Origin of the sequence: Streptomyces sp. NBC_00286 (genome assembly GCF_036173125.1) — a bacterium.
Classification (GTDB): Bacteria; Actinomycetota; Actinomycetes; order Streptomycetales; family Streptomycetaceae; genus Streptomyces.
In genome coordinates this window covers 9,653,708-9,853,519 of sequence record NZ_CP108054.1, presented here as the reverse complement: position 1 = coordinate 9,853,519, position 199,812 = coordinate 9,653,708, and the positions used below count along the sequence as shown (strand labels likewise).

180 protein-coding genes and 14 pseudogenes (1 of these 194 running past the window's edge) are annotated in these 199,812 nt (G+C 69.5%); 107 read left to right on the top strand and 87 right to left on the bottom strand.

Annotation, left to right across the window (positions count from 1 at the left end):
* Positions 1 to 562 precede the first annotated feature (562 nt).
* The 5 genes and pseudogenes from OHT21_RS44535 to lexA form a co-directional block, all read left to right on the top strand.
* Positions 563 to 2,971: a DEAD/DEAH box helicase gene (locus OHT21_RS44535; RefSeq protein WP_328765985.1), complete on the top strand. Its 2,409-nt coding sequence runs from the start codon at positions 563 to 565 to the stop codon at positions 2,969 to 2,971.
* 74 nt (positions 2,972 to 3,045) lie between these two features.
* A complete protein-coding gene (gene tap / locus OHT21_RS44530; protein ID WP_328765986.1) occupies positions 3,046 to 5,145 on the top strand; it encodes a telomere-associated protein Tap in 2,100 nt (699 codons plus the stop codon).
* 5 nt (positions 5,146 to 5,150) lie between these two features.
* Complete coding sequence (tpg, locus tag OHT21_RS44525) at positions 5,151 to 5,708, top strand: telomere-protecting terminal protein Tpg (protein ID WP_328765987.1); 558 nt, start codon at positions 5,151 to 5,153, stop codon at positions 5,706 to 5,708.
* A gap of 142 nt (positions 5,709 to 5,850) precedes the next feature.
* A complete protein-coding gene (locus tag OHT21_RS44520; protein WP_328765988.1) occupies positions 5,851 to 6,234 on the top strand; it encodes a hypothetical protein in 384 nt (127 codons plus the stop codon).
* A gap of 55 nt (positions 6,235 to 6,289) precedes the next feature.
* Positions 6,290 to 6,688: pseudogene (gene lexA / locus OHT21_RS44515) on the top strand (transcriptional repressor LexA); the annotation flags it as partial.
* A 12-nt stretch (positions 6,689 to 6,700) separates the two neighbouring features.
* Here the strand turns inward: lexA and OHT21_RS44510 are convergent.
* Positions 6,701 to 7,579, bottom strand: a complete 879-nt coding sequence (locus tag OHT21_RS44510; protein WP_328765989.1) for a nucleoside triphosphate pyrophosphohydrolase family protein — start codon at positions 7,577 to 7,579, stop codon at positions 6,701 to 6,703.
* A gap of 98 nt (positions 7,580 to 7,677) precedes the next feature.
* Between OHT21_RS44510 and OHT21_RS44505 the strand changes: the two genes are divergently transcribed.
* The 4 genes from OHT21_RS44505 to OHT21_RS44490 are packed head-to-tail and all read left to right on the top strand — an operon-like array spanning position 7,678 to position 10,082.
* On the top strand, positions 7,678 to 7,962 hold the full coding sequence (locus tag OHT21_RS44505; RefSeq protein WP_244173642.1) for an acyl carrier protein: 285 nt from the start codon (positions 7,678 to 7,680) through the stop codon (positions 7,960 to 7,962).
* Positions 7,959 to 8,366: a helix-turn-helix domain-containing protein gene (locus OHT21_RS44500; RefSeq protein WP_328765990.1), complete on the top strand. Its 408-nt coding sequence runs from the start codon at positions 7,959 to 7,961 to the stop codon at positions 8,364 to 8,366. The genes OHT21_RS44505 and OHT21_RS44500 overlap by 4 nt, the downstream gene beginning before the upstream one ends.
* Entirely contained in the window at positions 8,363 to 9,241 is an 879-nt protein-coding gene (locus OHT21_RS44495) for an ImmA/IrrE family metallo-endopeptidase (RefSeq protein WP_328765991.1), read from the top strand. Before OHT21_RS44500 ends, OHT21_RS44495 begins: the two co-directional genes overlap by 4 nt.
* A gap of 52 nt (positions 9,242 to 9,293) precedes the next feature.
* Positions 9,294 to 10,082, top strand: a complete 789-nt coding sequence (locus OHT21_RS44490; RefSeq protein WP_328765992.1) for a thymidylate synthase — start codon at positions 9,294 to 9,296, stop codon at positions 10,080 to 10,082.
* Positions 10,083 to 10,090: 8 nt separating this feature from the next.
* On the opposite strand, the gene OHT21_RS44485 is transcribed toward OHT21_RS44490, so the two are convergent.
* Positions 10,091 to 11,116, bottom strand: coding sequence for a nucleotide kinase domain-containing protein (locus tag OHT21_RS44485; RefSeq protein WP_328765994.1), 1,026 nt, complete (start codon positions 11,114 to 11,116; stop codon positions 10,091 to 10,093).
* 51 nt (positions 11,117 to 11,167) lie between these two features.
* Between OHT21_RS44485 and OHT21_RS44480 the strand changes: the two genes are divergently transcribed.
* A complete protein-coding gene (locus OHT21_RS44480) occupies positions 11,168 to 11,452 on the top strand; it encodes a hypothetical protein (RefSeq protein WP_266082906.1) in 285 nt (94 codons plus the stop codon).
* Between the two features lie 47 nt (positions 11,453 to 11,499).
* A complete protein-coding gene (locus OHT21_RS44475; protein ID WP_328765995.1) occupies positions 11,500 to 11,733 on the top strand; it encodes a hypothetical protein in 234 nt (77 codons plus the stop codon).
* A 572-nt stretch (positions 11,734 to 12,305) separates the two neighbouring features.
* Here OHT21_RS44475 and OHT21_RS44470 read toward each other — a convergent pair.
* Genes OHT21_RS44470 through OHT21_RS44460 form a run of 3 tightly spaced genes read right to left on the bottom strand, consistent with a single transcriptional unit; the run spans position 12,306 to position 13,716 of the window.
* On the bottom strand, positions 12,306 to 12,944 hold the full coding sequence (locus OHT21_RS44470; protein ID WP_328773917.1) for a hypothetical protein: 639 nt from the start codon (positions 12,942 to 12,944) through the stop codon (positions 12,306 to 12,308).
* The gene (locus OHT21_RS44465; RefSeq protein WP_279543638.1) at positions 12,941 to 13,465 is read right to left on the bottom strand and encodes an RNA polymerase sigma factor; all 525 of its coding nucleotides are present in this window, start codon (positions 13,463 to 13,465) and stop codon (positions 12,941 to 12,943) included. Before OHT21_RS44465 ends, OHT21_RS44470 begins: the two co-directional genes overlap by 4 nt.
* Positions 13,462 to 13,716 carry a hypothetical protein gene (locus OHT21_RS44460; protein WP_306504403.1) on the bottom strand — a complete coding sequence of 85 codons (255 nt, stop codon included), beginning with the start codon at positions 13,714 to 13,716 and terminating at the stop codon, positions 13,462 to 13,464. The genes OHT21_RS44465 and OHT21_RS44460 overlap by 4 nt, the downstream gene beginning before the upstream one ends.
* Before the next feature lie 428 nt (positions 13,717 to 14,144).
* On the opposite strand from OHT21_RS44460, the gene OHT21_RS44455 reads away from it, so the two are divergent.
* The 12 genes from OHT21_RS44455 to OHT21_RS44400 all read left to right on the top strand — a co-directional run bounded on the left by OHT21_RS44455 (position 14,145) and on the right by OHT21_RS44400 (position 28,086).
* Positions 14,145 to 15,542 (top strand): DNA-binding protein, encoded by a 1,398-nt coding sequence (locus OHT21_RS44455; protein WP_328766000.1) that lies wholly within the window; start codon positions 14,145 to 14,147, stop codon positions 15,540 to 15,542.
* Between the two features lie 195 nt (positions 15,543 to 15,737).
* On the top strand, positions 15,738 to 16,619 hold the full coding sequence (locus OHT21_RS44450; RefSeq protein ID WP_328773918.1) for a TnsA-like heteromeric transposase endonuclease subunit: 882 nt from the start codon (positions 15,738 to 15,740) through the stop codon (positions 16,617 to 16,619).
* Positions 16,616 to 18,769 carry a Mu transposase C-terminal domain-containing protein gene (locus OHT21_RS44445; RefSeq protein ID WP_328766001.1) on the top strand — a complete coding sequence of 718 codons (2,154 nt, stop codon included), beginning with the start codon at positions 16,616 to 16,618 and terminating at the stop codon, positions 18,767 to 18,769. Before OHT21_RS44450 ends, OHT21_RS44445 begins: the two co-directional genes overlap by 4 nt.
* Positions 18,770 to 18,873: 104 nt before the next feature.
* The gene (locus OHT21_RS44440; protein WP_328773919.1) at positions 18,874 to 19,854 is read left to right on the top strand and encodes an ATP-binding protein; all 981 of its coding nucleotides are present in this window, start codon (positions 18,874 to 18,876) and stop codon (positions 19,852 to 19,854) included.
* Between the two features lie 7 nt (positions 19,855 to 19,861).
* A complete protein-coding gene (locus OHT21_RS44435; protein ID WP_328766002.1) occupies positions 19,862 to 20,581 on the top strand; it encodes a hypothetical protein in 720 nt (239 codons plus the stop codon).
* A gap of 115 nt (positions 20,582 to 20,696) precedes the next feature.
* Entirely contained in the window at positions 20,697 to 21,413 is a 717-nt protein-coding gene (locus OHT21_RS44430) for a TniB family NTP-binding protein (protein WP_443050707.1), read from the top strand.
* Between the two features lie 26 nt (positions 21,414 to 21,439).
* Positions 21,440 to 22,324, top strand: coding sequence for a TniQ family protein (locus OHT21_RS44425; RefSeq protein WP_328773916.1), 885 nt, complete (start codon positions 21,440 to 21,442; stop codon positions 22,322 to 22,324).
* A 257-nt stretch (positions 22,325 to 22,581) separates the two neighbouring features.
* The gene (locus OHT21_RS44420; RefSeq protein ID WP_328770698.1) at positions 22,582 to 22,872 is read left to right on the top strand and encodes a transposase; all 291 of its coding nucleotides are present in this window, start codon (positions 22,582 to 22,584) and stop codon (positions 22,870 to 22,872) included.
* Entirely contained in the window at positions 22,860 to 23,801 is a 942-nt protein-coding gene (locus tag OHT21_RS44415) for an IS3 family transposase (RefSeq protein WP_328773915.1), read from the top strand. Before OHT21_RS44420 ends, OHT21_RS44415 begins: the two co-directional genes overlap by 13 nt.
* A 333-nt stretch (positions 23,802 to 24,134) precedes the next feature.
* Positions 24,135 to 24,821: a FadR/GntR family transcriptional regulator gene (locus tag OHT21_RS44410; protein ID WP_328773914.1), complete on the top strand. Its 687-nt coding sequence runs from the start codon at positions 24,135 to 24,137 to the stop codon at positions 24,819 to 24,821.
* Positions 24,818 to 26,257: a hypothetical protein gene (locus OHT21_RS44405; protein ID WP_328773913.1), complete on the top strand. Its 1,440-nt coding sequence runs from the start codon at positions 24,818 to 24,820 to the stop codon at positions 26,255 to 26,257. Before OHT21_RS44410 ends, OHT21_RS44405 begins: the two co-directional genes overlap by 4 nt.
* Positions 26,254 to 28,086, top strand: coding sequence for a GMC family oxidoreductase (locus OHT21_RS44400; protein WP_328773912.1), 1,833 nt, complete (start codon positions 26,254 to 26,256; stop codon positions 28,084 to 28,086). The genes OHT21_RS44405 and OHT21_RS44400 overlap by 4 nt, the downstream gene beginning before the upstream one ends.
* A 35-nt stretch (positions 28,087 to 28,121) precedes the next feature.
* On the opposite strand, the pseudogene OHT21_RS44395 reads toward OHT21_RS44400, so the two are convergent.
* From OHT21_RS44395 to OHT21_RS44360, 8 genes and pseudogenes are all read right to left on the bottom strand, one after another.
* A pseudogene (locus OHT21_RS44395) lies at positions 28,122 to 28,217 on the bottom strand (RidA family protein); the annotation flags it as partial.
* Between the two features lie 168 nt (positions 28,218 to 28,385).
* Positions 28,386 to 29,475 (bottom strand): annotated as a pseudogene (locus OHT21_RS44390) (integrase core domain-containing protein).
* A 477-nt stretch (positions 29,476 to 29,952) separates the two neighbouring features.
* Complete coding sequence (serA, locus tag OHT21_RS44385) at positions 29,953 to 31,545, bottom strand: phosphoglycerate dehydrogenase (RefSeq protein ID WP_328773911.1); 1,593 nt, start codon at positions 31,543 to 31,545, stop codon at positions 29,953 to 29,955.
* A 349-nt stretch (positions 31,546 to 31,894) separates the two neighbouring features.
* Positions 31,895 to 33,193, bottom strand: a complete 1,299-nt coding sequence (locus tag OHT21_RS44380) for an MDR family MFS transporter (protein ID WP_328773910.1) — start codon at positions 33,191 to 33,193, stop codon at positions 31,895 to 31,897.
* Entirely contained in the window at positions 33,193 to 34,344 is a 1,152-nt protein-coding gene (locus OHT21_RS44375; protein ID WP_328773909.1) for a PLP-dependent cysteine synthase family protein, read from the bottom strand. The genes OHT21_RS44380 and OHT21_RS44375 overlap by 1 nt, the downstream gene beginning before the upstream one ends.
* Before the next feature lie 770 nt (positions 34,345 to 35,114).
* A complete protein-coding gene (locus OHT21_RS44370) occupies positions 35,115 to 35,555 on the bottom strand; it encodes a hypothetical protein (RefSeq protein ID WP_328773908.1) in 441 nt (146 codons plus the stop codon).
* Between the two features lie 264 nt (positions 35,556 to 35,819).
* Positions 35,820 to 36,446: a DUF305 domain-containing protein gene (locus OHT21_RS44365; protein ID WP_328773907.1), complete on the bottom strand. Its 627-nt coding sequence runs from the start codon at positions 36,444 to 36,446 to the stop codon at positions 35,820 to 35,822.
* A gap of 85 nt (positions 36,447 to 36,531) precedes the next feature.
* Positions 36,532 to 36,945 carry a DUF6153 family protein gene (locus OHT21_RS44360; protein WP_328773906.1) on the bottom strand — a complete coding sequence of 138 codons (414 nt, stop codon included), beginning with the start codon at positions 36,943 to 36,945 and terminating at the stop codon, positions 36,532 to 36,534.
* A 156-nt stretch (positions 36,946 to 37,101) separates the two neighbouring features.
* On the opposite strand from OHT21_RS44360, the gene OHT21_RS44355 reads away from it, so the two are divergent.
* The 5 genes from OHT21_RS44355 (at position 37,102) to OHT21_RS44335 (ending at position 40,802) form a co-directional block, all read left to right on the top strand.
* A complete protein-coding gene (locus OHT21_RS44355) occupies positions 37,102 to 37,455 on the top strand; it encodes a heavy-metal-associated domain-containing protein (protein ID WP_328774455.1) in 354 nt (117 codons plus the stop codon).
* A complete protein-coding gene (locus OHT21_RS44350; RefSeq protein WP_328773905.1) occupies positions 37,367 to 37,741 on the top strand; it encodes a BlaI/MecI/CopY family transcriptional regulator in 375 nt (124 codons plus the stop codon). The genes OHT21_RS44355 and OHT21_RS44350 overlap by 89 nt, the downstream gene beginning before the upstream one ends.
* Positions 37,738 to 38,649: a M56 family metallopeptidase gene (locus OHT21_RS44345; protein ID WP_328773904.1), complete on the top strand. Its 912-nt coding sequence runs from the start codon at positions 37,738 to 37,740 to the stop codon at positions 38,647 to 38,649. The genes OHT21_RS44350 and OHT21_RS44345 overlap by 4 nt, the downstream gene beginning before the upstream one ends.
* Positions 38,650 to 38,874: 225 nt before the next feature.
* Positions 38,875 to 39,900: a C40 family peptidase gene (locus tag OHT21_RS44340; protein WP_328773903.1), complete on the top strand. Its 1,026-nt coding sequence runs from the start codon at positions 38,875 to 38,877 to the stop codon at positions 39,898 to 39,900.
* A gap of 32 nt (positions 39,901 to 39,932) precedes the next feature.
* Positions 39,933 to 40,802, top strand: coding sequence for a F510_1955 family glycosylhydrolase (locus OHT21_RS44335; RefSeq protein WP_328773902.1), 870 nt, complete (start codon positions 39,933 to 39,935; stop codon positions 40,800 to 40,802).
* A 159-nt stretch (positions 40,803 to 40,961) separates the two neighbouring features.
* Here the strand turns inward: OHT21_RS44335 and OHT21_RS44330 are convergent, their stop codons facing one another.
* The 3 genes from OHT21_RS44330 to OHT21_RS44320 form a co-directional block, all read right to left on the bottom strand.
* A complete protein-coding gene (locus tag OHT21_RS44330) occupies positions 40,962 to 41,759 on the bottom strand; it encodes an alpha/beta fold hydrolase (RefSeq protein ID WP_328773901.1) in 798 nt (265 codons plus the stop codon).
* A gap of 153 nt (positions 41,760 to 41,912) precedes the next feature.
* Positions 41,913 to 42,473 carry a hypothetical protein gene (locus OHT21_RS44325; RefSeq protein ID WP_328773900.1) on the bottom strand — a complete coding sequence of 187 codons (561 nt, stop codon included), beginning with the start codon at positions 42,471 to 42,473 and terminating at the stop codon, positions 41,913 to 41,915.
* A gap of 11 nt (positions 42,474 to 42,484) precedes the next feature.
* On the bottom strand, positions 42,485 to 42,652 hold the full coding sequence (locus OHT21_RS44320; RefSeq protein WP_328773899.1) for a hypothetical protein: 168 nt from the start codon (positions 42,650 to 42,652) through the stop codon (positions 42,485 to 42,487).
* Positions 42,653 to 42,766: 114 nt separating this feature from the next.
* Here OHT21_RS44320 and OHT21_RS44315 point away from each other — a divergent pair, with 114 nt between their 5' ends.
* Positions 42,767 to 43,417: a TetR/AcrR family transcriptional regulator gene (locus OHT21_RS44315; RefSeq protein WP_328773898.1), complete on the top strand. Its 651-nt coding sequence runs from the start codon at positions 42,767 to 42,769 to the stop codon at positions 43,415 to 43,417.
* Between the two features lie 523 nt (positions 43,418 to 43,940).
* On the opposite strand, the gene OHT21_RS44310 is transcribed toward OHT21_RS44315, so the two are convergent.
* Positions 43,941 to 45,110 carry a lipid II:glycine glycyltransferase FemX gene (locus OHT21_RS44310; RefSeq protein ID WP_328773897.1) on the bottom strand — a complete coding sequence of 390 codons (1,170 nt, stop codon included), beginning with the start codon at positions 45,108 to 45,110 and terminating at the stop codon, positions 43,941 to 43,943.
* 227 nt (positions 45,111 to 45,337) lie between these two features.
* On the opposite strand from OHT21_RS44310, the gene murJ reads away from it, so the two are divergent.
* From murJ to OHT21_RS44285, 5 genes and pseudogenes are all read left to right on the top strand, one after another.
* Positions 45,338 to 46,945 carry a murein biosynthesis integral membrane protein MurJ gene (gene murJ / locus OHT21_RS44305; protein ID WP_443050706.1) on the top strand — a complete coding sequence of 536 codons (1,608 nt, stop codon included), beginning with the start codon at positions 45,338 to 45,340 and terminating at the stop codon, positions 46,943 to 46,945.
* Complete coding sequence (locus OHT21_RS44300) at positions 46,942 to 47,517, top strand: SigE family RNA polymerase sigma factor (protein WP_328773895.1); 576 nt, start codon at positions 46,942 to 46,944, stop codon at positions 47,515 to 47,517. The genes murJ and OHT21_RS44300 overlap by 4 nt, the downstream gene beginning before the upstream one ends.
* Positions 47,510 to 48,364 carry a hypothetical protein gene (locus OHT21_RS44295; protein WP_328773894.1) on the top strand — a complete coding sequence of 285 codons (855 nt, stop codon included), beginning with the start codon at positions 47,510 to 47,512 and terminating at the stop codon, positions 48,362 to 48,364. The genes OHT21_RS44300 and OHT21_RS44295 overlap by 8 nt, the downstream gene beginning before the upstream one ends.
* Positions 48,365 to 48,676: 312 nt before the next feature.
* On the top strand, positions 48,677 to 48,928 hold the full coding sequence (locus tag OHT21_RS44290; protein ID WP_328773893.1) for a hypothetical protein: 252 nt from the start codon (positions 48,677 to 48,679) through the stop codon (positions 48,926 to 48,928).
* A gap of 57 nt (positions 48,929 to 48,985) precedes the next feature.
* Positions 48,986 to 49,549: pseudogene (locus tag OHT21_RS44285) on the top strand (SulP family inorganic anion transporter); the annotation flags it as partial.
* Between the two features lie 428 nt (positions 49,550 to 49,977).
* Here the strand turns inward: OHT21_RS44285 and OHT21_RS44280 are convergent.
* The 6 genes and pseudogenes from OHT21_RS44280 to OHT21_RS44260 form a co-directional block, all read right to left on the bottom strand.
* Complete coding sequence (locus OHT21_RS44280) at positions 49,978 to 51,609, bottom strand: multicopper oxidase family protein (RefSeq protein WP_328773892.1); 1,632 nt, start codon at positions 51,607 to 51,609, stop codon at positions 49,978 to 49,980.
* 76 nt (positions 51,610 to 51,685) lie between these two features.
* Positions 51,686 to 52,147: a hypothetical protein gene (locus OHT21_RS44275; protein WP_328773891.1), complete on the bottom strand. Its 462-nt coding sequence runs from the start codon at positions 52,145 to 52,147 to the stop codon at positions 51,686 to 51,688.
* 170 nt (positions 52,148 to 52,317) lie between these two features.
* Complete coding sequence (locus tag OHT21_RS44270; RefSeq protein ID WP_328766197.1) at positions 52,318 to 53,514, bottom strand: RNA-guided endonuclease InsQ/TnpB family protein; 1,197 nt, start codon at positions 53,512 to 53,514, stop codon at positions 52,318 to 52,320.
* A 13-nt stretch (positions 53,515 to 53,527) separates the two neighbouring features.
* Positions 53,528 to 53,896, bottom strand: coding sequence for a cytochrome c biogenesis protein CcsA (gene ccsA / locus OHT21_RS44895; RefSeq protein ID WP_443050605.1), 369 nt, complete (start codon positions 53,894 to 53,896; stop codon positions 53,528 to 53,530).
* 41 nt (positions 53,897 to 53,937) lie between these two features.
* Positions 53,938 to 54,150 (bottom strand): annotated as a pseudogene (gene ccsA / locus OHT21_RS44890) (cytochrome c biogenesis protein CcsA); the annotation flags it as partial.
* 807 nt (positions 54,151 to 54,957) lie between these two features.
* A pseudogene (locus tag OHT21_RS44260) lies at positions 54,958 to 55,327 on the bottom strand (SanA/YdcF family protein); the annotation flags it as partial.
* A gap of 140 nt (positions 55,328 to 55,467) precedes the next feature.
* Between OHT21_RS44260 and OHT21_RS44255 the strand changes: the two are divergent.
* The 5 genes from OHT21_RS44255 to OHT21_RS44235 all read left to right on the top strand — a co-directional run bounded on the left by OHT21_RS44255 (position 55,468) and on the right by OHT21_RS44235 (position 58,925).
* Complete coding sequence (locus OHT21_RS44255; protein WP_328773890.1) at positions 55,468 to 55,851, top strand: MarR family winged helix-turn-helix transcriptional regulator; 384 nt, start codon at positions 55,468 to 55,470, stop codon at positions 55,849 to 55,851.
* On the top strand, positions 55,844 to 56,371 hold the full coding sequence (locus tag OHT21_RS44250; protein WP_328773889.1) for an aspartate carbamoyltransferase: 528 nt from the start codon (positions 55,844 to 55,846) through the stop codon (positions 56,369 to 56,371). The genes OHT21_RS44255 and OHT21_RS44250 overlap by 8 nt, the downstream gene beginning before the upstream one ends.
* A 55-nt stretch (positions 56,372 to 56,426) precedes the next feature.
* Positions 56,427 to 56,888: a GNAT family N-acetyltransferase gene (locus tag OHT21_RS44245; protein ID WP_328773888.1), complete on the top strand. Its 462-nt coding sequence runs from the start codon at positions 56,427 to 56,429 to the stop codon at positions 56,886 to 56,888.
* Between the two features lie 492 nt (positions 56,889 to 57,380).
* On the top strand, positions 57,381 to 58,253 hold the full coding sequence (locus tag OHT21_RS44240) for a DUF5134 domain-containing protein (RefSeq protein WP_328773887.1): 873 nt from the start codon (positions 57,381 to 57,383) through the stop codon (positions 58,251 to 58,253).
* Between the two features lie 330 nt (positions 58,254 to 58,583).
* On the top strand, positions 58,584 to 58,925 hold the full coding sequence (locus OHT21_RS44235; protein ID WP_328773886.1) for a cupredoxin domain-containing protein: 342 nt from the start codon (positions 58,584 to 58,586) through the stop codon (positions 58,923 to 58,925).
* A 95-nt stretch (positions 58,926 to 59,020) separates the two neighbouring features.
* On the opposite strand, the gene OHT21_RS44230 is transcribed toward OHT21_RS44235, so the two are convergent.
* On the bottom strand, positions 59,021 to 59,299 hold the full coding sequence (locus OHT21_RS44230) for a hypothetical protein (protein WP_328773885.1): 279 nt from the start codon (positions 59,297 to 59,299) through the stop codon (positions 59,021 to 59,023).
* 218 nt (positions 59,300 to 59,517) lie between these two features.
* Between OHT21_RS44230 and OHT21_RS44225 the strand changes: the two genes are divergently transcribed.
* The 4 genes from OHT21_RS44225 to OHT21_RS44210 all read left to right on the top strand — a co-directional run bounded on the left by OHT21_RS44225 (position 59,518) and on the right by OHT21_RS44210 (position 64,683).
* Positions 59,518 to 59,811: a heavy-metal-associated domain-containing protein gene (locus tag OHT21_RS44225; RefSeq protein WP_328773884.1), complete on the top strand. Its 294-nt coding sequence runs from the start codon at positions 59,518 to 59,520 to the stop codon at positions 59,809 to 59,811.
* 112 nt (positions 59,812 to 59,923) lie between these two features.
* Positions 59,924 to 62,242, top strand: coding sequence for a heavy metal translocating P-type ATPase (locus OHT21_RS44220; RefSeq protein ID WP_328773883.1), 2,319 nt, complete (start codon positions 59,924 to 59,926; stop codon positions 62,240 to 62,242).
* 571 nt (positions 62,243 to 62,813) lie between these two features.
* A complete protein-coding gene (locus OHT21_RS44215) occupies positions 62,814 to 64,430 on the top strand; it encodes a PA domain-containing protein (RefSeq protein ID WP_328773882.1) in 1,617 nt (538 codons plus the stop codon).
* On the top strand, positions 64,363 to 64,683 hold the full coding sequence (locus OHT21_RS44210) for a hypothetical protein (protein ID WP_328773881.1): 321 nt from the start codon (positions 64,363 to 64,365) through the stop codon (positions 64,681 to 64,683). Before OHT21_RS44215 ends, OHT21_RS44210 begins: the two co-directional genes overlap by 68 nt.
* A 131-nt stretch (positions 64,684 to 64,814) precedes the next feature.
* On the opposite strand, the gene OHT21_RS44205 is transcribed toward OHT21_RS44210, so the two are convergent.
* Positions 64,815 to 64,973: a hypothetical protein gene (locus tag OHT21_RS44205; protein WP_328773880.1), complete on the bottom strand. Its 159-nt coding sequence runs from the start codon at positions 64,971 to 64,973 to the stop codon at positions 64,815 to 64,817.
* 127 nt (positions 64,974 to 65,100) lie between these two features.
* On the opposite strand from OHT21_RS44205, the gene OHT21_RS44200 reads away from it, so the two are divergent.
* Entirely contained in the window at positions 65,101 to 66,546 is a 1,446-nt protein-coding gene (locus tag OHT21_RS44200) for an MFS transporter (protein WP_328773879.1), read from the top strand.
* 87 nt (positions 66,547 to 66,633) lie between these two features.
* Here OHT21_RS44200 and OHT21_RS44195 read toward each other — a convergent pair.
* Positions 66,634 to 66,819 (bottom strand): annotated as a pseudogene (locus tag OHT21_RS44195) (DegT/DnrJ/EryC1/StrS family aminotransferase); the annotation flags it as partial.
* Between the two features lie 242 nt (positions 66,820 to 67,061).
* On the opposite strand from OHT21_RS44195, the gene OHT21_RS44190 reads away from it, so the two are divergent.
* From OHT21_RS44190 to OHT21_RS44140, 11 genes and pseudogenes are all read left to right on the top strand, one after another.
* The gene (locus OHT21_RS44190) at positions 67,062 to 67,268 is read left to right on the top strand and encodes a hypothetical protein (protein ID WP_328773878.1); all 207 of its coding nucleotides are present in this window, start codon (positions 67,062 to 67,064) and stop codon (positions 67,266 to 67,268) included.
* A gap of 11 nt (positions 67,269 to 67,279) precedes the next feature.
* Entirely contained in the window at positions 67,280 to 67,486 is a 207-nt protein-coding gene (locus OHT21_RS44185; protein ID WP_328773877.1) for a hypothetical protein, read from the top strand.
* A gap of 180 nt (positions 67,487 to 67,666) precedes the next feature.
* Positions 67,667 to 68,122 (top strand): hypothetical protein, encoded by a 456-nt coding sequence (locus OHT21_RS44180; protein ID WP_328773876.1) that lies wholly within the window; start codon positions 67,667 to 67,669, stop codon positions 68,120 to 68,122.
* A gap of 156 nt (positions 68,123 to 68,278) precedes the next feature.
* Positions 68,279 to 68,629: pseudogene (locus tag OHT21_RS44175) on the top strand (apolipoprotein N-acyltransferase); the annotation flags it as partial.
* A gap of 35 nt (positions 68,630 to 68,664) precedes the next feature.
* Positions 68,665 to 69,891, top strand: coding sequence for an apolipoprotein N-acyltransferase (locus tag OHT21_RS44170; RefSeq protein ID WP_328774454.1), 1,227 nt, complete (start codon positions 68,665 to 68,667; stop codon positions 69,889 to 69,891).
* A gap of 359 nt (positions 69,892 to 70,250) precedes the next feature.
* Positions 70,251 to 70,772, top strand: a complete 522-nt coding sequence (locus OHT21_RS44165) for a DUF4396 domain-containing protein (RefSeq protein WP_328773875.1) — start codon at positions 70,251 to 70,253, stop codon at positions 70,770 to 70,772.
* A gap of 155 nt (positions 70,773 to 70,927) precedes the next feature.
* Positions 70,928 to 71,335 carry a four-helix bundle copper-binding protein gene (locus tag OHT21_RS44160; protein WP_328773874.1) on the top strand — a complete coding sequence of 136 codons (408 nt, stop codon included), beginning with the start codon at positions 70,928 to 70,930 and terminating at the stop codon, positions 71,333 to 71,335.
* Positions 71,336 to 71,652: 317 nt separating this feature from the next.
* Positions 71,653 to 72,291, top strand: a complete 639-nt coding sequence (locus tag OHT21_RS44155) for a VOC family protein (protein WP_328773873.1) — start codon at positions 71,653 to 71,655, stop codon at positions 72,289 to 72,291.
* Between the two features lie 52 nt (positions 72,292 to 72,343).
* Positions 72,344 to 73,348 carry a proton-conducting transporter transmembrane domain-containing protein gene (locus OHT21_RS44150; RefSeq protein ID WP_443050603.1) on the top strand — a complete coding sequence of 335 codons (1,005 nt, stop codon included), beginning with the start codon at positions 72,344 to 72,346 and terminating at the stop codon, positions 73,346 to 73,348.
* Positions 73,349 to 73,354: 6 nt separating this feature from the next.
* A pseudogene (locus OHT21_RS44145) lies at positions 73,355 to 73,837 on the top strand (NADH-quinone oxidoreductase subunit M); the annotation flags it as partial.
* Positions 73,836 to 74,231, top strand: a pseudogene (locus OHT21_RS44140) (proton-conducting transporter transmembrane domain-containing protein); the annotation flags it as partial. The pseudogenes OHT21_RS44145 and OHT21_RS44140, both read left to right, overlap by 2 nt.
* Before the next feature lie 123 nt (positions 74,232 to 74,354).
* Here OHT21_RS44140 and OHT21_RS44135 read toward each other — a convergent pair.
* Together OHT21_RS44135 and OHT21_RS44130 are read right to left on the bottom strand one after the other, a co-directional pair.
* Positions 74,355 to 75,794, bottom strand: a complete 1,440-nt coding sequence (locus tag OHT21_RS44135; RefSeq protein ID WP_328773872.1) for an MFS transporter — start codon at positions 75,792 to 75,794, stop codon at positions 74,355 to 74,357.
* Complete coding sequence (locus OHT21_RS44130) at positions 75,791 to 77,383, bottom strand: MFS transporter (RefSeq protein ID WP_328773871.1); 1,593 nt, start codon at positions 77,381 to 77,383, stop codon at positions 75,791 to 75,793. Before OHT21_RS44130 ends, OHT21_RS44135 begins: the two co-directional genes overlap by 4 nt.
* Positions 77,384 to 77,518: 135 nt before the next feature.
* Here OHT21_RS44130 and OHT21_RS44125 point away from each other — a divergent pair, with 135 nt between their 5' ends.
* Positions 77,519 to 78,166 (top strand): TetR/AcrR family transcriptional regulator, encoded by a 648-nt coding sequence (locus OHT21_RS44125; RefSeq protein ID WP_328773870.1) that lies wholly within the window; start codon positions 77,519 to 77,521, stop codon positions 78,164 to 78,166.
* A gap of 293 nt (positions 78,167 to 78,459) precedes the next feature.
* On the opposite strand, the gene OHT21_RS44120 is transcribed toward OHT21_RS44125, so the two are convergent.
* Positions 78,460 to 78,741 carry a metal-sensitive transcriptional regulator gene (locus tag OHT21_RS44120; RefSeq protein WP_328773869.1) on the bottom strand — a complete coding sequence of 94 codons (282 nt, stop codon included), beginning with the start codon at positions 78,739 to 78,741 and terminating at the stop codon, positions 78,460 to 78,462.
* A 400-nt stretch (positions 78,742 to 79,141) separates the two neighbouring features.
* Between OHT21_RS44120 and OHT21_RS44115 the strand changes: the two genes are divergently transcribed.
* From OHT21_RS44115 to OHT21_RS44090, 7 genes and pseudogenes are all read left to right on the top strand, one after another.
* The gene (locus OHT21_RS44115) at positions 79,142 to 80,407 is read left to right on the top strand and encodes a L,D-transpeptidase (RefSeq protein ID WP_328773868.1); all 1,266 of its coding nucleotides are present in this window, start codon (positions 79,142 to 79,144) and stop codon (positions 80,405 to 80,407) included.
* Positions 80,408 to 80,550: 143 nt separating this feature from the next.
* Positions 80,551 to 81,387, top strand: a complete 837-nt coding sequence (locus OHT21_RS44885; RefSeq protein ID WP_443050602.1) for a COG4315 family predicted lipoprotein — start codon at positions 80,551 to 80,553, stop codon at positions 81,385 to 81,387.
* A 480-nt stretch (positions 81,388 to 81,867) separates the two neighbouring features.
* Positions 81,868 to 82,224, top strand: coding sequence for a hypothetical protein (locus OHT21_RS44110; RefSeq protein ID WP_328773867.1), 357 nt, complete (start codon positions 81,868 to 81,870; stop codon positions 82,222 to 82,224).
* Entirely contained in the window at positions 82,215 to 82,586 is a 372-nt protein-coding gene (locus tag OHT21_RS44105; RefSeq protein WP_328773866.1) for a DUF4386 family protein, read from the top strand. The genes OHT21_RS44110 and OHT21_RS44105 overlap by 10 nt, the downstream gene beginning before the upstream one ends.
* A 193-nt stretch (positions 82,587 to 82,779) precedes the next feature.
* Positions 82,780 to 82,972, top strand: a pseudogene (locus OHT21_RS44880) (hypothetical protein); the annotation flags it as partial.
* 391 nt (positions 82,973 to 83,363) lie between these two features.
* Positions 83,364 to 84,029, top strand: a complete 666-nt coding sequence (locus OHT21_RS44095) for a GntR family transcriptional regulator (RefSeq protein WP_328773864.1) — start codon at positions 83,364 to 83,366, stop codon at positions 84,027 to 84,029.
* 469 nt (positions 84,030 to 84,498) lie between these two features.
* On the top strand, positions 84,499 to 85,599 hold the full coding sequence (locus tag OHT21_RS44090) for an isoaspartyl peptidase/L-asparaginase family protein (RefSeq protein ID WP_328773863.1): 1,101 nt from the start codon (positions 84,499 to 84,501) through the stop codon (positions 85,597 to 85,599).
* Positions 85,600 to 86,233: 634 nt separating this feature from the next.
* Here OHT21_RS44090 and tal read toward each other — a convergent pair.
* Both tal and OHT21_RS44080 read right to left on the bottom strand, forming a co-directional pair.
* Positions 86,234 to 87,442, bottom strand: a complete 1,209-nt coding sequence (gene tal, locus OHT21_RS44085) for a transaldolase (protein ID WP_443050601.1) — start codon at positions 87,440 to 87,442, stop codon at positions 86,234 to 86,236.
* A gap of 164 nt (positions 87,443 to 87,606) precedes the next feature.
* The gene (locus OHT21_RS44080) at positions 87,607 to 88,053 is read right to left on the bottom strand and encodes a hypothetical protein (RefSeq protein WP_328773862.1); all 447 of its coding nucleotides are present in this window, start codon (positions 88,051 to 88,053) and stop codon (positions 87,607 to 87,609) included.
* Positions 88,054 to 88,136: 83 nt separating this feature from the next.
* On the opposite strand from OHT21_RS44080, the gene OHT21_RS44075 reads away from it, so the two are divergent.
* A complete protein-coding gene (locus OHT21_RS44075) occupies positions 88,137 to 88,841 on the top strand; it encodes a helix-turn-helix transcriptional regulator (RefSeq protein WP_328773861.1) in 705 nt (234 codons plus the stop codon).
* Positions 88,842 to 88,989: 148 nt separating this feature from the next.
* Here OHT21_RS44075 and OHT21_RS44070 read toward each other — a convergent pair whose 3' ends face one another.
* Both OHT21_RS44070 and OHT21_RS44065 read right to left on the bottom strand, forming a co-directional pair.
* A complete protein-coding gene (locus OHT21_RS44070) occupies positions 88,990 to 89,832 on the bottom strand; it encodes a DUF6093 family protein (RefSeq protein WP_328773860.1) in 843 nt (280 codons plus the stop codon).
* Positions 89,833 to 90,214: 382 nt separating this feature from the next.
* Positions 90,215 to 90,973, bottom strand: coding sequence for a PRC and DUF2382 domain-containing protein (locus tag OHT21_RS44065; protein WP_328773859.1), 759 nt, complete (start codon positions 90,971 to 90,973; stop codon positions 90,215 to 90,217).
* 123 nt (positions 90,974 to 91,096) lie between these two features.
* Here OHT21_RS44065 and OHT21_RS44060 point away from each other — a divergent pair, with 123 nt between their 5' ends.
* The 3 genes from OHT21_RS44060 to OHT21_RS44050 all read left to right on the top strand — a co-directional run bounded on the left by OHT21_RS44060 (position 91,097) and on the right by OHT21_RS44050 (position 93,311).
* Positions 91,097 to 92,188 (top strand): YihY/virulence factor BrkB family protein, encoded by a 1,092-nt coding sequence (locus tag OHT21_RS44060; RefSeq protein ID WP_328773858.1) that lies wholly within the window; start codon positions 91,097 to 91,099, stop codon positions 92,186 to 92,188.
* A gap of 61 nt (positions 92,189 to 92,249) precedes the next feature.
* Positions 92,250 to 92,798 carry a phosphatase PAP2 family protein gene (locus tag OHT21_RS44055; RefSeq protein ID WP_328773857.1) on the top strand — a complete coding sequence of 183 codons (549 nt, stop codon included), beginning with the start codon at positions 92,250 to 92,252 and terminating at the stop codon, positions 92,796 to 92,798.
* Between the two features lie 105 nt (positions 92,799 to 92,903).
* Positions 92,904 to 93,311 (top strand): phage holin family protein, encoded by a 408-nt coding sequence (locus OHT21_RS44050; protein ID WP_328773856.1) that lies wholly within the window; start codon positions 92,904 to 92,906, stop codon positions 93,309 to 93,311.
* A 60-nt stretch (positions 93,312 to 93,371) separates the two neighbouring features.
* On the opposite strand, the pseudogene OHT21_RS44045 reads toward OHT21_RS44050, so the two are convergent.
* From OHT21_RS44045 to OHT21_RS44035, 3 genes and pseudogenes are all read right to left on the bottom strand, one after another.
* A pseudogene (locus OHT21_RS44045) lies at positions 93,372 to 93,644 on the bottom strand (transposase); the annotation flags it as partial.
* 157 nt (positions 93,645 to 93,801) lie between these two features.
* The gene (locus OHT21_RS44040; RefSeq protein ID WP_328773855.1) at positions 93,802 to 94,005 is read right to left on the bottom strand and encodes a hypothetical protein; all 204 of its coding nucleotides are present in this window, start codon (positions 94,003 to 94,005) and stop codon (positions 93,802 to 93,804) included.
* A gap of 85 nt (positions 94,006 to 94,090) precedes the next feature.
* Positions 94,091 to 95,221, bottom strand: a complete 1,131-nt coding sequence (locus tag OHT21_RS44035) for a S8 family peptidase (RefSeq protein ID WP_328773854.1) — start codon at positions 95,219 to 95,221, stop codon at positions 94,091 to 94,093.
* 558 nt (positions 95,222 to 95,779) lie between these two features.
* Between OHT21_RS44035 and OHT21_RS44030 the strand changes: the two genes are divergently transcribed.
* The 5 genes from OHT21_RS44030 to OHT21_RS44010 all read left to right on the top strand — a co-directional run bounded on the left by OHT21_RS44030 (position 95,780) and on the right by OHT21_RS44010 (position 102,530).
* Entirely contained in the window at positions 95,780 to 96,643 is an 864-nt protein-coding gene (locus OHT21_RS44030; protein WP_328773853.1) for an SCO2400 family protein, read from the top strand.
* 147 nt (positions 96,644 to 96,790) lie between these two features.
* Complete coding sequence (locus tag OHT21_RS44025) at positions 96,791 to 99,592, top strand: SpoIIE family protein phosphatase (RefSeq protein ID WP_443050600.1); 2,802 nt, start codon at positions 96,791 to 96,793, stop codon at positions 99,590 to 99,592.
* Positions 99,593 to 99,727: 135 nt separating this feature from the next.
* Entirely contained in the window at positions 99,728 to 101,131 is a 1,404-nt protein-coding gene (gene sthA, locus OHT21_RS44020) for a Si-specific NAD(P)(+) transhydrogenase (RefSeq protein ID WP_328773852.1), read from the top strand.
* 148 nt (positions 101,132 to 101,279) lie between these two features.
* Entirely contained in the window at positions 101,280 to 101,543 is a 264-nt protein-coding gene (locus tag OHT21_RS44015) for a hypothetical protein (protein ID WP_328773851.1), read from the top strand.
* Between the two features lie 15 nt (positions 101,544 to 101,558).
* Complete coding sequence (locus tag OHT21_RS44010; protein WP_328773850.1) at positions 101,559 to 102,530, top strand: pectate lyase family protein; 972 nt, start codon at positions 101,559 to 101,561, stop codon at positions 102,528 to 102,530.
* 18 nt (positions 102,531 to 102,548) lie between these two features.
* On the opposite strand, the gene OHT21_RS44005 is transcribed toward OHT21_RS44010, so the two are convergent.
* Positions 102,549 to 103,364: an SAM-dependent methyltransferase gene (locus OHT21_RS44005; RefSeq protein WP_328773849.1), complete on the bottom strand. Its 816-nt coding sequence runs from the start codon at positions 103,362 to 103,364 to the stop codon at positions 102,549 to 102,551.
* Between the two features lie 183 nt (positions 103,365 to 103,547).
* The gene (locus tag OHT21_RS44000; RefSeq protein ID WP_328773848.1) at positions 103,548 to 104,597 is read right to left on the bottom strand and encodes a hypothetical protein; all 1,050 of its coding nucleotides are present in this window, start codon (positions 104,595 to 104,597) and stop codon (positions 103,548 to 103,550) included.
* A 489-nt stretch (positions 104,598 to 105,086) separates the two neighbouring features.
* Here OHT21_RS44000 and OHT21_RS43995 point away from each other — a divergent pair.
* A pseudogene (locus OHT21_RS43995) lies at positions 105,087 to 107,138 on the top strand (serine/threonine-protein kinase); the annotation flags it as partial.
* A 191-nt stretch (positions 107,139 to 107,329) separates the two neighbouring features.
* Here OHT21_RS43995 and OHT21_RS43990 read toward each other — a convergent pair.
* Positions 107,330 to 107,692 (bottom strand): hypothetical protein, encoded by a 363-nt coding sequence (locus OHT21_RS43990; RefSeq protein WP_328773847.1) that lies wholly within the window; start codon positions 107,690 to 107,692, stop codon positions 107,330 to 107,332.
* A 329-nt stretch (positions 107,693 to 108,021) separates the two neighbouring features.
* Between OHT21_RS43990 and OHT21_RS43985 the strand changes: the two genes are divergently transcribed.
* Together OHT21_RS43985 and OHT21_RS43980 are read left to right on the top strand one after the other, a co-directional pair.
* The gene (locus OHT21_RS43985) at positions 108,022 to 108,324 is read left to right on the top strand and encodes a hypothetical protein (protein WP_328773846.1); all 303 of its coding nucleotides are present in this window, start codon (positions 108,022 to 108,024) and stop codon (positions 108,322 to 108,324) included.
* Between the two features lie 78 nt (positions 108,325 to 108,402).
* Positions 108,403 to 108,714: an ArsR/SmtB family transcription factor gene (locus tag OHT21_RS43980; RefSeq protein WP_165342060.1), complete on the top strand. Its 312-nt coding sequence runs from the start codon at positions 108,403 to 108,405 to the stop codon at positions 108,712 to 108,714.
* A 110-nt stretch (positions 108,715 to 108,824) separates the two neighbouring features.
* Here the strand turns inward: OHT21_RS43980 and OHT21_RS43975 are convergent, their stop codons facing one another.
* A complete protein-coding gene (locus OHT21_RS43975) occupies positions 108,825 to 110,804 on the bottom strand; it encodes a heavy metal translocating P-type ATPase (protein WP_328773845.1) in 1,980 nt (659 codons plus the stop codon).
* A 227-nt stretch (positions 110,805 to 111,031) separates the two neighbouring features.
* Here OHT21_RS43975 and OHT21_RS43970 point away from each other — a divergent pair, with 227 nt between their 5' ends.
* From OHT21_RS43970 to OHT21_RS43945, 6 genes are all read left to right on the top strand, one after another.
* Positions 111,032 to 112,693, top strand: coding sequence for an RICIN domain-containing protein (locus OHT21_RS43970; protein ID WP_328773844.1), 1,662 nt, complete (start codon positions 111,032 to 111,034; stop codon positions 112,691 to 112,693).
* Positions 112,694 to 112,853: 160 nt separating this feature from the next.
* Positions 112,854 to 113,483, top strand: a complete 630-nt coding sequence (locus OHT21_RS43965; RefSeq protein ID WP_328774452.1) for a nucleotidyltransferase family protein — start codon at positions 112,854 to 112,856, stop codon at positions 113,481 to 113,483.
* Positions 113,480 to 113,758 (top strand): hypothetical protein, encoded by a 279-nt coding sequence (locus OHT21_RS43960; RefSeq protein ID WP_165342057.1) that lies wholly within the window; start codon positions 113,480 to 113,482, stop codon positions 113,756 to 113,758. The genes OHT21_RS43965 and OHT21_RS43960 overlap by 4 nt, the downstream gene beginning before the upstream one ends.
* Positions 113,755 to 114,522 (top strand): metallophosphoesterase family protein, encoded by a 768-nt coding sequence (locus OHT21_RS43955; protein ID WP_328773843.1) that lies wholly within the window; start codon positions 113,755 to 113,757, stop codon positions 114,520 to 114,522. The genes OHT21_RS43960 and OHT21_RS43955 overlap by 4 nt, the downstream gene beginning before the upstream one ends.
* A 109-nt stretch (positions 114,523 to 114,631) precedes the next feature.
* Complete coding sequence (locus tag OHT21_RS43950; RefSeq protein WP_328773842.1) at positions 114,632 to 115,195, top strand: hemerythrin domain-containing protein; 564 nt, start codon at positions 114,632 to 114,634, stop codon at positions 115,193 to 115,195.
* Positions 115,196 to 115,300: 105 nt separating this feature from the next.
* A complete protein-coding gene (locus OHT21_RS43945; protein ID WP_328773841.1) occupies positions 115,301 to 115,495 on the top strand; it encodes a DUF2795 domain-containing protein in 195 nt (64 codons plus the stop codon).
* 63 nt (positions 115,496 to 115,558) lie between these two features.
* Here the strand turns inward: OHT21_RS43945 and OHT21_RS43940 are convergent, their stop codons facing one another.
* On the bottom strand, positions 115,559 to 116,305 hold the full coding sequence (locus tag OHT21_RS43940; protein ID WP_328773840.1) for an SDR family oxidoreductase: 747 nt from the start codon (positions 116,303 to 116,305) through the stop codon (positions 115,559 to 115,561).
* A 510-nt stretch (positions 116,306 to 116,815) separates the two neighbouring features.
* Between OHT21_RS43940 and OHT21_RS43935 the strand changes: the two genes are divergently transcribed.
* Entirely contained in the window at positions 116,816 to 118,084 is a 1,269-nt protein-coding gene (locus tag OHT21_RS43935) for an MFS transporter (protein WP_443050705.1), read from the top strand.
* A gap of 560 nt (positions 118,085 to 118,644) precedes the next feature.
* Here the strand turns inward: OHT21_RS43935 and OHT21_RS43930 are convergent.
* From OHT21_RS43930 to OHT21_RS43880, 11 genes are all read right to left on the bottom strand, one after another.
* Positions 118,645 to 119,679 (bottom strand): glycosyltransferase family 9 protein, encoded by a 1,035-nt coding sequence (locus tag OHT21_RS43930; RefSeq protein ID WP_328773838.1) that lies wholly within the window; start codon positions 119,677 to 119,679, stop codon positions 118,645 to 118,647.
* Positions 119,676 to 121,079 (bottom strand): D-glycero-beta-D-manno-heptose 1-phosphate adenylyltransferase, encoded by a 1,404-nt coding sequence (gene rfaE2, locus OHT21_RS43925; RefSeq protein ID WP_328773837.1) that lies wholly within the window; start codon positions 121,077 to 121,079, stop codon positions 119,676 to 119,678. Before rfaE2 ends, OHT21_RS43930 begins: the two co-directional genes overlap by 4 nt.
* A complete protein-coding gene (locus tag OHT21_RS43920) occupies positions 121,076 to 121,705 on the bottom strand; it encodes a D-sedoheptulose-7-phosphate isomerase (RefSeq protein WP_328773836.1) in 630 nt (209 codons plus the stop codon). Before OHT21_RS43920 ends, rfaE2 begins: the two co-directional genes overlap by 4 nt.
* Positions 121,706 to 121,803: 98 nt before the next feature.
* Complete coding sequence (locus OHT21_RS43915; RefSeq protein ID WP_443050598.1) at positions 121,804 to 123,072, bottom strand: glycosyltransferase; 1,269 nt, start codon at positions 123,070 to 123,072, stop codon at positions 121,804 to 121,806.
* Positions 123,069 to 124,034: a glycosyltransferase gene (locus tag OHT21_RS43910; RefSeq protein WP_328773835.1), complete on the bottom strand. Its 966-nt coding sequence runs from the start codon at positions 124,032 to 124,034 to the stop codon at positions 123,069 to 123,071. The genes OHT21_RS43915 and OHT21_RS43910 overlap by 4 nt, the downstream gene beginning before the upstream one ends.
* Entirely contained in the window at positions 124,031 to 125,122 is a 1,092-nt protein-coding gene (locus OHT21_RS43905; protein ID WP_328773834.1) for a glycosyltransferase family 9 protein, read from the bottom strand. The genes OHT21_RS43910 and OHT21_RS43905 overlap by 4 nt, the downstream gene beginning before the upstream one ends.
* The gene (locus OHT21_RS43900) at positions 125,119 to 125,808 is read right to left on the bottom strand and encodes a D-glycero-alpha-D-manno-heptose-1,7-bisphosphate 7-phosphatase (protein WP_328773833.1); all 690 of its coding nucleotides are present in this window, start codon (positions 125,806 to 125,808) and stop codon (positions 125,119 to 125,121) included. The genes OHT21_RS43905 and OHT21_RS43900 overlap by 4 nt, the downstream gene beginning before the upstream one ends.
* Positions 125,805 to 126,890 (bottom strand): glycosyltransferase family 2 protein, encoded by a 1,086-nt coding sequence (locus OHT21_RS43895; protein WP_328773832.1) that lies wholly within the window; start codon positions 126,888 to 126,890, stop codon positions 125,805 to 125,807. Before OHT21_RS43895 ends, OHT21_RS43900 begins: the two co-directional genes overlap by 4 nt.
* Positions 126,887 to 128,554: a carbamoyltransferase family protein gene (locus OHT21_RS43890; RefSeq protein ID WP_328773831.1), complete on the bottom strand. Its 1,668-nt coding sequence runs from the start codon at positions 128,552 to 128,554 to the stop codon at positions 126,887 to 126,889. Before OHT21_RS43890 ends, OHT21_RS43895 begins: the two co-directional genes overlap by 4 nt.
* Before the next feature lie 90 nt (positions 128,555 to 128,644).
* The gene (locus OHT21_RS43885) at positions 128,645 to 129,619 is read right to left on the bottom strand and encodes a UDP-glucuronic acid decarboxylase family protein (protein WP_328773830.1); all 975 of its coding nucleotides are present in this window, start codon (positions 129,617 to 129,619) and stop codon (positions 128,645 to 128,647) included.
* Positions 129,620 to 130,110: 491 nt separating this feature from the next.
* A complete protein-coding gene (locus tag OHT21_RS43880) occupies positions 130,111 to 130,638 on the bottom strand; it encodes a hypothetical protein (RefSeq protein ID WP_328773829.1) in 528 nt (175 codons plus the stop codon).
* A gap of 347 nt (positions 130,639 to 130,985) precedes the next feature.
* On the opposite strand from OHT21_RS43880, the gene OHT21_RS43875 reads away from it, so the two are divergent.
* Positions 130,986 to 133,064, top strand: a complete 2,079-nt coding sequence (locus OHT21_RS43875) for a SpoIIE family protein phosphatase (RefSeq protein WP_328773828.1) — start codon at positions 130,986 to 130,988, stop codon at positions 133,062 to 133,064.
* 310 nt (positions 133,065 to 133,374) lie between these two features.
* On the opposite strand, the pseudogene OHT21_RS43870 reads toward OHT21_RS43875, so the two are convergent.
* The 4 genes and pseudogenes from OHT21_RS43870 to OHT21_RS43855 all read right to left on the bottom strand — a co-directional run.
* A pseudogene (locus OHT21_RS43870) lies at positions 133,375 to 133,619 on the bottom strand (zinc ribbon domain-containing protein); the annotation flags it as partial.
* Positions 133,620 to 133,875: 256 nt separating this feature from the next.
* The gene (locus tag OHT21_RS43865; RefSeq protein WP_443050596.1) at positions 133,876 to 134,103 is read right to left on the bottom strand and encodes a muconolactone Delta-isomerase; all 228 of its coding nucleotides are present in this window, start codon (positions 134,101 to 134,103) and stop codon (positions 133,876 to 133,878) included.
* A gap of 76 nt (positions 134,104 to 134,179) precedes the next feature.
* Complete coding sequence (catA, locus tag OHT21_RS43860) at positions 134,180 to 135,058, bottom strand: catechol 1,2-dioxygenase (protein WP_328773827.1); 879 nt, start codon at positions 135,056 to 135,058, stop codon at positions 134,180 to 134,182.
* A 47-nt stretch (positions 135,059 to 135,105) separates the two neighbouring features.
* The gene (locus tag OHT21_RS43855; protein WP_328773826.1) at positions 135,106 to 135,306 is read right to left on the bottom strand and encodes a hypothetical protein; all 201 of its coding nucleotides are present in this window, start codon (positions 135,304 to 135,306) and stop codon (positions 135,106 to 135,108) included.
* 197 nt (positions 135,307 to 135,503) lie between these two features.
* Here OHT21_RS43855 and OHT21_RS43850 point away from each other — a divergent pair, with 197 nt between their 5' ends.
* Complete coding sequence (locus OHT21_RS43850; protein ID WP_328773825.1) at positions 135,504 to 137,972, top strand: SpoIIE family protein phosphatase; 2,469 nt, start codon at positions 135,504 to 135,506, stop codon at positions 137,970 to 137,972.
* A 9-nt stretch (positions 137,973 to 137,981) separates the two neighbouring features.
* Here the strand turns inward: OHT21_RS43850 and OHT21_RS43845 are convergent, their stop codons facing one another.
* From OHT21_RS43845 to OHT21_RS43835, 3 genes are all read right to left on the bottom strand, one after another.
* Positions 137,982 to 138,545 carry a DUF2637 domain-containing protein gene (locus tag OHT21_RS43845; RefSeq protein ID WP_328773824.1) on the bottom strand — a complete coding sequence of 188 codons (564 nt, stop codon included), beginning with the start codon at positions 138,543 to 138,545 and terminating at the stop codon, positions 137,982 to 137,984.
* Positions 138,546 to 138,769: 224 nt separating this feature from the next.
* Positions 138,770 to 140,038: an LCP family protein gene (locus OHT21_RS43840; RefSeq protein WP_328773823.1), complete on the bottom strand. Its 1,269-nt coding sequence runs from the start codon at positions 140,036 to 140,038 to the stop codon at positions 138,770 to 138,772.
* Positions 140,039 to 140,067: 29 nt separating this feature from the next.
* Positions 140,068 to 142,146 (bottom strand): glycosyltransferase, encoded by a 2,079-nt coding sequence (locus OHT21_RS43835; protein WP_443050593.1) that lies wholly within the window; start codon positions 142,144 to 142,146, stop codon positions 140,068 to 140,070.
* Positions 142,147 to 142,432: 286 nt separating this feature from the next.
* On the opposite strand from OHT21_RS43835, the gene OHT21_RS43830 reads away from it, so the two are divergent.
* Positions 142,433 to 143,443 (top strand): permease, encoded by a 1,011-nt coding sequence (locus OHT21_RS43830; RefSeq protein ID WP_328773822.1) that lies wholly within the window; start codon positions 142,433 to 142,435, stop codon positions 143,441 to 143,443.
* A complete protein-coding gene (locus OHT21_RS43825) occupies positions 143,440 to 144,189 on the top strand; it encodes a TIGR03943 family putative permease subunit (protein WP_328773821.1) in 750 nt (249 codons plus the stop codon). Before OHT21_RS43830 ends, OHT21_RS43825 begins: the two co-directional genes overlap by 4 nt.
* Before the next feature lie 8 nt (positions 144,190 to 144,197).
* Here the strand turns inward: OHT21_RS43825 and OHT21_RS43820 are convergent, their stop codons facing one another.
* Both OHT21_RS43820 and OHT21_RS43815 read right to left on the bottom strand, forming a co-directional pair.
* Entirely contained in the window at positions 144,198 to 144,881 is a 684-nt protein-coding gene (locus OHT21_RS43820; RefSeq protein WP_328773820.1) for an MBL fold metallo-hydrolase, read from the bottom strand.
* Positions 144,878 to 146,023 (bottom strand): CapA family protein, encoded by a 1,146-nt coding sequence (locus OHT21_RS43815; RefSeq protein WP_328773819.1) that lies wholly within the window; start codon positions 146,021 to 146,023, stop codon positions 144,878 to 144,880. Before OHT21_RS43815 ends, OHT21_RS43820 begins: the two co-directional genes overlap by 4 nt.
* Before the next feature lie 88 nt (positions 146,024 to 146,111).
* Here OHT21_RS43815 and OHT21_RS43810 point away from each other — a divergent pair, with 88 nt between their 5' ends.
* Entirely contained in the window at positions 146,112 to 147,008 is an 897-nt protein-coding gene (locus OHT21_RS43810; protein ID WP_328773818.1) for an aminoglycoside phosphotransferase family protein, read from the top strand.
* 31 nt (positions 147,009 to 147,039) lie between these two features.
* On the opposite strand, the gene OHT21_RS43805 is transcribed toward OHT21_RS43810, so the two are convergent.
* Positions 147,040 to 148,047, bottom strand: a complete 1,008-nt coding sequence (locus OHT21_RS43805; protein WP_328773817.1) for a pectate lyase — start codon at positions 148,045 to 148,047, stop codon at positions 147,040 to 147,042.
* 133 nt (positions 148,048 to 148,180) lie between these two features.
* Complete coding sequence (locus tag OHT21_RS43800; RefSeq protein ID WP_328773816.1) at positions 148,181 to 148,834, bottom strand: TetR/AcrR family transcriptional regulator; 654 nt, start codon at positions 148,832 to 148,834, stop codon at positions 148,181 to 148,183.
* A gap of 147 nt (positions 148,835 to 148,981) precedes the next feature.
* Between OHT21_RS43800 and OHT21_RS43795 the strand changes: the two genes are divergently transcribed.
* A complete protein-coding gene (locus OHT21_RS43795; RefSeq protein WP_328773815.1) occupies positions 148,982 to 149,539 on the top strand; it encodes an NAD(P)H-dependent oxidoreductase in 558 nt (185 codons plus the stop codon).
* Positions 149,540 to 150,020: 481 nt separating this feature from the next.
* Here the strand turns inward: OHT21_RS43795 and OHT21_RS43790 are convergent, their stop codons facing one another.
* On the bottom strand, positions 150,021 to 151,775 hold the full coding sequence (locus OHT21_RS43790; RefSeq protein ID WP_443050704.1) for a phospholipid carrier-dependent glycosyltransferase: 1,755 nt from the start codon (positions 151,773 to 151,775) through the stop codon (positions 150,021 to 150,023).
* A 238-nt stretch (positions 151,776 to 152,013) separates the two neighbouring features.
* Between OHT21_RS43790 and OHT21_RS43785 the strand changes: the two genes are divergently transcribed.
* Together OHT21_RS43785 and OHT21_RS43780 are read left to right on the top strand one after the other, a co-directional pair.
* Positions 152,014 to 153,912, top strand: a complete 1,899-nt coding sequence (locus tag OHT21_RS43785) for an AMP-dependent synthetase/ligase (RefSeq protein WP_328773813.1) — start codon at positions 152,014 to 152,016, stop codon at positions 153,910 to 153,912.
* Positions 153,913 to 154,034: 122 nt separating this feature from the next.
* Positions 154,035 to 154,475 carry a PPOX class F420-dependent oxidoreductase gene (locus OHT21_RS43780; protein ID WP_328773812.1) on the top strand — a complete coding sequence of 147 codons (441 nt, stop codon included), beginning with the start codon at positions 154,035 to 154,037 and terminating at the stop codon, positions 154,473 to 154,475.
* Between the two features lie 34 nt (positions 154,476 to 154,509).
* Here the strand turns inward: OHT21_RS43780 and OHT21_RS43775 are convergent, their stop codons facing one another.
* Positions 154,510 to 155,076: a pep a2 gene (locus OHT21_RS43775; RefSeq protein WP_328773811.1), complete on the bottom strand. Its 567-nt coding sequence runs from the start codon at positions 155,074 to 155,076 to the stop codon at positions 154,510 to 154,512.
* A 317-nt stretch (positions 155,077 to 155,393) separates the two neighbouring features.
* Between OHT21_RS43775 and OHT21_RS43770 the strand changes: the two genes are divergently transcribed.
* The 4 genes from OHT21_RS43770 to glgB are packed head-to-tail and all read left to right on the top strand — an operon-like array spanning position 155,394 to position 161,142.
* Positions 155,394 to 155,687 (top strand): DUF5133 domain-containing protein, encoded by a 294-nt coding sequence (locus OHT21_RS43770; protein WP_328774449.1) that lies wholly within the window; start codon positions 155,394 to 155,396, stop codon positions 155,685 to 155,687.
* A gap of 43 nt (positions 155,688 to 155,730) precedes the next feature.
* Positions 155,731 to 157,452 (top strand): maltose alpha-D-glucosyltransferase, encoded by a 1,722-nt coding sequence (gene treS / locus OHT21_RS43765; RefSeq protein WP_328773810.1) that lies wholly within the window; start codon positions 155,731 to 155,733, stop codon positions 157,450 to 157,452.
* A gap of 41 nt (positions 157,453 to 157,493) precedes the next feature.
* A complete protein-coding gene (locus tag OHT21_RS43760; protein ID WP_328773809.1) occupies positions 157,494 to 158,894 on the top strand; it encodes a maltokinase N-terminal cap-like domain-containing protein in 1,401 nt (466 codons plus the stop codon).
* Complete coding sequence (glgB, locus tag OHT21_RS43755) at positions 158,857 to 161,142, top strand: 1,4-alpha-glucan branching enzyme (protein WP_443050590.1); 2,286 nt, start codon at positions 158,857 to 158,859, stop codon at positions 161,140 to 161,142. The genes OHT21_RS43760 and glgB overlap by 38 nt, the downstream gene beginning before the upstream one ends.
* A gap of 173 nt (positions 161,143 to 161,315) precedes the next feature.
* Here the strand turns inward: glgB and OHT21_RS43750 are convergent, their stop codons facing one another.
* Positions 161,316 to 161,567 (bottom strand): hypothetical protein, encoded by a 252-nt coding sequence (locus OHT21_RS43750; RefSeq protein WP_328773808.1) that lies wholly within the window; start codon positions 161,565 to 161,567, stop codon positions 161,316 to 161,318.
* Positions 161,568 to 161,803: 236 nt separating this feature from the next.
* On the opposite strand from OHT21_RS43750, the gene OHT21_RS43745 reads away from it, so the two are divergent.
* Both OHT21_RS43745 and OHT21_RS43740 read left to right on the top strand, forming a co-directional pair.
* On the top strand, positions 161,804 to 162,310 hold the full coding sequence (locus tag OHT21_RS43745) for a riboflavin kinase (RefSeq protein WP_328773807.1): 507 nt from the start codon (positions 161,804 to 161,806) through the stop codon (positions 162,308 to 162,310).
* Positions 162,311 to 162,487: 177 nt separating this feature from the next.
* The gene (locus OHT21_RS43740) at positions 162,488 to 163,261 is read left to right on the top strand and encodes a GntR family transcriptional regulator (RefSeq protein WP_328773806.1); all 774 of its coding nucleotides are present in this window, start codon (positions 162,488 to 162,490) and stop codon (positions 163,259 to 163,261) included.
* Between the two features lie 112 nt (positions 163,262 to 163,373).
* Here the strand turns inward: OHT21_RS43740 and OHT21_RS43735 are convergent, their stop codons facing one another.
* The 13 genes from OHT21_RS43735 to OHT21_RS43675 all read right to left on the bottom strand — a co-directional run bounded on the left by OHT21_RS43735 (position 163,374) and on the right by OHT21_RS43675 (position 182,749).
* Complete coding sequence (locus OHT21_RS43735; protein WP_328773805.1) at positions 163,374 to 167,183, bottom strand: ABC transporter ATP-binding protein; 3,810 nt, start codon at positions 167,181 to 167,183, stop codon at positions 163,374 to 163,376.
* A 74-nt stretch (positions 167,184 to 167,257) separates the two neighbouring features.
* A complete protein-coding gene (locus OHT21_RS43730) occupies positions 167,258 to 168,253 on the bottom strand; it encodes an ABC transporter permease (RefSeq protein WP_328773804.1) in 996 nt (331 codons plus the stop codon).
* 29 nt (positions 168,254 to 168,282) lie between these two features.
* Positions 168,283 to 169,161 carry an ABC transporter permease gene (locus OHT21_RS43725; protein WP_328773803.1) on the bottom strand — a complete coding sequence of 293 codons (879 nt, stop codon included), beginning with the start codon at positions 169,159 to 169,161 and terminating at the stop codon, positions 168,283 to 168,285.
* A 125-nt stretch (positions 169,162 to 169,286) separates the two neighbouring features.
* Positions 169,287 to 170,489 carry an MFS transporter gene (locus tag OHT21_RS43720; RefSeq protein ID WP_328773802.1) on the bottom strand — a complete coding sequence of 401 codons (1,203 nt, stop codon included), beginning with the start codon at positions 170,487 to 170,489 and terminating at the stop codon, positions 169,287 to 169,289.
* Between the two features lie 12 nt (positions 170,490 to 170,501).
* The gene (locus tag OHT21_RS43715) at positions 170,502 to 171,818 is read right to left on the bottom strand and encodes an NtaA/DmoA family FMN-dependent monooxygenase (RefSeq protein ID WP_328773801.1); all 1,317 of its coding nucleotides are present in this window, start codon (positions 171,816 to 171,818) and stop codon (positions 170,502 to 170,504) included.
* Positions 171,819 to 171,879: 61 nt separating this feature from the next.
* Complete coding sequence (locus OHT21_RS43710; RefSeq protein WP_328773800.1) at positions 171,880 to 173,196, bottom strand: NtaA/DmoA family FMN-dependent monooxygenase; 1,317 nt, start codon at positions 173,194 to 173,196, stop codon at positions 171,880 to 171,882.
* Between the two features lie 13 nt (positions 173,197 to 173,209).
* Positions 173,210 to 174,520: an NtaA/DmoA family FMN-dependent monooxygenase gene (locus tag OHT21_RS43705; protein WP_328773799.1), complete on the bottom strand. Its 1,311-nt coding sequence runs from the start codon at positions 174,518 to 174,520 to the stop codon at positions 173,210 to 173,212.
* Positions 174,521 to 174,725: 205 nt separating this feature from the next.
* Complete coding sequence (locus OHT21_RS43700) at positions 174,726 to 176,708, bottom strand: ABC transporter ATP-binding protein (RefSeq protein ID WP_328773798.1); 1,983 nt, start codon at positions 176,706 to 176,708, stop codon at positions 174,726 to 174,728.
* A gap of 3 nt (positions 176,709 to 176,711) precedes the next feature.
* Positions 176,712 to 176,855, bottom strand: a complete 144-nt coding sequence (locus tag OHT21_RS43695; protein WP_328773797.1) for a hypothetical protein — start codon at positions 176,853 to 176,855, stop codon at positions 176,712 to 176,714.
* Between the two features lie 70 nt (positions 176,856 to 176,925).
* On the bottom strand, positions 176,926 to 178,551 hold the full coding sequence (locus OHT21_RS43690; protein ID WP_328773796.1) for an ABC transporter substrate-binding protein: 1,626 nt from the start codon (positions 178,549 to 178,551) through the stop codon (positions 176,926 to 176,928).
* Positions 178,552 to 178,858: 307 nt separating this feature from the next.
* On the bottom strand, positions 178,859 to 180,151 hold the full coding sequence (locus tag OHT21_RS43685; RefSeq protein WP_328773795.1) for an MFS transporter: 1,293 nt from the start codon (positions 180,149 to 180,151) through the stop codon (positions 178,859 to 178,861).
* Positions 180,148 to 181,350: an MFS transporter gene (locus tag OHT21_RS43680; RefSeq protein ID WP_328773794.1), complete on the bottom strand. Its 1,203-nt coding sequence runs from the start codon at positions 181,348 to 181,350 to the stop codon at positions 180,148 to 180,150. Before OHT21_RS43680 ends, OHT21_RS43685 begins: the two co-directional genes overlap by 4 nt.
* A gap of 73 nt (positions 181,351 to 181,423) precedes the next feature.
* Complete coding sequence (locus OHT21_RS43675) at positions 181,424 to 182,749, bottom strand: NtaA/DmoA family FMN-dependent monooxygenase (RefSeq protein ID WP_328773793.1); 1,326 nt, start codon at positions 182,747 to 182,749, stop codon at positions 181,424 to 181,426.
* 247 nt (positions 182,750 to 182,996) lie between these two features.
* Between OHT21_RS43675 and OHT21_RS43670 the strand changes: the two genes are divergently transcribed.
* Positions 182,997 to 183,485 (top strand): NADPH-dependent FMN reductase, encoded by a 489-nt coding sequence (locus tag OHT21_RS43670; RefSeq protein ID WP_328773792.1) that lies wholly within the window; start codon positions 182,997 to 182,999, stop codon positions 183,483 to 183,485.
* Complete coding sequence (locus OHT21_RS43665; protein ID WP_328773791.1) at positions 183,482 to 183,982, top strand: flavin reductase family protein; 501 nt, start codon at positions 183,482 to 183,484, stop codon at positions 183,980 to 183,982. The genes OHT21_RS43670 and OHT21_RS43665 overlap by 4 nt, the downstream gene beginning before the upstream one ends.
* Before the next feature lie 164 nt (positions 183,983 to 184,146).
* Here the strand turns inward: OHT21_RS43665 and OHT21_RS43660 are convergent, their stop codons facing one another.
* Entirely contained in the window at positions 184,147 to 184,752 is a 606-nt protein-coding gene (locus tag OHT21_RS43660) for a TetR/AcrR family transcriptional regulator (protein WP_328773790.1), read from the bottom strand.
* A gap of 123 nt (positions 184,753 to 184,875) precedes the next feature.
* Here OHT21_RS43660 and OHT21_RS43655 point away from each other — a divergent pair, with 123 nt between their 5' ends.
* Positions 184,876 to 185,910, top strand: coding sequence for a DMT family transporter (locus OHT21_RS43655; RefSeq protein WP_328773789.1), 1,035 nt, complete (start codon positions 184,876 to 184,878; stop codon positions 185,908 to 185,910).
* On the opposite strand, the gene OHT21_RS43650 is transcribed toward OHT21_RS43655, so the two are convergent.
* Entirely contained in the window at positions 185,810 to 186,427 is a 618-nt protein-coding gene (locus OHT21_RS43650; RefSeq protein WP_328773788.1) for a LysE/ArgO family amino acid transporter, read from the bottom strand. The two genes, OHT21_RS43655 and OHT21_RS43650, sit on opposite strands and share 101 nt — an antisense overlap.
* A 66-nt stretch (positions 186,428 to 186,493) precedes the next feature.
* On the opposite strand from OHT21_RS43650, the gene OHT21_RS43645 reads away from it, so the two are divergent.
* A complete protein-coding gene (locus OHT21_RS43645; RefSeq protein ID WP_328773787.1) occupies positions 186,494 to 187,408 on the top strand; it encodes a LysR family transcriptional regulator ArgP in 915 nt (304 codons plus the stop codon).
* A 205-nt stretch (positions 187,409 to 187,613) separates the two neighbouring features.
* Here OHT21_RS43645 and OHT21_RS43640 read toward each other — a convergent pair whose 3' ends face one another.
* Complete coding sequence (locus tag OHT21_RS43640; protein WP_328773786.1) at positions 187,614 to 188,153, bottom strand: hypothetical protein; 540 nt, start codon at positions 188,151 to 188,153, stop codon at positions 187,614 to 187,616.
* A 522-nt stretch (positions 188,154 to 188,675) separates the two neighbouring features.
* Here OHT21_RS43640 and OHT21_RS43635 point away from each other — a divergent pair.
* From OHT21_RS43635 to OHT21_RS43625, 3 genes are all read left to right on the top strand, one after another.
* Positions 188,676 to 189,098, top strand: coding sequence for a DUF485 domain-containing protein (locus OHT21_RS43635; RefSeq protein ID WP_328773785.1), 423 nt, complete (start codon positions 188,676 to 188,678; stop codon positions 189,096 to 189,098).
* Between the two features lie 20 nt (positions 189,099 to 189,118).
* Positions 189,119 to 190,756 (top strand): solute symporter family protein, encoded by a 1,638-nt coding sequence (locus OHT21_RS43630; RefSeq protein ID WP_328774447.1) that lies wholly within the window; start codon positions 189,119 to 189,121, stop codon positions 190,754 to 190,756.
* 173 nt (positions 190,757 to 190,929) lie between these two features.
* On the top strand, positions 190,930 to 192,186 hold the full coding sequence (locus OHT21_RS43625) for a DUF4032 domain-containing protein (RefSeq protein ID WP_328773784.1): 1,257 nt from the start codon (positions 190,930 to 190,932) through the stop codon (positions 192,184 to 192,186).
* A gap of 9 nt (positions 192,187 to 192,195) precedes the next feature.
* On the opposite strand, the gene OHT21_RS43620 is transcribed toward OHT21_RS43625, so the two are convergent.
* A complete protein-coding gene (locus tag OHT21_RS43620; protein ID WP_328773783.1) occupies positions 192,196 to 193,044 on the bottom strand; it encodes a universal stress protein in 849 nt (282 codons plus the stop codon).
* A 96-nt stretch (positions 193,045 to 193,140) separates the two neighbouring features.
* On the bottom strand, positions 193,141 to 194,346 hold the full coding sequence (locus OHT21_RS43615) for a cytochrome P450 family protein (protein WP_328773782.1): 1,206 nt from the start codon (positions 194,344 to 194,346) through the stop codon (positions 193,141 to 193,143).
* A 280-nt stretch (positions 194,347 to 194,626) separates the two neighbouring features.
* On the opposite strand from OHT21_RS43615, the gene OHT21_RS43610 reads away from it, so the two are divergent.
* The 3 genes from OHT21_RS43610 to OHT21_RS43600 all read left to right on the top strand — a co-directional run bounded on the left by OHT21_RS43610 (position 194,627) and on the right by OHT21_RS43600 (position 196,373).
* Positions 194,627 to 195,247 carry an RNA polymerase sigma factor gene (locus tag OHT21_RS43610; RefSeq protein WP_328773781.1) on the top strand — a complete coding sequence of 207 codons (621 nt, stop codon included), beginning with the start codon at positions 194,627 to 194,629 and terminating at the stop codon, positions 195,245 to 195,247.
* Positions 195,244 to 195,840 carry a hypothetical protein gene (locus tag OHT21_RS43605; protein WP_328773780.1) on the top strand — a complete coding sequence of 199 codons (597 nt, stop codon included), beginning with the start codon at positions 195,244 to 195,246 and terminating at the stop codon, positions 195,838 to 195,840. Before OHT21_RS43610 ends, OHT21_RS43605 begins: the two co-directional genes overlap by 4 nt.
* A gap of 137 nt (positions 195,841 to 195,977) precedes the next feature.
* A complete protein-coding gene (locus OHT21_RS43600; protein WP_328773779.1) occupies positions 195,978 to 196,373 on the top strand; it encodes a hypothetical protein in 396 nt (131 codons plus the stop codon).
* Between the two features lie 97 nt (positions 196,374 to 196,470).
* On the opposite strand, the gene OHT21_RS43595 is transcribed toward OHT21_RS43600, so the two are convergent.
* The 3 genes from OHT21_RS43595 to OHT21_RS43585 are packed head-to-tail and all read right to left on the bottom strand — an operon-like array spanning position 196,471 to position 199,603.
* Positions 196,471 to 197,259 (bottom strand): DeoR/GlpR family DNA-binding transcription regulator, encoded by a 789-nt coding sequence (locus OHT21_RS43595; protein ID WP_328773778.1) that lies wholly within the window; start codon positions 197,257 to 197,259, stop codon positions 196,471 to 196,473.
* A 56-nt stretch (positions 197,260 to 197,315) separates the two neighbouring features.
* On the bottom strand, positions 197,316 to 198,368 hold the full coding sequence (gene pdxA / locus OHT21_RS43590; protein ID WP_328773777.1) for a 4-hydroxythreonine-4-phosphate dehydrogenase PdxA: 1,053 nt from the start codon (positions 198,366 to 198,368) through the stop codon (positions 197,316 to 197,318).
* Positions 198,365 to 199,603 carry a four-carbon acid sugar kinase family protein gene (locus OHT21_RS43585; protein WP_328773776.1) on the bottom strand — a complete coding sequence of 413 codons (1,239 nt, stop codon included), beginning with the start codon at positions 199,601 to 199,603 and terminating at the stop codon, positions 198,365 to 198,367. Before OHT21_RS43585 ends, pdxA begins: the two co-directional genes overlap by 4 nt.
* Positions 199,604 to 199,792: 189 nt before the next feature.
* Between OHT21_RS43585 and OHT21_RS43580 the strand changes: the two genes are divergently transcribed.
* A protein-coding gene (locus OHT21_RS43580) for a hypothetical protein (RefSeq protein WP_328773775.1) crosses the window boundary here: on the top strand, positions 199,793 to 199,812 show its 5' end (the start). The gene runs 574 nt beyond the window's last position; the window shows 20 of its 594 coding nt (coding positions 1-20); the start codon lies at positions 199,793 to 199,795; its stop codon lies off the right edge, out of view.

The window sequence follows — 199,812 nt, the reverse complement described above, 5'->3', positions numbered from 1 at the left end:
GCGCTGGCGCGCTGCATAGAGAGTGGCTCCGCTGACGCTCCGCCAGATTCCCGCGCAAGCGCGGGAATCGAATTCCGCAAGCGGAATTCTGAATGCGTGTCAATTCGCGTAAACGCGAATTGAGGGACTCCCGCAAGCGGGATTCCTGGGGCTGGCAGCAAGGGCGGGTGCATCACGTGCGGGTCTGTGTAGGGCTTGGGATTCCCAGCTACTATCCCTGTAACGGATGTGACGGACCGTCGGACTGACGGACTGACGGGGTGGTGCCGGCCTCGTTGTAGTGACGGGTTCCGCTGCGCTCCACCCTGAACCCCTCCCCCATCGTCTGACTGTCCCAACGTGTTCACCAACGTCCTGTCAGCATACAGGGCAATCGGCCATTCGTGGATGGGATTGAGTCAGGTGTCATCCTCGGGCGCAGAAGTTGGTGTGCGGGTGATGCATCACGAGTCCTGGCTGTGTAGAGTCTGGGATAAGATGCTACACCCTACCGCCGCGCACCTTGCGCCTTGGATTCCATTTCTATTACGCGCTGCATTCCGCGAAAAGGAGAGCACGGGGCATGGCCGTGAAGCTGCGTGATCACCAGATCGAGGCCGTTGCTGCCATTGTGCGGGGTCTTGATGTTCCGCCGGGTGGTATTCCCTGGAATGGTCTTCGTGGGCAGGTGCACGCCGCGTGTGGGACGGGGAAGACGATTATGGCGGCGGCGTCGGCGAGGCGGCTTGTGCCCAGGGGGCGTGTGCTCGTGCTGGTGCCGACGTTGGATCTGCTGGCGCAGACGGTGAGGGCGTGGCACGAGGCCGGCCACAAGGGGCCGGCGGTTGCGGTGTGTTCGCTTCAGGACGATCCGGAGCTGTGGTCGTTGAAGGTGCGCTCCACGACGAACCCGATCCAGTTGGCGCTGTGGCACGGGCAGGGGCCGGTGACCATCTACGCGACGTACGCCAGCCTGGGCGTCCTGGCGGAGGCGTTCGAGGGTGTCTACGGTCAGAAGCTTGATCCAGTAGACCTCGCGGTGGTTGATGAGGCCCACAGGACAAGTGGCTCGATGGGGAAGGCGTGGGCGGACATCCACGACCAGACCGTCATTCCGGCGTATCGGCGGCTGTACCTGACGGCCACACCGCGGATCTGGGAAGAGCGGCTCAACCGGGAGGTTGCTGAGGGGGTGCGGGATCCGCTGCCGCGGAAGATGGCGGCGTCCATGGATGACGAGAAGGTCTTCGGGCCCGTCCTGTACAAGCTCTCGCTCGCGTCGGCCGTGTCGCGCGGGCTACTGGCGCGGTATCAGATCATCGTCCTGGAGCTCCAGGACCCCGTCGTCACGCCCGAGCGGCTGATGGGCGAGGAACGGCACACGGAAGAGGTCCGCGGGCAGCGCCTCGGAGCCCTCCAGGCCGCGCTCCTGCACACGATGGCGCAGCACGGGCTCCAGACCTGCATCACCTTCCACCACCGGACGATAGAGGCACAGGCGTACGCGGAGGGCCTGGAGCGGGTGGCCGCGAAGCTGCACGCCGACCAGCCGGAGATGTACCCGGCTCGGGTCTGGGCGGACTGGCTGTGTGGCGAGCACGTCCCCGAACGTCGGCAAGAAGTCCTGGGCTCGTTCGGGTCCACGGCGCAGCGGGCCGTGCTCTCCAACTGCCGGGTCCTGGGCGAGGGCGTCGACATTCGCGCGGTGGACTCCGTTGCCCTGTTGGACCCCAAGGGGGCGCCGCACGACATCGTCCAGGCCATCGGCCGGGCACTCCGCCAGAAGCCCGGAGAAGGCAAGCTCGCCTCTTTGATCGTGCCGGTGTTTCTCCAGCCCGGAGAGCAGCCCGAGGACATGTTCACCTCAGGCTCCTACCGGCCCCTGGTGAAAGTCCTGGAAGGGCTGCGGGCTCATGATGAAGAGGCCGTCGAGTTGCTGGCGATTCCGCAGGAGCCTCAGAAGGACGTCGCCCAACCGTCCGTGAACATCGGTGTCGCGCCCGCGGAAGGCGAGGATGAATCCCGCCTGCTGCTCCGTTTCGCCGCCCCACGCGACCCGGTGATGGTCGCGGACTGGGTCAGCTTCAACGTGATCGACACCGAACGCCAGGACTGGGCCCGCGCCTGGGCGAAGCTGAAGACATACGTCGAACGGGTCGGGAACGCCCGAGTCCCCTACGGACACCGCGAGGGCGCGACACCACTTGGACAATGGATCGCGGAGCAACGACGCGCCTATACAGCCGGGCAGATGAGCGGCCAACGCGCACGGCGACTCGAACAACTCGGCATGGTCTGGTCCCTGGCAGATGAACGCTTCCAGGAGAACCTGGAAGCCGCTAAGGCCTACTACGACCAGCACTGGACACTCTGCGCTCCCAGGTCCGCAGCGATGCTGGACAGGCCGTTGGGGATGTGGCTCGCGAATTTGCGACGGCCCGGTGCGCTGGACGGACACCCCGAATGGAAGACCGCGCTGGAGGCCGTGGACGAGGACTGGAACCCGGTGTGGCCGGCGGAGTGGCAGCGGCACTACGCCGCGCTGCGCGAGCTGGTGGCCGACGAAGACGGACAGGCCGGTGAGACCGAGGTGCTGCCCGGGTTCACGGTCCACGGCATGGACATCGGGAAGTGGCTGGCCCGGCAGCGCAAGCCGGAGGTCTGGCAGGCCCTTCAGGACGGGCAGCGCGAGCGCCTGGAGCAGCTCGGCATCACGCCGATCGCCCCCAAGCCAGAGACGCCCGCGAAGCCGCCCGCTACGCCCATGAGCGCCTTCGAGCGCGGCGTTGCGGCCCTGGCGCAGTACAAGGCTCGTACGGGCTCGGTGACCGTCCCCAGAACCCATGTAGAGGCGGTCGAGGTCGACGGCCAGGAGCATTCCGTCAAGCTCGGAGTCTGGATCATGAATCTGAAGGGACGCCGCGCGAAGCTCACCGTTGAGAAACTCGCCGCGCTCGCCGCGCTGGGATTGGAATGGGCACGGGAGGGTTAAGAGGTGGGCTAGATTAAGGAGTGGGCTAAGTTTTTGGTTAAGCAGTATCTGGTCCTGACGTGAAGGTGCAGGTAATGGCATCTGAGGAAGAGCTGTTCGCGTCTGTCGACGCTCTGTTGAACGAGGAGCCGCACCTCCCGCCTCCGGCGGAGCGGGCCCGGCTGCGTGAAGCTGCCGGCATCACCCAGGCCCGCCTCGCCACCGCGTTGAAGACGACGACCCAGTCGGTGAAGAACTGGGAGAACGGCCGCTCGGAGCCGAAGTCACCGCGGCTGGATGCCTACCAGCGGCTGCTGAACGGGTGGGCGGCGAAGTATCCGGCCCCCGGTGCCGTCTCGGCAGCCGCGCCGGTGCCAGCGGCGTCTAGTGAAACGGCCGCGTCCGAGGTGAAGACGGCAGACGCCCCGCAGGCTCCCACCGTTCCAGCCACCGGGCCGGCCCGTCCCGCCACCCCGTCGGCCGCGGCATCGCGCCGTCCGGCCTCGAAGAAAGCGGCTCAGCCCGCAGCTGATCCGCGGTTCCCGCATGGTCCGCTCGCGGTGCTGGACGGTGACGGGTCCGCGTACGGCGTCGACGGGATCGTGCTCGACTGCCCGGCGACAAGCGTGGTGGAGCTGGTGGAGTGGACGCTGCGCGAGTCCGGGCTCGGTGCGCCGCGTCTGCACCGCAACGGCAAGGACAGCGACCCGCTGATCGTGCTCACCGCCGCGGCCGCCGTGAAGCTCGGACTGCCCGAGCGCCTGGAGGGCCACGAGCAGCGCCGCTCCCTGCGCTTGCCCGAGGATCACCCGGTGGTCAAGCAGGTGGTGAAGGCGAAGTGGCGGCTCACGCAGCGCGGGTTCGGGCCGTGGGCAAGGATCTACCGCAAGGTCCAGGGGCGTGAGCGGCAGTGCGTGCAGCTGGCGGTCCTGTCGTGGGACGCGCTCGATGAGCGGTCCTGGCCCGGCGTGAGCGAGATGGAGCCGGCCGACGTCGCCCGCGTCCTGGGCATCTATGCCCAGCGGGTCATCACCCCGCGCGGCTCGACGGCCGTGTCCGGGCTGGAGCTGATGACGGCGCTGCGCCCGCCCACCCGCGCGGTGCAGGACCCGCAGACGGGGAACTGGGTGCCCGGCCACAACCCCGGCTCGCTGGGCACAGAGCCGATGGACCCGGCCCCGCCGGAGGCCACCGCCGAACACCCCGTCGTCGTCAACAGCGGCTGGAGCGGCGGGTTCCTGAACGAGGAGGCGTACCAGTGGGTGCGGCCGGTGGACCTGCTCACCGATGACGAGTGTGTGCTGCCCTTCGCCGTCGGCCTGGATCTGAACACGGCGTTCCTCGCGGCCGCGGCCCGCCTGGTCGTCGGGCTGTCGGAGCCAGACCACTTCCGCGCCCCGGCCTTCAACCCGAAGATCCCCGGGAGCTGGCTGGTGGATCTGTCCCACGTCGAGGTGGACCCGCGCCTGCCCTCGCCGTTCACACCGGACGGCACCCGGCCGACGGGACCGGCCTGGTACCAGACGCACACCGTCGCCTACGCCCAGGAACTCGGCTACAACGTCCAGCCCCTCGAGGGGTACCTGCGCCGCGAGACCGGCGCCTACCTCGACCCGTGGCACGACCGGCTCAAGACCGCCTACGTCGACACCCTCGCCGACCTCGGCGTCACCCGAGACCTGAGCGACGCGAAGTTCCTGGCGGCGATGGAACGGCACAAGGACGCCGCCCCGGCGATGGCCGCCGTCCTCGCGGCCATCAAGGCGACCGTCAAGGGCGGCATCGGCAAGCTCCGCGAGCGCCCCCAGGGCAAGAAGTACAAGGAGGGCGAGCGGTGGCCGGCCCTCCAGCGCCCCACCTGGCGCCCCGACATCCGCGCCGCCGTCATCAGCAAGGCCCGCATCAACATGCACCGCAAACTGCGCAACATGGCCACCATGACGGGCCTGTATCCGCTCGCCGTGCTCTCCGACTGCGTCGTCTACCCCTCCCCGGGCGACAGCCCGCTCGACTTCCTCCCCTACGCCGCCAGCGGCAAGCCCCAGCCCGGCGGGTTCCGCCTCGGGCCGACGCCGGGCCTGGCGAAGCTCGAGGGCGTCCAGTCGATGCTGTGGGCGGTCGACCTCATGGAACAGGGCCACAACCCCGCCCGCCACATCAAGGGCGGCGACGCCGTCCTGGACGAAGGCGAGTAGGCGCTGTGGGAGAGATCGAGGACGCCATCGAGCGGGCCAACCGGGAGAGCTTCACCCGCCAGCCGCCCAAGACCCTCAAAGGGCAGATCGGCTACCTGATCCGGCAGTTGGGCAGCGCGAAGGCCGTCGCACGCGAGATCGGGGTCACCGCCGACTCCGTCAACCGCTACCGGCGCGGCGCCCGCAAGCACGCCCGCCCCGACGTAGCCGCGAAGATCGACGACGCGGTACGGGCCCGCTGGCAGCCCCAGGTCCGCAAACGCCGACAGAAACAGGCCGCCACCACCGGCGGGATCACCGTAGAGACGAGGGCCCGGTTCGGGTACACCGCACCGGTCGGCACGACCGACGACGGACGCTTCCGCCGCCTGACCGTGCACCTGCCCCCGGCGTACGCACAGCGCCTCTTCGACGCCCGCAACACCGGCGCCGGCGACCAGCAGATGCGCCAGATCATCGCCGAAGGACTCAAGGAGATCTACTTCCAGGACGGCGGCAGCCGCGCTCTGGGACTCTCCGACGTCACCCTCAACGACATCGACTACCTCGACCTCGACTACTGATCTTTCATCTTCGCGTCCGAGGCTGCCTCGGTGCGGCTTCCGCAGTGGATGGCATCGGGTCGATCGAACTGAGACCGGCCTGCGCCTGCCGAAGGCGTCTGTGCCCTTACCCGCCTCCGAACCTGACCGGCAGACTGCGCTCATGCAGCTGCCCGCCGAAGCCGTTACCGCCACCGTGCTGATCGAGGTCGTACGGATCTCCGCCCTCCCCACCAGGCGGGACGTCCCGTACCCCGGCACCGCGGTTGCTCACTGGGCCGGGAGCGAGGCCGACGCCGCCCTGGCCTTGATCGAGAGCCTGCCCGGCAGTGAACAGCACCGCTGCGGCTTCTCGCCGGGCTGGAGCGTCCGGGCATACGATGACTCTCTCGATCTGGCGTTGTTCGAGGCGGCGTTCTGCTTCACCTGCCACGAGGTCCGCATGCAGGGAACGGCGGTGCCGCCCGCTCTGGCCACGCAGTTCTTCGACCCGGGCGCCCTGTCGGCCCGGACCCTGCTGTCTCTCTTCCGCAAGGAAGCTCCGTAGCCGACCGACTGGATGAGCGTCACGACAGAGGCCCAGGGCGCCTCCGTGCAGCCCGCCGGCCGCGTCATACGTCCCGCTCGTCAGCCGGATCGCCGCCGGTGGCCCGATCCTCGCCAAGGAATCGGTCGAGGACGTGTTCCCCCTCCCCCGCCAACTCGTCGGCGACGGTGAGCTGTTTGTGCTGAAGGTCGTCGGTGACTCGATGATCGAGGCCGCGATCTGCGACGGAGACTGGGTCACCGTCCGCCGCCAGCCCGTCGCGGAGAACGGCGACATCGTCGCCGCCACGCTCGACGGCGAGGCCACCGTCAAGCGCTTCAAGCGTGAGGACGGCCATGTCTGGCTCCTCCCGCACAACTCGGCGTACGAGCCGATCCCCGGCGACGACGCGACGGGGTGGCGGTACTACGGCGCGTCTAACAGCCGCGGCGGGCCAGTGGTGCGGGCGGGCTGAGCCGGGCCTGGGTTATAGCGGATCGACGGTGAGAAGGCGCTGGTCGAGGTCCAGGTGGATGATGCCGCCGTTCTGCTCGCGCAGCTGGCGCCATGCGGTGTAGCCGGTGAGGATGGCGTGCTCCCAGTCGGCGGCGCGGCAGATGCTGACTTCGAGGTGGGCGGTCATGTGGCCGATGGTGGTGAGTAGTTCGTTGTCGATGTGCTTGATGTCGTCGAAGTAGCGGTGGCGGGCGGCGTAGGAGAAGACGAGGGCGGAAATGCCTTCTTCGATGGCAATGGCGCGGCCGCCGTCTTCGGCTTCGTCGGTGTGGGGGCTGCTTTTTCGTTTGCGGCCGAGGAGGAAGCGGGTGACGGGGGACCAGCCGAGGACGGCGGCGTGGGCGAGGTGGAAGGCGTCGTGGAAGCGGTAGTCGTCTTCGATGTGGGAGGCGCTGGTGAGGGGATCGCCAGCGGGGGTGCCGTCTTCGCGGGTGAGGACGATGACGGTACTGCCGTCGTCTCGGGTGGTGGGGGTGAAGGTGAGGGTGGTCTGGCGCGGGAGGCGTTCGTGGTCGGGGAAGTGGTCGTCGAAGCGTGTGTGTTCGGTGTCGGGGGTGGTGCGCCAGCGGTCTTTGGTCTTTTCCAGGCTGGCGGTGGCGATGTCGTCGAGGTCGAGGTCGAAGCGGTGGGCGAGGGCGGCTATGTACCACAGAACGTCGCCGAGTTCTTCGCGTAACTGATGCTTGCCCTGCTCATGGGCGGGCCCGTCGCGCAGGTGTTTCTTGTAGGCGGTGGTGAGGGAGCCGACTTCGCCGGCGAGGCCGAGTAGGGGGATGAGGACGGGGTCGGTGTCCTCGGTGGGGGGTTGGAGGGTTTTGACGGCGGCCTGCTGGTAGCGCTGGAAGTCCACGCCTCACTCCTTGTCTGATCTTGGGACATGTCTGTCGGATTACTCGACGTTGTCGTATCGTAGGACACCGACGTTGGAAATGCAGACGATTGGGAGGAATGCTGAGCACCGTCACACCGGGCATCGACGACATCGTCTCGGTCGTCATCGAGTTCCTGGCCGAACTGCAGGAGAAGCCCGCACCCGAGGTGAGGGCCGAACTCGAGGACGGCGGAGCGGAGTTGCCGGTCGACTCGCTCCTGATCGTGGAGATCCTCACGCGCATTGAGGAGCGCTACTCCATCGCCATTCCTGCCGACCGCCAGTCGGCCGAGGCCACCCGGTCCGTGCAGGCGTTCGCCCGCGCGGTACGGGAAGCCATCATCGAAAGGCAGCAATCGTGACCCCTCCACCCTCCGACGCCCGAGCCCGCGATCCCGAACTCACCCGGCTCGGCGAACGGCTGAAGAAGACCCGCGACTACCTCAACATGTCGCAACAGTTCGTCTCCGACAACACCGGCATCCCCCGTTCGGCGATCAGCGACATCGAGCGCGGCGAGCGGCGTGTGGACAGCCTGGAGCTGAAGAAGCTCGCCCGCCTGTACCGGCAGCCGGTCGCCTACTTCCTTGCCGAGGAAGAGGATGCGGACGCCGGCGAGTACGCCCTGGCTGGACTGCCGCGCGCACTGGCCCAGTTGACCGACGGCGACCAGAAGACGGTGATGGAGTTCGCCGAGTACCTCTCGCTGCGGCGGGCGGCCGAGAAGGAGCAGGAAGACTCCGCAGAACAGGACAGCCAGCAGTGAACTGGGCGGTGGCGCACCGCATCGCCGGGATCGCGGCTGCCCAGGCCCACCGTGATCTGGGCATCGACCGCACCCGTTACGTACCCGTCCACCAGGCATTGAAGAGAGCCGAAGTAGTCGGCATGGCGCAGCCGATGCCACGCCTGTTCGGCGTCTACCTCTCCCCCGCCGACAACGGGCCGGCCGTGCTGCTCAACGCCAATCTGAACATCGTCACGCAGCGGCACACCGCGGCCCACGAGCTCGGGCACCACCAGTTGCGGCACCGTACGGCGGCCGACGACGACCTCAGCCCGGCGCTGCGGTGGGGCAACGGCAGCTGGCCGGACGAGGAGAAGACCGCGGAGGCGTTCGCCGCATGGTTCCTCATGCCGCGCCCGGCGGTGCTGGCCGGTCTCGACCGAATCTGCCGGGGACAGCCGACCAGCCCGGAGCATGTGTACCGGCTGGCAAGGGAGCTGGGCACCTCCTACGCGGGCACCGTGCGGCATCTGCAGAACCTTCGTCTGCTGGATGCCGACCGTGCTCGCCAGTGGGCGAAGATCTCCCTGGCCGCACTGCGCAGTTCCCTGGCGGGCGGGGCGGCCCTGTCTGCGGAAGCCCAGGTCCATGTCGTCACCACGTCATCCCATCGGCAGCAAATACACGTCGACGTCGGTGACGTGCTGACCGTCCGCAGCGCCGGAGCTGCGTTCGTCTCGCTGCCAAAGGGCCTGGCCCTCTGCACGGATGTAAAGCAGGCGGCCGTGGTGACCGACGAGCTGGGCGATCCGGTCGTGCTGGAGGTGTCGGCGGCCGACTGGGACGAGCCGGTCCGGCTGACGGTGGTGCGGGACGCGCCCCGCGCCGGTGTGCACGACGTCTGGCCGGACTGACCACTGCCGCACCGGACTCCTTTTTACCCCGTCGACCGTGCCAGGAGGATTCATGATCAGCTTCGATGTCACCGGCCGTGACGTCACCCGCGCCTGGATCGCCGCCTGCAATGCCCTGGACCGCAAGGACAACCCGTCGCGCACCGGCCTGCACACCGTCGTACGCATCACCGACCCCACCACTGACGACACCGGCTTCCGCACGGAACTGGACCGGCTGCGCACCGCCAAACGGCACGAGCCGATCGACACCGTCGCCGGCACCCTCTTCCCGGCCGGCCTCGCGGCCCGAGCCGCCGATCACGCCGACCTCGTGTCCCGCTACCGCGCCATGTACCCGCGGCTGAAGAAGTTCCCGGGCAACGCGCACGGCACCTACTTCGGCCGCCTAGTCGCCTACCCCGGCGCGAAAAAAACCGACATCGACCAGGTCGGCAACATCATCAGCCGGCTGCGCAAGCAGGCCTCGGGCAAAGGGCCGATGACCGCCGCCTATGAAACGGACCTCGCCCACCCCGACGACGGCGACGTACCGGCCGAGCTGCTCGTGCACGCCGCCGACCGCGACAACCTCTACCGCGGCTTCCCCTGCCTGAGCCACGTCTCCTTCCAGCTGGACCGTGACGGCCGAGTGCACGCCGCCGCGCTGTACCGCAGCCACTACATGTTCGAACGGGCCTACGGCAACTACCTAGGCCTGGGCAGGCTGCTCGCCTACATCGCCGACCAGGCCGACCTGACCGTCGGAACCCTGACCGTCGTGGCCGGGCACGCCCACCTGGACGGGCCGATCACCGCCATACGCCCGCTGCTGAGCGACACCCCGCCCCTGGCCGCATAACACCCACCTCAGCAAGGCGCGTTGATCCCCCACTTGGGCGGGAACCAGGCCGGCACCGGTGCCGTCGAGGAGCGGTAGGTCTGCTTGATACGGCTGCGGCCGCTGATCCCTGAGATCTCCGGGTGGGCGACGCGCGCGTACTTGTCGACCTCGCAGAACAAGTTCTGGCAGTCGATCAACTGCAGCGGACGCCCACGCAACCCTGCAAAGTCCAGGCCCAGGCGGGCGAAGTGCTCGTCCTGGGTGTCGGCCATGTACCGGATGACATCGGCCTCGATGCCGTCGGCGGCCACACCGAAGCACTTGCGGATCCCGTCCCTCGCGCCGGGCCCGGCCACGACGAAGTCCATCTCCGAAAACGGCATCTGTGCCGCGTAGTTGAGGTCGATCACGAACTGGTACGCCAGGAACGGACCGATGGCCGGATAGCCCAGCAGGACTTCGTAGGCATCCCGCAGCGTTGACGCCGCCAGGACCTTCTCCGGGGCGCCGGACGTCATCATCATCTCCAGCAGCCGCAGATGATTGCGGTGCTTGCGCTGCTCCCCCAGCTGCGGCGGCGGCACGATGTAGGCGGCCGAGTACAGCCGCTCCCCCGCCGCGAATGCCCGCGACAGCACCCGGTCAAAGACCCGGTGGTCGTACCCGTCCCACCGCACCTCGCCCAGCTCACCGGTCAGCAGCCGCCACGTGGACTCCTTGTTGAAGACCTTGAACAGCAGGGTGCGGAAGAAGACCTCCTCCCACTCCGGCTCGCCGTCGTAGATGACGTCACCGATCAGGACCTGGCTGACCCGGTCCGCGGCCCGGTAGCAGTTGGTGAACCGGTACCGCGACAGGATCGGATCACTCGTCCACGGCCCCCGCCCACCGGACAGCCGCGCCTCGTACACCGCCTGACGTGCCGCAGCAAAACGCCAGTACGTGTCGAAAACGGGAGTCGGGTGCAGTATCCGCCCCGCAATGCGGATCCCGGCCGCAGCAGCAGCCCCCGAGCCCTCCGGCCTCCGGCGTCCTTGCAGCAGCGTCACCATGCACTCAATATATATTTGATACAGGCTAGTTGGCACGGACAAGGGGGAACCGTGGACCTGCTGTGGCAGCAGCCCCGCCGCAACACACTCGTCACCTGGCCCAACGACGTCGACCAGCGCCTGGACATACTCGTGCGGGCCGCAGTCGCCGCCGGCGAACAGGCTTCCCGCTCCCAGATCCTGGCCGCACTCGTCGCCACCGCCGAAGCGAGCCCCGACGCCGTAGCCGATCTCCTCCACGCCTACCGGCGGCTGCCCACCGATGCCCTGGCCGCGGACAACGAACGCCCCGACCTCCCCACCATCCGCACCCCCGGCCCCACGCGCACACAGTGACTCAGCGGGGGCTTTCCGCAGCTGAAGTTGGGCGGTGACCTCTAGCCTTGTTCAGTCGACCCTCGGAACCCAGCCCACCGGAACACGCCGCCGCCTACCGGCGCCTCGCCCAGCGGCCCACACCGTTCACCAAAATCGAGCCCTTCGCCCGTCAAGCCGATATCGCCCGCGGCATTGTCGTCGGACGCCTCCAGTACGACCGCGCCCTGGACTGGACACACGGCAACAAGCTCAAACGCACCATCGAGATCACCCCCACCGGCGACCTCAAAGCCGACTAGCGACCCCCACCATCTGCACCACCCCCTGGCGGGCTCCGTAAGTCGACTCACAGAGCCCGGCAGAAACTGTTGGCTAGCCGCCCCTCACGCGAGTCACTCGCGTCTGTGGGGCGGAGGTCAGTGTGCTCATGCTCGGTGCGGGTTGTTGTGCGTCTGTGCGGGTGTCGCACTCAGGTACTCAAGTACGGCGTCTTCAGGTATCCGCCAGGATCTGCGAAGGGAGATAGCGAGACCGAGGGCCGCCCGAAGCTCTTGCAAGGTGGAGTCGTCGAGTTCATCGCGACGCAGGAGCCACAGTCGAAGGGCAACCCGACGTCGATGCCGCTCCACGAAAGCGCGTCCTCGCCCCATGTCCTCCGGGCCCCCCGGCACCAAGCATTGGCCTGCGATCAACCAAGGGGCAGGCGCGCAAAACTCTTTGCGGACGGCTGGGCTCAACGCAGTGGCGGCCCACCCCCGCGTTCGCGGGGAGGGCCGCCACCTCAACGAGTCGTCTGGCCTTAGCGTGAAGGCCTCATGGAAGCTGATCTACAAATGCGCTCCTGTGTGTGGACGCGTGACGCGCTGTCGTGTCAGCACCGCGGTCCGCCGGTCGTGTGGTCCAAGTGGGTCAGGAAGTCCTCGATCTCGCGGACCAGGTTCTGTGATCCCTCAGGCATTCGGACGCCAGCTTCTCCCAAGGCGGAATCAAGCCTGTCCGCAATGAGAAGAGGTGAGCATGCGAATGCACTCACGAATGAACGGAATGCTTCATCAGCTTGTTCTCTCTCTCGCCCGCAGCATGCCGATAGCTTTTCTTCGTTCTCGGCATCGAGGACATGGAGATAGTCCAATGCATCCTGATCACCCTTGAGAGCTGCTTTTTTCCACCAGCTTCGCGCTTCATCATCCCTGTCCAGGAACTCTAGGATCTCTGCTACGCGACGTGTTTCCTGTGGTGTTGCGGAGTCATCGATTTCCTTTTTCAGGAGAGAGTGCAGTTCACGGCGCACACCGAGTCGATGATTTCCGCTTCCGGGGGTTTCCGGGCAGGGGGCGGGGGCCGGGGGCCAGCCCGAAGGCTGGCCCCCCTCCGCCTGAACAGGGTTCTCGCCGATCCGAGAACCCTTAGAAACTGCCTGCTCAGAGCCTTCGAGCAGCAGCCACAGGGCGAGGAGCCGGATGGCTCCCCGCTCCTCGGGGTGGTGCGTCCAAGCGGACAGGTGCGTCATACGGTTACCTCCTCGCTGTGATCGTTGATGGACTTCTTCAGGTTGTTGGCGGCGGCTTTGATGTAGCGCTTCACCGACTCCTCCTTAATCTGGAGGCGCTGTGCAACCACGTCAGGGCTGAGGTCCTGCAGAATGCACAGGGTGATGACCTCGCGCTGCCGTTCAGGGAGGCTTTCGATGAGTTCGTCGATGCCTTCCTTAATCATTTCGTAGGCGGCTTCGGGGACTCCGATGCCTGATTCCTTTTCGGGCAGTTCATGGACGGGAACCATGACCATCCGCTTGTTTCGGCGGAACTGGTCGATGACCGCCCGCTTCACCGCGGTGCGGCCGTAGGCGGTCAGGGAACCCTGCCCGGCGGTGAGGAAATCCCACCGCCGGTACATGTTCAGGTAGACGTCCTGCACAGCGTCCTGGGCGCTGTGCAAGTCGCCTGCCTGGACCTGGGCCAGTCGGGAGAACGCCTCGATGGTCTCGAGGACGAAGGACTCGAAGTCCGCTCCCGGGACGGCCTCGCTCACGCAGCCTCCCGCGTGGCGATCGCCCGGTGGCCTGCCGGCTCGGCTGCGTCCTTGCGGAACAGCCACGCCGGCCGTCCCTGCTCGAAGCGGGCCGCGGCGCCGCCGTCGGGCAGGGACTGCGCCATCGCAACCATGGTGGCGCGCTGCTCGCGCTCCGCCCGGGTCTCGATGTGCGCCTTCACAAGCATCTCCACGACACCCTTGGCGCGGCGCATCGCGAAGAACAGCAGGACCAGCACGGGAAGTGACACCCCGCCCGCTCCCACCCAGTACGACCAAGTCATCGACCAGGCCTTCCAGTAGTGACGAACTCGTTGACGAGGGCACAGGGCCCTCATCTCTTACACGCCACAGGAGGGCCAGATCCGGATGCCGGACGGCAAGAATTTTTCCCAACTCCCCCTGCCGACCCGCCCCTCACACTGTTTCCCCAGGTCACAGGGTTGACTGGGCTGGAAGATTGATGCAGATGGGAAGGATCCGCGTCGACTCCAGGCCCCCCGGGGGGCGCGCGGGCTGGGCGGGCGTCTGGCGCTCCGAGACGAGCCGGCACCGGGGCGGCCGCTGAGGGGCGCTTTGATCGCGACGGCTCCGGTCGGCAGGGGTGAGGTGGTCTCGATCTGCTGAGCATCCATTGCGAAAACCCCCGCCGGGACGGCGAACACGAGACCGTGCTGGAGTGACCCATTACCCCGGCCTCCTGCGGATCGCTCCCCTGCAGGGAGAGACGACCTCGTCGCTGATCTGCCGCATCGCGAGCCGCTACGGGCTGGAAGCGAAGGTGTTGCGGTCCTGCTGGCACTGGCGCAACTACCAGCCTGGGCACGACGGCGGGGGCGCTCGGGCCGACGCCGAGGTGCTGCTGAACGCGGCCGGACGGCAGGTACTGACAGCCGTGTGCGGTGTCGAGGAGGACGTGTTGGCGCGGGCGTTGCCGTCCTGGGGACAGGAGGGTGCCAAGCTGCCCGACAGGGAGGACGGAGTGCCGGCGGCGGCGTGGCGGATCGGCGGCGCGGTCGCGGGGCCGGTGGCGTTCGGCTGCCGCCTGTGCGCGGCCCGGCGTACGGGGACGGTCGTGCGGGCGGTGCGATACGCGCCCCGGTGGGAGCGGGTGTGTGTCCGGCACGGGAGGTGGCTCCTGGACGCGGACGCCGACCAGCCCCTTGAGCATCTGGACGTGCGGCACCTGCCGGAAGTGACCGCTGCGCAGCGGCGGTGGGCCGGGGTGGCGCGGCGGGCGGTGCGGGCAGGAGCAGAGCCGGGGCGGGTTTTCGCGCTGGCGCACGCGGTGGTGGCCCGCTGGTGGGAGCAGGCCTTCAGCTGGGAGCGGGAGACGATCTGGCCGCGGCGCCTGCACCAGGTCGCGGGCGGCAACGCCGGGACGGACTTGGAGCGGTGGCGGATCGTGGGGCGGGACGCGGTCGTCTTCCCCGAGGTGGTGGCCGTCGCCGACGCGCTGCTGGACCCGGCCATGGCACAGCTGGCATGGCTCGACAGCGGCGCCGGGCGGCCACGGGCGCTGCCCGCCGACGGGATGTTCTGCCGCCGGCTCGGCGAGCGGGTGGACCGGGACTGGCTGGGGCCGCTGGCCGCGACCGACTACGGCGGCCCGCTGACCTCCTGGATGGGCAGCGTCATCCGCATCCGCCGCGGCGCCGGCGGACCGCCCGGATACGACAACGACCCCTGGTGGCTGCGCCAGGAAAACCAGCCCTCCACCATGGCCGGACAGCTGCGCGTGCTGGGCAAGGAGAAGAAGGCGCCCGGCTCGGGGACGATGTGGCGCTCGGCCGTGCCCGCCGAGCAGCGCGCCCAGATCACCAGCCTCGTCGACGGCGCTCAGGAGCAGCTCATCCAGCTGCGCGGGGCGCAGACCGGTTCGAGTGCGGACGTGGCCCAGCATCTGCTGCGCATCCTCAGCTACAGTGCCGCCCTGCTCGAGAAGGCCCTGCAGCACACTGTCGTGGCGGCCGTGAACGCCGGGGTGCCGCCGCAGGATGTGGCCCAGTGGGCGAAGCTGCCCTCCGGCCCGTTGGCGGACGCGCTCAAGGCCTACCAGGACGCGGGCGACGGATAGGCGCCGGTTCGCCGGGGGTTGGGCGGCCCGGGACAGGTCTTTTGAGGCGCTGGCGTGGTGGCCCGGTATTACCGCATCGCGCGGCGCCACGTGATCGAAACGCGGAAACAGCCCCCGGCCGGCAGCCGGGCCGGTTTGGCTGGGCGGGTGAGCGGCAAGGGTGCGGCGGCCGGGCCTGGCAGCAGGCCGGGACAGGTGGATGTGAACATCGGGGCCGGGTTCGAGGCGGTCTTCCTCGACCCCGTCGGGCAGGCGGTGCAGCAGCGGTGGGCGGACGCCGCCCTCGCGGTCGCGTTCGAAGACCTCGATCCGGTGTCAGCGTTCCCGGTAGTGCCGGGACGGCGGTGGGGGCCGGGGCTGTGGTGGTCGGCCACCACCGGGCGGCACGTGGCCGCCGGATCGAACGCCATGCGTACGCAGCTGATGGCCCTGGACCGCGACCCGCAGGTCACCGGCATGGCCGGACGGCCAGTACGGCTGCTGTGGCGCAACCACCGCGGTCAGGTGCGTTCCTGGGTGCCGCAGTTGTTCGCCCGCTACGTCGACGGCACCGCCCTGCTGGCCGACTGCCCCGGCCGCCCCGACACCGGCGGTGAACGCGCCCTGAAGGCCGCGCAGGCGGTGGCTGCGGCGTGCGCGGACATCGGCTGGAGCTACCGGCGCCTGGCGCCGCTGGATGAGGTGGTGGCGGCGAACCTGAAGTGGCTGGCCGGCTACCGCCACCCCCGCAACCAGGGCAGGCCCAGCCTGATGACGGATGTCCTTGAGGCATTCGCGCGGCCGCGGCCGCTGATCGAGGGCGCCGAAGCGGCCGGCGACCCGATCGAGGTCCTCCCGGCCGTCTTCCACGCCCTGTGGCACCACACACTCACGACAACATTGGAGACGCCGCTGCACGAACGGGTCATCGTCAGTCCGGGCTCCCTCCGTCGGGGCAGTGGCGCAGTGCCCGCCAAAAACCTGCACGATGGCGCCGGCGCTGGGCGTGGCGAGGAGAGCCAGGGCTGCGTCCCCGCGGCCGAGTACCCGGCGTCAGGCGCGGGGCGCGGCGGGGCTGGGCGCGGGGAGGCGGTGTGAACAGCGGCCGGCAGAGCGGCCGGCCTGTGGTGGCGGTCGGGGCACACGTCCGCTTCCGCGGATCGCGGTGGCAGGTCGTCGCCCTGGCCGGGCAGCGCGTCCACCTGGCCGGCGAGGACGGCAGTGACGAGGCGGTGCTCGCCGGGCATCTCTTCGCCGATCCAGGCTTCGCCCTGCTGGGAACGGAGGCGCAGCAGCCTCAGGCGGCGCCGCGGTGGGGGCTGTTCGAGACCGCCCCGGCCGCGGCGCGGGAGAAGGCGCTGGCCTGGCAGCGCCACATCCGGGAAGTCGAGTGCGGGTTGCCCGGCGGGCTGGGCAGCGGCGGGCCGGTGCGGGAGGAGTACGACCCCGGGCAGCACACGCTGGCCGAACGGGAACAGGCCAAAGCAGCAGAGCTGACCGCGCTCGGCTTCGGCCGGGTGTCCCGTACGACGGTGCAGCGCATGCGCCTGGCCTACCGCAAACAGGGCCTGTGGGGGCTCATCGACCACCGCACCACCCGCGGCCCGAGCCCCACCGGGCGGGCCGACGAGCGGGTCGTCGCCGCGGTCAAGGAGGCGCTGCGCCGCCAGCGCGGCCGTTCCAAAGGCACCATCAAAGGGCTGATGCCGCTGGTCGCGCACATCCTTGAGGACCGGCACGGCGGCGCGGTGGCGATGCCGGCGCAGGCCACGTTCTACCGGCTCGTCCATCAGCTCGCCGGCCCCGCCGACCATCCCGCACAGCCGGTGCGCACCCCGCCCCTCACCGAGGACGGACGGGGGCACACGCCCACCGTCGCCCTGCGGCCCGGAGAGCAGGTGCAGATCGATACCACCCGGCTCGATGTCCTGGCCCTGTTCGACGACGGCACCCTGGGCCGGCCTGAGATGACCATTGCGGTAGACGTCGCAACGCGAGCGATCCTGGCGGCCGTGCTCTGTCCGGGCGGCACTCAGGCCGTGGACGCGGCACTGCTGCTGGCGGAGATGGCCGTCCCTCACCCGGCGAAGCCCCCCTGGCCCGACGCCCTGCGCTTCACCCACACCCAACTGCTCCCCCTGGCCCGGTTGCTGACGCTGGACGAGCGACTTCAGGGCGCGGCCGCCCGCCCGGTCGTGATCCCCGAGACGATCGTCGTGGACCGGGGCAAAGTGTTCCTTTCCAGGGCGTTCACCGCCGCCTGCGAGACCCTCGGCGTCAGCGTGCAGCCCGCCCCGCCCTATGCGCCCACCGCCAAGGGCATCGTCGAGCGGACCTTCGGCTCGATCAACACCCTGTTCTGCCAGCACCTGCCCGGCTACACCGGCTCCGACGTCACCCGCCGCGGGCGCGACGCCGAACGCGAGGCGTGCTTCACCCTCGCGCAGTTGCAGGACCTCCTCGACGAATGGCTCGTGCACTACCACCACCGCCCGCACCAAGGGCTGCGCCATCCCGTGCTGCCCAAGGCCGCACTGACACCGAACCAGATGTGGGCCGCCCTCATCTCGGTCGCCGGGTACGTCCCCGTCCCCCTCACCAGGGACGACTACCTCGAACTGCTGCCGGTGCGCTGGCAGGCCATCACCGAACGCGGCATCCGCCTGCACCACCGCACCTACGACTGCGACCTCCTGGCCCCCTACCGCGGGCAGCCCTCCCCCATCACCGCCCGCGGCGGTAAATGGGAAGTCCACACCAATCCCCACGACGCCCGCCAGATCTGGCTGCGCCTGCCCGACGGCACGTTCGCCGAGATCCCCTGGATCCACCGCGCCCACGTCCACCGCCCGTTCAACGAACAGACCTGGCAGCACATCCGCACCACCGTCACCCGCCACACCGACCCCGACAGCCTTGAGGCCGATCTCGCCGACGCCCTCGACCAGCTCATGCGCCGCACCCACGCCGGTAACGCCACCGCAGGCGAACAACGCCTCCTGGCCCGCACCCAGCCTGCCCGAACACCCCTGCCCCCACCGCGCTCCGGAAGCAGCCACCCGAGCGAAACAGAGTCCGGTGCCGGCCCGGCCGGGCCCGGGACGGACACCGACAGCCTCGACGACCTCGACGAGGAACAGGACCTGGACCTGGACGCGGAAGAAGACGACGCCGACGACGGCTCGCCCGCCGTCCCCTACACCGGACTCGGTCTCTACGACGCCCGTGCGGAGGCCCTGAAATGGTGAACACCCGCCCGCCCGCCACAGCCGCCGATCCCGGCAGCAACACCACACCCGACGCCGGCCGAGCGGGGCAGTCCACAGCGGACACAATGACCGCGTCTTGGCCGGTGACCACCTGGCAGGGCTGGCACCACTTCGCCACCACGGCGCCACCCGCCCCGCCACAGCCCGGCGAAGAGCCCCGCAGCCCGGAGGAACGCCTCGACTACCACTCCGCGTTCGTCACCGTCCGCACCCCCGCCATCGACACCCTCGCCACCAGCGTGCGCACCCTGATGATCCTCGGCCGCCACCAGACCACCACCGCACGGCCCTCACTGATCGTCACCGGCCCCGCAGCAGCAGGCAAAACCACCGCCCTGCTCCACGTCGGACGCACCTGCCACCTCGCCCACACCCACCGCACCCCCACCCCGCCCGGCCACCACCCTCACGTACCGGTCGCCTACGTCCTCGTCCCGCCCGGCGCCACCGCGAAGACCCTCACCGCCGAATTCGCCCGCTACCTCGGCATCCCCACCACCACCCGCATGACCCAGGCCCAGATCACCGAAGCCGTCTGCCACACCTACAACACCGCCGGCATTCAACTCGTCCTCATCGACGAGATCCACCGCCTCAACCCCCGCACCACCACCGGCGCCCAAGCCGCCGACCTGTTGAAGGACCTCACCGAACGCATCGGCGCCACCTTCGTCTACGCCGGAATCGACGTCACCGCCACACCCCTGTTCAGCGGCGTGCGCGGCGCCCAACTCGCCGGCCGCGCCACCCTCATCACCTGCGGCCCCCTCCCCGCCCGCCACGGCAACCGGCACCCCTTCACCGACGTCATCACCGACCTCGAAAACGCCCTCGACCTCCAACACCACCGCCCAGGCACCCTCCCCCGCCACCACGCCTACCTCCACCAGCGCACCGCCGGCCGCATCGGCAGCCTCACCCGCCTCATCCGCCAAGCCGCCATCACCGCCATCTGCGACGGCACCGAACGCATCACCAAGAAAACACTGGAAGCCATCCAGCTCGACCACCTCGCCGAAGAAGCAACGCGTCCCCGGACCCGCCGACCGTCCACACCGGCATGATGCGGACGTGAAGAAGACTGGGGAAACGCCGACTGACGATGAATTCGCTGCCGTCCCGGGCCAGGTGTGGGACGTCCTGATCCCCGCCCGTGCCGGCTACCTGGCAGGAGTCTCACCGCACTACGACGAGGTGTTCCACGACGTCGCACAACGGACCGAAGACGCCGGCAGCCTCGGGAAGACGGACATCGCGGCCCTGGTCGTCTGGAAACGGCTCTCCGCACAGACGCCGTGGGTATCGGCGCTCATGTCCCTGCCCGACGCACACGTACGCGAGGTCACCAAGCGGGCCGTCACCGCAGTCCGCGACACCGCGGTACCGCGCAGTGAGGCCGCCCGCACAGGACGCAGCATCATGTGGGAACTGCCCGGCTTCCGTACCGGCGACGCCCTCGCCTCAGCCGCCCTGACAGCAGCGGCACCCACACGGATGGCCGTCTACGACCGCCGCGTCCAACACGCCCTGGACACCCTGGATCTCACCCTCACCCGCGCACCGGGACGCTACGGCCGCTACATGCAACTCCTCGACGACCTCCTCAAGCACGGCGCAGCACCCGCCGACGGCTGGACCGCACGCGACATCGACACCGCCCTGTACTGGACCGGCAAAACCCCCAACCCACCAACCACCGAACCAGGAGCTACCAGCCCCCGACCCCGCCCGAACAGTCCCTCCAACACACCGACACCAGGCCAGGCCTACGACCAGGCACAACACGCCTGAACAGCCAAAACACACCCCAGACCATTAGACGCAGAAGCTACCCGCAACACCCCGGAAATTCCCACTACAACCCACACAACCCCAGGTCAGCCCCACCCAACCCCCGCCAAAGCCCATTCTCAACGAACACCCAACCCCGCAGCTCACACCCCACCCAGCACACCAACTACCCACCCCCGGATCGACAGATCCTCGGCCGCCACCAGCCAAGACGCTGGCCGGGGAGTTCGCCCGCTACCTCGGCATCCCCGTCACCACGCGCATGACCACCGCGCAGATCACCACAGCCGTCTGCCACACCTACACCGCGGCCGGGGTCAAGCTCGTGCTGACCGACGAGATCCACCGGCTCAACCCGCGCACCTCCAGCGGCGCCGAGGCAGCCGACTGGCTCAAGGACCTCACCGAACGCGTGCCCGCCACCTTCGTCTACGCCGGCATCGACGTCACCGCCAGCGCCGTATTCTCCGGGGTGCGCGGGGCGCAACTGGCCGGACGCGCCTCCCTGATCGACTGCGGGGCACTGCCCGCCCGCGCCGGCGGCCGCGAGCCGTTCCGCGAGCTGATCGCCGCCCTGGAACAGGCCCTCGACCTCACCGCACACCGGCCGGGCAGCCTGCCCAGGCTGGCGCCCTACCTGCACGAGCGGACCGCCGGACGGATCGGCAGCCTGGCCCGCCTGATCCGCCAGGCCGCCATCGAAGCCATCCTCGACAGCAGCGAACGCATCACCAAAACACTGCTGGAGACCATCGCGCTGGACCACCTCGCCGAGGAGCACTACCGGCCCCGCACCCCAACGAGCCGCCGCACCCGGCCCAGCAGCCGGTGACCGCCCACACCGCCAGCAGCTCTGCCGTGCGAGCCGGCACCATGTGGCCGTCCGCGCCCGGCGCACTGCGCGTGAGGCCGCTGCCCCGCGAGGCCACCGCCTCCTACCTCACCCGCCTCGCAGCCGCCTACCACCTGAGTGCCGCCCACCTCCTCGACGGCCTGCACATCACCGCCACCGGCACCCCAACGGGCCCGCCCGCCACCGACATCCACCTCAGCACCGAAGCCGCCCGCCGCCTGTCCGCCTTCACCCGCATCCCGCCCGCACACCTCGCCCGCGCACTGCCCCGCCAGCCCCCGCCCGCCGCCATCGGCACGGCCCACGCCGCCACCGCCCGCTGGCAGCCCGCCCAGCCCGCGGTGCAGCCGCTGCCGGCATGCACCGCCTGCACCATCCGCCGCAGCCCGCACAAAGCCGTCCCCGCATGGATCCACCCGGCACCCAGCCCGCCCCGGATCATGATCTGCACCCGCCACCAGCAGGCCGCCAGCGACCCCCGGCACCCCGCACCCCTCGACATCCGCCCCGTCCCCGAACTCACCCGAACCCGCCCAGGCGCCCGCCGCCGTGCGACGACAGCCTCCCTGAGCTGGGCCTCGACGATCACGACGCGGTGGTACGACCACCACCAGCACCTGCACGAGCGCTGGCACACCCGCCTGCAGCGGCTCACCGACGCCAACCCCCACATCCCCTCAGGCCCGGCCTCCCCAGCTCTCACCTGCCGGAACCTGATCACCTACCCCGAGACCCTCACCCTCGCCGCGGCCCTTGACCGCCTGCCCCGGCAACCCCTGACACGCGCGCAGCAGAGCGCCTTCCTCCACCACCTGGCCAGCCGCCTCCAATTGCCCCGCCTCGCACCCGCCGACCACGACCTGCTCTGGCAACGCCTGACCACCCGCTGAAACAGCCCCACACCCTCTCATTGTCCCGGCCCCAGCACACCGCCTGACAACTCCCGTACCTACAGGCGCGCCAATTACCCTGCGCAAAAATCGGCACCACACTCAGCTCACTGCGCAGCACAAACAGCCAGCTCAGCCCACATACCACCGGTCGTCGGCGCCTCGGCCCCGCGTAAGCCTGGACCACGGAAGGGAAATGCCACTCTGACCTTCCCCTCGTAGCGTAGAGACCGTGACTGCAGGGGAAGTTGGGAGTCATGGCGGGCAAGAGACGGAAGTTTGACGCGGAGTTCCGTGCGGGGGCTGTGCGGATCGTGACCGAGACCGGCAAGCCGATCACGCAGGTGGCGAAGGACCTCGGGATCAACGAGACCACGCTGGCCAGTTGGGTGTCCCGGGCCCGCAGGGCGGGAGGGGCCGAGACGGCTGGTGAGAGCGAGGAGCTCGCGCGGCTGCGGCGGGAGAACGCGCAGCTGAAGAAGGACAACAAGGAGCTGGCCATGGAGCGTGATGTGCTCAAACGCTGCATGGTCTTGTGGGTGAAGTAGCTGCGGCGGACCCGGCCGCAGTGGTCGGGGCGATCAGCGACTGCAAGACCGAGGAGAACATTCCGCATCGCATCGCCTGCCGGGCACTCGGGGTGTCGGAGGCGTGGTTCTACAAGTGGCGCCGCCGCCCGGCCGAGCCGACGAAGCGTGAGGTCAGAAGGACTGCCCTGGCCGAGCGGATCCGCTGCTTCTTCGACCGCTCCGGCCAGACGTACGGCTCCCCGAGGATCACGTTGGATCTGTGGGAGGAGGGCTGGCAGGTGTCGCAGAACACCGTCGCCGAGATCATGGCCGAGCTCGGCCTGCAGGGCCGCAAGCCGCCTCGTCGACGCCGCTCGCTGACCCGCCCCGGCAAGCGGAAAGCCGCCCCTGACCTGGTACGACGCAAGTTCGACGCCATCGCGCCCGACGTGCTGTGGTGGGGCGACATGACGGAGATCGACACCGGTGAGGGCACGCTCTACCTCGCATCCGTCCACGACGCCTTCTCCCGCCGCGCTCTGGGCTACGCGATGGGCGAGCGGCACGATACCGCGCTGGTCAGCGCCGCCCTGCAGATGGCGATCGCGACAAGAGACGGCCAGGTCGACGGCGTCATCTTCCACACGGACCGCGGCAGCGAATACACGTCCGAGGCGTTCCAGCAGCTGTGCGGCCGCTGGGGCGTGGTGCAGTCCATGGGGCGCGTCGGGTCCGCCCTGGACAACGCCGCCGCGGAGTCGTTCCACTCCGTCCTCAAAGTCGAGTACGTCCACCGGCACACGTTCCGTACGCGGGCCGAGGCCCGGCTGAAGACCGCGACGTGGATCGCGGACTTCTACAACACCAAGCGCCGCCACAGCGCGGCCGGCGGGAAACCGCCCGCTGAGTTCGAACGGATCATCCAGGAAGCGCGAGCCCGGACCGATCAGGAAGGCCAGGCCGCATAACCAACGTCTCTACGAAAACTGGGGATTGACAGTCAGCGAGGGACGGCCAACTGCCAGGAGTCGCCGGATTTCTGCCACGGTGAGCGGTGCAAGAGCGCCGCCGCCCATTAGGTGTGGGCGAGCATGGCCAGGGTGATGGGCTACCACACCGGCCACCACGAGCGATGCCCAGGTCGCGCCCGGCATCCACTCCCGGCGCAAGCGCCGTGGTCTGCTGCCCGCCGAGCACCTCGTCGACGAGAAGTCACGCAGACTCGCAGCGACACAGTCATTGACCCAGCCACCCACTTATTAGTTTGATGGATCACCCACTGAGCCACTGGGAGGGATGACGTGGAGGCACTGCCCCGCGAGACCATCGTTGACGTCCTGGAGAGCCGTCTGCGTGAGGACATCCTCACTGGGCGGCACCCCTCCGGGAGTTATCTGCCGCCCGAACGCACGCTCGCCGACGGCTACGGCGTCACCCGCAACACCCTCAAGCACGCCTTCGGCCGACTGATGCAGGCAGGGCTGCTGGAGACCCGGCACGGTGTCGGCACCCGCGTGCGGGACTATCTCCACCTGGGAGGCGCCGACCTGCTGCCCATGCTCGTACGCCACAGCCCCGACTGGATCGCGGAGATCTTCGAAGTTCGGCGCAGCATCGGCGCATTGATCGCAGAGCGCGCCGCGATCCGGGCGACCGACCGGCAGTGTGCCGAGCTGCGCACCCTGCTGGAGGCTGTGCGGGAGGCTCGGGGCGGCAGCGACGTGCAGCTCGCCGACATCGAGGTGCACCGGGCCCTGGCCCGGGCCACCGGCAACCGGGTCTACGTCCTGCTGACCAACACTCTGTTCAACGCTTATCTGCCGGTGCGCGCCGCGCTCGCGGGGCCGTTCACCGACCCGGAAGTGGCCTACGGGCGCCTGGAGCCCGTCGTCGAAGCGGTATCGGCCGGCGAGGCGGACGGCGCCCGGCGTGCGGCGGAGAAATATCTTGCGGCGACCGAGCGAACCATGCTGGAGGGCCTCGCATGAGCGCGCACATCCCGCCGGGCATCGGCACCAATGCCGTCGGCCCGGGACGCGGCACGGACTTCAGCGAGACGATGCTCGGCACGCTCCGGCTCGACGACGAGGACCGAACCCGCCGGATACGCCTGGATCTGAGGGTGTCGGCGGACCGTGTCCTACGGCTGTTCGGCACAACCGGGGCCCGCGCCACCGGGCGGATACGAATCGCCGGCTGGGCCGACGACCCTGCTGCCGAGGGCGAGTTGGAGATCTCGCCCCTCGCGCGAGGCCGTATCCGCTACCACATCGCATTCACCGCCGAAGGCCGTCGGCTGACGCTCGAGGGCTGGAAGTCTGTGACGCCCCGCAGACCGGTGGCCTCGATGACAGTACTGCCGTACACGCTGTACGAGGACGGCTCACGGATCGGAACCGGAACCCTCCGCTTCCCCGTACTCACGCAGCTCCTTCCATTCCTCGCGAGCTTCCGATTCCCCCGGCGGGAGGATGCCGGCGCGCTCCTCGCACCCCGCTGGAAAGGGGAGCCGGGTCGTACCGAGGTCTGGTACACGACCGTCACCGACGCCGCGACCGGCAGCGGGGTGTGGCTCCACCACGAGCTCACCGCGCCCGCCGACGGATCCGAACCGTACGCGCATGGCTGGGCAGCGGTGTTCCTCGCCGACGGGCCCGTGCGACATGCCCGCTTCGGACCTGCCAAGTGGGGTACCCACAAGGACGGATTCAGCGCGGACGGAGTCACGGTGCGGCCCGGCCGTCTGACCGGCTCGGCGGAGAACGGCGCCCTGCACTGGGACGTCACCGAACGCCCCACAGCCGAGCCGCTGTTCACCTTTCCCCGCTGGTCCTGGCGCCGGTCCTTGCTGCCCGCCGCACAGATACTCCCCGCCGCACGGGCCTTGTACGACGGGACCTTCACCCACGACGACACGACTCTGACCCTCACCGCGGCCCCCGGCGCATCCGCCCGGATCTACGGTCACGGCAACGCGCGCCGCTGGGCGTGGCTGCACGCGGACCTCGGCGGCGAAGACGTCCTGGAGATCGTCACCGCCGTCTCCATGAGGCCGGGTCTGCGCAGACTGCCGCCCTTGGTCTTCCTTCGCCTGCGCCGAAACGGCCGCACCTGGCCACGCCGCCCCGAACGCCCGGCGGTCGGCTGGGCCGGGCCGGGACGTTTCCGCGCCGCCATCGACCTGCCCACCTGGACGGTCACCGGCCGCAGCGGACTGCGCCGGATCCGCGTCGAGGTCACCCAGCCCGCCGACCGAACCCTGACACTGGACTACACCGACCCGGACGGCTCCGCCGCGATCTGCCGCAACAGCGAACGCTCCGACGCGCATGTGCTGCTGGAGCGCTGGTGGTTCGGCGGCTGGCGCACCGAGGCCGAGTGGACGCTCGACGGCACGGCTCATGCGGAGGTGGGCACGCGATGAGCCTGACCGGCCTGGTGGCCGCCCTCATCGCCGACGACGACACGGCCGACTGGCCCGCACGCGTCCCCGCGCGACTGGACGTGCTCCTCGCGTCCATGCCGCTTCCTGCCCGGGTCAGCGTACGCACAGCGGCCCGCGCACTGGACGCCTGCGCCAGGGCACGGACGGGACGGAGCCTGGCCGCGCTCTCCGGCCCCGAGCGGGAGTCCGTGCTCGCCGCACTGGGCGCACGGCAAGAACTCCTGCCCTTGCTGGACGTACTCAAAGTGCCCGTCCTCCTCGCCGCCGGAACCGAGCGGATGCTCCAGCACGCTCCGCCGGCCCGTCGCCTCGCGCGCCAGGACCCACCGCTCGACTGCACGCCCGCGCCTGCCTGGCCGGCGCGCTCCACCGCCGACGCCGTCGTCATCGGTTCGGGCGCAGGCGGCGCCATGGCCGCGCGGTCCCTGGCCCGGGCCGGACTGGATGTCGTCGTCCTCGAAGAAGGGAACCACCACAGCACCGAGTCGTTCAGCGGGCGCACCCCGCTCGACCGATTCGCGGAGCTCTACCGGGACGGCGGAGCGACCTTCGCCTTGGGCAGACCGCCGCTGCTGCTGCCGACGGGCCGGGCCGTCGGCGGCACCACCATCGTCAACTCCGGTACCTGCTACCGCACTCCTGCTCATGTCCTCTCCCGCTGGGGCAAGGACTTCGGGTGGGCGCTCGCCGACGCCTTCGGCGCCCATCTGGACGAGGTCGAACGCACTCTGCGCGTGGCCACCCAACCCCTCGACGTCCTCGGCAACAATGGCCGGATCGCGCTCGACGCTGCCCGCGCGCTCGGCTGGACCGCCGCACCCCTGCGCCGCAACGCGCCTGGCTGCAAGGGTTCTTGCCAGTGCGTCGTGGGCTGCCCCACCGGTGCCAAACAGAGCGTGCAGTTGTCCGTGCTGCCCGACGCCTGCGCCGCGGGGGCCCGCATCGTCACCGAGGCACGGGTAGAGACGATCCTCGTCGATCCGGACCGCCCCGGAGGACCACGAGCGGCAGGTGTGCGCGTGCGCCGGGACGGCGGCCGCTTCGAGATCCTCGCCCCCCTGATCGTCGTGGCCGCGGGCGCACTCCAGTCGCCTGCGCTGCTGCGTCGTTCAGGCCTAGGCCGCCATCCACGACTCGGCCGCAACCTCAGCATCCACCCGGCCACCAGCGTCGCAGGGCGCTTCACCGAGCCAGTCACGGCCTGGGAGGGCGTCCTGCAGAGCGTCGGCGTGGAGGAACTCCACGGCCAAGGCATCCTCATCGAGGCCACCGCCACCCCGCCCGGCATGGGCTCCTTCGTACTGCCCGGACTGGGCGGCGAGTTGCGCCGCGAACTGGAGGGCGCCGACCGTCTCGCCACCCTCGGCGCGATGATCGCCGACCGTCCCTCCGGCCGCGTACTCGGCCGCGACCGAACCCTGATCCGCTACGACCTTCATCGCCGCGATGCCGAACGCCTCATGCGAGCCGTGCGTGCCATGGGACACCTCCTCTTCGCCGCCGGCGCCGAGGAGGTGCTCACCGGCATCCCTGCCACACCCCGGGTGCACAGCCTCGCGGAACTCGACACCGCCCTCGCCGGCACGAGTGCACGGCAGCTGCACCTCTCGGCCTACCATCCCACCGGCACGGTCGCGGCGGGCGCGGACCCGCACCGTTTCCCCGCAGACGCCGCGGGGCGGCTCCGCGGGGTGCACGGAGTCCTGATCGCGGACGGTTCCGTGCTCCCCGGTTGTCCCGAGGTGAACCCGCAACTGAGCATCATGGCTGCCGGCTTGGCGGTCACGCAGGCGTTTGTGGAGCGATGACATACACGAGGCAGCACAGCGCGAGGAACCCCTGTTCAGCCGATGATCGCGGTCGCTTCGACCTCGACCAGACGGTCGGGCACGTCCAGCGCTGCAACGCCCGGCGAAGTGGTCGGCGGTACCGGAGGCACTTTCGTGTTCCGCTCAAGATCCGGACACGGCTCGGAGGACGTTTCCGGCCCCGTGGCGCTGTAGTAGCCGCCGGTCGCGCCGTCCAATGTAGGGTCGCTGGCCAGTCGAATGCTGGTACCTGCGCCCTTCTCCGGGCTGTGCCGATGCCGATAAATCATCCGCCCAGCTCAGGCGGCGCGTTGGTACTCGTGAAGGGGTCCCGCCGAGTCGATCTCGTCGATGGGCTTCCAGGGGGCCGATCTGCCCTGGTTCGGTGATCGGTGCAGGTAGGGGGCGGAGCGGGGCTGCTTGCCCCAGGGCGCGGTGGGGCCGGTGTCCGTTGTAGAAGGACTCGAACTCGCGGAGCGCGTGCAGGAGGTGGCTCTGGTTCCAGATCAAGGTGCGGTCCAGGAGCTCGCGTCGGCAGGTCTGGATCCAGCGCTCTATGAGGGAGTTCATCCTGGGCACTCGGATTCCGGTGGTGATGACGTTGAGTCCGGCGTCGGCCAGGACGGCGTCGAAGGCCTGCGTGAACTTCGAGTCGCGATCGCGTATCAAGAACCTGGCCTTGCTGCCTGCGTCCTCGAGGTCTATGACGAGGTTCCGCCCGAGCCGCACTACCCACTCGGCGGTGGGGTGTGCGGTGGTGCCGAGGATGCGGATGCGCCGGGTGGCGTGCTCGAGAACGACAAAGACGTACAGGCGGGCACCGGTCAGGGTGCGGACCTCGAAGAGTTCGCAGGCGAGCAGTGCGTCGGCCTGGCCGCGCAGGAAGTCGGCCCAGGTGGTGCTCTGTCTCTCGTACGCGGGCGGGATGCCGTGCTCCTTCAGGATCTCCCAGACGGTGGAGGCGGCGACCTGAATGCCCAGGACCGCGAGCTCGCCGTGGATCCGGCGGTACCCCCAGGAGGCATTCTCGCGGGCAAGGCGCAGTACCAGGGTGCGGATCGAGCGGATCGTGGGCGGGCGCCCGCGGCGCTTCGGCACGCAGGTCGCGGCATGGCGCCGCTTGAGCAGATCGCGGTGCCAGCGCAAGATCGTGTCCGGCTGTAGCAGCAGAAGCTGTCGCAGCTTGTCTCTCGGGAGGCGGTGGAGCAGGCCGGCGAGGATTACACGGTCGGTGTTGGTGAACGCGGGCTTGCCGACCTGGCGTTGCAGGACCAGCAGTTGGTGCCGTAGGGCAAGGATCTCGATATCCTTATCGCGGCCGCTCATGGGCAGCAGACGCAGGAGCGTCAAGGTGTGGGTCGCGGCGAAGTAGGCCAGGCGCAGGAGCACGACGGATCATGATGCCGCCGTCCGCGGTCCACGTGAAGACACCGGGACGAGCGGCGGGTGCGCCCCGAGACAGTGATCAAGGCCGTGACCTGGCCGGATGAATTATCGGCACCCGCAATCTCCCTTCTTTGGGTGGATTCGTCGTGAGTCGTCGTACGTCGCCCCGGCACAGCAGAAAAAGGGACACGGCCGTCGGTCGCTTCCCGCTCGCGGAGTCGATGACCGCAAGAGGGCCGTCAAGCACCCTCACCTGCCGTCCCAAGGGATCCGGTCCTCCGGTCGGGTGCAGGCGCGGGCACCGCGGCGGTCGTTCCGCCGGGTGTCGTGGCAGGAATCAGCATCGCCCCGCAGGGGGCCTGCGCCGGGCGGCAAGCGGTCGCGGCAGCCCGTAGGCCGGCCGTCCGCCTTCGCGTATTCCCGCTGGACGGCACTCGGGCGCGGTGCACCGCGCCCGAGTGCGTACGGTTGTGCTGTCGGTCAGTTCTCCAGGCTGACCGAACGGGCCGAGGTGGCGCCGATCTCCTGGGCTATCTCGCTGAGAACGTCGGTCGGGACGTTGCTGTCGACGTCCAAGACCACCAGAGCCTCACCGCCGAGGGCCGCCCTGGAGACCTGCATGCCGGCGATGTTCAGGCCCGCCTCGCCAAGAACGCGGCCGAAGGTGCCGATGACACCGGGGCGGTCGGCGTAACGCAGGAAGACCAAGTGGTTGGCCATCGCCAGGTCGATGTCGTACTTACCCACCGACACGATCTTCTGGATGTGCTTGGGGCCGACAAGGGTGCCGGAGACCGAGACCTCCTCGCCATCTGCGAGTGTGCCGCGGACGGTCAGCATGTTGCGGTGGTCCGGGGACTTGGAGCTGGTGGTCAGGCGGACCTCGACGCCGCGCTCCTGCGCGAAGAGCGGGGCGTTCACGTAGGACACGGTCTCCTCGACGACGTCCTGGAAGACGCCCTTGAGCGCGGAGAGTTCGAGGACCTTGACGTCGCGCTGGATGATCTCGCCGTACACCTCGACGTCGAACCGGACAGCGACCTCGCCCGCCAGGGCGGTGAAGATCCGGCCGAGCTTCTCGGCGAGCGGCAGCCAGGATCGTACGTCTTCCGCGATGACGCCGCTCTGCACGTTGACCGCGTCGGGGACCAGCTCGCCCGCGAGCGCGAGCCGGACGGAACTGGCGACGGCGATGCCCGCCTTCTCCTGGGCCTCGTCCGTGGAGGCGCCGAGGTGCGGGGTGCACACCACCTCGTCGAACTGAAAGAGCGGGGAGTCCGTGCAGGGTTCCTGCGCGTACACGTCCAGGCCCGCGCCCGCGACCCTGCCCTCCTTCAGCGCGTTGAACAGCGCCTGCTCGTCGACGATCCCGCCGCGCGCGGCGTTGACGATCCGGACGTGCGGCTGGACCTTGTGCAGCGCTTCCTCGCCGATCAGGCCCAGCGTCTCCGGGGTCTTCGGCAGGTGCACGGTGATGAAGTCCGAGACGGCGAGCAGCTCGTCCAGTGAGAGCAGCTTGACGCCCATCTGCGCGGCCAACACGGGGCGTACGTACGGGTCGTAGGCGACGATTTTCATGCCGAAGGCGGACATGCGCTGGGCGACCAGGACACCGATGCGGCCGAGGCCGACGACGCCGAGGGTCTTCTCGCTCAGCTCCACGCCGGTGTATTTGCTGCGCTTCCACCCGCCGTTCTTCAGGGCGGTGTCGGCCTGCGGGATGTTGCGGGCGGTGGCGATCAGCAGGCCGCAGGCGAGCTCGGCGGCCGTGACGATGTTGGACGTGGGGGCGTTGACGACCATCACGCCGGCCTGGGTGGCGGTGGAGACGTCGACGTTGTCGAGGCCGACACCGGCGCGGGCGACGACTTTCAGCTTCTTGGCCGCGGCGATGGCCTCGGCGTCGACCTTGGTCGCGCTGCGCACGAGGAGCGCGTCGACGTCGGCGATCGCCGGGATGAGCTCGGCTCGGTCGGCGCCGTTGCAGTGCCGGATCTCAAAGTCCGGGCCGAGCGCGTCAACGGTGGCGGGCGACAGTTCTTCAGCGATCAGTACGGCGGGTTTCGGGCTCACGGGGGTCTTCAGTCCTTACCTATTGCTTGGGGGACGGCCGTCTCAGCGGCCGAAAGTGGTGGCGGCTTGCGATGTGGTTCTGCGGGTGCTGGAGGAGTGCGGTCGGCATTGAGGCGTCACCTGCCGCGCCGGCGCAGGGGGCGATGGCGGCGTGATGCGCGAGTACGTTCTGACGGCAGGTGACGTGCCAGGTGGTCAGGTGGCCGTGGCACGGATGGGCGAGCGCCTGACGGTGCTTGTGTCCGTGGGCGCAAGACGCCGGCGCACAGGCCCAACCATCGACGTGGGCGTGGCCGGCCGGAGGGGACGGAAGCGAAATCGTCCGCCCCCTCCACCAGGTGACGTCGTGTTATGCGTTCGCGGTCTCTGGCTTCACCTCGCGTACCGGTGGCGCCAGGCGGCCCGTGCGGTGCAGCCCGTAGAGGGCGGCCGCGCAGGCGAGGCCGACTGCGAACAGCGCCACCCACGGCAGCGCGGACATCCCGGCGGCCCGGGCGGCGTCGAGCGCGGCACCCGTCAGCAGGTTTCCGAGGGTGATGCCGATGCCGCAGATGGTGTTGTACAGGCCGTAGTGGGTGGCGACGAGGCGGTTGCCGGAGAGGCGGACGATGGTGTCCATCTCGAAGGGGTACGCGATCATGGTGCCGATCGCGAGGAGCAGCGCGGACAGTGCAGGAGGCACGGCCGCGAGCAGCCACAGCCCCACCCCGCCGTCCGGTACCGGGACCGCGGTGGCCACCAGCAGCGGTACAAACCCCAGCCCCATGGTCAGCAGCCCCCATGTCAGTGCGCGGCCCGGTTCCATGCGGGCCTTGCACCAGGCGGTCACCTTGGTCTGGAAGAGGATGGTGCTCAAGCCCGAGACGGCGAACAGCACCGCCACCGCCGCCGTGCCGAAAGTCCCGTCGCCGCCCAGGCGCCGTACCTCCAGCGGCAGGGCAAGGTAGACCTGGAACTGCATGACGTAGAAGCCGATCATGGCAACCGAGAACAGCAGGAACGGCCGGTTGGACACGATGCCCCGCCACTGGGACAGCACGCCCTCCTGGTCCTGTCCGCGCCCCGCGTCGTCGCCCCGGCGGGCGGGCAGGGCCCGGATCTGGACGATGCTCAGCAGAGCGAAGATCCCGGCCGCGACAAGGCACGTGACACGGAAGCTCACGCCCGTCAGCAGCATGCCCACCAGCGGGCCGAGCAGGATCCCGGCCTGGTAGAACACGTTGAACAGGGCGAACGCCTCGACTCGCCGCTCACCCGCGTCCGCCGCGACATAGGCTCGTACGGCGGGATTGAACAGCGCCCCGGCCAGCCCCGTCGCCGCCGACGCGGCCAGCAGGGCGGGTACGGACTCCACCAATCCGAGGGTCGCGAAGCCGAGGATGCGCAGCACCAACCCGGCGATGATCATCGGCTTGTAGCCGAGCCGGTCGGCCAGCGTTCCGCCGAGCAGGAACATGCCCTGCTGGCTGAAGTTGCGGACGCCGAGGATCAGCCCGACCAGCCAGCCCGCAAGGCCCACGGGACCTGCCAGATACGCGGCCAGGTAGGGCATCAGCATGTAGAAGCCGAGGTTGATGGTGAACTGATTCACCATCAACAGCTGGACGCTGCGCTCGTAGGTACGAACCTGCGCGATGGTGCTCTTCATCAGGCCGTCTCCTCGGAGTCGGCCTCGGCGGCGCCGGCAAGTTCCAGTACGTCGGCGTTCCGCCCTTCGCTGTTCAGGGTGAGCGGGTCGACCACGGTGGTGCACCGGGTCCAGCGGGTGACCTCCTTCTCGTCCAATCGGCCGATCACCTCCGGTTCGGGCGCGGGCGGGGAGTCGAGCAGGCCGTGGGCGGAGCAGTAGTCGTCGTCGTAGACCGTGCCGAGATAGCGCTGCGGGCCGTCGGGGAAGATCGCCGCGATCCGGGTGTCCGCGGGCAGGGTGCGGGCCAGCCAGCCGGCGACCATCGCCACCGCGCCGACGCTCCAGCCGCCGGTGGCGTAGTGGGAGGTGGCCAGCTGGCGGCAGGTCCACACCGCCTCCGCCGGGGCCACCCAGTGCACCTCGCTGAAGTTGTCGTAGGCGACGTTGCGCGGGTAGATGCTGGAGCCGAGGCCCCGCATCAGCCGGGGCCGGGCGGGCTGCCCGAAGATGGTCGACCCGATGGTGTCGACGCCGACCAGCTTCAGGTCGGGATACAGCTGTTGGAGGACCCGGGAGACTCCGGCGGAGTGTCCGCCGGTGCCCACGCTGCACACCAGTACGTCGATGTGGCCGAGTTCCGTGGCCAGTTCGAGGGCGAGCGGGGTGTACGCGGTGGTGTTGTCGGGGTTGTTGTACTGGTCCGGGCACCACGAGCCGGGGTGCTGCTCCATCAGCTTGGCGACCCGGTCGCGGCGGGCCTGCTGCCAGCCCCCGGTGGGGTGCGGTTCGGAGACGAGATTGACCTGGGCTCCGTAGGCGGTCAGCAGCCGGGTCATGGACATCTCCAGCCCCGGGTCGGTGACCAGTGTGACGGGGTGGCCGTAGACCATTCCGGCCAGGGCGAGACCCAGACCGAGGGTGCCGCTGGTCGACTCGATGATCCTGGCGCCCGGCTGAAGTTCGCCGCGGGCGCGGGCGCGCTCGACCATGTGCAGGCCCGGACGGTCCTTGATGCCGCCGGGGTTGAAGCCCTCCAGCTTCGCCCAGAAGCCGCGGCCCGGCTCGGTGAAGGGCTGGGAGACGTGCAGGAGCGGGGTGTCGCCGACAAGTCCCCGTAGGGCGGAGCCGGAGCCGGCGGGAGTGAGGTCACTCTTGGTCATGGAGTGCATTTATTTCGCTCTTTCGTATCGATATGGAACGCGTGCGGATGCTCATCTCGCGCGACGGACAAGGCACGCCGCGCGGCGAGGCGACCAGGGCCGACCCGCGGGGCGGCTCCTATATGCGCCACCGACAGATGGCGGTAAGAGCGGACCGGCCGCCGCTGGGCAGCAGTCTTCGCACGGCGCCAGAGGGCTGGCGCACGGGAGTTGCTGTGGCGTCCGTCAGCGACAGCGCGGCGACGGCAGGCGGCGAAACCCGAGGGGACGACTGTGGGGAGATGGCCTGCCCGAGGCGGGGACCGTGGCAACGGTCGGGAGACTCGGACGGGTCGAGATTCTCGCCGTCGGAGCCCTCTGCGGGCAGAGGGGCTTCACTCGACGCCGCGGCTGAACGAGCGGGCGACTCCGGCGCATGGTGTTGATCGCCGAGGCACACCAGCAGCATGCACAGCAGGGCGTACAGCGTGCCCCGAACGAGTCGGCTCTTCCGGAGGAGCGGACGTACGCATGAGTCATCGGCACGGGAAAGGGCAGGGGTGGGCGGCACAGGTCCTCCGCGCGGCGGTCACTGCCCGTACGGGAGCTCTCCAGGTCGGGGCAGGGATCGGTGGGGGGGGGTGGGGGAAGTGGGCCGTCGACCGTCCCCGCACCACGCTGTGGGGCGCTGTGCGCAGGAGGTCAGACGCCATGGGCCGGTCGCCGGGAGAGGGCGCGACGCGGCCTTGGGCCGAGTCGAGAAATCCCGGGAAGGGTCGACCGGTTCGGAAGGCGCTGACCTAGATACGAAGAACCGCGGAGTCTGCCGCTTGCGTTCTCGGGACCGCGAAGTCCCGTGCCGCGGCGGCGTGGCGGGCGGGCGCGAAGCCGGGTGTTTCCTCGCCGTTCTCCGAGCTCAGCGGAGACAGGCAGGGCTCCGTTACAGCTGGACCCTGCGAAGGCTGCCCCATCGCACAGTCCGCATCGGCGTGCTGCTGTCTGTGGCCGTCGTGATGGCCCTCCGGCTGCTCGCCCGTCGGCTGCGCCGACGTGGCACTCGCAACGTTTTCGTGTTCGGCAGTGTGCTCGAAATGAACGCCCGACGCCGAAACACCCTTGTCGGAGGCGAGGTGACTCACCGTCGTGTCAGGGCTGACGGTATGCGTATACAGCAGGCCGAAGAGGAACAGGCCAAGCCCCAGCACACGCCACAGAGCCGCTGATGAGCGGCTCATCGGCATACGAGAAGGAGACCAGGCCGTAATCACGATGTGATCCTAACCTGATCGCCAGGCCCCGGCACGCCGTCTCAGGAGAACATCGCGTGAACCCAGCCACATGACGTCACGCCAGAGCACTTGTTGGGACCAATCGCGCCCAACGACTGGGGACTTCATCGTTCGCAAACGCCTTGTTCGGCCCTGTGTGACGGCCGTGGAGAACGGACAACGGTGCGGCCGGGCGGGCGATGTGCACCGCCGGACCGCACCGTTTCTGCCGCCGCGTCAGCTCTTGCCGAGCATCTTGTTCATCTGCTCGATCTCGGCGGTCTGGGCCGTGATCACGTCGTCCGCGAGCTTCACGGCGGGACCGTACTTGCCGTCGGCCTTCTGAGTCTCGGCCATCTCGACGGCTCCCTCGTGATGCTTGATCATCATCTCGAGGAACATCTTGTCGAACTCGGCGCCGGAGGCCTTCTCCAGCCTGTCCATATCCTCGCTGCTCATCATGCCGGGCATGTCGGACGACATGTCGCCCATGTCGTGGCCCTCCATGCCGGACATGTCCGCGGGGACCTCCTCGCCCCACGAGGTGAGCCAGCCGGACATGGTCTTGATCTCCGGGTCCTGCGCGCCCTTGATCTTCGTGGCGAGGTCCTCGACCTCCTGCGAAGAGGCGCGGTCGGCGGCCAGGTCGGCCATTTCGACGGCCTGGCGGTGGTGCTGGATCATGTCCGTCGCGAAGGAGACGTCTGCGTCGTTGTGGTTACCGGCCTTGGCCGAGGCGGACGCGGACGGGCTGGAGTCGGAGCCCATGGACCCCATGTCGTGCCCTCCGCCGCCACAGGCGGCGAGGACGAGGGCTGCCACTCCCGCGGTGGCAGCGAGAGCGGTAATGCGGTGTGCGGTCATGAAGTGAACTCCTGCGTTCGGATCGTGAAGGGCATACCGAGACGCGGCGCCGCCCGTGTGGGCGTACGGCGACGCGCGGGGTGCTCTATATCCGCAGGAGCTGAAGTTCGGAGAGTGAGGGCGGAGCGCGTCCGCCGTCGGGCTCGCTGCCGACCGCGGAAGCAGGTACGTCCGCCGTGCCGGCGCAGGCTGCCACAGCGGGCAGGAGTGCCGGTGCCACTACGGGACCCCCGGCGACGGAGGCCGAAGCGCAGGTCGGATCGGCATGGTCGGTGTGGCCCGAACAGCCGCCCTCGCCGTGATCACACTCGCCCGGCATCGACGCCATGACGTCCGTGTGCGCGACCGACACCATCCGGTCGTACCCTGAGGCAGCGGTGACCTCCGGGACCGGCCCGAGTCCGTGCATACCGAGCAGGCCCAGAAGCAGGGCGCATACGAGCAGCCCGCAGGACTGCACCGTCGAGTGCGGTCGAGGGAGCTGTCCGAAGCGGGTCACGGACTCATCGTAGGCATAGATCATCAGCCTCATGTATCCCGGAGGCCGCGGGAATAGACACGGAGACGCGATACCCACCGGCGGTATCGCAGCCTCGCCGGGAGGGACCATTGGCCATTGGCCCACGTGGCGACGGCCGAGTATCACGTGTCCGACATGTCATGCAGCCACTGCGAGAGCGCCGTGAAAGAAGGGGTCTCGGCACTCGACAGCGTCGTCGAAGTACAGGTCGACATCCCCACGGGCCGCGTCACCGTGACGTCCGCCACCCCGCTTGACGACACCCGGATGGCGAGGCCGCCGGCGAGGCGAGTTACGAACTCCCAGGGCGAGCTGACGATTTCGCCCTCGCGCCGAAAGCCCGACCGAGCGGCCGTCTACTATGGCCTTGCGTACTCAGTGGCGAAAGGAAGTCAGGGCGATGCGACGGCTAGGGGATCTCGAGGCAGAGATCATGGATCGTCTCTGGACGTGGAACCGTCCGGCGACGGTGCGGGAGGTCGTCGATGACATCAACAAGACGCGTCCCGTCGCGTACACCACGGTGATGACCGTCACCAACATCCTGTACAACAAGGGCTGGTTGCTGCGGGGCAAGCAGGGTCGCGCCTGGTTGTACACACCCGTACGCAGCCGCGAGGCGTACGCCGCCGCGCTCATGGAGGACGGTTTGGGAGAGAGCAAGGACCGCCCGGCCGCGCTGGTCGAATTCGTCTCGAATATGTCTGAGGACGAGATGGCCGCCCTGCGCAAGGCCCTGCGGACAGCGGGACGACAGGACAAGGCCAAACCGTGAACGCGGCCCCTGCCCTGGTCGGCTACACGGCAGCGGTGGGGTTCGTCGCTCCGCGCCTCATGCTGCGCGGCAGCTGGCAGCACCGGGCCCCCGCCCTGGCGGCGGCGGTGTGGCACGCCCTGGCGGTCTCCTTCTCGCTCGGGGCCGCGCTGGCCGCGTACAGCCTGGCCATGCCGGCCGAGCACCTGCACGCGGGTCTGGTGGGCCTGCTGCATACCTGCGGAGTGGACGTGGGCACGGCTCAGCCCGATCCGAACACCGCGGACCGGCTTGCCGTCGGCGTCCCCGCCGCGATCGGGATCGCCCTGGTGGCAAGCTTCGTCTTCCATGTCGTACGAGCCCGTCGGGTGCGGACCGAGCATCGGGATGCCGTCGACCTGGTGGGCCGCCGCTCGGCCCGGCTCCGCGCCACCGTCCTGCCGTACGACGTGCCCGCCGCCTACTGCCTGCCCGGCCGGGACCCCCGGATCGTGATCAGCGACGCGGCCGTACGCGAACTGACACCCGAGCAGCTCGCCGCCGTTCTCGAGCACGAGCAGGCCCACATCGTGGGACGTCACCACTTGTTCCTGGCCGCGATGGAAGCCTTCCACTCGGTGTTCCGGTGGCTGCCGCTGGCCCGCCAGGCCCGGGAGCAGACGGCGCTCCTGCTGGAGATGATCGCGGACGACCGCGCACTGCGCAGCCACTCCCACGAGGTGCTGGCCACGGCGATGTACGAGATGGCGGCGGCCCGCACCCCGAAGGGCGCCTTGGCAGCGGGCGGCCAGAATGTACTGATCCGCCTGAAGCGAGTCCTCGGGCCCCGCAAGGCTCCGCACCCCGCCCTGTGGGGTTCTGCGGCCGCCGCGGTCGTGACGGTGCCGCTGCTGCCGCTGCTGGTCGCCTGTCCGCCAGGTCTCGGCTGACGCCGGGCAGACATGCTCCGCGTGAGGCCGCTGTGACTCGGATTCACTTGCGATACGTAATACGAAGCTACTAAGTTCTAAACTCGCTCGATGAATCGGCGCTGGGCTCGGGCCAAGGCTCGCGCCCAGTGTCGGATCCATGGGGCAGTGCCGAAGCCGGCTGGTGTCGCACGACGACCAGAGCCCGTCGCCCGGTTCACAGACGCGCAGAGGAGTCACTCCACGATGGGAACGCACCGTCGGCCGAAGCCGCCCAGCCGCGCCCGGATCGCCACGCTCGGCATGGCCGCCGGCGCCGTCAGCCTCCTGCCGACGCAGAGCCAGGCGGCCCCCAACCCCACTGTGGACGAGGTCCGCAAGGAGGTGGAGCGGCTCTACGAGGAGGCCGAGGCCCCCACCGAGGAGTACAACGCCGTCCGCGAGAAGCAGAAGAAGCTGCAGCGCGAGGCCGACCAGGCGCAGGACCGGCTGGCCCGCAAGCAGCAGGAGATCAACGAACTGCGCGAGGAGATAGGCCCGTTGGCGGCCGCGCAGTACCGCAGCGGCGGCGTCGACCCGAGCGTGCAGCTCTTCCTGTCCGGCGACCCGGACAACTACCTCGACCAGGCCCAGATGCTCGACCGCACGAGCAGCCGACAGGCCGAAGCTTTGCGGACGATGCAGAGCAAGCAGCGCGAAATCGCGCAGGAGCGCTTGGCCGCCCAGAAGCGTCTGAAGGATCTGGAGGAGACGCGCACCAAGGCCGCGAAGACGAAGGACGAGGTCCAGGACAAGCTGGCGAAGGCGCGCAAGCTCCTCAACAGCCTGACTGCCGCCCAGCGCGCCAAGATGGAGGCCGATCAGGAGCGTGAGGACGCCGCCGCGGGCGCCAGCGACTCCCCGGCGACGTACAACGGCCCGGCCAGCGGCCGCGGCAAGGCCGCACTCGACTTCGCGTACGCGCAGCTCGGCAAGCCTTACGAGTGGGGCGCGACCGGCCCCAACTCCTACGACTGCTCGGGCCTGACCGGCGCCGCCTGGCGCGCGGCGGGCGTCTCACTGCCGCGTACCGTCCAACAGCAGTACGACGCCGGCCGCAAGGTCGCCAAGTCGGACCTGCAGCCCGGCGACATCATCTACTGGTACAACAGCACCCAGCACAACGGCATGTACGTCGGTAACGGCAAGGCCATCCACGCGCCCCGCACCGGCAAGAACGTGGAAATCGTCCCGTTGGACTCGATGCCGTTCTTCGCCGCCAGCAGGCCCTGAGCGTCAACTTCCGCACTGCCCGAGGAACTTCAGTGACCGCACGCCCGGCTGTCCGCCCCCTGCTCGCCATGGCAGGCGCTTCGATCTCCGCCTTGGTCCTCGCCGCTTGCGGAGGCGGTTCCTCTGACGCGGACATGACGGCAGACGCATCCGACTCGTCGGAGGCTCTGTCTCATGTGCACGGCCTGGGTGTCGATCCCGCTGACGGACGTGCGTACGTCGCCACCCACAGCGGCCTGTACACCATGGCCGAGGGGGAGAAGCCGAAGCTCGTCGGCGACCGCAAGGACGACTTTATGGGCTTCACCATCACCGGTGAGAACACCTTCATCGCCAGCGGACATGGCGCCCCCGGTAGCGACCGTCCGGGCAATGTCGGCCTGATCGAGAGCAAGGACGCGGGCCGTACCTGGACGTCCCGGTCCTTGTCGGGAGAGGCCGACTTCCACTCCCTGGAGTCGGCCAAGGGCACGGTCTATGGATACGAGGGCGGCCGGATCCGGACGAGCAGGGACCTGAAGAGCTGGGAGGACGGCGCGACGCTGGAGGCCCTCGACCTCGCGGTGAGTCCCAACGGCGGCAGGCTGCTGGCCACCACCGCGGAGGGCGTCGTCACCAGTACCGACGGCGGGCGCACCTTTGCCGAGAGGGCCGAGCCAGTGCAGGCGTTCCTGTCCTGGCCCACGGAGAAGTCCCTGTTCGGCATCGACCCGTCCGGGAAGCTGAGCAGCAGCGCGGACGGTGGCAAAACGTGGAAGCAGCTTACGGCCGTGCCCGGCGGACAGCCCCAGGCCCTGACCGCTGTCAACGCCGACCACATCCTCGCCGCGACACAGACGGGCGTGCACGAGTCCCGCGACGGCGGCAAGACCTTCACCGAACTCGCGCCGCTCACGTCGTGACACCGCTGACGGGCTGGGGATCAACGACCCTTGTCCGAAGGACAGCCGCGGGACAGCCGGATACTCAGGACGAAGACACAGCCCCAGCACCTGCCTGAGCAGCGCCAACTCCGCGGTACCGCTCAGCAGCCCTTCACACTGCAGGGCGCGACTGCCTGCTCAGGCCGGCATGTGGGAATCGAGGAAGGCTTTGAAGGCGGGAGCGAGTGCCCGCCCGAGTTCCTCGGCTGTTTCCACCGTGCCGAACGGGGCCGCGGGCGCGAGTTCGCCGTGGGGCAGGACCTGGACGGCGGCCGCGGCGAGTTCGCCGGGATGTCGTGCGTCGGCGCCCGGCACGATCAAGGTCGGGACGGTGATGGCCCTCAGGTCGTCGACACTGCGGAACGCCCGATCACGACCAATGCCGCACGCGGCCACGATGCTCGCGGGATCGGCGCGGGGAATGGCCTCGCGTACGAGGTTCCCAATGACGGGGGCCAGGGACGGCAGTAGATCACTCCACGCGGTGCCGAGCCCGCTGGACCGCACGCGGGCGGCGAACCGTTCCAGCAGCTCGGCCTCGGCCTGCTTGGCATCGTCGTCCTCGATGTCCTCCAGGCTGATCACCAGTGCCGCCCATATCCGCTCGGGGTGGGCCGTGGCGGCGCGCAATGCGATGGTGCCGCCCAGACCGGTACCACCGACTGCAGCCCGCGACAGTCCGAGATGGTCCATCAGCGCACGGACATCGTCGGCGTACTGGGACCACGTGTGGCGGGCTGGATCGACGCAGACCGACCGGCCGTACCCGCGCACGTCCGGCAGTACGACCCGGTAGCGGTCGGCCAGGAGACCCGCCAGGGGCAGAAGGCTGCGATGATCCGGGCCGCCGCCGTGCAGCAGGAACACCGCTGGACCCGCTCCGACGCTCACCGCATAGAGGGGGCATCCATCGCTGCCCTGGTAGGTGATGTCCATCGTGTCGTCTCCCCGCAGGCCAGGACGCAGTCGTCCGAACAGACCACCGACCATACCCGGCGGGGGTACTTCATCGGGGGCGGGGCCGAGAACAGCCCATACCGGTTGCGCCTGCCGCGGCTGAACGACCGGCATACAAGGCTCGTCCCCGCATCAGCCGACCGCGAGCCCGGCCGCCTGATCTCCCGGCTCGGCGGTTCGCTGTCGCGTCCGGGACTCCTGCTGTCTGCGCCAGCCATAACGGGTCAGCCCCTTCGGCTTGTACACCGAGAGCACCACCGCGATGAGCAGTACCAGCAGAGCTGCTCCGGCGTCGGCCAGCAGCTGGACCCTCATCCCGAAGTGATCGCTGGCGGACACGCTCGCCTCGGCCGCGGCATCGGCGACTTGGCCGACAACCTGCATGTGCACGAGCAGCAGGACGGTCGCCACGACGTTGATCAGTAGCTTGAACAGGACCCAGTAGTGACGGAACAAGCCCCACGCGGTCCCCAGGGCCTGGAGCAGTCCGGTCAGCAGCGAGGCAAGACTCAACGGGACCAGGACGAGCCAGCCCGTCAACTCCATCGCGACGTAGGCGCCCCGCACCGTCTGGGCGTCCCGGCTGGTCAGACCGACAACGGCGAGGGCGAGGAAGACGGCGACGGCGCCGAGCCAGCCGACCGAGGAGGTGACGTGCGCGGTGAGCGCGAGCTTGCGGAGACGGGGGTTCATGGCCGTCACGGTCAGTGGCCGCCCATGCCGCCGCCGATGGCATGCATGAGCACGAACGCCACGAGCAGGGCTGCGCCGGCGGCGATGGCGAGCGACTTCGCCCAGCGTGGCATACCGGGATGCGCCGCAGGACCGGGCTCCTGACCAACGGCGTCCGGGCGGGAGGGCGAGTCAGCCATGTGCGTGTCCTTCGTGGTGCTCGGATGACGTGCGATGTGTAGGCAGTTTACGAGACACCGTGTCCACGACATCAACCAGACTGTATCGACATCGCCGCCACGTACACTGATCCGGTGCCGAAGCTGTGGAACGAGACGATCGAGGCGCACCGCCGCGCCGTGCGCGAAGCGATCCTGAACACAACCGCGGAGCTGGCAGCCGAGCAGGGCCTGCGGTCGGTGACGATGTCGCAGATCGCCGAGAAGGCCGGCATCGGCCGGGCCACGCTGTACAAGTACTTCCCAGACGTCGAGGCGATCCTGCTCGCCTGGCACGACCGCCAGATCACCGAACACCTGGGACAGCTCACAGAGGTCCGCGATCAGACTGATGGAGCCGACGAACAACTCGAGGCGGTCCTGAGGGCGTTCGCTCACATCTCACGCCAGTCCCGCGGGCACCACGGCACCGAACTCTCGGCATTCCTTCACCGAGACGAGCGCGTCGTCCAAGCGCAGCAGCAGCTCCGCGGCATGATCCGGGACCTGCTGGCCGAGGGCGCGCGGACCGGCGTCTTCCGTGACGACGTCGCGCCCGACGAGCTGGCGATCTACTGCCTCCACGCCCTGACGGCCGCTGCCGCCCTGCCCTCCGAAGAGGCGGCCGACCGGCTCGTCACAGTGACCCTGTCCGGGCTGCGCGACGGGCACCCCACGCCGGACGACCGGAAGCCGACGAGCCGACACGAGCACCACGGCCGCCAGGCAGGGCAACCAGGCCACTGACTCGCCCCTCTTCCCGCGACTCCACATCAGCCTGGGCAGCAGCCTCAGCGGCCCTCAAGCCCCGCATCGCAGAAGAGGACTGACCGACTCAGCACGGGACGGGGAATGTGCACTGGCACCGACGACGACTGAGGTGCACGCTCTGCCCCTACGATCCTGAATTCTTCCGTCTACATGGTCGTCCAGGCCCACATGCACGCCGTCGCTGCACCGCAGCACCTTCGAACGCCGCTCCCAGGCGCTCGCTTTCATCAGCTCCCTGGGCTGAATCTGCCCGCAGCACGCGCAAGGCCATGGCCGGAGGGGCCGGCACACGATTCCGCCACCACAGCACCGCACATGGGGCCGAGTGCGCCCTGCGTCGCAACTCCGGCGGCACCGTTACGTTCGTGCACCCGCCGTAGGGCGGGTTGCACGTAGTCCCGGGCGGACTTCGGATTCAGAGTGGAACCCATTACTAAATTACTTAGCACTTCACGGCTACTGTTTCCCCATGACCGATCCGCACGCCCCGGGGCTGCTCTCAGCGCCGTGCCAGATACCTCTGCATGGCACGGTGCAGGGTCTTGTTGACGGCGCCTTCAAGCGCCAGCTCCCACTCACCGAGCGTTTCGACGACCTGGCCTCCCGTTCCGAGCTTCCAACGCATCAGGCCGAACGGCCGCTCCTGCGGATCCAGTACGTCGGGCACGCCCCGCATGTCGTACACCTCGGCACCGAGCGCGTGCGCGTCCCGGAGCATCCGCCACTGCAGGGCGTTGCTCGGCCGCACCTCACGGCGGTGGTCTGCGGACGCCCCCGTCTGGTACCAGGCCCGGCGCCCCGCCACGATCAGTGTGTGCGCGGCGAGCACCGCCCCGTCGTGCCACGCCAGGTACAACCGCATGCGGCCAGGCTCCTCCCCGTTGAGCTCCCGGTACTGGCGCTGGAAGTAGTCCAGCGAGCGTCCGAGCCGGAAACCGTCGCGCCGCTCGGTGAGCTGCAGCAGCCGGTAGAACTCCGGCAGATAGTCGGCCGTACCGACGCAGGGCTCGACGTCGGCCTTCGCCGCCTTCTTTATGTTGCGCCGCCACTCCTGGTTCAGCCCCGCCCACAGGTCGTCGAGGCCGCGGCCGGCGAGCGGCACCTCGAAGAGGTAGCGGGGCTGTGCGTCGCCGGAGTCTCCCTCCTCTCCGCAGCGCCGCCATCCGGCCGCCCGCAGCCGGTCCGCGACGGCCGCGCCGACCGGGTCGACGAGGTCCGGCAGTACGTCCCCGACGCGGCGACCGGGACCGACCGCCTCCTTGAGCGTCGCGGCATTCCAGCGGCGGTACGGCAGCGGCGGCCCCATCCGCACCGCGAAGGCACCGGCCGACCGGAGATGGTCCAGCAGCGGCTGAAGCAGATGCGGCAGCCGCGGGTCCGCCCAGTCCACCACCGGCCCTTCCGGCAGGTAGGCGAAGTACCGGCGGGTTCCGGGCAGTTGCCGGTACAGCACCTGGGCCGCGCCGCACTGGCGTCCCGAGCTGTCGAACCAGCCGAGCCGTTCCGCCTTCCAGCCTGCCTTCACCGCGGCCCAGGACGGGTACTGCAGGAAGCTCGCCTGTCCGGGGAGAGAGTCCAGATACCCCAGGTGCTGCTCGGCGGTCGTGGTCAGCACCTCGTGGCTGCGGGTGTGTGTGGCTTCGGACATCTGCGCCTCTGTCACGGCCATGTGGCAGGTCTCCTCGATCCGTTCCGTACTCCTCCGCCGGGAGGGCGGCGGGACAGACCCGCCTGTCTCTTGCACGCCCGGCGGGCCGGGTCTGTGGCGGGCAATTTCACTGAGCTGCTCGAGCGGCGGGGAGGACACACGGCGTGACGGCTCAGGAACAGGCGGAGGCCGCCACCGGGTCGGTTCCGAAGTCCCGTTCGACGCCCCGGCTGCGCGGCGGGGCCGTGATGATGCTGGGTTCCCTGGCGTCGCGGGCCACCGGGTTCGTCCGCGGCGCGGTCGTGGTCGCCGCACTGGGCACGGCCCTGCTCGGCGACGCGTACAACGTCGCCAACACCGTGCCCAACATCGTCTACATCCTGCTGATCGGCGGAGCGCTCAACTCGGTGTTCGTGCCGGAGCTGGTGCGGGCGGCGAAGGAGCACACGGACGGTGGGGCCGCGTACACGGACCGGCTGCTCACGCTCTGCCTGGCCGCCCTGACCGCGATCACGACGCTCGCTGTCCTCGCCGCGCCCTGGGTCGTCTCCGCGTACACCGACTACACGGGCGCCCAGCGCGACCTCACCGTCGCGCTCGCCCGTTACTGCCTTCCGCAGATCCTCTTCTACGGCGTGTTCACCGTGCTCGGCCAGGTCCTCAACGCCCGCGGCCGGTTCGGGGCGATGATGTGGACCCCGGTCCTCAACAACGTCATCGTGATCGCGGTGTTCGGGCTGTACCTGGTGATCGCCCGCACCGCGAGCACGGCGAGCGAGGTCACGGACGGCCAGCTGCTCCTGCTCGGCCTGGGCAGTACGGCGGGTATCGCCGTCCAGGCGCTGGCACTGCTGCCGTCTCTGCGGGCGTCCGGGTTCCGGTGGCGGCCGCGGTTCGACTGGCGCGGATCGGGGCTCGGGCGGCCGGTGCGGGCCGCCGTGTGGACCCTGCTGTTGGTCCTGGTGAACCAGGTCGCGTACTGGGTGGTGACCCGGCTGTCCACGTCCGCCGGGGTGCGGGCCGTCGCCGAGGGCGTCACGGAGGGCGTCGGTTACACCGCGTACAGCAGCGCCTATCAGCTGTGGGTGGTGCCGCAGGGCATCATCACCGTCTCCCTGGTCACCGCGCTGCTGCCGCGGATGAGCCGGGCCGCCACCGACGGGGACCTGCCGCAGGTGAGCGCCGGCCTGTCCCGGACCCTGCGCACGACAGCGGTGGCGATCGTGCCCGCCGTGTTCCTCTTCCTGGTGCTCGCGCCCCAACTCGCCGGGCTCGCCTACCAGTACGGGCAGGTGAGCGACGCCGACACCCGGGCGATCGGCTGGGTACTGGCGGCGTTCGCACCCGGGCTGGCGGCCTTCTCCGCGCAGTACGTGCTCTCGCGCGGCTTCTACGCGCTCGGCGACACCCGTACGCCGTTCCTGCTGACCCTGGTCATCGCCGGCGTCAACGCGGGATTGTCCGCGGCCTCGTACGTCCTGCTGCCCGCGCGCTGGGCGGTCACCGGCATCGCGGCCGCGTATGCGATCGCCTGCACGGCGGGCCTGGGCTGCACCGCGCTGGTGCTGCGCCGCAGGCTGGGCCGTCCCCTGGAGCGGGTCCTCGGCACGCATCTGCGACTCGGCGTCGCGTGCCTGCCGGGGACCAGCCTGGCGTACGCGGTGAGCGGCTGGTCCACAGACCGGCTGGGCGGCGGCCTAGCAGGGGACGCCTCCGGCCTGGTGCTCGGCGCCGCCGTCATCGGCCTGTCGGTCGTGGTGTTGGCGCGTCCGCTGCGCATCCCCGAGGTCGGCGAGCTCGTTGCTCCGCTGACCCGCCGTTTTGGAGCGAGTGGCCGTCATAGGAGGGGGCGATGACGGACAGCCAGGGGCAACCACCGGACGCACGCAGGGACTTCGAGCGCTTCTACGCCGAGAGCGTCAAGCGGCTCATCACCGTGGTGTACACCGTGACGGGCGACCTCGGCGAGGCGGAGGACGCGGTCCAGGAGGCGTACGCCAGGGCCTGGCCGCGGTGGGAGCAGCTGGTCGCACAAGGAGATCCGACGCCGTGGGTGCGCACGGTCGCCCTGCGCCTGGCCGTCAGCTCCTGGCGCAGGACCCGCAACAGGATCCGCGCCCACTTCCGGCACGGTCCGCCGCCCGACCTGCCCGGCCTCGCACCCGACCACGTCGCCCTGGTCGCCGCACTGCGTCGTCTCAACCCCGAACAGCGGCGCGCAGTGGTGCTGCACCATCTCCTCGATCTCCCGGTGGAGGAGGTCGCCCGCCAGACCGGGTCGACGAGCACGGCGGTACGCTCACGGCTCATGCGCGCACGCCGCGTCCTCAGCGCCCATCTCACCGACTCGCCGGACACGCCGACGGCACGAGCAGGCCGTACAGCGACCGCCGCACAGCCCCGGCAGGAGGTCCTCCCTCATGAATGACGGGACCCGCCGTCCCTCGCAGGACGAACTCGGCACCCTGCTCCACGGCTTCGCCGACGACGCCGAGCCTCTGATCACCGTGAGTGGGGGCGTCACCGACGTGCACGAGCGGGTGCGCCGCCACCGGACCCGCCGCCGGCTGGCGGTCACCACGGCGGGCTGCGCCGCCATGCTCTCCTTCGGCCTGTGGGGCCTGACGTCTCTGCTCGGCAGCGCGCCGGCCGACCGTCCCGAGCGGACCAACCCCGGTCTGGTCTCGGCCGCCTCGATCCTGCCCTCACCGGACAGCGATGGTGGTCTCCCGCGTACGGATTTGCTGTCCCCGTCCGCGCTGCCTTGGAACGCCGGGTATCACTGGCGCACCATAAGCACAGGTAACGGTGCCACCACTCCCCTGCCCACCGGCGGGACGGGTGACTGCGCTCTGCAGTGGTTCGACGGGACCGGCACCGAGGACCAGATCGTTCGTACATACAGAGGAACCAGCAGAGCGACGGCACAGCACCGCATCGCGGCGTACGCAGACAACTCCGCCGCCCAGCATGCCGTAAAACAGCTGGCCGAAGCCCTGCACAGGTGCGGCTGGCACGAGACCCGAAGTCCCGATACGCAGGACCACGGCTCGACGGCACCCGCGCTCTACGAATATGTCCTGACGAACGGGGCGAAAGACCCGCTGCGCGTGACGCTGGTCCAGTCCGACCACCGGGTCGCCGTGCTCGTGCTCGCCACCCAGCAGGCCGGTGATCATGCACACGCCGATCACCGGACAGAGCACTGCATGGAACAGACTGTGAACTCCGCGCAGCCGCATGCTCCTTCACCGTCGTCGACGGGACATTGCTGATGCCGTGATCAGCACCCGCCTGAGCGGTGCGCAGTGGGAACTGCGGCGGACGCTGCGTCGCTCAACGCCCCCGAGGACAAGGTCTGCTGTGATCTGCGCGTCTGCGTCACCGGGTACGCCTGCGGCGGCGGTGGGCGACGAAGCCGCCCATCCCGATGACCTTCACGAGTCAACCGACGCCGAGACCGGCCAAACGGAAGACGGACACGGTCACTGAGAAGCGACCGGAGAGATGCATCTACTAAGATCCTTAGATAAACTCGGGTAACGTAGGCGTCACACACCCCCAAAAGCAGGGGACTGGAGGGGGACATGACCGGATACAGCGACGCCTACACCCCGAGCTTCACCAGCACCTTTCACGTCGCTTCGGACATCAAGGAGGAAGGCGGGTTCCTGTCAGGGATCTCCGCCATCAGCACCCTTGTGATAGCACTGGTCGCGGTTCTTGCGGTGATCGTGACAGCAGAGCTGGCATGGAGGGAGCGGCGCCAGCGCAGGCGGGAAGAACCGGTGGGGTCTACCCCTGAAACCGATCCCCATGAGGGTGACATCTCACCGTAACGACTCGGACGTCGACTACGGTTAATGTACTAATAAACTTAGCGGAGCACTGTGTAGGTCTCCGCTGCGCAGTGCGTGGGCGTCGCCGTCGCCTCTGCGTACCAGCCGAACTCGGCCCCGTCGCCGACATCGTGGGTGGCCTCGTCACCGGGCTGCTGCCCGGCAGCAATCTGCAGGTCTCGGGCCCGGCTGCCGGTCTGACCGTGCTGGTCTTCGAAGCCGTACGCGAGTACGAGCTGCCCGTTCTCGGCGTCATCGTGCTCGCCACCTGCGTACTCCAACTCCTCATGGACACCCTGAAGTTCGGGCACTACTTCCGGGCCATCTCGGTCACCGTCGTCGAGGGCGTGCTGGCCGGGATCGGGCTGGTGCTGATCGCGGGCCAGCTGTTCGCTCGGCCTCGGGGCGGGCACCATCGCCGTGCTCATGCTGTGTAAGAAGCTGCCGGAGGCGATCCAGGTGGTGCCGGCACCACTCGCCGCCGCGGGACTCGCCACGGCCGCTTCGGTGTTCCTCGGCCTGCCGGTGGCCAAGGTGGAGGTCCAAGGACTGCTCGGCGCGATACAGCCGCCGACCCCGAGTGCCTTCGGGGACCAACGCTCTGGAGAACTGGGCGGCACGGCACAGCTCGGAGGGCACCGAAGCCGTGAAGGTCACGTCGGCCGTCTGACGGGCCGAGGCCGCCGCGGGACCGGAATCGCTTCCGGTCCCGCGGCGGCTTCCGCACCCAGAGCCCCCAGGGCCGCGCCGCCAGCCAGGCGTACTGCGCTCGAATAGTAGGAACGGTCCGCGCAGGATCAACCTCGTGTGGCCCCTGCTGGAGGTGGCTGCAACCTCGGCCGGGATACTGAACAAGCCATTGAGCACGCCGGGTTCAGCATCCAGAAGGCGCGGCACTTCGACTTCCTGGTCAACGGCCATACGCCGCCCAACTCCCCGTGTGTCATCCGCGTCGCGCGCAAGCCGGAGAGCCGAGAAACCATCCGCACGCCGCATCCGGACGCACCCACCGCCAGCCGATGGGCCGCCCGGACGGCGCGAGGCGAACGTCAGGCCGGATAGGCCACGTTCGCCATCATCCCGGCCTCGCCGTGGTACGCGTTGTGGCAGTGCAGCATCCACTGCCCCGGGTTGTCAGCGTCGAAGAAGACGGACAGCTTCTTCTTGGGCAGCACGATCGCGGTGTCCTTGCGGGGACCAGAGGTGCCGATCTGGTACGTGTGGCCGTGCAAGTGCATCGGGTGCCACATGTCGGTGTCGTTGACGAAGTCGAGCCGTACGCGCTGGCCCTCTTCGATCATGATCGGGTTCGCCTCGGGGTTGTCCATGTCGAAGGGCTTGCCGTTGATGGCCCAGTCGTACTTGGCCATGCCGCCGGTCAGCTTGAGCTGGTGCGTCACGTCGGCCCTGGCGGACTTCAGGCGCACGTCGTCGGCGGCGCGCAGCTGGGAGGCCGTCATGATCATGCCGTCGAGTTCCTTCGGGCGGACGGTCGGCTTCGGGGCGCTCCCCGAGCCCGTGCGCACCAGCGCGAAGCCGTTCGCGTCCTTGCCCTCGGCCACGGCGACGAGCGGGAAGACGCCGTCCCCCAGGGTGACCAGGACGTCGTAGCGCTCGCCCATTCCGACGAGCAGGGCGTCCACCTCCTGGTGCTGGATCGGGAAGCCGTCTGTGTGGGTGATGGTCAGCTTGTGGCCGCCGAGGGCGATGCGGTAGGCGGTGTCGCCGCCCGCGTTGATGATCCTCAGCCGTACCTTCTTGCCGGGCTTGCCGGTGTAGACGTCGGGGTCGGTCGCCACCCGGCCGTTGATCAGGTGGTGCGGGTACTTGACGTCCCCGGCGTCGCCGCCGAGCAGGTCGCTTTCCGCGCCCATGAGCATGAACTTCATCGACATGCCGCCGGACGAGGAGGCGGAAGCCGAGGGAGACTCAGAGTCCCCCATGTCCATCCCGCTCATGTCCCCCATGTCATGGCCTTCCATACCACTGGAGCTGGGGCTGCTGCTCTCCCCCATGTCGTGCCCCTCCATGCCGCCCATCCCCTGCCTGACCTCGGCGAAGACCTTGTCGGGGGTGCCGGTGACGCCGTCAACCCAGTCGTCGAGGAGGACGACCCACTCGTCGTCGTACGCGAGGGTCTCCTTGGGGTCCTCGACGATCAACGGGGCGTACAGGCCGCGGTCGAGCTGGACGCCAACGTGCGGGTGGAAGAAGTAGGTGCCGGGGGCGTCGGCGACGAACTTGTAGGCGAAGGTGGAGCCGGCCCGGACGGCGGTCTGGGTGGTGGGCGGCACGCCGTCCATGTCGTTGCGCAGCGCGATGCCGTGCCAGTGGATGGACGTGGTGGTCTTGTTCGGGAGCTGGTTCGACAGCTCGGCGACCAGGGTGTCGCCAACGGAGAGCCGGACCTCCTTGCCCGGGGTACGGCCGTCGAAGGCCCAGGTCTTGGGCGTGACGCCGCCGCCCAAGTCGATCATGGCCGGTGCGGCCGTCAGGGTGACCTTCTGCTGGCGCCCGGTGCTCTTGCGCTTCTTCTCGGTGGCGGCGACCGCCGAGGCGTTGGGGTTGATCAGGGCGGTGCCGCTACCTGAGCTATTCGCATTGGTGCACGCGGCGAGCGCTCCGGCGCCTGCGGCTCCCAGCCCGGCGAGCAAGATGGAGCGGCGGTTGATGCTGTTCATGGTGGTGTGTCCTCTGTATCGAAACTGCCGATGTGGTCGCGAAGGGGACGGCACATCGCGCGCCGTCCGGCGCGGCCTACATGCGCAGTTGCGAGAGGACGGACAGATCGGGCGGGGCACGGCCGACCGCACTGGCGGGGACACGACCTTCCGCGGCACGCCCCAGATCCGCGGGCGGGTGGAACGTGCTCTGGCCCGGCGCGGCCAGTTGTACGGAACCGACGCTCGTCGTGGCGCAGTGCTGCATGCCGGGCATGGCACACGCGCCGGAATCAACGCCGCGCGCGGACGATTCCGAGGCGGAAGGCACCGCCTCGCCCGCCATCGCATGGGCCGGGTCCGCCATGGCATGCGCGGCGTGGGCGGGAGCCGGTATGCGAGCAGAGGCCGACGTGGGCGACGCGGTCGTCGTGGACATCACGGATGTCATGGGCGTCTCGTGGTGGACAAGCACGGCCAGCGCGACGCACAGGGTGAGGAACACCCCGTACGCCCAGCGGACGGCCATGCCGCCGCTGTGAGCTGTCCGTATCGCCATGAGTTCCACCTGTGCCGTGCTGGCTGGTCGCCGGAGTCGCATCCTACCCCCAGGGGGTACTGGAACACCTTACGGCCTCACCGCCCGATGAGCTCTTTATCGGGTCGGCAGCCTTCCATGGGAGTGCAGACCGATGTTGACTTCCTCCCCCTCGTGAACGAGGGGGATTCCTACGGCTCGCGCCGTGGGGTTTTCTGCTTCACCGCCGACTGCCCGCCCGGAGTTCTCCGTTGAGGTCTTACACCGGCTCCACAGACAGACACCGCCAGCCCGGCGGCCAGAAGGTTCTCAGCGGCGTTCACGTCCCGGTCATGGGCCGTGCCGCAACTGCCGCACGTCCAGGAACGGACATGCAGCGGCATCGCCTCAGAAAGGCTGCCGCAGGCGGAGCACAGCTTGGAGGAAGGAAAGAAGCGGTCCACCGCGATTACTTCCCGCCCGTACCAGTCGGCCTTGTACTCCAGCATGCTCCGGAACTGGGACCACGCGGCATCACTGATGGCGCGGGCCAGGCTCCGGTTTTTGACCATGTTGCGTACGGTCAGGTCCTCGATCACAAGCGTTTGGTTCTCACGCACGAGTCGAGTGGTCAGCTTGTGCAGCACATCCCGCCTGCGGTCGGCGATCCGGGCATGGATCTTGGCGACCTTCTGGCGGGCCTTTTGCCGGTTGGCACCCTCGCCCTTGGCCTTGCGGGACAGCTCCCGCTGGGCCTTCGCCAGTCGCTCGCGGTCGCGGCGCTCATGCCGCGGGTTGGCGATCTTCTCCCCCGTGGAGAGGGTCAGCAGGTGGTTAAGCCCGACGTCGATACCCACTGCCGCGTCGACCGCCGCGAGCGGCTTGACCCGCGGGTCCTCGCACAGCAGGGAGACGAACCAGCGTCCGGCGCTGTCCCGGCTCACCGTCACCGTGCTCGGCGTCGCCCCCTCGGGCAGGGGACGCGACCAGACGATGTCCAGCGGGTCGGCCATCTTGGCCAGTGTCAGCTGGCCGTCGCGGAACCGGAAGGCGGAGGAGGTGTACTCCGCGCTCGCCCGGGAGGTCTTCTTCGCCTTGAAGCGCGGGTACTTGGCGCGTTTGGCGAAGAAGTTCGCGAAGGCGGCCTGCAGGTGCCGCAAGGCCTGCTGCAGCGGCACGGAGGAGACCTCGTTGAGGTAGGCGAGTTCCTCTGTCTTCTTCCACGCGGTCAGCAGGGCCGAGGTCTGGTTGTAGTTGACCCGTTCCTGCCGCGCCCAGGCCTCGGTACGGGCCGCGAGGGCCATGTTGTAGACCTTGCGCACGCATCCGAAGGTGCGCGACAGCTCGGCTGCCTGCGCATCGGTCGGATAGAAACGGTACTTGAAGGCCCGCTTCACGCCAGTGGCCATGACTCACCAACTATCACATCAACTTGTGACCCCTGCTTGGTAGTTGGCGATGGACGCCGAACCGCCCAGGAGGCGAATCGGCTTTCCCTGCCCTGCTCCGCAGGAGTCCGCTTCCTCCCCCGCCTGAAGGCGGGGGTATCCACGGAGGAATCCGGATGATGAGGATGTTGACGCCGTAGTAGTTGAAGACGAAGGTGGCGAACGCCACGAGCCCGAGCACCGCCGCGCGCCGACCCTTCCACCCGGCAATGACACGGGCGTTGAGGTACGCGGCGTACGCGACCCAAGTGATGAAGGCCCAGGTCTCCTTGGGGTCCCAGCCCCAGTAGCGGCCCCACGCGGCCTCCGCCCACACCGGGCCGCGATGACCGCGAAGGTCCACAGCGGGAACACCAGGCCCGTCAGCCGGTACGCCAACTTGTCCAGCGTCCGCGCGGACGGCAGCCGCCGCCGGAGCCCCGCCGTCCGCCCCGCGACTCGGCCCGCCGCAACCGCGTGCTCCCAGCGGTCGCGGAACAGGTATAGGACGGTGACCACGGCCGCGGTGTGGAACACGCCACCGGAGATGATCGCGGCGGAGACGTGGATCCACAGCCAGTACGAGTGCAGAGCCGGCACGAGCTGCGCGGAGTCCACGTACAGCACCGACACCGCGAGGCCGAGGGTCAGCAGGACCGAGAAGAGGACCGGAACTCCCGGCCAGCGCACGGGCTTCCGGGCTGCCAGTAAACCTACCTACGCGGCCGACGCCATCAGGGCGAAGGCGGTGGAGAACTCGCACATGTTTGCCCCACGGCGGGCAGCTCACCGCGAGACCGCGGGCGAGGACCGAGCCGGAGTGGAGCAGGAGCGCCAGCACGGTCAGCGAGACTGCGATCCGTCCCACCAGGTCGGCCCTGGGGCTGTCACCGGCCGCGCCAGGGCGGTCGCCCGCCGGGGCTCGGTTTTCTTCGTGAGACGTGGCCGCGGGCGGTGCCAGCACTTGCGTGCTGCTTCCTGTTGCACCGTCCACGGCCACGCTCCTCGTCCGGCCGCGTGCGAGTGCGGCCGGGGTCCGCTGTGCCGTCGAGGCGACAGTGGAAGCACGAACTACCTTAGTACTGCCCAAGAGCGCCCCGCGTCGTCCACGGCTGGGGAAGGAGGAGAACCACAGCCGTTCTTGGTCAGCTGGACGGGGAGCAGGAAGAACCCGGAGAAGCCCATGCCGGTCGCGGGCGTCGTGCGCATTGATCACACCTACCGAGAGCCGGTTGCCGTCCTGCGGGCAGGAGCGCGGCAGGTCCGGTGGCGTCGACCGTGCCCTGAAGAGCGGGCCGCGGTCACGGCGCACTCTTCGAACGGGGCTTCCATGCTCTGTCCGGGACAGAGGACGAAAACGGTTGCCCGTGTGGCTTCCTGGAAAAGCGCACGCCGCGATTCAACGGTTCGTCAGCCGACGCCTGATCACCGGGCTCCGTCCGGCGCCCGCGCCACTGCCGGCTCCCTCGGCCCGAGAAACTCGGGTCCGGCTCGAAGGCCGCGCCCACGACCGCCTTGCTCGCTGCGAACAGTCCGCGGGTGGCGCCGTGGTACCAAACTGCGTCGTGGCAGTCGGCCGCCCTGACGCCGTGCGAGTCGACGCCTCCTCCTGGCGCAGCGCGACCGCCTGGCGAATGCGGAACCCTTGGCTGACGAGGATCGCGCGGTCGACGCCGGAGATCTTCTTGGCCCGCACGCAGGAGTCCCAGGTGTCGAAGCCGGCGTAGTCGCTGACCATGCGAGCGTCGGGCACCCCGCGACGGGTGAGGTAGTGGCGCATGGCGTGCGCCTCGTCAATCGCGCCGCCTGCCTTCTGGCCGGCACATCACGGAGAGATAGTTGTATCGCCGAACCACCTGGTTGTACTGTCGAACTATGTCGGAAGAAGGTGGAGCGGCAAATCCAGCCCTGCTTCAAGACGCGCTGCGGAGCTTCGTGCGTGCTTTCGGGCTGCATCAGCCCGAAAGCACTCCGTGTGGTCAGGCGATCCCGGTCTCCGAGGCTCACGCCCTCGGGGAGCTCGCGCAGGAGGGTGAACTGCGGCAGGTGGAACTGGCCCGCCGACTGCGACTGCAGAAGAGCACCGTCAGCCGGCTCGTCGGGCAGCTGACCGCCCGCGGCTGGGTGGAACGCGCCCCAGCCCCCGACGACGGCCGCGGCGTCGTCCTGCGCCTCACGGCTTCGGGACAGAAGGCCGCGCACAACCTCGCCGACGCGCGGCGGGAGAAGTTCTCCCGGTTGCTCGATGCGATTCCACGCGACGAACGAGCGGGCGTACTGCACGCCCTCGAAGTCCTGACGGAGGCACTGGATGAATAACAGCAAGCGCCGACTGTTAACGGCAAGCATCGCCGCAGGGGCTGTCGGCGCGGCGCTGGCCGCCGTCCTTCTGATCGGCGACCCACAGCAGGACAGCGGCGAGGGACGGACCGACCGGCGCCAGGTGGTCGCCGAGCGCGGTCGAACCGTGATGCCTTTCGACCTCGAACAAACCACCCACCACTTCACCCCCACCGAGACGGGCGGGATCCAGGATGTCGTCGCCGACGAGTCCGACGACGCCGAGCAGATCGACCTCATACGCGCCCACCTACAGCAGGAGGCCAAGGCGTTCAGCCAGGGCGATTTCGGCGACCCCGCCCAGATCCACGGCGACAGCATGCCGGGCCTGACGGAACTGGAAGACGGCTATGAGCACATAGAGGTCCGCTATCGCGAACGGCCCGACGGCGCCACCCTCACCTACACCACCGAAGAGCCCGCACTGGTCGATGCGCTGCACGACTGGTTCGAAGCACAGCTCAGCGACCACGGCGACCACGCCGAATCCGGCCACTGACCAGCGAGCCGAGCACTGGAGCAGGCCCATCACCGCGCCCATCGCACGATCGGAGGTGGATAGTTTGAACAATCCTTACGAGTTGAGCGTGGGCGTGCCCTCCGTCGAGGTCTTCCGCCGCCTGCGCACCGATGCCGGCCTCTCGGACAAGGCCCCTGAAGCGGTTGCGCTCGCCCTGCCCAATACGTGGCACGGGGTGGTCCTTCATCACGAGGGGGAGCCCATCGGTATGGGGCGCGTCATCGGTGACGGCGGTACCGCGTTCCAGATCGTCGACGTGTGCGTACACCCCGCACATCAGGGGCGCGCCCTCGGCAAGCGCATCATGGCCGCGCTCACCGAGGAACTGGAGCGCCGGGCGCCCGCCACCGCCTACGTCTCGCTGATCGCGGACGGCCCCGCGCGCTTCCTCTACGAGAAGTTCGGCTTCGCCGACACCGCCACGCACGACTCGATCGGCATGTACCGCGTGATAGGCGGAAGCCATGGGCCCAGCGGATCACGGGCGGAGCCATAAGCGGATTGGTGCAACCGTGACCGCGGTTCCCACCGGGCAGTCGTCCTTCGTCCGCCCCGCCCGCCGCAGTCCCGGCGGACGGATGCGGCTACGGCCCGGATACACCAGCTGATCATGAACATCTCGTTGCAGGCCACCTCTACCGCCCTACGGGGCACGCCCTCGATCGGGGAGCCGTCGCTGCCCTGCACCGGCCCGCCGAGCGGACCCGCCTGCTGAGTGCGCAGGAGTGGCAGGCCACTGGTACTTCGACGGTCGACCAGGTCAACGACTTCGGTTGAGCCGTCCGGCCGCAGGCGGTTCCGGCACTCCTGTAAGCCGTCGACCAGACCGCGGTACGCAATCCCACCGGCCACCTGAACACCCTCCGGCTCCGAAACGTACTAAGGGCACTAGCAGTTAATGCCCAGGTAGCGCCCCTCGCGGTGCTCCGTACGACGAGGCGGCGTCGGCAGCGCAGGCCCGCCAGCTCGGACGAACGGGAAGGTGAAGATGGGAATCCTCGCGCTCAGTTGGGCCATCGCGTTGGTCTCCGCCCTGGTGGCTGCCGTCAGCGCGGTCCGGATGGTGACCACCAGGGGTGAGGCCCGGTTCGCGGCGGGCGGCGACCTGCTGATGGGGCTGTGCATGGCGGCCATGGCCCTGCCGGCGACGGTCGGCTGGTACGCGGGCTACGGCATGTGGTGGTCAGTGGCGTTCGGCCTCCTAGGGCTCGGGGCTGTGGCGATGGCGGTCAAGCACACGCGCTCGTCCGGGTGGAAGCACGGCCGTCACTGGGTGCACCTGATCGTCGGCAGCTTCGGCATGGTGATCATGACGCTGGCCATGACGAGCACGTCCTCCGGTCCGGTACTCGCGCTGGGCGGCGGACACTCAATGGCCCACATGCCGGGTATGGAGAACACAGCGAGCGCGACGAGCACGCACGAGATGGAGGGCATGGACCACACGCACGGCATGGGGTCCACGCACGGAATGGATATGCCGGGCATGACGAATGCCGCGGCCGACGCCGGTTCCTCCGCCGGGTCCGGTTCTGTATGGCGCTTCGTGGTCGCGGCTCTCGCCGTCTACTTCCTGCTGTCGATCGGCGCGTCCGTGTGGGCGAGGATCCGGGGCGCGCGGCGAGGTGGTCGGGGTGCCGGCTCTCGGGGAGGCTGGGGCCGCTGGCTGCTCGCCATGCCGGACACCGTGCTCGTCTACCTGGCGTCGCTGACGCTCTCGGTGTGGGACAGGACCAGGACGGGCCAGCGGGCAGGCCACGGGCGGCGCCGCAAACTCGGAGCCGCGCACGACGCGGCGCTGGCAGCGCATATCGGCATGGGCGGGACCATGTCCGCGATGCTGCTGATGATGGCCGCGTGAAGGCCAGTCGAGTCGCCGCCGACCAGTAGGACGACACCGCGCCAGGGGCCAAGCGCGTGCACCGTGGTGGCCTAGGCATCAGGTCGCGCGAAGTGGGCTCGGCACGGACTCGTATCGCTCAGCAGAGACCCGTATCGCTCAGCACACACAGGCCCGCAGCACGCGAAGCCGTTTCGTCTCCGGTGCCCGGGACGGAGACAATGGACATACGCGATCCACGCGCCCGAGCGGTCTCGGACTCCATGTTCCCCAGCGCAGGCCGCTCACGGGCGCCCGCCCGAAGGGTCCGGTCCGATGTCGCCTTCACACCTTCGCGGACGTACCGTCCCGTTGGCGCTCGGAGCAACAGTCGCCCTGCTGCTCGCGACCGCCTGTGCCGACGGGGACAACGAACCCGCCACCTCTCCCAGCCCCACCGAGACGGGCAGCATCACGATGGAAGACTTCGCGTTCAGCCCGGCGAATCCGGAAGTGCGGCCCGGCGAGAAGATCACCGTGGCCAACAAGGACTCCGCCCCCCACACCGTCACGGCCACCGAAGGCGACGCCTTCGACACCGGGAACATCTCCGGCGGAGATTCCGGGACGTTCACCGCCCCCTCCCAGGCAGGTCGATACGCCTTCGTCTGTACCCTCCACCCGAACATGACAGGCACTCTGGTCGTCCGCTGAGCCGTCCAGAACCTCGACCGGTGCCCGTGCCACACACGGATGCCGACCGAGGTCACAGTCGCGGTGACGGGAGGCGGGCACGGCTGGCGCGCCGGTCATGCCCACCGCCGCCCAGGGGCGGGCGGCTCGCACAGGACCTCGAGTGCCTCTCCGGTGAGGACGGCGGCGACCAGCAGGTCCGCGTGCTGCGTGGAGTGGGAGAAGACCTCGGCCGCGGCGGGTCCCGTGCCGCCCGCCCCCTCGCTGGCCGCCTCGAGCTCCACCGCCCGGTCCAGTACCGGCTCGGCGAGCAGCCACGAGAATCCTCCGCTGACCAGGCCGACAGCTCCGCCCGCGAGCGCACCGCGCCCGAGCAGGGACAGAAGTGACGTCATGAGCGCTCCCTCAGTGGCAGGAGCCGACGAGGAGACCGTCGCAGGCCACGACGCCTACTAAGCAGGTAGGCGAGCAAAGAACCAGCCGGACGGACCATGTGCGCAGCCCCACACGTGGAGGAATACCCCTAGGGGGTATAGTGTTGGTGTCACGGACGGGGCGGGGACAACACCCCTCCCGGAAGCAGCCCACGCACCCACACCCGGAGGAAGTAGCCATGACCACCCAGACGAACTCCAGCTCCGGCTCTTGCTGCGGCTCCTGCGGTTCCGGCGCCACGGTCGACGTCGAGGGCATCGGCGTCACCACCACCTACAAGGTGAACGGCATGACCTGCGGCCACTGCGAGAGCTCCGTCTCCCAGGAGATCTCCGCTCTGGACGGCGTCACCGCAGTCAAGGCCGTCGCCAAGACCGGCGAGGTCACCGTCACCTCCGCCGCACCGCTCGAGGAGGCGGCCGTCCGCGCCGCCGTGGACGAGGCCGGTTACGAGCTCGTCGGCCGCGCCTGACAGCCCCCTCCTGGGCCTACGGCCCCGGACAGCGAATTGCTCCCCACGCCGGGACGTATCGCTCCGCTGATACGGACGCCGTACGTCCCGGCCTCCCCCTGGAGATACGCCCATGACCAGCACGGCTCCCGAGAAGGCCGTCCCCGACACGGCACCCGCGCCCTCCTCCGCGGTCGAGCTCTCGATCGGCGGCATGACTTGCGCGTCGTGCGCGGCCCGTATCGAGAAGAAGCTCAACCGCATGGACGGCGTCACGGCGACCGTCAACTTCGCCACCGAGAAGGCGAAGGTCTCCTACGCGGACGGCATCGACGTCGCCGATCTCATCGCCACCGTCGAGAAGACCGGCTACACCGCCGAGGAACCGCCCCCGCCCGCCTCCGCCACCGCCGACACGAGCGAGGGCGAGGCCACTCCGGCGGCGGACGGCGAACTGTTGTCCTTGCGACAGCGTCTGTACGTGTCGCTGGTGCTCACCGTGCCCGTGGTCCTGATGGCGATGGTGCCGGCCCTGCAGTTCGACAACTGGCAGTGGCTATCGCTGACGCTGGCCGCCCCGGTCGTCGTCTGGGGCGCCTTCCCCTTCCACAAGGCCGCTTGGACGAACGTCCGCCATGGTGCCGCGACCATGGACACCCTGGTGTCGATCGGCACGCTCGCCGCGCTCGGCTGGTCGGTGTGGGCGCTGTTCTGGGGTCACGCCGGGATGCCGGGCATGCGGCACGGCTTCGAGTTCACCGTCTCCCGCGGGGACGGCTCCTCCTCCATCTATCTGGAGGCCGCGGCCGGGGTGACCACGTTCATCCTTGCCGGGCGCTATCTGGAGGCGAAGTCCAAGCGCAAGGCCGGTGCTGCGCTTCGGGCACTGCTGGAACTGGGCGCCAAGGACGTTACGGTGCTGCGGGGCGGCAAGGAAGTACGCATCCCTGTCGTGCAGTTGGCCGTCGGTGACCGTTTCGTCGTGCGTCCCGGCGAGAAGATCGCCACCGACGGGACTGTCGTCGAGGGCGCGTCGGCGGTGGACGCTTCCATGCTCACGGGCGAGTCGGTGCCGGTGGACGTGACCGTCGGCGACGCCGTGACGGGCGCGACCGTGAACGCCGGCGGCAGGCTCGTCGTCGAGGCGACCCGCATCGGCGCGGACACGCAGCTGGCGCGGATGGCGAAGCTCGTCGAGGACGCGCAGAACGGCAAGGCCGAGGTCCAGCGTCTCGCAGACCGGATCTCCGGCGTCTTCGTCCCCGCGGTCCTGCTGATCGCCGTGGCCACCCTCGGCGCCTGGCTCGGCGTTACGGGAGACGCGACCGCCGCCTTTACCGCCGCAGTGGCCGTTCTGATCATCGCCTGCCCCTGCGCCCTAGGCCTAGCCACCCCGACCGCGCTGATGGTCGGCACCGGGCGCGGCGCCCAGCTCGGCATCCTCATCAAGGGCCCCGAGGTCCTGGAGTCCACCCGCCGCGTCGACACCGTCGTCCTCGACAAGACCGGCACCGTGACGACGGGCCGGATGCAGCTTCATGACGTGATCCCCGCACCGGGCGTGGACAAGGACGAACTGCTGCGACTGGCGGGTGCCTTGGAGCACGCCTCCGAGCACCCGATCGCCCAGGCCATCGCTGCCGGTACTACTGAGCAGGTCGGAAGCCTGCCCGTGCCGGAGAACTTCGAGAACGTCGCCGGCCTCGGCGTCCAGGGCGTCGTCGACGGCCACGCGGTGCTCGTCGGCCGCGAGAAGCTGCTCAAGATGGGGGTCCCCCCGCTCGAGCGAAGCCGAGAGTGGGGGAGGGCCATCGAGCTGCCCCGGGAGCTGGCCGAAGCCAAGGCCGCCGCAGAGGCAGAGGGGCGTACGGCGGTCGCCGTCGCGTGGGACGGCGAGGCGCGCGGTGTCCTCACCGTTGCCGACGCGGTCAAGGAGACCAGCGCCGAGGCGGTGGCCGAACTGCGCGCGCTCGGCCTGAAGCCCGTCCTGCTGACCGGTGACAACCAACTCGTCGCCGAGTCGGTTGCCCGTTCCGTTGGCATCGACGAGGTGATCGCCGAGGTCCTGCCCGAGGACAAGGTCGACGTCGTCAAGCGGTTGCAGGCTGAGGGCCGTTCGGTCGCGATGGTCGGCGACGGCGTCAACGACGCGGCCGCCCTCGCCACCGCAGACCTCGGCCTGGCTATGGGCACCGGCACGGACGCGGCGATCGAGGCGGGCGACTTGACGCTCGTACGCGGTGACCTGCGGGTGGCGGCGGACGCGATCCGTCTCTCCCGCAAGACGCTGGCCACCATCAAGGGCAACCTCTTCTGGGCCTTCGGCTACAACGTCGCAGCACTGCCGCTCGCCGCCCTCGGCATGCTCAACCCGATGATCGCGGGCGCCGCGATGGCCTTCTCGTCGGTGTTCGTGGTGACCAACAGCCTGCGGCTGCGGTCCTTCAAGTGAGCGCAAGGGCATGCACCTTCTGCTGATGCGCCCGGCCCGATGAGGCCGGCCGCCTCGGTGTCGGGCCCGTCCCTTGGGCTCGTCGGCTCAGTCCCGAGCCTGTCGGAAGCCCTCCCCCACCGCCGATGACTGCGTGCACAGAGCGAAGTGTGCGGCTTTACCACCGGAGCACCGAGGGCCACCATCATGCACGACCCCTCTATGCCGCCGACTTGCCGCCGCGCTTCCGCCTCAAGCCTCCGCGACCTTGTCCTGTGCCTCGCCAGCTGGTCCATACGCCCCAACAGTGTTCGCAGGCGGCTTCGGACCGGAGGCGAACGTGAACTGTGTCTCGGCGGTCGTCATGCCGGTCCGCAGGAGGCGTTGCCGACCTGCGGGAAACCTGCCGCGCATCGCACAACCGACGACTCCGACGCCTGCCGCGCTCAGCCCAAGTCCCGGAAAATACGATCAGGTTAAATACCTCTACGGTGGATCCTCGTACTAAGTACCTTCGCGATGCCGGTCAGTTGGTGACCGGCATCACCTCGTTTTGGGCCGGTCACCCCGGCCGCACGAGTGGAGGTCAAGCATGCGCAAGGCCCACAGACAGACCGGCGTGGGCGTGTTCGCGGCGATGCTCTTCGCCACGACCGCTCTCGCCGGTTCCGCACAAGCACATGACGGCGTCTCGGCAACCGACGGCGCCATCGACAACGCGGCGGCCAGCCACGGCCACGACCAACACGGCGGCAGCGACGGACATCTGCCTGCCACTCAGAAAAACGCCCAGCTGGTCAGCAAGCTCAAGCTGAGCAACGTGGTCGAAGGCAAGATCGCCGACGTCGGTGTCCACAAGGTATACGCCTACCTCGCCTCCTGGGGCGGCGTCGGCTGCGACAACACCGGCGTGTACGTCGTCGACATCCGAAAGCCCAGCAAGCCCAAGGAAGTCGGCTTCATCCCCGCTCCGGCGGGCAGCGCTCCCGGCGAGGGCATCCAGACGGTGCACCTCTCCACGCCGTCCTTCAACGGTGACGTGCTCGTCAGCAACAACGAGATCTGCGGCGAGACCGGCTCCGGCGGCATGAACATCTACGACGTCAGCAACCCCACCAAGCCGAAGGCACTCGCCGAGGGCGTCGGCGACTTCACCCTGGGCGGCGAGAAGACGGAGACCGCCCGCCAGATCCACAGCGTGTTCGCGTGGGATGCGGGCCGCAAGGCGTACGCCGTGATCGTCGACAACGAAGAGGGCACGGACGTCGACATCATGGACATCACGGATCCGACGAAGCCGCAACTCATCGCCGAGTACGACCTGGACGAGACGTTCCCGCAGATCCTCCAGGCCGCTCCGGACAACCTGACCGAGGTCTTCCTGCACGACATGGTCGTCAAGAACATCCGCGGCCGCCAGGTCCTGCTGGCCTCCTACTGGGACGCGGGCTACGTCGCCCTGGACGCGACCGACCCGAAGAACCTCAAGTACATCGGCGACACCGACTTCACCGACCCCGATCCCGAGGGCACGGCGAACGGGCGTGACGTGGCGCCGGAAGGCCACGGCCACCAGGCGGAGTTCACTCTCGGCAACCGGTATGTGATCGGCGCCGACGAGGACTTCGGCCCGTACGCGCTCTCGGCCCGCAACCTCGACGACAACGCCGCCGTCACAGCCGGCCAGGGCATCCCGCTGGAGGCGGGCAAGACCATCACCGGCGACACGGTGCACGTCGGCCTGGGCTGCAACGACAGCCCCGCCGTCCCCGCGGGCGACCCGGCCAACGTGGACATCGCCGTAGTGGAGCGCGGCGTCTGCACGTTCACCGAGAAGGCCGCCGACATCGAGGCGGCGGGCGGCTACGACGCCGTACTCGTCTTCAACCGCACCGGCTCGGACGCCTGCGACGCACAGAGCGGCATGACCGTCGAGGGCACCCTGCCGACCTTCGGTGTCGCACCCCCGCGGCCAGGGCTTCGCCGCCTTCGACCAGCCCTACAGCAACGAGGACTGCCTCGCCGGCACCGGTCCCGCCACCCTGCCGGTGGACATCGGCACCAAGGGCGACCGGCTCACCTTCTCCTCGCACTTCGACGGCTGGGGCTACGCGCACCTCTACCGCAACAAGGACGGGAAGATGACCGGGCTGGACACGTACGCCATTCCGGAGAGCCAGGACCCCGCGTACGCCTCCGGCGCCGGTGACCTGTCGGTCCACGAGGTGGCGACCTCCGGCGTCCGGCCCGACCTGGCGTACTTCGCCTACTGCGCGGGCGGATTCCGGGTCACGAAGATCAAGAACGACAAACTCGTGGAGGTCGGCCGCTTCATCGACGAGGGCGGCAACAACTTCTGGGGGTGCAGACCTTCAACTCCTTCAGCAAGGAGTACGTCGCGGCCTCCGACCGCGACTTCGGGCTGTACATCTTCGAGTACAAGAGTCACTGAGTTGATCTGAGCCCGGCGGGGTCCCACACGGCATCAGAGCCACCATCGGGGCCCCGCCGACGCCTGCTTGCACCTCAAAGAGCATGGCCCGACCCAGCGACCCCGGCCAGTCCGACAGCGCGAGAGCTTCCGGCCGCCACGTCAGCCGGTGGTCCTGGCCCAGTCACCGGACACGACGAGCCGCAGCCTCAGACACAGCCCCAACACCCGTTTCATCAGGACCACTTCGGCCGATCCGACCCCGCACAGCGACCGGCAGGGGCGGCTCGAGGCAGCCAGCGGCAGCTCTCCGATACGCATACACCAGAGCATACCCCTAGGGGGTAAAAAGAGAACCGCGCGACCCCTCTTGCATACCCCCCACCCGTATGCTAGCTTGCCTTCCCTTCATACCCCCTAGGGGTATATTGAAGGGGAGGAAAACCTCATGTCAACCGTCAACCCCCGGCGCTGGTGGGCACTCCTCGTGCTCGCCACCGCCCAGTTCATGGTGATCATGGACACCTCGATCATCGGCGTGGCCCTGCCCGAGATGCAGCGCGACCTCGGCTTCTCCCAGGGCGATCTGCAGTGGGTCTTCAACGCGTACGTCATCGCCTTCGGTGGACTGCTGCTGCTCGGCGGCAGACTGTCGGATCTCCTGGGCGCCCGGCGGATCTTCGTGACCGGCTGGACCGTACTGATCGCGGGCTCGGTCGTCGCCGCAGCCGCCACCACCGCGTGGGTCGAGGTCCTGGGCCGTGCCGTCCAGGGCGTGGGCGGCGCGCTCATCGCACCTGCCTCCATGACCCTACTGATGATGCTCTTCAGCCACGATCCGAGGGAACTCGGCAAGGCCCTCGCGCTGTACGGCGCCGCGGCCCCGGCCGGCGGCACGGCGGGCGTCTTCCTCGGCGGCGTCTTCACCGAATGGGCCAGCTGGCCCTGGGTGTTCATCATCTACATCCCGATCGGCATCGCCACCCTCCTGGCCACCGGCCTGCTGCCGGCGGTCGCGGGCCGACGCGGCTCGGTCGACGTCCTCGGCGCCGTCACCGTCACGGCCGGTCTCGCGCTCGCGGTGTTCGCGGTAGTGCGTGCTCCCGAGATCGGCTGGGGTGCCGCCCAGACCGTGCTCGAACTCCTCACCGCCACCGTGCTGCTGGCCCTCTTCCTGGCAATCCAGCGCTCGGTCAGGGCACCACTGATGCCGCTGGGCGTGTGGCGGACGCCGGGCCTCGCCCCGTCGAACCTGGCGATGACCCTGCTCGGCGCCGCCTGGATCCCGATGTGGTACTTCCTCAACCTCTACCTCCAGCAGGTGCTCGGCTACGGGGCCTTCGCCAGCGGCGCCGCGCTGCTGCCGATGACCGGTCTGCTGATGGTCTTCATGACGATGATCACCGCACGACTGCTCGGCCGCTTCGGCCCCAAACCGTTGATCGCGGGCGGGCTGCTCGTCCTGGCCGCGGGCCTGCTGTGGCTGGCCGCCGTGGAGCCGACCGGCACCTTCGTGGTGGACGTCCTGCCGGCCTCGCTGATGGCCGCGCTCGGCATGTCGCTGGCGTACATCCCGGCGATGATGGCCGCCATGTCGGGCGTACCCCAGGAGCAGGCGGGCCTGGCCTCCGGCATCGTCAACACCACCTACCAGGTGGGCTCCGCCCTCGGCCTGGCCGCGCTCACCGCACTCGCCACCTCCCAGGGCGCGGATCGGCTCGGCGACTTGCCCGCACTCACCGACGGATTCAGCGCCGCGTTCCTCGCGGCGGCGGGCATCGCGGCCGCCGGCGGTCTCCTGACCGCACTGCTGATGCGCGGCGGCGGGTCCGCGAGCGCCGAGGGAGCGCAAGAGCCCACCGCCCGGCCGCAGGACGACTCCGTGAACGCCTAGGAGACCGTTGGAACTGCGTGATCTCGTCGTGGAAACAGGCGACACGCCAGCCACCGCACGGCTCCTCGGAAGGGCAGCGCTCTTCGAGGGACCGAGCGGTGGCTGCATGCTCTCTTGCCGCCCAGCTGCCAGCACGACGAACACCATGACGTCGTCGTTGACCGGCGACATCAGCACGCTTCCACCAGGAGCGCACCAGCGGCGTAGTGCCAGGTACACGGCCAGTCCGCACGACGGGACATACAGGCACTCACGGCCGAGCCGCTCACGCATCAAATCCTCGAGGGCGCCGCCGACCGACGGCGCGCATCGCCTCCGGCCCGCACGTGAACACCCAGCCATCAACCTCGCCGCAGCCGACCGGCCCACCCTCATCCCGAGACACCTTCAGCAACAAATCCGTCACGCCGTGCGATCGAGCACACCCGGACTGGCGTCAACGTTCCCATTTATCTAAATTACTTAGTAGCTAGAGCGGGTTCGACGAGCGCCCCACAGCCCACCGGGAGGCCCTCATGCCTCAGTTTCTGTATCCACTGCTCCTCCTGGCCTGCCCGATCGGCATGGGCCTGATGATGTGGTTCATGACGCGCGGGGGGTTGCACGTATCACGGCGGGGCACCTCGATCGACTCACCCGCGGCGCACTGCGAGCTGAACGAGCTGCGCAAGGAAGTCGCCGAGCTGCGCGCCGCACAGAAGGACACACGCCGAACCTTGTGAACTGGGCTCCCATGGCCGCGATAGCGATACTGATCGGCGGCCTGCTCCTCGCCGCGATCTACTACGACATAGCCCGGCTGGTCAGCACGCACCAGAGCCGTTGCCCTCCGCTGGCCCGAGTCAGGGGCAGGCGCGCGGCGCTCGAGGATGAGGAGCGGTGGTGCGTCGGCCTGCTGCTGCACGGGCGGATCGACAACACTCCTACCAGCGACGCATGAGCGGCCTTGCCCATGGCCGACCCTTCGTCGGACCCCGGCCTCGCCACTGATCAAACCTCTCATTTCTACTAACCCAATTAGTGACATAGCATGGCTGCCAGCCGCCGACCGGAGGCCGTTGTCAGGCTCCCCGGTTTGACGTGTCGCCCGGTCGGCGGCCCGATCCCGAGGAGCAGCCCCATGCGCACCTGGCCCGCCCGCAGATGGGCCGTGGCAGCAGCGGTCACGGTGATCGCCGCACTCGTCATCGGCGTCCCGACGGGCGTGGTGCCGACCCCCTTCTACACGCGGATGACCCCCGTGCTCTGGTGGAACTACCCGGTGTGGCTGGTCAGCTCCGTACTGGAGGGCCTCCTCGTGGCCACGTACGTCCGCATCGGCTCAGCCGAAGCCCCCGAGGCCGCGCTGCCCGAGCGTCCTCGCACCGCTCGCGCCCTCGGCGCGGGGCTGCTGTCCGTCTTCGCGGTCGGCTGCCCGATCTGCAACAAGCTAGTCGTGCTGGCCATCGGCGTCAGCGGCGCCCTGTCGTACTTCGCTCCGCTGCAACCGGTACTCGCCGCCGCCTCGGTGGCGCTGCTGGTCCACGTGCTCGTACGACGACTGCGCACCGCGAACGTCTGCGCAGTGCCTTCGTGAGGGCCGGACCTCCGCGCGTGACCCGCCGCCCCACTGCGGCCACCATCCGGTCCTGGGCAGCCGCGTCCGCCGGGGGACTGCTCCTCTACGCCTCGTTCCCGCCGGTCGGATGGTGGTTCCTGGCCCCGCTCGGCCCGGCCCTGACTGATCCTGGCCGTGCGCGGACGGCGCGCCAGATCCGCCTTCACCGCGGGCGGGATCTTCGGTATCACCTTCCTCGCCCCGCTGATCGTCTGGCTGGCGAACCTCGGCCTGGTCCCGTGGCTCACCCTCACGGCGGTCCAGGCCCTGGTCTTCGCGCTCGCCGCGATGCCGCTGCCCCGCTTGATCGCGCTGCCGGGCTGGCCGCTGTACACCGCCGCGTGGTGGGTGGTCCTGGAGGCAGTACGCGGCCGGGCTCCACTGGGCGGCTTCCCCTGGGGTCGGCTGGCCTTCGGGCAGGCGGATGCCCCGTATGCCGGCTGGGCCGCTGTGGGCGGCGGCCCAGCCCTCTCCTTCGCCGTCGCGTTCCTGGGATCGCTGCTGGTGTACGGCCTGACGGCATGGCGCGGCGGCCGTCGGCAGGTCAGCGCGGCCATATGCCTCGGCGTGGTCGCCCTGATCACGACACCGCTCGCCCTCCCCGCCCGGAGGACATCCGGACCGAGCGCCGTGGTCGCCGTCGTCCAGGGCAACGTCAAACGCGAGCGCACGCTGGAGGAGCAGGCTCGATTGCGCAACGTCGCACAGAACCACGCCCGCGAGACGAAGGCCCTGGCCGCCGCCGTGCGCCGCGGCGAGGTCCCGCGTCCGGACGTCGTCCTGTGGCCGGAGAACTCCCTCGACGGCGATCCGGGACGCAATCCGGAGCTTGGCTCCCTCGTCGCCGACGCGGTCCGGGAACTGGACAGCCCCTCCCCATCGGCGCCCTACTGGAAGCCCCCGGCGGCCGGGCGTACAACGCCGGCCAGCTGTGGCTGCCCGGCCAGGGCCCGGCCTCCTGGTACGCCAAGCGCCAGCTCATACCCTTCGGCGAGTACATACCGGCGCGTTCGCTGCTCGGCGGCCTCGGCGCGCTCCAGCTCATCCCGCGCGACCTCCTGCCCGGTACTTCCACGGCCCCGCTGGAGGCGGGGCAGGTGCTGCTTGGTGACGTGATCTGCTACGAGATCGCGTACGACGACCGGGTCCGGGACACCGTACGGGCGGGCGCCAATCTCCTCGTCGTCCAGACGAACAACGCGACGTACGAGCGCGGTATCCAGGCCGGGCAGTCCGAACAGCAGCTTGCGATGGCCCGCATCCGCGCGATCGAGTACGGACGGGCGGTCACCCTCGCCTCGACGAGCGGGGTGAGCGCCATCGTCGGGCCGGACGGACAGGTCATGGACCGGCTGGGGACCTGGCGTGCCGGCCATCTGGTGGAGCGGGTACCGCTCGCTTCGGGGCTCACCCTCTCCGAGTGGCTCGGCGTGTGGCCTGAGGTGGCGCTGGGGGCGCCCGTTCTCGTCGCCCTGGCGCTCTCGCTGCGTCGCTCGCGGCGTGCCACAGCGCAGCTCAGGCGCCCGCTTCCCTGCCCGAGCATGACCAACAATTTACTAATCTACTTAGATGAACCTCCTTATCGTGCAGGTACGGAACTCGCCGTACGGCCCAGCCCATCGACCGGAGTCCTGTACCTGGGCCCGGCACCCGTGAGGGCGCTGCATCATCCTGGGCGTCTTCGTCGCCGTCCAGCTCGACTCGCACCGCCGGGGCCACATGAGCAGCGGAGGGAATCGGGCTCTTGACGGGCGTCTGCGGCAGGCCTCCGCCACTCTCCGCACCGCCCTCTTGTCGGTCCTCGATCGGCCGCCCGTCACTCTGCACAGACATACTAAAGACCTTAGTTCTGACGGGGACTGCGGTCGATGTTCTCCACGCGCATCCGCCACCCGACGGAGGAGTGCCTATGCAGCATCACCTGGATCACCCGATGGGCGACCGCGAGGAGCGCAGCACCGCGATTCTCAAGCGCCTCCGGATCCACCTGCCATCCCAGCGACGGAACGCCCCCGGCGCCACCCCTTGGCATATACCCCATGGGGGTATATGCTCCTGACCGCGGCTCAACGACGGGCCCCTATGGACGGGAATGGGGATGAAGGTCATGGACCACAGCGCGCACCACACCAGCACCACGCACGAGGGCCACCACGGCCACTCCGACCATGCGGTACCCGATGGGGGACACGGCGGAGCGTCCTGGGCCATGGCGGCGAAGGCGACGCTGCACTGCCTCACGGGGTGCGCCATCGGCGAGATCCTCGGCATGGTCATCGGCACCGCCCTGATGTGGGGCAACGTGCAGACCATGGTCCTGGCGATCTCGCTGGCGTTCCTGTTCGGCTACTCGTTCACGCTCTTCGCCGTGCGCCGGGCTGGCCTGGATCTCAAGACCGCGATCAAGGTGGCACTCGCCGCCGACACCGTCTCCATCGCCGTGATGGAGATCGTCGACAACGGCATCATCGCCCTCACCCCGGGCGCGATGGACGCCCACCTTTCCGACGGGCTGTTCTGGTCCGCCCTTCTCGGTGGGTTCGGGGTCGCGTTCCTGATCACCACGCCGGTGAACAAGTGGATGATCGGCCGTGGCAAGGGCCACGCCGTCGTCCACGCCTACCACTGACCACCGACCCGACCAGCGTGCCCGGGCATCCCTGAGAGCAAGGGGTGTCCGGGCGCGTTTGCGTCGCCGCACCATGGTCAACCCGTCAGAGGCCGGGGGTGGACTGCACGCGGCCGCCCGGCCCGCCGGCCTCCGGCAGTGAAAGGAGGCACCCCGTGACGACCACAGTCAAGGACATGCTCGCCACCTACCCTGCCGACCTCGGCGAGGTCGACCGCGAGAAGCTCACCAAGTGCATCGAGGAATGCATCGCCTGCGCGCAGGCATGTACGGCCTGCGCGGACGCCTGCCTGTCCGAAGGCACGGTCGGCGAACTCACCAAGTGCATTCGCACCGACATGGACTGCGCCGACATCTGCACCGCCACGGCATCCGTGCTGTCCCGCCACACCGGCTACGACGCCAACGTCACTCGCGCCATCCTCCAGGCGTGCGCGACCGCCTGCAAAGCCTGCGGCAACGAATGCTCTTCGCACGCCGACATGGAGCACTGCCGTGTCTGCGCCGAAGCGTGCCGATCCTGCGAACACGCGTGCAATCAACTCATCCAGACCCTCGGCTGACCGGCACCACGCCGAGACCGGTTTACCGGCACGGCCTACAGCCCTCGGCCGCAGGGAAGAAGGGGGCCGTCACAACAACCAGAACACCAACCCGGCGACAACTCCGCCCCGCCAGCCGACGCCATGCTCACTGACGACCTGCCCGAGGACCAGCAGGTATACGCCAACTCGTTCCATAAGCCAGGGCACACCCAGTCAAACTCCCGCAATTACAGCCCGCTCTGGGCCACTGCCCGACACTATTGAAAACGAACTTCACTACGAATAATTTGGTGTTCCTCGCAGTGCAGGCGGGATGCGGCGGAAGGTGAGTTCCGATGGAGATCGATCACGTCGTCCTGGCCGCCCGGACCAAGACTGACGCCGAGCAAGTGCTCAGCGAGGCCGGGTTGGGTATCGCCCGCGGTCGGACCATTCCGGGTCTTGGACTGTCCAACCTCGTGGTACCGCTGCAGCATGGCCAGGTGCTGGAGATCCACTACCCGAACGGTGAGGCTCCCGCGCCCGGCGCTCCGCCGCTGCTGGAATTCGACACGGAGGCACTCGCCGCACACCCCTCGCAGCCCCTGGTCCCGATGGCATGGCTCGTAGCGTTCGAGGACGAGGAGCGGCTGCGCGAGCTCGCCGCCACGAACGGGATGTCCGTGATCGAGGCACCCGCGGAGGGCCTGGGCTTTCCGCCGTACACGCTGGCCGGCTTCGGCGCCAACTTCGATCGGCGCTTCTTGCCCTGTCTCATCCACTGGCCGGAAGGCCCTGCTGCCCTCAGCGCCGCGCACCGCCGCCAACCGGTCGGCATCACCAGCATCGATGTGGCCGGCCCAGCCGACGTCATCGAAGGCTGGTGCGGGGGAAAGCCCAACGGCCTGCGCACCGCGCCCGGCACCACGGGTCCCCTGCGCGTCGAAATCGGCTTCGCGGACGGGGCGCCCCTCACGTTGGGCCTCGCTGAGTAGTCCGGTCGCGTGGACGGGCGCCGCCACCGCGCTCTGCCTCGGGCTAGTCGCGGTGGCGCAAACCGACCTCAAGCAACTGCTCGCCGCCTCGACCTGTGCGCAGATCGGCTTCATGGTGCTGGCTGCGGGAACCGACGCGACCTGCGGCGGCACGCTGCAACTCATCGCTCACGCGGCGGCGAAGAGCCTGCTCTTCCTGGCCGCAGGGGCCTGGCTGACCGCGCTGGGCACCCAGCGACTCCCGGAACTGCTCGGCGCCGCGCGCCACCACCGGACAGTCGGTGTGGCCTTCACCGTCGGCGCGCTCTCCCTGGCCGGGATTCCGCCACCGTCGCTGTGGGCCGCCAAGGACGTCCGGCTCGCGGGAGCTCTGGAGACCAGCCCTTGGTTGTACGGTGTCGCACTCGCGGCCGCTCTGCTGTCGACGGTCTACAGCGCCAAGGCCGCCTGGTACCCGTGGCAGCCGGCGGTCCCGCGACCGGAAACGCGCCGTATCCCAGGCGGCGAGGTGGCGCCCTTGGCCCTGCTGGCCCTGGCCTGCCTCGCGCTGACACCGGTGGCCTTCCCACCGCTGCATGACAATGTCGGGCGCGTACTCGCGTACGCCGGTCAACCTGACCCGCACGTCTGGGAGTTCGTGCTGTCCGGGGTTCTCGCTCTGATGGCGGCCGCGGTCACCTGGACCTGGGGCACGCGCCCGCTGCCCTTGCCCGCACGGGCGAAGTCGGGCTTCGCGGACTGGCTGCTCTTCGAGCGTGCCGCTCATGTCCTCCTCGTCGCACCCGTGATGCGGCTCGCACGCGCCGCCGCGGCCTTCGACGATCGTGTCGTGGATCGCGCCGTCGACGGTTCGGCCGCGGCTGCCATGCGATTCGCCCGCTGGACGGACGGCGTCCTGGAGCGTGCCGTCGACGGCACGGTGGCCACGGTCGCTGCCGGTACGCGTGCGCTCGGCCAGTGGGCCCGCCGCCCGCAAACGGGCCAGCTGCACCAGTACCTCGCCCAGGCCGTCGCCGCCTTCACCGTCCTCGCCGTCGTGCTCGTCCTCGTGAGGTGACCCCGCTTGCTGACCGCCCTCGTCTTCGCGCCCACGGCCGTCGCCCTGCTGCTGTTCGCGCTCCCGCGCCGCACGACGCCGACGGTGTTCCGCACTGTCTGGGTGGCGGCGTCGGCTGTCGAGCTCGCCCTCGTCATCGCGATGTGGACCGGGTACGAGGCCGACGGCGGCATGCAGTACGAGGAGCGGGCCCGCTGGATCCCCAGCGCGGGGGTCGGCTACCACGTCGGCGTGGACGGGCTGTCGCTGCCGCTGCTCGCCCTCACCTGCCTGCTGTTCCTGGCCTGCGCGCTGTACTCGCTGCGGGAGAACCGCCGCATCCGGGAGTTCGCCGCGCTGTTCCTCTTCCTGGAGACCACCTGCCCGGGGCTCTTCGCGGCCCTCGACCTGATCCTGTTCTTCGTCTTCTTCGACCTGTCCATCGTGGCGATGTACTTCGTCATCGCCGGCTGGGGTCATCGGCGGGCCGCCCGCGCCGCGCTGAAGTTCAGTGGTCTGCGCCCTCCCCCGTGCCCATTCGCTGGACGACTACCGAGGGCTCGCCAAGGAGCGCCCGCTGCTGGCCGCGAGCCTCGTCATCTGCCTGCTGGGCCTCGTCGGCACCCCGCCCACCGCGGTCTTCCTCGGCAAGCTGGAGGTGTTCACCGCCGCCGTCGACGGTGGCTACGCGTGGCTCGCCGTCCTGGCCGCGGTCAACACGGTCGCCTCGCTCTTCTACTACCTGCGCTTGATCGTCCCGGCCGTCTCCCGGGGCGAGGGAACAGCACTCCACAACGGCGACCGCACCGCACGCACCGTCGCGTACACGGCCACCGCCGCCTCACTTGGTCTCGGCCTGGCGGGTGGGCCGGTACTGGCGGTGCTGAGCGGCGCTCTCAACTGAGGGGGGCGCGGCGGGCGATGCCACGGAGCACCGCCCTCCCCTCCGTCCTGCCACGCCCATACACCAGAGACCGGACGCGGCACCTCTTGATGGTGATTGTGGCCGTGACGGGTCCCGTCGTCGTCAGTGCACGTGAGGGCCGCCGGTCATCTGCGGCTTGCCGCGCGGTACGAGCCCCAGGGACATGGCCGCGCTCACGGCAGCCGCCACCGCGCACACGGTGAACGCGTCCGCGAAACCGCCGACCGAGCCGCGCTCGAAGCCTGACGCAGCGACGGTGGACACGACGGCGACGCCGATCGAGCCGCCCACCTCGTGGAAGGTGTTGACGACGCCGGAGGCGAGTCCCGCCTCCCTGTGCTCGACCATGGCGAGCGCGGTGGTGGTGGCGGTGACGAAGACCGCGCCGATGCCGATGGAGGCGACCACCAAGCCCGGCAGCAGGCCGGCGTACACGCTGCCGGTATCCGACAGCTGCGTCAGCGGAATGGTTCCGGCGGCCGCGATCACCATGCCCCCGACGGCTGTCGGGCGGCTGCCGATCCTGCCGACTAGCCGGGAGCCGAGGTGGGCACCGACTCCGGTGGCGACGGCGACCGGGAGGAAGACCAGTCCGGTCTTGAGCGGACTGAAGCCGCGCACGTGCTGGAGGTAGACCGAGCCGAGGAAGAAGAAGGCGATCAGTAGCGCGGTGGCGATCAGCATCAGGAAGGCGCCCGCGAGCACCGGCCGCCGGGTGAACATCCGCAGGTCCATCAGCGGGGCGCGGCTTACCCGTTCGACCGCCGCGAAGATGGCGTACACCACCACCGCACCGGCCAGCGGCAGCAGCGTGGCGGGGTCCGTCCAGCCCGAGTCCCCCGCCTCGACGAGCCCGTAGATCAGCGCACCGGTGCCCACCGTGACCAGCAGCGCGCCAGGGAGGTCGAGCCGGGCGGGTTGCGGAGCCCGGGCCGCTACGAGGGCGGGAACGGCGGCGAGTACGAGGAGGCCGACCGGCACGTTGACGTAGAAGACCCACTCCCAGCCCGGCCCGTCCGTCAGCGCCCCGCCGACCAGTACGCCGGCCGCCGCGCCGGTGCCTCCGATGGCCGCCCACACGCCGAGGGCCTTGTTGCGCTCCGCGCCGTGGAAGGTGGTGGTGACGATGGACAGCGCAGACGGGGAGAGCAGTGCGGCGCCGACGCCCTGGGCGATCCGGCCTCCGAGCAGGGTCTCGGCGTTCTCGGCCAGTCCGGTGACCAGTGAGGCGGCGGTGAAGAGGGCGAGCCCGGCGAGCAGGGTGCGGCGGGCGCCAAGGGCGTCTGCGAGCCGGCCGCCGAGCAGCATGAGCCCGCCGAAGCACAGCGTGTACGCGGTGACCACCCAGGTCAGAGTCTCCCGGCCGAGGCCGAGATCGGCGGCCATGTCGGGCAGCGCGACGTTCACCACGGTGACGTCGAGAATCAGCATGAACTGGGCCAGACAGATCAGCGCCAGGGCGATCCAGCGGCGCGGGTCGGGGGGCGGATGGTCGTGTTGGTCTTCCTGCGCGTGCGGGGCGCCGGGGGCCGGGTGGGTCATGACGACTCCTTGGAGTTCGTACGGCGATCAGTGGCAGAGTCCGTAGGGCGGGAGGGAGCGAAGGCGAGCGCGACGGCGATGCCCACCGCGGTGACGCCGACCGCCGCAGCCATCGCAGGGCCCATGCCGTCGGTGAACGCCCGGCGGGCCGCGTCCGCGAAGGCGGCCCCGGCCTCACCGGGCAACTTCTCGGCGACCGCGAGCGCGGTCCCGACCGATTCCTTTGTGGAGGCCAGGAGTTCGGGCGGCAAAGCGGCGCTGTGCGCGTCCTCGGCGAGGCCGGAGCGGTAGCGATCGGACAGCAGACTGCCCGCGACCGCCACGCCCGCCGCCGCGCCGAGTTGGATGGACGCGCTGTTGGTGGCCGAGCCGACGCCTAGATCAGCCTCCGGCAGCGATCCGACGATGGCGTCGCTGGTGGAGGTGATGACGAACCCGGCACCCGCGCCCAGGAGCAGCATCGCCAGCAGTGCCCGCCCGTAGCCGTCCCCGGTGCCGGTGGTGGCGAGCACGGCCGATGAGCCCAGCAGCAGCGCGAGCCCGGCCGTCGACACCGCCCGCATGCCGATCCGCGGCGCCAGTACGCCGGCCAGCGGCCCCGCGATCAGCAGTGCCAGTGCCACAGGACCGAGCCGCAGACCCGTCTGCGCGGCGCTGTATCCGAGTACGAACTGGAAGTACTGCACGACCACAAACAGGGTGCCGATGAGGGCGAACGCCCCCAGCAGGATGAGTACATCGCCAACCGCGAGGGCCCGGTGCCGGAAGATCCGCAGCGGCAGCATCGGTGACGCGCCGCGCCGCTGCCAGGCGATGAACGCACCGGCCAGCACCGCTCCCGCCGCGAAGGCGGCCAGCACAGCGGGGCTGGTCCAACCCCGGTCCGGGCCATCGATCACCGCCCACAGCACGGCGGCGACGGCCGCCACCGACAGCAGGGCCCCCGCCGGATCCAGCCTCCGGGCATCCGCCGCCTTCGAGTTCGGCACCAGGAAGGCAGCGGCTATCAGGCCGGCGATCCCGATGGGCAGGTTGATCAGGAACACCGAGCCCCACCAGAAGACGCCCAGCAGCCAGCCGCCCACCATTGGCCCGATCACCGTGCCGACTCCGACCGCCGCCGACCAGATGCCTATCGCCTTGGTCCGCTGGGCACCGCGCGGGAAGACGTTCCCGATGATCGCGAGCGTGGCGGGCATGATCAGCGCCTCGCCGACGCCCATCACACCGCGCGCCACGACGAGCGTCGTCACCGACCCGGCGTACGCGGCGACCACGGAGGCCGCGGTGAACAGTGCAAGGCCGGTCATGAACACCCACTTGCGGCCCAGCCGGTCCGCGAGGCTGCCGCAGAACAGTACGAGGCTGCCGGCCATCAGCAGATAGCTGTCGACGATCCACTGCAACTGGCTGGTGGAGGCGCCCAGTTCAGTCACCAGCGTGGGCAGAGCGACATTCAGCACTGTGGTGTCGAGACCGACTACCAGCAGGCTCACACCGAGCACGGCGAGGGTCAGCCATCGCCTGCCGCCGGGCGGCGCGGCTCCGGACCGCGGTAGTGCGGGCACCGGACGAGTGGTCGAAGACACGAGATTCCTCCCGTACAGGACATGACGGGGCTGCTCCTCCGCACGGCCTTGTCCGCACGAACCCCTGAACTGAACTGTACGTCCCAGTTCATATGAACTCAACAGTTCAGTTCAGTTGCTTGCTAGGATTCGGTCATGAGTAGCGAGACCGTGAAACCACCCCCGAGCGGCCCCCGCGCCCAAGCCAAACGGCAAGCCATCGTCCGGGCCGCCCGTGAACTGTTCCTGCGAGAGGGATTCGGCGTCGGCATGGACGCCATCGCCGCCGAGGCGGGCGTCTCCAAGGTGACCGTCTACAACCACTTCGGCAGCAAGGAAGCACTGTTCACCGCGGTCATCACGAGCGCGCTCGACGAACCCCTCGCCGGCGCCTCACCAGCCGCACTCGAGGGGTTGGCCGAGGCCGAGGACCTCCGCGCCGCACTCATCGACGCTGCTCGCGTCTGGGTCCACGCCGTACGTGCCAACCGCGAGGTCGCCGCCCTGCGCAACCTCGTCGCCGCCGAACTGCACCGCTTCCCCGAGCTCGCCGAGGCCTGGAAGGCCCGTGGCCCCGAAGCCCATCACCCGGCCGTTGCGGGCGCGCTGCACACCCTGGCCGACCAAGGACGGCTGGTCATCCCCGACACGGAGACCGCGATCATCCAGCTCTACGCACTCTTGGTCTTCCCCCACATGGTCTTCGGCTCCTACGGAACCCATATCGACGACGACCTCACCGACCGCCTCATCACCAGCGGCGTCGATATGTTCCTGGACCACTACGGACCGCATCAGACATAGCGAGGACCACAGGCCCGCACTCCGCTCAGGCAGAGTGCGGGAGTTTGGGCGACCCGCACCAAGCCACAGGCACGCCGCCCCAAGGCCGGCGTGTCGACTGGCGGCAGACGGACACCGCGCAGTCGCGATGGCCACAAAGGCCGTCACCCTCCGCATGGCCCGCAACGCATCGGGCACCAGGAATCCACCCGTCGTCGTAAGTGACCCGCCGCCTCGCCGCCCTACCGTCCGCGACGCCACGAGCCCTCGTACGGGTTGGCCAATGGCAGCGCTACCCGCGAGCCGACCGCCCGTCAGGAACGAACCAGCCGGGCGATGGCATCGGACGCCTCCTTGAGCTTCAGAGCCTTGTCCTCGCCGCCCTTTTCCACAGCGTCACTCACGCACGTCGCCATGTGTTCGTCGAGCATCTGAAGGGCGAAGGACTGCAGGGCGCGGGTGGTGGCCGAGACCTGGGTAAGGACGTCGATGCAGTACGTGTCCTGCTCGACGAGGCGCTGAAGACCGCGCACCTGGCCCTCGATGCGGCGCAGCCGCACGAGCACGTCGTCCTTGTGCTTCTTGTGACCGGCCATGCGTCTCATTCCCTCGCCTCTGGTGATGGTGGGAGTACCTCCACCATCTCGAATATACCCCCCGGCCGTATGAGACGGCCGTGGTCGACGAGGAGAGAACGAGGCAGAGAGCGAGAGCGTGATCCGGTACGTACGCACCCGGGCCCATGCGGACGAACTTCGAGCGCGAAGACCGTCGGCCGGCCGAGCGGCGCGGGGGACGACCGCTCGGCCGCCGACGATGAAACACCAAGCTACTAATGCATTTCGTGGTAGTGCACCACCTTCTTGACCTCGACGGCCGCAGCCATACGACCGAGTCGGGCCCAGGAGGAGTCACCTGAATCACGAGCCCCGACGGCGGGAACCGAGAACCCTCGACGCTCGTCTACTAAAATACTTCGCTACATCTGGATGGAGGATGACTGTGCAAGACAGCCGACGGGGGCACATGGAGCCCGCAGAGCGACGGCCTCGGCGCAGGCGGCTGGGATTCGCGGCACTCGCCCTGGCCGGGGTCGTGACTCTGGCCGCCTGCAGTCAGGCCGCCAATGGCGCCTCGAAGGAATCGCCGGCCTCGGATTCGAAGCCCGGGTCAGAGGTGGACGCGGATTCCGGCAAGAACGGGCCGGCCGCCGTCACGGTCTCTCCTGCCACCGACGGCAAGGACGTGATACCCGGTGAGCCTCTCACGGTGAAGCCGAGCGACGGGAAGCTGGCGTCGGTCGCGGTCACGGCCGGCGACGGAAAGACACTCGACGGCTCACTGTCCTCCGACGGCACCTCCTGGACCTCGTCCCACGCCACCGGATACGGCACCACCTACACGCTCAAGGCCCAACTCGCCGCGTCTGATGGCAAGAAGACGACCCGCACCAGCAGCTTCACAACGCTCAGCAAGGACGAGATCTTCGTCGGCACCTACAACGTCAACAAGGGCGCCACCGTCGGCGTCGCCCTTCCGGTGTCGATCGTCTTCAACAAGGCGATCCACGACAAGGCGGCAGTGGAGCGCAAGCTCAGTGTCACCTCTTCCCCGGCCGTCGAGGGCGCGTGGAGCTGGATGAAGGATCGGGACGGCAAGGACCGCGTCGACTACCGGCCCAAGGAGTATTGGAAGCCCGGCACCAAGGTGAAGCTGCGGATGGACCTGGCCGGAGTGAAGAACGGCGACCTGGTCGGCACGCAGAAGCGCGAGATCGACTTCACCATCGGCAAGTCGGTCGTCAGCACGGTGGACGTGGTCAAGAAGACGATGACCGTGGCCGAGAACGGCAAGGTCGTCAAAACCCTTCCGGTCTCCACGGGCAAGGAGACCTTCGAGACGTGGAACGGCACCATGGTGGTGCTGAGCAAGGTCCCGACGATCCGGATGAACTCCGCCACGGTCGGCATCTTCGGCCCCGAGGCGTATGACCTCGGCGCCGTCAAGTGGGACGTCCAGCTCACCCCCTCGGGCACCTACGCCCACGCCGCCCCGTGGAACGAGGGCAAGTTCGGCAAGGTCAACGCCAGCCACGGCTGCATCGGCCTGAGCACCGCCAACGCCAAGTGGTTCTACGACCGGGTGAACTACGGCGATCCCGTGACCGTCGTCAAGTCCACGGACACCGTGGCCGTGAACAACGGCTACGGCGCCTGGAACGTCGACTGGGAGTCCTGGAAGAAGGGCAGCGCACTGGCCTGACAACCCACGCATCCGACGAGAGCCTTGCCCGACGGCCGCGTGCCGCGGGCAAGGCTTTGCGATGGGAGGCGTCCCTGGCTGAACGGTCCACTGAGATCCGGCGTGCTAAGTGAGTGTGTACCGGCGACTGTGCGAAGACCTGGATGCCGATCATGGCACAGGACTCCGTCAAGGCGATGGGCGTGGAGCAGAGCCTCGTCGGCTCGGTGGACCGCTCGGACGGAATGAAGCAGCTCACCCTCGCCGGTCGGCCGCTGTACCGCTACATGGGCAATGCCAAGGCCGGTGAGATGAAGGGCCAGACCAAGGACAGCAAGTGGTACGCGGTCACGCCGCCGGCGAGAAGACCGCGATGTCCTCGGACGGCTCCGGTTCGTCCGACGGCACCTCGGGCGGGTCCGGTTCGTCTCACGATATGGAGGGGATGCCCGGCATATCCTGACGCTCAGCAGTGCCGCACCTGGCGGCATCTGGCTCCTCATCGACGGCAAAGTGGTCGCCTCGCAGCAGGGCCGCAGCAGAGCCGCAGCAGGGCCGCAGCAGGGCCGCAGCAGGGATGCCAGGTGCTGGCCTCGGAGCTGCCCGGCGACCCGCCCACAGCCATTCACCATCCGCATCGACCGGTCGAAAGGAGCTGGAAATGCGTTCGCCTGCGTAATGGAAGCGGAGGGCACCCGCACCCCCATGCCCTACGCGCGCTTGCTGCTCGGCAGGCACCATCCCCGACTGGTGGCACTTCGGAACATCCCATGCGGTGGCTACGCAGACTCGTCCGCCGACGTATGCGGCACCTGCGCCTGCAACGCCGTTTGGGAAGAGCCTGCGGTGACAGCTTGCGTGAAACGGCGCTTACGGCGCAGGCTCCCGGACCCGGTGTGGCCGCTGTGGGATCTGTGCCCAACCCTGGAGCACTCACCGGCTCTCCGTGCCGCCGCGGAGTGCATGGCGCTGAACGATCCGAGAGACGTCCCACGCGGTGATGATGCCCACCAGCCGATGATCGCCAGCCACAGACCGCTCAAGGCGCCGCGCAGGATGGAGATCCACCCGACGGCGATCAGCAGGACGCCAAGGACCTGCCCACTGCGTGCGGCCGCTCGTTCGGCCCGGTCCCCGGTACGCCACCACATCAACTCCTGCACCAGCCGCCCTCCGCCGAGCGGGGCGGCCAGCAAACCAGGACGGCTGAGGGCACCGCCGAGCCGGACACCGCGCGGCGACACCGGCGTACCCCCTCACACCGCTCCCTGGCTGTGGCAGCGGCGCTGCTCGGCATCCGGTCCTCGCCGGGCCGGTTCGTCCCATGGGGGTGCGGCCCGCGCGCTGGTGCAATCGGCCGCGATCGGACCTCGTTCGGGTGAGGTGGTGCAGTGTTTCTTGAGAGAGCGGCTTCAGCTGGTGATCTTCAAGAACGTCGGTCGGTGACGTGGAGAGGACTGGGTCTGCTCATGAGTCGGGATATGCACGCTGGCGAAGGGGCGGATACAGCCGACTCGCAACGCCGCACGCTGACGATCGCCGGCGCGCTCATGGTCGGGGGCTTCCTTCTCAACGTCATCCTGACCGCCGCACTTCATCCGTCAGGAGAGGAAGACGACCACCCGGCGATCTTCACCGAGTATGCGGACAGCAGCAGCTGGATCGCCGTTCATCTCGGCCAGTTCATCGGCGTCCTGGTAACGCTGAGCGGCCTGCTCGTGCTGTACCGCGTCCTGCGCTCTGCCGACCAGTCCTGGTCGCTCGACTCGCGGCCGCGGCAGCGGTGGCGACCGCCGCAATCTGGGCTGTTCTGCAGGGGCTGGACGGAGTGGGACTGAAGCAGGCCGTCGACTCCTGGGTCAGCGCCTCGGGCGCGGAGAAGCAGATCCGCTTTGCCAACGCCGAGACCGTGCGCTGGCTGGAATGGGGATTCCAGAGCTATTTCCGCATCCTGCTCGGGCTGACCCTCGCGCTGTTCGGGACAGCGATTCTCACGAGTCGCCGGGTCCCCGGCTGGCTGGGCTGGACGGCCATAGTTGCCGGCGTGTGCTCGGTGATCTACGGAGTCGACGTGGGCTACAGCGGCCTGGCCAGCAGGCTCCAGGACGTCCTGGGTATCGCCATCTTCGTCCTCGTCCTGGTCTTCGCCATCGGAGTGCTCGTCACCGGAGTGCGCGGGCGCGGCCGACGCCACAGTTGAGCCCGAGCACCACCGCCTGTTGTGACGTTCAGGGAAGCAGCCGTCGGAGGAGCGCGTCTGGGGCCCAACGTTCCCCGCGGACCGGGGTCCACCCCCGCTGACCAGCAGGCCGTAGGTGTCCGGTCCGAGGATGGTGAACGCGATGTCTGCGGATGACGCCGCCTCGTGGTCGTCTTGCAGGTGCCCGCCGGTCTTGACCCTCGTACGGGGCGACCTGCGGGTGTCAGCCGACGCGATCCGCGTCTCCCGCAGGACGCTGGCCACGAGCAAGGGCAACCTCTTCCGGGCCTTCGCTACAACGTCGCCACCCTGCCGCTGGCCGCGGCCCACATGGTCAACCGGTGATCGCGGGCGCGGCGATGGCGTTCTCGTCCGTGTACGTCGTGACGAAGCCTGCGCCTGCGGCACCGAGGAACTGGCCGTGCCGGGACGTATCGGCTAAGCACAGCGCCGTGAGCGGTTCGAGTCCGGCGCGCAGCATTGCCGAGTGCCTGAAAGGGATGAGCGCCTGCGCTGCCAGACCTCCGCCACCACCGCGTGCATAGCCCGCTCCTCCCTCTTCGGCTGTACGGCCGAGCCGACTCGAAGTGTTAACAGTTATCACTTTGACGAGGCCCGAGTCGATACCGCACAGGGGTGTTGACAGACTGCGATCCGCCTTATCAACTGTCATCTGTCATCTGTCAACACTTTGTCGCTGCAGTCGGCGGCGTGGGACGCGCACTTGTGGCGCGGTGATTACGCCATCGGTCGGCTCTGAACGGACGGGAGGTGCGCATGCCTGACACCCTTGAGCGCGGCCTCGCCGTCCAGCTTGTGGAGACGCTTCGCGAGCGGCTCCTGAGCGGCCAGATCGCGTCTGGTACCCGGGTCAACGAGGCTGTGATCGCCCGTGAGTTCGGCATCAGCAGGGGACCCCTGCGCGAGGCGATCCGGCAGCTCGTCAGTGAGGGCCTCCTGGTGCACCGTCCCAACAAGGGCGCTGTCGCGTTCGAGGCACAGCCGGATGAGGTCGAGGCGCTCTTCGAGTTGCGCTCAGCACTCGAGACCGCCGCTGCGCGCCTGGCCGCCGCACGGCGCGACCGCAGGGACATCGCCGCGCTGCGCCGCGCCTGCGAACGGTCGAGGAAACACCTCGCCGCGGGCCGCGAGCTCGCGCACCGCATGGACCTCGACTTCCATCGCGCGGTGCTCGACGCTGCCCGCAGCCCCCGCATCACCGAGCAGGTGTGGCGGGTGCATCAGCAGATCATCGTGGTGCGCAGCAGGCACGACGTGGCCGCGTCGCACACCGACGCCTCACTGACCGACCACGACCAGCTCGCGGAGGCCATCGCCGAGGGCCAGGCCGAGCGTGCCGCCGAACTGATGGAGCTCCACCTCGACCGTGTACGGCAGCAGATGATCACGAGCATGACGGGCAACGACGCCCCCCGCGACTGACGATCCCCGTCCGGCGCCGCTGCTCTCCCCCTACCGCTCCCGGCCCCCTTCTCGTTTCCACGCCGCCGCTTCCTCCCCCATGCCCTCATCCCCGTCTGCCGGCACATCCGGCTTTGAGGAACACCGTCCCCATGCCCGAAACGCCCGTCTCAGACGTCGCCACGCCGCTGCCCGCGCCGCACACCGACACTCTTCCAGGCAGCTCTGCTCATCGTGCACACAACAGACTCCCAAGGCCCTCGTCCGACTCACTGCGCTGACGGAACGCCGGCTCCAGGACAACGTCCAGGCAGTCGGTTGGAGGGCTCGCACGTCCCGCAACGGCCAGGCCCGGCGGCAGATCCGCGTCATCGGAACCTGCACGACAGCCGCAGACCCCCATGAAGTGCTCATGAAAACGACCCGATCTGACGGAACACGCTGGAAGGGAAACACACACATGCGACCTGCGAAACTGATTCTTCCTGTTGTGGCAACGGCCGCAGTGGTGGCCACGGCGATCGCCGTGCCTCAGGCCGAAGGGTCGACCTCCACTGCCGACAGCAGCCTGCCCGCTGCCCAGCACGCGGAGCAGAAGGCCGGCGGAAAGCCCGCCCCGGATGCCAGGGACGTCGTGCTCGCGGTACACGGCGGCGCCGGGACGGCGCTGGACCCCGCCACGACCTCGCCGGAGCTCGAGAAGGCATACCGCGACGGGCTCAGCGAGGCCCTGCGGGCGGGGCAGAAGGTACTCAACCGGGGCGGCAACAGCACCGATGCGGTGCAGGCGGCAGTGGAGCGGCTGGAGGACAATCCGCTGTTCAACGCGGGCAAGGGCGCGGTGTTCAACGCCGACGCCGAACACGAGCTCGACGCCTCCATCATGCGCGGCTCCGACCTGAAGGCAGGCGCGGTCGCCGGGGTGCGCAACGTACGCAACCCCATCCAGGCGGCCCGCCTCGTGATGGACAAGTCGAACCACGTCATGCTGGCCGGGGAAGGAGCGGACGACTTCGCCGCGCAGCACGGGCTGAAGACGGTGACCCAGGACTACTACTTCACCCAGGCCCGGTGGGACGCCCTGATGAAGGCGAAGGCCGCCGAGGCGGGCGACACGAACGCCGCCAAGTCCAAGGCACTGCCGGCCGACGAGCAGTCCAAGGGCACGGTCGGCGCGGTGGCGATCGACCGTAAGAAGGACCTGGCGGCTGCGACGTCGACCGGCGGCCTGACCAACAAGCTGCCCGGCCGAGTGGGCGACTCACCGATCATCGGGGCCGGTACGTACGCGAAGAACGGGGTCGTGGCGGCCAGCGCGACCGGCGCGGGCGAGGTGTTCATCCGGGGCGCGGCGACGTCGACGATCTCCAACCTGATCGAGTTCGGGAAGATGAACGTGCCCCAGGCGGCGCACCAGGTCATCGTCAAGCGGCTGCCGCAGCTCGGCGGGACCGGCGGAGTCATCGCGCTCGGACCCGACGGCACCTTCGACGCCCCGCACAGCAGCCCCGGCATGCTCCACGGCTACCTCACGAAGGACGGCACCCTCGTGACCAGGATCTTCCCGGACGAGTCCCCCGCCAACTCCTGACCCGGGCGCTCATGTTCTGCGCGGACGTTCTTTCCGCGCCGGACCGCCTCGACCGCACATGGCCGCTACGGCGCGCTTCGCCTGAACCAGGCACTCGTTTTGGCCATGTGCGGCTGCCGCATCCGCTTCCTGACACCGCGAGCCGGCGCCATGGGACTCACAGGAGCGGCGGCGCATGGAACTCCCCGAGCCCCGTGTTCAGATCGCCGTCCATCCACTAGCGACGCGGCCCGGTGAGGATGCCGGGGACGCCGGCCAGTTCGCTGTCGAGGAACGCGGCCAGTGCGAAGCGGTCGGTGACCGCCCCATGCCCAGGGCGAGTTCATCCACCCCGATACCGTGCCCGCCCAGACCGCACTGGGTCGCGGCGCTGTTGGGGCCACTGGCGGAACCGCTGCGAAGCTGAGCGACCGCGTCCCTCCTGGCCGGGGTGCGGCATGCTCGCGGACATGGCGGAGCAGTTGAAGGGCCGCAGCCAGCGCGCGGGATGATGCGGTCGGACCCTGTGCCAGGGCATCGGCCACCGGCTCCGATGGTGACGGAGGCGGTGGCCGTTCGGATGACCCTCGGCCGGAGCGCCTGGATGCGTCCGGCCGAGGGTGACGGTCGGTGACGGTTCCGGCTGGCAGACCTGCTATGACGTGCAGGCCGTGCCGTCGGTTACGGCATCACGGGGCGGTTGGGTCCGCGCCCGGCTTGTTGACGACTCACATTGCGTCGCATCGCCTGCCCGGTGCCGTGTGGGCACCCCAAGTGCTGTGCCGGGCTTGACCTTGCGTACGTCATCGCTGCCGATGCCGACCTGGACCGGCAGCGGCGGGCCACGTCGTCGTGCCGGCCCCCGCCGCCGCGGCCGTCCAGGCCAAAGAGGCCGAGCGGCCGAAGAACGGGTACGGCGTCTGGACGGTCTAAGCACACGACCATGCCCTGCACGCAGAGACCCCGCGCATCGGGCTCTGGCTGGACACGGCATGGTGTTGACCACCTGGGGAGCCACCAGTTCGTCGACGTAGCGGGTGTCGTCGTAGGCGGGCCCCGTGGATGCCCACAGCGGGCGTTGCGGGCGCATCCCGGCCGCCGCCAGGGCCCGCCACCGGTCCGATGCGCACGCCTGCTCAAAGTGCTGGTAGGCCAGGCGCGCGTTCGCGATCGCGGCCCGGCCGCGCAGGTCCCGCGCCTGCGGCGTGCCGATCTTGTCCAGCCGGCTGTCGACCTCGGTGTCCACCCGGCTGACGAAGAAGGAGGCCACCGACGCGATGGACGTCAGGTCGTGGCCCGCCGCATGCGCCCTGCCCATGCCCTCCAGGAAGGCGCGGAGCACCTGGTCATAGCGGCCCAGCGAGAAGATCAGGGTCACGTTGATACTGATGCCCTCGGCAAGCGCCGCGCTGATCGCCTCCAGGACCTTCTGCGTGGCGGGGATCTTCACGAACATGTTCGGGCGGTCCACCAGCCACCACAGGGCCCGTGCCTCGGCAACCGTCGCCGCAGTGTCGTGGGCGACGCGCGGATCCAACTCGAGCGACACTCGCCCGTCGATACCGTCACTGGCCTCGTACACCGGGCGCAGTGCGTCGCAGGCCCAGCGCACGTCGAACGCGGTCAGCAGTCTGACGGCCTCTTCGACCCGAACCCCGCGCCGGGCGAGGCCTTCTACATGCTCGTCGTAGCGGGCACCGGAGCGGATCGCCTTGGCGAAGATCGTCGGGTTGCTGGTGATGCCGACCACCCGCTGCTCCCCCACCAGGCCGGTCAGCTGGCCACCCGCAAGCCGTTCCCGGCTCAGGTCGTCCAGCCAGACCGCTACGCCTTCAGCGGCCAGCCGGTCCAATTTCTCACTCATGATCTTCCTTCCTCACTTCACGCTAGGAGGCCGGCGACGGCGCAGTGACTCGATGCCGGGCGGGTCTGGAACCCGCGTTCCGGATTGCCGAGACCGCCCCGGCCACGCGTGCGGGTGAGCCGATGGGACCCACCCGCCCGTCATCTTCCGTGACCGGCCTGCCGTCACTGAGACTGCCGCTTGCCGTGGTAGCGCTGTGCCAGCCGGGCGAGGGCGACCGCGCCGAGCAGAAGGCCGAAGTCGCGCAGTGCGATGTCGTAGTGCCCGGGGATGGTCAGCAGGTTGACGATGATCCCGGCGAGCCATCCGGCCACCAGCCAGCCCCCGAAGCGCGGGGCGAGCGCCACGGCGAGGCCCGCGACGATCTCGATCACTCCGACTGCGTACATGGCCGCCTGGGCGCTGCCCGGAACGACATCGTTGATCCACGGCGCGAGGTAGATGGGCCAGTCCACGAGCAGGTTGGCGAACTTGTCCAGCCCGAACAGGATCGGCGCCACGGCGAACCCGGTGCGCAGGATGACGAACGCCTGGTAGCCGGGATCGTTGAGCACGGCCCGCCGGGAGGAGGTTGATGTGGTGGTCGTGGTGCTTGTGGTTGCGGACGACATGACGCCCTCCTTCTATCGACAACTCTCACTAACGATAGAAGCGCGGAAACCTTCTTTAGTCAATCGCTATTGGTTTTACACTTGTGTTCGTGGACCACTCGAAGGAAGCACCCCGCCCCGGCGTCTCCGCCGTCGCCGCGCTCGACGAGCCGACCCGCAGGAGGCTCTACGACCACGTCGTGCGCCAGCCGGGACCGGTCAGCCGCGACGAGGCCGCCGAGGCCCTCGGCCTTGCCCGGCAGACCGCGGCCTTCCACCTGGACCGGCTGGCTGACGAATCACTGCTCGACGTCGTCTACGAACGGCGCAGCGGACGCACCGGCCCAGGAGCGGGCCGGCCCGCCAAGCTCTACAAGCGCTCCAGTAAGCAGGTCACCGTCAGCCTGCCCGAGCGGCACTACGAACTGGCCGGACGGCTCCTCGCCCAGGCGCTGGAGGAATCCGAAGCCACCGGTGAGCCGGTCCGCGCGGTCCTGCACCGAAAGGCCCACGAACTGGGCACACGGCTCACCGGACCGGGCCAGGCAGACGTGTTCGCCGTGCTGGAGGAGAGCGGCTTCGAACCCCGCTGCGACGGTGACGCCATCGTCCTGGGCAACTGCCCCTTCCACACGCTCGCCCGCGAACACACCCAGACGGTATGCGGCATGAACCTCCACCTACTGCGGGGCGTGCTGGACGGACTTGCTGAAAACGGCCTCCAAGCGTGCCTGGCACCCAGCCCCGGTCACTGCTGCGTCCGCCTGGAGCCGGCTTCCTCACCGCCCACGAGCGTGCGCCCATCCTGAGGCGCAACGCCACCCGTCCCGGCAGTTCCACATCCCCGAGGAGTACGTCATGGACGCCACCGCACCGATCACGGCTTCGTAACCGGAAGAGGCTGGTATGACGACCCGCTTCGCCAGCATCCCGGCCCCCAAACGGCGATGCCGTCCCTCACCCCGCTGCGCGTCGTCCACGACACCAGCGGCATAGATCTGCCCGGCGCCGAACGTGGGCCTCGAGGAAACCGGGCTGTGTCTGCCGGAAGGCGGGCTCGACGTGCGGGTATGGCGGCTGCTGGTAGTGCCTCCCCAAACGGTCGACCCCGACGAAGCCGTACTCCAGCCGCCGCTGCTGAGGCGCATCGGTGAACACCACGGCGCTCACCTGGCTCCCGGCGACCGCCATCTTCAGGTCCCATGAGGCCCGGTACCGGCCGGTGACCACGTTCGGGCCGGGTCGCCCGGAGGCGTTCTTCTGGATGCGGACCCGCAGCAGCATTGCGTGATGTCGGGTGATCGCCCGCGTACGCGCCCGGACGGCTGTCCCCATTCCGGTCAGCGCCGTCGCCAGCTGGATCGGGTCCCGGAAAGCGCCCGCGTCAGGGTGGGCTCCAAACGCACTACGCGCACCACCCGAGTACGCACCGACCGCTACCCCCGCCACCCGGAACCGGCGGCCGACCAGCTGTGCGTCCCGCCCGGAACGGGAAACGCTCAGCACGTCATCGACCCTCACAGACGGGGCAGACAAGGGCAGCAATGCCTGGTACGCGGTCGAGACAGGAGACGAGGCGACCACCCCATCCAGAGGCGGTGCGAACGAGAGTTGCCCCGGAAGCACGATGGCCGCAGGGCCCTTCCACAGGGGACCCGCCGCATGGCCACCCGTCCTCAACTCGCCCGTTTTCTCATCGAGTTCATCGCCCGATGCACCGTCCGTGTCCCGCCACAACCGGACCTCATCGTCGAGCAGTCTCTCGACGATCCGGCGCACACCCGACAGATCAAGCGCCAAGGGCCCACTCCGCCAACTGCCCCAGCACAGCCGCGGTTCCGCCACCCGGCACATTCTCCAGGTCCATCCGAGCGAGAGCCGCGCGCTCTACCTCCAGCGGGTCCAGTGCCTGCAGAAAGGCGGCGGCGGCCGGGCCTGGATCCGGAGGCACACCGATCTCAACCCGGGCGAGAAGATCCAGTGCGGTCGGCCACGTCCCGGTCGGGCGCAGGTGCAACGTCTTGGTCGCGAACTCTCGTGATTCCTGGACGGCAGGGAAATCCTCCGCCGAGCCGAAAGGCCGAGCGATTGGCCCTGAGTGGCCAGGCCATCGGAGTCGGCTACTGAGTGCGGACCGCGCGGCCGATGATTGATTGGCGCGGGACAGGTGGAGCCAGCCCATTTACTGCTGGCGCTTGTCGTCCTCGTCGGAAACGTCGGCTTCGATCTTCTCCTTGCGGACCTTGCCAGTGACGGTCTCCTCCTCGGTGCGCTCCTCGGTGGTGAGGCGTACCCGCTCGACCGGCTCCGCCTCGGTCTCCACTACAGGGCGTTCCGCGTGCAGGGTCACCTCGTGCTCGGCTTCGCTGATGTCCGGGCCAGCCGTGGCGTCGTCGACGTTGGCTTCGGTGACCGGTTCGCGTTCGATGCGGACTTCCTCGTGGCGTACGGGGACGGTCTTTTGGACTTCCTCGGTGACGACGTACTTGCGCAGGCGGGCCCGCCCGACCTCCTGGCGCTCGGTGCCGACGTGCATCTGCTCCTCGGAGCGTGTCATCGCGTCATCCGTGGTACCTGCCTCGCGGCCGGTGCCGGTGCGGGCGGCCTGCTGCCAGGCGGCGTCCCAGTCGATGCCGTAGTACTCGTACAGGCGGTGTTCTTCCTCCTCGGACAGGTGCCCGCCGGCATCAACGTCGACGTTGGGGGCGTCCTTGACCTTGTCCTTGCGGTACGGCACTTCCAGGTGGTCCTCGACCAGGCTGGCGTCGCTGAGCGGCACGAACGATTCGCTGGTGCCGAACAGGCCCGTCTTGACGCTGACCCATTCCGGCCGCCGGGTGGCGTCATCGAGGAACACGTGCTTGGCGTCGCCGATCTTGTTGCCGTCGGTGTCGTAGACCGGGTGGTCCAATACAGTCGGGATCTGCTCCTGGGTGATCATCGTGATCTCCCTTCTGCTGTCCTCCATCCCCGGCTAACCACCGCAAAACAGAATGAAACGCACCCAGAACACATTCTTCACGAATGGGGTGTAAGCAGTGCGTTCCGAGGATACGCGTGCGGCATGGTACGGACACTGAGACGGCATGGAAGGCACGACGGACACGGCCGGCATGGCGCGCACGGTACGGCCGACCAGCAGGCCGGGACCGTACGGGCGCCGGAAGCCGGGCCGGACGCCGGGCCGGATGAGCAGGTGGAGCGGCAGGCGCCGGACACGCCGACGGATCTGCCCAAGCGCTCCTGGTGGGCGGTGCTGAAAGGGACCCTCAAGGAGTTCAAGAAGGACGAGCTGACCGACCGGGCCGCGGCGCTGACGTACTACGGGATCCTGGCGCTGTTCCCGGCGCTGCTGGCGTTGATCTCGGTGATCGGAGTCGCCGGGGAGTCGGCGACGCGGCAGGTGCTGGACAACATCGAGAGTCTCGCGCCGGGGGCCGCGCAGGACGTCCTGCGCAACGCGGTGCAGCAGTTGCAGGGCAACGCCGGGATCGGCTCCGTCATGGCGATCGTGGGTCTGGTGCTCGCGGTGTGGTCGGCCTCCGGCTATGTCGCCGCGTTCATCAGGAGCGCGAACGCGGTGTACGACGTTCCCGAGGGCCGTCCCGTGTGGAAGGTCCTGCCGGTGCGGGTCGGGGTGACCGTAGCGCTGATGATCATGGCTGTGGTCAGTGCGGTGATCGTCGTGTTCACCGGCGCGCTGGCCCGGCAGGTCGGCACCACGCTGGGCGTTGGTGACACGGCACTGACGGTGTGGTCGTACGCCAAGTGGCCGGTGCTGGTGGTCCTGGTGACGGTCATGATCGCGATCCTGTACTGGGCGACGCCGAACGCGAGGGTCCGCGGCTTCCGCTGGATCACGCCCGGCAGTTTCCTGGCGCTGGTGATCTGGATGATCGCTTCGGCGGGGTTCGCGTTGTACGTGGCCAACTTCGGCTCGTACAACAAGACTTACGGCACGCTCGCCGGCGTGATCATTTTCCTGGTGTGGCTGTGGATCACCAACCTGGCGATTCTGCTCGGCTTGGAGTTCGACGCGGAGCTGGCCCGCCAGCGCGCCGTCGCGGGCGGCCACCCGGCCGAGAAGGAGCCGTACGTGCAGCCGCGCGACACCCGGAAGTGGGACGAGGAGGACCGACGCCGTCTCGAATCCTGAGGTCGTGGATCACCACCGCGAGCCCGGGTTGAGAGGGCCCTGGACGGAAAGTCGGCTGGTCATGGGAACGATGGCGGATCTGCGTGCCGGCGATCGCCGGCTCGCCAGGTGGTCGATCGGGTGGCGGCCGCCGTGGGTGCGGCGGATCGTGCCCGCGGTGGAGGAGGCGGCCGAGCACACCAAGCTGTGGTGGGCGGCGGCAGGGCTGATGGCCGCCGTCGGCGGGTGGCGCGGCCGTACGGCAGCCGCCGCCGGGGTGGCGGCCATGGCCACGGCCCAGGTGCTGTCCAACGCGGTCGTCAAGCAGTTGTCCCGGCGGCGTCGCCCGCCGCGGGAATGGGTCCCGCCGGAGGATCTCCGGGACCGTCCGGAGAGCTTCTCCTTTCCCTCCGGGCACACGGCTGCCGCCTTCGCTTTCTCCGGAGCCGTCGCGCCGGTGTGGCCGGCCGCCGGTGCCGCTTGTGGGATGTCGGCGGTGATGGTGGCCGCGGAGCGCGTGCACAGCGGTGCGCACTACCCCTCCGACGTGGCTGCCGGCGGCGTGATCGGGCTGGCCGCAGCAGCCCTGGTACGCGCCGCACCACCTCCACCGTGGCGACGCGTGCTCTGACGTGTGGTGATGTGCCGTCGCGGGGGTACACGGGGCACCGACCGGACGGTGGAAGAGGAGACCGCCGATTGTGCGGACAGACCGACGAAGGGCAGGTGAGCACCCATGACAGCAGAGGGCTCCCCTCGCACCGACAGCGGATCGCGGGAAGCGGTCGGCGACCTGGTACAGCGTGCTTCGCAGCTGGTCCGCGATGAGATGCGCCTGGCGCAGGCGGAGATGACCGAGAAGGGCAAGCGGTTCGGCAAGGGCGGCGGCCTGTTCGGCGGCGCCGGCCTGGTGGGTATCTTCGCCCTGCAGGCACTGCTGGCCACCGCGATCGCCGCGCTGTCGCTCGTACTTGACGTGTGGGCGGCGGCGCTGATCGTCGCCGGCGTCCTGGCCGTCATCACCGCGCTGATGGCCACTCTCGGCAGGCAGCAGGTCGGCAAGGCATCCCCGCCCAGACCCGAGCAGGCCATGGACAGCGTCAAGGCCGACGTGGCCGAGATCAAGGAGAAGGCACAGCGATGACCAAGGACAAACCGCACACGGGCGATGACGCAGCACCCTCCTCGGAGGAACCGGAAACGGGGGCAGCGGCAGCCCAGCCAGCAGCGAGCGCAGCCGGCCGGTGTCGATCCGGCCTTGATTGAGACCGTTGTACATCGCGCCGTGCCCACGGCGGTGCTCGGGCAGCAGTGTCAGCTCCACCACCGAGTGCACCGCACCCGGCGTACACAACGCCGCGTCCACCAGCTCGAACAACTCATCGCCCCGGACGGTCAGACACTCGTACAACTCGGCCCGGAAGCGTGACGCTTCCGCGAACGCTTCTCCTGGAACAGCTTCAGGCAGCAGACTCACCCTCACGGCCTTCGTTCTGATTAGTGCACCTTGGTCGGAGCACATGATCAGGCGAAGGCCGCCTCAGCGTCCGGAGAATACCCAGGTGAGCGACCCAGTTCGAGATGCCGTTCGACGCCGAAGGCTACAGATCAAGCTGAGCAGCCATGCGGAGTCTTCACGGGGACTGGCGCTGCGAGCGCAGCGACGCCCGGAAAGTGACACCAAGGACTCCGCCTGCACCACCGCCGAGCACCAGGCCCATCGCCATGCTGTCGAAAACAGCCAGTCCGAGCACGAGCCCAACTGGAATGCCGATCAGCATGCCTACAACAAGCCCTGTGCTGATGGACGGTACGCGGGCTTCCTCGTTGTTCGTCACACGATCATGGTGCCGGACGAGCCCTCTGAAGACGAGCTTCAATACGGCCAACCTTCAAGGTCGGCCGGACCTTAAAGAACAAGCTTCAGAGGGTGTTCTTGTACAGCAGTCGGTTGGGGGTGCCGGCGCGGTTGTTCTTGATCACACCGCTGATGGCGTTGCTGTTGATCCACTTGTTGACGGTAGAGGACGCCGCGTCACCCTTGGCGCCCTTGTAGAGCGCACCCACACCCGCGACGTGCGGGCTGGCCATCGAGGTGCCGCTGAGGGTGTTGGTGGTGCCCAGGAGCCAGGCGGAGGTGATGGAGACGCCGGGCGCGTAAGTCTCCACGCAGGAACCGTAGTTCGTGAAGGAGGCGGCGGTGTCTGTCTTGTCCGACGCCGCGACGGTCATCACACCGGAGGCGCTGGCCGGCGAGGTCTTGCAGGCATCCTCTTCTTCGTTGCCGGCCGCGACGGCGAGGAAGACACCGGAGTTGTTGAGGCTCGTGGCCACGCTGTTGACGGTGGCTGAGAAGCCGCCGCCGAGCGACATGTTGGCGACGGCGGGCTTCACGGCGTGGGTACGGACCCAGTCCATGCCCTCGATCACATCGGCGTTCGTCCCTATGCCGGAGCAGTTGAGGACGCGCACGCCACGGAGCTTGGCCCCCTTGGCCACGCCGTAGGTGGTGCCGCCGATGGTTCCGGCGACATGTGTGCCGTGGCCGTTGCAGTCCAGCCCGTGGCCTTCGAGAGTGGCGTCGTAGGCGATCGTGGCGCGGTTGCCGAAGTCGGGGTGGCTGGGGTCGATGCCGGTGTCGATGATGTACGCCGTCACGTTGGGGGCGGTGGTGTTGTAGCCGTACGTCGTGGACAGCGGCAGGTTGCGCTGGTCGATACGGTCCAGGCCCCAGGTGGCGTTGCTCTGGGTGGCGGCGGCGCGGATGGTGCGGTCGGCGCGGACCTGCTGGTCCTCCTCGATACGCAGGACGGCGGGGTTGCGGCGCAGGGCGTTGAGCTGACCGGCGTTGAGCTCGGCCGCGAAGCCGTCGATGACGGCGTCGAAGGTGTGCCTCGTACGCACGCCCGCGATGCGGGCCAGGCTGCCGGCGTTCGTACCGGGTTTGAGGGTGACGATGTACTGGCCGGGTATGGCCTTGCCGGTGGCTCGGGTCACCTCGACCAGGTGGTCGTTCGCCGTGACGGCTTCCGCTGTTGCGGGAAGTGCGGCCACGGTGAGGGGGGATCGACATCAGAGCGGTGCCTATGCGTATTTTCACGGGGTGCCTGTCCGCCTTGTCGACGCCCGCTCAGGGATCGCCACAGCGAGCGTTCCGAGTGGGGGACGAAGGGAACGTATGTGCACCACATGCCAGTGGCAAGAGTTAACCCATGTGTTTCCTGTGTCGGTCTTGAGGGCGCCGATGAAGGTGGTCCGGACGGTGCGGCGAATAGGGCGGCGAGGCCAAGTGGAGTGCTTGCGGTCGCGGACGGGCGGTGGGTGGGCGTCGGTCACTTCGAGGCATTCACCGCTGCTGCCGCCGCGGCCGCCCGGCACCTGGGTTCGCCGACTCAGGGCAACAATCGCGACAGCTCCACCCCCGACCGCTCAGCGCCTACGGCCACACACCGCGCACAAGTCCCTCCGGAGAACCTCTGCAGGAGTGCCACATGGGCTGCACACAGCCTGCCGACAGTCCCGTTAGCGTTGCTGGCTGCTCGATCTCACGTGCGACCGTTCCCGGGCCGCAGCTCGGCGGGTCGGCGGCACGTCAACTCAGGAAGACCGCACATGGATTACTGCTCCTCGTGTCACCGGCATCTCAACGGTGCCCTCGTGTGCCCCGGGTGCGGCGCGTACGCCCCGGACATCGCTCCCCCGGCGGTCGAGGGGCACGCCCTGTCGACGACGACGGAAACGGCGGTGACCGGGGCGTCGCCGTGGTTCACGGCCTCCCGTACGCGGCACGGTAGCGATCTCCGTGACGAGGCAGCGGGCGGCGACGGCACGGATGAGGTCCCACACACCGGCTCTTCCGGGGGCCTGGAGGCCGCGCCGCAGGGGCGGGCAGCGCGGCGTCGCCAGCTGGCACGATGGAAGAAGAACAAGCGCCGGGCCGTGGTCGCGACCGCCGTCGCACTCGTTGGAGGCGGCCTGACCCTCGCCGCGCTGGACCGGCCCCCCACCGACCGGGCCCAGGCAGCAACCGCGCCGGATGATACGCACAAGGACGACACGTACAAGGGCGTCCCGGAGGAAGCGCCGGCACTGCCCACGCTTCCGGCACCGGCCCAGCCCGATACCAGCCGGTCTTCGCGCACGACTCCCCCCGTACAACCGCCCGCGGCCGACCTACCGCGTGAGAAGTCCCCCGCCCCCGCGCGCCGCACGACGCGGACGATCACCCGGCCCGATGCCGCAGGCCCTGCTCAACCGACTCCGGAGGCGCCGGCGACGTCGGCCCCGCAGCCGGGGACCGACTCACCGGCCTCTCCCGAGACGGATCAGGGCGGCACCGGGAGGACAGCAGAGCAGCCGCCCCCGGCCACCGACGACACGGACTCGGGAGCGTCTTCCGGTGCCACCCATCCCAGCCGCTCCCCGACCGCGACGTCCCCGGCGGAGATTTGCCTGCTCGTGGTGTGCATTGGCTGAACACGCGGCACCCCGCTCCCCTGCGTCCTCACAGCGCTCGTACCCGAGCCTCAAGCCGGCGTGGCCTCGGCCGCGCGGCCGAGGCCACGGCTGTCGCAGTGCGTGACACCCTCGCCTCCTGGCATCGGGGAGTGTAGACATGGGCACATGCTCCGCCACTTGGGTCGATCCCGGGCTCAGCCGACCTCCTCTGCCATAGGTCTGCGCGCACGGCTTGGGCGTGTTGGTGCTCGCCGGGCGCACGAGCAGCGGGCGCGGCACGCATCGCACGGACCCGCCGAAGAACGAGGACCGCACCCAGACGGGCCCCCGCGAAAACCGGCCGACAGGTTCCGGTCGGCGTTGAGCGGGCGCAGCGTCGCCGGCCAGGTCTTCGTACTGCAAGTGGTGATCGTGCTGATGCTGATCGTGGCCGCGGTGCTGGCGCTGGTGCTGCAAGTGCGGCACGACAGCACAGAGGAGGCCCGCAACCGTTCGCTCGCCGTCGCCGAGACGTTCGCCAATGCTCCGGGGTTGCGCGAGGCCATGCGTGGTTCCGACCCCACGGCGGTGCTCCAGCCGCGTGCCGAAGCCGCACGCGTGCGGTCGGAAGTCGACTTCATCGTCGTGATGGACACCGACGGGACCCGCTATACGCACCCCAAACCGGACAGGATCGGAAGGAAGTTCGTCGGGACCATGGAACCCGCGCTGGCCGGCCGTTCGATCACCGAGGAGATCGAGGGGACCATCGGGCCGCTGGTGCAGGCCGTGGTTCCGGTGAAGGCGCCCGACGGATCGGTCGTGGGTCTGGTGTCGGCGGGTATCACGACCGCCAATGTGGGTGGCGTCGCGGATCGGCAGCTGCCGATCCTCCTTTCGGCGGCGGCCGCGGCACTCGGCCTGTCCACGGCGGGGACAGCGCTGGTGAGCAGGCGGCTGCTGCGCCAGACCCGGGGTCTGGGCCCGTACGAGATGACCCGTATGTACGAGCACCATGACGCCGTACTGCATGCCGTCCGGGAGGGAGTGATCATCGTCAGCGGTGCGGGGCGGCTGCTGCTCGCCAATGACGAGGCCCAGCAGCTGCTCGGCCTGCCTGCCGACGCCGAGGGCCGACACGTTCTCGAACTCGGTCTCGACGCCGACACCGCCGGCCTCCTGGCCTCGGGACGGGTGGCCACGGACGAGGTGCACCCGGTCGGAGACCGGCTGCTGGCCATCAACCAGCGGCCCACCGACCGCCAGGGAGGCCCGCCCGGCAGCGTCGCAACCCTCCGCGACACCACCGACCTGCGCGCCCTGTCGGGACGAGCCGAGATGGCCCGAGAACGCCTCAAGCTGCTGTACGACGCCGGAGTCGGCATCGGCACCGGGCTGGATGTCGCTCGCACCGCCGGAGAGCTGGCGGAGGTGGCCGTCCCACGCTTCGCGGACTTCGTCACCGTGGATCTGGCCGACGCCGTGCTGAACGGGGAGGAGCCGAACAAGGTCACCGATCTGCACCGCACGGCGTTCAGCGGAATCCGTCAGGACGCCCCTCTCTACCCGGTGGGTGAGCGCATCAGATTCGTCGCTTCCTCACCGCAGGCCCGTAGCCTCAGCACCGGTCAGGCTGTCGTCGAGCCGAACCTCAAGGACGCCCCCGGGTGGCTGGCCCAGGATCTGGAACGCGCCGAGCAGGTCGTCGCGTACGGAATCCACTCGCTGATCACCGTCCCCCTGCGGGCGGGAGGTCTGGTACTGGGCGTAGCCAACTTCTGGCGCTCCCAGAAACCAGAACCCTTCGACACCGAGGAAGTAGCCCTCGCCGAGGAACTCGTCGCCAGGGCCGCCGTCTCCATCGACAACGCACGCCGCTACACCCGCGAGCACACCATGGCCGAGACGCTCCAGCGCAGCCTGCTGCCGCGCAACCTGCCCGAGCAGAACGCCCTGGACGTCGCCTACCGCTACCTGCCCGCCCAGGCAGGGGTGGGCGGGGACTGGTTCGATGTGCTGCCGCTGCCCGGCGCCCGGGTCGCCCTGGTCGTGGGCGATGTCGTCGGCCACGGCCTGCACGCCGCGGCCACGATGGGGCGGCTGCGTACCGCGGTGCACAATTTCTCCGCCCTGGATCTGCCGCCCCATGAACTCCTCGGGCTTCTCGACGAGTTGGTGGCCCGTATCGATCAGGACGAGGGGGCCGACAGCGGTGCCGCGGTCACCGGCGCGACCTGTCTGTACGCGATCTACGACCCGGTGTCCCGGCAGTGCAGCGTGGCCCGTGCCGGCCACCCGCAGCCGGCGCTGATCCAGCCCGACGGCAGCGTCGAGTTCCCCGAGGTCCCGGCAGGTCTGCCGCTCGGGCTCGGGGGGCTGCCGTTCGAGACGGCCGACCTCCAACTGGCCGAGGACAGCCGCCTCGTCCTCTACACGGACGGGCTCATCGAGGACCGGGAACGCGACATCGACGCCGGGCTCGAACTTCTGCGCACCGCCCTGACCGGCGCCCACAGGACGCCCGAGGACACCTGTCGGACCGTACTCGACGCCATGCTCCCCGCCCCGCAGAACGACGACATCGCCCTCCTCGTCGCACGCACCAGCGCAATGCCCGCAGACCGCATCGCCGACTGGCAGGTGCCCACCGACCCGGCCGCCGTCGCCGACGTACGCGAAACAGTCACCCGACAGCTGACCCAGTGGGGCCTGGACGAGTTGGCGTTCGTCACCGAGCTGATACTCAGCGAACTCGTCACCAACGCCATCCGCTACAGCAACGGCCCCATCCGTGTCCGTATGCTCCGCGACCGGAGCCTGATCTGCGAGGTCTTCGACAGCAGCAGCACCTCCCCCCATCTGCGGTACGCGGCCACCACCGACGAGGGCGGGCGCGGCCTGTTCCTCGTCGCGCAGCTCGCCGAACGCTGGGGCACCCGCTACACCCCCACCGGCAAGATCATCTGGGCCGAGCAGCCTCTGCCCTGAGAGACGGGCGGAGAGCGACCGGAGGCGGTCGTTCGCTCGTGATCAGGATCAAGTCGTATGCGGAACCGCGCAGTTGGTCGCCGACATGGCTGCTCACCCTTTCGGGTGCGACCTTCGAGCTGACAGACTCCGCACGTGCCCGACTTCGACATGCTCGTCATCGGATCCGGCCCGGGCGGCCAGAAAGCCGCCATCGCCGCCGCCAAACTCGGCCGCCGGGTCGCCGTCATCGACCGCCCCGACATGGTCGGCGGGGTCTCCATCCACACCGGGACCATCCCGTCCAAGACACTGCGCGAGGCGGTCCTGTATCTGACCGGCCTCACGCAACGTGATCTGTACGGCCAGAGCTACCGTCTAAAGGAGGACATCACCGTCGCGGACCTGACGGCACGTACCCAGCACGTGGTGGGCCGCGAGGTCGACGTCATCCGCAGCCAGCTCTCCCGCAACCACGTCTCCCTGTTCGCCGGCACCGGCCGCTTCGTCGACGACCACACCGTCGCACTGCGCGAAGTCACCGGCAACGAGCGGCTGTTGAACGCCGAACACATCGTCATCGCCACCGGCACCCGCCCCGCCCGGCCCGCCAGCGTCGAGTTCGACGAGCGGACGATCATCGATTCGGACAACGTACTGAATCTGGAACGGGTGCCGCGCTCCATGGTCATCGTCGGCGCCGGCGTGATCGGCATGGAGTACGCCTCCATGTTCGCCGCTCTCGGCAGCAAGGTCACCGTGGTCGAACAGCGGCCGGGGATGCTCGACTTCTGTGACGTCGAGGTGATCGAGTCGCTGAAGTACCACCTTCGGGACCTGGCCGTCACCTTCCGGTTCGGGGAGACCGTCGCCGCGGTCGAACGTCACCCGAGGGGCACTCTCACGCTTCTGGAGAGCGGCAAGAAGATACCTGCGGACGCGGTGATGTACTCCGCGGGCCGCCAGGGCCTCACCGACGACCTCGATCTCGACAAGGCCGGTCTGTCCGCCGACCGGCGCGGCCGGATCAAGGTCGACGAGCACTTCCGCACCGAGGTGCCACACATCTACGCCGTCGGCGATGTCATCGGGTTCCCGGCGCTGGCCGCGACCTCGATGGAGCAGGGGCGTACGGCGGCGTATCACGCCTGTGGCGAGCCGGTGAACCAGATGGACGGCCTTCAGCCGATCGGCATCTACACCATCCCGGAGATCAGCTTCATCGGGCGGACCGAGGACCAGCTCACCGAGGATTCCGTGCCGTACGAGGTCGGCATCTCCCGCTATCGCGAGCTGGCCCGGGGGCAGATCATCGGCGACTCGCACGGCATGCTGAAACTGCTGGTCTCGCCGGACGACCGCAGACTCCTCGGCGTGCACTGCTTCGGTACGGGGGCCACCGAACTGATCCACATCGGGCAGTCCGTGATGGGCTGCGGCGGCACGGTCGACTACCTGGTCAACGCGGTGTTCAACTACCCCACCCTCGCGGAGTCCTACAAAGTCGCGGCCCTGGACGCGACGAACAAGATCCGGCAGATCGACCGGCTCAGGGATTGATGACGAGCGATTGATGAGGAGGACTTCGCGTCGATGACGGCAGCTGATTCGAGCCATTTACGTTCCTGGGGTGCCGTCCGCTCAGCCGTACCCGCAAGCCGCGTATGCGGGAGTCTTGTCGTAGCCCTTCTGCTGGCCTGCGGCCCTGTTGCCCGCGGGCCCCGCGATCGCCTCCGGCCCTCGTGACGCCGGCCCGGTCGGCTGGGCTTCCGTCAACGGCGGAACCACCGGCGGCGCGGGTGCCGGGCCGGAATCGGTGTGGACCGTCTCGACGCGTGCGGAGCTGAAGGAGGCGCTGGCCAACCGCGGCGAGGCGACCGCGCCCAAGGTCATCCGGGTCGAGGGAGACATCAGCGGCCATGAGGCCGGTGACGGCACGCTGCTCGGTGAGCAGGACTACGCGCCCGGCTAGGACCTGGCGAAGTACATGTCGTGCTTCGGCGCGGACGGCGCCGAGTGGTCCGACACGCGCTACGCCTACTGCAAGCAGCAGCGGGCCCTGCGGCAGACCGGTTCGAACACGGAGAAGCAGCAGATTCAGCTGACCGTGCCGAGCAACACCACGCTCGTCGGCACGGGCGGCGACGCCCGCCTGCTCGGGGTCTTCCTGAGCGTCAACACCGGCACCAACATCATCGTCCGGGACCTCCAACTCGAGGCGCCCGTCGACTACTTCACGACCTGGTCGCCGGACGACGGGGAGCGCGGCAGCTGGAACGCCCGCTTCGACGCCATGTCGGTGGTCACCGGCAGGAACGTCTGGATCGACCACTGCACGTTCACCGACGGCCGCTACCCGGACCGCACGGCGCCGGTCGGCTTCCATGGCGAGCGGGTGCAGCGGCACGACGGGCTGCTGGACATCGAGGACGGTTCGGACTTCATCACGGTGTCCGACAGCCGGTTCACCGACCACGACAAGGCGGTGCTCATCGGGTCCGGTGACGGGCGCGGCGACCGTGACCGCGGGCATCTGAAGGTCACCTTCGTCCGCAACCTCTTCACCGACATCGGGCAGCGCGCTCCGCGCGTCCGCTTCGGTCAGGTGCATGTGGTCAACAACGTCAACGGGGGCCGGGCAGCGGACACCACGTACGCGCTCGGTATCGGGGTGGAGTTCGCGATGGTCTCCGAGAGGAACGTATTTCGGTACGAGGGCCCTGGTGCCCGTCCCGGCGTGGTGGTCGCGATCTACGGGGGCACGCGCTTCAGCGACACGGGCTCCTGGCTGAACGGCCGCCCCGCCGGACTCGACGCCGCGGCAGCGGCCGAGGCGCCCGACGAGTTCTCGACGGACACCGGCTGGGCGCCGGCCGATGTCTATCCGTACCGTCCGCTGCGGTCACCGGCCGAGGTGTGGTGGCACGTCCTGAACCACTCCGGCCCTCGCCACCGGTGAACGCAACCACCGCACTGCTCACGGCTTACGGGCGACCCCACCCAAGGCGATCACCTCGCCGCCCGCGCCGGTCGTCGCGGGATCGGGGCGCCAGTCGGTGATGGGTACGACGCCGGGCTCCAGCAGTTCCAGGCCGGCGAAGAAGCCGGCGAGCTGCTGCGGGCTGCGCAGGTAGTACGGGGCCGCGCCGCTCTCGTTGTAGAGGCGGGTTGCTTCGGCGTTGGCCTGGTTGGTGTCCACGCTGTCGTTGAACGCGAAGTAGCTGCCGGACGGCAGTGCCTCCATGAGCGTACGGACGATGGAGCGTGCTTCGTCGTAGTCCGCGATGTGCCCGCTGACCTGCATGAGTGTGAGTGCCACGGGCTTCGTGAGGTCGAGGGTGCGGGCTGCTTCCCGCAGGACCGCGCCCGGGTCGTGCAGGTCCGCGTCGATGTAGTCGGTCACGCCCTCACGGGTGCTGGTCAGCAGGGCCTGGGCGTGGGCGAGTACGAGCGGGTCGTTGTCCACGTAGACGATGCGGGCGTCGGGGGCCACCCGCTGGGCGATCTGGTGGGTGTTGTCCGCCGTGGGCAGGCCCGTGCCGATGTCGAGGAACTGGCGGATGCCGGCCTCTCCGGCCAGGTGGCGCACGGCGCGGCCGAGGAAGGCCCGGGAGTCGCGGGCGAGGTCGGTGATGCCGGGGAAGATCTCGCGGAAGGCGTCGCCCGCTTGCTCGTCGACGGGGTAGTTGTCCTTGCCGCCGAGCCAGTAGTTCCAGATCCGGGCCGAGTGCGGCACCGCCGAGTCGATCTTCGCTGATGCCGTGGTGTCGGGGGCGGATGAGTCCTGCGTCACCGGACAGCCTCCTTCTGGGGAACAGCCATCGTTGGCCTTAGGCATACAACGTAGGGTCAACTGACCTCGTTCCACGGGGAGTTTGTGGGGTTGAGGTGCCTGTGGGCGCCGGTCGGGAACGTACACGCGTTGCCGCCTCCTGCCCGGAGGCGGGAGGCGGCCTGTTGTCGGCGTCCGTCGCGGCTACAGGGGGATGCGTGACTGGGCGGCGGAGATGACCGGCTCGCGTCGGCGGTGGTGCTGCTCGTATTCGGCCACCTTGCGGGCCACGCTCAGGGAGACGTTCTGCAGTTCGGCCATGATGTCGCTGGGTGCCATGGCGTCGTAGCCGGGCCACGGTTCGCTGCCGCGGAGCTGCTCGATGGCGTCGAGGACCGCGTCGCGGTTCGCGTGGGCGCGCTCGTAGCCTTCGATGACCGTCAGTTCGGACTGTGACAGCGGGCGCAGCCGCTTGTTGATCTCGTCGAGGCCGAGCCTGCCGTATCCGGCGATCGGCAGGTCCTCCTCGCGGGTCACCGCGCCCTGGACCTCCTCGGCCATGCGGGTCACGCCCGGCATCTCGCGGACCACGCCCTCGGCCGCGGACTTGGTCTGCCGGCCGCTGGTCTGGACGATGTCCCGCAGCCGGTCGGCGGTCGTTCGCACCAGGCGTACGGCCTCCTCCAGCACGGTGCCTTCGTGGTCCGGGCCGAAGCCGTTGCCCGCGGCTACCACGGCCCGCGCGTGCGCGGCGACACTGTCCTCCAGCGTCTCCAGCAGTTCCTGGTCCTGGCGGCGCAGCGAACCGAGCAGGTCGGCGGCGGCCTGGTCCTGGATCTCCTCGGCGATGCTCTCCCCCGCGCGGGACGCGGCCAGTGCCCGGGCCGCGGCCGTGAACTCGTGCTCGGCGTTCTTCAGCAGCCGCAGCTCATTGGCCTGCCGGCCGCCCAGCAGCCCGGTCACGAGCGACGTCCCGATCGCCAGCGGGAGCATGGCCGCACGCATGGCGCTGCGGGAGACGAGGCCCGCCATGTCGATCGTGGTGCCGATCAGGCCACGTGGACGTGTCTCGCGTACGTGATGCTCGATCCGCTGAAGGCTGTCCAGGACCTCGGCGACCTGGCGCTCCAGCATCTGGCGGTACGGACCCGGAGGCGTGACCGTCACATCCGCCCGGAACCGGTCGGCGACTGCGGCATGGGTCTGCCGGGCATCTTCGAGCGCCGGTACCAGCGCCTGCGTCATCACTGCCATGTGCTTCTCCCTGAGTGGGGGGATCGGGCGGCTGTCCGCCGCGTACGGGAACCGGCTGCTCAGCGGCCCGTTCCACGGCCGGGCAGCCCTCACCATCCTGCGAGACCCCCACCGCGAACGCCCGGCGAGCGGGCGCCCGGCGGGGCGGTACCGCGCGGCCCGGTGGCCCGCCTGGTGCGGACTTCGCACGCCGTGCCACACCTGCCGGATTACTCCGTACGGGTGACGGCGGGCGCCATCCCCGCGACTGCGGCACCAGTCGTTTGCGGCGCCTGTGCGGCGGCTCCCGGTTCCCGGGCGGCGAAATACAGCCAGAGCATCTGACGCCCCTTCACGGGACACAGCCACTCGGGCACCATCGACCTCATCACCTCTACACATAAGGGTGCCTGATGGAGGCTCCGGGGAGACCCTGCGTAACCCCCCGGGTACGCAGTAGGTTCGGGATCAGAACGCGCGCGGCCACGTGGCCGCGCGCGTTCTGGACGAAATGAGGGGAGAACCGTGCGTCGTGGAGACGAGTTCGCCGGCCGTTATGTCCTCAAAGAGGTCATCGGCGCCGGGCGGAGCGGTGATGTGTGGCTGGCCCACGACAAGATGGTCGGGCAGGACGTCGCGCTGAAACCGGAGCGGATCGAGGGCGACCGCGAAACCGCGGTACGGCGGCTGCTGGGCGAGCCGCGCGCCATGGCCAAGTTCCGCGATCATCCCCACGTCGTGACGCTGTTCGATGTCGTGAAAGTGCCGCAGGACGGCGATGGTGAGGGCGGCGGGCGCGGCGAGGACACGTACTGGTTCATCATGGAGTACGTGCCTGGCGGCGGCCTGGACCGGGAGCCGCCGATGTCGCCCCAGCGGGCGGCCCGCATCGGTGCCGAGCTCGCCGACGCGCTCACCGCCCTGCACGAGGCGGGCATCGTGCACTGCGACATCAAGCCCGCGAACGTCGGCCTCACCGGGCGCGGTACCGCGAAGCTGCTGGACTTCGGCGCCGCGCACCGGTCCGGCGGCACCGAGACCGTCACGGCCAACGGCCCGTCCAGCTTCACTCCGGCCTACGCCGCCCCCGAGCTGGCCCGCGGGAACATTCCCCTGCCGGAGTCGGACGTGTTCTGCCTGGGCGCCACGCTGTACGCGCTGGTCACCGGGTCGCCGCCGCGCGGACACGTGTCCGACGGGGACGAAGAGCACAGACAGGAAGCAAGCGGCGAGGGGGAGGACACCGAGCGGCTGACGCACTGGAAGGCCGAGCGGGGCGTCGTCGAGATGGACGCCGAGGCTGTGGGACCGCTGTATCCCGTACTCACCTCCATGCTTCAGCGCGATCCACGGCACCGCCCCGCAGCGGCCGAGGTGAAGCGGCTCCTGGCGCCCATCGCCGGGCTGGAGCAGGATGTCGACGAGCAGACCCTGAATGACGGTGGCAAGCTGGCCGGGCATGGCCAGCGGCCTGGCAGTGACGAGCTGGCCGGGCATGGGCGGCGGCGTGGCGGTGACGAGACTGAGGCCGGGCATGCGCGGCGGCGCTGGCCGCTCGTCGCGGCCCTCGGCGCCAGTGCCGCCCTGGCTCTGGCCCTGACCTTCGTCTTCCTGCCCGATGACGACGGCGAGACGCATGACACCGACCAGGCCGGCCAGGGTCGGCTCACCGGCGAGGCCTCCAACGGCTCGGGCAAGAGCTCGGCGCAGTCGCTGATCGGCGACCCCCGCACCGCCGACCTGTGCACGCTGGCCGATCCCACTGCCCTCGGGCGGTTCGGCGAGGCTCAAGTAGACGTGGATTACGGGAACTTCGACCGCTGTGACGTGCTCGTCCACACCGACGAGGAGAACCGTATCGACGTGTCGCTGGACCTCCAGCCGGGCTCACGCCCCGAGTCGTCGCAACCCGCCACGACGGTCGGGAAGATCGGCATCCTGGAGGAAGATCCGCAGGACGACGAGTGCGGGCTGATACTGGTGCCTGAGGGCGACTCCGACGGCCTTCTCGTCGAGGTTCGCGTCAACATGGGTGACGGCACCGTGACCGGTGGCAGGGCGGCGCTGTGCGGGGTCGCCGACTCGGCCGCCCAGAGCGCGGCCGCCGTGCTCAACCGGGGCCCGGTCCCCCGCCGCCCCCAGGCCTACCCGAAAGACTCGCTGGCCTGGTCGAACGCCTGTGATCTGCTCGACGCCAAGGCACTGTCCGTCGTCCCCGGCGTCAAAGCGGGCGCGCCGTCGGACATCGATGTCGCCAAGTGGCGCTGCGAGTGGTCCAGCGACGAAGACGACCTGGAGACGGAGGTGAGCTTCTTCCGTGACCAGCCCAAGACCGAGGCGGACGGCGATCCCATCCGGATCGGCGGATACGACGCCATCGTCGAGGCCGAGGACGACTCCTGCACGGTCTTCGTCGAGTACCGCCCGTACAGCGGCAAGAACGCCGAACCGGCCGCCGAGATGCTCCGCCTGCAGGTCGACGGCCGACGCCCCATCGGCGAACTCCGCTCGATGGCCACGTCCCTCGCCAGGTCGGCTGCCGCGAAGCTGCCTCCGCGCTGACGGCAGCCAGCCCCCGCCGACGGGACCCGCGCGGCCGGTACACGGAACGGCGTACCGGCCGCAGGCGCGTGTGGTCACGCCCGGCGGCACTCATCAACTATCAATGCACGGGCGTTTGTTCAGTCCGGTTTTCGGATCCCCGCTCGCAGAGTTTCGCATTCTTCACATCTGCGAGTGGATGATGAATTTCTTCAGAGATTGCGTACGCGCGCGGCTACGCCATGTCCGATCAACAGGTAGATCACAGCAGGCAGGCCGTAATTGAGGAGGACGCGAAGTCCTTCTGTGTCCATCGTGAAAATATCCTGTGACCACCACGCCAGCCAGTCGGCGGTGTCTTCCACGAACTCGACGAAGACGTTCGCCTGGTTGGCGTCCAGCAGGTAGAGCAGGATCCACAGGCCCAGGAACAGGGCGGCCACGTCCGCGACGGTGTGGATGGCGAGTGCTGCTCGCCGCGCCGCGGAGCCGTCTCTTCTTCTTTCCTGACGGTGGTTGCGGACCTGATTCTGGTCGTATTGCTGGTTTTCGGGTACGGGTTCGAAGTTGGTCATGGGGATTCCCATCTGACGGGTGCACAATTCTTGGCCGCGGATGCGCGTGGGGCGTTTTCCGTGCCTTATGGAATCTGCGCCGCGGTTGGATTACGCGTTACACGTCGGCGCGATACGCCCCATATCGGGGGTTACGACTATTCGCCGGCAGCCGGCATCGAGAGCTCGGATGCGAGACTCACAGAAGCGTCCGCCACCGCGGCACCGTGACCTCCGTCACGGAGCCACCGCAGCCGATGCATGCAGAAATCGCTATATGTTAATGTCGCCATGCGTTGCCACACGCCAGAGCCATCGGGCAACGCCCACGCACAAGGCAAGGAGCCCTCATGACCAGCGCCACCGACCACCTCACCCACGAGAACCACACGCACGCCCACGGCGCGGACTGCGGTCATGTCGCCATCCCGCACGGCGACCACACCGACTACGCCCACGACGGCCACATCCACCGAGCGCACGGCGACCACATCGACGAGTGCAACGGCGCGGGCCACACCGTCCACGACGGCCACGACCACCAGCACGGCGAGGGCTGCGGCCATGTCGCCGTACCGCACGACGACCACACCGACTACGTGCACGACGGCCACCGTCACGCCGCCCACGAGGGACACTGGGACGACCACTGACGGCCGACGCCGAGTGACACGGGCACGAGCAGGCCGGGCGCGCGACCGGAAACCATTGTCACATGCTAATGTCTGCATATGGCAATGACTTCCCCTCCCCCGGCGAGCGAGCCAACGGACACCCTCCAGGCCGCCAGTGAGCTGCTGCGAGCCCTGGCCTCGCCCGTGCGCCTCGGCATCGTGCGCGAGCTGTCCACCGGCGGGAAGTACGTCCACGAACTGGTCGCCACCCTGGGCGTGAGCCAGCCTCTGGTCTCCCAGCACCTGAGGGTGCTGCGCACCTCGCGGATCGTCACCGCCCGGCGCCAGGCCCGCGAGACCCAGTACAGCCTGACCGACGACCACGTGGCGCACATCGTGCTGGACGCCATCCGGCACGCACAGGAGTAGCGCCGGCCTTCACGGCCCGTACGACTCCGATGGCCGCCCGGCTTCCCGCCGGGCGGCCATCGTCATGTCCGGGTCCGCACGCCACGGATGGTGCGCCTCATCGGGAGCAGTCAACTGCTTCCCGCGCCGGATGCCCGCTGCCAGGCCGATTCCCGCAGCAGGCGCAGTCCGTTCAGGCCGACGATGACGGTCGAGCCCTCGTGGCCCGCGACGCCGAGGGGCAGCGGCAGGGTGCCGGCCAGGTCCCAGATGACGAGTCCGGCGATGAACACCCCGGCGATGACGAGGTTCTGGACGACCAGTTCCCTGGCGCGGCGGGAGAGGGCGACGGTAGTGGGGACCGCGGCGAGTTCATCGCGGACGATCACGGCGTCGGCGGTCTCCAGGGCGAGGTCGGAGCCCGCCCGGCCCATGGCGATACCGGTGTGTGCGGCGGCCAGGGCGGGCGCGTCGTTGACGCCGTCCCCGACGACCATCACCTTGCGGCCCGCTCCTTCCATCTCCTTGACCGCGCTCAGCTTGTCCTGCGGCAGCAGTCCGGCGCGTACGTCGTCGATGCCGGCCTCGGCGGCCAGGTGGGCGGCGGCCCGGGCGTTGTCGCCGGTGAGCAGGGTCGGAGCGGTGCCGGTCAGCTTGGTGAGGGAGACGACGGTGGCGGCGGCGTCCGGGCGCAGCCGGTCCGCGATGCCGAGGACTCCAGCGGGGAGGCCGTCGATCATGACCAGGACCGCGGTACGGCCGGACTCCTCGAGTTCCTGGGCCAGCGCGGTGACCGGGTCCCCGGCGTCGTCCAGCAGGCGGGCCGGGGCGCCCACCGCGACCGTGCGTCCGTCGACGACGGCTTGCACCCCGATGCCGGGTGCGGACGTGAAGTCCTCCGTGGCGGGCAGGTCGAAGCCGCGTTCGCGGGCCGCGTCCACGACGGCTCGGGCCAGCGGGTGCTCGCTGGGGTGCTCGGCTGCCGCCGCGAGCTGCAGCAACTCGTCCTCGTCCAGGCCGGATTGGGGCAGCGTCCGTACGTCGGTGACCCGCGGCGTGCCTTCGGTCAGCGTGCCCGTCTTGTCGAGGGCGACCGTGTCCACCTGACCGAGCCGCTCCATCACCACGGCCGACTTGACCAGTACGCCGTGTCGTCCGGCGTTGGCGATCGCGGAGAGCAGCGGGGGCATGGTGGCCAGTACGACCGCGCACGGCGAGGCGACGATCATGAAGGTCATGGCCCGCAGGAGTGCGTCGTCGAGTGCCGCGCCGAAGGCGAGCGGCACGAGGAACACGGCGAGGGTCGCGGCCACCATGCCCAGCGAGTAACGCTGTTCGACCTTCTCGATGAACAGCTGCGTGGGCGCCTTGGTCTCGGAGGCCTCCTCCACCATCCGTACGATCCGGGCGATCACCGAGTCGGAGGCGTCGCGCTCGACGCGGACCCGCAAGGCTCCGGTGCCGTTGAGGGTGCCCGCGAAGACCTCGTCGCCGGGCTCCTTCGGCGCGGGGAGCGGTTCGCCGGTGATGGTCGCCTGGTCGACTTCGCTCGCTCCGTCCAGTACGCGGCCGTCGGCGCCGACGCGCTCTCCGGGTCGTACGAGGATGGTGTCGCCGACCGCCAACTCCTCGACGGAGACGGTCTGTTCGCCGCCGTCCGGAGTCAGCCGGGTGGCCGTGGAGGGGGCCAGGTCGAGCAGGCCGCGGACGGAGTCGGCGGTGCGGGCGGTGGCGAGTGCCTCCAGCGCGCCGGATGTCGCGAAGATGACGATCAGCAGGGCGCCGTCCATCACCTGACCGATCGAGGCCGCGCCGAGGGCGGCGACGATCATCAGGAGGTCGACGTCGAGGGTCTTCTCCTTGAGGGCTTTGAGTCCCTCCCAGCCCGGTTCCCAGCCGCCGGTGACGTAGGCCAGTGCGTAGAGCGGGCCCCAGGTCCAGGCGGGGGCGCCGGTCAGCTGGAGGGGCAGTGCGAGCAGGAAGAGGGCGGTGGCCGCGGTGGCCCAGCGGGCCTCGGGGAGCGCCAGGATGCGGGTGCGGCGCCGGGGCGCGGTTGCGGTGCGCGCGGGTCCGGCCCGGTCGACCGACGGCTGGGTGAGCGTGGACGTCATCACTGTCCTTCGTGAGGGACGCATGGGGGCGTACGGGCAGACGGGCAGTCGGCGGCTCCCGGGGCCGCGCCCTCACCATACAGGATCACATGAAGAGCCATTCATGTCTTCATGTCCGCCCGCTCCACCCCCTGGCGTCACTAAGGTCACTCCAGACCCACAGACACACCGAGAGCGAGATCCTGACAGGCAGTGACAGCGCGTAGTGCGAGGGAGGAGGCGCGGGCATGGATCGGGGCGACGAGTCCGACGAGTACGACACCGAGGCCGACGGCGGCGCGCAGATCCCCCAGCACCCGATGCCGCCGGAGCAGGAGGAACTCTCTTCGGTGTCCGACGAGCGGCTGACCGATCTGCTGCGCGCCGACGCCCGGACCGCGCGCCCCGCCTGGCGCGAGCTGCGCAGCCGCCACCGGCCCGCGGTTCTCTCGTACGCCCGACTGTGCACCGTCGACGAGTCGGCGGCCCATCGGATCACGGCGACGGCCTTCACCCTCGCGGCCCGGGAGACGGCGCGCGGTATCGAGCCGCCCACCCCGTGGCGGCATCAACTCCTGCTGCTGGCCTGCCGGGTGGCCGCCGAGTGGTCCGCCGACGAACGTGGCGCCCGCCTCGACCCTGGTCTGCTCGTCGCACTGCGTGAGGCGGATGCGGGCGCCGAAGGGCCCGTCCCGCCGATGCTCGCCGCGTTTCTGACGTTGCCCGCGCGGGTGCAGGGGCTGGTCTGGTACGGCGTCGTGGACGGGGAGTCCGAGGCCGACACCGCCCGTTTTCTGGGCGTTGCGCCCGAGGACGTGGCGTACGGCATGCAAGGCGCGTTCCATGACCTGTGCCAGTCCGTGCTCACCACGCGCCTCGCCGGTTCCGACGATCCGGACTGCCAGGATTTTCATCGCCTGATCGAGGAGGCGGTACGCCCCGAGCGCCCTCGCCGCAGCGCGGATCTGGACGCCCATATGGGCGGCTGCCCGCACTGTGCCACCGGGTACGAGGAGCTGGCGGCCCTGCGCGACACTCCGCGTGCGGCTCTGGCCGAGGGGCTGCTGCCCTGGGGCGGCGCGGCCTACGCCATGAGCGGCGGGGCGGTCGACGAGGCGCGGCAGGAAGTGCGTACGGCGGCGGGGCAGGGCGAGCGTTCGGCGGCCCGGTGGAGTTGGTCGGCTTGGTGGCCGTCCCGCCGCGTCGCGATCGTATCGGCCGCGCTCGGTGTCGCGCTCGCACCGCTGCTGGTCTATGCGCTGACGCAGGGCGACTCGGGATCGCAGGAGTCGGCCGGCGCCGTGGACACGCCGACGCGGCCGCCCTCGGCGACGGTGACCTCGACGTTCTCCCCGCCGCCGACCCTGTCCGCCACGGCCCAGTCGCCGTCCCCCGAGCCGACGAAGCCGACGCGCTCGGCGTCACCGAGCCCGAAACCGACGCCCACTCCCACGCCGACCACGACGCCGACCCGTTCGAAGCCCCCGGCGCCCGGGCCGCCGGACGGCACCTTCGCCCAGGTGGTGAACGTCGACTCGGGCCAGTGCCTGGACGTCGAGGGGGGCGACTTCGACCTCGGTACGGACGTCATCGCGGCCGACTGCTCCGCGTCGCGCTCCCAGCGCTGGCGGGTCGACGCCGACACGGGCGCCATCCAGTCGTTCGCCGACCCGGACTTCTGCCTGGACAGCAGGGGCTCCGTCGACGACGGGCTCGGCATCTGGACCTGCGAATCCCTCGACAGCGACAACGGCGAAAACCTTCGGTTCGCCGTGGACGGCACGGGTGTCATCCGCCCGGTCATCGCCCCCGACCACGCCGTGACCCCGGCCGGCGGCGAGGACCTGGACATCGAACCGGAAGACGGAGACGACGACCAGCGCTGGAGGGCGGGGGCCGGGATCGCCTGACGCCGGCTGTCCTCCCGTACCTTCTGAACCTGATTGATCCGTCGCGCGCTGGAGACCCGTACAGCCATCAGCGCAGGGTTCGTCTCAGACGGGAGCAGCAGTGGCGCAGAACGCGGATGACGCCGCTCTCGACGGGCGGCGGCCGGCTCCTGAGCTGCATCTGGCGCGCGGTGCGGCCGAGGGGAGCCGTCCGCCCGATGCGCGCGTTGCCGAGCAGCTTCCGCCCGACCGCCACCAGGCGATCCTGGAGGCGACCAAGCAGGTAGCCGCCCTGCTGAAGAGGCAGGGGCACGACTTCGCTCTCGCCGGGAGTGTCGCCGTCTACGCGCACGGCGGGGAAGGCAGCCTCCAGCACGATGCCGACTTCTGCATCAGGCCCGAGGACGCCGAAGCGGTCGCGGCCACGCTGGAGGACGCGGGCCTGACGGTGTACGCGCCTCCCGAGGACTGGCTGCTGAAGGCCAAGTGCCTCGGGCAGGACGTGGACCTGATCTTCGGGCTGGCCCATGGGCCGGTCAGCAGCGAGTTGCTCGGCAGGGCGCAGGAACTGTCGGTGGACTCCGTACAGATGCCCGTCCTGGCACCCACCGATCTGCTGCGGAGTCTGCTCGCCGCCTTCTCCGAGCACCACTGCGATTTCGGCGCCGTCCTGCCGATCGCCCGGCTGCTGCGCGAGAAGGTCGACTGGGCGCTGATCCGCCGCGAGTTCGGGGACGTACCCATGCCGGCCGCATTTCTGTACTTGCTGGAGCGCCTGGACGTCATCGCACCGCAGGGAGGAGATCAATGAACGCCCATGCCGGAAACGCCGAGCGGGCCGAGAACAACGTCGAATACCGCATCGCCCATCTGCAGGAGCGGCTCGCCGCCGGGGAGTTGGGCGAGCTCGGTATGCGCGTCGAGCCACGGGGATCGGCCGTGGCGGTCATGGGCACCGTGCCGACCGCGCACTGCCGGGAGGAACTGCTGCGCGCCGTGGACGAGGAACTGGCCGGACTCGCCGTCCACTACGACATCGTCGTGGCCGAGGCCGCGGCTCCCGATCATCCGGAGGAGGTGGCATGATCCGCGTCGCGGCCGTCGGGGACATACATATGGGGCTGGACAGCCAGGGCCTGCTCAGGCCGGCTTTCGACACGCTGCCCGACTGTGCCGACCTGCTGCTCCTGGCCGGTGACCTGACCCGGCACGGCACGCCTGAGGAGGCGCGGGTGGTCGCCGAGGAGGTGGCCGGGCTGCCGGTGCCGGTCGTCGCCGTGCTCGGCAATCACGACCACCACGACGAGAGGCCGGAGGAGGTCGCCGCCGTTCTGCGCGCGGCGGGTGTGCGGGTTCTCGAGGGGCAGGGCACGGTCGTCGAGGTCGACGGCGCGCGTGTCGGCGTGGCGGGCACGAAGGGCTTTGGTGGCGGGTTCGTCGGCCGCAGTGGCAGTGAGTTCGGGGAGCCGCTGATGAAGGAGTTCATCCGGTACACGCGCCGCTGCGCCGACGGTCTGCGTACGGCTCTGGACGAACTGGCCGGGCAGGACTGCGGGACCCGGGTCGCGCTCACGCACTTCTCCCCCGTGCCCGACACGCTGGCCGGTGAGCCCCCGGAGATCTATCCGTTCCTCGGCAGCTATCTGCTGGCCGAGGCGATCGACACGGCGGGCGCGGACCTGGCCGTCCACGGACACGCCCACGCCGGTACGGAACACGGGATGACCAGCGGCGGCGTCCCGGTCCGCAATGTCGCGCAGCCGGTCATCCGCAGGGCGTTCAGCGTGTATCACCTGCACGGCCACGAGGAGCCGGCGACGGCTTCCGCCTCTGCGGGCGCCTCCGGCTGAGCGGGCGCCGGCCGGGCGTTAACTCTCCCCGGGCAGGGGCACCCGGAGGCCGAGTGGGGTCCTGACCAGGGGCCGCCGCACCTTGACGGAGGTACTGGAGGTACTGGACATGGCACACGAAGGAAACGTCATCACCGAGCTGGTGACAGACCACCGGGAGGTCGAGGAGCTCTTCGGCCGGATCGAGGCGCTGCCGCCCGGCGACAAGGACCGCAAGCTCTACGCCGACCAGGCCACCATGGAGCTCGTACGGCACTCGGTGGCCGAGGAGGAGTATCTGTACCCGGCCGTGCGGCAGTACGTCCCCAACGGGGACGCGGTGGCCGACAAGGAGATCGACGACCACTCCAAGGCCGAGCAGATCATGAAGGACCTGGAGAGCTGCGAGGCGAGCGACGCCGAGTTCGACCGGCTCATCGGCAGCCTGATGAACGAGGTCCGCTCGCACATCGCCGATGAGGAGGAGAACCTCTTCCCCATGCTGCGCACCACGGCTTCCGCCGAGGCCCTGGACGAGCTGGGTGAAAAGGTCCGGCAGGCGAAGAAGCTGGCGCCGACGCGTCCGCACCCCTCCGCACCGGACAAGCCCCCGGCCAACAAGCTCCTGGCACCCGGAGCCGGACTGGTCGACCGGGTGCGCGACGTGCTGACCGGGCGCGGGAAGAAGAGCTGACGGCGAGGTTGGTCCGGCGGGTCGCGGGTACTGCGGGAATGGTCGGCGCAAGAGGAAGCGCCCACTCCGCAACTGTTCCGGCAACACCACCGCCTGGAGGGCACCATGGCAGACGTCAGCCCCATCGACCTGCAGAAGGCCTTGTCCGGCGTGGACTACCCGGCCGACCCCAAGAAGCTTGCGAAGGCCGCCCGGGACAACGGCGCGCCGAAGGAACTCACCGAGCGCATCTCGCACCTGGGGAAGAAGAAGTTCGAGAACCCGGCCGAGGTGAGCAAGGCCGTCTTCGGCAGCCAGTGACCGACTTCCGTCCATGAACGACGGCCGGGGCCCTGTGCCCCGGCCGTCGCAGTTGTGTCCAGGTCAGGGCCAGGACGGTTCCCTGCGCGGGACGACGACGAGTTCGGCCACCGCGCTGCCGGACGGGACCGACAGGGCGTACAGGACGGTGTCGGCCACGATGTCGGGGCTCTGCAGCATCGAGACGTCGGCGTCCGGGAACCGGTCGAGGATGAACGGCGTGTGCATGCCGCCGGCGATGATCCCCGTGACACCGATCCCCACACAGTCCCGCTGCGCCTCCTTGAACAGGGTGTGGGTGAACGCGCGCAGCCCCGCCTTGCCCGCCGAGTAGGGCCCGGCCTCGGTCCAGGTGCGGTTCGCGGCCGTGGACAGGATATTGACGATGTGGCCGCCGCCTCGGGCGACCATGCGCCGGTAGGTCTCCAGGCACAGATACATCGGCCCCAGCAGATTGGTGGCGACGACCCGTGTCACCTCGTCGGCCGTCAGCTGCTCGATCGGCTTCGTGACGTCGACGGCGGCGTTGTTGACCAGCACGTCCACCGGCTGCCCGGTTTCCTCGAGGTCCCGGAAGATCTCGGCGACGGCGTCGGCGTCCCGTACGTCCATCTCTACGAAGCTTGCGTCGCGGCCCGCGCGGGCAAGGTCGTCGCAGAGTTCCTGGGCCAGGTCCTTGCGTACGTCGGCGACCAGTACGGATGCTCCCGCTCCGGCCAGCTTCCGCGTGATCGAGGCGCCCAGGCCTCGTGCCCCGCCGGTGACGAGGGCCTGCTTGCCGTGGAGATCGACCTGTACTGCGCCGCCCATGTTCACTTCTGCCTTTCGTCGTGCCGGCCGGATGCAGCGGTGCACGCTCGGCGACCGCTTCACGTCCCACTGTGACCGTGACGGAATGGCCCGGCATGTCGGATTAGCCCGCGGAGCGGGTACGGGGCTGTGGCCGCCGCCACTCTCCGCCCGCATCCGGTCCGTGCCGTATGTGCGTATTCGGGTGCTGTGATCAACCCCACGGCGAGCGTCAATTCCCCGACGGGATCGGGGATTTCGCACCCCTGCGGCACCGAAACGGAGTGATGTCTGTCCTGACTCGGCGGTCCCGTCTGCCACGATGGGCGACGCCGATCCGGTGGAGCGGCCGCGCAGCGCAGCCGGCATTCCGAGCTCCCGCCGATTCCTCCGCCTGAGTCCCCGGACTCGTCTTTCGAGTACTTCACTGTGTCTTCTTCTCCTTCCGCGCCCGTGCCCGCCCCTGCCTCCACCGATGTGCCGCCCGTGAGCGAGTCCCGTTCGCCGTGGCGGTCCCTGAAGTACCGCAGCATGCGCTGGTGGTCCGTCGCGAACCTCGTGTCGAACGCCGGTACGTGGATGCAGCTCACGGTGCAGAACCTGCTGGTCCTGCAGATCACCGGTTCCGCCGCCACCACGGGTCTCTCCGTGTCGGTGCAGGCCGCGCCCGCTCTGCTCATGAGCCTCGCCGGCGGTGCGGCCGTGGACCGCTGGCCCCGCAAGCTGACCGCGGGCGTCAGCCAGGCGCTGCTCGGCCTGGTTGCGTTCGTGACGGCCGTCCTGGTGGCGGTCGATCAGCTGAACGTGCCTGTGCTGATGGTGCTGGCCGCCGTTACGGGTCTCATCGCCACGGTCGACGCGCCGGCGTGCTCGCTGCTGGGCAACGATCTCGTACGTACGGAGGACGTTCCCTCCGCGATCGGGGTGGGCTCGCTGGTGTCCAACGCGGGCCGGCTCGCCGGTACCGCGCTGGCCGGGCTGACGGTCGGCTTCTTCGGCACGGCGGCCGCGTACGCCGCGAACGGGGTGTCCTTTCTGTTCGTCGCCTCGGTCATTCCGTTTCTCCGGCCGGTTTACAAGGCGGCCCGGCGTTCTGAGGTTCCGGCTCCTGCGATTCCGGCTCAGCGTGGGTCCAAGAGCGTGGGTCAGGACATGACCATGCGGGAGGGGCTGGCGTTCTTCATGCGCCGCCCGCGGCTGGTCGCACTGGCCGGCGTGACCGGGATCAGCGCGGTGTTCGGGCGGAACTACAGCCTCACGCTGGCGGTGCTCGTCACCGGGCCGCTCGCCGGGGGCGCCGGGGCGTTCGGCACGGTCTCCACTGTTCTCGCCGTCGGTGGCATCGTCGGCGCCGTCCTGGGTGCCCGGCTGCGGCGGCCCTCTGTGCGGCTCGTGGGGACCTTGGCTGCGGCGGGCGGGCTGCTCCAGGCGGTGGCGGGGCTGTCGCCGTCGCTCGTGCTGCTGCTGGTCCTCGTCCTGCCGATGGCCGTGGTGGAGTCCGTCTCCGACACCGCCGGGACTACGGTCCTGCAGACCGACCCGCCTGCTCATCTGCGGGGACGTGTGCTCGGGGTCTGGGGCAGCATCCGTACGGCCTGGGGTCTCGCTGGGCCGCCTGCGCTGGGGCTCCTCATGGAGCTGGCGGGGGCGCGGGGGGCGCTCGTGGCGGGAGGGCTGATCATCGCCGGTTCGATCGGGGCGGGTTACGTACTCCGGGAACGCCGGACCGCTAAGCCGGTGGTCGTCCGGACCGAGGAACGCGACGTGAGCGCGCGGCCCGGGTTGAGCACCGCGGCCTGAGTCCTCGCGGGCGCGGCGGAGACCGGTGCCCGGCTGTCCGCCCGGCCGGCACGGTGTGCGGCGCGTCCCGGGCTGAACACCGCCGCCTGAGTCTTCCCGGACGCGACGGAGACCGGTGTCCGGCTGTCCGCCCGGCCGGCACGGTGTGCGGCGCGTCCCGGGCTGAACACCGCCGCCTGAGCCTCCCCGGACGCGACCGAGACCAGTGTCCCGGCTGTCCGCCCGGCCGGCACGGTGTGCGGCGCCGCCCGGGCTGAACACCGCCGCCTGAGCCTCCCCGGACGCGACCGAGACCAGTGTCCCGGCTGTCCGCCCGGCGTGCGGACAGCCACGGCCTGCGTTCCGCTGCCGGTCCCGCCCGGGGTGGTACTGGTGACCAGTTGGTCGTCGCCCCAGGTCAGCGGCTGGGTCGCGGGGTCGAAGCTCTAGCCGGTGACGCGGCCACGGGATGCTCGGCGTCACGCTCGGCTCGCCGCAGAGGTGAAGGTCTCATGGTGGCGGGTGTGCCGGCCGTGCAGTGGGGGGCGTCGCCGTGCGTGGACCAGGGTTCAGTACGAGTTCTACGGCAACGGCGGTAGGCCCTGCGCCGTCGTCGTCCGCTCGTACGACGGGTCCGTGTCAGGCTCCGGCAATTCGCGTACCGCCTCGACGACTTCGTCGACCGTGATCCGCAAGAGCCGTTCGTCCGGGTGCCGGCCGTGCGCGTCCCCGGGGCGGGGCGAGTCGTCGGTCCCGGGATGCCACAGCACCCGGTGCCGTGGGTCGGCGGGCGGTCCCCACAGGCGAGGGGCGACCGGGCCGAACAGGACGACGGACGGAGTGCCGAGCGCCGTGGCCAGATGGGCGAGCCCGGTGTCGCCGACCACCACGCAGCGGGCGCGTGCAACCAGCGCGGCCAGCTGATCGAACGGCACATCGCGGGCGCCCCCCAGCACCGCGGCGGGCGGCAGCTCCGCCTCCGTTGCCACGAAGCGCGCCAGGGCCCCCTCGCCACCGCCCGCGGTCACGACGACCTCGTGACCGCCGCGGTGCAGCTCCCGCGCCACGGCCGCGAACCGTTCCTTGGGCCAGCGGCGGGCGGCGGCGTCGGCTCCGGGGTGGACGACGATGGCGCCGGGGGCCGGGGAGGGGGTCGTGGGCGGCGGGATGCGCAGGTCAGCGGGGTCCGCCTTGATGCCGTACCAGCGGAGGAGCCGGCACCAGCGTTCCCGTTCGTGTTCGTCGGGCTGCCAGGCGGGGCCGGAGAGGTCGGACATCTGCGGGTGCGCGTACGCGAAGAGCCGTCCGGGCCGCAGCCGACGGAGCAGCTGATGGCTCTGAGGGCCGTTGCCGTGCAGGTCCACGGCGAGGTCGGGCGGGGGCCCGTCCCAGGCCAGGTCCGCGGGCACCGCCCGGCCGGGGCCGGAGGCCGGCAGCAGGCGGTCCACCAGTCCGGTGGCCGCCGCCGGCTCGGCCAGCCGCTCGGGGGCGGCCAAGACGATCTCGTGACCGGGCAAGTGACGTCGCAGCGCCCGCAGGGCGGGCACCGCGGTCAGCAGATCGCCCAGTCCCAGCGCGCGCAGCACCAGCACCCGAAGCCTCGTCCCGGAGCTCACGGCCGTGGCATCCGCACAGGCACGGCCGCCCGCGCGGCCCGGCGGGCCAGCAGCGTGGTGGAGCGGCCGTCGAGGTAGGGCAGGACGAGCGCCTGGCCGCCCCAGGTGCGTAGCACCTCCGCCTCGGGCAGGTCCTGGACGGAGTAGTCGCCGCCCTTTACCCACACGTCGGGCTTCAGGCGGCTCAGCAATGCTTCGGGAGTGTCCTCCTCGAAGACCGCTACGGCGTCGACGCTGCCGAGGGCGGCGAGGACCCGTACGCGGTCCGGCTCCGGGGTGAGGGGGCGGCCCGGGCCCTTGCGGCGGGCTAGGGACGCGTCGGAGTTGAGGCACACGATGAGGCAGTCGCCGATTCGCCGGGCGCTTTCCAGGAGGCCGACGTGGCCGGCGTGCAGGAGGTCGAAGCAGCCGCCGGTGGCGACCACCGTGCCGCCGCGTGCCCGGACGCGTTCGGCGACGGCGAAGGCGTCGGTGGCGGGCGCGTCCTCGGGACGGGACGCGGAGTCCGTGCGCCACAGTGCCGGGTTTCCGGCGCCGCCCGCCGACACGAACGCGGCGGCTTCGGCGACCGCCCGCTGTACGGCCTCCTCCGGGAGGGCCCCGTCCGCGAGAGCCGCGGCCGTGGTCGCGGCGAAGCAGTCGCCCGCGCCGCAGGGGTCGCCGGTGGCCCGGTACGGCGCTGGGACGAGCATCGGCGTGCGGGTGCCGGGCCTCGTCAGCAGCACACCGCGTTCCCCGAGGGTCACGGCGACGCCCGCCGCCTGCCAGTGGGCCGCGAGTTCCGCGCCTCGCTCGGCGTACGCGCGCAGGGATTCGTCGCCGCCGGGGCGCAGGGCTTGTGCCTCCGCCGCGTTCGGGGTGACGAGCCGGGCTCCGGGCACCGGCGTGTCGCCCTTGGGGTGGGGGTCCCAGACCAGGGGTGTGCGGGGGGCGACCGCGGCGAGATGGGCTCTTACGGCGGTCGCTGTGTGGCGTCCGTAGTCGGCGACGAGTACGGCGTGAGCGTGGGCCAGCGCGTCCCGTACCGCGTCGTCCGGCTCGCCGGGCGTGCCGCCGCCCCGGTCGATGCGCACCACGGGACGGCCGCTGGCCAGGACGCGGGTCTTGACCGGCAGGGTGCCGTCGAGGGGGAGCTCCAGCAGGTTGACCCGGCCGCGCAGGTCACGGCGTACGGCTTCGCTGGCCGGGTCGTCGCCGAGGGCGGTCACCAAGGTCACTTCGCGACCGCCCCGGGCCGCCAGTGCGGCGGCGAGGCCCGCTCCGCCGGGGTGGCGCCGGTCGCCGGTGACGTCGACGACGGGGGTGGCGGGGGCGTCCGGGGACAGCCGGGTGGCGGTGCCTTCGATGTCCTCGTCGAGCAGGACGTCTCCGACGACCACGAGGGGTTTCGGTTCGTTCACGATGCCCTCCGGTGGGCGGCGACCGTGCTGGGGGCGGGTGCGAGCGCCGCGTCGAAAGACTCGCAGAGGAGGTGTACGGCGACGAGGTGGGCCTCCTGCACGGTCGCCGTGCTGTCGGCGTCGATGCACAGGGCCTCGTCGGCGGCCTCCGCGAGCGGGTTCGGCCGCGGCCCCGTCATCGCCCAGACGCGCAGCCCTGCCGTACGGCCCGTCACGGCGGCTCTGATCAGGTGGGGGCTGCGGCCGGACGTGGACAAGAGCAGGAGGACATCTCCGGGGCGGCCGTGGGCGGACACCTGCCGGGCGAAGACGTGCTCGAACCCGTAGTCGTTGCCGATGGCGGTCACGCTGGACGTCTCCGCGTGCAGGGCGATGGCCGAATAGCCGGGCCGCTCCTGCCGGTACCGTCCCACCAGCTCGGCGGTCAGATGCTGGGCCTGTGCGGCACTGCCGCCGTTGCCCGCGGCCAGCAGCCGGCCGCCGGCGGGCAGGGCGGCGGCGAGCCGGCCGCCCCACTCCGCGACCCGGCCGAGACCGTCCCGGCGGAACCGGCCGAGCGCCTGCTGCAGTGACCGGCAGTGCAGATGCGCGGCATCGAGTGCGGGGGACGCTGCGAATTCCGTCATGCTGATCGGGCGTACCGCGTCGTGGAGGACGACGGCCGGACCCGCACCTCCTTCGTGCGACGGTGCTGCGGGCGGTCGGATCGGGGCGAGTACGGGTGTCAGACCACCCCCGTCACGGCGGGCGCGGCGTCGAGCACCGAGCAGTACGCGGCCTCGGTGGCCGCCGCGACCCGCGACCAGCCGTACCGGCTCAGTACGCGGCGCCGGCCGGCGGCCCCACAGGCCTCGCGCATCGCCGGGTCGGCGAGGAGCTGCCCGGTCGCGCGAGCGAGGGCCTCGGGATCGTGGGGCGGTACGAGGCGTCCGGTGCCCGGATCGGCGACGGTGTCCAGCTGCCCGCCCACGGCGCTGGCGACGACCGGCTTCGCGCAGGCCATCGCCTCCAGCGGCACGATGCCGAACGGCTCGTAGTCCGCGGGGCACAGCACCACATCGGCGGCCCGCAGCAGCGGCGGCACGTCATCGCTGGACACCCCTCCGGTGAAGCGGACGCGGTGGGCGACTCCGCCCGCGCGGGCGATCTCGCGCAGCCGGCGCACCTCGGGGTCGGTATCGAGCCGGTCCGGCGTGGGGCCGCCGACCACGACGAGTTCCGTGTCGGGCAGCCGGGTCAGCGCGGCGATGGAGACGGCGGCTCCCTTGCGTGGGACGAGGCGGCCCAGCTGGAGCAGTTGGTGGCGGTACGGGCCGCGCTCGGCGACCGGCCCTCGGGGCGTGAAGCGGTCGGTGTCGACGCCGCACGGCACGATGGTGATCCGCTCGGCGGGTATGCCCATCCGCTCCAGTTCGACGACCTCGTCGCGGCAGGTGGCGAGCACCCGGTTGCAGCCGAGGCCCACCTCCGTCTCCCAGGCGATCCGGGTGGGCGGGCTCGTGTCGGCGTCCTGCTGGTGGCGTCGCTTGACCGTGCCGAGCGCGTGGTACGTGTGCAGCATCGGCAGCCGCAGCCGGTGTGCCGCCCACAGGGAGGCGAGGCCCGACATCCAGAAGTGCGAGTGCACCAGGTCGGGCGGCCGGTCCCGCCAGGTCTTGGCGAGGTGGCGGCCGAAGGCGCCCATGTGGGGCAGCAGTTCGTCCTTGGGGATCGGCTCCGGCGGCCCCGCGGGTACATGGTGCACTTCGACGCCTTCGCGCAGCGGCACCCGGTCGGGCAGGTCGGGCGAGTCGCGCCGGGTGTGGACGGTGACGTGGTGGCCGCGGTCGGCGAGTGCGCTCGCGAGGCAGGCGACGTGTACGTTCTGGCCACCCGCGTCGACGCCGCCGAGTACGGCGAGGGGGCTCGCGTGCTCGGAGACGAGGGCGATGTCCATGGTGTCGGGGCCGAGCGGGCCGGGGGACGTGTCGGTGGGTGTGCTGACGTAGGTCATGCGCGCGCCTCCGTCATCACGCGCTCCCAGTCGTCCAGGAAACGCTTGAGCCCGTACCGTCCGAGAGCCGCCTGGCGGGCCCGTGCGCCGTCCTCGGCCGCGGCGGCGGGGTTCTCCATGTAGTGGCGTACGGCCCGGGCGAGCACGTCGGGGCGGGTGGACAGGGTGCCCGCGACGGGCGGCACCGCCTCGACGGCCTCGGTGGTGGCGAGGGCGACGACGGGCATGCCCAGGTGCATGGCCTCCAGCAGGGAGAGGCCGAGGGACGTCCAGCGCACCGGGTGCAGATAGCAGCGGCGCTCCGCGAGGGCCGCGTGCAGCTCGCTCTGGGGCAGATCGGCGGTGCGGCAGCGGTCGGGTGGGATGCCGAGATGCTCGGCGAGGCCTTCGGTACGCATGCCGAAGACATCCAGCGGTGCCGCCTCGGACAAGGCGGGGAGGAGGTCCGTACCGGTGTAACGGCCGCGCCGCACCGGCTCGTTGACGACGACGGCCGCGCGGGCGAGCCGGCCGGTGTACTGATGTCCCGGGTCGACGATGCCGTGCTCGATCACCTCGGTACGGGTGGAGCCGCAGTCCCAGAACAGCCGGTTGAAGTGGGTGACGTGGACCAGGGTCAGGTCGTCCCGGTCGGCGAACGGGTGCCGGGTGCGGGGGACGTCGCCGTCCGGTGCGTTGTGTTCCAGGTACACGGCTGGGATGTCCCGCCCGGGGCGGCGTCCGCCGAGCCACTGCTCGGCGAGTCGCAGCTCGTGCGGCCGTTGAAGAACGACCAGGTCCACTGGCGTGTCGCGCAGTTCCTCGGGGGTCGCTTCATGTACCGCGGGGGGCCAGGAGTACGTACGGGCGCGGCCGAGGCCGTCCGGGTCGCGGGCCGGTGTGACGGGAACGAGGTATGTGTGCGGGCCCTGGACGAAGGCCGTCGTCCAGGATCCGTGCACATGCCACAACAGGATGTTCATACGGTCGCTCCTCGTTCCGTTTCGGAGCCGCCGCCCTCGCGGGGCGGCTCCGCGTCGGCCTCCGTGCGGTCCTCGTCGAGCGCCGCCACGGCGGCGAGCACCTCGGCGTCGCCGATCCCGTCGAGGCAGGGGTGCCCCGGCAGCGGGCAGTGGCGGGCCCTGCTGTCCGCGCACGGCGCGTCCTGATCGCCGAGCAGTACATGCGGCACGCCGTACGGGGCCCAGCGCTCCGCCGGAACCACCGGCGCGAACAGGGAGACCACCGGCGTCCCGACCGCGGCGGCGAGATGCGCGGGCCCGGTGTTCCCGGTCACCGCCACCCGCGCCCCGGCCAGTACGCCCGCCAGCTCCCGCAGATCGGTGGCCCCGCCGAGATCCAGCGCGTGGCGTCCGGCGACCTGCGCGGTCAGGTCCCGCTCCGCGCGCCCACCGGTGACCACGACCCGGTATCCCTCGGCGGCGAGGGCGGCGACGGCCCGGGCCGCCCGGGCGGGACTCCATGCACGGGCCGGTACGGCGGCTCCGGGATGCAGCACCACGTACGGCTCGGGTCCGGTGAGGTGCGTGGTGTCGGGCGGTGCCTCGATACACAACGCCCCGTCGTCGCCGGGCGGCAGGGAGAACCCGGCGTCCCGGGCCAGGTCGAGCGCCGCGAGCGCTTCGTGCCGGTGGGGCAGCCTGCGATGCCGCAGATCGAGCAGGGCTCCCGGGTAGTCCTCGCTGTCGGCCGCCGTCCAGCCGACTCCGGCCAGCTTCAGCAGCAGCGCGATCGGCAACGGACTCTGGTGATACGAGGCAAGCACGAGAGCCCGGTCGAAACGGCGCGCCGACAGCGTGTCCAGCAGCCGGCGCGTCTCCGCGCGCGACACCGGCGCCGGTTCGAACCCGACCCAGGGAGCGTCGTACGTCAGTACCTCGTCCACCCCCGGCAGCAGCCGCCCCGCCTGCACTCCCTGGGGCCCGCACAAGAGGGCGGTGTACGAGGACCCGGCCGCAACGGCACGCACGGCGGGCCCGGCGAGCAGCACGTCACCGGCGCTGTCGAGCCGCACGACGAGGGTGCGGGGAAGGGGGCGGGAGCTGGTCATTGCGCCTTCCCTGCGGTACGGCCGACGTGGTGGGCGCCGGACGGTGCATGGTCCGGGCAGGCTGCGTACGTGCCGTCACCCGGGTGCGCGGGCGTCGTCCCGTCGAGCCCCAGGCCCAACACCAGCCGCACCGCCGCAAGCAGGTCCGGAGCCGTGGACTCAGCGGCCTCGATCTCCTCGGGGCGGGTCACTGGCGTCGGTACCAGTACGCGGTGGGCTCCCGCTGCGTGGGCGGCGGTCATGTCAGCGCCGATGTCGCCGATGACGATGGTGTGTTCGGTGGGGACGCCGAGGCGGTCGCAGGCGGCCAGGATCAGGCCCGGTGCCGGTTTGCGGCAGGCGCAGCCGTCGTCGGGGCCGTGTGGGCAGATTGCCCAGACAGCGAATGGGCCTAGGAGGTCGTCCACGCGGTGGCGTACGGCCTCGACTTGACGGTACGTCAGCAAGTCGCGGGCCACGCCCGACTGGTTGCTGACGACCCCGGTCGGGATGCCCAGGGCGCGTACCGACTCGACCGCATCCCGCGCGGTGGGCATCGGCTCGACCCGTGCAGGGTCGCCGTTGTAAGGCACGTCTGCCACCAGCGTGCCGTCCCGGTCGAAGAGGATCGCCGCTGGGAGGGCGCCGTCGGCCTCCCCCCGTGACGGCGGGGCCGCCGGTCCGTCGAAGAGCCACGGGCCGGTCATGGGCGCACCCGTTCCTGGGCCGGCTCCCGCGGTGTGCGCGGCGGTTCGGCGGACTCGTACGGGCGCAGCGGTGGCGTCGCGCGGTGCCGCACCTGCCCGCGCAGCCAGTGCCAGGTGGCGGCTGGCGGTATGAGCACGCTGGTCAGGGTCATGGTGACGAGCTCGTCGCGGGTCCGCGGGCCCGGGCCGATCCGGGCCAGGGCGAACTCGGCGGTCCCGGCCAGCCAGGCGGCGCCGCTGGCTAGAGCGGCGCGGTGCCTGCCGGCGAGGGCGCAGGAGACGGCCGCGACGGCCGCTCCCGTCACCGCCAGGTGCCGTGGCCGTCGGCCCCGTGGGGCATCCGCGCGGCTCCACCAGTCGCGGCCGTGCCGCCGGGTCATCAGTACGTCGTCGGCGTTGCCCGCCTGGTGCCGTACGGAGATCCAGCGGTCGGCCGGACGTACCGGGTGGGTCGTGGTGCGGGCCCCGGCGGTCAGCGTCCAGCCCGCCGCGAGTACCCGCAGGGCCAGGTCCGCGTCCTCCCTGAAGGCGCGCCGGAACCGTTCGTCGAATCCGCCGACGGCCTCCAGCGCTTCGCGCCGGTACGCCATGTCGGCGGTGATCCAGCGCGCGGTGGCGAGCCCGGCGGTGTTGCGTTCCCAGTCCGTGGGCCTGCGGTCGGTCGGCAGCGGGACGCGGATGCGGGCGGTGATCCCGGCGGTCCGGTAGGTCGCTCCGGCGAGGTCGAGGGCCAGGTCGTCACCCCAGGTGGGGCCGGGCACCACGTCGTCGTCGAGGAAGACGATCCAGGGCCCGCGGCCCGCCGCCCGCCACCCCGTGTTGCGGGCGGCGGCCGGTCCGCGGGCGCGGCCCCGTACGACGGTGGTGACCGAACGCAGCGACACCGGGACGTCGGCCGAGAGGGGTGCGCCGCCGGTCCGCGGGCGGTCGTCGACGAGAACCACGCGCACCGGCCGCGGGCCACCCGCTTCGGCGAGCGCGCGCAGACACGCGGACAGACTGGGCCGCCCCAGGGTGGGGATCACGACGGCGTACGAGGCGTCGTCCGCCACCGCCCCCTCTCCGTCTCCGTACGCCGTCATCGCTCGCCCCCTTCAGCCGGGCCGGAGCGGAAGAAGGCCTCGCGCCGGATCGCGTACGGCCCGATGGCCAGGAGGTCGACGGGCGAGGAGCCGAAGCACTCCAGTGCGTCGCGCGGGTCGTCGACCATCGGCCGGCCCGCCGTGTTGAGGCTGGTGTTGACCAGCACGGGCAGACCGGTGAGCCGCTCGAACTCGCCGAGCATGCGGGCCACCAGCGGCTCCCGGGCGGGATCTACGGTCTGGATGCGGGCGGTTCCGTCGACGTGCACGACGGCCGGGATGCGCTCGCGCCAAGGCTCGGCCACATCGTGGACGAAGAGCATGTACGGGCTCGGCAGCGGCCCGTCGAAGATCTCGGCGGCCCGGTCGGCGAGCACCATCGGCGCGACCGGCCGGAACTGCTCGCGTCCCTTGACGTCGTTGAGCCGCTCCAGATTGCCCGCATGGCCGGGGTGGGCGAGCAGCGAGCGGTGTCCGAGCGCCCTGGGGCCGTACTCGGAGCGCCCCTGGAACCAGGCGACGATCTGGTTGTCGGCCACGGCGCGGGCCACGGTCGCCGCGATGTCGGGCGGCCGGTCGAACGGCACGGCGGCCGTCTTCAGCCAGGCGCCGAGTTCCGCGTCCGTCCAGTCCCGTCCCAGGTCGGCCCCGAACATGGGGTCCGGCTCGTCCCCGCCGTCCGCGGCGAGCAGCAGCGCGCCGCCCAGCGCCGTACCGGCGTCACCGGCCGCGGGCTGCACCCACACCCGGGAGAACGGGCCCTCGCGGGCGATCCGCGTGTTGGCGACGCAGTTGAGGGCGACGCCTCCGGCGAGGGTGAGTGTGCTGTGGTGCGTCTTGCCGTGCAGCCAGCGGACGAGGTCGAGCAGGGTCTCCTCCAGTACGGCCTGGGCACTGGCGGCCGTATCGGCGTGGTCCTGTGTCCAGGGCTCGTCGGGGGCGCGGGGTGCGCACAGTTCGTGCCAGGGCACGGCGGTGGCGTGGAATCCGCCGTCGCCCGTGGGATACACATGGCGCCGCAGCTCGGGCAGCATGCGCGGGGTGCCGTGTGAGGCGAGGGCCATCACCTTGAACTCGTCGGAGGAGCGCAGGAATCCGAGGTGTTCGGTGAGTTCCTCGTAGACGAGTCCGAGGGAGTGCGGGAGTTCCTGGGCGTGCAGGGCTGCCAGCCGGTCCCGTATCCGGTACGCGGCCAGGTGCGAAGCCCGTTCCCCGCGGCCGTCCAGGACGAGTACCGAGGACGGCTCGGCGTCGGGCGCGGCGAAGGCGCTCGACGCGGCATGGGCCATGTGGTGCGGTACGAAGCGGACGATGGCCGGGTCGAGTCCGGGCAGCGCGGTCTTGAGGAAGCCGGGGGCCTCGCGTGCGTACGTCAGCCGCAGATGGTCCCAGGGGTCGTCGAGGCCCATGGATTCAGCGGGCCGGGCGAGTTCCGGGTCGAAGGAGTAGGCGACGGCGTCGAGGTCCTGCGGGCGCAGCCCGGCCCGTTTCAGGCACCAGGCGGCAGCCTTCTCCGGCAGTTCCCAGGCGGAGAACGGCACCGGCCGCTTCCCGTGTTTGCGCCGGGAGAACCGCTCCTCCTCCGCGGCGGCGACGGTCCTGCCGTCGATCACGAGGGCGGCGGCGGGGTCGTGGAGGAGTGCGTTGATTCCGAGGATGCGCATGGGTCGAGTCCCGGGTCGTTCGGCGGGTCGGGGCGAAGGCGGCGCCGCGTTTTACGGGGGGCGGTGGGAGGGCGTTCGCTGTGCGCCGGTTCAGTGGCCGGAGGTCGCGGTCGCCCGTTCGCGGAACCAGGCGATGGTGCGGCGCAGGCCTTCTTCGGCGCTCACCCTCGGTTCCCAGGCGAGCTTGTCGCGGGCCAGTGTGATGTCCGGGCAGCGCACGGCGGGGTCGTCGGTGGGGCGTCCGATGAAGCTGATCTGGGAGCGGGATCCGGTGAGTTCGATGATGAGCCGGGCCAGCTCGAGCATGGTGATCTCGGTGGGGTTGCCGAGGTTGACCGGGCCGCGCATACCGTGTGCCGCCGCGGCGAGGATGCCGCGCACGGTGTCGTCGACGTAGCACAGCGAGCGGGTCTGGCGTCCGTCTCCGGTGACGGTGAGGGGTACGCCGTCCAGCGCCTGCCGTACGAAGGTGGGAACCGCGCGGCCGTCGTGACCGCGCATCCTCGGGCCGTACGTGTTGAACAGCCGCACGATGCCGGTGTCGGTGCCGTGCGTCTCGGCGTGCGCGGTGGTCAGCGCCTCACCGAACCGTTTGGCCTCGTCGTACACGCTGCGCGGTCCGACCGGGTTCACGTTGCCCCAGTACCGCTCGTCCTGGGGGTGCTGCTGCGGGTCGCCGTAGATCTCGGAGGTGGACGCGAGGAGGAAGCGGGCTCCGCTGGCGTGGGCGAGCTCCAGGGCGTTGCGGGTGCCGAGGCTGCCGGTCTCCATGGTGTGCAGGGGCAGCCGGAGGTAGTCGGCGGGGGACGCCGGGGAGGCGAAGTGCAGTACGAGATCGGGGGGCCGCTCGACGGTGAGTCCCTCGGAGACGTTGGCTCGCACGAGGGTGAAACCGGGACGGTCGAGCAGCGCGGCCACGTTCTCGGGCCGGCCGGTGCTGAAGTCGTCCACGCAGGTCACCGCCGTGCCGGAGTCCAGCAGAGCGCTGCACAGGTGCGAACCGACGAAGCCCGCGCCGCCGGTGACGACGGCATGGTCCCAGTTCCGGGCGAGATCGGTGCTCATGTAGATCTCCTCTGTAGGCGACGGCGTATCGCCCCCCGGTCCTTCGCCTCCGGGCTCCTGACGTGGCCGAAGGCCGTCGAGCTCTCGATCAGCGTCCGCCGCGGGGGCGTCACGGGCTCGGTGGTGTACTGCATTCGGGTGACGCACGGAGAGCGACGGCCGAGTCCCGGCGCCGGTCGGACGGTCCACCCCCCGCGCTGTCACAGCGAGGTCGATGGACTGTGGGCTGCCGTCGTCGGAGCCGGAGACGGACGCATTGGCTGCCGGGCCGCGCGTCACCGACTCGGGGTCGAGCGAAGGGCAAGCGGCGTGGGCAGGGGCCCTGAGCGCGGTCCTCTGCGCCTCCCGTCAGCCGGAGGACCGTTCGCCGTCTTCGCGCACGGCCTGCGGCTCGCGGCATCGATTCGCTTGGTGCTCGACATGCCACACCGAGTCCCCAACTGCCCCAGGAGCATGCCTGCCCTCGGGCAGTCGGTGCATCTACGACTGTTTCAGGCGCTCAGCGCTTGCCCGGGCCGCAGTCGGTCGAGGAGGTCCGCGTGGTGCAGCTCGGCTATCGGCGCGAGGAGGTCGGGGTGGCGCAGCAGCGCTGCCGCGCGCCGGTCGCGGTCGTCGGGTGCGGTCAGGCGGCGGAACTCGGCCGGAGCCGAGGCCGTGTGGCTGGAGTCGGCGAGCGCGGTCACCGCCTGCCCGGCCAGCTGCGGGTCGGTGAGCAGGCAGGCCGCCCAGCTGGCCACGACCTCGTCCACCCAGGTCCGCCACGCGTACCCGTCCGCGTCGTCGGCCGCGGCCCCCTCCGCTCCCGTGATCCAGTCGAGCCGGCCGGAGCCTCCGGGTCCCGCGACGCCGACGAGCGCGGCGTCCATCGGTGTCGGATAGCGCAGCCACGCCGCGACGGTCACGGCCTGCCGGGCTTGCGCCTCGCAGAGCGCGGCGTCCAGCGCACCGCCGCCCGGCGGATACGCACACGTCAGCCACTGAGCGGTCGCCGCTATGACCGGGGAGAGTTCTGCGTGCACGGGCCGTCCGCAATCACCGGGGGTGGGGAGCAGAACGGTAGCCCGCCGCTCGCCGGGGAGAAATGGCCCAGGTCACGAAAGTCACGTCGGCTCCCCCACATCGCGGGCCCGAAGCGTCATCACGCCGGGGCGGCGGATCGTGGCGTATGCGGTGATCTGCTACGAGGCGTCGCCGGTCCGGCCGTGATCTCCCTTGCTCTCCCGGCGTCTTCGCCGGACAGCCGGTGCTGTGTTGAGGGATGGTGGAGAAAGACGAAGGTGATGCCGGAGGACAGCGTGGCCGCGATAAGAGTGGGACAGTCGGCGCGTGGAACGGTGTGCCGCGAGGACCTGAGGCGGTGCGAGGGATGAGCGCAGCCGGATCTCCCGTGACCGAGGGTGAGGAGCCCGTTCGCGGACCGGTGCAGCCGAGCGGGCTGCTCGATGTGCTGGGCGTGGCCTCGGTGGTGCTGGACACCAAGGGGCGCGTCGTGCTGTGGAGCCCGCAGGCCGAGGAGCTGTTCGGCTACACGGCGCAGGAGGCGCTCGGCGAATACGCGGCCAGGCTGATGGTCCACGAGCAGCACGCCGATCTGGTCGTCAAACTCTTCGCCGACGTGATGCTCACCGGTGAGGGCTGGGCCGGCGCCTTCCCCGTACGCCGCAAGGACGGCACCACGCGGCTGGTCGAGTTCCGCAATATGCGGCTCCTGGACGACCGCGGTGCCGTGTACGCCCTCGGTCTCGCCGCCGATCAGGAGACCGTGCGCCGGCTTGAGCGGGACGTGGCGCTGTCCGCGCGGATCGTCTCGCAGTCGCCGATCGGCCTGGCCGTCCTGGACACCGATCTGCGGTACGTGTCGGTCAACCCGGCGCTGGAGCGCATCAACGGCGTCCCCGCCAAGGAGCACATCGGCCGGACGGTCCCCGAGGTCCTGCCGTCCGTCGACGCCGGCGCCCTGGAGGCCGCGGCGCGCCAGGTGCTGGCCACCGGCGTCCCGCTCGTCGAGCAGCACACCGTCGGCCGTACCCCGGCCGATCCGGACGAGGACCACGCCTGGTCGATCTCGTTCTACCGGCTGGAGGACGCCCTCGGCACGGTGCTGGGAGTGGCCACGTCCGTCGTGGACGTCACCGAGCGGCACCGGGCGAACATCGAGGCCGAGGCCGCGCGACGGCGCCTGGCCGTCATCGCCGACGCCACGACCCGTATCGGCACCACACTCGAACTGGACCGTACCGCCCATGAGTTGGCCGATGTCGCCGTGCCGGAACTCGCCGACGTCGCGGCCGTGGATCTGCTCGAAGCGGTGATGGAGGGCCGCCCCAGCGTTCTCCGGCCCGCTCAGCCGGCGGTGATCCGCGCGCTGGCCGTCCAGGCGGACCATGTCAGCGAAGCGCTCGGGGCGGCCGACCCCGCCGGGCAGGTCGCCCGCTATGAGCCGGACCGGCTCGTCACTCAGTGCGTACGGACGGGTGTGCCGGTCCTGGTGGCGCGGGTGGAGGACAAAGACCTGGTCCGCATAGCCCGCGATCCGGAGTCGGCGGCGCTTCAGGCGCGGGCTGGCGTCCATTCGTATCTGGCGGTGCCGCTGATCGCGCGCGGCGAAGTGCTCGGGGCCCTGGAGCTCAAACGGACCCGTAACCCGCGACCGTTCAGCGAGGACGACCTGCTGCTCGCGCGGGAGCTGGCCGCGCGTGCGGCGGTGCAGATCGACAACGCCCGCTGGTACCAGAACGCCCGCAACACCGCCGTCACCCTGCAGCGCAGCCTGCTGCCCAGCCATCCGCCCGAGACGACCGGGCTCGAGGTCGCCTCCCGCTACCAGCCCGCGGGTGCGGTCGGTGAGGTCGGCGGCGACTGGTTCGACGTGCTCCCCCTGGACGGCGGAAAGACCGCGCTGGTCGTGGGTGACGTGATGGGCAGCGGCATCAACGCCGCCGCGACGATGGGCCGGCTGCGGACCGCGACGAGCACCCTGGCCGGGCTCGATCTGGATCCGGCCCGGCTCCTCGAGCACCTCGACAAGATCACCGAGGGCCTGGACCACTACATCGCGACCTGTGTGTACGCCGTGCACGATCCCCATAAGGGGCAGTGCAGTTTCGCCAACGCCGGGCACCTGCCGCCCGCGCTGGTCCGGGCCGGCCACGACCCGAAGCTGCTGGAACTGCCCACCGGGGCACCGCTGGGCGTGGGCGGTGTGCCCTTCTCGACGACCACCGTCGACCTCGAGCCCGGCGACCAGCTGGTGTTCTACACGGACGGTCTCGTCGAGACCCGCCAGCACAGCCTCGACGAACGCCTCGACACGCTCCTCAATCTCCTCGACGACCCCGCCCGCCCCCTGGAAGACGTCTGCGACCTCCTCCTGAGCACCCTGCACCACCCCGACAACCACGACGACGTGGCCCTGCTCATCGCCCGCGCCCAGGAGCAGACGTAACGGTTCGCCTGGCTTCAACACCCGTGGCGTAAAGGGGCGTTGACAGTGTCCGGCGATCCGGGTCACGGTGATGATTCGTCGTGCCGGGAGGTCGTCGTCCATGGCTGTGTCGTCCGCACCTCGTCCCACCGCACCTCGCAGCGATGCCGAACTCGTGGAACGCGTACGGGCGTTACGGCCCCTCATCCGCGAGCACGCCCTGCGCACCGAACAGGAAAGGCGGGTGACGAGTTAAGTCCGTCGGGGCGCTGACGGACGGAGGCCGGGATCCACCGGTTGACTTCCTTCTCCTCGTGAACGAGGGGGAGTCCTACGGCTCGCGCCGTGGGGTTTTCTGCTTCACCGCCGACTGCCCGCCCGGAGTTCTCCGTTGAGGTCTTACACCAGCTCCACAGACTGTCGCCGCCAGCCCGGCGGCCAGAAGGTTGTTGCTGCGTTCACATCCCGGTCATGGGCCGTACCACAGCTGTCGCACGTCCAGGTGCGGACGCCCAACGGCATCTTGTCCTGCAAGGTGCCGCAGGCGGAGCACAGCTTGGAGGAGGGGAAGAACCTGCGCCAACGCCGCTACCGAGCTCGAAGCCCTGCTGAGCGGCACAGCGGACTGACGTCCGCAACGCACACTGCACACTTCGCAGCGACGTCAGCCGTAGAGCCGCCGCGTCGTTGAGCAGGGCGACGTCGCGGCGTGCCCAGAATCGGGTTGGCGTGGATGTTACGGGCGACCTCGTGGACGGTGAGGTCCCACTGCTGGTCCAGGGTCAGCTCGGGGAGAAGTTCGGTGACGTCGGGGCCGATGAGGTGGCCATCATCACGCCCCGGCCTCACCGGCGGCAAGGTCGGACGGGTGCTGAGCCAGCGGTGTCACGTCGACCTTCATGTAAGGGAAGAGGGGGAGGTTCCACAGGACGCGGTGCAGCGCCTCGTTGTCGGTGACGTCGAAGACGCTGATGTTCGCGTAGTGCCCGACACACCGCCAGATGTGCACCCACTCCCCCGACTTCTGCAGTTCCTGGCAGTAGGCCTTCTCCCGCGCCAACCAGGTCGGCGCGCACCCCGGGGTCGAGGCCGTGCGGAATCTCGACGTCCATCCGTACCGTGAACAGCACCGGGCCTCACGCCTTATCGAGGACGAAGTCGTACGTGACCTCGTTGCCGTTGCCGTTGCCGATGCCGTTGGCGTCGCCGTCCACAACGGGCGTGGGGGCCAGGACCAGTTCGGGCTTCACGGCCTGCGCGATGTCGTCCCCGACATGGCTGCCGCCCTGGAAATACAGCTGGGTGGTGATGAGTTGGTGGCCCGGCGCCGACACCTTCAAGTGGAGGTGCGCGGGGCGCCACGCGTGCCACCCCGCGGCGGCGATGAGTCTGCCGCAGGAGCCGTCGGTCGGGATCTGGTACGGCGCCGGATGGATAGTGTGGATCTTGAAGTCGCCCTGGTCGTCGGCCACGACGTGGCCGCGCAGGTTCCACTCGGGCAGACCGGGGGCGAACTGCGAGTAGTAGCCGTCGTTGTCGGCGTGCCAGATTTCCACCGTGGCGCCGGAGAGCGGAGTGCCGTCCACGCTCGTCACCTGCCCCTGGAAAAGCAGCGGCGTGCCCTCCTCGCCCTCCCGCATCGGCAGGGTCGCCTCGGCGGGCAGACGCGGAGCGTCAGGGACGTAGTAAGGGCCCTCGATGGTGCCCTTGCTGCCCTCGCGGCTCTCGCTCGTGACCTCCTCCACCACATGCTCGATCCATACGTCCAGGAAGAGCGGCCACTCGCCGTCCTGGCCGACGTGGATCAGCCATGCCTTGAGGGCGTCGTACTCGGCGTAAGTGACCTTGTGGCGGCGGACGACGTCGTGGACGGCGGTGATGAGATCAGTCGCGAGCGTGTCCACGCGCTGGGTGTCGGCGTCGGCCGCGCCCTCGCGCTGCCTGGTGCGGAACTGCTCGGTGGCCGCGGCGCCGGAGGCTGCGGCCGTGGCCTGCTCGGTGATGATGTCGGTCATTGTCCCGTCCTTTGATCTCGGTCTGTCCGGATGTCCGGTGATGTCCGTCAGCGGTCCTGGCGGTAGCGGGCCAGCTTGTCGGGGTCGATGTCGATGCCGAGGCCGGCGCCCTCGCGGATGACCGTACGGAGGTTGTGCTGGGCGGCGTGTTCCAGGAAGGCGGTCTTCAGGAGTGCCAGGCGCCGGTCCCGCAGCGCCTCTTCCGGTAACCGAGGACAGGGGAGGGGCTGCGGATCCGCGCCGCCCATTCCGCCCTACCTGCATGACCGGACCGGCAAACCCCGGGACGGTGTCACCTGCCCGCAGATTTCCGAGGCCTGGCAGTCGGCGTGCCTGCTGCGGCCGGTTGAGCGGGGTGGGCCGCGGCGGGATGCTGGAGGCAGCGCCCGTGACGCGTGACGCAGCGCCGTTCTGGGCCGCGGCAGGGACGAGGTCGGGATACCCCATGGACAACGAGCCCGACACAGGAGCAGGGGGTGCGGCAGCACCCGAGGACTTCGCGGTCGTCATCGACGCCCGCGGGGCAGTCATGGTGTGGAGCGAGGGAGCCGGGCGCCTGCTCGGGTACGAGCCCGAGGACGTGGTGGGCAGGCCGGCGGCCGGCCTGCTCGCCGCGAGGCTGCCCGTCGCGCTGCGGCGCCACCTGGCCGCCAGGGAACCGTGGACGAGTGATCTGACGCTGCGGAACCGGCACGGAGACCGTGTCACCGTGCAGCTCCGGGGCACGCCGCTGGCGGACGCGGAGGGCAGGACCCACTGGGTCGTCACCCCGGCGGAGGTCACGTACGCCGCCGGGCCGACCGAGGCGGGGGCGGGGCAGCTGTGGGACCTCACGCTCGCCCAGCTCCCGTTGCCCGTGGCCGTCTACGACAGTGAGGCGCGGTTCGTCACCTGTAACCAGGTGATGAGCCGTGCCATGGGGCTGAAGCCGGAGGAGATGAGGGGTCTGACGTTGTGGGAGATGTATCCCACCCCGCCCCTGGACGAGATCGACCGCCTTCAGCACCAGGTCGTGCGCACCGGCGAGATGATCTTCCGCGAGGAGCAGCCTTTCCGGGCCTCGGGTGAGGTCCGCGATCACGCGTGGTCGCTCTTCCTCTCCCCGCTGAAGGACCGGGCGGGCGAGGTGCTGGGGATGTCGGCGTTGGTGATCGACATCACCGAGCAGTACTGGGCCCGACGTCGCCTCGCCGTGCTGAACGACGCCAGCGTGCGCATCGGCAGCACCCTGGACGTGACCCGGACTGCCGAGGAACTGGCCGAGGTGGCCGTGGCGGGGTTCGCCGACTTCGTCACCGTCGACCTGCTGGAGTCGGTCGTCCAGGGACACGAGCCGCAACCGATACCCCCCGCCACGCCGGTCGTCTTCCGCCGTACCGCGCAACGGTCGGTGCTCCGGGGGTGCCCGGAATCCGTGGTCCCGGCGGGCGACGTCGATGTCTACCCTCCTGGCTCGCCACCGGCGCAGGCGCTGAACACCGGCCGGGGCGCCTTCTACCGTGTGGGCGACCCGCCGCTGCGCGAGTGGTCGGCGGCCTCCCCGGCCCGGGCCGAGAGCATCAGGAGATTCAAGATCCATTCGGTGATGATGGTGCCGCTGCGCGCCCGGGGAGTCACCTTGGGTGTGATGCACCTCCTGCGGCACCGCACCGCGGATCCCTTCGTCCAGGACGATCTGACGCTCGCCGAGGAGATCGCCGCCAGGGCGGCCTTGAGCATCGACAACGCCCGCCGCTACACACGCGAGCACCGGACCGCCCTCACACTCCAACGCAGCCTGCTGCCCGAGCGGCTGCCACGAGCGGAGGCGGCGGATCTCGCCTACCGGTACCTCCCCGCCGGTTCAGGGGGCGAGGTCGGCGGAGACTGGTTCGACGTCATCGCACTGTCCGGGGGACGGGTCGCGCTGGTGGTGGGCGACGTCGTGGGCCACGGCGTGCACGCCGCGGCCACGATGGGCCGTCTGCGCACCGCCGTACGCACCCTCGCCGACGCCGATTTCACACCCGACGAGCTGCTCACCCGGCTGGACGACCTGGTCATCCGCCTCGACCGGGAGGAGGGGCCGGACATGCGTGGGCAGGCGGAGGAGGCTTCCGGAGAAGTCGGTGCCACCTGCCTCTACGCCGTCTACGACCCCGTCGCAGGCCGCTGTGACCTGGCACGGGCAGGGCACCCGCCGCCCGTGCTGGTAACCCCCGACGGCACCGCACAAGTCCTGGACCTGCCCGTCGGGCCACCGCTCGGCCTGGGTGGACTGCCCTTCGAGACCGCCCGGATCGACATGGGCGAGGGCAGCCTGCTCGCCCTCTACACCGACGGCCTGATCGAGGCCCCCGGCCGCGACATCGATGTCGGACTCGAGCTGCTGAGTGAAGCGCTGCGCCGCCCGGCCGCCGACCTGGAGGGAACCTGCGACGAAGTGCTGCGCAAGGTACGGCCCGACCCCTCTGCCGACGACATCGTCCTGCTCCTGGCCCGCACCTCCACACTCGGCGCCGGCCAGGTACACACCTGGCCGCTGCCCATGGATCCCGCGGCCGTCGCCGGGGCCCGCAAGGTGGCGGCCGAGCAGCTGGACGCCTGGGGGCTGGCCGAGCTCGAGTTCGCCACCGAGCTGATCGTCAGCGAGCTGGTCACCAACGCCATCCGTTACGGCAACGACCCCGTCCAGCTGCGGCTCATCCGCGCCGACGCACTCATCTGCGAAGTCTCCGACGGCAGCAGCACAGCCCCGCACCTGCGGCGGGCCCGCGTCTTCGACGAGGGCGGACGCGGACTGCTGCTCGTCGCCCAGGTCGCCGAGCGCTGGGGCAGCCGCCAGACCTCCGTCGGCAAGACGATCTGGGCCGAACAGCCCCTGCCGGACGAGCGTGCGCGCGAGCGCGACAGCCGGCACCCTGCGAGAGGCTGATCTTGTGCTTTATGGGCTGGGCCGTTTAAAGCTCGATTGGTCGGGCCGTTTGACAGTGGTGCCGCGCGTCGGTGGCGGGGGGCGGGTCGCCGGATCCTCGCCTTCCTGCCGATGGTCACTTTTCGCACGGCTACTTCGCTCCCACAGATGTGTGACTGCGTCGCTCGGCCGATCGATCGGGCGGTGCACAAGGAGTTCCACCGACAGCAGCAGCGCGACCGGCGGCCAGCACCGGTTTCCACTCCAGAGCAGGCGCCGCCGCGATATTGGCCGCCAGGGACACCGCGATCCCCAGCAGAAAGGCGGACCACACAGCGCCCCGCGCACGGCGTGTGCGGGATCGTAAGGCCTCAACAGGCCGACCGTCGCCAGGAGCAAAAGGCCATCCACGGACAGCGGCCACAACGAAGCGCTGACCCCATCCGCTCCGCCTTGGAGAGCGAACTCCCGCTGGTGCACATACGAGGCGTAGGCCGCAACGCCTGCTACTGCGAGAGCGCACAGAGGCCGGATCCATGTATCGAGATCGAAGCCCCGGCTCCCGCCGTCCGGCGGCCCCGTGGCATCACTCATCGAAGCCACCGCCAGACACCCGCCCCAGTGCACAACGCGTGCACACTTCCGCGGGAACTCCCAGGAACTCGCAGAGCAGAAGCGGGATGCGCCCCGACACGGCAAAAGGCCCCGACCAGGCCATAAGACCAGGTCAGAGCCCAGATGGCAGACGAGTCAGGCTGTACGCCGGGTCCTGTCCGGGCTGGATGCCGGTACGCCGTTCCTGTAACGGGCCACAGGGCTCACTGCCCCTGCTGCTGGACGGTCACCGGCTGGTCCTCCCGCAGTTGTGCGAACAGCTGGCGTGCCTGGCGCATGTCCCACTTCACGGCGACGCCCTGGGGTGACCTGAATGCCGGGTCGGCGACGGGGACGTTGATCTGGCGCCCGTTGCCCGCCGTGACCTTGCGCATCGCCTGGAACAGTTCCACGAGATCCGGCAGGTTGGTGTCCTTGTCCACGATGAGGGTGTCGAGGCCGGCGTCGGCGGTCGGTAAGACCCTGCTCGGGTTGAGGAGCGTCTGGCGGTTGACGGCCTTCTTGGCGAGCGCGGCGAGGAACTTCTGCTGGTTCTGGGTGCGGCCGAGGTCGCCCTGGGCTTCCTGCTTGCGCTGCCGTACGAACGCCAGTGCCTCGGCGCCGTTCAGGGTCTGGCAGCCTTTCTGCAGGTTCGCGCCCGAGTCCTTGTCCTTGATGGCGCGGTCCAGGCACATGTCGACGCCGCCGACCGCGTCCACGATGCCGACGAAGCCCGCGAAGCCGATCTCCGCGTAGTGGTCGATGTGCAGGCCGGTGTTGCGTTCGATGGTCTGCACGAGCAGTTCGGGGCCGCCCAGGGAGAACGACGCGTTCAGCTTGTTCGGCCCGCGGTAGTTCTGGCCGTTCTCGGGGCGGACGAACGACGGGAGGGTCACCCATGAGTCGCGTGGCAGGCTCATCATCGTGGTGCCGTTCGCGCCGGTGTGCAGCAGGATCATCGAGTCCGTGCGGCGGCCCTCGGTCGAGCCGGCCCGCAGATCCTGCCTGGCCTGCTCGGACAGACCCTCGCGGCTGTCCGAGCCAACGATCAGATAGTTGGTCCCCTTGCCCCGCGCGGGGCGCTCCGGGAGCGCGCCCAGGTCGACCTCCTTGGTGAGCTCGGTGTCGGCCCACACGTACGCGCCAAGAGGAGAGACGAGCAGGACGGCGAGCCCGACGATCGCCACCCGCACGGTCCGCTTACGCCGGGCGGGGCGGCGCCTGGTGGGTCTGCCGCCGCTGTCGGGGACCCTGCCTCTGCGGGATCTGGCGCGATGCCGGTGGGGCTGGTGCTCGGCGTCCATACGGCCCGCTCCGGCGGACGACGGCATACCGGGCAGGGGCGCGGTGCGCCACGGGGGCGGGGCCGGGCTTCCGTCCGTCACTGGCGCCCGGTCGCCCCGCGCCAGGTCCGGCCGGGCGCTCCCGTCCCAGCCGGCGTCTCTCCATCCACCCCCGTCGTTGTCCGGCAGACGGTCAGTCCACTCGCTCATCGGTCTGTCCAGTCCTCACGCCATCTCGCTCACCTCGTGGTCAGGCTCTTATACGAGTCGGCGCCGCCGATCTGTTCAGCGGCCGAGCCGGAACGCCGCATGCGATGCCATTTGAGCCGGCTGCCGAACAGCAGGGCGACCATGGACTGGATGACGACCAGGTACGTCAGCTGCCGGTACACGAAGAGCTGGAACGGCATCGACCACAGGGCCCGCACCTTCTCGCCGTCGAGCTTCAACGCGTAGTGGGCGCAGACCAGTTGGGCGCCCACGAAGCTGAACCACACGGCGGCCGCCAGCCAGGAGTCGAGGAACAGCACCGCGTACAGGGCGAACACGTCGATGACCGGGGCGAGCAGCGGAAGGAGGACCTGGAACAGTGCGATGTAGGTGAGTCCGCGGCGGCCGAAGCGCCCGGACACTCCCCGGTCCAGGACGGCACCGCGGTGCTTCCACATGGCCTGGATCGTGCCGTAGCACCAGCGGTAGCGCTGTCGCCACAACTGGCCCAGCGAGGTGGGCACTTCGGTCCAGGCGACGGCGGACTCCTCGTAGAGCACCCGCCAGCCCGCCCGCCACAGCGCCATCGTGAGGTCGGTGTCCTCGGCGAGGGTGTCCTCGCTGACTCCGCCGACACTCACCAGCGCGTCCCGGCGGTAGGCGCCGATGGCTCCGGGGACCGTGGTCATGCACTCCAGGACCTCGAACATCCGGCGGTCGAGGTTGAAGCCGAAGCAGTACTCCAGGTGCTGCCACTTCGCCAGCAGGCGGCGCCGGTTGCCGACCTTGGCGTTGCCGCTGACGGCGCCGACGGCGGGGTGGGCCAGCGACTGGATGAGCCGGCCGATGGCGTCCGGTTCGAAGACGGTGTCGGCGTCGACCATGACCACGATGTCGTGCCGTGTGTGTGCGAGCCCGGTGTTGAGGGCGGCCGCCTTGCCCTCGTTCACCTTGCGGATCACCTGCACGCGCGGATCGCCGATCCCCTCGGCGATGTCCGCCGTGCGGTCCGTCGAGCCGTCGTCGATCACGATGATCTGCAACTGCCGGTGGGTGGACGCCAGCAGGGACAGGACGGTGGACTCGATGCCGGCCTCTTCGTTGTACGCGGGAACCAGCACCGTGACCGGTTCGGTGACCTCCGGCAGCCAGGGCGCGCCGGGGCGGGAGCTCTCGAGCCGGCGGACGTGTTTCCGGGCGAAGTAGGCGAGCAGCGCGAGGCGCAGCAGTCCGAGGGTGCCCGCGATGCCGAGTACCCAGGCCATGGCGCTGGAGAAGGCGTCCCCGAGCTTGGTCACCCAGGTCAGGAAGGTGCCCTGCCAGCGCTCGGCGGTGCTCACCGGCTCGTACGGGTCGAGGCGCATCCCGGCCGACACAGTCGTGAAGCGGTCCACGTTCCTGTTCTTCAGGAGCTTCTTCGTCTCCCCGTAGGCGAGCGACGTCTGGCTGAACTGCCGGACCAGGCCCTGCCTCGCCTTCCGGGTCTCCGGGTCGGCGGCGACCACGACGTAACCCCGTTCGGCGGCCTTCTGTGCCGCCTGCCACTCGCGGCCGCACAGCGTGTCCGGCGTGGTGGTCCGCGGCAGCCGCAGCAGCTTGGGGCGTTGGCCCGCGGTGCTCGCCAACGCGCTCTCGGTCAGGTCGAGTTCAGCGGAGAAGCGGGTGGGCGACGACTCGCCCATGACGGCGCCGGTGTACGTGTTCGAGGCGATCTCATGGCCCTCGGCGCGGATCCGCCGCACCAGCTCGGGATAGCGCGCGGCATCGGTGCCGAAGACGAAGAAGGTGGCGCGTGCCCGGTACTGCCGCAGCAGGTCGAGGAAGCGCGGGGTCCAGACGGGGTTGGGGCCGCCGTCGAAGGTCAGGGCCACGGTGCGGGCGGGCATCCTGGCGGTCTGGACGCCACCCCGGTTGATGCCGATGACGGGTCCGCCGCGGGCGACGGCGTCCGGTGCGGGCGCGGTGCAGGGTGTGCGAGTCTTCGCCTCGTCGACCTCGTGGCTGGTCCAGCCCTGGAAGAACAGGACCGCGGCCATCAAGGGCAGGACGAGGAGGAGTAACCACCAATGGCCACGCGGGTCGCGGGACTGCTTGTGGCGCGCCGTCAAGAGACGTCAGCTCCCTTCGCGACGTCCCGGACCTCTCTTCCTCTCTCCGCACGGGGTGGGCGGCTGGACGGTTTCTTCCGCTGACTGGTGGGGGTGGCCTCGCACATGGTGGGCGAGTGTAGCCACAGGCCCCGGTTGGATGGCCATAACACCGGTCGCCTCGTGTGGAGACGTACCGCACACGTAGGTTGGGGCGCACAAGTTGAGCAACCGAGCCTGAATCGGCGTATGGAAGGTGGAGGGAAATCCGCCCGCGAAGCCCCTCCACGCTGGAGGTATCCCACCCGTGACCCTCACCAAGGAGGCCCCGCCCCGGGGCGATCGGCGCGATGGGGACGAGCCGCGGGGGTCGCGGGTCGACTCGTCGCTCGTCCTGATCATGCTTTTGCTCGTGGTGGTGGCGCTGCAGGGGCCGATCCGCGAGGCCGTGTCGACTCCGGTGATGCAGAGCTGGATGACGGTGTTCGTCGCGGTGATGGTCCAGGCCCTGCCGTTCCTCGTGCTCGGCGTCCTGCTGTCGGCGGTCATCGCGGTGTTCGTCCCGGCGTCGTTCTTCGCCCGCGCACTGCCGAAACGGCCCGCCCTGGCGGTGCCGGTCGCCGGGATGGGCGGAGCGGTGCTGCCCGGCTGTGAGTGCGCTTCCGTGCCGGTGGCCGGGGCGTTGGTGCGCCGGGGCGTCGCGCCCGCGGCGGCGTTCACGTTCCTGCTGTCCGCTCCGGCGATCAACCCGATCGTGCTGACCGCCACCGCCGTCGCGTTTCCCGGCAAGCCGGAGATGGTCCTCGCACGGTTCGTGGCGAGTCTGCTGGTGGCGTGTGCCATGGGCTGGCTGTGGCAGCGGCTCGGTCGTGCGGACTGGCTGCGTCCGCCGGCCCGCCCCGAGTCGGAGGGCCTGGGCAAGGGGGCGGCGTTCTGGGGGTCCGTACGGCATGACGTGATGCACGCGGGCGGTTTCCTCGTCGTCGGCGCGATGGCCGCGGCCACGCTGAAGGCCGTGGTGCCGGCGAGCTGGCTGCAGGCCACGGCCGACAACCCCGTTCTCGCGGTCCTCGCCCTGGCGGTCCTCGCGGTGCTGTTGTCGATCTGCTCGGAGGCGGACGCATTCGTGGCCGCGTCCCTGTCGCAGTTCTCGCTCACCGCCCGGCTGACGTTCCTCGTGGTCGGGCCGATGATCGACCTGAAACTGTTCGCCATGCAGGTCGGCACGTTCGGCCGTGGCTTCGCGCTGCGGTTCGCCCCCGTGACCTTCGCCCTGGGCGTGCTGGTGTCGGTCCTGGTCGGGGCGGTGCTGCTGTGAGCCGGCAGGCACAGGCAGCGGTGCTGTTCCTCATCGGCGGGGCACTGCTGCACGCGAGCTTCACCGATCTCTACCTGCGGTACGTGAAGGCCGGGCTGCGTCCGCTGCTGCTGGTGGCCGGCGTCGTCCTGATCGTCGCGGCCGTCGCCACCGTCTGGTACGAGCTGCGGCGGCCGCGCGTGGTCAAGGGGCAGGCCGCAGAGCGCGAGTCCGAGCACGATGACGGGCACGGTCACGCCCACCGCGAACCGCGCATTGCCTGGCTCCTCGCCCTGCCCATCCTCGCGCTCATCCTGGTCGCCCCGCCCGCGCTCGGCTCCTACAGCGCCATGCGCACCGGCACCGCCTTGCAGAAACCGTGGGGCTTCGCCGACCTTCCGGCGGGCGACCCGGTACGGATGAGCCTGGTCGACTACGCGGGCCGCGCGGCCTACGACGAGGGACGCTCCATCCGCGACCGACAGGTCAAGATCACCGGATTTGTCGCCCTGGACCGGGGCGGTACGCCGTACCTGGTCCGCATGGCGCTCAACTGCTGCGCCGCCGACGGCCAGCCCGTCAAGGTCGGACTGGCCGGAAAGACCCCGCCCGTCCTGCAGCCCGACACCTGGCTCGAAGTCACCGGCACCTACACCGGCAAACGCACCAAAGACCCGGTCAACGACGGTGTCATCCCCTTCATCAAGGTCACCAAAGCCACACCGGTCCCGGCCCCGCGCGACCCGTACGACGAGGGTGGCGGCTGAGCGTCGTGTCACCGGCCCCGCCGCGGGCTCGCGCTGCCGCGGGCGACGGCGGCACGCTCGTCCCACCGCGATGCGTCCTCCCACCGAAGGGTGTAGGTCCGCCCTTCGACGCCCCATTCACCGGCCGGAGGCTTCAACCCGGCGTCGATCGCCCGCAGCGTGGGCCGCCCGATATGCGCGTACACCAGTCGCCGCACCCCGTACCGCACCGCCTGCTCGCTGACGTTCCTTACGCACATATGGCCGCCCACGCCACCCCGGAACCGTATCGGCCGGTCCCAGCCGGCGGCCTCCGCGAACATCAGGTCCGCCCGCTGTGCCCAGCGTGGGAACTCCCAGAACTCCGGGGCCCAGGCCACCACCAGTGCGCCCGCCTCGATGCGATAGCCGTACGCGGGATGCGAGGTATGCGCCACCGGGCAGCAGCGGACCCGTACACCATCGAGTTCCAGGTCACCGGCCCGCACCGATACGCCCCGGCCGACCGCTCGCCGTCGCAGTTCGGAGCGCAGTTCCGCCTGCTCGTCGGTGACGAGCCAGGCGTCGAGCCGTCCGGGCGGTGGCTCGGCCCCGGGCCCACCGTCGAAAGCCACCCGATGCCCTGGGCAGCGCAGCAGCAGACCGGCCGGGGCGAACCGCGGCGAGTTCATCGCGCCCACGCCGAGGAGGGTCAGCCGCAGCAGGTGGTTCATCGGCCGTGCTCCGTCCGCGTCGTCCCGTGCGCGGCAGCCGGGTGTACGAGGGTGAGCGCACCGTCTGCCTCCAGGGTGAGGTGGATGGAGTCGCTGACCCGGTCGAGGGTGGAGCGCAGCCAGTCCCGGTCCTCGTCCGTCACGGGCTCCAGCCGCATCCGCCGGACCCGCAGCGGCACGATGCGCAGTCCGGCCAGCCGTCCGCTGTCCGCCTCCACGGAGACGAAGTAGGCGAGCCGGAGGTCGTCGCGGTACTGCTCGTAGCCCGAGATGCCCTCGTAGTCGTCGATGAAGTCGCCGCAGCCGTAGAGGATCAGCCGGTCGCGGTACACCTCGATGGTGCGGGGATGGTGCGAGGAGTGCCCGTGGACGACGTCGACGCCGCCGTCCACCAAAGCGCGTGCGAAGCGGATGTGCTCCCGGGGGATGCGGTAACCCCAGTTGGAGCCCCAGTGCACGGAGGCGACCGTGATGTCACCGGGCAGCTTCTCCTGCCGTACCCGCCGGACCGTCTCGGCGGCAGCGGCGGCCGACGGCTCGACGACATGGGCGACACCGGGCACGTACTCGGTGGCCGCCCAGCTCGGCGGGATGCCGCTGGACTCCATCCCGAGGGCGAACACCAGCACACGTGCCGTGCGGCTGACGGTGACCGTCGCGGGCGCGTGCGCCTCGTCGGCGTTGCGCCCCGCGCCGACCGCCCGCAGACCTGCCCGGTACAGCGAATGAAGCGTCTCCTCGAGACCGAGGTGGCCGAAGTCCAGCACATGGTTGTTGGCCAGGACGCAGACGTCGGGCCGTGCCACGGCCAGGGCGGGCATATTGGCCGGGTGCATCCGGTAGTGGATCTCCTTGCCCGGCTCGAAGGTGTCGCTGCGGGTGACGGCCGTCTCCAGGTTCACGATCCTGGCGTCCGGGGCGGCCTCCTCCAGCACCCGGAGCGCTTCGCCCCAGGGCCAGGAGGGCTCGACCGGCGCGGGGATCGGGCCGTTCACGGCCTCGGCGGACTCGACGTAGGAGCGGGCGTCGCGGACGTAGCCTTCGCGCAGTGTCGGGTCACCCCGATGCGGAAGGATCTGGTCGACGCCGCGCCCAAGCATCACATCGCCGCAGAGGAACAGCGTCACGACGCCGCCGCCCATGTCTCCAGCGTACGGAAATCGGTTGACGGGTGAAGGGCCGGACGGTTCGTATGGCGGCCGACCACAGCCACACTCCAGGAAGGTGCACATGGGCGCCGGGATCGGCACAGACGCCATCGACACATCTCTCGTACGTCGGCTGATCGCGGCGCAGTTTCCGCGGTGGGCGGATCTTCCGGTCGCCCGGGTCGAGTCCGCCGGTACGGCCAACGCCATGTTCCGGCTCGGCGAGGACATGGCCGTACGACTGCCCCGTATCGAAGGCGCGGCGGGCGATGTGGAGAAGGAGCACCGGTGGCTGCCCCGGCTCGCCCCCTCGCTTCCGGTCGCCGTTCCGGTACCGCTGGTCAAGAGCGTGCCCGACGGGGACTTTCCCTGGCCGTGGGCCGTCTACCGGTGGCTGGACGGCGAGACTCCGGTAGACGGGCGTATCGCGGATCCCAGCCAAGTCGCCAAGGATCTGGCCGAGTTCGTGTCCGCGTTGCGCCGGATCGATCCCGAGGGCGGGCCTGCCTCGTACCGAAGCGAGTCCCTGGCCGCGCGGGACACGACGACGCGTGCCGCGATCGGGGAACTGCGCGAAGTCGTCGACGCCGACGCGGCGGCCGCCGTATGGGAAGCGGCTCTGAACGCCCCCGCGTGGCCCGGTCCGCCGGTCTGGATCCACGCGGACCTGCAACCGGGGAACGTACTGATCACCGACGGGCAGCTCAGCGCCGTGATCGATTTCGGCTGCCTGGGCCTGGGCGATCCGGCCGTCGATCTGATCGCGGCCTGGTACGTGCTCCCCGCCCAAGCACGCGCCGTCTTCCGCTCCGCTCTGGAGCGCGACGACGCCGCCTGGCAGCGGGGCCGCGGCTGGGCTCTGTCGATCGCGCTTGACGAACTGCGCTACTACCGGGAGACGAATCCGGTCATGGCGACCATCGCACGACGCGTCATCCACGCGGTTCTCACCGATGCCGATCGCAGCCAGGGTGGATGACACCGCCCTGCGATGCCGCTCGCTCCTCTGATCACTGGTACTTGATGCTCGAAGCGCTGTAGCGGCAGTGGGTGCCGTCGGCGCCGCTGCCGAGTTTCGTCGGTTCGTCGCCGGATTCGTTGCCCTGGAAGCGTTCGCAGATGTCTATCTCCCCGCCGACGATGGTGATTCCGGAGAGCTCGGCGGTGTCGCCGTAGTTGGCGTTGACGCCGACCAGCGACTCGCCGCCGTTGGTCGCCTTCACATTGCTGACGACGACATGGCGCTCGTACTGGGTGTCGCAGTTGCCGCAGGACCGGTAGAGCTTGCCGAAGTCCTCGACCTGGAAGTTCTTGATCGTCACGGTGCCGGCGCCGTTGTGCTGGAAGACCTTGTCGTCGGCGTACCTCGCGCCGCCGCCGACGATGGTGTACGTGGCCGAGGCCGACGTGCCCTTGAAGGTGGCGGCGTCCTCGCCGACGTCCTCCCACCACACGTTCTGCAGGGTGCAACTGCCCAGGCAGTGAATGCCGTCGGCGGCCGGGGCTCCCAGGATGACGTTCTTCAGCACGGCGCCGTCGGCCAGCTCGAACAGGGCGTCCTGGTCCTCGTCCTGGCCACCGCCGCCCAGTGCGCCCGAACCGGAGTAGCGCTTCAAACCGCCGTCGTAACTGCCCGAGACCTCGATGGTGGCGGACACCGACTCACCCGCCGGGGCATTCGGCCACGCGCCGAGGGCGGCGCCCTGGGAGGGCGTACGGGGTCGGGTCGCCGAGGCCTTGGGGGCGGCGGCCTTGCTCCGCGACGCCGACGGCGAGGCAGAGGCGGACGGGGATGCCGAGGGCGACGCCGAAGCCGAAGAAGACGCGGACGACGGCGATACCGAGGGCGTAGGAGCCACGTCGGACACCGCGTCGGGTCCGGACTCGGAGTCCGACATGAGTACCCCGCCGACGATCGCGCCGCAGGTCAGGGTCGCTGCCAGCGCGATGATCAGCGCGTTTCTTCGGCGCTTCGACTGCTTTCGCCGCGGCCCGCGATGGGCTGCTCTCTTACCCACGTCGTTGCTGTCCTTCGAGGGAGTGCAGTTTCGAGTTGGTCCCGCACCCCTCGGTCGCCACCAGCCGCACAAAGGTTGCCGCCCGTGGCCGAAATCTTACGGTGGCCGCTGCGCGGCGTTCGTACAGGGTCCGCTACTCGGTCGCTCCCAGGCGCTCGACGAGGTCGTACCAGCCGGCCTCCAGTCGCTCCATGGACATCCCTCGCTCGGTGAGCAGGTGGTCGGCGAGGAGGGTGGAGAGGTAGCCGAGCAGTGTGTGCGCGATGAGTTCGATGTCGCCGGGGGCTTTCAACTGCCGTAGCAGTAACGCGAGATGGCCGAGCCTGAGGTGGTTCGCCGGGCTGAGGTAATGGCGAGCCAGGTCCGCGTGGGCGGCCACGTAGAGGTCGCGGTGAGCGCGTTCGTGGCGGAGGACGGCGGGGCCGAAGGCGCGCAGGCGCTCGGCGGCGGGCGCGTCAGGACCCAGCGGGGGCGGACCCATGAGGAAGGCGGACTGGAGTTGCTGCTCGTGGTGGTCCAGGAGGGCAAGCATGAGCCCGGCGCGGTCGCCGAACCGCCGGAAGACGGTTCCCTTGCCGACCTTGGCGGCGGTGGCGACGGCCTCCATGCTCACGTTTCCGATCCCGCGCTCGGCGGCGAGTTCGGCGGCCACTTCCAGCAGGCGGGTGCGGTTGCGTGCGGCGTCGGCCCGCAGCCGGGGCTGCTCCTCGGTCTGAGTGAGGGTGAGATCCACCTGTCCGGAGGGTGGTTCCGCCTGGGTCGGAAGGAGTGGGAGCGGCTCGGTCATGCGTTCAGCCTACCGCCGCGGGAATAGAAGGGGACCGCGGTCCGGTTAGCCTGGCACAGAACTGGACCGCGGTCCGGTTAAGTGATACAACATTCAACGGACCTCGGTCCGCTTGTTCCGGCCCTCTCTCTTCTGGAGTTCCACCCCATGTCTGTTCGCATCCTCGCGCTCGTCGGCAGCCTCCGCGCTGGTTCGCACAACCGCCAGCTCGCCGAGACGGCCGTCAAGCACGCTCCCGCCGGCGTCGAGATCACGCTCTTCGAGGGCCTGGCCGACGTGCCGTTCTACAATGAGGACATCGACGTCGAGGGCAGCGTGCCCGAGGCCGCCGCCCGGCTGCGTGCCGCGGCCGGTCAGATCGACGGCTTCCTGCTGTTCTCGCCGGAGTACAACGGCACGATTCCCGCCGTGCTGAAGAACGCGATCGACTGGCTGTCCCGTCCGTACGGCGCCGGTGCGCTCTCCGGCAAGCCCGTCGCCGTGGTCGGCACCGCCTTCGGCCAGTTCGGCGGCGTGTGGGCGCAGGATGAGGCCCGCAAGGCCCTGGGTATCGCGGGCGCCTCGGTCTTGGAGGACGCCAAGCTGTCCATCCCCGGCTCGGTCACCCGCTTCGCGGAGACCCACCCCTCCGACGACACCGAGGTGGTCACCGGCCTGACCCAGGTCATCCAGCAGCTCTCCCAGGCGACGCCCTCCGCGGCCTAGCACCGGCAGCGGGACCTCGCCCCCGCCGCCCTTACCCGTCCCATACCAAGGGGCTCCGCCCCTGCGACCCCGCTGGGGCGGAGCCCCTTACCCCACCAGGGGCTCCGCCCCTGGACCCCATCGGCCTGAACGGCCTCGTCCTCAAACGCCGGACGGGCTGAAAATCAGCCCCTTGGGGGCACCTCTGGGGCACCCCCAGCGGTAGCTGGGGGAGTTTGAGGAGCGGGGGTCCGGGGGCTGGCCCCCGAACGGGGTCCGGGGCGAAGCCCCGAAGGGTCCCCGACCGGGTCCAGGGGCACAGCCCATGGCCGAGGTCCGGGGCGGAGCCCCGTGAGGGGTCAGGGGCGCAGCCCCGCTGGGGTCTGTGGGCGCAGCCCCCAGCGGGGTCCGGGGCTGGCCCTGGGATGGGACGGGTAGGGGCGGCGGGGGCGAAACAAGCCCGCCGCGATCGCCCAGCCGTCCCCCTCCCCCCGTACCCCCGTCACTCCCGGCGGTAGATCGTGATCGAGTGGCCGACCTGGTCGATCGGCCTGCTGGATTCGGCCAAGGCCTCGAGCGGCCCCCCGGGCTCGGCCTTGGCAACCGCCGAGTTCGAGATGACGAGCAGCCCTCGCACATCCTCCGGCTTCGCCTTGAAGGGATCGCGGGCGTCGATGCCGTAGTACGACGGCACCCCGCTCCCCTTGTAGGCGAGCCAAACCCGTTCGTCCGCGTAGTGCCGCCGGAGGTGGTCGGCCAGCCGTCCCAGGTCCTGGCCCCAGTCGACGTTCGAGTCGTGCAGATGCAGATGCGTCTTCGCGGTCCCGCCGAACGCCTCATTGGAGTACGGCAGGTAGTACGGAAAGGTCCGCAGCGAACTGACCGCGACGAACACGACCAGCGCCGCCGTCATCCCGTACACCCACCGTCTGCGGTGGACGAGTACACCGGCCGCGGCGACGGCCAGGAACATCGGCAGGAAGATGGCGTACCGGACTCCGAAGCCGCGCGACCCGTCGAGGAGCACGGCCATCAGCACCGCCGGGAGCAGCAGCAGGTACGGCGCCGCGAGCCTCAGGCGGCGAGCCGTCAACACGGCCACGGCGCCCGCCGCCCACAGCGCGAGCATGCCCAGCGGTGTCTTCACCAGCACCGCGGCCGGCAGGTAGTACCAGAGCGAGCCGAAGTAGCGCCGGCCGAACAGGAAACCGCCGCCCTGCGTCGAGTACTCGATGCCGAACTGGATGCGCATCCCGTCCCGGTACGGCTCCGGCACAGGCAGCCAGTCGGTGACGAGGCCGCGCTTGCCGCCTATGTCCGGCACATTCCTGGGGGTCGTCCAGGGCGGCCGCGGGTCGACAACCAGGTAACTGGCCCACACCACTGTGACGGCGACGAGCGCCACACCGGCCGCCGCCATGACGCCGTACGCGATCAGCCGCAGCGTCCCGCGTCTGCCGGGGTCGAGGCCGGGTGTGCGACGGGCGGACCAGAACGACCAGGCGGCCAGGAGCAGCAGTACCGGCACCGCCGCCAGGGTGTTCATACGGGTCGCCAGCGCCGCGCCGAGAGCCAGGCCCGCCAGCGGTAGGTAGCGGAACGGAGCGCCGCGCGCCCGCCAGAACAGCCACACCGAGGTCAGCAGGAAACCGGCCGCGGGCACGTCGAGCGTGGCCAGCGATCCGTGCGCGATGACGTCGGGCGAGAACGCGTACAGCGCGAGTGCCGCCACCCCGCCCACCGCACCGACGAGATCGCGCGCGAACGCGAAGACGACCAGGCCGAACAGCAGGGTCAGCGCGATCACCGGGAGTCGCGCGAACAGCATCACTCGCCACGGATCGTTGCCCGCTTCGTACAGCACATGCCGTCCCAGCGCGGTCTGGTCGCCGGTGAAGCCGGGGTCGAGGCGCACATCGGTGAAGGCCAGTCCGGACGCGATGATCAGCTTGCCGAGCGGCGGATGTTCGGTGTTGTAGCGCAGGTCGCGCTGTTCCAGGTAGACCTCGGCGGTCCCCACGTACACGGGCTCGTCGATGGTCGGCGTCTGCTGCACGGCCGTGGTGATCATCGCGGCGGCCATCTGGGCCAGCAGTACGGCCACGATGAGTGGTAGCAGCCAGCGCCGGTGACGTCGCAGCACCTCGACACGGCTCCGCGGGGTCGCGGCGGATGCCGGGGCGGGGCCGTCAGGGCCGCCGGGACCGGGCGCGGCGGCGGTCGGTTCAGCGCGCCTGATCGCCATGAACGTCGGCATACGCATGATTACGTCCGTCCCGTACGAGACTGCTCATCCCCGCACTGCTCATCCCCGCGCGTATCGTCCGCCCGGCGTTCCGTACGGAACACCCCTTCAGGCCTGATAAGACGTCAGATCAAGTCACTTGGCGGTTCCGGACACGGCCGTCGTCGGCGTGGACTAGATTTCAGAAGCCCTCGGTTCCCCCCAAGCCTCAATCCCCGAGGGCGCTGCGAGAAGAATGCTGGAGCGGCGCATGCATGTGTCCGAAGTTCCGTCAACGGCTCAGCCCTTGATGCAGGGAGGACTGGCCGACAGTCTCTTCGACACGGCGGAGCGCATACCGTTGCTGCCGCAGGTCGCGCGCCGTTCCGAATCCTCTCCCCCCACCTGGTCGCCGGTGACCGCGGTCGAGTTGCGGGATGAAGTGGTCGATCTTGCCAGGGGGTTCATCGCGTCGGGGCTGTATCCGGGACACCGCGTGGCCATCATGGCCCGTACGCGCTACGAGTGGACCGTGCTCAGCTACGCACTGTGGGCGGTGGGAGCCGAGATCGTCCCGATCTACCCGACTTCCTCGCACGACCAGGTCGCGTGGATCCTGCGCGACGCAAACTGTGCCGGTGTGATCGTCGAGGACGAGCAGGGCTTGATGACGGTCGGCTCGGCGTGCGCCGAGCTGCCGCAGTTGCGCCACGTCTGGCAGTTGGACGCCGGTTCCCTCGCCCAGCTCGTGGAACTGGGCCGGTCGGTGCCGCGCGAGGCCGTCGACTCGATGCGCCGGATGGTGGTCCCCGGATCGACCGCGGTCATCGCGTACACGTCCGGCACGACGGGGCACCCCCGAGGCTGCGCTCTGAGCCATCGCAATCTGGCCAGCCCCTGCGACGCGCTGCTGGCCGGCTGGGCCCACACGACGGCGCCGCCCGGCCGGCAGCCGGCCATCCTCGCCTTCCTACCCTTCTCCCATGTGTACGGCCTCATGATCCAAGGGATCTGTGTACGCGGCGGGCTGCTGCTGGGGCACGAGTCCGAGATGAATGGTGAGGCGCTTTCCGAGGCGTTCCTCTCCTTTCGCCCCACTTTCGTGTTCGGTGTCCCGTTCGTCTTCGAGAAGATCTACAAGAACTTCCTGCGCGAGGCCCAACAGACGGGCCACGGCGCCCTGTTCGACCGCGCGGCCCGCGTCGCACGGCGATTCGCCGCCGCCGTGGAGCGCCAGCAACTGGGCACGGGCTCCGGGCCCGGCCTCGAACTGCGTGCCCAACACGCCTTCTACGAAAGGACCGTGTACCGGAAACTGCGCGCCGCCCTGGGCGGACGAGTCTGCGGCGCATGCTCGGGCGGCTCGCCCCTGAACCGCCAACTCGCCCTCTTCTACACGGGAATCGGGATCTTCATCCACGACGGGTACGGGCTCACCGAGACGGGTGGCGGGATGACCGCGCAGCCTGTCGGGCGGCACAAGTTCGGCACCGTCGGACGCCCGCTGCCGGGCATGGAGGTCCGTGTGGCCGAGGACGGGGAGATCCTGGTGCACGGCCCCTCGGTGTTCCAGGGTTACATCAATGACGTGCCCGGCACTCAGGAGGCGCTCCGCGGTGGCTGGCTGGCCACGGGGGACATCGGCCGGATCGACATGGACGGGTATCTGGCCATCACCGGGCGCAAGAAGGACATCATCATCACGAGCGGCGGCAAGAGCGTGGCCCCGGCAGCCCTCGAAGAGCGTCTGCGGATCCATCCGCTCATCCACCAGGCGGTCGTCGTGGGTGACAACCGCCCCTGCGTGGGCGCCCTGATCACCCTGGACCCGGAATTCCTCGCCCACTGGCGCGCGACCCTGCCCCTGGGCGGCCAGGCGTCGAACCGGGAGGTACGGGAGCAGAACGCCCTGCGGGAAGAGGTCAGGCGCGCGATCGCGGCGGCCAACAGCTCGGTGTCGCGTTCTGAGTCCATCCGGGTGTTCCGCATCCTCCCGGAGCCCATCGACCCGGCGACCGGGCTGATGACCCCGTCCATGAAGCTGCGCAGGGACGCCATCGCGCACCACTTCGCGGCCGAGATCGACGCGATGTATGCGACATCGAGAGCCGCGCGACGCAGCCCGACCATCGAGCCCTTCGCCTGGGAGGACGACAACGTGTTCCGGTGAGCCGGCCTCGTCCGAACAGGACCGCGGACCCCGGTAGCCCGAGCGCGTTCCTCACATTCCGCCGCCGACTGCGAAAAAATCGCAACGGAATGCCCCGGCAGATCCTGGACGTTGAACAACGCATGTCCCACGACACGAAGCAGAACGCCCTGCTCAAGCTGCTCGGCGAGTACGACGGCGGAGTGCTGGTCACCCTCAAACGCGACGGTCGGCCGCAGCTCTCGAACGTCAACCACGCGTACTACCCCGACGAACGGACCGTGCGCGTCTCGATCACGGACGACCGCGCCAAGACGCGCAACATGCGCCGGGATCCGCGGGTGTCGTACCACGTGACCAGCGACGACCGCTGGGCCTACACCGTCGTCGAGGGCGTCGCCGACCTCTCCCCCGTCGCGACGGATCCGCAGGACGAGACGGTCGAGGAACTCATCCGGCTCTACCGCGACGTCCTGGGCGAGCACCCCGACTGGGACGACTACCGCGCCGCCATGGTCCGCGACCGCCGCCTCGTGCTGCGTCTGCGGATCGAGCGGGCGTACGGAGTGCCCCGCGCCCGCTGACCGAAGAGCGGGCGCGCTTTCGCAGTGGCGGGGCTCAGAGCGAGGTACGCGGCACGGTCGCGCCCGGCGAGCCATCGGGATCCCGTACGCCGACGTCGGCCGCCGCCGTGAGCAGACTCGTCGGCGCGGAACCGGCCAGCGCGGGCACCGGCGCCTCGCGGGGCATCGGGCGTGCCGTACGCAGGCTGGGGGCCGGGCGTATCGGAACCAGCGGAGCGCGCTCGATGGCACGGGCCCGGCGCGAGAACCAGATGATCTTGCCGCCGGTTCCCGTGGCGCAGCAGCCCCAGCCGTCGCTCACGGCGGCGATATGGGCCAGGCAGCCCGGCTGGGCGTACTTCGCGTGCAGGTCCGCGTCGTTGTCCGCGATGGCGGTGATGAGATGCTGGCCGGTCCACCACATCTCGATCGTGGTGTTCTTGTCCGCGGCGTGCTCGTCGATCGTGTGCAGCAGCACCTCGGCGCAGTCACAGACGGGCTCGACGAGATCGTCCAGGTTCCAGTACCGGAGGTGGGCGGCCAGAATGCGCCTGACCTGTTCGACCCGTTCCGGGCTGACCTCCACGTCGAGGTGGTAGTAGCAGGGCACTACGGTCTTCATCGTCGTTGGCTCCTCACCGGCGAAGCTCTCGCTCCCCCTCAGCCCTTGCGGGCCGTGCCCCGAACACGAAGCGTGAGCGCTGATCGCTCCTGAGTCACTCCAGGGTGAGAGTGCTACTCCGTTCGTGCAACACGAGAGCCGTCAGCCGGACGCAAGCGCCGTATGTCGTTGAAGAGACAACAGGACGTTCCGTGGCGCCACATGCACCATGAGTGAAGGCCTCGACTCTGTAACCGGTCGGTGCCTCTCCGTGCACGGCCTTCGCGCACCGTCCAGGTGAACCGTGCGCACCCGCGAGGAGGAAGGTGACCAGTGAGATGCTGCTGCCTGCCAAAGCCGAGGTCGCCAGGCATCTGGAGCAGTACCGAGCCTGGGAACGCCTGATGCTCGCCGCCCCCGCCGACCGCCTGGCACGGGACAACTTCGAGAGCACCGGCTACACCCTGTGCGTACTGATGGGCAAACGCTGCGCCCGCGAAGCGGCTGACGCGGCGGAGCGCTACTTGGGCGCCGATTTAGCGCTGTACTTCGCAAACCGTGGCACCAGGCCCCGCCGCCGAAACGGCGCCCGCACCCGACCGACGGGACTGGCGACGGCGCCGGCGCGATAGGCGGACTTACGAAGCCGGGTGCGATCGGAGGGTCACCCACACCATGATCGTCAACGAGCCCGTTCAGGACACCTTCGAAGACACCCCCGCCAAGGACCGCGACCCGGAGTGGTTCAAACGCGCGGTGTTCTACGAAGTCCTCGTCCGCTCCTTCCAGGACAGCAACGGCGACGGCATCGGCGACCTCAAGGGCCTCACCGCCAGGCTGGACTATCTGCAGTGGCTCGGCGTCGACTGCCTGTGGCTGCCGCCCTTCTTCAAGTCGCCGTTGCGCGACGGCGGCTACGACGTGTCGGACTACACGGCGGTGCTGCCCGAGTTCGGCGATCTGGCGGACTTCGTGGAGTTCGTGGACGCGGCCCACCAGCACGGTATGCGCGTGATCATCGACTTCGTCATGAACCACACCAGCGACCAGCACCCGTGGTTCCAGGAGTCCCGCCGGGATCCCGACGGACCGTACGGCGACTACTACGTATGGGCGGACGACGACAAGCAGTACCAGGACGCCCGGATCATCTTCGTCGACACCGAGGCCTCCAACTGGACCTTCGACCCCATCCGCGGGCAGTACTACTTTCACCGCTTCTTCTCCCACCAGCCCGACCTCAACTACGAGAACCCGGCCGTGCAGGAAGAGATCCTGGCCGCCCTCCGGTTCTGGCTGGACCTGGGCATCGACGGCTTCCGTCTCGACGCCGTGCCCTATCTGTACGCCGAGGAGGGCACCAACTGCGAGAACCTGCCGCAGACGCACGCCATGCTGAGACGCGTACGCGCCGAAATCGACGAGCACTATCCGGACACGGTGCTGCTGGCCGAGGCCAACCAGTGGCCCGAGGACGTCGTCGACTACTTCGGCGACTACAGCGTCGGCGGCGACGAATGCCACATGGCCTTCCACTTCCCCGTCATGCCGCGCATCTTCATGGCCGTGCGCCGCGAGTCCCGCTACCCCGTCTCCGAGATCCTCGCCAAGACCCCCGCCATCCCGTCAGGCTGCCAGTGGGGCATCTTCCTGCGCAACCACGACGAACTCACCCTGGAGATGGTCACCGACGAAGAACGCGACTACATGTGGGCCGAATACGCCAAAGACCCCCGCATGCGCGCCAACATCGGCATCCGCCGCCGCCTGGCCCCCCTCCTGGACAACGACCGCAACCAGATCGAACTCTTCACCGCCCTCCTCCTCTCCCTCCCCGGCTCGCCGATCCTGTACTACGGCGACGAGATCGGCATGGGCGACAACATCTGGCTCGGCGACCGCGACGCGGTCCGCACCCCCATGCAGTGGACCCCCGACCGCAACGCCGGCTTCTCCTCCTGCGACCCCGGACGGCTGTACCTGCCCACGATCATGGACCCGGTCTACGGCTACCAGGTCACCAACGTCGAAGCCTCCATGAGCAGCCCCTCGTCGCTGCTGCACTGGACCCGCCGCATGATCGAGATCCGCAAACAGAACCCCGCCTTCGGCCTGGGCTCCTACACCGAACTGCCCTCCACCAACCCCGCCGTCATCGCCTTCCTGCGCGAATACAAAGACGACCTGGTGCTGTGCGTGCACAACTTCTCCCGCTTCGCCCAGCCCACCGAACTCGACCTGCAAGCCTTCAACGGCCGCCACCCCGTCGAACTCATCGGCGGCGTCCGCTTCCCCGCCATCGGCGACCTGCCCTACCTCCTCACCCTCGCGGGCCACGGCTTCTACTGGTTCCGCCTGCGTCGGGCGGTCCCCACCAGTGCCAGTTGGCGATCTTGATCGTGTGCCTCACCTCGTGTGCCTCGAAGGGACGTGTCTCCATGTCCAGGACCGCACCGCTCATACCGGACAGCCTCGGCTCGGCCGCACTGCTGACCTCGGTCGCGGCGTTGCTGCGGGCCTGGCTGCCACGGCAGCGGTGGTTCGCGGGCAAGGGGCGGCCCGTCACGGATCTGACGCTTCTGTCCGCGACCGAGCTGCATCCAGGGTGTCTGCATCTGCTGGTGCATGCGCAGCACGGCGCCGGGGCACCCCCGTCCGGCGACTGCTACCAACTGCTGCTTGGTGTAAGGGAGTTCCTGCCGCCCCGCTTGGTCCACGCCTACATCGGCCGGGCGAGCGAGGGACCGCTGGCCGGACTGATGGTGTACGACGCCTTCCGCGACCCCGGCTCCACCGGACTGCTGCTGGAGCGGCTGCGTCATCCGGGCACGGCGGGCCCGCTGCGCTTCGAACGCGACCCGCAGGTGACGGTGCCCGCCGGGCTCACTCCCCGGCTCCTCGACGCCGAGCAGTCCAACTCCTCGGTCGTATACGGGGATTCGTACATCCTGAAGGTCTTCCGGCGCATCCAGCCCGGCATCAATCCGGATCTTGAGGTGCCGTGGGCGCTGGTCCGCCAGGGCTGCACGCGCGTCCCTCCCCCCGTGGCATGGTTCCGGACCTCGCGGCCGCGGGAGGCGACGCTCGGCGTGCTCCAGCCGTTCCTGCCCGAGGCCACGGACGGCTGGACGCTGGCGCTTCAATCCCTCACCTCGGGAAGGGATTTCACCGAGGAGGCGTACGAACTGGGGTGCGCCACCGCCGAGGTGCACCTGGCGCTGGCCGCCGCCTTCCCCTCCGAGACGCCAAGTCGGCGCCAGAACAGGGAACTTGCGGCCGCGATGACCGAACGCCTGGCCGCCACGAGCCAGTCCGTGCCCGAACTCCTGCCGTACGCCCCCGGGTTGCGGGCCGCCTTCGACGCGCTCGCCGAGCTCGACGCGACGCGTCCCGCGCAGCGGATCCACGGCGACTTCCACCTCGGTCAGGTGCTGCGTGCCGGGCCACGCTGGTTCATCATCGACTTCGAGGGCGAGCCGGCCCGCCCGCTCGCGGAACGCCGTCGCCGCCAGTCCCCCGTACGCGATGTGGCGGGCATGCTGCGCTCCTTCGACTACGCCGCCCGCAGCCGCCGCCCGTGGCGGCCGGCGTGGGCGCGGCGCTGCCGGGACGCCTACTGCGCCGGGTACGCCGCGGAGGCGGGATGGGATCCGCGGGAGGAACCCGGTCTGCTGCGCGGCTACGAGACGGACCGCGCGGTGTACGAGGTGCTGTACGAGGCCCGGCACCGACCCGACTGGCTGCCCGTACCGCTGGCGGCGATCGCCCGCCTCGCCGAACCCGACCGAACGCCCTCCGGCAATGGCCCGCCGGCCCCTTCGTTCTCCCACAACGCCTGAGGAGGCTGACACCGTGGCAGCTCGCGAGATCGCCGTAGACGCAGATTCCGTGGATGCAGATTCCGTAGTCGCAGATTCCGTAGACGCAGACATGGACCCGGCCGATCGGGAGCGGCTGCTGGCGGGCGGCCATCATGATCCTCATGCGTTGCTCGGGGCGCATCCGGTGCCGGGCGGTGTGGTCTTCCGGGCGCTGCGTCCGTACGCCGATGCCGTGGCCGTCGCGGCGAACGGGCGGCGGATGGAACTGCGGGACAGGGGCGACGGACTGTTCTCGGGTGTGCTGCCGCTCGACGCGATCCCCGAGTACACGCTGCTGGTGGCGTACGGGGACGAAGAGTCCGAGTTGGAGGATCCGTATCGATTCCTGCCCTCCCTCGGCGAGTTCGACCTGTATCTCTTCAGCGAGGGCCGGCACGAGGAGTTGTGGAAGGCGCTCGGTGCTCGGCCGATGGAGCACCAGGGGGTGACCGGCACCCGCTTCACGGTGTGGGCGCCGAACGCGCGCGGGGTGCGGCTGCTCGGTGACTTCAACTACTGGGACGGCACGGCGTATCCGATGCGGTCGCTGGGCTCGTCCGGGGTGTGGGAGCTGTTCGTGCCGGAGCTCGGCGAGGGCACCCGGTACAAGTTCGAGATCACGCGGCCCGACGGTTCCAGGACCCAGCGGGCCGACCCGATGGCCCGTAGCGCGGAGCTGCCGCCCGCGACGGCGTCGGTGGTCCATGTGTCGCGTCACGAGTGGCGGGATGCCGAGTGGATGGCGCGGCGGGGGCGGCGACCCGTGCACCTCTCGCCGTTCTCGGTGTACGAGGTCCATCTCGCGTCCTGGCGCCCCGGGCTGACGTATCGCCAGCTCGCCGAGCAACTCCCCGCCTACGTATCCGAGTTGGGCTTCACCCACGTCGAGCTGATGCCGGTCGCCGAGCACCCCTTCGGCGGCTCCTGGGGCTACCAGGTCACCGGCTTCTACGCACCCACCGCCCGCCTGGGCACCCCCGACGACTTCAAATACCTCGTCGACGCCCTGCACCAGGCCGGCATCGGCGTCATCATGGACTGGGTGCCCGCGCACTTCCCGCGCGACGACTGGGCCCTGGCCGAATTCGACGGCCGCCCCCTGTACGAGCACGAGGACCCCCTGCGGGCCGCGCACCCCGACTGGGGCACCCTGGAGTTCGACTACGGCCGCCGCGAGGTACGTAACTTCCTGGTCGCCAACGCCGTGTACTGGTGCGAGGAGTTCCACATCGACGGCCTGCGCGTCGACGCCGTCGCCTCCATGCTCTACCTGGACTACTCCCGCGAGCACGGCCAGTGGACGCCCAACGTCCACGGCGGCCGCGAGAACCTCGACGCCGTCGCCTTCCTCCAGGAGATGAACGCCACCGTGTACCGGCGGGTGCCCGGCGTCGTCACCATCGCCGAGGAGTCCACCGCCTGGGACGGCGTCACGCGGCCGACGTGTGACGGTGGGCTCGGTTTCGGGCTGAAGTGGAACATGGGGTGGATGCACGACTCGTTGGTCTATGTGTCAAAGGAGCCGGTGCACCGGAAGTACCACCACAACGAGATGACGTTCTCGATGGTGTACGCGTACAGCGAGAACTACGTCCTTCCCATCTCGCACGACGAGGTCGTGCACAGCAAGCGGTCGTTGGTGTCGAAGATGCCGGGTGACTGGTGGCAGCAGCGGGCGAACCATCGGGCGTATCTGGGCTTCATGTGGGCGCACCCTGGCAAGCAACTCCTCTTCATGGGGCAGGAGTTCGCCCAGGGTGGGGAATGGTCGGAGGTGCGCGGGCCGGACTGGTGGCTGCTGGATCCGGCGTACGGGGCGGAGGCGGACCATCGGGGTGTACGGGACCTCGTGCGCGATCTCAATCGCCTGTACGCCGCGACTCCCGCGCTCTGGGAGCGGGACACCGTCCCGGCGGGGTTCTCCTGGGTCGTCGGGGACGCGGCGGACGACAACGTCTTCGCGTTCCTGCGCTTTGACGCGGCGGGCTCGCCGTTGCTGGCGGTGTCCAACTTCTCGCCGGTGGTTCGGCACGAGTACCGGCTCTTCGTCCCGGACGACATCCCTGTCTGGGGAGAGGTGCTGAACACGGACTCCGCCTGTTACGGCGGCAGCGACGTCACCAACCCTGACCCCGTCAAGACCGAGGCCCTCGGCGACGGCGGTCGGGCGGGGGGCATCCGGCTGACCTTGCCGCCGCTGGCGACGGTGTGGTTGCGGCCGGCATAGCCGGCCGAGGTCGCCGAGGAGATCGGCGAGGTCACGGCTGAAGTGGCCTGTCTGGCCTGGAGCTCCAACTCAGCGGGCCTGCCCGGATCCTGCGACTCGCCGTACCGCTGACGGAACCTGAGCAGCTTCTGATCGTTTCTGTCGAATCGCCGTGCCCCGTACCGGAGCGCGGCTCACATGGACAGCGACCGGAGTGCGCACAGGTCGGCTGTGGTGGGATACCGCCAGACGAGGTATCCGAGGGGGACCCCCGTTCGGTCGGCCAGCCACTCGTGGTTGAGTTCGGTGGGGCCGGCCTGCCGGGCGGCAGCGGCCAGCAGCCGAGTGCGGCGAGTGGCCCGGTCTGAAACGATGACGCGATAGTCGCGCGGGCTTTTACTCCGAGCGCCGTGCCAGCGCCCATGCCTGGTGCTTCGAAACGTCATGCCGGGGAGTCAAGCGCGCCACTGTTGCCCAAGGGTCACTCTCTGGTTGCGGGTCCTTTGCGCCGGCCAGGCATGCCGTGGCCCGTGTTGACGTCCTGAGGCGCGCCAGTAGGACGCGCATCGCGGCACGGGGACGGCGCAATCCAGACGTCACCGCCGACTCGTTCGCCCGCAACGGGGATCCGTCGCACTGGTCCTTGACTACCCGTTCTTCCCGTGCCGAAGGAGCAGACAAGATGGACTGGACCCTGGCCAGCGGCGTCCTCGGCGTGCCGTTTGGTTCGCGACCGAAGCTTCGTCGATCGTGGGACAGATCAGCGTCCAAGCAGATGGGGCTCATCGAGGGACGGGTCGAGTATGGCGACCGGCGGGGCCGCGAGCTCGGTTTCCCCACCGCCAACATCGTGCTGGGCGACGAGAGCGTGAGCGACGGTGTGTGGGCCGGGCTCGTCCGGCTGCCCGACGGCGCCACGTACGGCGCGGCCGTGTCGGTAGGCCGCAGGGCCACCTTCTACGGTCGCGACGGTATCCGCCTCCTCGAAGCACACCTGCTGGACTTCTGCGGCGACCTCTACGGTCAGTGGCTGCGTGTCAGGCTCGATCACAGGATTCGGCCCCAGCGCCGTTTCTTCGAAGTCGAGGCGCTGGTGAAGCAGATGCATCAGGACATCGCCGATGCCCGGCTCTGGCTGCACTCGAACGCGTGCCCGAGGGTCTCCGGCGGCATCGCCGACCAACCCTGAGCGGCGAGGCGCTGTCCCCGCGGGCCACCGAGGGCGCAATATGTACGTCGCATTCGAGGGCGATCCAGGCAACACTCCGGTGCTTCCCTGATCAGGCTGGATGAACGCCTTTTCGAAGGGGGTTTCCTCGTGGCAGACGACCTGTTGCCTCGTCCCGCTGCAGAACCGTGGCGGTCGGTGGCGGCACACCCTGTCGGGCCGGTGCGCCCGGAGACGCTGTACCAACGGCATCGCCAGACGCCGGACCGGCTGAACAACTCGATGCGCAGGACCTACGACCTCCTGCGTTCCTCCCTGCAGAGCAGCGCCGACAGCCAGTACCTGGTCGAGGGTGAGCTGACACACGCCTTGTCGGCGAGCCGAAACACGGTGCGTGCGGTCCTGCAGCTCCTGGCCAAGGACGGTCTGGTCACGCGCAGCCCGAAGCGGGGCACGCGCTCTGCCCGCGTCACGACCTTGCGGATCAACCACATCGCCCCCGTCGAGGCGTTCGGCGGCGAGAGGGCCATCCACACTGAGCTTCGTGCGCTGGATTACCAGATCCTGGGATGCCCGGGCCTGGTGCGTGAGCGGCTGGAGCTCACAGGGGACTGGACAGTGCTCATGCTGGAGTCGCTCCTCCTCCAGCACGAGATGGTGCTGGGCATCTCGGTGAGTTACGTCGCGCTGAGCCCCGAGGAGTCCCGAGACGTCGTTGTCGACGAACCGGACGCGATCTTGTTCTTGGAGAGGCACTTTGACGTCAGGATCCGCGGAAGCAAATCGACGACGATCGGTGCGACAGCAGCCGACGAGCAGTCCGCGCGGTTGGTGGGTGTGGAGGTCGGAGCGCCCATGCTCTTCTTGGAAGACGTCCTGGAGGACGAGAACGGCCAGGCCAGGGCGCTGTCGCAGTTCCGGCTGAGGAGCGATCTGATCGCCTTCCAGACCCACGCCGTCCGATCGGCCTGACCGGGGTCGATCAGCTTCCGAAGGGCCCAGCCCACGCCCCCACCCGCCAGGCGCCGACCCTTGCGCCTGGCGGGTGGGGGCGTGGGCTGTTCTCACTCGTGGCTGGCTGCCCTCACTCATGGCTGTGGGCGGTACTCGTCACCATCGCCGCCCACAGCGCCGCGTAGTGGCCCCCGAGCCCGAGGAGCTCGTCGTGTGAGCCGTCCTCGACGATCAGGCCGTTGTCCACGACCAGGATGCGCTGCGAGGCTCGTGCCGTCTGGAGCCGGTGTGCGATCAGCAGCGTCGTACGCCCCCGCGCGACCAGTCCCATCGCTCGCTGGACGCGTGCCTCCGTGGCGAGGTCCAGGTTCGCCGTCGCCTCGTCGAGCAGCAGGATCGCGGGGTCGACGACGAGTGCCCGTGCCAGGCTCAGCAGCTGGCGTTGGCCGGCCGACAGTGACCGGCCCTGCTCGCTCACCGGGGTGTGGTAGCCGAGGGGCAGCTCGGCGATGAAGGCATGTGCCCCGACTGCACGGGCAGCCTGCTCCACGAGGAGGTCGGGCGCCTCGGGGTTCCCGTAGGCGATGTTGGAACGGATCGTCCCCGAGAAGAGGAAGGGTTCCTGGGGGACGAACCCGAGCTGGTGGCGGTAAGCCGCCAGGTCGAGCTGCTTGATCGGAATGCCGTCGAGGCTCACCGTGCCCGCGGAAGTGTCGTAGAACCGGGCCACCAGCTTGACCAGGGTCGACTTGCCCGCACCGGTGGTGCCGACCAGGGCGACGACCTGCCCGGGCGGGATCTCGAGGCTGACGTCGTCCATCGCGACCAGGCCTGTGCTCTCGTAGGCGAACGTCACATGGTCCAGGGAGATCCTGCCGGACATGCGCTTCGGGGCGACGGCGTCCTCCGCGAGGGGGGTGCCCGTCGGCGTCTGCAGGAGCTCTCGCAGCTGGACGACCGCGACCTTCGCCTGCAGCCACTGGTCGAAGACGAAGGACAGCTGCTGGATCGGCGTGAAGAACTGGTCGAGGTAGAGCAGAAACGCGATCAGCAGCCCGTAGGACAGGTCACCCTCGATGACGCGCGGAGCGGCGACCGCGAGCGCGATGGCCTTCGCTACGGTGCTCAGCAGCTGGAGTACCGGGAAGAACCGGGCGATCAGCTCGGCCGAGCGAATCCTGGCCTCGCAGTAGGAGTCGGCCAGCACCGCGAACCGCTGTTCGTTCGCCTGCTGCTGGCTGTAGGCCTGGCTGACCGCGACGCCGGCGAGGCTCTCCTGCATGTCGGCGTAGAGCACCGACACCCGGTGGCGCGCGATCAGGTAGGTCTTCCCTGAAGCCGAGCGGAACCACAGCGTCGAAGCCAGCAGGATCAACAGCACCGGCGAGACCGCGAGGGCGAGCTGGGCGTCGAAGACGACGAGGCCGACGGCGATGCCGAAACACGCCAGCAGACTCACCATCGCGGTCAGCAGTCCCTGCTGCAGCAGCTGGGCGAAGGCTTCGATGTCGGAGGTCATCCGGGTCATGATCTTGCCGGCCATGTGCTGCTCGTAGTAGTTGAGCGAGAGTCGCTGCAGGTGCGCGAACGTACGCACCCGCAGCCCGAACAGCATGCGCTCGGCAATGAGCTGGGCGAAGTAGATCATCACCCTGCTGTTGACCCAGATGACGCCTTGGATGGCCAGGAGGGCCACACAGATCCAGGCCAGCATCCGAAAGGAGTCCTGGAGGACGCCGTGGTCGATGCCGAACCTGATCAGCACCGGCGTCGCGATCCACGACACGGCATCGACGACCACCATGACCGAGGCCAGCAGCAGCGGCTTGGTGAAGGGCCGGAAGACGCTCCCCATGGTGAACTGGCTCTGTGGTGCCACTGCTTCCGTGAGGTCGATGTCGGGCTCGCCGCGCAGTTCGGGAAGGCGCTCCACGGCCTTGAGCAGTGTGGGCGACACCGTGGCCAAACCGGCGAGGGTCGAGGTGTCGCCACTCATTCCGGGGCCGTGCGAGCCGGACGCCGCCCGCGTGGCGGCCTCGCTGGTGTGGCTGCTGATCTTGGGTGCGCCCTGCCGTGACACACCCTCCGGCCAGGCGGCGGGTTCCAGATCGGTGACCAGTTCCTCGGGTTCTGCCACGAAGTCCGCGTCGGGTCCGGTCAGGAGCTCTCGGAAGAGCTGGGAGGTCTCGAGCAGCTCTTCGGTGGTCCCGACGTCGACGATCCGGCCGTGGTCGAGCACGATGACGCGATCCGCCAGGAGCAGGGTCGAGTGCCGGTGGGCGATCAGCACGGTCGTCCGCTCGGCGAGGACCTCTCCGAGCGAGCGGTGGATGGCGTGCTCCGTCCGTGCGTCGATGGCCGATGTGGCGTCGTCGAGGATCAGTACCTGAGGGCTGGTCAGTGCCGCTCGGGCGAGTGCGAGTCGTTGCCGTTGCCCGCCGGACAGGGTGAAGCCGCGTTCGCCCACGACGGTGTCGTAGCCGTCGGGGAGCCCGGCGATGAAGCCGTGCGCATGGACCGCGACCGCCGCGTGCTCCACCTCGTCGATGGTGGCCGTCGGCCTGCCGAACGCGATGTTGTCGCGGATCGTCGTCCCGAAGAGGAAGCCTTCCTCGAACACGATCCCGACCGCGTCACGCAGCGAGGTCAGGGTGTACTCACGGATGTCGCGGCCGTCGATGCGCACCACTCCCGACGTGGGGTCGTGGAACCGGGCGATGAGGTGAGCCAGGGTGGACTTCCCCGAACCCGAGGCCCCCACGATGGCGATCCGCTCCCCCGGATTCACCCGCAGCGAGATGTCGCGCAACACGACGTCGCCACCGGGGTAATGGAAGTCGACATGCTCGAGCTCGACCAGGCCTGAGGAGTTCTCCAGCCGGACGGCGTGGGGACGGTCCTGCACGCGCGCCTGCGTCGACAAAAGCTCCACGACCCGCTGGGCACCGGCTCGCGCCTGCTGGCTGGTGGCCATCAGACCTGAAAGGAAGCGCACCGGAGCGACCAGTTGCAGGACGTAGCTGGAGAAGGCCAGGAACACGCCGAGTGAGACCTGGTCCTCCATGACAAGCCAGCCGCCGAAGCCGAGGATGGCCAGCTGCGTGAGTCCGGGGATGGCATCCATGCCGGCGCCGAACACCGCGGTGATTCTCGCGGTGCGGAGCCGGGACTGGAAAAGCTTGCGTGCCTCGCCGTTGAGCGATGCCTGCTCCTGCTCCTCTTGCCCGAAAGCCTTGACGACCCGGACTCCGGTGACCGCCTCCTCCACCACCCCGGCCACGCCGCCCTGGAACCGCTGATCCATCCAGCTCGCGGGGAACGACCGGCTGCGGAACCTCATGGCCACGGCGAGGAACACGGGTACGGCCACCAGCATCACTGCTGCCAGGAGTGGGGAGAGGGCGACCATCACGGCCAGCGACACGATGAGCAGGGTGACGTTGCCGTAGGCCAGGCCGAGCTGCTGGAGGAACATCTGGATCAGGGTGAGATCCGATGTCGCCCGGGACATCACGTCGCCCGAACGCAGCTCGTCGCGCCGCGAGGCGTCCAAGTACTGCATGTGCCGGTGCAGCTTGATCTGGAGGTCCCGCTGGACGCGCACGGCGGCTCTCCCGCCGATCGTGCGGCGCAGGTAGTTCGCCACGAAGCCGGTGAGTCCGGCGACGAGCAGGAGCACGATCCAGACGCCTCGGGAACGCCTCTCGGAGAGGATCGTGTCATCGAGAACGACCTGCTGGATCAGCGGGATGAGGCCCATCAGGGCCATCGCGACGACGGCGAACCCGATGCCGAGCCAAATGCGGAAGCGCTCCCGCCGGTCGAGCACGGGTGCCAGCAGTTGGAGGGTCCCTCGCGCGTACACCGGACGATACCGGTTGTCCACCTCCACGTCGGGCTCGAGGGAGTCTGCTTCGCGCATGTCGAGTGGGGTGGTCATGGGCACAGGAGAAGGGGCGCGGATTTCCGCGCCCCTTCTCCTGCATTGCCGGCCGATTGCGCCCCTGGAGTCCCCTAGACGGCGATCCGTGGATCGGCTGCGGCCTGGAGGACGTCGACGACGATGTTGGCCATCACGTAGAGGAGGCCGACGACCAGCGTGATTCCGGCGATGGTGTTGAAGTCTCCCTTGCCGATCGACTGCGAGATGTACAGGCCGATGCCGGGTCTGGCGAAGATCGCTTCGACCAGGATGCTGTTCCCGATCATCCCGGCGAGCTGCAGTCCGATCAGCGCGAGCACCGGGCCGAGGGCGTTGCGGAGCGCGTGCTTGATGAGGACCTGCGTTCCGCTCAGGCCTTTGGCCCTGGCTGTACGGGCGTACTCCGCCCGGAGGGTGCCCTCCAGGCTGCTTCTCAGGACGCGGCCGACGGCGACAGCAGGACCGATTGCGATGCACAACGCCGGGAGGATGAGATGTTTCAGGTCGTCGAGGAACAGGCCGGGCCGACCCGCCACCAGACTGTCCACCAGGAGGAAGCCGGTCGGGCCCGACGGTGCGTCGTACGCCGATGTCTGGCCGGTGACCGGCAGTAGGTCGAGCCAGCGGTAGAAGACCAGCATCGCGATCAGGCAGGCCAGAAACACGGGCACCGACGCGCCGGAGATCATCACCACCCGCAGCACCCCTGATCCGCGCCACCGTTGCGCCGTGGCGAACCCGAGGAAGAACCCGATCAGGGCGATCAGCACGAGCGCCATGAACACGAGTTCCAGCGTGACCGGCAGGAACTTCACGATGTCCGACGCGACCAGCGTGCGCGTCACCGACGAGGTCCCGAGGTCACCCTGCGCCGCATCCCCCAGGTAGTTGACGAACTGCACCGGCACCGGCTTGTCGAGTCCCAGTTCCTGGCGGGCTGCTTCGTACACCTCTGGCGGTGCCTTCTCCCCTACCAGGGCCACGACAGGGTCGACGGGCGCCACCTTCTGCAGGACGAAGACCACCAGGACTAGTGCGATGAGGACGGGAAGCGCTCCCAGGAGCCGGCGACCCAAGATCAGCAGCATGATGTCACCTCTACGTTGGTCCGTACCGGTCAGCGGTCACGGATGCGGTCCCTGAGTGCGTCGCCGGCGAAGTTGCTCACGATGGCGATCAGGGCGACGGCTGCGGCAGGGAACACGGGGATCCACCACGCGCTGAAGATGTTGGTCATCCCTTGGGCACTCATGGCCCCCAGCTCCGGCGCGGGCTGCGGGGCGCCCAGACCGAGGAACGACAGGCTCGAGAGCATCAGCACCAGTGCCGACACGTCCAGGCTCGCGGTGATGATGGTGACCGGGACCGCTCCGGGCAGCAGATGTCTGGTGAGTCGGCGCACCGGTCCGGCCCCCGAGATCTTGGCCGCCTCCATGTGGGGAGAGGCCCGCAACTTGCGTACCTCGGCGCGGATGATGCGCGTGTACAACGGCCACCACACGATCGCGACGCCGACGAGGGTGTGGAAGTAGGACGGGCCGAGGGCCGCGACCACCGCAACCGCAAGGATCGGCCCGGGGAGCGCCAGGAACACGTCGGTGATCCGCATCAGGATGCTGTCGACGATGCCGCCGACAGCCCCGGCGACCAGGCCGACCAGTCCCCCGAAGACGACACCGGAGGCGACGACCGCCAGGGCGCCCCACCAGCTGGTGGACATGCCGACGAGAACGCGACTGAGCACGTCACGTCCCACCGTGTCGGTCCCGAGGAGATAGCCGGAACCGGGCGCGGACATCGGTTGTCCGGCCGGCACCAGGGGGTCATAGGGCGCGATGGCCTCGGCGAAGATCGCGATGAGGAACATCGCTGCCAGCGCGGTGAAGGCGACCCAGCCGGCCACCGGTGTGCCCTGGAAATACTGCCTGAGGCCTTGACCGAATCTGGTCCCGACCGGGACCAGATCTTTCGCGACGTAGGGCTCAGCAATGGCCATAGCTCCTCCGAATTTCGACGGCCCGCTGGTCCTCGACTCTGCGGTAACGGGCTTGTGATGCGATCCATCGGGGAACTAGTGCACCGCTCGCGGGTGTCATTGAAAGCTCAATTCGCGTTGCTGGTTCATTGCGCGCGTGTCGCGCGCGTTTCAGCCAGGGATTTCGACCCGGCCAGCACTGCTGCGGACAGCAGGACGAGCCCTCCTCCGACCACGCACCCAGTCGTCCCCAGCGCCCCGAAGAGCAGGTTGACGCTGCCCGAGCCGCTGAACGAGCCCACCCCGCAGGCGATCCGGTAGTTGGCCACGGCGATGGAGGGGTCCGGGCTGGTGACGACGACCAGCACCGGTGGCGCTGCCAGAGCGACTCCGTCGACGAGCCCGAACAGCACAGCCGCGGCGAGGAAGCCACTGAGCGAATGTGCGACCAGAAGTGCGACCAAGGCGATCACACCGAGCCCGAGCGCCCACACGAGCGCTCGAGCTGGCGGGACCTTCTCGAACAGCGTGCCCGAGGTGCCGAGGACCACGATCTCCACCATGGAGAGCACGCCCAGGGAGATTCCGATGCCGGCGGCGTTGAGACCCGCTGCATCCCCGATCAGCGGGAAAGCGGTGTTCTCGATCCCACTGCGCAGGTAGTTGCCGATGAGCCCCAGCGCGAGGGCGACGCGGACTGCTCGGCCGACCGCCAGCCGGGGCAGACCGATACGGGGTTTGCCGACTTCCTCCGAGGCCGGCAGGCACGGTAGCAGCAGGACCACCAGCGCGCCCGCCGCAAGGCCGGCTCCGCAGCAGACCGCGAAGGCGAGCCGGTAGCCGTCGACCCCCGCGTGCTGTGTGGCCAGGATGCCGCCGACCGGGGCGCCGACGGAGCCTCCGAGCATCTGCAGGCTCGCGTTCGAGCCGAGAGCGCGATGCGAGCGAGGGCGCATCCGCACCGTCACCTGCAGCGCCGCACCTGCGACCACCGCGCTGGCCAAGCCCTGGACGACCCGGGCGGCGATCAGCTCCGGCGCGCGGTCAGCCAGCCCGTAACAGGCCTCGCTGACCGCGAACAGCACCATTCCGACGGCGGCCGTCGAGCGAGCATCGATCCGGGTGACGACCCTCGTTCCGAGGACGTCGACCAGCATGAGCCCGGCCGCGGAGCTCACGATGAAGACGGTGACGAGGACCGGGCTGAGTCCCAGCTTGATCGCGTAGAGCAACTCGATCGGCGCGGTCATGGCCATCACGAAACCGACCAGGACCATCGTCAGCGGATGCCCGGCCGACTCCCGGAACCGGGCAAGCGCGCTGCCGTGGGACGTGTTCGGTGCGGTCACCACCGCACGCGATCAGAACTCACGGAGGGTCTCGCGCAGGGTGGACTTGGTGTACTCGGTGCGGGTGAGGCCCTGGCGCTGCAGCGCGGGCATCAGCCCGTCACAGATGGCGTTGATGTAGGTGCGGGACAGGTCCCAGCCGGGCTTGCTGATCAGGAAGCCGTCACCGCCGACCTCCTCCATCGCCTCGCCCATCTTCTTGGCGACCTGCTCCGGAGTGCCCACCAGCTCCAGACCCCGCTTGGCGCGGTGCAACACCAACTCGCGCAGCGTCTTGGGGCCCGGGCTGCCGTCGCCCCGCATGAAGTACTCCAGGGATCCTCGCTCGCCGTTGGTGGTCAGGCCTTCGGGGAGCGGCTCGTCCAGGTCGAACTGCTTGAAGTCGATCTCGGTGTTGGACGAGATGTTCACCAGCGACTTCTCGATGTACGACGGGTGGTTGTGAATCCGCTCGACCTCGGCGCGGGCTTCTGCCTCGGTGGCGGCGATGGTGGGTGAGACGACGAAGAGGAGCTTGATGTCGTCGGGGTCGCGGCCGGCCGCTTCGGCGCGGGCGCGGATGTCGTCGCGATACTCCTTCATACCTTCGACGCCGGTACCCACCGCGATGATCGCGTCGGCGGCGCCTGCGGCGAACGCACGACCGCGGGGGGAGGCTCCCGCTTGGAGGAACGCGGGGCGGTGCTGGGGTGAGGGGACGGTGTTGAGGGGGCCGCGGGACTTGAAGTACTTGCCGTCGAAGTCGATGGTGCGGACTTTGCGGTAGTCGGCGTAGGTGTTGGTCTCGCGGTCCATGACGACCGCGTCGGCTTCCCAGGAGTCCCAGAGCTGGGTGACGACGTCGAAGTACTCCTCGGCGACGTTGTAGCGCTCGTCATGCTCGGGAAGACCCTCAAGACCGAAGTTCTGGGCGGCACGGTCCTCGGCGGAGGAGACGATGTTCCAGCCGAACCGGCCTTCGGCGATCGAGTCGACGGTGGAGCAGGCGCGGGCCAGCAGATACGGCGGGTAGAACGAGGTCGACATGGTTGCGACCACGCCCATTTTGGACGTACCGGCAGCGACCATGACGGCCAACGGGATCGGGTCGTGCTTGGGCGCGAACGCCGAGTGCTTCAACGCGCCTTCCATGGTGCCGCCGTACGCGTCGGCCACCATCACGGTGTCCTCGATCATGATCAGGTCGAAGCACGCCCGCTCCATCGACTGGGCCATGTCGACGTAGAACTTGCCGTTGGCCCAGTTCTTCACGTCCGGGGATGCCCACTCGGTGTCCCACTCCGGCGGGATGAAGTTCATGAACCAACCCATGTGGAACTTCTTCGGCATGATGTCTCCTGCTCGGTCGTGGCTCGGTGCTCTGGGAAGGCCGGGGATGTCTGCGGTGGGCTCAGAACTCGCGGAGCGTCTCGCGCAGGGTGGACTTGGTGTACGCGGTGCGGGTGAGGCCCAGGCGCTGGAGCGCGGGCACCAGGCCGTCGCAGATGTCGGTGATGTACTGCCGGGAGAGGTCGCGACCGCCCTTGTTGATCAGGAAGCCGTCGCCGCCGATCTCCTCCATCGCTTCGCCCATCTTCTTGGCGACCTGCTCCGGAGTGCCCACCAGCTCCAGGCCCCGCTTGTTGCGAGCCATGACCATCTGACGCAGTGTCTTGGGGCCGGGGCTGCCGTCGCCCCGCATGAAGTGTTCGAGGGATCCGCGCTCGCCGTTGGTGGTCAGGCCTTCGGGGAGCGGCTCGTCCAGGTCGAACTGCTTGAAGTCGATCTCGGTGTTCGAGGAGATGCCGACGAGTGCCTTCTCGATGAAGGAGTCGGTCGCGATGATCCGCGCCTCCTGCTCGCGGGCTTCGGCTTCGGTGGCGGCGATGGTGGGTGAGACGACGAAGAGGAGCTTGATGTCGTCGGGGTCGCGGCCGGCTGCTTCGGCGCGGGCGCGGATGTCGTCGCGGTACTCCTTCATGCCCGCGGTACCGGTACCCACCGCGATGATCGCGTCGGCGGCTCCCGCCGCGAACGCACGACCACGGGGAGAGGCACCCGCCTGGAAGAAGGCCGGGCGGTGCTGGGGTGAGGGCACCGTGTTGAGGGGGCCGCGGGACTTGAAGTACTTGCCATCGAAGTCGATGGTGCGGACCTTGCGGTAGTCGGCGTAGGTGTTGGTCTCGCGGTCCATGACGACCGCGTCCGCCTCCCACGAGTCCCACAGCTGGGTGACGACGTCGAAGTACTCCTCGGCCACGTTGTACCGCTCGTCATGCTCGGGAAGACCCTCAAGACCGAAGTTCTGGGCCGCACGGTCCTCGGCGGAGGAGACGATGTTCCACCCGAACCGGCCTTCGGCGATCGAGTCCACCGTGGAACAGGCACGGGCCAGCAGATACGGCGGGTAGAACGACGTCGACATCGTCGCCACCACACCCATTTTCGACGTGTTCGCAGCAACCATGACGGCCAGCGGGATCGGGTCCTGCTTGGGCGCGAACACGGCGTTCTTCAGCGAACCCTCCATCGTGCCGCCGTACGCGTCGGCCACCATCACGGTGTCCTCGATCATCATGAAGTCGAAGCACGCCCGCTCCATCGACTGAGCCATGTCGACGTGGAACTTGCCGTTGGCCCAGTTCCTCACATCCGGAGAAGCCCACTCCGACTGCCAGTCCGGCGGCGTGAAGTTCATGAACCAACCCAGGTGGAACATCTGCGTCATGTGCGTCTGCCTTTCAGAACTCGCCGAGGGTCTCGCGCAAGGTGGACCCGGTGTACTCGGTGCGGGTCAGCCCACGTCGTTGGAGCTCGGGGACGAGGCCGTCGCAGATGTCTGTGATGTACTTACGCGTCAGACCCCTGCGGTGGATGAGGAAGCCGTCGCCGCCGACCTGCTCCATCACTTCTTGCATCTGGTCGGCGACCTGTCCGGGAGTGCCGATGAACTCCAGGCCGAACGAGCTCGCCGCGATCGCGAGTTGACGCAGGGTCTTGGGGCCGGGGCTGCCGTCGCCCCGCATGAAGTGTTCGAGGGATCCGCGCTCGCCGTTGGTGGTCAGGCCCTCGGGGAGCGGCTCGTCCAGGTCGAACTGCTTGAAGTCGATCTCGGTGTTCGACGAGATGCCCACGAGTGCCTTCTCCACGAACAGGTCCGACTGGCCGAAGCGTTGGTGAGCGGCGGTCGCTTCGGCTTCGGTGGCGGCGATGGTGGGTGAGACGACGAAGAGGAGCTTGATCTCGTCGGGGTCGCGGCCGGCCGCTTCGGCGCGGGCCCGGATGTCGTCGCGGTACTCCTTCATGCCCGCGGTGCCGGTACCGACCGCGATGATCGCGTCAGCCGCCCCCGCCGCGAACGCGCGGCCGCGGGGGGAGGCACCCGCCTGGAAGAAGGCCGGGCGGTGCTGGGGCGAGGGCACGGTGTTGAGCGGGCCGCGGGACTTGAAGTACTTGCCGTCGAAGTCGATGGTGCGGACCTTGCGGTAGTCCGCGTAGGTGTTGGTCTCGCGGTCCATGACGACCGCGTCCGCCTCCCAGGAATCCCACAACTGGGTGACGACGTCGAAGTACTCCTCGGCCACGTTGTAACGCTCGTCATGCTCGGGCAGACCCTGGAGACCGAAGTTCTGGGCGGCACGGTCCTCGGCCGAGGAGACGATGTTCCAGCCGAACCGGCCCTCGGCGATCGAGTCCACCGTGGAGCAGGCGCGGGCCAGCAGATACGGCGGGTAGAACGACGTCGACATCGTCGCCACCACACCCATTTTCGACGTGTTCGCAGCAACCATGACGGCCAACGGAATCGGATCCTGCTTGGGCGCGAACACGGCGTTCTTCAGCGAACCCTCCATCGTGCCGCCGTACGCGTCGGCCACCATCACGGTGTCCTCGATCATCATGAAGTCGAAGCACGCCCGCTCCATCGACTGAGCCATGTCGACGTGGAACTTGCCGTTGGCCCAGTTCCTCACATCCGGAGAAGCCCACTCCGACTGCCAGTCCGGCGGTGTGAAGTTCATGAACCAACCCAGGTGGAACATCTGCGTCATGTGCGTCTGCCTGCCTCTCCTGCTGTCTCTCCTGCCGCGAACCAGATCGCCGGGCTGCTCGGCACCGCGCCATTGCGTGCCTCGGTCCGTGGTGATCTCATGACATCCGGCGTCGATGTCACGTCGAATGCGCCGTAATAGCGCTCGCATTGCGCCGCTGTGACCACGGTTCGCCTCTCGGGACGATGGGGTGATCCACGCCCGGTCATCCCTCCTTCGCTGGGACCCTGGTGAGGTGACACGAGGCCTCCCGACCCCCGATGCCGTCGATCGAGTAGAGGAATGGCGCCTCGGTGGAGCATCGGTCGATCCGCTCACGGCAGCGCGGGTGGAACGAGCAACCCGACGGCACGGAGAGCGGGCTCGCCGGTTCGCCCGGCAGTCGCACGGGCGCGGCCCCCGGGGTGGGGATCGCGGCGAGCAGGGCTTTCGTGTACGGGTGCTTGGGCGAGGTGATGACTTCCTCGGTGGGCCCCAGCTCGACGATCTGTCCGAGGTACATCACCGCGGTGCGGTCGGAGATGAAGCGCGCGGCGGCCAGATCATGCGTGACGAACATGACGGCCATCCCCAGCTCGCGCCGTAGGTCTTGAAGCAGGTTGAGCACGGACGCGGCCAAGGAGGCGTCCAGCGCGGAGGTGGGCTCGTCGCACAGCAGCAGCTTCGGAGGGACGATGACGGCCCTGGCAAACGCGACCCGCTGGCGCTGACCTCCCGAGAGCAGGCCCGCCTTGACACCGGCCACATCCGGGGGAAGCCCCACCTGGCGCAGTGCCCGGTCGACCAGCTCCCGGCGATCTGCCCTGCTGTTCTCCTTGAGCAGCCGCTCGCCCACGATCTCGCCCACGGTCAGCCAGGGCGTGAGCGAGGCACCGGCGTCCTGGAACACCATTTGGGGCCGGCCGCCGAGTCGCTCGACATTCCCGGCATCGGGTGCCATCAGCCCCGCGACGACGCGGAGCAACGTCGACTTCCCCGACCCGGACTCGCCTACGACGGCCATCGACTCGCCGGGAGCGATCTCGAGGATCACGTTGCGCAGCGCGTGGAGCTGGTCCTTCTTCAGCATCCCGCGCCTGATCGTGAACTGTTTGTCGATGCCGTTGATCCGCAGCGCGGGAGTGTCGTCGTCGACCTCGGCCATGGGGCGGAACGACGGCGCGGCGGCGAGTACCGCCTCTTGGCTCGTCGCTCCGGGCACGATGCAGGCCGCCACACCCGAGTGCGTTGACGCAGGGGTCGGCACCGGCAGCGTTTCGGCGCAGTCATGGGTCGCGGCCGAGCACCGAGGCGCGAATGCGCAACCACGCGGATGTGCCCGAGGATCCGGAGGTTCACCAGGGAGCGCCGGGATCTGCCGGCCGGTCGGCAGATCGAGATCCAGCCGGGCGTTCAGCAGGCCCACGGTGTAGGGGTGTGACGGTGCCCGCAGGACCTCTTCCGTCTTCCCGATCTCGGCCACCCGACCGCCGTACATGACCGCGATCCGGTCCGCCACCTGTGAGGCCACGCCAATGTCGTGAGTGACCAGGACGAATGATGTGCCGAGGTTGTCGCAGAGGTCACGGATGAGGGCGAGGACCTGAGCCTGCACCGTCACATCGAGTGCCGTGGTGGGCTCGTCGGCGATCACGAGGTCGGGCTTGCCCGCGACAGCCATGGCGATCATCACGCGCTGCCTGAGCCCACCCGACAGCTCGTGGGGGAAGGCCTTCATCCGCCGCCCGGGGTCCGGGATGCCGACGAGGTCGAGAAGCCGCAGCGCCTCTTCCTCGGAACCGGCCGCCTCCACCACCTGGCGACCAATGCGCATCGTGGGGTTGAGCGAGGTCATGGGGTCCTGGAACACCGCGCCGAGGTGCAGCTTGCGCATACGGCGCCGCTCCTCGCCCGACGCGGACACCATGTCCACGCCGCACACCTCGGCCTTTCCGCTGACCACGGGCATCGGGTCGCCCGCGAGCAGGCCGAGGAGGGCCAGAGCCATCACACTCTTGCCCGAACCGGACTCTCCGACGACTGCGAGGATCTCGCCGGAGTCGATGTCGAGAGTGACGCCGCGCAGGGAGTGGACGGGCACTCCTCGACGCTTGAAGGTGACCTTGAGGTCCTCCACCCGAGCGCGTGATGTGGTCACTGGTTCGGCGAGTGCGGCGGCGCTGCCCCTGGGAGTGCTGGTGCTGGTCATGATTCATGCCCTCCTCAGCCTGTTGGCGGTGAAGATGTAGGTGAGGTAGGAGTTCTGCTCCAGCCCCTCCAGGTACGTGTGCAAGAGGTTGTCGGATCGCCGGCAGAACGAGATCCACAGCGCTTCGTCGAGCGGGATCTCGCTCATGTCCTTCAGATCCCTGGTTCAGATCGCGCCCTTGGAAGCGACCGTTGCCGGAGGGCACGCCGCTTGCGGCTCAGACCCGTTTGATCTTGGCCGAGTTGAAGATGTAGGGGAGGTACGAATCGAGCTCGACCCCGCCGATGTCGGAGTGGGTGACGAAGTTCTGCGGGATTCGGCACAACGGGACCCACAAGGCTTCGTCCGCGATGATCTCGGTGATCTGCAGGTAGATGTCGTTGGTCTCGTCCTCGGTGCCCTTTGTGATCGCCTCGTCCATGAGCGCGTCCACCTTGGGGTTGCCGTACTGGAACGCGTTCAGGGGCTTCGCGCCGGTGCGCAAGAAGATCCGCAACGCGGTGTCCAGGTGCAGCGCGTCACCTCCCATCGTCGCCAGGAGGAGGTCCGGCCGCTTGTCAGCCGGCTGGTTGCACAGGTCGAACCACTCCGCCGAGGGCATTGCCCGAATGGTGATCTCCAGTCCGATCGGGGCGAGTTGGGTCTGGATCAGCTCGGCCATCTGCTGGGCCGGTGCGCCGTTGGACGACACCCAGGCAAAGTCGATCTTCTTGTTCGACAACCTGGCGACCTTTTTGGTCAGCGGACCGAGGTCGACCTTCGGGTCGAAGGGCGCGAGCCCCTTGGGGAACATGTTCTCCGGCCAGAAGTTCTCCTGGACCGTGGTGAGCCCCTTGAAGGACGTCTCGACGGCCGTGGCGCGCTCGATGGCGCTCATCATCGCCTGTCGCAGGGACTTGTCCTTGAACATGCCCGCGTCAGGGTTCATGTAGAGCGACATCATCGACGCGCCGAGGTTCGTGGCGACCGAGAACTTCTTGTTCTTCCGGTAGCTGAGCACGTCGGCGATGGCGAACCCATGGCTGACCAGGTGGAAGGCACCTTGGTCCAACTGGAGTTTCTGGGTCGCGATCTCGGGGGTGATCTTGATCCGGATCGTCTTGAAGTAAGGCTGCTCGCCCCAGTAGCCGTCGAACCTTTCCAGGACGTAGTGGCTTCCCGGCACGAACTCCTTCATGACGTAGGGGCCGGTGCCCGCGTCGTGGGTCTTGAGCCACGTCTGGGCCAGGTCGTCCTTCACCGCGTTCTTGGCGACCGCCGTGGGGCTGGTCACCAGCATCTTCCAGGGGCAGGCCGCGTAGTGGAGGAAGGCGTTGTTGGGCTTCTTGAGCTTGACAACGAGGGTGGTCGCATCCTTCGCTTCGGCCTTCTCGATCCCTGTCACCATGTAGGCGGGCCCCTGTTCGACCGCGGCCCGACGCTCGAAGCTCTTCACCCACGCCTCGGCGTCGGCGGGTGTCCCGTCGTGGAACGTGACGTCCGGCTTCAGCTTGAAGGTGTAGGTCAGCTGGTCGTCGGAGACCGTCCAGGAGTCCGCCAGCTGCGGGATTATTTCGGGAGTACCGGACTTGTAGGTGACCAGGCCGTCGTAGCACGCGTGCATGACCTGGACGCCCTCGCCCTCGTACATGATGTCCGGGTCGGGGACCTGCATGTCCTGGAGGAACGGCATGCTCAGGGTGAGGTTGCCCTCGCCGTCCTCGCCGGCCTCACCGCCACACGCCTGGATCAGGCTCAGCAGGCTGACGCTGCCGAGCGTGATGCCACCCGCCTTGAGCAAGCTGCGACGGCTCAGTTGGGCGCGCGGTTCCGGTCTGTGCTGGTGTTCGCTCTTGGTGGGCAAGGACGCCTCCTACGGCAGATCTCACAGAGCCACTTGGGCCGTGCGGTGAGGAAGGAGTCGAGGCGTTCGGCTCGTCTCCACGGTGTTCGATGACGATCGCGGCGATGTGTGACACCACAGCGTCGTCACCGTGGCTTTCCTATTGCGCCTGGTTCGCGACACATAAGGTCTTTGTAACGGAGTCGCCGACGCTACGAGGGTGCCCGGAAAGGCCAAGAGCGCAGGTCACAACGCGGGCTGGGGCACGCCGTCGATGTCGGCGGCAGCCACTTCGCCCGAGGGGTACCAGGCCCCGGGAGACAGACGGTCAGGCCCCAGGAGCGGGGCGGAGGGCAGTCTCCGGGGTAGCTGACAGCAGGTCACGCAGGCGCAGCACGACCGTCACCACCGCGGCCATCCCGACCAGGGACGACAGCATCAGGGCGTTCCTGGTGCCGAGCAGCTCGGCACTCGCTCCGATCGCCACCATCCCGATCGGCATCGCGCCGATCGCGGTGCTGAGCACCCCGAGAGCGACGCCGCGTTCGGTGGCGTGTGCGGACTCGATCGCGAGGAGACTCTGCATGGACCCGAACGCGGCCTGGCCCATCCCCGCCACGAACAACGCGAGGAAAGCGAGTTCGAACACCGGCGCGGTGGAGAAGCAGAACAAGCCGAGCAGAGCAACCATCGAGCCGACCGCGAAGATCAGCCCGCGCCGGAGGAGGGGCCGGGTGCTCAGGACGACTCCGCAGAGGATCTGGCCGCCGCCCGCAGCGGCGCCGAGGGCGCCGGCGAGCACGGCGTCGGTGGAGAACTCATGGGCCACGAGAGGTACCAGCGGGATGTAGCCGAACATGAACAGGTTCATCGCCACGGTGACGCCCAAAGTGGCCATCAGGCGCCTGCTGCGCCGGGCGAGCCTGATGCTGGCGGCGGCCTGCGCGGCGATCGACACACGTGCGTCGGGATCGCGCGGGGTGGCGTAGCGAGGACTGGGGACCAGCCACAACAAGGCCGCTGAGATGCAGAGCAGCAGGCCCATCCCGGCGAATCCCGCTCCCATGCCGACGTGGTCGATGAGCGCACCACCGGCGAGCGTGCCGAACATGGCCGACCCCGCCTGCGCGGTGGCCTCGATCGTCATCGCCTGCCCTGCCAAACGCGGTCCGACAGTCTCGTAGATGAGGGGGCGCTGCGCGGTCATGTTCACCAACCCCCCGATTCCCAGCGCGAACATGAAGGGGAAGGTCATCCAGATCTCGACCAGTCCGGACTGGACGAGTCCGAACATCGCGAACTGGATCGGGATCAGCGCCAGCTGGACGCGACGGACGAGCTTGCGCCGGTCCAGCCGGTCGCTGATCACCCCGGCCACGAAGCCACCGACGAGCATCGGGAGGAAGACGAGCGCACCGACAACCTGGTTGAGGATGGGCGAACCGGACAGCTGGGCCAGCAGGTAACTCGTGGTGAACAGGCCGCCCCATCGCGTGGTGTGCCAGACGAAGGAGCTCACACAGAGGTAGCGGTAGCCAGGGACCCGGAACAGCGCCCGCAACGAGTACGACGGCACGGGATCGGCCGGGCGTGGGGTGGATCGTGCTTCGTCCGTGGTCACCCGGCGTCCACCGCTGACTTCTCCCGTCGCCACCGACCGGACATTCCGAGAAGGAGCAGCAGACTCAGGCACGCGGAGCCCAGGGCGAGGGCGGAGAACCCGATCCAGCTGAGCAGGAACCCACACAGGACCCCGGCAACTCCGCCGGAGACGGCTATGACGAAGTCCGCTGTGCCTTGGACCGGCACCCGGTCACTGGAGGTGACGGTGTCCACAAGAAGCGTCGATGCGCCGATGAAGACGAGCGCCCAACCCATCCCCACGGTGAACATCGAGACGAACATCAAGGGGACACTGTCTGCCACCGTCCCGGCGCAGCCGGCGAGGACGAGCACGAGCGCACCGCTCCGCATCGCCACGAGTCGCCCGAACCGGTCCGCGATGCGACCGACGAGCGGACTCGAGGCGAACATGCCGGCCATGTGGGCCGAGACCACGAAGGGGATGATCGCCTCGTGGTGGTGCGTCTTCATCTCGATCGGTGACATGGCCATCACGCCGACCATCACGGCTTGGGCGCCAACCATGGAGAGCAGAGCCAGCCGGGCCGCGGGCGCCGTGGCGATCACCCGCAGTGAGTCGGTGACGCGGGTGGACCGGGCGGCGACGGTCGCTACGTTGCCCTCCGCCCAGACCGTCAAGGGGTCGGGGCGTAGCCGTACCCCTACGTTGACCATCGCGCAGAGGAAGAAGAACGTGCTCAGGAGCCATGGACCGGCGTACTTCTCGAGCCCGAACACGGATTGGCCGAGTGCCTCGGCCGGTCCGACGAGAGTCGGGCCGAAGATCGCTCCGAAGGTGGCCGCGAACAGGATCCGGCCCATTGCCCGGCTTCGCTCGTCCGGCTCGGCCAAGTCGGTCGCCGCGTACCGGGCGAGCAGGTTGGTGGCAGAGCCGGCGCCGTACAGCAAGAGGCCGCACAGGAAGACCGCAAGGGACGAAATCTGCACGCCTGCACACGCGACAAGACCTCCCAGGGCGGCGAGTCCGTAGCCCATCTGCATGCCGACCCGGCGTCCGCGTCGTGCCATGACCCGGGCCAGCACCTGCGCCATGACTCCCGAGCCCGCGGTGACGGCCGCGGTCGACAGGCCCACCCACGGTGTGGCGACGCCGACGATGTCCTCGACCACGAAGCCGCCGATCGTGACGGCCGCGCCGAGTGCGCCGGCGCCCACCACCTGCCCCAAGGTGAGCACGCGCAAGCTCCGCCGTTGGATTTCCGCGCGCTCGACCGGCGATCGGGGTACCGCACAGGACGGTGAAGCCACGTCAGAACTCGAGCAGGTTGTCGCGGAACATCTCGTAGGAGTACGAGGTCCGCGTCAGCCCACGCTTCTGCAGTTCCGGCACGAGCCCGTCGCAGACCTCGCTGATGGAGCGCCGCGTGAGGACGTCCTGGGTGAGCAGGAAACCGTCGCCGCCCACCGTGGCCATGACGTCACCCATCTGGTCGGCGACCTCGGACGGCGTTCCCAACAGCTCGACGCGCTGCCCGGCGCTGGTGGACGACTGCATCGCGACCTCGCGGAGCGTGCGTTCCCTGTTCTGCGCGACGAACTGCTGCAGCGAACTCTGGTGGCCGTTGGTCACCAGTTGGGACGCCAGGTCCTTGATCGGGGTGTCCAGGTCGAACACGGAGAAGTCGATGTCCGTCGCGTAGCCCATCCCGGCAAGGCGTGTCACCGGGTTGGCCGCCGCTTCCGCTTGGGCCTGCTGCCGACGGTCCACGGCCGCCTGATGGGTCTCGCCCAAGAGCGGTGACACCAGGAACAGCACCTTCACGGAGTCCGGGTCGCGACCGTGCGCCTCGGCACGGGCCCGGACATCGTCGCGGTACTCCTTCATCTGCTCGACGGTGGTCGCCGAGGCGATGATCGAGTCGGCGTACTTCGAGGCGAAGGCACGGCCCTTGGCCGATCCGCCCGCCTGGACGATGACAGACTTTCCCTGCGGGGAGCGGGCCGAGTTGATGGGGCCCCGCGACTTGTAGAACTTCCCCTGGAAGTCGACCGGGTGGACCTTGGCCGGGTCGGCGAAGACCCCGTCCTGGTCGACCACCATCGAGCCCGGCTCCCAGGAGTCCCAGAGCTTGACGACCAGCTCGGCGAACTCCTCGGCCATGTCGTAGCGGACGTCGTGATCCGGCTGGGCGTCGTGGCCGTAGTTCTGTGCCGCACGGTCCGAGCTTGCGGTGACCATGTTCCACCCGGCCCGCCCCCGGGAGACATGGTCCATCGTCGAGACGAGCCGTGCGAGCAGGTACGGCGGGTACTCCGTGATCGCCAGCGTCGCGACGATCCCCAGGCGTGAGGTGTTCTGGGTGAGGATCGAGGCCAGGACCGACGGGTCGAACTTGGGGACGGCGTACGCGTTCTCCAGGTAGAAGTCGTGCTTGCCCTGCCAGGCGTCGGGCACGAACGACGAGTCCTCGAGGATGAAGTAGTCGAAGCATGCGCGCTCCAAGGAGCGGGCCATGTCGACGTAGAAGTCCGGGAGCATCCCCTCGGACTTGTGGGTGCCGATCCACTGGTCCCGCCAGCCGTGCACGCGATAGCCGTTCATGAACCAACCCAGGTGGAACTTCTTGGCTTGCAACCCGGCCTCCCGCTCACTCCGTGCGACGACGGCGTTCGGTGCTGCCGCCGGCCTTGGTGCTGGAAGCTAGCCAGGCAGCGTGTCACTGACGGATCACGACCGTTCCGCGGCGATTGCGCCGCCCGGACGGTTCTGTCGACGGGGTGGCAGCGGCGCAATGGAAGCTTTACTGCGCACACCTGACCGGGAAATCCGCCGCTCCTTGACTGACGGGGTCAGCATTCGTCCGCTGCTATGGAGGACTCATATGACGGTCGTTGTCGTCGGTAACCCCAAGCCGATGTCGCGTACCCGAGCCGCCGCCGAGCTGATCGCTCGCGAGCTCAGCGGGAGCGCGCCGTCCGCAGTTGTCGACGTGGTGGATCTCGGGGCGGGGCTGCTCGGTTGGGGTGACCCCAAGGTGGCCGAGGCCAAGGCCACGGTCCTGGGTGCCGATTCGCTCGTGGTGGCGTCACCGACGTTCAAGGCCACGTACACGGGTCTTCTCAAGCTGTTTCTCGACCAGTTCGGGCAAGGCGAGCTCGGCGGGATCCCGACGTTCCCCGTGATGCTCGGGGCCGGACTTCAGCACGCGCTCGCGCCAGAACTGACTCTGCGTCCGGTGCTGGTCGAGATCGGAGCCAGCTGTCCCGCGCCGAGCCTGTACCTGATCGACTCGGAGTACGCGACCTCGCCGGACCTGGCCATCTGGCTCGAGTCGGCCAGGAAATACGTCCCTGCGGCGGTGACGCCGTGATCCGGGCATCCGACAAGCTGTTCGACGACGTCCTGCTTCGGCAGGCGTTCGGCTGCTTCCCCAGTGGCGTGACCGCCTTCTGCGGGATGGTGGGCGGCGTCCCGGAGGGGATGGCCGCCAGCTCGTTCACCTCCGTCTCGATGGATCCGGCACTGGTGTCCGTCTGCGTGGCGAACACGTCCTCGACCTGGCCGCGGCTGGCCGAGGCAAGACGCCTGGGGCTGAGTGTGCTGGCCGGCGAGCACCGTTCGGTGGCGCGTTCGCTCGCGTCGAAGAACGGTCAACGCTTCGACACCGTCGACTGGGTCGCCACCGACAGTGGGGCGGTTTTCGTGCACGGCGCCACGCTGTGGCTGGAGTGCTCCATCTACGAGGTGGTCGTGGCAGGCGATCACGCGATCGTGCTCCTGAAGATCGAGGCGCTCGACATGTACCCCGATGTCCCTCCGATGGTCTTCCACCGCAGCAGCTTCCACGAGCTCGCATCGAGCGCATGAGGCGGGGCCGCGGATTCGAACTCTGAACTGCGCTGGGGTGGGGGTTGAGGACGGAACTTCCGTTCTCAACCCCCACCTGCCCGGGCACTCCCAGCCCGCCCGGCGCTTGAGGACGAGGCCGCCAGGCCGATCAGCGGGCCAGGGACGGAGCCCCGGCCGCGGGCTCAGCGTCGCGGCGACGGGTCGGCGGTGCCCGGCAGCAGCGCTCGGGCCTGCTCGCGGGCATGGTCGAGTGCCCCGGGGAAGACGCGCAGGCCGTGCGCTACAAGAGCTCCCTCGTGGAGCAGCATCAGCGTGCGGGCCAGGGAGTCGGGCGCGGCCGGGCCGAGAGGGTGTACGAGGTCGGTGAACAGGGTGAGCATCCATGCCTTCTGGCCGGTGATCACCGCATACGCGGGATGCGCCGGATCATCGATCTCCGCATGCGCGTTGACCATGCTGCACCCTCGGGAACCGTGCGCCTCCATCCAGTCGCGTGAGGCGTCGAACACGGCCAGGACCCGGCCCTCCGCAGTGGACGCCGACTCCAGTCGCGGAGCGAGGAAGGCGCGCCAGCGCTCGTCGCGGTCGGCCAGGTATTCGACGACGATCTGTTCCTTGGAGCCGAAACGGTCGTACAGCGTCTTCTTCGTGACGCCGGCCTCGGCGGCGATGAGGTCGACGCCCACGGCATGGATGCCGTGCTCGTAGAACAGCCGCCCGGCCGCCGCCAGCGCACGGCGGGCGCCGGGGGTCAGGGGTACACGTCGTGGGGTGTTCGCGGTCGCCATTCCTCCAGAGTAGACCGACCTGTATACTCGATCGCAGGTATACAGATCGGTCTACTTACGCGCCGACCGGATCGGCATAGCCGCGCCGCCGGTTCCGGCCACCACCCCTGGAGGGTTCGCGCCGTGAACGTTCTGCTCTCGACCGGGTTCGTCATCGCCTGGAGCTCCGGTTTCATCGGGGCCAAGCTCGGGGCGGGAAGCGCGTCGGCGGTCACGCTCCTGATGTGGCGCTTTCTTCCGCTGGCTCTCGTCCTGGGCGTCGTGGCCCTGACGGTGGCGCGGGCGTCCTGGCGAGGGCTGACCCCACGCGACCTCGGGCGGCAGGTCGCCGTAGGCGCGCTGTCGCAGAGCGGCTACCTCCTCACCGTCTACTACGCGATCGACCTGGGCGTCTCCAGCGGCACGACGGCCTTGATCGACGGCACGCAGCCGCTGGTGGCAGGAGCGCTGGCCGGGCCCCTGCTGGGGCTGCCGGTGTCCCGTACGCAGTGGCTCGGCCTCGGCCTCGGTGTGACCGGAGTCGTCATCGTCACGACGGCCGACGCCGGGGCGGGGACGGGCGCTGCCTGGTGGGCGTATCTGGTGCCGTTCGCCGGCATGCTCTGCCTGGTGGTGGCGACGTTCGTGGACCGTCGGTCGCGTACGGAGGTTCGCCCGGTGGTGGCGATGACGGTCCACGCCGTCACAAGTGCCGTTGTCTTCACGATACTTGCCGCCGGAACGGGAGGGGTGGTGCCGCCCGCTAGCACCTCCTTCTGGAGCGCCGTGGTCTGGCTCGTGGCCCTTTCCACGTTCGGCGGGTACGGGCTGTACTGGCTGATCCTGCGGCGGTCCGGGGTAACGAAGGTGAACACTCTGATGTTCCTGATGGCGCCGGTGACGGCCGTGTGGGGTGCGCTGATGTTCGGCGAACCGTTCGGGGTGCCGACGGCGGTGGGGCTGGCCCTCGGCCTGCTGGCGGTGGCCGTCGTACATCGCGGCGACCACAAAGGACCGGGACAAGGACCGAGGCAAGGCTCGGGACGGGGCCCGGCACAGGGCCCGGGTACGCGCAGGCTCACGCCCCGACGACCAGCGTGGCGCCGAGGGCGATCATCGTCGTCGCGATCAGACCGTCCAGTACCCGCCATGCCGACGGCCGGGCCAGGTAGCCGCTGAGCAGCCGGGCGCCGAAGCCCAGCGCGACGAACCAGCTCAGGCTGGCGAGGGCCGCGCCGAGGCCGAAGGTCCAGCGGAGCGGGCCCTGGTCGGCCGCGACGGAGCCGAGGAGGAAGACGGTGTCGAGGTAGACGTGCGGGTTGAGCCAGGTCATCGCCAGGCAGGTGAGTACGGCCCGCCGCCGCGAGCCCGCCGAACCGGCTTCCACCCGCAGGGCCGAGGCCGAGGGGCGGAAGACCCGCCGGGCGGCGAGGACTCCGTAGCCGAGCAGGAAGACGCCGCCGGTCAGCGCGATCACGGTGAGCGCCGACGGCCAGGCCACCACCACGGCGCCGACCCCGGCGACGCCCAGCGTGATGAGGGTCGCGTCGGACAGGGCGCAGATGGCCACCACCGGGAGCAAGGCCTCCCGGCGGATGCCTTGGCGCAGCACGAAGGCGTTCTGTGCGCCGATGGCGACGATGAGCGAGAGGCCGGTGCCGAATCCGGCGGCCGCGGCGGTCAGGGTGTGGGGCATGACGTCGACGCTACGAAGCCGGGCAGCAGGAGTACAGCTAAAGATTCTTACCTATCATTAGCGTTCGTGATGACTGAGCTTCCTCTGGACCAGGTCCGCACACTGCTCGCCGTGGTGGACGAGGGCACGTTCGACGCCGCGGCCGCCGCTCTTCATGTGACGCCGTCGGCGGTCAGCCAGCGCGTCAAGGCGCTCGAACAGCGCACCGGACGCGTCCTGTTGATCCGTACGAAACCGGTGCGACCCACCGAGTCCGGCGAGGTCGTCGTCCGCTACGCACGCCAACTGGCCCGGCTGGAACGCGATGCCCACACCGAACTCGGCATGACCGGCTCCGACGAACCGACGCGTCTGTCGATCGCCGTGAACTCCGACTCCCTGGCGACCTGGTTCCTGCCGGCGCTCACCCGCGTGCCCGAGGAGTTGCGGCTCTGCTACGAGCTGCGCCGCGAGGACCAGGACCACACGGCCGCGCTGCTGCGCGAAGGGCTGGTGATGGCGGCGGTCACCTCGTCCCCGGACCCGGTGGCCGGGTGCAGCGTCCGAAGCCTGGGCCGTATGAGCTATGTCCCGGCGGCGAGCCCCGACTTCGCGGCGCGCCGGTTCGGCGACCGGCCGGGCCTGCCGTTGCGGGACGTTTTCGCCGAGGCGCCCGTGGTGTGCTTCGACCGGCGCGACGACATCCAGGACGGTTTCGTACGAGGGCTCCGGCGCGGCCAGGGCGGCGCGAGCTCCACGCGTCACCTCGTGCCGACCTCGGAGGGTTTCGTCGAGGCCGTCGCCGCCGGCATGGGCTGGGGGATGGTGCCCGTGGTTCAGGCCACGCCCCTGCTGGACGCGGGTCGACTTGTCAATCTGGCGCCGGACCGGAAGATCGACATTCCCTTGTTCTGGCAGCAGTGGAAGCTCGATTTTCCGGCGCTCGCGACCGTCGCGGAGGTCGTCGCGGCGGCCGCCGCCGAAGTGCTGGATACGGCATGACGCAACTGTCCGGACAAATCGCCGCCCATGACGAATCTGCCGGAAATCGGAGAAAGGTAGAAAGCGCTCACTGCAGGTGCGCCTGAATTGTCAAGGAAGAGGGAATTCTCTTTTCCGGATCCTCACAACTGAAAGACGATCCCCACGCACAAGTCCACCGAGTCCGCAGAGTCCGACAAATCCGCGGTGACCGGTCCTGCAGACGTCAGCCGGTCGACCCCGGCCCCGTTTCGGTTTCCTCCCGGAGGAAGCTCGCCACCTGGGCGGCGAGGCCCTCGCCCACGCTGTCGGGGCGGGCGCCGGCACCGGCGGAGGGGCCGTGCAGGTCGATGCCTCCGGACCAGAGGTACCGGTGGGTCCACTCGTCGTCGACCTTCAGCTGCACCTGGACGTCCACCCGGCTCAAGCCGGCCTCGTCGGCAGCGGCGTACAGGACGGCCGTGACGCGGCGCAGCGGGTAGACGTCGAAGCCCTCGATGAACTGCGAGTTCCGCCAGTCGAGGAAGGCGCTCTCGCCGTCGGGGCCGACCCGGATGTCGAGTTGGCCGTCCTCGAGATGGATGCCGTAGTAAGCGGTCGCACGGTTCTCGACGGTCACCCTGAACCTGACGTAGGTCAGGCCCTCGGCCGCGTCGTCACGCCCCCGCGGCGGGTCCGCCTTCTCCAGACCGTGGACGCGGACACGCAGGCCGGCATGCTCCTCGTCGTACTCCTGCCAGTCGCCCACCACGTTCGGCTCGTACACAGTCCACCTCTTCGACTTCAGAGAGCTGCTTCCTATCTGTGCGTGCGATGACGTGTCAAATGCACGGAATGGGCTGTGGCCAGGGATTTTGCCCCTCTTGATCGGCGATCAAGCCGTGGCAAGGGACGATCCGTGCCACCGGCTCCGACGGCGGCTCTACGCGCGTGCTGCACATCACGTCCCACACGCGTCTCAGTCCCGCTGCGGAGGGGCTGGTGAACGACGCCGGGCGAAGGAGCCGGGGCGAGGAAAGTGACGCGCGTTGAATTTGAGTCACCGACGCCAATAGCCATGATCCGGTTGATAGTTGAAAGGATGGAATGCCACAATCCGATACGCTCCGCTGACCACCCAGCCAGCGGGGCCGTCCGGCACGGCCGGAACACGGTTTCAGTGGCATTTCGGGCGAATTCCCGGCCTGCCGTGAAAACGTGAAGCCCGTTCAACAGTCGTCCCCCTGCATATTCAGTGAGCAATTTCCGCGTGCAGACCGCGAACACAAGGCGTCAGACAAGGCACGGTATGCCAAGACACTCCAGCTCGCCCTTCAGCCCCCAACCGGGACAGATGCCGCCGGCCCCCGCGGCGGAGAACCGAGTCGCCTCACATCCTGACTTCCGCTCCATACGCCGGGCCCACCGCTCGTTCGGGATCGTGGCGATACTCATCTCGGTCGGGGGCTTCCTGCTGTTCGTGCTGCTGTCGAGCTTCGCGCCCGGAGTGCTGAACCAGGAGCTCTTCGGCCATGTGACGGTGGGTCTGGTGGGCAGCGTCGGCATGTTCGCCCTGATGGCCCTGACCGCGTGGCGGTACACGACGCACATGGAGCGGCGGATCGACCCGGCCGTCGACCGTCTGCGGGCGGAGATCGCCCGTGACGAGGCCGAGCAGACTCGTGTCCAGCAGCCCAGCGCTCCCCAGCAGAGGCGGTTCGGTTCGTGGTGACTTATCCCCAAGGCCACCTGATGTTGGCCGCCGATGACGGCGTCATCGGCGGCACCAGTCTGAAGCTGACCTTCGTCCTGTTCGTGTCGGTCGTGGTCGTCAGCATGTTCTCGGCCCTCATCACCGCTCCGCAGGGCGACGAGATCAGCGATTTCTACCTGGGCAACCGGACCATGTCGCCGCTGCGCAACGGGCTGGCGATGTGCGGCGACTACCTGTCCGCCGTCACCCTCCTGGGCAGTACGGGACTGGTGGCGCTGACCGGGTTCGACGGTCTGCTCTATCTCCTCGGCACGGTCGTCGCCTGGATGATGGTGATGCTGATGATCGCCGAACCCCTGCGCAATTCGGGCAAGTTCACCCTCGGCGACACCCTGGCCCTGCGACTGCCCCGAAGCCAGCGCTCGGTACGCATCGCCCTGGCCGCCTGCACACTGATCATCTGCGTCCTCTACATCGTTGCCCAACTCGTCGGCAGCATCGCCTTGTTGACTCAGTTCATCGGCCAGCCGAGTGCCACCACCCGCACCATGTGCGTCGTACTCATCGGCACCCTGATCGTGCTGTACGTGGCGCTCGGCGGGATGCCCGGCGCGACCTTCCTCCAGATCGTCAAGGCCGTCATGCTGATCGCGGGCGTCGCGGTGACCGCCGTCATCGTGCTGCACCGCTTCAGCTGGAACATCGACGGCCTGCTCGGCGCCGCAGCCGACGGCAGCGGCATGGGGCAGCGGTTCCTGGAGCCGGGGCTGCGCTACGGAGGCAGCACGACCAGCAAGCTCGACTTCTTCAGTCTGCAGATCGCCATCGCGTTGGGCCTGGCGGCACTCCCCCACATGACGATGCGTCTACTCGCTCCCCGCGCCACCCGTGTGCTGCGGCGGTCGGTGCTGTGGGCCACGGGCCTGGTCGGCTTCGTGTGTTTCGCGGCGGGTGTGCTGGGCCTTGGTGCGACGGCGATCGTCGGCCGCGAATCCATCGCGAAGGTCGACGCCAAGGGCGACGCGGCGGTACTGCTGCTCGCCAACTCCATCGGCGGCGCCGTCCTGACCGCGCTCATTTCCTGTCTGGCGTTCATCACGCTGATGGCCGTGGCGGCCGGGCTCATGCTCGCCGCGGCGTCCTCGCTCGCCCACGACCTGTACGGGCAGGTGATCCGCAAGGGCAAGGCGAGCCAGACCGAGGAACTGACGGCGGCCCGGCTGTCCGCCGTCGTCATCGGTGTCCTCGGCATGCTGCTCGCGCTGCTGGCGTACGGCACGAACACCGCCAACCTGGGGTTCCTGGCCTTCGCCATCGCCGCGTCCGCGATCCTGCCGACCATGGTCTACAGCCTGTTCTGGCGGCACTTCAACGCCCGCGGCGCGCTGCTGAGCCTGTACGGAGGTCTCGCCACCTCCGTGCTGCTGGTCATCTGCTCCCCCGTCGTCTCCTCGACGCCCACCTCGTTCTACCCGGACGCGGACTTCGCCTTCTTCCCCCTGCAGAACCCGGGCATCGTCTCCGTACCGGCCGGCTTCCTGCTCGGCTGGCTCGGCACCATGATGGGCCGGAACGAGGAAAGCCCGGACGTGTACGAGAAGTTCGAGGTCCGCTCGATGCTCGGCACCGAACCGCAGGAGGAGCAGCAGCAGGAGCCGGTGGGCGCGCGGCAGTGACGCCGGCCAGGCAACAGCTCAGCCTTCCAACCTGATGAGTGGGGCCGGTGCCGCGCGGCACCGGCCCCACTCGTCGCGTGCGGTACACCTCGTGCCGGTTGACGAACCGGGCGTCCAAGTGCGGAGATGTCTTGCCAGGTGACGTACGACCGCGAGGCGAGGGCAACACAGCGATGGCATTGCACATCAGCGCCACCAACCCGGAGCATCCCGCGCTGCTGCTCGAACTGCCGTGGGATCTGCCCCTGGAGGACTGGCCGGAGCGCCATCTCGTGCCGCTGCCGCGCGGCATCTCACGGCACGTCGTGCGGTACGCACGCGCCGGCAATGAAGTGGTGGCCGTCAAGGAGCTGGCCGAGCGGCCCGCCGTGCGGGAGTACGAACTGCTGCGCTCTCTGCACCGCCTCAACATCCCCGCGGTGGACCCGCTCGCCGTCGTCACCGGCCGCACCCGGGACGACGGCACGTACCTGGAGCCGGTGCTGATCACCCGGCATCTGAACGGCTCGATGCCGTACCGGTCGATGTTCGAGACGACGATGCGGCCCGCCACCATGCACCGGCTCATGGACGCGCTCGCCGTACTGCTGGTCCGGCTCCACCTGGCAGGGTTCGCCTGGGGCGACTGCTCCCTGTCCAACACCCTGTTCCGGCGCGACGCCGGGGCGTTCGCCGCGTACCTCGTCGACGCGGAGACCGGCGAGCTGCACCAGAGGCTCAGCGACGGGCAGCGCAGTTACGATCTCGATCTCGCGCGCGTGAACATCAGCGGCGAACTGCTCGACCTGGAGGCGTCGGGGGCGCTGCACCCGTCCGTCGACCCGATCGACTTCGGTACGGAGATATGCGGCCGTTACGAGAGCCTCTGGCAAGAGCTGACCCGTACGTCGGTGTATCCGGCGGGCAAGCACCACTACATCGACCGCCGGGTCCGGCGGCTCAACGATCTCGGCTTCGATGTCGCCGAGATGCAGATCGCGCACTCCTCGAACGGTGACACCGTGACCTTCGTCCCCAAGGTCGTCGACGCCGGCCATCACCAGCGCCAGCTCCTGCGGCTGACCGGGCTGGACGCCGAGGAGAACCAGGCGCGCCGGCTCCTCAACGACCTCGAGACCTGGATGGCCACCCAGGAGGACTACGCACCCGGCGACCCCCTCGCCGCCCGCCCGGAGGTGCTGGCCCACCGCTGGGTGCGCGAGGTGTTCCGGCCCACCGTGCGGGCCGTACCGCGGGAGTTGCGTGGCTCCATGGACGCGGCGGAGCTGTACCACGGGCTGCTCGAGCATCGCTGGTACTTGTCCGAGCGGGCGCAGCACGACATCGGCCTGGACATGGCCGTCGAGGACTACGTCAAGAACATCCTGCCGAAGATCCGCGAGAAGCTGCCGGCGCCGGACGCCGCCGCGTCGCAGACACCGTCAGCTTGAGCCGGGCGTTCAGGACGGCGGGACGACCGTCACCGGGCAGGGCGCGTGATGCATGACGGAGTGCGCCACCGAACCGATCCGTGACCCCACGGCCGAGCGCTGGGCACGCCGCCCCACCACCATCAGCTGGGCCCGGGACGCCGCCGACAGCAGCACCTCCCCCGCACTGCCGATCTCGACGTGCTCGGTCACGGGCACCTCAGGGAACCGTTCCCGCCAGGGCGTCAGCGCCTCCTCGAGGGCCTTCTTCTCGTACGGTTCCAGGCCGCCGGCCTCGTCGAGGAGATTCATCAAGCCGGGGTTGAACTCGTAGAACGCCGGCAGGCTCCAGGCCCGTACGACCCGTACGCCTGCGCCGCGTGCCGCCGCGGTCTCGAAGGCGAACTCCAAGGCCGCGGCGCTGTCGTCCGGGCCTCCCTGCTGTCCCACGACGATCTCGCGGCCCGCCGCCTCCTGTTCGGCGCGGTCGTCGGCGCGTACGAGGACGACGGGGCGCCCGGATTCGGCGCTGACCTGCTGTCCGACGGAACCGAGCAGGAAGCCGACGATCACTCCGTGCCCGCGCGAGCCGAGCACCAGCATCTCGGCGTCCGCGGCCTCGGCGACCAGCGAGGGGACCGGAGCCGCGTCCAGGAGGTCCGTGGACACCGGGAGCCCGGGGTGCCGCTCGGTGAGGGAGCTCGCGGCCTCCCGCAGCGCGTCCCGCGCCTTCGCGTCGTGCTCCCCCGCGTCGTCGCTCTCCCAGGCCTGCACCAGACGCAGTGGCAGCTCGCGGCGGACGGCTTCCCGGCCGGCCCAGGCCACGGCGGCCAGGCTCTCGGGTGATCCGTCCACTCCCACGGTGATCGGGCGGGTCATACGGGTGTCCTCCTGCGTTGTCCTGCGAAGCCCGCCGACACCAGGTGATCGGCGGGACTTCCGACAGTACACAGGGCGCGCCCCGGGTGTGCTCCGTCACCAGCGCACAGGCAGCTTCCGTACGCCCCGGATCAACAACCCCGGCGTCCAGGGCAGTTCGGACTCGTCCGCGTCCGGCGCCAGGTCCGGGCAGCGTTCCAGCAGGGTGCGGAAGGCGATCCGGCCTTCCAGCCGTGCCAACGGCGCGCCCAGGCAGTAGTGCAGGCCGTGGCCGAAGGCGATGTGACCGCGGGAGCCCCGGCGGATGTCGAACCGGTCGGGGTCCTTGAAGCGCGCCGGGTCGCGGTCGGCGTCCGCCATGGTGATCCGGACGGTGGAACCCGCGGGGATGGTCACCCCGCCCAACTCCACATCCTCCAGGGCCAGGCGGTCCGTGCTGTTCTCCACCGGGCCGTCGTAGCGGAGCATCTCCTCGATCGCCCCGTCGAGCAGGCCGAAGTCGGCGCGCAGATCGGCGAGTTGGCCGGGATGTGCGAACAGTGCCCGCAAGCCGTTGCCGATCAGATTGACCGTGGTCTCGTGACCGGCGATGAGCAGCAGATTGGACATGCCGATGAGCTCGTCCGGCGAGAGCCGGTCACCGTCCTCGTCCGCGGTGTGGATCAGACCGCTGAGCAGATCCTCACCGGGCTTCGCCCGCTTGGCCGCGATCAACTCGGCAAGATACGCGGACTCCTCCTGATAGGCGAGCGCCTCCGCCTCCGGGCTGGTGCGCGCGACCATCTCGTTGGACCAGCGGCGAAAGGCGTCCCGGTCCAGTTCGGGGACGCCGAGCAGTTCGCAGATGACCGTCATGGGCAGCGGGAAGGCGAAGGACGCGATCAGATCGGCCCGCCGCTCCTCCACTGCCAGCATCCTGTCCAGCAGCTCATCGGTGACCTGCTGGACGCGAGGAGCCAGTGACTCGATACGTCGCGGGGTGAATTCCCGTGCCACCAGTCGCCGCAGTCGGGTGTGGTCCGGCGGGTCCGACATCAGCATGTGCATGAGGGCCGGCTGGGTCTGCTCGGTGTTGACGATCTGTTTGATGTTCCCGGCCCTCAGCCAGTTCCGGCTGAGCCGTGGATCTGTGAAGGCCGTTCTGCAGGCCTCGTGGCCGACGACGAGCCACACCTCCTCGCCGTCGGGGTCATACACACGGTGGACGGGCCCCCCGGAACGGAGCCGGGCGTAGACGGGATACGGATCACGCAGAAATTCCGGACCGAGCTGCTTCAGATCGACGATGGATCGGGCCACCATTCAACTCCCCCAGTTCGTGGGCCGAAACGGCACGTTAACCCGCCTTCGGTGCGGATGAACGCCGGTTTCCGGACAGTTGCGCCCGGCCGCGCCGACAGGGACGCGGGCCCCGGAGAGGGGCGGTCGGCGTCCCGGGGTGGGAGTTGAGGTGAGGGTTGGGCGCCGAGCTGGAAAAGAGCCTGCGTGACCGGGCCGCACTCGGGTAATTGATCACTCGGTGCACAACACGGCGGGCAGGCGACGGCCCGCCCGACTTCACAACGGGGAGACATCCGAGCCCATGGGCCACCCTCCAAACGGTCCCTCAACCTCGCCGTCACCGCCACCGACCCGCTTCGACGAGACCTTCTGCGAACTCCTGCCCCGGCTCTACCGAAGAGCCGTCATGCTGGCCGGGACCAGATCCTGGGCCGAGGACGCGGTGCACGAGGCCTACCTGAAGCTGGCCGCACGGCCGCAGCGATTCCTCGACCATCCGGAGCCGTACGCCTATGCCTTCACCGCGCTGCTCAGCGTCGTACGCGACACCCATCGCCGTGAGCGCCGTCAGGTCCTGGTGGATGATGTGGAGGTGTCGGGTGCCGCCGATGCCGCCGGGCAGGCGGGCCGCCTCGGCTCGATCGGGCCGGTGGTCGCGGCGGGCTGGGACGGCGGAGTGGAGCGGCGTGACGCCGAGATGGAGGCGGTACGGCTGCTGGGGAGGTTGTCTTCCAAGCAGGCGGGCGTGGTGATACTCGTCGATCTGGACGGTTACACCATCGATCAGGCCGCCCGGATCATAGGGGTGCACCGCGGAACGGCCGCCCGGCATCGCACGCGTGCACTTGAGAAGCTGCGCTCGTTGCTGGACAGAGGTGAGCGGGAACGCGGGGACCGTTCGGGAAAGGAGCCGGGGGCATGAAGCCTGACGCAGAGCCCGACGACCGCGTTGCCGCGCTGCTGCGCGACCGGCTCAGGGCCGCCGACGAGGAGATCGAGACGCCGCCCGGGCTGTGGGAGCGGGTCCGGTCCGCCGAGGCGCCACCACGCAGGGCGGTCTTCGGGGCGCGGCCGCGGATAAGTTGGGCGGTCGCTGCCGCCGCCGTCCTGGTGTGCGCCGTCGCACTGGGCGCCTGGTGGCTGGTCCGGCCGACCGCCGACACACCTCCTGCCGACCGGGCGCGGTTCGATGCCTCGGTGACGGTGTTCAACGCCGAAGAGCCGTGTCGTCCGCTGCGGACGCTGGAGTGCGCGCTGCGGCTGGCGAAGGATCCGTACGCCGAGTACGCGGCGCCGGGGAACACGGCCGGCCGCGTGTGGCACGGCGACCGGCTGGCCGCGGCGTGTGTGGTCACCCGCGGCACGATGGTGACGGACGAGAGCTTGATCTCCTCGACCCGCTGGTACCTGGTCAGGACCCGCGAGGGGGCGGAGGGCTGGCTGCCGGGGGTCCGTACCCGCAACACGGTTGAGGTGCGCACGTGTTCGGCGGACGAGGTACGTAACTCGCCCTGATCGCAGCCCCCTTGGGACACCTACTGGAGTGTGATGAGCGTCACTCGACCTCGTGTCATACAGAGCGGCCCGTGTCTTCGTGTGCCCTGCGTAAGACAGGCACGACCAAGCCAAGCACGACAACACGGGGAGATCTCATGCGACTTCGTACTGCCCTCGGTGCGGCTCTCGCCGCCACGGCCCTGACCGCGGGTCTGGCCGGCCCGGCCGCCGCCTCGGCCGGTGACACCTCGGACGGCGCGTCCTCCCGGGCGAGCTTCACGGTGTGGGCGACCGACGTCAATGTCCGCGACAACCCGGGCAACCCGGGTGCGTGCGACGCGTTCCCGTCGCCGGGCAACTGCCCTGTGGTGGCAGGGCAGTTGCAGCCGGGCCAGGCCTTCGAGGCGGTCTGCCAGAAGCAGGGGCAGAACGTCGGCGGCAACCCGTGGTGGGTGTACATCACGCGCGGTGACTCCCGCGGCTTCATCGCGAGTTACTACGTCGACCACCCGGACAACCAGCTGCCCGGCGTCCCGGTCTGCGGCGCCTGAGCGACCGAAAGGCCGCGTAGGCCACCGGAAAACAGGGGGAACGGAAAGGGCCAGGCGCGTCCCAGCGCCTGGCCCTTTCCTGTCGGTGCGGCCAAGTTCAGGAGTCCTCCTCCTCGGACTTGGCCAGGACCGTGGTGACCCCGCGGCTGTGCAGCTCGTCGAGGACGCGCGGGTCGGCCGCGTCGTCCGTGACCAGGGTCCAGCCCGCGGGCAGGGTGGCCCAGGCGTGGAAGGGGCGGCGGCCCACTTTCGCGGCGTGGGCGAGGACGTAGACGTGGTCGGCGCGGCGCGCCATGAGCTCCTTCAGGCGCGTCTGGCGCAGATCGGCCTCGCAGATCCCGTGCTCCGGGGAGACGCCGTCCGTGCCGAGGAAGACCCGGTCGAAGGTGAGCCGTTCGAGGGCAGCCTCGGTCAGCGGGCCGACGAAGCCCTGGCTGAGCGGGCGGAGGGTGCCGCCGAGGCACTCCACGTGGACGTTCTGGACGTCGGCGAGTTCCTGGAGCGCGGTCAGGCCGGTGGTCGCGACGGTGACGTTCTTGGCCGTACGCAGTTCATGCGCGAGTGCGCCGACGGTCGAGCCGGCGTCGAGGAGGAGCGTCTCGCCGGGCTGGATCTGGGCGGCGGCCCAGCGGGCGATGGCACGTTTGGCCTCGAAGGCCTCGCCCGTGCGCTGCCGCAGTGAGGCCTCGGGGTGCGCGGACAGCGCCATCGCGCCGCCGTACGTACGGGCGAGGCGTCCGTCGGTGGTGAGCTTCGCCAGGTCGCGGCGGATGGTGGAGGCCGTCACGCCGAACAGCTGGGAGAGTTCGTCCACGCTGGTCAGGCCGGTGGTGGTGGCGAGCTGGACGATCCGGTCGCGCCGGGACTTGGATCCGATCGCAGACATCAGTCCTGTGTCCTCCGGGTGTGCGGTGGTGTCCTCCGGGACCCACGAGAGCGGGGTCATCGGGCGGCCGAGGCGGATGACATCTCGGCGGCCTGCCGCAGCGCCTCGACCATGCTACCGGCCTCGGCTCGGCCGGTGCCTGCGATGTCGAACGCGGTGCCGTGGTCGACGGAGGTGCGGATGACGGGCAGTCCCACGGTGAGGTTCACGCCCGTTTCGATGCCGAGGACCTTCACCGGGCCGTGGCCCTGGTCGTGGTACATGGCGACGATGAGGTCGTAGTCGCCGCGCCCTGCGAGGAAGAAGGCGGTGTCGGCGGGGATCGGGCCGCGGGCGTCGATGCCGTCGTTGTGTACGGCCTCCAGGGCGGGAACGATCTTCGCCTCCTCTTCGCCGTAGCCGAACAGGCCGTTCTCGCCCGCGTGCGGGTTGATGCCGCAGACGCCGATCACGGGGGCGTCGACGCCCGCGCGGACCATGGCTTCGTGGCCGCGGCGCACGGTGCGTTCGACGAGGCCGGGTTCGATGCGGTTGACGGCGTCGATCAGGCCGAGGTGCGTGGTGACGTGGATGACCTTCACCTTGGGTGTGGACAGCATCATCGACACCTCGTCCACGCCGGTGAGATGGGCGAGGAGTTCGGTGTGGCCGGGGTAGAGGTGCCCGGCGGCGTGCAGGGCCTCCTTGTTGAGGGGGGCGGTGCAGATGGCGTGGACTTCGCCGCTCAGGGCGAGCTGGGCGGCGACGCGGATGTAGTGGTACGCGGCGTCGCCCGCCGCGGCGGAGTGGGTGCCCCAGGGCAGGTCGGCCGGGAGCAGTCCGAGGTCGACGACGTTGATACGGCGGGACGTGAACTCGGCGTCGGCGGGGCCGTCGACGGCAACGATGTCAGCACTGATGCCGAGGATGTCCGCCGCCTGGCGCAGGCGCTGGGCGTCACCGATGACGACGGGGCGGCAGCAGCGCAGGGTGTCGGGGTGCAGCAGCGCCGGGACGATGACTTCCGGCCCGACGCCGGCACCGTCGCCCATGGTCACCGCGATGATCGGCAGCGGGGGCCCGGCGGTGCCGGACCGCTCGGCGGACGCGGCGGTGGGGGCTGCGTTCACGTGGGGTCTCCTTGCGGAACGAACGACGGGGTCAATGCGGCGGCGTGGTCGGGGCGCAGCGCGCGGGCGATGCGCAGCAGGGAGTCGGGCTCGCCGAAGCTGCCGGGGCGGGTGACGACGGACCGGCCGTCGGCGGTGCGGGCGTGCACGGCGCCGTGGTGGATCTGCCCGACGGGCAGCAGCTCACGGACGCCCAGCGCGTCCAGCACGCGGCGCGCGGTCTCGCCGCCCGTGAGGACGAGGTCGCTGTCGCGGGCGGCTTCGGCGACCGTACGGGCGAGGCCGGCCGCGAGGGTGCGGGCCGATCCGGGCTCGACGGCGCCGCCGCCGTCGATGCTGACGACGGTGATGCCGTCGGGCGTGGTGGCGAGCGGGTGCGGGCCGCGGTGGTCGGTGAGCAGGTGCGCCGGTACGGGCACGTGGTGCGCGCCGGAGTCCAGAAGTTGCGCGATCTGCGCAACGGCGCTGGGTGCGGCCGTTCCGACCACGACGAGCAGCGGTCTGTACGGCGTGAGCTCCGGGGTTTCGCGGAGGCCGCTCCCGTCCGCTGCCGCCAGTCTCCGGCCGAGCGCGGCGGCCAGCCCGCCCGTCCCCAACAGCCTTACGCTAGGGTCGAGTTGGAGCGCCGCCTGGGCTATCGCGTCGAGGTCGGCGTTTGTTTCCGCGTCGCACACCGGGTGGTGGCCCTTCGCGATGAGGGTGCGCAGCCAGCCGGACAGCGCCAGTACGGGCGAGCGCACCACCGACAGCGGCACCACCCGCGTCGGCAGGTCGCCCAGCGCCGCCCGCACCGATTCGGGCGCCGGGCCCCGCTCCGCGCGCCAGGCGTCGGTTGCGTGCAGCGCGGTGCCGTGTACATGGACGACTCCGTCGCGCACGGTACGGCCCGCCACCGGCAGGGCGGGAGCGATCACCACGCCCGTGGCGCCCCCGGCGTAACTGGCCGCCTCCGAGGCGAGGTTGCCCCGCAGCAGCGAGTCGACCTTTTTGAAGACCAGGCCGCCGTCGGCGTACGGCATGACAGCACCCACGGCGCGAGCGGCCTCGTCCGCGGTGAGCTGCCGGGTGTCGAGGTCGAGTACCAGCGCCTCGCCGTCGGGTGCCGGTGCGGTGGGCGGGCCCAGCAGGATCCGGCCGGGCAGGCCCAGTGCGGCGGCGGTCTCGGCGGCGCCGGACAGGTCGTCCGCGAGCGCCAGCACGCGGGATGGGCGGCCGGCGGGTGTGATGCGGGACACGGGTACCTCCTCGGGCCTGTGGGTGATCGGCCCCGGACGCCGATGATGGCACGACTGCGCGAAGCACGCGAGACTCCTTGCGCGATTCGCGCAACCGTGCCACCTTTTTTTCGGCGCGACACCGCTTCGCCGCCCTGTGCCGGGCGGCATCGGCAAGAGCCGGTCGCCCCCAGAACCGAGAAGGTCGACATGACCCCCACTCCGCCGCA

Bases quoted from the DNA above. Each gene is read 5' to 3' on its own strand.
- OHT21_RS44320 (WP_328773899.1), bottom strand. From the start codon at position 42,652: ATGGCTGACTCGCCCTCCCGCCCGGACGCCGTTGGTCAGGAGCCCGGT.
- OHT21_RS43745 (WP_328773807.1), top strand. From the start codon at position 161,804: ATGGACTGGACCCTGGCCAGCGGCGTCCTCGGCGTGCCGTTTGGTTCG.
- treS (WP_328773810.1), top strand. From the start codon at position 155,731: ATGATCGTCAACGAGCCCGTTCAGGACACCTTCGAAGACACCCCCGCC.
- OHT21_RS43850 (WP_328773825.1), top strand. From the start codon at position 135,504: ATGGACAACGAGCCCGACACAGGAGCAGGGGGTGCGGCAGCACCCGAG.
- OHT21_RS43905 (WP_328773834.1), bottom strand. From the start codon at position 125,122: ATGACCAGCTCCCGCCCCCTTCCCCGCACCCTCGTCGTGCGGCTCGAC.
- OHT21_RS44325 (WP_328773900.1), bottom strand. From the start codon at position 42,473: ATGAACCCCCGTCTCCGCAAGCTCGCGCTCACCGCGCACGTCACCTCC.
- OHT21_RS43990 (WP_328773847.1), bottom strand. From the start codon at position 107,692: ATGACCAACTTCGAACCCGTACCCGAAAACCAGCAATACGACCAGAAT.
- OHT21_RS44120 (WP_328773869.1), bottom strand. From the start codon at position 78,741: ATGGCCGGTCACAAGAAGCACAAGGACGACGTGCTCGTGCGGCTGCGC.
- OHT21_RS44520 (WP_328765988.1), top strand. From the start codon at position 5,851: ATGCAGCTGCCCGCCGAAGCCGTTACCGCCACCGTGCTGATCGAGGTC.
- OHT21_RS43770 (WP_328774449.1), top strand. From the start codon at position 155,394: ATGCTGCTGCCTGCCAAAGCCGAGGTCGCCAGGCATCTGGAGCAGTAC.
- OHT21_RS43970 (WP_328773844.1), top strand. From the start codon at position 111,032: ATGGATCGGGGCGACGAGTCCGACGAGTACGACACCGAGGCCGACGGC.
- OHT21_RS43890 (WP_328773831.1), bottom strand. From the start codon at position 128,554: ATGCGCATCCTCGGAATCAACGCACTCCTCCACGACCCCGCCGCCGCC.
- OHT21_RS43920 (WP_328773836.1), bottom strand. From the start codon at position 121,705: ATGACGGAATTCGCAGCGTCCCCCGCACTCGATGCCGCGCATCTGCAC.
- OHT21_RS43625 (WP_328773784.1), top strand. From the start codon at position 190,930: ATGGCATTGCACATCAGCGCCACCAACCCGGAGCATCCCGCGCTGCTG.
- OHT21_RS44190 (WP_328773878.1), top strand. From the start codon at position 67,062: ATGCCTCAGTTTCTGTATCCACTGCTCCTCCTGGCCTGCCCGATCGGC.
- OHT21_RS44030 (WP_328773853.1), top strand. From the start codon at position 95,780: ATGGATTACTGCTCCTCGTGTCACCGGCATCTCAACGGTGCCCTCGTG.
- OHT21_RS43840 (WP_328773823.1), bottom strand. From the start codon at position 140,038: ATGAGCGAGTGGACTGACCGTCTGCCGGACAACGACGGGGGTGGATGG.
- OHT21_RS44490 (WP_328765992.1), top strand. From the start codon at position 9,294: ATGATCAGCTTCGATGTCACCGGCCGTGACGTCACCCGCGCCTGGATC.
- catA (WP_328773827.1), bottom strand. From the start codon at position 135,058: ATGACCGACATCATCACCGAGCAGGCCACGGCCGCAGCCTCCGGCGCC.
- OHT21_RS44505 (WP_244173642.1), top strand. From the start codon at position 7,678: ATGCTGAGCACCGTCACACCGGGCATCGACGACATCGTCTCGGTCGTC.
- OHT21_RS44220 (WP_328773883.1), top strand. From the start codon at position 59,924: ATGACCAGCACGGCTCCCGAGAAGGCCGTCCCCGACACGGCACCCGCG.
- OHT21_RS44010 (WP_328773850.1), top strand. From the start codon at position 101,559: ATGTCGTGCTTCGGCGCGGACGGCGCCGAGTGGTCCGACACGCGCTAC.
- OHT21_RS43735 (WP_328773805.1), bottom strand. From the start codon at position 167,183: ATGACCACCCCACTCGACATGCGCGAAGCAGACTCCCTCGAGCCCGAC.
- OHT21_RS44405 (WP_328773913.1), top strand. From the start codon at position 24,818: ATGAGCGCGCACATCCCGCCGGGCATCGGCACCAATGCCGTCGGCCCG.
- OHT21_RS44155 (WP_328773873.1), top strand. From the start codon at position 71,653: ATGGAGATCGATCACGTCGTCCTGGCCGCCCGGACCAAGACTGACGCC.
- OHT21_RS44225 (WP_328773884.1), top strand. From the start codon at position 59,518: ATGACCACCCAGACGAACTCCAGCTCCGGCTCTTGCTGCGGCTCCTGC.
- OHT21_RS43760 (WP_328773809.1), top strand. From the start codon at position 157,494: ATGTCCAGGACCGCACCGCTCATACCGGACAGCCTCGGCTCGGCCGCA.
- OHT21_RS43660 (WP_328773790.1), bottom strand. From the start codon at position 184,752: ATGGCGACCGCGAACACCCCACGACGTGTACCCCTGACCCCCGGCGCC.
- OHT21_RS43945 (WP_328773841.1), top strand. From the start codon at position 115,301: ATGGCAGACGTCAGCCCCATCGACCTGCAGAAGGCCTTGTCCGGCGTG.
- OHT21_RS44330 (WP_328773901.1), bottom strand. From the start codon at position 41,759: ATGGACATCACCTACCAGGGCAGCGATGGATGCCCCCTCTATGCGGTG.
- OHT21_RS44340 (WP_328773903.1), top strand. From the start codon at position 38,875: ATGGGAACGCACCGTCGGCCGAAGCCGCCCAGCCGCGCCCGGATCGCC.
- OHT21_RS44310 (WP_328773897.1), bottom strand. From the start codon at position 45,110: ATGGCCGTGACAGAGGCGCAGATGTCCGAAGCCACACACACCCGCAGC.
- OHT21_RS43600 (WP_328773779.1), top strand. From the start codon at position 195,978: ATGCGACTTCGTACTGCCCTCGGTGCGGCTCTCGCCGCCACGGCCCTG.
- OHT21_RS44095 (WP_328773864.1), top strand. From the start codon at position 83,364: ATGCCTGACACCCTTGAGCGCGGCCTCGCCGTCCAGCTTGTGGAGACG.
- OHT21_RS43620 (WP_328773783.1), bottom strand. From the start codon at position 193,044: ATGACCCGCCCGATCACCGTGGGAGTGGACGGATCACCCGAGAGCCTG.
- OHT21_RS43875 (WP_328773828.1), top strand. From the start codon at position 130,986: ATGAGCGCAGCCGGATCTCCCGTGACCGAGGGTGAGGAGCCCGTTCGC.
- OHT21_RS44420 (WP_328770698.1), top strand. From the start codon at position 22,582: ATGGCGGGCAAGAGACGGAAGTTTGACGCGGAGTTCCGTGCGGGGGCT.
- glgB (WP_443050590.1), top strand. From the start codon at position 158,857: ATGGCCCGCCGGCCCCTTCGTTCTCCCACAACGCCTGAGGAGGCTGAC.
- OHT21_RS44080 (WP_328773862.1), bottom strand. From the start codon at position 88,053: ATGTCGTCCGCAACCACAAGCACCACGACCACCACATCAACCTCCTCC.
- OHT21_RS43910 (WP_328773835.1), bottom strand. From the start codon at position 124,034: ATGAACATCCTGTTGTGGCATGTGCACGGATCCTGGACGACGGCCTTC.
- OHT21_RS44350 (WP_328773905.1), top strand. From the start codon at position 37,367: ATGCGACGGCTAGGGGATCTCGAGGCAGAGATCATGGATCGTCTCTGG.
- OHT21_RS44135 (WP_328773872.1), bottom strand. From the start codon at position 75,794: ATGACCCACCCGGCCCCCGGCGCCCCGCACGCGCAGGAAGACCAACAC.
- OHT21_RS44270 (WP_328766197.1), bottom strand. From the start codon at position 53,514: ATGGCCACTGGCGTGAAGCGGGCCTTCAAGTACCGTTTCTATCCGACC.
- OHT21_RS44050 (WP_328773856.1), top strand. From the start codon at position 92,904: ATGACAGCAGAGGGCTCCCCTCGCACCGACAGCGGATCGCGGGAAGCG.
- OHT21_RS44355 (WP_328774455.1), top strand. From the start codon at position 37,102: ATGTCATGCAGCCACTGCGAGAGCGCCGTGAAAGAAGGGGTCTCGGCA.
- OHT21_RS43650 (WP_328773788.1), bottom strand. From the start codon at position 186,427: ATGCCCCACACCCTGACCGCCGCGGCCGCCGGATTCGGCACCGGCCTC.
- OHT21_RS44375 (WP_328773909.1), bottom strand. From the start codon at position 34,344: ATGCACTCCATGACCAAGAGTGACCTCACTCCCGCCGGCTCCGGCTCC.
- OHT21_RS43730 (WP_328773804.1), bottom strand. From the start codon at position 168,253: ATGCTGCTGATCTTGGGTCGCCGGCTCCTGGGAGCGCTTCCCGTCCTC.
- OHT21_RS43710 (WP_328773800.1), bottom strand. From the start codon at position 173,196: ATGACGCAGATGTTCCACCTGGGTTGGTTCATGAACTTCACGCCGCCG.
- OHT21_RS43780 (WP_328773812.1), top strand. From the start codon at position 154,035: ATGTCCCACGACACGAAGCAGAACGCCCTGCTCAAGCTGCTCGGCGAG.
- OHT21_RS43630 (WP_328774447.1), top strand. From the start codon at position 189,119: ATGTTGGCCGCCGATGACGGCGTCATCGGCGGCACCAGTCTGAAGCTG.
- OHT21_RS44230 (WP_328773885.1), bottom strand. From the start codon at position 59,299: ATGACGTCACTTCTGTCCCTGCTCGGGCGCGGTGCGCTCGCGGGCGGA.
- OHT21_RS44295 (WP_328773894.1), top strand. From the start codon at position 47,510: ATGAATGACGGGACCCGCCGTCCCTCGCAGGACGAACTCGGCACCCTG.
- OHT21_RS43895 (WP_328773832.1), bottom strand. From the start codon at position 126,890: ATGACGGCGTACGGAGACGGAGAGGGGGCGGTGGCGGACGACGCCTCG.
- OHT21_RS43775 (WP_328773811.1), bottom strand. From the start codon at position 155,076: ATGAAGACCGTAGTGCCCTGCTACTACCACCTCGACGTGGAGGTCAGC.
- OHT21_RS44380 (WP_328773910.1), bottom strand. From the start codon at position 33,193: ATGAAGAGCACCATCGCGCAGGTTCGTACCTACGAGCGCAGCGTCCAG.
- OHT21_RS43785 (WP_328773813.1), top strand. From the start codon at position 152,014: ATGCATGTGTCCGAAGTTCCGTCAACGGCTCAGCCCTTGATGCAGGGA.
- OHT21_RS43820 (WP_328773820.1), bottom strand. From the start codon at position 144,881: ATGAACCACCTGCTGCGGCTGACCCTCCTCGGCGTGGGCGCGATGAAC.
- OHT21_RS44210 (WP_328773881.1), top strand. From the start codon at position 64,363: ATGACCGGGCTGGACACGTACGCCATTCCGGAGAGCCAGGACCCCGCG.
- murJ (WP_443050706.1), top strand. From the start codon at position 45,338: ATGATGCTGGGTTCCCTGGCGTCGCGGGCCACCGGGTTCGTCCGCGGC.
- OHT21_RS44115 (WP_328773868.1), top strand. From the start codon at position 79,142: ATGACTGTGCAAGACAGCCGACGGGGGCACATGGAGCCCGCAGAGCGA.
- OHT21_RS44300 (WP_328773895.1), top strand. From the start codon at position 46,942: ATGACGGACAGCCAGGGGCAACCACCGGACGCACGCAGGGACTTCGAG.
- OHT21_RS43635 (WP_328773785.1), top strand. From the start codon at position 188,676: ATGCCAAGACACTCCAGCTCGCCCTTCAGCCCCCAACCGGGACAGATG.
- OHT21_RS43595 (WP_328773778.1), bottom strand. From the start codon at position 197,259: ATGTCTGCGATCGGATCCAAGTCCCGGCGCGACCGGATCGTCCAGCTC.
- OHT21_RS44215 (WP_328773882.1), top strand. From the start codon at position 62,814: ATGCGCAAGGCCCACAGACAGACCGGCGTGGGCGTGTTCGCGGCGATG.
- OHT21_RS43960 (WP_165342057.1), top strand. From the start codon at position 113,480: ATGAACGCCCATGCCGGAAACGCCGAGCGGGCCGAGAACAACGTCGAA.
- OHT21_RS44065 (WP_328773859.1), bottom strand. From the start codon at position 90,973: ATGATCACCCAGGAGCAGATCCCGACTGTATTGGACCACCCGGTCTAC.
- OHT21_RS44025 (WP_443050600.1), top strand. From the start codon at position 96,791: ATGCTCCGCCACTTGGGTCGATCCCGGGCTCAGCCGACCTCCTCTGCC.
- OHT21_RS43695 (WP_328773797.1), bottom strand. From the start codon at position 176,855: ATGAGCGAGATCCCGCTCGACGAAGCGCTGTGGATCTCGTTCTGCCGG.
- OHT21_RS44400 (WP_328773912.1), top strand. From the start codon at position 26,254: ATGAGCCTGACCGGCCTGGTGGCCGCCCTCATCGCCGACGACGACACG.
- OHT21_RS44885 (WP_443050602.1), top strand. From the start codon at position 80,551: ATGCCGATCATGGCACAGGACTCCGTCAAGGCGATGGGCGTGGAGCAG.
- OHT21_RS44170 (WP_328774454.1), top strand. From the start codon at position 68,665: ATGGCGCGGCGGCCGTCGGCAGGTCAGCGCGGCCATATGCCTCGGCGT.
- OHT21_RS44485 (WP_328765994.1), bottom strand. From the start codon at position 11,116: ATGGTGACGCTGCTGCAAGGACGCCGGAGGCCGGAGGGCTCGGGGGCT.
- OHT21_RS44370 (WP_328773908.1), bottom strand. From the start codon at position 35,555: ATGCCGATGAGCCGCTCATCAGCGGCTCTGTGGCGTGTGCTGGGGCTT.
- OHT21_RS43705 (WP_328773799.1), bottom strand. From the start codon at position 174,520: ATGACGCAGATGTTCCACCTGGGTTGGTTCATGAACTTCACACCGCCG.
- OHT21_RS43855 (WP_328773826.1), bottom strand. From the start codon at position 135,306: ATGGGCGGCGCGGATCCGCAGCCCCTCCCCTGTCCTCGGTTACCGGAA.
- OHT21_RS43915 (WP_443050598.1), bottom strand. From the start codon at position 123,072: ATGACCTACGTCAGCACACCCACCGACACGTCCCCCGGCCCGCTCGGC.
- OHT21_RS43885 (WP_328773830.1), bottom strand. From the start codon at position 129,619: ATGAGCACCGATCTCGCCCGGAACTGGGACCATGCCGTCGTCACCGGC.
- tap (WP_328765986.1), top strand. From the start codon at position 3,046: ATGGCATCTGAGGAAGAGCTGTTCGCGTCTGTCGACGCTCTGTTGAAC.
- OHT21_RS44165 (WP_328773875.1), top strand. From the start codon at position 70,251: ATGGACCACAGCGCGCACCACACCAGCACCACGCACGAGGGCCACCAC.
- OHT21_RS44110 (WP_328773867.1), top strand. From the start codon at position 81,868: ATGCACGCTGGCGAAGGGGCGGATACAGCCGACTCGCAACGCCGCACG.
- OHT21_RS43815 (WP_328773819.1), bottom strand. From the start codon at position 146,023: ATGGGCGGCGGCGTCGTGACGCTGTTCCTCTGCGGCGATGTGATGCTT.
- OHT21_RS43670 (WP_328773792.1), top strand. From the start codon at position 182,997: ATGACGGTCGTTGTCGTCGGTAACCCCAAGCCGATGTCGCGTACCCGA.
- OHT21_RS43750 (WP_328773808.1), bottom strand. From the start codon at position 161,567: ATGACGTTTCGAAGCACCAGGCATGGGCGCTGGCACGGCGCTCGGAGT.
- OHT21_RS44470 (WP_328773917.1), bottom strand. From the start codon at position 12,944: ATGACGCACCTGTCCGCTTGGACGCACCACCCCGAGGAGCGGGGAGCC.
- OHT21_RS44275 (WP_328773891.1), bottom strand. From the start codon at position 52,147: ATGGCGATACGGACAGCTCACAGCGGCGGCATGGCCGTCCGCTGGGCG.
- OHT21_RS44290 (WP_328773893.1), top strand. From the start codon at position 48,677: ATGACCGGATACAGCGACGCCTACACCCCGAGCTTCACCAGCACCTTT.
- OHT21_RS44125 (WP_328773870.1), top strand. From the start codon at position 77,519: ATGAGTAGCGAGACCGTGAAACCACCCCCGAGCGGCCCCCGCGCCCAA.
- OHT21_RS43940 (WP_328773840.1), bottom strand. From the start codon at position 116,305: ATGGGCGGCGCAGTACAGGTCGATCTCCACGGCAAGCAGGCCCTCGTC.
- OHT21_RS43975 (WP_328773845.1), bottom strand. From the start codon at position 110,804: ATGACGTCCACGCTCACCCAGCCGTCGGTCGACCGGGCCGGACCCGCG.
- OHT21_RS43725 (WP_328773803.1), bottom strand. From the start codon at position 169,161: ATGGCCATTGCTGAGCCCTACGTCGCGAAAGATCTGGTCCCGGTCGGG.
- OHT21_RS43605 (WP_328773780.1), top strand. From the start codon at position 195,244: ATGAAGCCTGACGCAGAGCCCGACGACCGCGTTGCCGCGCTGCTGCGC.
- OHT21_RS43790 (WP_443050704.1), bottom strand. From the start codon at position 151,775: ATGCCGACGTTCATGGCGATCAGGCGCGCTGAACCGACCGCCGCCGCG.
- OHT21_RS44000 (WP_328773848.1), bottom strand. From the start codon at position 104,597: ATGGCAGTGATGACGCAGGCGCTGGTACCGGCGCTCGAAGATGCCCGG.
- OHT21_RS43985 (WP_328773846.1), top strand. From the start codon at position 108,022: ATGACCAGCGCCACCGACCACCTCACCCACGAGAACCACACGCACGCC.
- OHT21_RS43610 (WP_328773781.1), top strand. From the start codon at position 194,627: ATGGGCCACCCTCCAAACGGTCCCTCAACCTCGCCGTCACCGCCACCG.
- OHT21_RS43900 (WP_328773833.1), bottom strand. From the start codon at position 125,808: ATGACCGGCCCGTGGCTCTTCGACGGACCGGCGGCCCCGCCGTCACGG.
- OHT21_RS43795 (WP_328773815.1), top strand. From the start codon at position 148,982: ATGTCTGTTCGCATCCTCGCGCTCGTCGGCAGCCTCCGCGCTGGTTCG.
- OHT21_RS44205 (WP_328773880.1), bottom strand. From the start codon at position 64,973: ATGCGTATCGGAGAGCTGCCGCTGGCTGCCTCGAGCCGCCCCTGCCGG.
- OHT21_RS43810 (WP_328773818.1), top strand. From the start codon at position 146,112: ATGGGCGCCGGGATCGGCACAGACGCCATCGACACATCTCTCGTACGT.
- OHT21_RS44280 (WP_328773892.1), bottom strand. From the start codon at position 51,609: ATGAACAGCATCAACCGCCGCTCCATCTTGCTCGCCGGGCTGGGAGCC.
- tal (WP_443050601.1), bottom strand. From the start codon at position 87,442: ATGAGTGAGAAATTGGACCGGCTGGCCGCTGAAGGCGTAGCGGTCTGG.
- OHT21_RS43615 (WP_328773782.1), bottom strand. From the start codon at position 194,346: ATGGTGGCCCGATCCATCGTCGATCTGAAGCAGCTCGGTCCGGAATTT.
- OHT21_RS43955 (WP_328773843.1), top strand. From the start codon at position 113,755: ATGATCCGCGTCGCGGCCGTCGGGGACATACATATGGGGCTGGACAGC.
- OHT21_RS44060 (WP_328773858.1), top strand. From the start codon at position 91,097: ATGGTACGGACACTGAGACGGCATGGAAGGCACGACGGACACGGCCGG.
- OHT21_RS44185 (WP_328773877.1), top strand. From the start codon at position 67,280: ATGGCCGCGATAGCGATACTGATCGGCGGCCTGCTCCTCGCCGCGATC.
- OHT21_RS43715 (WP_328773801.1), bottom strand. From the start codon at position 171,818: ATGCCGAAGAAGTTCCACATGGGTTGGTTCATGAACTTCATCCCGCCG.
- OHT21_RS44535 (WP_328765985.1), top strand. From the start codon at position 563: ATGGCCGTGAAGCTGCGTGATCACCAGATCGAGGCCGTTGCTGCCATT.
- OHT21_RS43980 (WP_165342060.1), top strand. From the start codon at position 108,403: ATGGCAATGACTTCCCCTCCCCCGGCGAGCGAGCCAACGGACACCCTC.
- OHT21_RS43845 (WP_328773824.1), bottom strand. From the start codon at position 138,545: ATGAGTGATGCCACGGGGCCGCCGGACGGCGGGAGCCGGGGCTTCGAT.
- OHT21_RS44240 (WP_328773887.1), top strand. From the start codon at position 57,381: ATGGGAATCCTCGCGCTCAGTTGGGCCATCGCGTTGGTCTCCGCCCTG.
- OHT21_RS43800 (WP_328773816.1), bottom strand. From the start codon at position 148,834: ATGACCGAGCCGCTCCCACTCCTTCCGACCCAGGCGGAACCACCCTCC.
- OHT21_RS43700 (WP_328773798.1), bottom strand. From the start codon at position 176,708: ATGACCAGCACCAGCACTCCCAGGGGCAGCGCCGCCGCACTCGCCGAA.
- OHT21_RS44365 (WP_328773907.1), bottom strand. From the start codon at position 36,446: ATGACCGCACACCGCATTACCGCTCTCGCTGCCACCGCGGGAGTGGCA.
- OHT21_RS44180 (WP_328773876.1), top strand. From the start codon at position 67,667: ATGCGCACCTGGCCCGCCCGCAGATGGGCCGTGGCAGCAGCGGTCACG.
- OHT21_RS44200 (WP_328773879.1), top strand. From the start codon at position 65,101: ATGTCAACCGTCAACCCCCGGCGCTGGTGGGCACTCCTCGTGCTCGCC.
- OHT21_RS44055 (WP_328773857.1), top strand. From the start codon at position 92,250: ATGGGAACGATGGCGGATCTGCGTGCCGGCGATCGCCGGCTCGCCAGG.
- OHT21_RS43950 (WP_328773842.1), top strand. From the start codon at position 114,632: ATGGCACACGAAGGAAACGTCATCACCGAGCTGGTGACAGACCACCGG.
- OHT21_RS43935 (WP_443050705.1), top strand. From the start codon at position 116,816: ATGCGCTGGTGGTCCGTCGCGAACCTCGTGTCGAACGCCGGTACGTGG.
- OHT21_RS44250 (WP_328773889.1), top strand. From the start codon at position 55,844: ATGAATAACAGCAAGCGCCGACTGTTAACGGCAAGCATCGCCGCAGGG.